This is a genomic window from Ralstonia insidiosa, assembly GCF_008801405.1.
GTDB classification, from domain to species: Bacteria; Pseudomonadota; Gammaproteobacteria; order Burkholderiales; family Burkholderiaceae; genus Ralstonia; species Ralstonia insidiosa.
In genome coordinates this window covers 567,403-793,280 of sequence record NZ_VZPV01000001.1, presented here as the reverse complement: position 1 = coordinate 793,280, position 225,878 = coordinate 567,403, and the positions used below count along the sequence as shown (strand labels likewise).

The 225,878-nt window shown below is 63.7% G+C and carries 221 protein-coding genes and 3 pseudogenes (2 of these 224 only partly in view); 124 read left to right on the top strand and 100 right to left on the bottom strand.

Features of this window, described 5'->3' with window-relative positions:
- The 5 genes from metH to F7R11_RS03830 form a co-directional block, all read left to right on the top strand.
- Positions 1-1,237, top strand: the end of a protein-coding gene (metH, locus tag F7R11_RS03850) for a methionine synthase (RefSeq protein WP_082932757.1). 1,481 nt of this gene lie to the left of the window's left edge; the window shows 1,237 of its 2,718 coding nt (coding positions 1,482-2,718); its start codon lies beyond the left edge, outside the window; it ends in the stop codon at positions 1,235-1,237.
- Between the two features lie 239 nt (positions 1,238-1,476).
- Complete coding sequence (locus F7R11_RS03845) at positions 1,477-1,905, top strand: hypothetical protein (RefSeq protein WP_064801327.1); 429 nt, start codon at positions 1,477-1,479, stop codon at positions 1,903-1,905.
- A gap of 294 nt (positions 1,906-2,199) precedes the next feature.
- The gene (locus tag F7R11_RS03840; RefSeq protein ID WP_009277190.1) at positions 2,200-2,832 is read left to right on the top strand and encodes a response regulator; all 633 of its coding nucleotides are present in this window, start codon (positions 2,200-2,202) and stop codon (positions 2,830-2,832) included.
- Between the two features lie 124 nt (positions 2,833-2,956).
- Positions 2,957-3,397 carry a response regulator gene (locus F7R11_RS03835; RefSeq protein WP_064801325.1) on the top strand — a complete coding sequence of 147 codons (441 nt, stop codon included), beginning with the start codon at positions 2,957-2,959 and terminating at the stop codon, positions 3,395-3,397.
- 78 nt (positions 3,398-3,475) lie between these two features.
- Positions 3,476-3,616 carry an entericidin A/B family lipoprotein gene (locus F7R11_RS03830; protein WP_021196250.1) on the top strand — a complete coding sequence of 47 codons (141 nt, stop codon included), beginning with the start codon at positions 3,476-3,478 and terminating at the stop codon, positions 3,614-3,616.
- 78 nt (positions 3,617-3,694) lie between these two features.
- Here F7R11_RS03830 and F7R11_RS03825 read toward each other — a convergent pair whose 3' ends face one another.
- Complete coding sequence (locus tag F7R11_RS03825) at positions 3,695-5,143, bottom strand: sensor histidine kinase (protein ID WP_064806128.1); 1,449 nt, start codon at positions 5,141-5,143, stop codon at positions 3,695-3,697.
- A gap of 247 nt (positions 5,144-5,390) precedes the next feature.
- Between F7R11_RS03825 and F7R11_RS03820 the strand changes: the two genes are divergently transcribed.
- The gene (locus F7R11_RS03820) at positions 5,391-5,564 is read left to right on the top strand and encodes a DUF1328 family protein (protein WP_021196248.1); all 174 of its coding nucleotides are present in this window, start codon (positions 5,391-5,393) and stop codon (positions 5,562-5,564) included.
- Between the two features lie 154 nt (positions 5,565-5,718).
- Complete coding sequence (locus tag F7R11_RS03815; protein WP_021196247.1) at positions 5,719-6,147, top strand: DUF883 family protein; 429 nt, start codon at positions 5,719-5,721, stop codon at positions 6,145-6,147.
- 182 nt (positions 6,148-6,329) lie between these two features.
- On the opposite strand, the gene F7R11_RS03810 is transcribed toward F7R11_RS03815, so the two are convergent.
- Entirely contained in the window at positions 6,330-6,650 is a 321-nt protein-coding gene (locus F7R11_RS03810) for a DUF1840 domain-containing protein (protein ID WP_021196246.1), read from the bottom strand.
- Between the two features lie 175 nt (positions 6,651-6,825).
- Between F7R11_RS03810 and argS the strand changes: the two genes are divergently transcribed.
- The 5 genes from argS (at position 6,826) to F7R11_RS03785 (ending at position 11,964) form a co-directional block, all read left to right on the top strand.
- The gene (argS, locus tag F7R11_RS03805; RefSeq protein ID WP_064801323.1) at positions 6,826-8,616 is read left to right on the top strand and encodes an arginine--tRNA ligase; all 1,791 of its coding nucleotides are present in this window, start codon (positions 6,826-6,828) and stop codon (positions 8,614-8,616) included.
- A gap of 69 nt (positions 8,617-8,685) precedes the next feature.
- Positions 8,686-9,417 (top strand): SPOR domain-containing protein, encoded by a 732-nt coding sequence (locus F7R11_RS03800; protein ID WP_064806125.1) that lies wholly within the window; start codon positions 8,686-8,688, stop codon positions 9,415-9,417.
- A 135-nt stretch (positions 9,418-9,552) separates the two neighbouring features.
- Positions 9,553-10,209, top strand: a complete 657-nt coding sequence (locus F7R11_RS03795; RefSeq protein WP_021196243.1) for a thiol:disulfide interchange protein DsbA/DsbL — start codon at positions 9,553-9,555, stop codon at positions 10,207-10,209.
- Positions 10,210-10,324: 115 nt separating this feature from the next.
- Positions 10,325-11,116, top strand: coding sequence for an SDR family oxidoreductase (locus F7R11_RS03790; protein WP_064801321.1), 792 nt, complete (start codon positions 10,325-10,327; stop codon positions 11,114-11,116).
- Positions 11,116-11,964 (top strand): helical backbone metal receptor, encoded by an 849-nt coding sequence (locus F7R11_RS03785; RefSeq protein WP_064801319.1) that lies wholly within the window; start codon positions 11,116-11,118, stop codon positions 11,962-11,964. The genes F7R11_RS03790 and F7R11_RS03785 overlap by 1 nt, the downstream gene beginning before the upstream one ends.
- A 64-nt stretch (positions 11,965-12,028) precedes the next feature.
- Here the strand turns inward: F7R11_RS03785 and F7R11_RS03780 are convergent, their stop codons facing one another.
- Both F7R11_RS03780 and F7R11_RS03775 read right to left on the bottom strand, forming a co-directional pair.
- Positions 12,029-12,415 (bottom strand): antibiotic biosynthesis monooxygenase family protein, encoded by a 387-nt coding sequence (locus tag F7R11_RS03780; RefSeq protein WP_021196240.1) that lies wholly within the window; start codon positions 12,413-12,415, stop codon positions 12,029-12,031.
- Between the two features lie 23 nt (positions 12,416-12,438).
- Complete coding sequence (locus F7R11_RS03775; RefSeq protein WP_021196239.1) at positions 12,439-13,518, bottom strand: MBL fold metallo-hydrolase; 1,080 nt, start codon at positions 13,516-13,518, stop codon at positions 12,439-12,441.
- Between the two features lie 163 nt (positions 13,519-13,681).
- On the opposite strand from F7R11_RS03775, the gene F7R11_RS03770 reads away from it, so the two are divergent.
- From F7R11_RS03770 to F7R11_RS03640, 24 genes are all read left to right on the top strand, one after another.
- Positions 13,682-14,179, top strand: coding sequence for a MerR family transcriptional regulator (locus tag F7R11_RS03770; RefSeq protein WP_064801316.1), 498 nt, complete (start codon positions 13,682-13,684; stop codon positions 14,177-14,179).
- 168 nt (positions 14,180-14,347) lie between these two features.
- On the top strand, positions 14,348-15,529 hold the full coding sequence (locus F7R11_RS03765; protein ID WP_064801314.1) for an isovaleryl-CoA dehydrogenase: 1,182 nt from the start codon (positions 14,348-14,350) through the stop codon (positions 15,527-15,529).
- Between the two features lie 175 nt (positions 15,530-15,704).
- The gene (gene aceK / locus F7R11_RS03760; RefSeq protein WP_064801312.1) at positions 15,705-17,555 is read left to right on the top strand and encodes a bifunctional isocitrate dehydrogenase kinase/phosphatase; all 1,851 of its coding nucleotides are present in this window, start codon (positions 15,705-15,707) and stop codon (positions 17,553-17,555) included.
- 23 nt (positions 17,556-17,578) lie between these two features.
- Positions 17,579-18,259: a carbonate dehydratase gene (gene can / locus F7R11_RS03755; protein ID WP_021196235.1), complete on the top strand. Its 681-nt coding sequence runs from the start codon at positions 17,579-17,581 to the stop codon at positions 18,257-18,259.
- Positions 18,260-18,961: 702 nt separating this feature from the next.
- Positions 18,962-20,143, top strand: a complete 1,182-nt coding sequence (locus tag F7R11_RS03745) for an acetyl-CoA C-acetyltransferase (RefSeq protein WP_064806123.1) — start codon at positions 18,962-18,964, stop codon at positions 20,141-20,143.
- A 22-nt stretch (positions 20,144-20,165) separates the two neighbouring features.
- Positions 20,166-20,879, top strand: coding sequence for an SDR family oxidoreductase (locus tag F7R11_RS03740; RefSeq protein WP_064801310.1), 714 nt, complete (start codon positions 20,166-20,168; stop codon positions 20,877-20,879).
- Positions 20,873-21,109, top strand: coding sequence for a hypothetical protein (locus tag F7R11_RS03735; RefSeq protein WP_021196232.1), 237 nt, complete (start codon positions 20,873-20,875; stop codon positions 21,107-21,109). The genes F7R11_RS03740 and F7R11_RS03735 overlap by 7 nt, the downstream gene beginning before the upstream one ends.
- Before the next feature lie 6 nt (positions 21,110-21,115).
- A complete protein-coding gene (locus tag F7R11_RS03730) occupies positions 21,116-22,246 on the top strand; it encodes an acyl-CoA dehydrogenase family protein (protein ID WP_021196231.1) in 1,131 nt (376 codons plus the stop codon).
- 41 nt (positions 22,247-22,287) lie between these two features.
- Positions 22,288-22,893 (top strand): 2-hydroxychromene-2-carboxylate isomerase, encoded by a 606-nt coding sequence (locus F7R11_RS03725; RefSeq protein WP_021196230.1) that lies wholly within the window; start codon positions 22,288-22,290, stop codon positions 22,891-22,893.
- Positions 22,894-22,957: 64 nt separating this feature from the next.
- Complete coding sequence (locus F7R11_RS03720) at positions 22,958-23,647, top strand: HAD family hydrolase (protein ID WP_064801308.1); 690 nt, start codon at positions 22,958-22,960, stop codon at positions 23,645-23,647.
- Positions 23,647-24,084, top strand: a complete 438-nt coding sequence (locus F7R11_RS03715; RefSeq protein ID WP_064801306.1) for a YchJ family protein — start codon at positions 23,647-23,649, stop codon at positions 24,082-24,084. The genes F7R11_RS03720 and F7R11_RS03715 overlap by 1 nt, the downstream gene beginning before the upstream one ends.
- 30 nt (positions 24,085-24,114) lie before the next feature.
- Positions 24,115-25,722: a carboxyl transferase domain-containing protein gene (locus F7R11_RS03710; protein WP_064801304.1), complete on the top strand. Its 1,608-nt coding sequence runs from the start codon at positions 24,115-24,117 to the stop codon at positions 25,720-25,722.
- 29 nt (positions 25,723-25,751) lie between these two features.
- Positions 25,752-26,675, top strand: coding sequence for a dienelactone hydrolase family protein (locus F7R11_RS03705; RefSeq protein WP_064801302.1), 924 nt, complete (start codon positions 25,752-25,754; stop codon positions 26,673-26,675).
- Positions 26,672-27,466 carry an enoyl-CoA hydratase/isomerase family protein gene (locus F7R11_RS03700; RefSeq protein ID WP_064801300.1) on the top strand — a complete coding sequence of 265 codons (795 nt, stop codon included), beginning with the start codon at positions 26,672-26,674 and terminating at the stop codon, positions 27,464-27,466. Before F7R11_RS03705 ends, F7R11_RS03700 begins: the two co-directional genes overlap by 4 nt.
- A 42-nt stretch (positions 27,467-27,508) precedes the next feature.
- Positions 27,509-28,591 carry a biotin synthase BioB gene (gene bioB / locus F7R11_RS03695; RefSeq protein ID WP_064801298.1) on the top strand — a complete coding sequence of 361 codons (1,083 nt, stop codon included), beginning with the start codon at positions 27,509-27,511 and terminating at the stop codon, positions 28,589-28,591.
- Between the two features lie 699 nt (positions 28,592-29,290).
- On the top strand, positions 29,291-31,315 hold the full coding sequence (locus F7R11_RS03680) for an acetyl/propionyl/methylcrotonyl-CoA carboxylase subunit alpha (protein WP_064801296.1): 2,025 nt from the start codon (positions 29,291-29,293) through the stop codon (positions 31,313-31,315).
- Between the two features lie 92 nt (positions 31,316-31,407).
- A complete protein-coding gene (locus F7R11_RS03675; protein WP_064801293.1) occupies positions 31,408-31,704 on the top strand; it encodes a type II toxin-antitoxin system Phd/YefM family antitoxin in 297 nt (98 codons plus the stop codon).
- 7 nt (positions 31,705-31,711) lie between these two features.
- Entirely contained in the window at positions 31,712-32,107 is a 396-nt protein-coding gene (locus F7R11_RS03670) for a type II toxin-antitoxin system RelE/ParE family toxin (RefSeq protein ID WP_064801290.1), read from the top strand.
- A gap of 89 nt (positions 32,108-32,196) precedes the next feature.
- Positions 32,197-33,138 (top strand): 2-hydroxyacid dehydrogenase, encoded by a 942-nt coding sequence (locus F7R11_RS03665; RefSeq protein WP_064801288.1) that lies wholly within the window; start codon positions 32,197-32,199, stop codon positions 33,136-33,138.
- Position 33,139: 1 nt separating this feature from the next.
- Entirely contained in the window at positions 33,140-34,069 is a 930-nt protein-coding gene (locus F7R11_RS03660) for a hydroxymethylglutaryl-CoA lyase (RefSeq protein ID WP_064801286.1), read from the top strand.
- A gap of 22 nt (positions 34,070-34,091) precedes the next feature.
- Positions 34,092-34,592, top strand: coding sequence for a YbaK/EbsC family protein (locus tag F7R11_RS03655; protein ID WP_064801284.1), 501 nt, complete (start codon positions 34,092-34,094; stop codon positions 34,590-34,592).
- 10 nt (positions 34,593-34,602) lie between these two features.
- A complete protein-coding gene (locus F7R11_RS03650) occupies positions 34,603-34,869 on the top strand; it encodes a DUF1289 domain-containing protein (protein ID WP_021196217.1) in 267 nt (88 codons plus the stop codon).
- A gap of 12 nt (positions 34,870-34,881) precedes the next feature.
- Complete coding sequence (locus F7R11_RS03645) at positions 34,882-35,847, top strand: MBL fold metallo-hydrolase (protein ID WP_064801281.1); 966 nt, start codon at positions 34,882-34,884, stop codon at positions 35,845-35,847.
- 46 nt (positions 35,848-35,893) lie between these two features.
- A complete protein-coding gene (locus F7R11_RS03640) occupies positions 35,894-36,559 on the top strand; it encodes a TetR/AcrR family transcriptional regulator (RefSeq protein ID WP_064801279.1) in 666 nt (221 codons plus the stop codon).
- Positions 36,560-36,565: 6 nt separating this feature from the next.
- On the opposite strand, the gene F7R11_RS03635 is transcribed toward F7R11_RS03640, so the two are convergent.
- The 8 genes from F7R11_RS03635 to F7R11_RS03600 all read right to left on the bottom strand — a co-directional run bounded on the left by F7R11_RS03635 (position 36,566) and on the right by F7R11_RS03600 (position 47,657).
- The gene (locus F7R11_RS03635; RefSeq protein WP_064801276.1) at positions 36,566-38,152 is read right to left on the bottom strand and encodes an AMP-binding protein; all 1,587 of its coding nucleotides are present in this window, start codon (positions 38,150-38,152) and stop codon (positions 36,566-36,568) included.
- 69 nt (positions 38,153-38,221) lie between these two features.
- Positions 38,222-40,216: an ATP-binding protein gene (locus tag F7R11_RS03630; protein ID WP_064801274.1), complete on the bottom strand. Its 1,995-nt coding sequence runs from the start codon at positions 40,214-40,216 to the stop codon at positions 38,222-38,224.
- Between the two features lie 3 nt (positions 40,217-40,219).
- Positions 40,220-41,377, bottom strand: coding sequence for an acyl-CoA dehydrogenase family protein (locus F7R11_RS03625; protein ID WP_064801272.1), 1,158 nt, complete (start codon positions 41,375-41,377; stop codon positions 40,220-40,222).
- 53 nt (positions 41,378-41,430) lie between these two features.
- Positions 41,431-43,050, bottom strand: a complete 1,620-nt coding sequence (locus tag F7R11_RS03620; protein ID WP_064801270.1) for an acyl-CoA carboxylase subunit beta — start codon at positions 43,048-43,050, stop codon at positions 41,431-41,433.
- Entirely contained in the window at positions 43,037-43,924 is an 888-nt protein-coding gene (locus F7R11_RS03615; RefSeq protein ID WP_064801268.1) for an SDR family oxidoreductase, read from the bottom strand. Before F7R11_RS03615 ends, F7R11_RS03620 begins: the two co-directional genes overlap by 14 nt.
- Positions 43,925-43,934: 10 nt before the next feature.
- The gene (locus F7R11_RS03610; protein WP_064801266.1) at positions 43,935-45,089 is read right to left on the bottom strand and encodes an acyl-CoA dehydrogenase family protein; all 1,155 of its coding nucleotides are present in this window, start codon (positions 45,087-45,089) and stop codon (positions 43,935-43,937) included.
- A gap of 14 nt (positions 45,090-45,103) precedes the next feature.
- Positions 45,104-46,876, bottom strand: coding sequence for an acyclic terpene utilization AtuA family protein (locus tag F7R11_RS03605; protein WP_064801264.1), 1,773 nt, complete (start codon positions 46,874-46,876; stop codon positions 45,104-45,106).
- 1 nt (position 46,877) lies between these two features.
- Positions 46,878-47,657, bottom strand: coding sequence for an enoyl-CoA hydratase/isomerase family protein (locus F7R11_RS03600; RefSeq protein ID WP_064801262.1), 780 nt, complete (start codon positions 47,655-47,657; stop codon positions 46,878-46,880).
- Positions 47,658-47,932: 275 nt separating this feature from the next.
- Here F7R11_RS03600 and F7R11_RS03595 point away from each other — a divergent pair, with 275 nt between their 5' ends.
- Genes F7R11_RS03595 through F7R11_RS03585 form a run of 3 tightly spaced genes read left to right on the top strand, consistent with a single transcriptional unit; the run spans position 47,933 to position 51,638 of the window.
- Entirely contained in the window at positions 47,933-50,212 is a 2,280-nt protein-coding gene (locus F7R11_RS03595) for a TonB-dependent receptor (protein WP_064801260.1), read from the top strand.
- The gene (locus F7R11_RS03590; RefSeq protein WP_064801257.1) at positions 50,212-50,964 is read left to right on the top strand and encodes a tetratricopeptide repeat protein; all 753 of its coding nucleotides are present in this window, start codon (positions 50,212-50,214) and stop codon (positions 50,962-50,964) included. The genes F7R11_RS03595 and F7R11_RS03590 overlap by 1 nt, the downstream gene beginning before the upstream one ends.
- Positions 50,955-51,638 carry a Fe2+-dependent dioxygenase gene (locus F7R11_RS03585; protein WP_064801254.1) on the top strand — a complete coding sequence of 228 codons (684 nt, stop codon included), beginning with the start codon at positions 50,955-50,957 and terminating at the stop codon, positions 51,636-51,638. The genes F7R11_RS03590 and F7R11_RS03585 overlap by 10 nt, the downstream gene beginning before the upstream one ends.
- 11 nt (positions 51,639-51,649) lie before the next feature.
- Here F7R11_RS03585 and F7R11_RS03580 read toward each other — a convergent pair whose 3' ends face one another.
- The gene (locus F7R11_RS03580) at positions 51,650-52,162 is read right to left on the bottom strand and encodes an AAA family ATPase (protein ID WP_064801252.1); all 513 of its coding nucleotides are present in this window, start codon (positions 52,160-52,162) and stop codon (positions 51,650-51,652) included.
- An 11-nt stretch (positions 52,163-52,173) separates the two neighbouring features.
- Complete coding sequence (locus F7R11_RS03575) at positions 52,174-53,100, bottom strand: alpha/beta fold hydrolase (RefSeq protein WP_064801250.1); 927 nt, start codon at positions 53,098-53,100, stop codon at positions 52,174-52,176.
- A 153-nt stretch (positions 53,101-53,253) separates the two neighbouring features.
- Here F7R11_RS03575 and F7R11_RS03570 point away from each other — a divergent pair, with 153 nt between their 5' ends.
- Both F7R11_RS03570 and F7R11_RS03565 read left to right on the top strand, forming a co-directional pair.
- A complete protein-coding gene (locus F7R11_RS03570) occupies positions 53,254-54,237 on the top strand; it encodes an NAD(P)H-dependent flavin oxidoreductase (RefSeq protein WP_064801249.1) in 984 nt (327 codons plus the stop codon).
- Positions 54,238-54,454: 217 nt separating this feature from the next.
- Positions 54,455-55,897 (top strand): DUF1254 domain-containing protein, encoded by a 1,443-nt coding sequence (locus F7R11_RS03565; protein WP_064801248.1) that lies wholly within the window; start codon positions 54,455-54,457, stop codon positions 55,895-55,897.
- A 164-nt stretch (positions 55,898-56,061) separates the two neighbouring features.
- Here F7R11_RS03565 and F7R11_RS03560 read toward each other — a convergent pair whose 3' ends face one another.
- Positions 56,062-56,754, bottom strand: coding sequence for a hypothetical protein (locus tag F7R11_RS03560; RefSeq protein WP_231973140.1), 693 nt, complete (start codon positions 56,752-56,754; stop codon positions 56,062-56,064).
- A 97-nt stretch (positions 56,755-56,851) separates the two neighbouring features.
- Here F7R11_RS03560 and F7R11_RS03555 point away from each other — a divergent pair, with 97 nt between their 5' ends.
- The gene (locus tag F7R11_RS03555; protein WP_064801247.1) at positions 56,852-57,754 is read left to right on the top strand and encodes a LysR substrate-binding domain-containing protein; all 903 of its coding nucleotides are present in this window, start codon (positions 56,852-56,854) and stop codon (positions 57,752-57,754) included.
- A 52-nt stretch (positions 57,755-57,806) separates the two neighbouring features.
- Here the strand turns inward: F7R11_RS03555 and F7R11_RS03550 are convergent, their stop codons facing one another.
- The 4 genes from F7R11_RS03550 to F7R11_RS03535 all read right to left on the bottom strand — a co-directional run bounded on the left by F7R11_RS03550 (position 57,807) and on the right by F7R11_RS03535 (position 62,126).
- Positions 57,807-58,958: an acyltransferase family protein gene (locus F7R11_RS03550; protein ID WP_064801246.1), complete on the bottom strand. Its 1,152-nt coding sequence runs from the start codon at positions 58,956-58,958 to the stop codon at positions 57,807-57,809.
- 7 nt (positions 58,959-58,965) lie between these two features.
- Complete coding sequence (gene blaOXA, locus F7R11_RS03545; protein WP_064801245.1) at positions 58,966-59,787, bottom strand: class D beta-lactamase; 822 nt, start codon at positions 59,785-59,787, stop codon at positions 58,966-58,968.
- Between the two features lie 192 nt (positions 59,788-59,979).
- The gene (locus F7R11_RS03540; RefSeq protein WP_064801244.1) at positions 59,980-61,746 is read right to left on the bottom strand and encodes a M56 family metallopeptidase; all 1,767 of its coding nucleotides are present in this window, start codon (positions 61,744-61,746) and stop codon (positions 59,980-59,982) included.
- On the bottom strand, positions 61,743-62,126 hold the full coding sequence (locus F7R11_RS03535; RefSeq protein ID WP_064801242.1) for a BlaI/MecI/CopY family transcriptional regulator: 384 nt from the start codon (positions 62,124-62,126) through the stop codon (positions 61,743-61,745). Before F7R11_RS03535 ends, F7R11_RS03540 begins: the two co-directional genes overlap by 4 nt.
- A gap of 167 nt (positions 62,127-62,293) precedes the next feature.
- Here F7R11_RS03535 and F7R11_RS03530 point away from each other — a divergent pair, with 167 nt between their 5' ends.
- Together F7R11_RS03530 and F7R11_RS03525 are read left to right on the top strand one after the other, a co-directional pair.
- Positions 62,294-62,881 (top strand): helix-turn-helix domain-containing protein, encoded by a 588-nt coding sequence (locus tag F7R11_RS03530; protein ID WP_064801240.1) that lies wholly within the window; start codon positions 62,294-62,296, stop codon positions 62,879-62,881.
- A complete protein-coding gene (locus F7R11_RS03525; RefSeq protein WP_064801237.1) occupies positions 62,878-63,417 on the top strand; it encodes a GNAT family N-acetyltransferase in 540 nt (179 codons plus the stop codon). The genes F7R11_RS03530 and F7R11_RS03525 overlap by 4 nt, the downstream gene beginning before the upstream one ends.
- Before the next feature lie 4 nt (positions 63,418-63,421).
- Here F7R11_RS03525 and F7R11_RS03520 read toward each other — a convergent pair whose 3' ends face one another.
- The 3 genes from F7R11_RS03520 to F7R11_RS03510 all read right to left on the bottom strand — a co-directional run bounded on the left by F7R11_RS03520 (position 63,422) and on the right by F7R11_RS03510 (position 65,715).
- On the bottom strand, positions 63,422-64,279 hold the full coding sequence (locus F7R11_RS03520) for a PhzF family phenazine biosynthesis protein (RefSeq protein ID WP_064801235.1): 858 nt from the start codon (positions 64,277-64,279) through the stop codon (positions 63,422-63,424).
- Positions 64,280-64,409: 130 nt separating this feature from the next.
- A complete protein-coding gene (locus F7R11_RS03515; RefSeq protein ID WP_021196191.1) occupies positions 64,410-64,838 on the bottom strand; it encodes an acyl-CoA thioesterase in 429 nt (142 codons plus the stop codon).
- A 22-nt stretch (positions 64,839-64,860) separates the two neighbouring features.
- Positions 64,861-65,715 carry a 3-hydroxybutyryl-CoA dehydrogenase gene (locus tag F7R11_RS03510; RefSeq protein WP_021196190.1) on the bottom strand — a complete coding sequence of 285 codons (855 nt, stop codon included), beginning with the start codon at positions 65,713-65,715 and terminating at the stop codon, positions 64,861-64,863.
- Between the two features lie 170 nt (positions 65,716-65,885).
- On the opposite strand from F7R11_RS03510, the gene F7R11_RS03505 reads away from it, so the two are divergent.
- The 7 genes from F7R11_RS03505 (at position 65,886) to F7R11_RS03475 (ending at position 72,056) form a co-directional block, all read left to right on the top strand.
- The gene (locus F7R11_RS03505; protein WP_064801233.1) at positions 65,886-66,818 is read left to right on the top strand and encodes a LysR family transcriptional regulator; all 933 of its coding nucleotides are present in this window, start codon (positions 65,886-65,888) and stop codon (positions 66,816-66,818) included.
- A gap of 262 nt (positions 66,819-67,080) precedes the next feature.
- Positions 67,081-67,767, top strand: coding sequence for a hydrolase (locus tag F7R11_RS03500; protein WP_021196188.1), 687 nt, complete (start codon positions 67,081-67,083; stop codon positions 67,765-67,767).
- Between the two features lie 108 nt (positions 67,768-67,875).
- Positions 67,876-68,697, top strand: a complete 822-nt coding sequence (locus tag F7R11_RS03495; RefSeq protein WP_021196187.1) for an alpha/beta fold hydrolase — start codon at positions 67,876-67,878, stop codon at positions 68,695-68,697.
- Positions 68,698-68,783: 86 nt separating this feature from the next.
- Positions 68,784-69,071: a XapX domain-containing protein gene (locus F7R11_RS03490; protein WP_064801232.1), complete on the top strand. Its 288-nt coding sequence runs from the start codon at positions 68,784-68,786 to the stop codon at positions 69,069-69,071.
- A 19-nt stretch (positions 69,072-69,090) separates the two neighbouring features.
- The gene (locus F7R11_RS03485; protein WP_021196185.1) at positions 69,091-69,510 is read left to right on the top strand and encodes a DoxX family protein; all 420 of its coding nucleotides are present in this window, start codon (positions 69,091-69,093) and stop codon (positions 69,508-69,510) included.
- 10 nt (positions 69,511-69,520) lie between these two features.
- A complete protein-coding gene (locus tag F7R11_RS03480) occupies positions 69,521-71,359 on the top strand; it encodes an amidohydrolase (protein ID WP_064801229.1) in 1,839 nt (612 codons plus the stop codon).
- Positions 71,349-72,056, top strand: coding sequence for a YoaK family protein (locus tag F7R11_RS03475; protein ID WP_064801227.1), 708 nt, complete (start codon positions 71,349-71,351; stop codon positions 72,054-72,056). Before F7R11_RS03480 ends, F7R11_RS03475 begins: the two co-directional genes overlap by 11 nt.
- A 19-nt stretch (positions 72,057-72,075) precedes the next feature.
- Here the strand turns inward: F7R11_RS03475 and F7R11_RS03470 are convergent, their stop codons facing one another.
- Positions 72,076-72,786, bottom strand: coding sequence for a GntR family transcriptional regulator (locus F7R11_RS03470; protein WP_064806122.1), 711 nt, complete (start codon positions 72,784-72,786; stop codon positions 72,076-72,078).
- Between the two features lie 298 nt (positions 72,787-73,084).
- On the opposite strand from F7R11_RS03470, the gene F7R11_RS03465 reads away from it, so the two are divergent.
- From F7R11_RS03465 to F7R11_RS03440, 6 genes are all read left to right on the top strand, one after another.
- Positions 73,085-74,152: a porin gene (locus F7R11_RS03465; protein WP_064801225.1), complete on the top strand. Its 1,068-nt coding sequence runs from the start codon at positions 73,085-73,087 to the stop codon at positions 74,150-74,152.
- A gap of 147 nt (positions 74,153-74,299) precedes the next feature.
- Positions 74,300-75,346 (top strand): ABC transporter ATP-binding protein, encoded by a 1,047-nt coding sequence (locus F7R11_RS03460; RefSeq protein WP_064801222.1) that lies wholly within the window; start codon positions 74,300-74,302, stop codon positions 75,344-75,346.
- A 69-nt stretch (positions 75,347-75,415) separates the two neighbouring features.
- Positions 75,416-76,681, top strand: a complete 1,266-nt coding sequence (locus F7R11_RS03455) for an ABC transporter substrate-binding protein (protein WP_064801220.1) — start codon at positions 75,416-75,418, stop codon at positions 76,679-76,681.
- Between the two features lie 24 nt (positions 76,682-76,705).
- Positions 76,706-77,611 carry an ABC transporter permease gene (locus F7R11_RS03450; protein ID WP_064801218.1) on the top strand — a complete coding sequence of 302 codons (906 nt, stop codon included), beginning with the start codon at positions 76,706-76,708 and terminating at the stop codon, positions 77,609-77,611.
- Between the two features lies 1 nt (position 77,612).
- A complete protein-coding gene (locus tag F7R11_RS03445; RefSeq protein WP_064801216.1) occupies positions 77,613-78,509 on the top strand; it encodes an ABC transporter permease in 897 nt (298 codons plus the stop codon).
- 16 nt (positions 78,510-78,525) lie between these two features.
- A complete protein-coding gene (locus F7R11_RS03440; RefSeq protein WP_064806120.1) occupies positions 78,526-79,242 on the top strand; it encodes an aspartate/glutamate racemase family protein in 717 nt (238 codons plus the stop codon).
- A gap of 15 nt (positions 79,243-79,257) precedes the next feature.
- Here F7R11_RS03440 and icmF read toward each other — a convergent pair whose 3' ends face one another.
- Positions 79,258-82,545, bottom strand: a complete 3,288-nt coding sequence (gene icmF, locus F7R11_RS03435; RefSeq protein WP_064801214.1) for a fused isobutyryl-CoA mutase/GTPase IcmF — start codon at positions 82,543-82,545, stop codon at positions 79,258-79,260.
- Between the two features lie 312 nt (positions 82,546-82,857).
- Between icmF and F7R11_RS03430 the strand changes: the two genes are divergently transcribed.
- From F7R11_RS03430 to F7R11_RS03415, 4 genes are all read left to right on the top strand, one after another.
- A complete protein-coding gene (locus tag F7R11_RS03430) occupies positions 82,858-83,358 on the top strand; it encodes a sn-glycerol-3-phosphate transporter (RefSeq protein ID WP_151180502.1) in 501 nt (166 codons plus the stop codon).
- 181 nt (positions 83,359-83,539) lie between these two features.
- Positions 83,540-84,565 (top strand): hypothetical protein, encoded by a 1,026-nt coding sequence (locus F7R11_RS03425; protein WP_064801212.1) that lies wholly within the window; start codon positions 83,540-83,542, stop codon positions 84,563-84,565.
- A 243-nt stretch (positions 84,566-84,808) separates the two neighbouring features.
- The gene (locus F7R11_RS03420; protein WP_064801210.1) at positions 84,809-86,011 is read left to right on the top strand and encodes an ammonium transporter; all 1,203 of its coding nucleotides are present in this window, start codon (positions 84,809-84,811) and stop codon (positions 86,009-86,011) included.
- 119 nt (positions 86,012-86,130) lie between these two features.
- A complete protein-coding gene (locus F7R11_RS03415) occupies positions 86,131-86,487 on the top strand; it encodes a DUF427 domain-containing protein (RefSeq protein WP_064801208.1) in 357 nt (118 codons plus the stop codon).
- A 362-nt stretch (positions 86,488-86,849) separates the two neighbouring features.
- Here F7R11_RS03415 and F7R11_RS03410 read toward each other — a convergent pair whose 3' ends face one another.
- Positions 86,850-88,100 carry an OmpP1/FadL family transporter gene (locus F7R11_RS03410; protein ID WP_064801206.1) on the bottom strand — a complete coding sequence of 417 codons (1,251 nt, stop codon included), beginning with the start codon at positions 88,098-88,100 and terminating at the stop codon, positions 86,850-86,852.
- A gap of 329 nt (positions 88,101-88,429) precedes the next feature.
- Here F7R11_RS03410 and F7R11_RS03405 point away from each other — a divergent pair, with 329 nt between their 5' ends.
- From F7R11_RS03405 to F7R11_RS03370, 6 genes are all read left to right on the top strand, one after another.
- On the top strand, positions 88,430-89,182 hold the full coding sequence (locus tag F7R11_RS03405; RefSeq protein WP_064801204.1) for a helix-turn-helix transcriptional regulator: 753 nt from the start codon (positions 88,430-88,432) through the stop codon (positions 89,180-89,182).
- A gap of 117 nt (positions 89,183-89,299) precedes the next feature.
- The gene (locus F7R11_RS03400) at positions 89,300-90,280 is read left to right on the top strand and encodes a DMT family transporter (RefSeq protein WP_064801201.1); all 981 of its coding nucleotides are present in this window, start codon (positions 89,300-89,302) and stop codon (positions 90,278-90,280) included.
- A gap of 683 nt (positions 90,281-90,963) precedes the next feature.
- The gene (locus F7R11_RS03385) at positions 90,964-91,596 is read left to right on the top strand and encodes a LysE family translocator (RefSeq protein WP_064801199.1); all 633 of its coding nucleotides are present in this window, start codon (positions 90,964-90,966) and stop codon (positions 91,594-91,596) included.
- A 14-nt stretch (positions 91,597-91,610) separates the two neighbouring features.
- Positions 91,611-92,804 (top strand): low temperature requirement protein A, encoded by a 1,194-nt coding sequence (locus tag F7R11_RS03380; protein WP_064801197.1) that lies wholly within the window; start codon positions 91,611-91,613, stop codon positions 92,802-92,804.
- Between the two features lie 100 nt (positions 92,805-92,904).
- Positions 92,905-93,612: a glutathione binding-like protein gene (locus F7R11_RS03375; protein WP_064801195.1), complete on the top strand. Its 708-nt coding sequence runs from the start codon at positions 92,905-92,907 to the stop codon at positions 93,610-93,612.
- A 61-nt stretch (positions 93,613-93,673) separates the two neighbouring features.
- The gene (locus F7R11_RS03370) at positions 93,674-94,870 is read left to right on the top strand and encodes an MFS transporter (RefSeq protein WP_064801193.1); all 1,197 of its coding nucleotides are present in this window, start codon (positions 93,674-93,676) and stop codon (positions 94,868-94,870) included.
- A 20-nt stretch (positions 94,871-94,890) separates the two neighbouring features.
- On the opposite strand, the pseudogene F7R11_RS27250 reads toward F7R11_RS03370, so the two are convergent.
- Positions 94,891-94,983, bottom strand: a pseudogene (locus tag F7R11_RS27250) (VOC family protein); the annotation flags it as partial.
- 61 nt (positions 94,984-95,044) lie between these two features.
- Entirely contained in the window at positions 95,045-96,253 is a 1,209-nt protein-coding gene (locus F7R11_RS03360; RefSeq protein ID WP_064801191.1) for an aminotransferase-like domain-containing protein, read from the bottom strand.
- A 135-nt stretch (positions 96,254-96,388) separates the two neighbouring features.
- On the opposite strand from F7R11_RS03360, the gene F7R11_RS03355 reads away from it, so the two are divergent.
- On the top strand, positions 96,389-96,742 hold the full coding sequence (locus F7R11_RS03355) for a glyoxalase superfamily protein (RefSeq protein ID WP_064801189.1): 354 nt from the start codon (positions 96,389-96,391) through the stop codon (positions 96,740-96,742).
- A gap of 78 nt (positions 96,743-96,820) precedes the next feature.
- Here F7R11_RS03355 and rtcA read toward each other — a convergent pair whose 3' ends face one another.
- From rtcA to F7R11_RS03335, 4 genes are all read right to left on the bottom strand, one after another.
- Positions 96,821-97,876 carry an RNA 3'-terminal phosphate cyclase gene (gene rtcA / locus F7R11_RS03350; protein WP_064801187.1) on the bottom strand — a complete coding sequence of 352 codons (1,056 nt, stop codon included), beginning with the start codon at positions 97,874-97,876 and terminating at the stop codon, positions 96,821-96,823.
- A gap of 47 nt (positions 97,877-97,923) precedes the next feature.
- Complete coding sequence (locus F7R11_RS03345; RefSeq protein WP_064806116.1) at positions 97,924-98,733, bottom strand: nucleotidyltransferase domain-containing protein; 810 nt, start codon at positions 98,731-98,733, stop codon at positions 97,924-97,926.
- Between the two features lie 91 nt (positions 98,734-98,824).
- Positions 98,825-100,039 carry an RtcB family protein gene (locus F7R11_RS03340; RefSeq protein ID WP_064801184.1) on the bottom strand — a complete coding sequence of 405 codons (1,215 nt, stop codon included), beginning with the start codon at positions 100,037-100,039 and terminating at the stop codon, positions 98,825-98,827.
- Positions 100,040-100,416: 377 nt separating this feature from the next.
- Positions 100,417-101,976 carry a vWA domain-containing protein gene (locus F7R11_RS03335; protein WP_064801181.1) on the bottom strand — a complete coding sequence of 520 codons (1,560 nt, stop codon included), beginning with the start codon at positions 101,974-101,976 and terminating at the stop codon, positions 100,417-100,419.
- Between the two features lie 197 nt (positions 101,977-102,173).
- Between F7R11_RS03335 and rtcR the strand changes: the two genes are divergently transcribed.
- Both rtcR and F7R11_RS03325 read left to right on the top strand, forming a co-directional pair.
- Complete coding sequence (gene rtcR, locus F7R11_RS03330) at positions 102,174-103,772, top strand: RNA repair transcriptional activator RtcR (protein ID WP_064801179.1); 1,599 nt, start codon at positions 102,174-102,176, stop codon at positions 103,770-103,772.
- A gap of 53 nt (positions 103,773-103,825) precedes the next feature.
- A pseudogene (locus F7R11_RS03325) lies at positions 103,826-104,742 on the top strand (LysR family transcriptional regulator).
- Between the two features lie 7 nt (positions 104,743-104,749).
- Here F7R11_RS03325 and F7R11_RS03320 read toward each other — a convergent pair.
- From F7R11_RS03320 to F7R11_RS03270, 11 genes are all read right to left on the bottom strand, one after another.
- On the bottom strand, positions 104,750-105,763 hold the full coding sequence (locus tag F7R11_RS03320; protein WP_064806114.1) for a zinc-binding alcohol dehydrogenase family protein: 1,014 nt from the start codon (positions 105,761-105,763) through the stop codon (positions 104,750-104,752).
- Positions 105,764-105,876: 113 nt separating this feature from the next.
- Entirely contained in the window at positions 105,877-106,638 is a 762-nt protein-coding gene (locus tag F7R11_RS03315) for a bestrophin-like domain (protein ID WP_064801177.1), read from the bottom strand.
- Positions 106,639-106,705: 67 nt separating this feature from the next.
- Positions 106,706-107,617, bottom strand: coding sequence for a patatin-like phospholipase family protein (locus F7R11_RS03310; protein ID WP_064801175.1), 912 nt, complete (start codon positions 107,615-107,617; stop codon positions 106,706-106,708).
- A 96-nt stretch (positions 107,618-107,713) separates the two neighbouring features.
- On the bottom strand, positions 107,714-107,986 hold the full coding sequence (locus F7R11_RS03305; RefSeq protein ID WP_064806112.1) for a DUF1145 domain-containing protein: 273 nt from the start codon (positions 107,984-107,986) through the stop codon (positions 107,714-107,716).
- A gap of 242 nt (positions 107,987-108,228) precedes the next feature.
- On the bottom strand, positions 108,229-109,545 hold the full coding sequence (locus tag F7R11_RS03300; protein ID WP_064801173.1) for a hypothetical protein: 1,317 nt from the start codon (positions 109,543-109,545) through the stop codon (positions 108,229-108,231).
- 137 nt (positions 109,546-109,682) lie between these two features.
- Positions 109,683-110,489 (bottom strand): hypothetical protein, encoded by an 807-nt coding sequence (locus F7R11_RS03295; RefSeq protein WP_064801171.1) that lies wholly within the window; start codon positions 110,487-110,489, stop codon positions 109,683-109,685.
- Positions 110,489-111,205 (bottom strand): C39 family peptidase, encoded by a 717-nt coding sequence (locus tag F7R11_RS03290; protein ID WP_064801169.1) that lies wholly within the window; start codon positions 111,203-111,205, stop codon positions 110,489-110,491. The genes F7R11_RS03295 and F7R11_RS03290 overlap by 1 nt, the downstream gene beginning before the upstream one ends.
- A gap of 65 nt (positions 111,206-111,270) precedes the next feature.
- Positions 111,271-112,050 carry a hypothetical protein gene (locus tag F7R11_RS03285; RefSeq protein WP_064801167.1) on the bottom strand — a complete coding sequence of 260 codons (780 nt, stop codon included), beginning with the start codon at positions 112,048-112,050 and terminating at the stop codon, positions 111,271-111,273.
- A 25-nt stretch (positions 112,051-112,075) separates the two neighbouring features.
- Positions 112,076-112,648, bottom strand: a complete 573-nt coding sequence (locus F7R11_RS03280; RefSeq protein WP_249042858.1) for a hypothetical protein — start codon at positions 112,646-112,648, stop codon at positions 112,076-112,078.
- Between the two features lie 32 nt (positions 112,649-112,680).
- The gene (locus tag F7R11_RS03275; protein WP_064801163.1) at positions 112,681-113,187 is read right to left on the bottom strand and encodes a hypothetical protein; all 507 of its coding nucleotides are present in this window, start codon (positions 113,185-113,187) and stop codon (positions 112,681-112,683) included.
- A 377-nt stretch (positions 113,188-113,564) separates the two neighbouring features.
- A complete protein-coding gene (locus F7R11_RS03270) occupies positions 113,565-114,467 on the bottom strand; it encodes a LysR family transcriptional regulator (protein ID WP_021196139.1) in 903 nt (300 codons plus the stop codon).
- 165 nt (positions 114,468-114,632) lie between these two features.
- Here F7R11_RS03270 and F7R11_RS03265 point away from each other — a divergent pair, with 165 nt between their 5' ends.
- From F7R11_RS03265 to F7R11_RS03250, 4 genes are all read left to right on the top strand, one after another.
- Entirely contained in the window at positions 114,633-115,379 is a 747-nt protein-coding gene (locus tag F7R11_RS03265) for an SDR family NAD(P)-dependent oxidoreductase (RefSeq protein ID WP_064801161.1), read from the top strand.
- Positions 115,380-115,500: 121 nt separating this feature from the next.
- Entirely contained in the window at positions 115,501-116,334 is an 834-nt protein-coding gene (locus F7R11_RS03260) for an alpha/beta fold hydrolase (protein ID WP_064801159.1), read from the top strand.
- Between the two features lie 32 nt (positions 116,335-116,366).
- Positions 116,367-117,113 (top strand): SDR family NAD(P)-dependent oxidoreductase, encoded by a 747-nt coding sequence (locus F7R11_RS03255; protein WP_064801157.1) that lies wholly within the window; start codon positions 116,367-116,369, stop codon positions 117,111-117,113.
- Positions 117,114-117,149: 36 nt separating this feature from the next.
- The gene (locus tag F7R11_RS03250) at positions 117,150-117,782 is read left to right on the top strand and encodes a glutathione S-transferase family protein (RefSeq protein WP_064801155.1); all 633 of its coding nucleotides are present in this window, start codon (positions 117,150-117,152) and stop codon (positions 117,780-117,782) included.
- 158 nt (positions 117,783-117,940) lie between these two features.
- Here F7R11_RS03250 and glmS read toward each other — a convergent pair whose 3' ends face one another.
- Complete coding sequence (gene glmS, locus F7R11_RS03245) at positions 117,941-119,779, bottom strand: glutamine--fructose-6-phosphate transaminase (isomerizing) (protein WP_064801154.1); 1,839 nt, start codon at positions 119,777-119,779, stop codon at positions 117,941-117,943.
- Between the two features lie 113 nt (positions 119,780-119,892).
- The gene (gene glmU / locus F7R11_RS03240; protein WP_064801152.1) at positions 119,893-121,260 is read right to left on the bottom strand and encodes a bifunctional UDP-N-acetylglucosamine diphosphorylase/glucosamine-1-phosphate N-acetyltransferase GlmU; all 1,368 of its coding nucleotides are present in this window, start codon (positions 121,258-121,260) and stop codon (positions 119,893-119,895) included.
- A gap of 171 nt (positions 121,261-121,431) precedes the next feature.
- Here glmU and F7R11_RS03235 point away from each other — a divergent pair, with 171 nt between their 5' ends.
- Positions 121,432-122,394: a DUF6279 family lipoprotein gene (locus tag F7R11_RS03235; RefSeq protein ID WP_064801150.1), complete on the top strand. Its 963-nt coding sequence runs from the start codon at positions 121,432-121,434 to the stop codon at positions 122,392-122,394.
- 9 nt (positions 122,395-122,403) lie between these two features.
- Here the strand turns inward: F7R11_RS03235 and ttcA are convergent, their stop codons facing one another.
- The gene (gene ttcA, locus F7R11_RS03230; RefSeq protein ID WP_064801147.1) at positions 122,404-123,339 is read right to left on the bottom strand and encodes a tRNA 2-thiocytidine(32) synthetase TtcA; all 936 of its coding nucleotides are present in this window, start codon (positions 123,337-123,339) and stop codon (positions 122,404-122,406) included.
- A 166-nt stretch (positions 123,340-123,505) separates the two neighbouring features.
- On the opposite strand from ttcA, the gene panE reads away from it, so the two are divergent.
- Positions 123,506-124,459 (top strand): 2-dehydropantoate 2-reductase, encoded by a 954-nt coding sequence (gene panE / locus F7R11_RS03225; RefSeq protein ID WP_064801145.1) that lies wholly within the window; start codon positions 123,506-123,508, stop codon positions 124,457-124,459.
- A gap of 282 nt (positions 124,460-124,741) precedes the next feature.
- Here panE and F7R11_RS03220 read toward each other — a convergent pair whose 3' ends face one another.
- The 6 genes from F7R11_RS03220 to F7R11_RS03190 all read right to left on the bottom strand — a co-directional run bounded on the left by F7R11_RS03220 (position 124,742) and on the right by F7R11_RS03190 (position 131,464).
- Positions 124,742-126,163: an efflux transporter outer membrane subunit gene (locus tag F7R11_RS03220; RefSeq protein ID WP_390624367.1), complete on the bottom strand. Its 1,422-nt coding sequence runs from the start codon at positions 126,161-126,163 to the stop codon at positions 124,742-124,744.
- Positions 126,164-126,500: 337 nt separating this feature from the next.
- Positions 126,501-127,658 (bottom strand): ABC transporter permease, encoded by a 1,158-nt coding sequence (locus tag F7R11_RS03210; protein WP_104577706.1) that lies wholly within the window; start codon positions 127,656-127,658, stop codon positions 126,501-126,503.
- Between the two features lie 2 nt (positions 127,659-127,660).
- On the bottom strand, positions 127,661-128,632 hold the full coding sequence (locus tag F7R11_RS03205) for an ABC transporter ATP-binding protein (protein WP_064801140.1): 972 nt from the start codon (positions 128,630-128,632) through the stop codon (positions 127,661-127,663).
- On the bottom strand, positions 128,629-129,603 hold the full coding sequence (locus F7R11_RS03200) for an HlyD family secretion protein (protein WP_064801138.1): 975 nt from the start codon (positions 129,601-129,603) through the stop codon (positions 128,629-128,631). Before F7R11_RS03200 ends, F7R11_RS03205 begins: the two co-directional genes overlap by 4 nt.
- A gap of 48 nt (positions 129,604-129,651) precedes the next feature.
- Positions 129,652-130,398 carry a TetR/AcrR family transcriptional regulator gene (locus tag F7R11_RS03195; protein ID WP_064801136.1) on the bottom strand — a complete coding sequence of 249 codons (747 nt, stop codon included), beginning with the start codon at positions 130,396-130,398 and terminating at the stop codon, positions 129,652-129,654.
- A 139-nt stretch (positions 130,399-130,537) separates the two neighbouring features.
- Positions 130,538-131,464 (bottom strand): LysR family transcriptional regulator, encoded by a 927-nt coding sequence (locus F7R11_RS03190; RefSeq protein WP_064801134.1) that lies wholly within the window; start codon positions 131,462-131,464, stop codon positions 130,538-130,540.
- Positions 131,465-131,594: 130 nt separating this feature from the next.
- On the opposite strand from F7R11_RS03190, the gene rocD reads away from it, so the two are divergent.
- On the top strand, positions 131,595-132,821 hold the full coding sequence (rocD, locus tag F7R11_RS03185) for an ornithine--oxo-acid transaminase (protein ID WP_064801131.1): 1,227 nt from the start codon (positions 131,595-131,597) through the stop codon (positions 132,819-132,821).
- 31 nt (positions 132,822-132,852) lie between these two features.
- Positions 132,853-133,797, top strand: a complete 945-nt coding sequence (locus tag F7R11_RS03180) for an arginase (RefSeq protein ID WP_064801127.1) — start codon at positions 132,853-132,855, stop codon at positions 133,795-133,797.
- Between the two features lie 5 nt (positions 133,798-133,802).
- Here the strand turns inward: F7R11_RS03180 and F7R11_RS03175 are convergent, their stop codons facing one another.
- Both F7R11_RS03175 and F7R11_RS03170 read right to left on the bottom strand, forming a co-directional pair.
- The gene (locus tag F7R11_RS03175; protein WP_064801123.1) at positions 133,803-134,195 is read right to left on the bottom strand and encodes a dihydroneopterin aldolase; all 393 of its coding nucleotides are present in this window, start codon (positions 134,193-134,195) and stop codon (positions 133,803-133,805) included.
- Positions 134,196-134,215: 20 nt separating this feature from the next.
- Positions 134,216-135,022, bottom strand: a complete 807-nt coding sequence (locus F7R11_RS03170) for an SDR family oxidoreductase (protein ID WP_021196814.1) — start codon at positions 135,020-135,022, stop codon at positions 134,216-134,218.
- Positions 135,023-135,038: 16 nt separating this feature from the next.
- On the opposite strand from F7R11_RS03170, the gene F7R11_RS03165 reads away from it, so the two are divergent.
- A complete protein-coding gene (locus F7R11_RS03165) occupies positions 135,039-136,232 on the top strand; it encodes a class I SAM-dependent methyltransferase (protein ID WP_064801121.1) in 1,194 nt (397 codons plus the stop codon).
- A 4-nt stretch (positions 136,233-136,236) separates the two neighbouring features.
- On the opposite strand, the gene F7R11_RS03160 is transcribed toward F7R11_RS03165, so the two are convergent.
- Complete coding sequence (locus tag F7R11_RS03160; protein WP_064801119.1) at positions 136,237-137,526, bottom strand: muropeptide transporter; 1,290 nt, start codon at positions 137,524-137,526, stop codon at positions 136,237-136,239.
- Positions 137,527-137,618: 92 nt separating this feature from the next.
- Between F7R11_RS03160 and F7R11_RS03155 the strand changes: the two genes are divergently transcribed.
- Positions 137,619-138,563: a M48 family metallopeptidase gene (locus F7R11_RS03155; protein WP_031329963.1), complete on the top strand. Its 945-nt coding sequence runs from the start codon at positions 137,619-137,621 to the stop codon at positions 138,561-138,563.
- 320 nt (positions 138,564-138,883) lie between these two features.
- Positions 138,884-139,900, top strand: coding sequence for a hypothetical protein (locus tag F7R11_RS03150; RefSeq protein WP_104577693.1), 1,017 nt, complete (start codon positions 138,884-138,886; stop codon positions 139,898-139,900).
- A gap of 16 nt (positions 139,901-139,916) precedes the next feature.
- Here the strand turns inward: F7R11_RS03150 and F7R11_RS03145 are convergent, their stop codons facing one another.
- Complete coding sequence (locus tag F7R11_RS03145) at positions 139,917-140,834, bottom strand: EamA family transporter (RefSeq protein WP_064801117.1); 918 nt, start codon at positions 140,832-140,834, stop codon at positions 139,917-139,919.
- Between the two features lie 52 nt (positions 140,835-140,886).
- Positions 140,887-141,474, bottom strand: a complete 588-nt coding sequence (locus F7R11_RS03140) for a nitroreductase family protein (RefSeq protein WP_064801115.1) — start codon at positions 141,472-141,474, stop codon at positions 140,887-140,889.
- 121 nt (positions 141,475-141,595) lie between these two features.
- Between F7R11_RS03140 and F7R11_RS03135 the strand changes: the two genes are divergently transcribed.
- The 4 genes from F7R11_RS03135 to F7R11_RS03120 all read left to right on the top strand — a co-directional run bounded on the left by F7R11_RS03135 (position 141,596) and on the right by F7R11_RS03120 (position 144,669).
- Complete coding sequence (locus F7R11_RS03135) at positions 141,596-142,105, top strand: MarR family winged helix-turn-helix transcriptional regulator (RefSeq protein WP_064801113.1); 510 nt, start codon at positions 141,596-141,598, stop codon at positions 142,103-142,105.
- A 99-nt stretch (positions 142,106-142,204) separates the two neighbouring features.
- Complete coding sequence (locus F7R11_RS03130; protein ID WP_390624357.1) at positions 142,205-142,579, top strand: signal peptidase; 375 nt, start codon at positions 142,205-142,207, stop codon at positions 142,577-142,579.
- A gap of 91 nt (positions 142,580-142,670) precedes the next feature.
- The gene (locus F7R11_RS03125; protein WP_064801112.1) at positions 142,671-143,438 is read left to right on the top strand and encodes a YdcF family protein; all 768 of its coding nucleotides are present in this window, start codon (positions 142,671-142,673) and stop codon (positions 143,436-143,438) included.
- Between the two features lie 322 nt (positions 143,439-143,760).
- A complete protein-coding gene (locus F7R11_RS03120) occupies positions 143,761-144,669 on the top strand; it encodes a prohibitin family protein (RefSeq protein ID WP_021196828.1) in 909 nt (302 codons plus the stop codon).
- Positions 144,670-144,737: 68 nt separating this feature from the next.
- On the opposite strand, the gene argC is transcribed toward F7R11_RS03120, so the two are convergent.
- Both argC and F7R11_RS03110 read right to left on the bottom strand, forming a co-directional pair.
- Complete coding sequence (argC, locus tag F7R11_RS03115) at positions 144,738-145,751, bottom strand: N-acetyl-gamma-glutamyl-phosphate reductase (protein ID WP_064801111.1); 1,014 nt, start codon at positions 145,749-145,751, stop codon at positions 144,738-144,740.
- Between the two features lie 124 nt (positions 145,752-145,875).
- Positions 145,876-146,661 (bottom strand): exodeoxyribonuclease III, encoded by a 786-nt coding sequence (locus F7R11_RS03110; RefSeq protein ID WP_064801110.1) that lies wholly within the window; start codon positions 146,659-146,661, stop codon positions 145,876-145,878.
- 32 nt (positions 146,662-146,693) lie between these two features.
- On the opposite strand from F7R11_RS03110, the gene pyrE reads away from it, so the two are divergent.
- Positions 146,694-147,371, top strand: a complete 678-nt coding sequence (gene pyrE / locus F7R11_RS03105; RefSeq protein WP_021196831.1) for an orotate phosphoribosyltransferase — start codon at positions 146,694-146,696, stop codon at positions 147,369-147,371.
- Between the two features lie 125 nt (positions 147,372-147,496).
- On the opposite strand, the gene F7R11_RS03100 is transcribed toward pyrE, so the two are convergent.
- From F7R11_RS03100 to F7R11_RS03085, 4 genes are all read right to left on the bottom strand, one after another.
- Positions 147,497-148,324: a polyphosphate kinase 2 family protein gene (locus F7R11_RS03100; protein ID WP_064801109.1), complete on the bottom strand. Its 828-nt coding sequence runs from the start codon at positions 148,322-148,324 to the stop codon at positions 147,497-147,499.
- Between the two features lie 61 nt (positions 148,325-148,385).
- Entirely contained in the window at positions 148,386-149,264 is an 879-nt protein-coding gene (gene dapF, locus F7R11_RS03095) for a diaminopimelate epimerase (RefSeq protein ID WP_064801108.1), read from the bottom strand.
- A gap of 89 nt (positions 149,265-149,353) precedes the next feature.
- Positions 149,354-150,247, bottom strand: a complete 894-nt coding sequence (locus F7R11_RS03090) for a lipid A biosynthesis lauroyl acyltransferase (RefSeq protein WP_021196834.1) — start codon at positions 150,245-150,247, stop codon at positions 149,354-149,356.
- Between the two features lie 17 nt (positions 150,248-150,264).
- On the bottom strand, positions 150,265-151,113 hold the full coding sequence (locus F7R11_RS03085) for a lysophospholipid acyltransferase family protein (protein WP_064801107.1): 849 nt from the start codon (positions 151,111-151,113) through the stop codon (positions 150,265-150,267).
- A gap of 247 nt (positions 151,114-151,360) precedes the next feature.
- On the opposite strand from F7R11_RS03085, the gene metK reads away from it, so the two are divergent.
- Complete coding sequence (gene metK / locus F7R11_RS03080; protein ID WP_064806104.1) at positions 151,361-152,551, top strand: methionine adenosyltransferase; 1,191 nt, start codon at positions 151,361-151,363, stop codon at positions 152,549-152,551.
- A 70-nt stretch (positions 152,552-152,621) separates the two neighbouring features.
- Here the strand turns inward: metK and F7R11_RS03075 are convergent, their stop codons facing one another.
- The 3 genes from F7R11_RS03075 to F7R11_RS03065 all read right to left on the bottom strand — a co-directional run bounded on the left by F7R11_RS03075 (position 152,622) and on the right by F7R11_RS03065 (position 154,377).
- Positions 152,622-152,915, bottom strand: coding sequence for a GYD domain-containing protein (locus F7R11_RS03075; RefSeq protein ID WP_021196837.1), 294 nt, complete (start codon positions 152,913-152,915; stop codon positions 152,622-152,624).
- Positions 152,916-153,164: 249 nt separating this feature from the next.
- The gene (locus tag F7R11_RS03070; RefSeq protein WP_231973135.1) at positions 153,165-153,767 is read right to left on the bottom strand and encodes a hypothetical protein; all 603 of its coding nucleotides are present in this window, start codon (positions 153,765-153,767) and stop codon (positions 153,165-153,167) included.
- Positions 153,748-154,377 carry a hypothetical protein gene (locus tag F7R11_RS03065; protein WP_064801106.1) on the bottom strand — a complete coding sequence of 210 codons (630 nt, stop codon included), beginning with the start codon at positions 154,375-154,377 and terminating at the stop codon, positions 153,748-153,750. Before F7R11_RS03065 ends, F7R11_RS03070 begins: the two co-directional genes overlap by 20 nt.
- A gap of 224 nt (positions 154,378-154,601) precedes the next feature.
- Here F7R11_RS03065 and F7R11_RS03060 point away from each other — a divergent pair, with 224 nt between their 5' ends.
- Together F7R11_RS03060 and F7R11_RS03055 are read left to right on the top strand one after the other, a co-directional pair.
- Positions 154,602-155,480, top strand: coding sequence for an AraC family transcriptional regulator (locus F7R11_RS03060; RefSeq protein WP_231973133.1), 879 nt, complete (start codon positions 154,602-154,604; stop codon positions 155,478-155,480).
- 117 nt (positions 155,481-155,597) lie between these two features.
- Entirely contained in the window at positions 155,598-156,773 is a 1,176-nt protein-coding gene (locus F7R11_RS03055) for an HPP family protein (RefSeq protein ID WP_064801105.1), read from the top strand.
- 25 nt (positions 156,774-156,798) lie between these two features.
- Here the strand turns inward: F7R11_RS03055 and F7R11_RS03050 are convergent, their stop codons facing one another.
- Together F7R11_RS03050 and F7R11_RS03045 are read right to left on the bottom strand one after the other, a co-directional pair.
- Entirely contained in the window at positions 156,799-157,413 is a 615-nt protein-coding gene (locus F7R11_RS03050; protein ID WP_064801103.1) for a glutathione S-transferase, read from the bottom strand.
- 69 nt (positions 157,414-157,482) lie between these two features.
- The gene (locus F7R11_RS03045; protein WP_064801101.1) at positions 157,483-158,388 is read right to left on the bottom strand and encodes a LysR family transcriptional regulator; all 906 of its coding nucleotides are present in this window, start codon (positions 158,386-158,388) and stop codon (positions 157,483-157,485) included.
- A 106-nt stretch (positions 158,389-158,494) separates the two neighbouring features.
- On the opposite strand from F7R11_RS03045, the gene F7R11_RS03040 reads away from it, so the two are divergent.
- From F7R11_RS03040 to F7R11_RS27245, 4 genes and pseudogenes are all read left to right on the top strand, one after another.
- On the top strand, positions 158,495-159,553 hold the full coding sequence (locus F7R11_RS03040) for a polysaccharide deacetylase family protein (protein ID WP_064801099.1): 1,059 nt from the start codon (positions 158,495-158,497) through the stop codon (positions 159,551-159,553).
- Positions 159,554-159,617: 64 nt separating this feature from the next.
- On the top strand, positions 159,618-159,989 hold the full coding sequence (locus F7R11_RS03035) for a 5-carboxymethyl-2-hydroxymuconate Delta-isomerase (protein WP_021196843.1): 372 nt from the start codon (positions 159,618-159,620) through the stop codon (positions 159,987-159,989).
- 43 nt (positions 159,990-160,032) lie between these two features.
- Positions 160,033-161,379, top strand: a complete 1,347-nt coding sequence (locus F7R11_RS03030; RefSeq protein WP_315853986.1) for an MFS transporter — start codon at positions 160,033-160,035, stop codon at positions 161,377-161,379.
- Between the two features lie 115 nt (positions 161,380-161,494).
- Positions 161,495-161,667: pseudogene (locus tag F7R11_RS27245) on the top strand (sigma factor); the annotation flags it as partial.
- A gap of 107 nt (positions 161,668-161,774) precedes the next feature.
- On the opposite strand, the gene F7R11_RS03020 reads toward F7R11_RS27245, so the two are convergent.
- Positions 161,775-162,290 carry a GNAT family N-acetyltransferase gene (locus F7R11_RS03020; protein ID WP_064801095.1) on the bottom strand — a complete coding sequence of 172 codons (516 nt, stop codon included), beginning with the start codon at positions 162,288-162,290 and terminating at the stop codon, positions 161,775-161,777.
- A 198-nt stretch (positions 162,291-162,488) separates the two neighbouring features.
- Here F7R11_RS03020 and F7R11_RS03015 point away from each other — a divergent pair, with 198 nt between their 5' ends.
- Positions 162,489-164,096 carry a lactonase family protein gene (locus F7R11_RS03015; protein WP_064801093.1) on the top strand — a complete coding sequence of 536 codons (1,608 nt, stop codon included), beginning with the start codon at positions 162,489-162,491 and terminating at the stop codon, positions 164,094-164,096.
- Between the two features lie 80 nt (positions 164,097-164,176).
- Here the strand turns inward: F7R11_RS03015 and F7R11_RS03010 are convergent, their stop codons facing one another.
- Positions 164,177-165,811, bottom strand: a complete 1,635-nt coding sequence (locus tag F7R11_RS03010) for an acyl-CoA synthetase (RefSeq protein WP_064801091.1) — start codon at positions 165,809-165,811, stop codon at positions 164,177-164,179.
- 218 nt (positions 165,812-166,029) lie between these two features.
- Between F7R11_RS03010 and F7R11_RS03005 the strand changes: the two genes are divergently transcribed.
- Both F7R11_RS03005 and F7R11_RS03000 read left to right on the top strand, forming a co-directional pair.
- Entirely contained in the window at positions 166,030-166,728 is a 699-nt protein-coding gene (locus tag F7R11_RS03005; RefSeq protein WP_064801089.1) for a Crp/Fnr family transcriptional regulator, read from the top strand.
- 121 nt (positions 166,729-166,849) lie between these two features.
- Complete coding sequence (locus F7R11_RS03000; protein WP_064801087.1) at positions 166,850-167,521, top strand: hypothetical protein; 672 nt, start codon at positions 166,850-166,852, stop codon at positions 167,519-167,521.
- A gap of 72 nt (positions 167,522-167,593) precedes the next feature.
- Here the strand turns inward: F7R11_RS03000 and F7R11_RS02995 are convergent, their stop codons facing one another.
- The 6 genes from F7R11_RS02995 to F7R11_RS02970 all read right to left on the bottom strand — a co-directional run bounded on the left by F7R11_RS02995 (position 167,594) and on the right by F7R11_RS02970 (position 172,515).
- Positions 167,594-168,562 carry a bestrophin family protein gene (locus F7R11_RS02995; RefSeq protein ID WP_064801085.1) on the bottom strand — a complete coding sequence of 323 codons (969 nt, stop codon included), beginning with the start codon at positions 168,560-168,562 and terminating at the stop codon, positions 167,594-167,596.
- A gap of 168 nt (positions 168,563-168,730) precedes the next feature.
- Positions 168,731-169,468, bottom strand: coding sequence for an amino acid ABC transporter ATP-binding protein (locus F7R11_RS02990; protein ID WP_064801083.1), 738 nt, complete (start codon positions 169,466-169,468; stop codon positions 168,731-168,733).
- The gene (locus F7R11_RS02985) at positions 169,455-170,108 is read right to left on the bottom strand and encodes an amino acid ABC transporter permease (protein WP_064801081.1); all 654 of its coding nucleotides are present in this window, start codon (positions 170,106-170,108) and stop codon (positions 169,455-169,457) included. Before F7R11_RS02985 ends, F7R11_RS02990 begins: the two co-directional genes overlap by 14 nt.
- A complete protein-coding gene (locus F7R11_RS02980; RefSeq protein ID WP_064801078.1) occupies positions 170,105-170,830 on the bottom strand; it encodes an amino acid ABC transporter permease in 726 nt (241 codons plus the stop codon). The genes F7R11_RS02985 and F7R11_RS02980 overlap by 4 nt, the downstream gene beginning before the upstream one ends.
- An 84-nt stretch (positions 170,831-170,914) precedes the next feature.
- Positions 170,915-171,742: a transporter substrate-binding domain-containing protein gene (locus F7R11_RS02975; protein WP_064801075.1), complete on the bottom strand. Its 828-nt coding sequence runs from the start codon at positions 171,740-171,742 to the stop codon at positions 170,915-170,917.
- On the bottom strand, positions 171,739-172,515 hold the full coding sequence (locus F7R11_RS02970) for a FadR/GntR family transcriptional regulator (protein WP_064801073.1): 777 nt from the start codon (positions 172,513-172,515) through the stop codon (positions 171,739-171,741). Before F7R11_RS02970 ends, F7R11_RS02975 begins: the two co-directional genes overlap by 4 nt.
- Positions 172,516-173,341: 826 nt before the next feature.
- On the opposite strand from F7R11_RS02970, the gene F7R11_RS02965 reads away from it, so the two are divergent.
- The 9 genes from F7R11_RS02965 to F7R11_RS02925 all read left to right on the top strand — a co-directional run bounded on the left by F7R11_RS02965 (position 173,342) and on the right by F7R11_RS02925 (position 180,841).
- Positions 173,342-173,785: a hypothetical protein gene (locus F7R11_RS02965; RefSeq protein ID WP_021196858.1), complete on the top strand. Its 444-nt coding sequence runs from the start codon at positions 173,342-173,344 to the stop codon at positions 173,783-173,785.
- Between the two features lie 165 nt (positions 173,786-173,950).
- Positions 173,951-175,516, top strand: a complete 1,566-nt coding sequence (locus F7R11_RS02960; RefSeq protein ID WP_064801069.1) for a recombinase family protein — start codon at positions 173,951-173,953, stop codon at positions 175,514-175,516.
- Entirely contained in the window at positions 175,513-176,412 is a 900-nt protein-coding gene (locus F7R11_RS02955; RefSeq protein ID WP_064801067.1) for a ParB/RepB/Spo0J family partition protein, read from the top strand. Before F7R11_RS02960 ends, F7R11_RS02955 begins: the two co-directional genes overlap by 4 nt.
- A complete protein-coding gene (locus tag F7R11_RS02950) occupies positions 176,409-177,311 on the top strand; it encodes a plasmid partitioning protein RepB C-terminal domain-containing protein (protein WP_021196861.1) in 903 nt (300 codons plus the stop codon). Before F7R11_RS02955 ends, F7R11_RS02950 begins: the two co-directional genes overlap by 4 nt.
- 284 nt (positions 177,312-177,595) lie before the next feature.
- Complete coding sequence (locus F7R11_RS02945; protein ID WP_082932755.1) at positions 177,596-178,135, top strand: PAAR domain-containing protein; 540 nt, start codon at positions 177,596-177,598, stop codon at positions 178,133-178,135.
- Positions 178,132-178,824, top strand: coding sequence for a CHAT domain-containing protein (locus F7R11_RS02940; protein ID WP_064801062.1), 693 nt, complete (start codon positions 178,132-178,134; stop codon positions 178,822-178,824). The genes F7R11_RS02945 and F7R11_RS02940 overlap by 4 nt, the downstream gene beginning before the upstream one ends.
- Complete coding sequence (locus tag F7R11_RS02935; RefSeq protein ID WP_031329982.1) at positions 178,821-179,150, top strand: hypothetical protein; 330 nt, start codon at positions 178,821-178,823, stop codon at positions 179,148-179,150. The genes F7R11_RS02940 and F7R11_RS02935 overlap by 4 nt, the downstream gene beginning before the upstream one ends.
- Positions 179,151-179,405: 255 nt before the next feature.
- On the top strand, positions 179,406-180,182 hold the full coding sequence (locus tag F7R11_RS02930) for a hypothetical protein (protein WP_021196865.1): 777 nt from the start codon (positions 179,406-179,408) through the stop codon (positions 180,180-180,182).
- 50 nt (positions 180,183-180,232) lie between these two features.
- Positions 180,233-180,841, top strand: a complete 609-nt coding sequence (locus F7R11_RS02925; protein ID WP_064801060.1) for a hypothetical protein — start codon at positions 180,233-180,235, stop codon at positions 180,839-180,841.
- Positions 180,842-180,916: 75 nt separating this feature from the next.
- Here F7R11_RS02925 and F7R11_RS02920 read toward each other — a convergent pair whose 3' ends face one another.
- On the bottom strand, positions 180,917-181,156 hold the full coding sequence (locus tag F7R11_RS02920; protein WP_104577692.1) for a hypothetical protein: 240 nt from the start codon (positions 181,154-181,156) through the stop codon (positions 180,917-180,919).
- Between F7R11_RS02920 and F7R11_RS02915 the strand changes: the two genes are divergently transcribed.
- Together F7R11_RS02915 and F7R11_RS02910 are read left to right on the top strand one after the other, a co-directional pair.
- Positions 181,155-182,270, top strand: a complete 1,116-nt coding sequence (locus F7R11_RS02915) for a hypothetical protein (RefSeq protein ID WP_156667234.1) — start codon at positions 181,155-181,157, stop codon at positions 182,268-182,270. The two genes, F7R11_RS02920 and F7R11_RS02915, sit on opposite strands and share 2 nt — an antisense overlap.
- Before the next feature lie 161 nt (positions 182,271-182,431).
- Entirely contained in the window at positions 182,432-182,926 is a 495-nt protein-coding gene (locus F7R11_RS02910) for a hypothetical protein (RefSeq protein ID WP_064801058.1), read from the top strand.
- Between the two features lie 47 nt (positions 182,927-182,973).
- Here F7R11_RS02910 and F7R11_RS02905 read toward each other — a convergent pair whose 3' ends face one another.
- Positions 182,974-183,348 (bottom strand): hypothetical protein, encoded by a 375-nt coding sequence (locus F7R11_RS02905; RefSeq protein WP_064806096.1) that lies wholly within the window; start codon positions 183,346-183,348, stop codon positions 182,974-182,976.
- Between the two features lie 808 nt (positions 183,349-184,156).
- Between F7R11_RS02905 and F7R11_RS02900 the strand changes: the two genes are divergently transcribed.
- Together F7R11_RS02900 and F7R11_RS02895 are read left to right on the top strand one after the other, a co-directional pair.
- Positions 184,157-184,372 carry a hypothetical protein gene (locus tag F7R11_RS02900; protein ID WP_064801053.1) on the top strand — a complete coding sequence of 72 codons (216 nt, stop codon included), beginning with the start codon at positions 184,157-184,159 and terminating at the stop codon, positions 184,370-184,372.
- 96 nt (positions 184,373-184,468) lie between these two features.
- Positions 184,469-184,702 (top strand): hypothetical protein, encoded by a 234-nt coding sequence (locus tag F7R11_RS02895; RefSeq protein WP_064801051.1) that lies wholly within the window; start codon positions 184,469-184,471, stop codon positions 184,700-184,702.
- A gap of 277 nt (positions 184,703-184,979) precedes the next feature.
- On the opposite strand, the gene F7R11_RS02890 is transcribed toward F7R11_RS02895, so the two are convergent.
- From F7R11_RS02890 to F7R11_RS02865, 6 genes are all read right to left on the bottom strand, one after another.
- Positions 184,980-185,483: a protein-tyrosine phosphatase family protein gene (locus F7R11_RS02890; RefSeq protein WP_064801049.1), complete on the bottom strand. Its 504-nt coding sequence runs from the start codon at positions 185,481-185,483 to the stop codon at positions 184,980-184,982.
- Positions 185,484-185,490: 7 nt separating this feature from the next.
- Complete coding sequence (locus F7R11_RS02885; protein ID WP_064801047.1) at positions 185,491-186,351, bottom strand: Fic family protein; 861 nt, start codon at positions 186,349-186,351, stop codon at positions 185,491-185,493.
- A 150-nt stretch (positions 186,352-186,501) separates the two neighbouring features.
- Complete coding sequence (locus tag F7R11_RS02880) at positions 186,502-188,349, bottom strand: TniQ family protein (protein ID WP_064801045.1); 1,848 nt, start codon at positions 188,347-188,349, stop codon at positions 186,502-186,504.
- A complete protein-coding gene (locus F7R11_RS02875) occupies positions 188,346-189,332 on the bottom strand; it encodes a TniB family NTP-binding protein (protein ID WP_231973131.1) in 987 nt (328 codons plus the stop codon). The genes F7R11_RS02880 and F7R11_RS02875 overlap by 4 nt, the downstream gene beginning before the upstream one ends.
- On the bottom strand, positions 189,329-191,362 hold the full coding sequence (locus tag F7R11_RS02870) for an integrase catalytic domain-containing protein (RefSeq protein WP_064801043.1): 2,034 nt from the start codon (positions 191,360-191,362) through the stop codon (positions 189,329-189,331). The genes F7R11_RS02875 and F7R11_RS02870 overlap by 4 nt, the downstream gene beginning before the upstream one ends.
- Complete coding sequence (locus F7R11_RS02865; protein ID WP_064801041.1) at positions 191,359-192,129, bottom strand: hypothetical protein; 771 nt, start codon at positions 192,127-192,129, stop codon at positions 191,359-191,361. Before F7R11_RS02865 ends, F7R11_RS02870 begins: the two co-directional genes overlap by 4 nt.
- Positions 192,130-192,377: 248 nt before the next feature.
- Between F7R11_RS02865 and F7R11_RS02860 the strand changes: the two genes are divergently transcribed.
- Positions 192,378-192,668: a DUF6471 domain-containing protein gene (locus F7R11_RS02860; protein WP_064801039.1), complete on the top strand. Its 291-nt coding sequence runs from the start codon at positions 192,378-192,380 to the stop codon at positions 192,666-192,668.
- Between the two features lie 73 nt (positions 192,669-192,741).
- Here the strand turns inward: F7R11_RS02860 and F7R11_RS02855 are convergent, their stop codons facing one another.
- The 3 genes from F7R11_RS02855 to F7R11_RS02845 are packed head-to-tail and all read right to left on the bottom strand — an operon-like array spanning position 192,742 to position 194,005.
- Positions 192,742-192,990, bottom strand: a complete 249-nt coding sequence (locus F7R11_RS02855) for a hypothetical protein (protein ID WP_064801037.1) — start codon at positions 192,988-192,990, stop codon at positions 192,742-192,744.
- Complete coding sequence (locus F7R11_RS02850; protein WP_064801035.1) at positions 192,987-193,235, bottom strand: hypothetical protein; 249 nt, start codon at positions 193,233-193,235, stop codon at positions 192,987-192,989. Before F7R11_RS02850 ends, F7R11_RS02855 begins: the two co-directional genes overlap by 4 nt.
- Positions 193,232-194,005 carry a hypothetical protein gene (locus F7R11_RS02845; RefSeq protein ID WP_064801033.1) on the bottom strand — a complete coding sequence of 258 codons (774 nt, stop codon included), beginning with the start codon at positions 194,003-194,005 and terminating at the stop codon, positions 193,232-193,234. Before F7R11_RS02845 ends, F7R11_RS02850 begins: the two co-directional genes overlap by 4 nt.
- 1,022 nt (positions 194,006-195,027) lie before the next feature.
- Between F7R11_RS02845 and F7R11_RS02840 the strand changes: the two genes are divergently transcribed.
- The 4 genes from F7R11_RS02840 to F7R11_RS02825 all read left to right on the top strand — a co-directional run bounded on the left by F7R11_RS02840 (position 195,028) and on the right by F7R11_RS02825 (position 202,874).
- The gene (locus tag F7R11_RS02840) at positions 195,028-195,948 is read left to right on the top strand and encodes an HNH endonuclease signature motif containing protein (RefSeq protein ID WP_064801031.1); all 921 of its coding nucleotides are present in this window, start codon (positions 195,028-195,030) and stop codon (positions 195,946-195,948) included.
- 328 nt (positions 195,949-196,276) lie between these two features.
- On the top strand, positions 196,277-198,322 hold the full coding sequence (locus F7R11_RS02835) for a type I restriction-modification system subunit M (RefSeq protein ID WP_064801029.1): 2,046 nt from the start codon (positions 196,277-196,279) through the stop codon (positions 198,320-198,322).
- Entirely contained in the window at positions 198,319-199,635 is a 1,317-nt protein-coding gene (locus F7R11_RS02830; RefSeq protein ID WP_064801027.1) for a restriction endonuclease subunit S, read from the top strand. The genes F7R11_RS02835 and F7R11_RS02830 overlap by 4 nt, the downstream gene beginning before the upstream one ends.
- Positions 199,632-202,874: a type I restriction endonuclease subunit R gene (locus tag F7R11_RS02825; RefSeq protein ID WP_064801025.1), complete on the top strand. Its 3,243-nt coding sequence runs from the start codon at positions 199,632-199,634 to the stop codon at positions 202,872-202,874. Before F7R11_RS02830 ends, F7R11_RS02825 begins: the two co-directional genes overlap by 4 nt.
- Positions 202,875-203,325: 451 nt before the next feature.
- Here the strand turns inward: F7R11_RS02825 and F7R11_RS02820 are convergent, their stop codons facing one another.
- The 6 genes from F7R11_RS02820 to dnaA all read right to left on the bottom strand — a co-directional run bounded on the left by F7R11_RS02820 (position 203,326) and on the right by dnaA (position 211,636).
- The gene (locus tag F7R11_RS02820) at positions 203,326-203,991 is read right to left on the bottom strand and encodes a hypothetical protein (RefSeq protein ID WP_064801023.1); all 666 of its coding nucleotides are present in this window, start codon (positions 203,989-203,991) and stop codon (positions 203,326-203,328) included.
- Positions 203,984-204,388: a hypothetical protein gene (locus F7R11_RS02815; protein ID WP_151180501.1), complete on the bottom strand. Its 405-nt coding sequence runs from the start codon at positions 204,386-204,388 to the stop codon at positions 203,984-203,986. The genes F7R11_RS02820 and F7R11_RS02815 overlap by 8 nt, the downstream gene beginning before the upstream one ends.
- Positions 204,389-204,395: 7 nt before the next feature.
- Positions 204,396-205,478 (bottom strand): hypothetical protein, encoded by a 1,083-nt coding sequence (locus F7R11_RS02810; RefSeq protein ID WP_064801019.1) that lies wholly within the window; start codon positions 205,476-205,478, stop codon positions 204,396-204,398.
- 479 nt (positions 205,479-205,957) lie between these two features.
- Entirely contained in the window at positions 205,958-208,495 is a 2,538-nt protein-coding gene (gyrB, locus tag F7R11_RS02805) for a DNA topoisomerase (ATP-hydrolyzing) subunit B (protein WP_021196878.1), read from the bottom strand.
- Between the two features lie 140 nt (positions 208,496-208,635).
- Complete coding sequence (gene dnaN / locus F7R11_RS02800; RefSeq protein WP_021196879.1) at positions 208,636-209,748, bottom strand: DNA polymerase III subunit beta; 1,113 nt, start codon at positions 209,746-209,748, stop codon at positions 208,636-208,638.
- 286 nt (positions 209,749-210,034) lie between these two features.
- Complete coding sequence (gene dnaA, locus F7R11_RS02795; protein WP_021196880.1) at positions 210,035-211,636, bottom strand: chromosomal replication initiator protein DnaA; 1,602 nt, start codon at positions 211,634-211,636, stop codon at positions 210,035-210,037.
- A 607-nt stretch (positions 211,637-212,243) separates the two neighbouring features.
- Between dnaA and rpmH the strand changes: the two genes are divergently transcribed.
- The 4 genes from rpmH (at position 212,244) to yidC (ending at position 214,852) form a co-directional block, all read left to right on the top strand.
- A complete protein-coding gene (gene rpmH, locus F7R11_RS02790) occupies positions 212,244-212,378 on the top strand; it encodes a 50S ribosomal protein L34 (protein ID WP_003262958.1) in 135 nt (44 codons plus the stop codon).
- Between the two features lie 72 nt (positions 212,379-212,450).
- Positions 212,451-212,876: a ribonuclease P protein component gene (gene rnpA, locus F7R11_RS02785; RefSeq protein ID WP_064806092.1), complete on the top strand. Its 426-nt coding sequence runs from the start codon at positions 212,451-212,453 to the stop codon at positions 212,874-212,876.
- On the top strand, positions 212,873-213,187 hold the full coding sequence (yidD, locus tag F7R11_RS02780; protein ID WP_064806090.1) for a membrane protein insertion efficiency factor YidD: 315 nt from the start codon (positions 212,873-212,875) through the stop codon (positions 213,185-213,187). Before rnpA ends, yidD begins: the two co-directional genes overlap by 4 nt.
- Before the next feature lie 6 nt (positions 213,188-213,193).
- Positions 213,194-214,852 carry a membrane protein insertase YidC gene (yidC, locus tag F7R11_RS02775; RefSeq protein ID WP_064806088.1) on the top strand — a complete coding sequence of 553 codons (1,659 nt, stop codon included), beginning with the start codon at positions 213,194-213,196 and terminating at the stop codon, positions 214,850-214,852.
- A gap of 65 nt (positions 214,853-214,917) precedes the next feature.
- Here the strand turns inward: yidC and F7R11_RS02770 are convergent, their stop codons facing one another.
- Entirely contained in the window at positions 214,918-215,316 is a 399-nt protein-coding gene (locus tag F7R11_RS02770) for a VOC family protein (protein ID WP_064806085.1), read from the bottom strand.
- Between the two features lie 59 nt (positions 215,317-215,375).
- Between F7R11_RS02770 and mnmE the strand changes: the two genes are divergently transcribed.
- Complete coding sequence (gene mnmE / locus F7R11_RS02765; RefSeq protein WP_064806083.1) at positions 215,376-216,821, top strand: tRNA uridine-5-carboxymethylaminomethyl(34) synthesis GTPase MnmE; 1,446 nt, start codon at positions 215,376-215,378, stop codon at positions 216,819-216,821.
- A 147-nt stretch (positions 216,822-216,968) separates the two neighbouring features.
- On the opposite strand, the gene F7R11_RS02760 is transcribed toward mnmE, so the two are convergent.
- Complete coding sequence (locus F7R11_RS02760) at positions 216,969-217,208, bottom strand: hypothetical protein (protein WP_064806081.1); 240 nt, start codon at positions 217,206-217,208, stop codon at positions 216,969-216,971.
- A gap of 265 nt (positions 217,209-217,473) precedes the next feature.
- Here F7R11_RS02760 and F7R11_RS02755 point away from each other — a divergent pair, with 265 nt between their 5' ends.
- Positions 217,474-217,800 (top strand): EthD family reductase, encoded by a 327-nt coding sequence (locus tag F7R11_RS02755; RefSeq protein WP_064806527.1) that lies wholly within the window; start codon positions 217,474-217,476, stop codon positions 217,798-217,800.
- 100 nt (positions 217,801-217,900) lie between these two features.
- Here the strand turns inward: F7R11_RS02755 and F7R11_RS02750 are convergent, their stop codons facing one another.
- A complete protein-coding gene (locus F7R11_RS02750; protein WP_064806079.1) occupies positions 217,901-218,920 on the bottom strand; it encodes a zinc-dependent alcohol dehydrogenase family protein in 1,020 nt (339 codons plus the stop codon).
- A 125-nt stretch (positions 218,921-219,045) separates the two neighbouring features.
- On the opposite strand from F7R11_RS02750, the gene F7R11_RS02745 reads away from it, so the two are divergent.
- Genes F7R11_RS02745 through F7R11_RS02730 form a run of 4 tightly spaced genes read left to right on the top strand, consistent with a single transcriptional unit; the run spans position 219,046 to position 221,911 of the window.
- Positions 219,046-219,954, top strand: a complete 909-nt coding sequence (locus tag F7R11_RS02745) for a LysR family transcriptional regulator (protein ID WP_064806077.1) — start codon at positions 219,046-219,048, stop codon at positions 219,952-219,954.
- 32 nt (positions 219,955-219,986) lie between these two features.
- Positions 219,987-220,622 (top strand): hypothetical protein, encoded by a 636-nt coding sequence (locus F7R11_RS02740; RefSeq protein ID WP_064806074.1) that lies wholly within the window; start codon positions 219,987-219,989, stop codon positions 220,620-220,622.
- Positions 220,623-220,652: 30 nt separating this feature from the next.
- Complete coding sequence (locus F7R11_RS02735) at positions 220,653-221,051, top strand: NUDIX hydrolase (RefSeq protein ID WP_064806072.1); 399 nt, start codon at positions 220,653-220,655, stop codon at positions 221,049-221,051.
- Positions 221,024-221,911 carry a metallophosphoesterase gene (locus F7R11_RS02730; protein ID WP_249042857.1) on the top strand — a complete coding sequence of 296 codons (888 nt, stop codon included), beginning with the start codon at positions 221,024-221,026 and terminating at the stop codon, positions 221,909-221,911. The genes F7R11_RS02735 and F7R11_RS02730 overlap by 28 nt, the downstream gene beginning before the upstream one ends.
- Positions 221,912-221,933: 22 nt before the next feature.
- On the opposite strand, the gene F7R11_RS02725 is transcribed toward F7R11_RS02730, so the two are convergent.
- From F7R11_RS02725 to F7R11_RS02710, 5 genes are all read right to left on the bottom strand, one after another.
- Positions 221,934-222,185, bottom strand: a complete 252-nt coding sequence (locus F7R11_RS02725) for a hypothetical protein (RefSeq protein WP_064806068.1) — start codon at positions 222,183-222,185, stop codon at positions 221,934-221,936.
- Positions 222,186-222,206: 21 nt separating this feature from the next.
- Positions 222,207-222,383 carry a hypothetical protein gene (locus F7R11_RS26980; protein ID WP_021196897.1) on the bottom strand — a complete coding sequence of 59 codons (177 nt, stop codon included), beginning with the start codon at positions 222,381-222,383 and terminating at the stop codon, positions 222,207-222,209.
- A 411-nt stretch (positions 222,384-222,794) separates the two neighbouring features.
- Positions 222,795-223,007 (bottom strand): 30S ribosomal protein S21, encoded by a 213-nt coding sequence (gene rpsU / locus F7R11_RS02720; protein ID WP_021196898.1) that lies wholly within the window; start codon positions 223,005-223,007, stop codon positions 222,795-222,797.
- A gap of 180 nt (positions 223,008-223,187) precedes the next feature.
- Positions 223,188-224,747 carry an efflux transporter outer membrane subunit gene (locus F7R11_RS02715; RefSeq protein WP_064806066.1) on the bottom strand — a complete coding sequence of 520 codons (1,560 nt, stop codon included), beginning with the start codon at positions 224,745-224,747 and terminating at the stop codon, positions 223,188-223,190.
- 2 nt (positions 224,748-224,749) lie between these two features.
- A protein-coding gene (locus tag F7R11_RS02710; protein ID WP_021196900.1) for an efflux RND transporter permease subunit crosses the window boundary here: on the bottom strand, positions 224,750-225,878 show its 3' portion. Its footprint extends 2,024 nt past the window's final position; 1,129 of the gene's 3,153 nt are visible here — the last part of the coding sequence; its start codon lies beyond the right edge, outside the window; it ends in the stop codon at positions 224,750-224,752.

Genomic DNA, 225,878 nt, shown 5'->3' with positions numbered 1-225,878 from the left:
AATGCAGCGCGATGACTACTTCCGCGTGAAGAAGATCCCGCTGCTGATCGGCGGCGCCACCACAAGCCGCGTGCACACCGCCGTGAAGATCGCCCCCAATTACGAAGGCCCCGTGGTCTATGTACCGGACGCCTCGCGCTCGGTGAGCGTGGCATCGAGCCTGCTGTCGGACGAAGGCGCCGCGCGCTACGTCGAAGAGTTGCACGCCGATTACGACCGCATCCGCACCCAGCACGCCAACAAGAAGGCCACGCCGATGGTGTCGCTGGCCGCCGCGCGCGCCAACAAGACGAAGATCGACTGGAGCAACTACACGCCGCCCAAGCCCAAGTTCATCGGCCGCCGCGTGTTCAAGAACTACGACTTGAACGAGCTCGCGCAGTACATCGACTGGGGCCCGTTCTTCCAGACGTGGGACTTGGCCGGCAAATTCCCCGACATCCTCAACGACGAGATCGTCGGTGAGTCGGCCCGCAAGGTGTTCTCGGACGGCAAGAGCATGCTCGCGCGCCTGATCGCCGGGCGCTGGCTCACGGCCAACGGCGTGATCGCGCTGTTGCCCGCCAACACCGTCAACGACGACGATATCGAGATCTACACCGACGAATCGCGCTCGGAAGTCGCGCTCACCTGGCGCAACATCCGCCAGCAGAGCGAGCGTCCGATCATCGACGGCGTGATGCGCCCGAACCGCTGCCTGGCGGATTTCATCGCGCCCAAGAGCACCGGCATTGCCGATTACATCGGCCTGTTTGCCGTCACCGGCGGCATCGGGGTGCAAAAGCGTGAAGCCGCTTTTGAAGCCGACCACGACGACTACAGCGCGATCATGCTCAAGGCCCTGGCCGACCGCTTTGCCGAGGCCTTTGCCGAATGCCTGCACGCCCGCGTGCGCCGCGACCTGTGGGGCTACGCGCCGGACGAAACCCTCGACAACGACGCGCTCATCCGCGAGGAATACAAGGGCATCCGCCCCGCGCCCGGCTACCCGGCCTGCCCGGAGCACACCGTCAAGCGCGACATGTTCCGCGTGCTCGACGCGCAGGAGATCGGCATGGACCTGACCGAAGCGCTGGCGATGACGCCAGCCGCCTCCGTGTCGGGCTTCTATCTGTCGCACCCGGACAGCACGTACTTCACGCTGGGCAAGATCGGCCAGGATCAGGTGGACGATATGGTCGCGCGCAGCGGTGAAGATCGCGCGTTTGTGGAGCGCGCCCTCGCGCCGAATCTCTAATCTGTGACAAGACGTTTAGAACATGGCGAATCGTTCGCCATGTCTTACGACTGTGAAGCCTTGCCAGCATTGGCTTTGCAGGCATTTCAAGAGGGGTGATGCTTTCATTACAAAGGCTTACACCCCCTAACAGTCGTAACCGGAAGGGCTCCATACACTGAACCCATTCGCTCAACACACAGAGCGATGCCGCGACGAATCCCTCGCGTGGCCGTTCAGAGAACAAAAGGAGTCTCTCCATGAACAAGCTGCTGATCTCCCTGTCCGCCATCGCTATCGCTGCTGCTTCGGCTTACGCCAACGCACAAACCCCGTCGGCCAACGCTGGCGCGCAAGCCAACGGCACGGCAGCCGTCGCTCCTGCTGCTGCCCAACCGGCCCAAGCCAATGTCGGCACGGGCCTGAAGGCCGACGCCAGTGCCAAGCTGGACACCGACGCCGCCAAGCACCAACTGACCACCAAGGCCGAACACGGCACCAAGGCCGCACACGAGCACAAGGCCAAGGCTGAAGCCGGCGTGGACAAGACGGCAGACAAGGTCGGCGAGTCGGTCGGCAAGGCTGAAAAGTCGGCCCACAAGACAGTAAAGGCTGCCAAGGCAGACGCTACCGGCAGCACCAACGTCAACGCCAGCGTGAACACCGGCGCGGCAGCACAGAGCAAGTAAGCCAGCCGGACGGGCGCCGGGCTCCAAACCCGGCGTCAGTACGCAGTGGCCATCACGGGGCGGATACCACCGCCCCGTTTTCTTTTTTCTGGGCGCCCCTCGCATGTTGCGACGCGATCACACTCGTAGGCGCCGATGGAAGCCCAGAGAAAACCGCCGGAACCGGCGAGGCGAATCGAACACGCAGGCGACTCCGGTTTCACGCCACAGTCCGATACAATTGCTGTCGCATCGAACCAACAAGCGCAGCGCGCGCTCCGGCATCTGCCGGGCGTGCCGTCCACGAGGAGCAGCATGATTCGCGTCCTGATTGCGGACGACCATGAAATCGTCCGCGCCGGCCTTCGGCAGTTTTTGTCTGAAGAGCGGGACATCGAAGTTGCAGGGGAAGCAGCGAGCGGGGAAGAGGTGATGGAGCAACTCCGCACCGGCGCCTTCGACGTGGTCGTACTCGACATCTCCATGCCCGACCGCAACGGCATCGATACGCTCAAGCTGGCACGCCAACGCCATCCGGATCTGCCTGTGCTGATCCTGTCCACCTTTCCGGAAGACCAGTACGCGATCAACCTGATCCGCGCCGGTGCTTCAGGCTATCTGACCAAGGAAAGTGCGCCGGATGAGCTCGTCAAGGCCATCCGCACCGTGTCGCAGGGCCGCCGCTATGTGAGCCCGACCGTCGCCGAACTGCTGATCGGCGGCCTGGAAAAGCCGACCGACCAGCCCTTGCACCAGACGCTGTCCAAGCGCGAATTCCAGATCTTCTGCAAGCTCGCGCGCGGGCAATCGGTGTCGATCATCGCGGAAGAGCTGTTTTTGAGCGTCAAGACGGTCAGTACCTACCGCACCCGCATCCTGGAAAAGATGGGCATGAAGTCCAATGCCGACCTGACCTATTACGCCATCAAGAACGGCCTGGTGGAGTGACGCTTCACCGGATGGAAAACCAAGGCAACACGGCCCGCCCAAAGGGCTAACCGGCCGGAAATCCTGTTGGCATGTAGGACAACGCCTGATACCACCCGGGCGGCCCGCTGGCTACCATCAACGCATGCTGGATCAAGCTGTTACCCTCTCCGCCCGTGGATTGCGCGTCCTCCTCATCGAGGACTCCCCTGTGCTTCGCGGCATGGTGCTGGAGTACCTCAAGGCATCCGCTTTCGTCGCGGTTGTCGAATGGGCCGACACGGAAGATTTGGCGCTGCGCCAGCTGGCGCAAGGCCACTACGATGTCGTGATCGTCGATCTGCAATTGCGTCAGGGGAATGGTTTCAAAGTCCTCCAGACGTTGCGCGATCAAGCATCGCCCAGCGTGCGCATCGTCTACACCAATCACGCGCAGGTGCCGACCTACCGGCAGCGCTGCTTTGAAGCTGGCGCCAACTACTTCTTCGACAAGTCGCTCGAACTCGACAAGGTGTTCGAGGTCATCGAAGAACGTGCCGGCGCGGCACGCCCCCGTCAGCAGACCGTGCACCATCCGCACGCCTGAGACCTGCCCGCCAGCGGCCGCCATGCTGCGAAACCGAACATCGCCCACATTGCTTTCGACCCCCACAAGGAGCGTTTCATGAAGACCCTGTGTGCTGCAATTGCGTTGACGTGCATCTTCCTGGCCGGCTGCAACACCATGGCGGGTGCCGGTAAGGACATCCAGAATGGCGGCCAGAAGCTGGAAAACGCCGCCGACGATGTTAAGCAGAAGATGTAAGCGCCGCGTTGTAAGGCGCGCATGAAAAAAGCCCCTTAACCTGGTTAAGGGGCTTTTGCTTTTCTGTTGCCCTACTTTTCAGACCAGCGCGCCGCCCTCGCCCGAGCCTGGTGCCACACCACCGGGCAGTGTGTGCGGACCAGCAGGCCCGCTGTCGCTAACGCCCTCGCGATAGAACACCGCGTCAGTGGGCGGCAACTCGGCAATGATGGTCACACCACCGCCGGGCGTCGAATCGATGGTCAACGTGCCGCCCAGCGCAATGGCGCGCTGCTCCATGCCCAGCAGGCCGTGATGGCCCACCATGCGACGGCGTTCGATGTCGGCCGGAAAGCCACGGCCGTTGTCGCGCACGCGCAGGCGCACGCCCTCTTCGCTGGCATCCAGCGCCACGGACACCGTCGTCGCATGCGCATACTTCGAGGCGTTGGTCAGCGACTCCTGCACGATGCGATACAGAGCGATCGCCGCATCATCGGTGAGCTTGGGCATCTCGTCAGGCAGGCTGACCTCGGTATGCCAGCCGTTGCGCACGCCAACGTCCTCGGTCAGCTGCGAGAGCGCTTCAACCAAACCCAGGTTGAGCAGGATGGTCGGGCGCAGGTCTTCAATCAGGCGACGTTTGATCTGGATGCCCTGGTCCACATGCGACATCACGCGCGTAATTTTTTCACCCACGGCCGGCTCGATGGACGTGATGCGTGAGCGCAGCCAGTGCAAATCCATCTTGGTGGCGGTGAGGATGGCCCCCAGCTCGTCGTGCAGCTCGCGCGCAAGGCGCGTCTTCTCGTCTTCAGTCACGCGCTGCAAGTGGGCGGCTAGGTCGGACAGCTGGCGCGTGCGTTCGCGCACCATACGGTCGAGCTTCTGGCTTTCCTCTTCGAGCAGGTCGCGCTCCTGCTCGGTGGCGGCAAGACGCTTGGCGTGCTGCATGCCCAGCGTCACCAGCAAGATGATGTTGACTGCGGTGATGAGCGCGATGCCGTAGCGCGAGAGCGCCAGATCGCGCTCGGCGTGCTCAAGGCTGCGGGCCACGGTGCCGATCTCGCGCTGGCGCAGCCGGTCCAGGCCCTGACGCACGGCTTCCATCGAAGCCTTGCCGAAATCGGTACGCACGAGGTCGAGCGCCACCTCCAAGTCACGCTTGCCGTAAATCAGCGTGAGCTCCATCTCGGTGAGCTTGCGGCTGACCTGCAGCGCCGTCTCCGAGAACAGCTTGAGTGCTTCTGGATCGTTGGCGTAGTGATCGCGGATCTCCGCCATCAATGCGTGGATATGCGGAATCGCCTTGTTGTACGGGTCGAGGTATTCGTCCTTGCCCGTGAGCAGGAAGCCGCGCTGCCCGGCCTCGGCGTTGACGAGTTCGGCGAGCAGTTCGTTGATGGCGGTTTCTGCCTGCTGCGACTGAATCACCTGCCGATACCCTTGGCTCAGGCGGATGTTGCCCGTCTCCGAGGCAATCAGCACGCCCAGCGTCAGCAGAATGCCGCCGGCGAGCAGCAGGGTGGAGCGCAAGGATGACCGCATGGCATGCAGACCCATGTGAACGCATGAAACGCATCCGGCCGCCCGACGCGGCGCACGTTGCGTGTGTTTTTTTATGGCAATGCCCATGATACCCCGTGGGCGAGCCGGGCGACACCTAGGACGCACCCGCCCAGGCACGCGGTGTGCTTGGGAGTACGCCAACAGGGAGCCTGGTCCTGACGCAATGCAGCACAAGACACATCTCCCTGCGATACACCGCATTCCCCCCCTATCCGGAGGCAACAACATGCTGAAGTGGGCACTCATTTTCGCCATCGTTTCTGTGGTGGCCGGCGTACTGGGTTTTACCGGCATTGCCGCGGGCGCGGCGAGCATCGCCAAGATCCTGTTCTTCATCTTTGTCGTGCTGTTCGTGCTGTTCCTGGTGCTTGGCGTCACGATCTTCAAGGCGGTTGATTAGCACCGGCTGCGCAGACGAGAAGGCACGGCCCACGTCTTGCTAGCTCACATGGCAGACGGCCCGCCTTTTCATGATGCGCAGGAGCCGAAATCGCAACTGACCCACTGCGCCGCCGGTATGTGCTTGCCGCGGCGCCACGACGAGGAGCTTCGCCATGTCTCTCTTTGCCAGCCAACGCATTCGCAACCGATTCGAAGACGTTAGCGAGCACGCGCGCCGCGCACTCAACGGCACTAGCGCGGCCGTCAATCACGCTCGCCATGCCGCGCGTCCTGCCGTGGAAGATGTACAGAGCCTGCTGCACTCGCTTGAAGACGCGATCGAAGCCCTCGCGGATGAGGGCAGCGCCGAGGCTAGTCGCGCCCGCCGCACACTGCGGGCGCGTGCCGACGCATTGCGCCATACCGCCAATGATCGTGCGCATCAGGCACGTGAACGGATGGACTGGGCGCTCGGCCGCACGCAGGAAACCATCAGCGCGGCGCCATTCAAGTCGATTGGGGTAGCGGTGGCGATCGGCGCGGCCATCGGCCTGGTCGTCGCACTGGCAGGCGGTGGCAGCCGTCGCGCGGAAGCGGAATAGCCAGATCGCTTGCGATGGGCCGGCAGAGCCAACCCGGCCCTCGACAAGGAACCTGCAGACACTTTACGGAGGCGCGGGGACCGGCAGGCGCCGCCCCCACCTTCAGCATCCCCGCTACCGGCCCCCGTGGCCAGATGCCCGGACCAACCCGTTTGGCGGCCGGGCTTTTCTTTGGGCGAAGCTCAGACGCCCCAGAGCACATTGGCCTCTTCGGCCAGCGATTCCTCCAGCATGTGCAGCAGCGGGTACGCACGCTGACCGAGGTGCGGCGGCTCTTCCTCGCCGTCTTCGTCATCCTTGGCGGTCAGTTCGGCCACATGGATATGCGCCTGATGCGTATCGTCCTTGATGGCGCGCTTGAGGCGGTCGATGGCGTGGGGCATCTCTTCGGGCGTGATGACGCCGCGCTCGCCCAGCGTCTTGCCGATCACGCCCAGCAGCACCATGGCGAGATCCTTCTGCATGGAAAACTTTTGCGAAGCGTGCGAAGTAAAGGTGATCATGATTTCGTGGTTTCCCTGAGTTGGGTGGAGCCGCAGATTGCCACGGGGCGGACCGGATACCTCTAGGACCGTGGCGCACCTGATAAAATTTCGTACTTTTCCCCGAACAACGCAACTGGCGGCGCCGAAACTGGATTTCAACCGGTTTCAGCACTGTCGGCGTCATGGTTTCTTTATGCTGCCCTCCCACAAACAGACGATCGCCCAATTGTTGTCCGACGCCGTCGGCTCGCTGCTGCCCGAAGGCCAGGCCCGACCGGAGATCGTCCTGGAGCGCCCCAAGCAAGCCGCGCACGGTGATATCGCCTGTAACGTCGCGCTGCAACTGGCCAAGCCGCTGGGCAAGAACCCGCGCGAACTCGCTGGCAGCATTGCTGACGCCATCCGCGCCGATGCCCGCGGCCAGCGCCTGGTCTCCGCCGTGGAGATCGCCGGCCCCGGCTTCATCAACCTGCGCCTGTCGGCCGCCGCGCGTGCCGATGTGATTGCCGCCGTGTTTGCCGAAGGCGACCGGTTTGGTGCCGCCAACACCCATGACGGCGCCCCGGTGCTGGTGGAATTCGTCTCGGCCAACCCGACCGGCCCGCTGCACGTCGGCCACGGCCGCCAGGCCGCGCTGGGCGATGCACTGGCCAGCCTGCTCGACTGGCAGGGCCACACCGTCCACCGCGAGTTCTACTACAACGACGCCGGTGTGCAGATCCACAACTTGGCCGTCTCCGTGCAAGCCCGCGCGCGCGGCTTCAAACCCGGCGACGCCAACTGGCCCGAAGCCGCCTACAACGGCGACTACATCGCCGACATCGCCGCCGATTACCTGGCCGGCAAGACCGTCCGCGCCTCCGATGGCGAACCCGTGACGGGCGCCGGCGACGTCGAAAACATCGAAGCCATCCGCCGCTTTGCCGTCACGTACCTGCGCAACGAGCAGGACATCGACCTGCAGGCCTTCGGCGTGAAATTCGACCGCTACTACCTGGAATCGTCGCTCTACACCGAGGGCAAGGTGCAGCAGACGGTCGATGCCCTCATCGCCGCCGGCAAGACGTACGAACAGGAAGGCGCGCTGTGGCTGCGCACGACGGACGACGGCGACGACAAGGACCGCGTCATGCGCAAGTCCGACGGCGCCTACACCTACTTCGTGCCCGACGTGGCCTACCACACCACCAAGTGGGGCCGCGGCTTCACGCAGGTCATCAACGTGCAGGGCAGCGACCACCACGGCACCATCGCCCGCGTGCGCGCAGGCCTGCAGGGCCTGAACATCGGCATCCCCAAGGGCTACCCTGACTACGTCCTGCACAAGATGGTCACCGTGATGAAGGACGGCGCCGAGGTGAAGATCTCCAAGCGCGCCGGTTCGTACGTGACGGTGCGCGACCTGATCGAATGGTCCAACGGTGATGCGGAGAGCGAATCCGGCGTCGACACCATCCGCGCCTGCGTGGAAGCTGGTGAGCCGAACTGGCCCGCTCGCTTCACGCGCGGCCGTGACGCCGTGCGCTTCTTCCTGCTGTCGCGCAAGGCCGATACGGAATTCGTCTTCGATGTGGACCTGGCGCTGAAGCAGAACGACGAGAACCCGGTGTACTACGTGCAGTACGCCCACGCACGCATCTGCTCGGTGTTCGAGCGCGCTGGCGTTGATGCCGCCTCGCTCACCAGCGCCGACCTGGCCGCGGTAACCGGCCCGGACGCCAGCCCGCAGGCAACGGCCCTGGTGCAGCGCCTTGCGGCCTTCCCCGACATGCTGGCCGATGCCGCGCGCGAGTTGGCCCCGCATGCCGTGGCCTTCTACCTGCGCGACCTCGCGGGCGACTTCCACGCGTTCTACAACGCCGATCGCGTGCTGGTCGACGACGAAACCGTCAAGCGCGCGCGCCTCGCACTGCTGGCCGCCACGCGCCAGGTGCTGCGCAACGGGCTGGCGGTGATCGGCGTCTCCGCGCCTCAAAAGATGTAAAGCCCGCAGCGACGACCGCAGTGACGACACACGGCGCTCTTATAATCGGGCGCTTCTAGAAGGATGGACATGGCACGCAATACGCAATCTTCCCGTGCCCGCTCGCAACGGGGCGGCACGTTTCTGGGTCTGGTGCTTGGCCTGATCGTCGGTTTGGCGATCGCCGTCGTGGTGGCGGTGTACATCACCAAGGCGCCGGTGCCGTTCGTGTCGCGCAACGGCGCGCAGCCCAAGCCGAGCGAGCCGGGCACTGTGGTCAACCCGCTGCCGACGCCCGCGCCAGCCGCACCGCAGGCCAGCGCCCCGGCCGCCGATCCGAACGCCCCGCTGTGGAGCCGCGTGCCGGCCAAGCCAGTGGACCAGGTGCCGGAGCCGAACGCCCCGCCGCCGGTAGCTACTACCACCCACCCGACCGAACCGGGCACGACCACGCAGCCGGCCAGCACGCCTGCCGCGCGCCCGCCCAAGCAGACCACCCAGCCCACGCCGCCCGCAACGGCCTCCAACGAGAAACCCGTGGCGGACCCGATTGCCGAGATTGCCCGCCAGGACGCCGCCAAGACAGGCTATTTCCTGCAAGTGGGCGCTTACAAATCGGCCGACGATGCCGAGCGCCAGAAGGGCAACCTCGCCATGCAGGGCTTCGAGGCCAAGGTGACGCAGCGTGAAGTGAACGGCGCTACCATGTTCCGCGTGCGCATGGGCCCGTACAACTCGCTGGACGAGATGACCGCCGTGCGCAGCCGCCTGCAGGCGTCGGGCGTGGAATCGTCAGTCATCCGCTTCGCTCGCCAGCAGTGACATGAAAACACGCAGCCCGCTTGAACCCGGCGGGCTGTGATCTGTCAGAAACCTGAGATTCAGTTACGCTGGCACCCGCCTTGGGCTGCACAGATTCGGTTTCCCTGGCTTTCCCGCCTATTTCGTCCATTCGCCATGAAAAAACTCGCTGCTTTCCTGATCGCCCTCGCTACCGGCGCCGGTTTCCTGATGACCGCGCCGGCCCAAGCCGCGCCCACCGCCGGCAAGGAATACAAAGTGCTGCAATCGCCGCAGCCGGTGCCTGCGGGCAAGATCGAGGTGACGGAGTTCTTCTGGTACGGCTGCCCCCATTGCTACGACTTTGAAAACACCTGGACGGCCTGGGTGGCCAAGCAAGGCAAGGACGTGGTGATCAAGCGCGTGCCGGTGGCCTTCAACGCCAAGCTGGAACCGCATACCCGCATCTATTACACGCTGGAAGCGCTGGGCAAGCTGGACGCCAAGGACGCCAGCGGCCGCACGCTGCACGACCGCGTGTTTGACCAACTGCACAAGAACTACCGCTCGATGTCGGAGCTGGACGACATTGCCAAGTTCATGGCCGCCAACGGCGTCGACGAGAAGCAGTTCCGCGACGCCTACAACTCGTTCAGCGTGAACTCCAATACCAAACGCGCCGCACAACTGGCCGATCAGTACAAGATCGAAGGTGTGCCGACCATCGTGGTGCAAGGCAAGTACACCACGTCGCCGGCCGATGCTGGCAGCAACGTGGGCGCTGCGCAGACGCTCGACTACCTCGTCCAGCAGGTGCGCGACCGCAAACTGTGATGGATGACCGCGCCTGGGGCTTAGCCCAAGGGCGTGATACCGCCACCAACGCCCGCCTCCGTGCGGGCGTTTTTCGTGCCGACCTTCCCTGCCCTTCCTCGACAGGACACCCGACATGAGTCAAATCGTCTTCATCACCGGCGCTTCCAGCGGCATCGGCCAGGCACTCGCACGGCAGTACGCCGCCCAGGGCGCCACGCTCGGGCTGGTCGCACGGCGCGTCGACGTGATCAACGACTTCGTGCAAACGCTGCCGGCCGGCATCCGCGCGCATTGCTACGCCGCCGACGTGTGCAGCGCCGAGTCGATGCATGCCGCCGCTGAAGCGTTCATCGCGGCGGCCGGCGTGCCTGACGTGGTCATCGCCAACGCCGGCATTTCAGAGGGCACCGACCTGAGCGAACCGGGCGATCTGGCAGCGTTTGCCCGCGTGATGGACACCAACTGGATGGGCACGCTCAACACCTTCCAACCCTTCGTCCAACCGATGCTGGCGCGGGCCAAGCCAGGCGCACCGGGTGGCACGCTGGTCGGCATTGCCAGCGTGGCAGGCGTGCGCGGGCTGCCGGGTGCAGCGGCGTACAGCGCGTCCAAATCGGCGGTGATCAAGCTGATGGAGAGCCTGCGCGTCGAGTTCGGCCCGCGCGGTCTGCGTGTGGTGACCATCGCCCCCGGCTACATCCGCACACCGATGACCGCGCACAATCCGTATCCGATGCCATTCCTGACGCCGGTGGACGTGTTCGCACAGAAAGCCGTGGAGGCGATCCACCGTGGCGTGCGCTTTACCGTGCTGCCGTGGCAGATGGGGATCGTGGCCAAGCTGCTGCACGTGCTGCCGCGCTGGCTGTATGACTTTGCCTTTGCGCGCGCGCCGCGCAAGCCCCGCAAACCAGAGAACGCCTGATGATGTTTACCGATGCGCTAGGCGTTGCCCACGCCCCCGTCGATACCACACCGCGCATCGCAAGCCTGGTGCCGTCCATTACCGACCTGTTGTTCTCGCTCGACCTGGGCGATCAGCTTGTCGCCCGCACCGGCTTTTGCATTCACCCGCGCGAGGCGGTGCGCAACGTGCCCAAGGTGGGCGGCACCAAAACAGTCAAGCTCGACAAGTTGCGCGAGCTGGCACCCACGCACGTCATCGTCAACATTGACGAGAACACGCGCCCGACCGTCGACAAGCTGCGCGAGTTCATCCCCAACATCATCGTCACGCACCCGTGCGCGCCGGAAGACAACCTCGCGCTATACCAGTTGCTGGGCGGCATCTTCCGTCGCGAGGCGCAGGCGCAGAAGCTGTCAGACACGCTCACGCAAGAGCTGGAAGCCCTGCGCGGCCGCCACTTCCTGCCGCACCGCGTGCTGTACGCCATCTGGCAAGACCCGTGGATGACGGTGTCGCGCGACACGTACATCTCGCGCATGCTCAAGCTCATCAATTGCCACACGTGGCCAGACGATCCGTCGCCCGTGCAATGCGGCACGGACAAGAGCGGTGACTGTGCCCGCCCCAACCGTCCCGACACGCGCTATCCCACCTTCCGCTGGAGCGACGAGGTAGTGCGCAACATCGACTGCGTACTGCTCTCCACCGAGCCCTACAGCTTTACCGAAGAGCACGTCGACGCGCTGGAAAAGCAGATCGGCAAGCCGGTCTACCTGGTCGATGGCGAGATGGTGTCGTGGTACGGCAGCAAGGCCATTGAAGGCGTGCGGTATCTGGCGCAGTTCGGAAAGACGTTGCGCCTGTAGCGCAGCAACCGCCCAAAACAAAACCCGCCAGCAGGCGGGTTTTTCGTTGGCGGTGGGCCAAGTGCTAGCGCAGGAAGTTGTAGTCGTACTCCACCTTGGCAATCCGCAGGTGGTACGTCGCATACCACTGCTCACGCCCCATCTTCTGCGCGGTCAGGTGCTCGACCTGGTTCTTCCACTCGCGAATGGCCTCCAGCGACGACCAGTACGACACGGTGATGCCAGGCCGCCCCTGCTCCGTTGCCCCTTCATCGCGCACGGATTCAATGCCCAGGAAGCCCGGCATGTCACGCGCCAGCTCGACCATGCGATCGGCCATCGCGCCGTAGCCGTTGTCGCCATCGGTGCGCGTGGACGAGAAGATCACCGCGTAGTACGGCGCCACGGGCGTGTTGGCGGGAAACGGCAGAACGGCGGCGCTGTCATCAAGAACGTCGTGCTGGTCGGCCATGCTGGGCTCCGGTGGAATGCGCTTTAGGTTGCTACGTGAAAGCGGATGATGCCATCGGTGCCGGTCTCGCGCACCAACTCGCCCCGATGCCACAGGGCGTGCAGGTGTGCCAGCGCCTCGCCCATCGCAAACGTCATCTGGTGCACATCGAACTGGCGTTTGAAGATGACGTTGACGATGTCACGCGCGGACTGCGGCGCGGCCTTGCACGCGGCCAGCGTTTCGGCCAGACGGTCGACGTGGTGATCCCGGAGTTGGCGGATGCGCGTATGCAGCCCGCGGAACGGCCGCCCGTGCGACGGCAGGATCAGCACATCGGCCGGCAGCGGCTCGTACTTGCCGAGCGAATCCAGATACAGCGTCAGCGGATCAGCCTCGGGTTCCAGATCAAACACGCTCACGTTGGTGGAGATGCGCGGCAGCACCATGTCACCGGAAATCAGCACGTTGGCATCTTCACTGTAGAGCGCGACATGCTCGGGCGCATGGCCGAAGCCGGTGATGACACGCCACTTATGCTGGCCGATGGTGACGACGTTGCCGTCCATCAAGCGGCGGTACTGGCCCGGGACACCCGGTACCAGCGTGCTGTAGTAATCCTTGCGGTTGCGGATGCCATCGATGGAGGTGGGGTCCGTCAGGCCGTGGCGCTCGAAGTGGCGCGCGGCAAATTCGCCGCCGGCGTTCGAGGCGCCCGTACCGCCCACCAACATGCGCGCGAACGCATAGTCGCCCAGACTCATCCACAGGCGCACGTTCCAGCGTTTCTGATCGCCGCCCTCGCACAGCCAGTTGGAAAGGCCAACGTGATCGGGGTGGCAATGCGTCACCAGCACGCGTAGCACCGGCAGGCCGTCGAGATGGTTCGCGAAGATGGTTTCCCAGTACCCGCGAATGGCTTCGTGGTTGATGCCGCAGTCGACGATGGTCCAGCCGTCCTGCCCGTCCTGGTGATCGCGCAGCAGCCAGAGGTTGATGTGATCGAGCGCAAACGGCAGCGGCATGCGCAGCCAGTAGATGCCGGGGGCGACTTCAAACCGCGTGCCGCCTTCGGGAAGCGTGTCGCCAAAGGGATAGTCGAGTTGGTGTTCGAGCGCGTTCATGGGTGTGGTCTCAAGTGCCGCCTTCGGAAGGCAGTCTTCATGCATTGCGGTTTGACGCCATTGACGCTAACGTAAACGTCAATTCGTCGCCGGTCTCCCATCTTAAGCGAAAACTTAAATTGGCTGCCCGATGCGCACCCGCCATCACAGGATCACCCGCCGTATGTCTGCTTCCACCCCGTCTGCCGCCGCTGAGCTTGCCGCTGATCTCGAATCCGGCGAGAGCTGCGAACATGACGATGTCAGCTACACCATCACCGACCTCGCCCGCGAATTCGACATCACCCCGCGCGCCATCCGCTTCTACGAAGACCAGGGCCTGCTGGCACCGGATCGCCAGGGGCCGGGCGGACGCCGCCGCGTGTACTCCGCCGGCGAGCGCACACGCCTGAAGCTGACCTTACGCGGCAAGCGGCTCGGGCTGTCGCTGGGTGAGATCAAGGAGATCCTGGATCTGTACGAATCGCCGCGCGATACGGTGCCGCAGCTGGAGCGCTTTCTGGCGTCACTCGCGCAGCACCGCGCCGTGCTCACGCAGCAACTCGATGATCTGAACGCCCAGCTGGCCGAAATCGACCAGCACGAGCGCCAATGCCGTCGCCTGCTGGAAGACGCCCAGGCAGGCACGGCCAAACCGCCGAAGCGACGCAAGGCAGCTTGATTCGGTAAATTTACGCAGTTGACGTTTACGTAAACGTCAATACAATACGCAACACCCTGCAGCATCCTCCCGGCACGGGTGTGCCCGCCACAAGCGACGTGCACCTCACAACGCCAAACACATACCTAGAGACACTCGCGGCCAACACCGCGCCCAAGGAGACCCACCATGATTGACCTGCCCGGCTTGAAATTCGACTTGGGCGAAGACATCGAGATGCTGCGTTCGGCCGTGCGCGACTGGGCGCAGGGCGAACTGGCACCGCGTGCAGGAGAGATCGACCGCACCGACCAGTTCCCGATGGACGCGTGGCGCAAGATGGGTGAGTTGGGTGTGCTCGGCATCACGGTGGCCGAGGAGTACGGTGGCGCCAACATGGGCTACCTGGCGCACATGATCGCCATGGAAGAAATCAGCCGCGCCTCGGCGTCGGTTGGCCTGTCGTATGGCGCGCACTCGAACCTGTGCGTCAACCAGATCCACCGCAACGGCACGGCAGCCCAGAAGGCCAAGTACTTGCCCAAGCTGGTGTCGGGTGAATGGGTGGGCGCCCTCGCCATGAGCGAGCCGAATGCCGGGTCGGATGTCGTCAGCATGAAGCTGCGCGCCGAACTCAAGGGTGACCGCTACGTGCTCAACGGCACCAAGATGTGGATCACCAACGGCCCCGACTGCGACGTTCTGGTCGTCTACGCCAAGACTGAGCCCGAACTGGGCGCACGCGGCATGACCGCGTTCCTGGTCGAAAAGGGCATGAAGGGCTTCTCGGTGGCGCAGAAGCTGGACAAGCTCGGCATGCGCGGCTCGCACACCGGTGAGCTGGTGTTCGACAACGTGGAAGTGCCGGTGGAGAACATCCTCGGCCAGGAAAACGGCGGCACCAAGGTGCTGATGAGCGGCCTCGACTACGAGCGCGCTGTGCTCTCCGGCGGCCCGATCGGCATCATGCAGGCTTGCATGGACGTGGTTACACCGTACATCCACGACCGCAAGCAGTTCGGCCAGAGCATTGGCGAATTCCAGCTCATCCAGGGCAAGATGGCCGACATGTACACCACGCTGCAGGCGTGCCGCGCGTACCTGTACACGGTCGGCAAGAACCTCGATTCGCTGGGCCGCGACCATGTCCGCCAGGTGCGCAAGGATTGCGCCGGTGTGATCCTCTATACCGCCGAAAAGGCCACCTGGATGGCCGGCGAAGCCATCCAGATCCTGGGCGGCAATGGCTACATCAACGAATTCCCGGTCGGCCGCCTGTGGCGTGATGCCAAGCTGTACGAGATTGGTGCCGGCACGTCGGAAATCCGCCGCATGCTGATCGGGCGCGAGCTGTACGCAGAAACGATGTAAGGCGGGCGCCTAGCAGTCGTCGCGGACAGGCGGGTGGCACGGAGCCATCGGCCAAACGGATAAGGAGGCGGAACGGTTTCAGGGCGTGAACACGGCAGCAGAGGCCATACAATCTAGGTCTTCGTGGTTGGCTGCTTCTCTGATCGCTTTTCCGCCCTCCCCCCGCGCGCACGCCATGTCCCATTTCCCCAAGCTCCTGTCCTCGCAGATTGCCTTCGACGTCGCCCGCACGATGCTCGACGGGTTCGACAAGCACTACCGCTTGTTCCGCGAAGTCTGCATCCAGGCCAAGGTGGCGTTCGAGCAGGGGGACTGGCCGGCCATGCAGCAATTGCAACGCGACCGGATCGCCTACTACGACGAACGCGTGCGCGAAGCATCGGTCATCCTGGAAGACGAATACGACGCCGAGAACATCGACGACGAGATCTGGCGCCAGATCAAGCTGCACTACATCGGCTTGCTGACCAACCATCACCAGCCGGAACTGGCCGAGACCTTCTTCAACTCGGTGTGCACGCGCATCCTGCACCGCTCGTACTTCAACAACGATTTCATCTTTGTGCGGCCGGCCATCTCGACGGAATACATCGAGAACGAAGAGTCGCCCACCAAGCCGACGTACCGCGCCTACTACCCCGGCTCGCGCGACGGCCTGGGCACCTGCTTCGAGCGCATCGTGCACAACTTCCAGCTCAATGCGCCATTTGAGGACCTGGAACGTGATGTCGGCTACCTGGTGCGCGCAGTGGAAGAGCAGTTTGGCGATTTCCGTATCTCGCCGAATTTCCAGGTGCACGTGCTGTCGTCGCTGTTCTTCCGCAACACGTCGGCCTACATCATTGGGCGCGTGATCAACGGCGACAAGTCCTACCCGCTGGCCGTGCCGATCATGCGCAATGCCGACGGCCAGTTGCGCCTGGACACCGTGCTGCTGCGTCCGGAACAGTTGATGATCCTGTTCTCGTTCACGCACTCGTACTTCATGGTGGACATGGAAATTCCGTCCGCCTACGTGACCTTCCTGCGTGACCTGATGCCGCGCAAGCCGCGCGCCGAGATCTACACCTCACTCGGTCTGCAGAAGCAGGGCAAGAACCTGTTCTATCGGGACTTTTTGCACCACCAGCAGCACTCGTCGGACAAGTTCATCATCGCGCCCGGCATCAAGGGACTGGTAATGCTGGTGTTCACGCTGCCGTCGTACCCGTACGTCTTCAAGGTCATCAAGGACTACTTCCCGCCGCCGAAGGAAACCACGCGCGAGCTGATCAAGAGCAAGTACCAGCTGGTGAAGCGCCACGACCGCGTGGGCCGCATGGCCGATACGCTGGAGTACTCCGACGTGGCCTTCCCACTGTCGCGCTTTGATGAGGCGCTCATCAAGGAGCTGGAGAAGCACGCCCCCTCGATGGTCGAGTACCAGCGCGGCGAAGACGGCAGCGAAGAAATCGTCATCCGCCACCTCTACATCGAGCGCCGCATGACGCCGCTGAACATCTGGCTGCACGAAGGCACCGATGCGCAGGTCGAGCACGGCATCATCGAATACGGCAACGCCATCAAGGAACTCATCGCCGCGAACATCTTCCCGGGCGACATGCTCTACAAGAACTTTGGCGTGACGCGCCACGGCCGCGTGGTCTTCTACGACTACGACGAGATCGAATACCTGACCGACTGCAACGTCCGCAAGGTGCCGCAAGCGCGCACCGAGGAAGAGGAGATGTCGGGCGAGGTCTGGTACAGCGTTGGCCCGCACGACATCTTTCCGGAAACGTACGGCACGTTCCTGCTGGGCGATCCACGCGTGCGTGAGGCCTTCCTCAAGCACCACGCAGACTTTTTCGATCCGGCCATGTGGCAGTCCTACAAGGACCGCCTCCTGTCCGGACACATTCACGATTTCTACGCGTATGACGCAAGCGAACGCTTCGTCAACCGATACGGCACCGGCGCACAGGGGACAGCAGCCGAACACCCTACCGAACAGGTCACAACAACGCTGCAGCGCGCCGCCGCCTAACTCTCTCAACACGACGGGAAACCATGCCTCATCGCATCAAAGAACTTTTTGAGAACAACCGGAAGTGGGTCGAGCGCGTCAACGCCGAAGACCCGGAATTCTTCTCCGCGCTTGCGAACCAGCAGAACCCCGAATACCTGTGGATCGGTTGCTCGGATTCGCGCGTACCCGCCAACCAGATCATCGGCCTGCCGCCGGGTGAGGTGTTTGTCCATCGCAACATCGCCAACGTGGTGGTGCACTCGGATCTGAACTGCCTGTCAGTGCTGCAGTTTGCGGTGGAAGTGCTGAAGATTCGGCACATCACCGTGGTGGGCCACTACGGCTGCTCGGGCGTGAAGGCTGCGCTGACCAAGCAGCGGTTCGGGCTGGCAGACAACTGGATTCGTCATGTGCGGGATGTGGCGGAACAGCATGAGACGTACCTCGGCACGGTGGTCAATGACCAGTCGCGACACGACCGCCTGTGCGAGTTGAACGTGATCCACCAGGTCAACAACGTGTGCCTGACGACGGTCGTGCAGGACGCGTGGGATCGTGGGCAGCAGCTGACCGTGCATGGATGGATCTATGGCGTGAAGGACGGGATGTTGCGCAATCTGGGCATGGCGGTGAATTCCAATGAGGAATTGCATGCGCAGCTTTCGGATGCGTGGCTGAACTATGGGAAGGATGGGAGTGCGCCGACTCCTACGGGGTACTGATTTTGTTGTTGGGGGTGGTCTTTTGTTGGTGGTCCATCCCCTGTTTCATCCCCTGCCGGGGCTGACTCACTTTCTTTGTCTTGCCAAAGAAAGTAAGCAAAGAAAGGCGCGCCCAAGATGGCGACCCATCCCTTGAATTTATGTCGCAGGGAGGGGAAGGGAAAAACTCGCTGCGCTCAAACAGTTTCCCTTCCTTTTCCTCCCTGCAACAGAAATTCAAGGCGCCATCTAGGGCATCAACGGCCACACCGTCGGAGCGCCAACGCTGTAGTGGGTACGCGGCAAGACGCAAAACAAACGCAGTAACGAATGCGCGGCAAAGCGCGAAGCAAACGGCAACACAGCAACACAGCAACAATCAAGAGCCTGACAGCGCACGCACACCAACGGTTTGGCCGTTGACGTTCCTGCCCTAGATGGCGCCTTGAATTTGTGTAAGCGGGCGGAAAAAAGATGGGGAACTGTCTGAGCGAAGCGAGTTTTCCCCATCTCCGCCCGGTTACACAAATTCAAGGAGGGGGTCGCCATCTCGGGCGCGCCTTTCTTTGGTTACTTTCTTTGGCAAGACAAAGAAAGTGACTCAGCCCCGGCAGGGGATGAAACGGAGATGGACCAACAAGGCCCACCCAAAGCAAGAGACACATAACCCTGCACCACAAGTGCAGAAACATGTTGCAAGCACAGACCCAGGAGATTGCAGAAATGTCCGACCGCATCGTCATCGTCTCAGCAGCCCGCACCCCGATGGGCGCCTTCCAGGGCGAACTCGCCAGCCTCACTGCCCCGCAACTCGGCGCCGCCGCCATCCGCGCGGCAGTCGAACGCGCCGGCCTGAAGCCCGAGCAGATCGAAGAAGTCATCATGGGCTGCGTCCTGCCCGCAGGCCAAGGTCAAGCACCGGCCCGCCAGGCAGCACTCGGCGCAGGCCTGCCGCTGTCGGTCGGCTGCACCACGGTCAACAAGATGTGCGGCTCGGGCATGCGCGCAGCAATGAACGCGTATGACGCATTGCTCGCCGGCTCGTTGGACGTGGTCGTGGCCGGCGGCATGGAAAGCATGACCAACGCCCCGTACCTGATCCCGAAAGGCCGTGGCGGCTACCGCATCGGCCACGGCATGATCTACGACCACATGATGCTGGACGGCCTGGAAGACGCGTATGACAAAGGCCGCGCCATGGGCACCTTCGGCGAAGACTGCGCCGAGAAGTACGGCTTCACGCGCGAGGCGCAAGACCACTTTGCAATGACCTCCGTGCGCCGTGCACAGGAGGCCACCGAATCCGGCGCGTTCCGCTGGGAGATCACGCCCGTCACCGTGTCCAGCAAGGCCGGTGACACCGTCATCGACACCGATGAAGGCCCGCGCCGCATCAAGGTCGACAAGATCCCCTCGCTCAAGCCCGCCTTCAAGAAAGACGGCACGGTGACGGCGGCATCGTCTTCGTCGATCAACGATGGTGCCGCGGCGCTGGTGATGATGCGCGAGTCCACCGCCAAGCAACTCGGCATTACGCCGCTGGCGGTGATGCTTGGCCACACCACCCATGCGCAGGCACCGGGCTGGTTCACCACCGCACCGGTCGCAGCCATCGACAAGCTGTTCAAGAAGCTCGACTGGAACAGCAACAATGTCGACCTGTTCGAGATCAATGAGGCGTTTGCCGTGGTGCCGATGGCGGCCATGCACGACCTGCACATCCCGCACGAGAAGGTGAACGTGAACGGCGGCGCGTGTGCGCTGGGCCATCCGATCGGCGCATCGGGTGCGCGCGTGATGGCCACGCTGCTGGGTGCGTTGCAACACCGTGGGGGCAAGCGTGGCGTAGCGAGCCTGTGCATTGGCGGCGGTGAAGCCACCGCTGTCGGCATCGAACTCTACTGATCGAAAGGAAAAAGCCCGCACGATGACAAATGCAACGTCCCGCCGCACGCGCACCGCACTCATCCTGGGTGCGTCGCGCGGCATTGGCCTGGAAACCGTCAAGCAGTACCGAGCCGACGGCTGGCGCGTGATCGCCACCGTGCGCACGCAAGAAGCCGCGCAAGACCTGCAGGCCCTGGGTGCCGAAACGCATGTGCTGGACCTGACCGACGCCAACGCCATCGCCGGCCTTGCGTGGAAGCTCGACGGTGAAGCGCTGGACGTGGCGATCTACGTGGCGGGCATCTACGGCCCGCGCACGCAAAACGCCACGCCGGTCAGCCAGGCTGACTTTGATGCCGTGATGCACACGAACGTGTGGGCGCCGATGAGCGTGCTGCCTGCCGTGCTGCCGATGGTGGAAGCTGGCCGCAATGGTGCGAACGAAGCGGGCGGTGTGCTGGCTGTCATCTCCAGCCGCATGGGCAGCATTGGCGATATGGGCAGCAGCGCAGGCTGGCTGTATCGCACCAGCAAGGCGGCGGTGAATGCCGCGCTGCATGCGCTGTCGTTCGATGCGCAAAAGGCGACGTGCCTGACCCTCCACCCCGGCTGGGTGCAGAGCGACATGGGCGGCGCCGGCGCGGCCATCACGCCGCAAGAGAGCGTGGCCGGCATTCGCCGCGTGATTGCCAATGCCACGCGCGCTGACAACGGCGGGTTCCGCAACTACGACGGGAGCACAATCGAATGGTGAGCTTCCCAACCGACCAGCGCACGGCCATGCTCGCACTCAAGGGCGTCGGGCCAACCGTGATCGCGCGGCTCGAGCAGATGGGCTTCAGCCAACTCGAGCAACTGCGCGACGCCAGCGTGGACGAGATCGTGCGGGGCGGCGCAGCCCTCACTGGCTCAACGTGCTGGCGCAACAGCCCGCAGGCACGCAACGCAATCGGCGCAGTCGTTGCACTTGCCAAAACTTGGTAGAGCACCATGCTGCTGACGCCTGAACAAGACATGATCCGCGACGCCATCCGCACCTTCGTGCGTGAGGCGATCACACCGCACGCGGCCGCGTGGGACCGCGATGCGACGTTCCCGAAAGACGTGCACCGCCAGCTCGGCGAGCTGGGCGCGTATGGCGTGGCCGTGCCGGAAGAACTCGGCGGCGCAGGGCTCGACTACCTGTCGCTCGCGCTGATCCTGGAAGAGATTGCCGCCGGCGATGGCGGCACCTCCACCGTCATCAGCGTCAATAACTGCCCCGTGTGCAGCATGCTGATGGCGTTTGCGAACGACGCCCAGAAGCAGCAGTGGCTCGTGCCGCTGGCACGCGGCGAGATGCTCGGCGCGTTCTGCCTGACCGAGCCGCATGTCGGCTCTGATGCCTCGGCCCTGCGCACCACCGCCGTGCGGGACGGCGACCACTGGGTGCTCAACGGCGTGAAGCAGTTCATCACCAGCGGCAAGCATGCCGACGTGGCGATCGTCATGGCCGTGACGGACAAGGCCGCAGGCAAGCGCGGCATCAGCGCGTTCCTGGTGCCGACCAAGACGCCGGGCTACGTTGTTGCACGGCTGGAGGACAAGCTCGGCCAGCATTCGTCGGACACGGCGCAGATCGTGTTTGAAGATTGCCGCATCCCCGCCGATTGCCTGCTGGGCGAAGAAGGCGCGGGCTACAAAATGGCGCTGTCCGGGCTCGAAGGCGGGCGCATCGGTATTGCCGCGCAGAGCGTGGGCATGGCACGCGCAGCCTTTGAGGCAGCACTGGCGTATGCCAAGGAGCGCGAGAGCTTCGGCCAGCCGCTGTTTGCGCATCAGGCGGTGCAGTTTCGCCTGGCGGAGATGGCCACGCGCGTGGATGTAGCGCGGCAGATGGTCTGGCACGCCGCCAGCCTGAAAGACGCAGGGCTGCCGTGTCTGAAAGAGGCGGCCATGGCCAAGCTCAACGCCAGCGAGATGGCCGAGCGCGTGTGCTCCGACGCCATCCAGGTCTTCGGCGGCTACGGCTACGTGAGCGACTTCCCGGTGGAGCGCATCTACCGCGACGTGCGCGTGTGCCAGATCTACGAAGGCACCAGCGATATTCAAAAAATCTTGATCGCCCGCGCACTCGCGTAGGCCTTTTTGGGGAAGCCGCAGCACAACAAGGGGAGCACATCATGAACGGGGCCATCGATTTCTACTTCGACTTCTCATCGCCGTACGGCTACTTCGCCAGCACGCGCGTGGAGGAGCTCGCCCAGCGCTACAACCGCGCAACGGCGTGGCACCCGATCCTGCTGGGGGTCGTGTTCAAGACCACCGGCGGCTCCCCGCTGCCGCAAGTGCCGCTCAAGGGCGACTACGCGTGGCGCGACTTCGAGCGCACCGCGCGCTTCAACGGCATCGAGTACCGCAAGCCGACGCACTTCCCGCTGCCCACGCAATACGCCGCGCGCGCCACGCTGTGGGTGCACGACCACCACGGCGGCGATCGCGCCATCGACTTCGCACGCGCCCTGTACCGCGCCCTGTTTGTCGATGACATCAACATTGGCGAGCCCGCAGAGGTGATGAAGATTGCCGACGCCATGGGCATCGACGGCGCCGCACTCAATGCGGGCGCCAGCACGCAGCAGATCAAGGACCAGCTCAAGGCCGAGATCGATCTGGCGATGTCGCGCGGCGTGTTCGGCTCACCGTACGTGATCGTCGATGGCGAAGCCTTCTGGGGCTTCGACCGCTTTGACCAGATCGAAGCGCTGTTGCGCGACGGGCGCATATGAAGACCACATCCACAAGGGCGGTCGATGCACAGACCGCCGCTGACGAACCCCAACAAACCTAAGCATGACTGCAGTCTCTCAATCCGCCCCCCGCCATCCCCGCTTTGACGCGATCCTCTTCGATTGCGACGGCGTGCTGGTAGACAGCGAACCGCTCGTCAACCGCCTGATCTGGCAGATGCTGAATGAACTCGGCATCGAGATCAGCCAGGAAGACTCCATCCAGCGTTTCCTGGGCAAGGCCATCCGCGAAGAGCTGGATGCGATTGCCGAAATGCGCGGCGCGCCGCTGCCACCGAACTGGCTGTCCACCTTCCACGCGCGCCGCAATGCGCTGCTCGAAGCCGAAGTGGAAGCCGTGCCGCACATTGCGCACGCCATCGATATGCTCTCCAAGCTGGGCCTGCCGATGGCCGTGGCCTCCGGTGCCGATCGCGTGAAGGTGGAACTGCAACTGAACCGCACCGGCTTGATCGAGCACTTCCAACCGACCGATGTGCGCATCTTCTCGGCCACCGAGGTGGCGCGCAGCAAGCCCGCGCCGGATGTGTACCTGCTAGCCGCCCGCAGCCTTGGGGTCTCGCCGTCGCGTTGCCTGGTGATTGAAGACAGCCCCACGGGCGTCACGGCCGGCCACGCTGCGGGCATGACCGTGCTGGCCTACGCCGGCCGCAACGCGCCCGGCCCGCTGCTTGCCGCGGGGGCTACGCAAACCTTCACCGATATGCGCCACCTGCCGGAGCTGCTGGCCTGATGAGCGCCCAAGCCAAGCCGATCCACCCGACCGACGCCTGCCCCTGCGGTGGCGTTGCGTACGCGCGCTGCTGCTGCCCGTTCCATGCGGGCGAAGCGGTGCCGGCCACGGCAGAGCAATTGATGCGCTCGCGCTACAGCGCCTATGTGCTGGGCGACACGGCGTATCTGCGCCGCACGTGGCATCCGTCCACCTGCCCCGCCAATCTGGAAACGAGCGAGGCAGATGCCGCCGCCACACGCTGGCTTGGCCTGGACGTGAAACGCCACGTACCGCAAGACGCCACGCACGCAACGGTGGAATTCGTCGCGCGCTACAAGGTGGGCGGCCGCGCGCATCGCCTGCATGAAACCAGCCGCTTCGTCCGCCTGGACGCCAGCGGCGCTGAATCCGCCGAAGGCCGTTGGCTCTATGTCGACGGCACCTTCCCTGACTGAACCGCACCGCACACTTCCTGCACTGCTGCCATGCCGACGCTAGACACCAAGCTGAACCCCCGTGCCGAAGACTTCAAGGCCAACGCCGATGCCATGCGCACCCTCGTCGCCGACTTGCGCGACAAGGTGGCCCGCATCGCCCAGGGCGGCGGTGACGACGCCCGCGCCAAGCACCTCGCCCGCGGCAAGCTGCTGCCGCGCGACCGCGTGCAGCAACTGCTCGACCCGGGCACGCCGTTTTTGGAGTTCTCGCAGCTGGCGGCGTATGGCATGTACGACGACGCGGCGCCGGGCGCCGGCATCATCACCGGCATCGGCCGCATCTCGGGGCAGGAATGCGTGATCGTCTGCAACGACGCCACGGTCAAGGGCGGCACGTATTACCCCATGACCGTGAAGAAGCACCTGCGCGCGCAGGAGATTGCCGAGCAGAACCACCTGCCCTGCGTCTACCTGGTCGACTCGGGCGGCGCCAACCTGCCGAACCAGGACGACGTCTTCCCCGACCGCGACCACTTCGGCCGCATCTTCTACAACCAGGCGAACCTGTCGTCCAAAGGCATCCCGCAGATCGCAGTGGTGATGGGCTCGTGCACGGCGGGCGGTGCGTATGTGCCCGCCATGAGCGACGAGTCGATCATCGTGAAGGAACAGGGCACGATTTTCCTGGCCGGCCCGCCGCTGGTGAAGGCGGCCACGGGTGAAGTCGTGAGCGCGGAAGACCTGGGCGGTGCCGATGTGCACACGCGCCTGTCGGGCGTGGCGGACTACTTCGCCAACAATGATTCGCACGCGCTGGCCCAGGCCCGCAGCATCGTCGCGCACCTGAACCGCCGCAAGCCGGAGCAGGTGCAGATCCACCCGCCGGTTGAGCCGCGCTTTCCCGCCGAAGAACTCTATGGCGTGATCCCCACCGACACGCGCAAGCCGTTCGACGTGCGCGAAGTTATCGCCCGCATCGTCGACGACTCCGCCTTCGATGAATTCAAGGCGCGCTACGGCACCACGCTGGTCTGTGGTTTTGCGCGCATCTGGGGTTACCCGGTCGGCATCATCGCCAACAACGGCATTCTGTTTTCAGAGGCTGCCCTCAAGGGCGCGCACTTCATCGAGCTGTGCTGCCAGCGCAAGATCCCGCTGGTGTTCCTGCAGAACATCACCGGCTTCATGGTGGGCCGCAAGTACGAGAACGAAGGCATCGCCAAGAACGGCGCGAAGATGGTGACGGCAGTGGCGACGGCACAGGTGCCCAAGTTCACGGTCATCATTGGCGGCTCGTTTGGTGCGGGCAACTACGGCATGTGCGGGCGGGCGTATTCGCCGCGCTTCCTGTGGATGTGGCCCAACGCGCGCATCTCGGTGATGGGCGGTGAACAAGCAGCGAGCGTGCTCGCCACCGTGCGCCGCGACGGCATTGAAGCCAAGGGCGGCCAGTGGAGCGCCGATGAAGAAGCCGCGTTCAAGGCGCCGATCCGCGACCAGTACGAGCGCCAAGGCCACCCGTATTACGCCAGCGCGCGCCTGTGGGATGACGGCGTGATCGACCCGGCCGATACGCGCAGCGTGCTGGGCCTCGGCCTGTCGGCCAGCCTGAACGCACCGATTGGCGATATGAACTTCGGCGTGTTCCGCATGTAAGCGGACGGCCATCGAACAAGGAATCTGCAGTGAACAGCAAGACCGCACGAACGTGGCGCAGCGCCTGGGCAGCCGTTGGCTGCGCGCTGCTGCTCGCGGCTGCGCATGCCCAAGACAAGCCCGCCCACAGCATGACCGAGGAGGTCATCGAGATACCCAAATCTGTGGGCATCTTCACCGTCAAGCTCGAGACGACGATCTTCAAGCCGGCCGGCAACGGGCCGTTTCCGCTGATCGTGCTCAACCACGGCAAGGCGCTGGGCAATCCAGCTTTCCAGAGCCGCGCACGTTACAGCGCGCAAGTCGCACCGCTGGTCGCGCGCGGCTACGTGGTCGTCCTGCCAATGCGCCAGGGCTTCTCGAAGTCAGGCGGCGCCTACATCGGTGGCGGCTGCAATGTGGAGAGCAACGGCACCGTGCAGGCCGAAGATGTGGTCGCCACGCTCGATTACATGACCAAGCAACCGTACGTCGATCGTGATCGCATCGTCATCATGGGCCAATCACACGGCGGCCTCACTACGATGGCCTTCGGCACCATCGACTACCCGGGCGTGCGCGGTCTGGTCAACTTCGCAGGCGGCCTACGCAACGACAGCTGCGTCGCCTGGGAAATCAATCTCGTGCGCGCCTTCGGCAACTACGGCAAGCAGTCACACTACCCCTCGCTGTGGTTCTACGGCGACAACGACAGCTACTGGCCCAAGCCGCTGCCCGACCGACTGTTCGCCGCCTACACGGAAGCGGGCGGCAAGGGACGCATGGTTGACTACGGCAACTTCCAGGGCGACTCGCACGGCATGTTCGCCAGCCGCGCAGGCCTGTCCATCTGGCTACCCGAGGTCGACGCTTTCCTGCGCGAACTGGGTCTGCCTGCCGGCCCGGTTCAGACCGCCGCTGCACCTGACAACGCCGCCAGCACGCAAAGCGGCGCCAACAAGGACCCCCAATGAACGCCTTTGAAACGCTCGCCTTCGCGCAGCACGGCGCCGTTGCTACGCTCACGCTCAACCGGCCGGATGTGCGCAACGCTTTCAACGAGACCGTCATCGCCGAGCTGACGGGCGCGTTCCGTGCGCTGGCGCAGGAGCCCAGCGTGCGCGCCATCGTCCTGGCCGGCAACGGCCCCGCCTTCTGCGCCGGTGCCGACCTGAACTGGATGAAGAAGATGGCCGGCTACTCGGATGACGAGAACCGCGCCGACGCCCTGCGCCTGGCCGAAATGCTGCGCGCCATCTATACCTGCCCGAAGCCCGTCATCGCGCGTGTGCAAGGCGACACGTATGCCGGTGGCGTTGGACTGGTCGCCGCGTGCGACATCGTGGTCGCTGTCGATACCGCCAACTTCTGCCTGTCGGAAGCCAAGCTCGGGTTGATTCCGGCCACCATCAGCCCGTACGTGATCCGCGCGCTGGGCGAGCAGGCCTCGCGCCGCTACTTCATCACCGCCGAGCGCTTCTCTGCTGCCGAGGCGCATCGCCTGGGCCTCGTGCATGAACTCGTGAGCGCCGACACGCTCGACGCCAAGGTGGGCGACATCACTGCCGCGCTCGTCGCCAACAGCCCGAACGCCGTGCGGGAGAGCAAGCGCCTCGTGCGCGAGGTGTCCGGCGCCGCCGTCAACGACGCGCTGCTGGCCGACACCGCAGACCGCATCGCCGCCATCCGCGCCTCGGAAGAAGGCCGCGAAGGCGTGCAAAGTTTCCTGGGCAAGCGCAAGCCGAACTGGCTGCTGCCGGCCTGACCCGCATAACTAGAAACCACGCATTACTTGAAGGAAGTCCTCATGCAACCTACTCCGCTCAACTTCGTTCCGAACGCCGCCAAGGTGCCCGTCACGCCCGGCCAGGCCCCCGACGCACGCTGGAGCCGCGAAGCCATCGAAGCGCTGTTCGCGCTGCCGTTCAATGACCTGCTGTTCCAGGCGCAGCAGGTGCACCGCGCCAACTTTGATGCGAATGCGGTGCAGCTCTCGACGCTACTGTCGATCAAGACCGGCGGCTGCCCGGAGGATTGCTCGTACTGCCCGCAATCGGCGCGCTATGACACCGGCGTGGAGGCTGAAAAGCTGATGCCGATTGATGAAGTGCTGGAAGCCGCATCGCGCGCCAAGCAGAACGGTGCGAGCCGCTTCTGTATGGGCGCTGCGTGGCGCAACCCGAAGCCGCATCAACTCGACGCCGTGGCCGACATGGTGCGTGGTGTGAAGGCGATGGGGCTGGAGACCTGCGTGACGCTGGGCATGCTCAAGCAGGAGCAGGCTGCGCAGCTGAAAGACGCGGGGCTGGATTACTACAACCACAACCTCGATACCGCGCCGGAGTTCTACGGCGAGATCATCACCACGCGTACGTATCAGGATCGGCTCGACACGCTGGAGCATGTGCGTGATGCGGGCATCAACGTGTGCTGCGGCGGCATCGTTGGCCTGGGGGAATCGGTGCACGAGCGTGCGGGCCTGATCGCCGAGCTGGCGAACATGGAGCCGTATCCGGATTCGGTGCCCATCAACAATCTGGTGAAGGTGGAAGGCACGCCGCTGGCGGGTAATGAGGAGTTGGATCCGTTTGATTTTGTGCGCACGATTGCGGTGGCGCGGATCACGATGCCCAAGGCGATGGTGCGGCTCTCCGCTGGCCGCGAGGCGATGGATGATGCGTTGCAGGCGCTGTGCTTTATGGCGGGGGCTAACTCGATTTTCTATGGTGAGAAGCTGCTGACGACGGATAACCCGGAGGCGGATGCAGATCGCAAGCTGCTGGCGCGACTGGGGATGCGGGTGGAGGTGCAGGATCACATGCACCATAGCGCTGATGCTGGGCACTCGCATTCGTCGCATTGCCATATCGACATTACGCCGGCGGACTGATGTGTTGGATGGGGGATGGTTTTTTGTTTGTGGTCCATCCCTTGTTTCATCCCCTGCCGGGGCTGACTCACTTTTCTTTGTCTTGCCAAAGAAAAGTAAGCAAAAGAAAGGCGCGCCCGAGATGGCGACTTCCCCTTGAATTTATGTCGCAGAGAGGGGAAGGGGAAAACTCGCTTCGCTCAAACAGTTCCCCTTCCTTTTTCCTCTCTGCAACAGAAATTCAAGGCGCCATCAAGGGCTCCAACGGCCACACCATCGGAGCACAAACGCAGTAGTAGATACGCAGCAAGACGCGAAGCTGAACCTGCAAAAGCAGTCGAAGATCGCGAGCGAAGCAAAGCAGCACACAGCAACAAACGAGAGCCTGACAGCGCATGCACACCAACGGTTTGGCCGTTGACGTTCCTGCCCTAGATGGCGCCTTGAATTTGTGTAAGCGGGCGGAAATAAGACGGGGAACTGTCTGAGCGAAGCGAGTTTTCCCCGTCTCCGCCCGGTTACACAAATTCAAGGAGGGGGTCGCCATCTCGGGCGCGCCTTTCTTTTGCTTACTTTTCTTTGGCAAGACAAAGAAAAGTGAGTCAGCCCCGGCAGGGGATGAAACAAGGGATGGACTACAAGGCCCTTCCTTGGCGGAAGCCAAAAAAGGGATGCACCACAAGTGCAGAAGATGCAGAGAACACCGGAGACAAACACCAAATGATCACCAAACTCCTCATCGCCAACCGAGGCGAAATCGCCTGCCGAGTCGCTGCCACCTGCCGCAAGCTGGGCATCCGCACGGTCGCCGTCTACTCGGATGCCGACGCCAACGCCCGCCACGTCGCGGCCTGCGACGAAGCCATCCACATCGGTGAACCCGCCGCCCGCGACAGCTACCTGCGCGCCGACCGCATCCTCGAAGCCGCGCTCGCCACCGGCGCCCAGGCCGTCCACCCCGGCTACGGCTTCCTCTCAGAAAACGAAGCCTTCGCCAAGGCCTGCGCAGATGCCGGCATCATCTTCGTCGGCCCACCGGCCTCGGCCATCGAAGCGATGGGCAGCAAAAGCGCCGCGAAAGCACTGATGGAAAAAGCCGGCGTACCCCTCGTCCCCGGCTACCACGGCGACAACCAGGACGCCGCCTTCCTGCGCACGCAAGCCGACCGCATCGGCTACCCCGTGCTCATCAAGGCCAGCGCTGGCGGCGGCGGCAAGGGCATGCGCGTGGTGGAATCGGGCGATGCGTTTGAAGCGTCATTGGCCTCCGTCAAGCGCGAAGCCTCCAGCAGCTTCGGCGATGACCGCGTGCTGATCGAGAAGTACCTCACGCGCCCGCGCCACATTGAAATCCAGGTCTTCGCCGATGGCTTTGGCGATGCCGTCTACCTGTTCGAGCGCGACTGCTCCGTGCAGCGCCGCCACCAGAAGGTGTTGGAAGAAGCCCCCGCCCCCGGCATGACGCTGGACCGCCGCCGCGCCATGGGCGAAGCCGCCGTGGCCGCCGCGCGCGCCGTCGGCTACGTGGGCGCCGGCACCGTCGAGTTCATCGTCGATGAAGACGGCACGTTCTACTTCATGGAGATGAACACGCGCCTGCAGGTCGAGCACCCCGTCACCGAAATGATCACGGGCGAAGACCTCGTCGAATGGCAATTGCGCGTGGCCTCCGGCGAGCCGCTGCCGCGCTCGCAAGATGAACTGCACATCCACGGCCATGCGCTCGAAGCGCGCATCTACGCCGAAAACCCCGACCGCGATTTCCTGCCCTCCATCGGCACGCTGAAGGTGCTGCGCACGCCGGCAGCGGTGGAGTTCACCGTCGGCGCGCAGGCCAATGGCGAACCCGCCGCCGTGCGTATCGACGCCGGTGTGCGCGAAGGTGATGCCATCAGCCCCTACTACGACCCGATGATCGCGAAGCTGATCGTCTGGGGCCGCGACCGTGAAGAAGCGCTCGCACGCATGCTGCAGGCGCTGGGCGAGTTCCATCTAGTCGGGCTGTCATCCAACGTAGCGTTCCTGCGCCGCCTGGTGGCATCGAAGCCGTTTGCGACAGCGGATCTGGATACGGGCCTGATCGCGCGCAACCACGACACGCTGTTCCCCGCTGCGCTGGACGTGCCGCAAGACGCCATCGCCCTGGCCGTGGCCGCGTTGCTGGCGCGCGAGGCGCGCAGCCTGCGCACAGACACGCGCGATCCGCATTCGCCGTGGGCGCGCGGCAGCGGCTGGCGCCTGAACGGTGCGGCCGAACGCGCACTGCGTTTCACGCACGGCGAACAAGCCGTCGACGCCACGCTCATCTATGGCCGCGACGGCTCGCGCCTGAAGACCAACGGTGATGAAGCCCCCTTCACCACGCAACGCCACGGCGAAACCTTCACCGTCGCGCTCGGCTCGCACAAGGCCACCGGCCAGGTGCATGTGGATGGCGATGCCTTCCACGTCTTCACCGGCGGCGCGCACTGGACGCTGGAGCGGCACGACCCGCTCGCCCACGCCGGCGAGACCGACGACGAAGGCGGCAAGCTGACCGCGCCGATGCCGGGCAAGGTCATCGCCGTGCTCGCCACGCCGGGGCAGACCGTCACCAAGGGCGCACCGCTGGTCGTCATGGAAGCCATGAAGATGGAGCACACGCTCACCGCCCCGGCGGACGGCGTAGTCGAGTCCGTACTGTATGGCGTGGGGGATCAGGTGACGGAAGGCGTGCAACTGCTGGCGTTTAAGCCGGCGGAGTGACGCCAAAGTGGGCCGCCGCGCGCTTGGGCGGTCCACTCTTCAACGCGTGTATTATGTACAGAATTATGTACTGATTTCGTGAGGAGGCTGCTATGGCTTTTTCAGCACGCGACGTGATTCCGCTATCCCAAGCGCGCGCCAACCTGTCAGAGTTGGCCGAGCAGGTTAAAGCTGGCGCAGAGAAGATCGTCACCAAAAACGGCGAGAGCTATATAGCCCTGATCGACGCGCAACGGCTCGACTACTACCACCAGCTTGAACGCGCACGGATTCATCTGCTGCTGCTGGACGATGCCGCTAAGGGGTTGGCTGATGTGGAGGCCGGGCGCGTCAAGGATGCCCGACAAGCACTCGGCGCGTTGAAGCGCCGGCGTGGCAGCAAGGCATAGCTGACGGATGGCGCGCAAACCACGCTTATCCGTCAAGTTGACGGAGAACTTCGAACACAACCTCGAAGCCATCGAAGCGTTCTGGATCGAACGCGAATTTCCCGAAGGCTACGACCGCCTGCTCGATGAATTGACGGAGACCGTTGTTCCCAATCTGGAGCAATTTCCGACGATGGGGCCACCGCTGCTATCGAGGACGGCGACATCGGTCGAGGCGCTTACAAAGCAGGGCCAACTGAAACGTCAACTGGCACGCGTTGCCGACGGCGAACTGCGCGAGTACGTCCTTCAGGAGTACCTCGTCTTGTACGCCCATCTCGGTGAAACGATCTATCTGCTGTCGATCCGGCACCACCGACAACTGTCCTTCGACTTTGCGCACCTGTGGCCCGGACAGCACTAAAACCAGCCGCCACGCGCCTCGGCGGCCCCTGCTACACTGCTTGACGTATACGTCAACCAGCATCCATCCCGCACTCGAAGTCGCCCCACATGCACATCCAGATCTACACGCCCGACGGCAAGCCCCAACCCTGGCTCGATGGTTTTGCGCAGGCGCTGCCTGAAGCGCGGCTGTCGGTGTGGGAGCACGGTGCGGCGCAGGACGCTGATTACGCCGTAGTCTGGCAGCCGCCTGCCGACATGCTGCGCGGGCGCACGGATTTGCGCGCGGTGTTCAACCTGGGCGCGGGTGTCGATGCCATCCTCGGCCTGCGTGCGCAGTCGCCCGATGCCATTCCCGAAGGGCTGCCGATCGTGCGCCTGGACGACGCCGGCATGGCCGCGCAGATGGGCGAATACGTCACGCACGCGGTGCTGCGCTTCTTCCGCCGGCTCGACGAGTACGAGCGTCAGCAGCAAGCCAAGATGTGGCGCTTCCTCAAGCCGTTCAACCGCGACGAGTTTGTCGTCGGCGTGCTGGGGCTGGGCGTGCTCGGCACACACATTGCCAAGACGCTGGCGGGCTTCGGCTTTCCGGTCCGCGGGTGGAGCCGTTCGACCAAAGCCATCGACGGCATCGATTGCCGCGCCGGGGCCGATGCGCTGCCCGGCTTCCTCTCCGGAACGCGCGTGCTGGTGAACGTACTGCCGCTCACCGCCGACACCGAGAACGTGATCGACGCCAAGCTGCTCGCGCAACTTGCGCCGGGCGCGTTCCTCGTCAACGTGGCACGCGGCAAGCATGTCGTGGAAGACGACCTGCTGGCCGCCGTTCGCAGCGGGCACATTGCCGGCGCCGCGCTCGACGTGTTCCGCAAGGAGCCGCTGCCCGTCGATCACCCGTTCTGGACTGAACCGCGCATCCACATCACGCCGCATATTTCGGCGCTGACGCTGCGCGAAGTGAGCATTGCCCAGATCGCGCGGAAGATTCGCGCGCTGGAAGCTGGCGAACCGATCGTCGGCATCGTCGATCTGCAACGAGGTTATTGAGATGAGCTACCCGCAATTTGTGAAGGTGGTCGAAGTCGGCCCGCGCGACGGCCTGCAAAACGAGAAGGCGCCGGTCTCGACCGACACCAAGGTCGAGCTGGTGAACCGGCTGTCCGACGCCGGTTTCGTCAACGTGGAAGCCGCGTCGTTCGTGTCGCCCAAGTGGGTGCCGGCGATGGCCGACGGCGCCGACGTGATGGCGCGCATCCAGCGCCGGCCGGGCACGCTGTATTCGGTGCTCACGCCGAATATGAAAGGCTTTGAAGGCGCTGCGGCGGCGGGCGCGGATGAGATCGTGATCTTCAGCGCGGCCAGCGAGGCTTTTGCGCAGAAGAACATCAACTGCTCGATTGCGGAATCGATCGAACGCTTCGTGCCGGTGGCCAAGGCTGCCAAGGATGCGGGCATTCGCGTGCGCGGGTCGATCTCGTGCTCGCTGGGCTGCCCGTATCAGGGTGAGGTGCCGGTGTCGTCGGTCGTCGATGTGATCAAGCGCATGGCGGACCTCGGCTGCGATGAGATCGACATTGCCGACACCATTGGCGTGGGCACCGCCGGGCGCGTGAAGACGGTGATGGAAGCCGCTGCGGCAACGTTCCCGATCGACCGCCTCTCCGGCCACTTCCACGACACGTATGGCCAAGCGCTGGCCAACATCCTCGCCAGCCTGGAAGTCGGCATCCACATCTTCCACGCGTCGGTGGCGGGGCTGGGCGGCTGCCCGTACGCCAAGGGCGCGACCGGCAACGTGGCGACCGAAGATGTGCTGTACCTGCTGCACGGCCTCGGCATCCGCACCGGCATCGACCTGGACAAGGTGGTGCTGGCGGGTGATTTCATTTCCCAAGCCATTGGTCGCCCTACCGCTTCACGCGCAGGCCGCGCACTGCTGCTCAAGCTGCAAGACCAGATCGCCCAGGCCTGCATCTGAACCTTCACAAAGAACAACGACGATGACCGCACCCGACACGAACGCCCCCCTGCCCGAATCCGCCCAGCGCGTGGCGGACCACCTGCGCACGCTCGGCTATGAAAAAGCCATCGTGATGCTGCCGGCCACCGGCAAGACCTCTGCTGAAGCCGCTGCCGGCCTGGGCTGCTCGGTGGCGGAGATCGCCAAGTCGATCATCTTCCGCCGCGCCAAAGACGACGTGCCGGTGCTGGTGATTGCCAGCGGCACCAATCGGGTCGACGAGGCAAAGGTTTCCGCGCACGTGGGTGCACTCGCCAAGGCCGACGCCAAGTTCGTGCGCGAGAAGACGGGTTATGCGATTGGCGGCGTGTGCCCGGTCGGCCATGCGGTCAAACCGGTCATGCTGCTCGATCAAGACCTCTTCCAGTACGCCAGCGTGTGGGCCGCCGCCGGCCATCCGCACGCGGTGTTCAACCTCACGCCCGCCGAGCTGGAAGCGATGACCGGCGCGCCTGTGGCCGACATTGCCCAGCGTGATTGATCGAACATCGATGGACAGTTGCACCCGCGCACAACTGAAGCTCTCGCTGGGCAAGCTGCGCAATAGCCGCGCGCAAGCCGAGCGCGCACAGCCGGTCACGTCGCCGTGCATCAGCGTGTGCAAGATGGATGACGCGCGTGGCCTATGCCTCGGTTGCATGCGCACGATCGACGAGATTGCCGCCTGGTCGACCATGAGCGACGCGGCGCGCCTCGCCGTCTGGCAGACGCTGCCCGAACGCGCCTGCGCCTGGCTCAACGACACCCCCCGCGCCTGACCCCACACCAACATGGCCGAACACGACATCATCACCCTCCCCAATTCGATGCGCGTGTTCGAGCGCGGCTGGCTGTCGTCCAACAACATCCTCTTCTTCGATGACGAGGTTGGTGACGGCGAGCACGGCGGCTGCGCGCTGGTCGACTCCGGCTACCTCACGCACGCACCGCAAACGGTGGCGCTGGTGCAGCACGCGCTGCAAGGCAAGCCACTACGCCGTCTGCTGAACACGCACCTGCACTCCGACCACTGCGGCGGCAACGCGGCGCTGCAGGCACTGTACAGCTGCCACACCCGCGTGCCCGCTGCGCAGGTCGACGATGTGCGCCGCTGGGACACCGACGCCCTCAGCTACGGCCCCACCGGCCAGGAATGCGCCCGCTTCACGCTGCCCGACAGCGATGCCGATGCGGGCCTGGCCGACGGCATGACCGTGCACCTGGGCGGCTTCGACTGGCAGGTCATCAGCGCGCCGGGGCATGATCCCAACGCCGTCATTCTCTACAGCCCGGAGTCGCGCGTGCTGCTCTCAGCCGATGCACTGTGGGAGCGCGGTTTCGGCATCATCTTTCCCGAGCTGGAGGGCGAGAGCGGCTTTGCAGAACAGCAGGCCATTCTGGAGCGCATCGCGCAGCTCGATGTGCGCGTGGTGATTCCGGGACATGGCCGGCCGTTCACTGAAGTTGGCGCCGCCATCGACGCATCGCTCGGGCGGCTCGCGTATCTGCGTGCGGACCCAGAACGCAATGCGCTGCATGCCATTCGCGTGCTGGTGAAGTTCAAGCTGCTGGAGCAGCAGGCGCTCTCGCACGAAGCGTTGTTCGCGTGGTTCACGCAGACCACGCTGATGACACGCCTGCAGGCGCGCTTCTTTGCAAACCAGTCGATGACGGACCTGCTGGATGCCGCCATCGGCGCGCTGGTCAAGGCCGGTGCCGCCACGGTCGAGCAAGGGCAAATCCGCAACCGCGATTGAGCTGCCGGTCGCTACAATGCAGCGAAGCCGTTTCTCTTCGCCAGGCATGTCGAAACCCGCACCACCCAACCTAACAGAATCCACCACGGACGCCGATGCACCGCGCCGCAAGCGCGGCCGCCCCGCACAGGATGCCAACGAAGGCCTGCGCCGCGCGCTGATCGAACAATCCGCCAGACTGTTCCGCGAGAAGGGGTACGGCAACACCACGGTGCGCGACATTGCCGCCGCCACGGGTGTGCATGCGGGCAGCTGGTTCTATCACTTCAAGACCAAGCAGGAAATCCTGCAAGCCGTGATCGAGCACGGCCTGACGGTGGCGCTGGCCGACATCGAAGCGATCGACATTGATGGCCAGCCCCCGCGCGAGGCGATGCGCCAACTGGTGCGCGCGCACCTCTACACGATCCTGGCGCCCAATCAGGATTTCATTCCGGTGATGCTGTACGAGTGGCGCTCACTCGATGCGCACGCGCAGGAACGCATCATCGCGCTCAAGGACCGCTACGAGGGCATCTGGAACCACGTCATCGACCGCCTGCGCGCGTCCGGCGACTGGGCACAACCAACGCCGGTGGACCGCCTGCTGATGTTTGGCGCGCTCAACTGGACGGCGCAGTGGTATCAGGCCGGTGCGGGTATCAGCATCGATGCACTGGCCGATCAGGCGGTGCTCTTCATCCTGCGCACGCCGCCGCAGCCGGCAGCTTAGTTTTCCTCAACGCGCGTCGCTCTCGAACAGCGTCTGGTTGGCGCTGCGCAGCACGTGCTTCTGAATCTTGCCGGTGGCCGTCATGGGCAGCTTGTCGACCACGCTGATGTGCTTGGGCACTTCAAAGCTGCCGAGATGTTCGCGGCAGTGTGCCTGCAACGCTGTCGCATCCGCCTGCGCATCCGGCTTGAGGCAGACGAAGGCCGCCACCGCTACCACCCAATGCGCATGCGGCAACCCGACCACTGCGGCATTCGCCACAGCCGGATGGCGCAACAGCACCTCCTCCACCTTGAGCGACGGCACGTTCTCGCCGCCGGTCTTGATCATGTCCTTGATGCGGTCCTTGAACTGGAGCTGGCCGTCGGCGTCCCACATGCCCAGGTCGCCCGTGTGGTGCCAGCCGAAGCGGCGCGCGTTGGCGGTGGCCTGCGGGTCTTTATAGTAGCCGAGCATGACATTGGGGCCGCGATGCACGATCTCGCCCAACTGATTGGGGCCGAGGAGGTTGCCCTCGTCGTCCATCACCGCCGCCTCGTTCACCATGCACGGCTGTCCCCAGTAGTTGCCGGTGCGCTGCAGTTGCTGGTCGGGCGCAAAGTACATCGTCATCGGGAAGATTTCCGTCTGCCCAGAGCCAAGCGCAAAGTTCGGACACACCTCGGCAATCAGCCGTTCGAGCAGCGGCTTGGCCATCGGCGCCATGGCATACAGGCACAAGCGCAGGCTGGAGAGATCGCGCTGCGCGCGCAGCGGATGGTGCAGCAGCGCGGCGTACATGAGCGGCAAGCCAAATAGCTGCGTGATGCGCTCGTTGGTAATCGCGTCAAGCAGCGCGGTCGGGTCGAAGCCGCGCTGGATGACAAGCGTGGCGCCCACTGTCATCGCGGAAGCTGCGGTCGAAAACTGGGCGCAATGAAACATCGGCAGGATGCACGAGAACACGTCTTTCTCGTTCAGGTTCAGGCCGGCGATGTTGGACATCAGCGCCGCGTGCACGGAGCGGTGCGAATGCATCGCGCCCTTGGGCCGGCCCGTAGTGCCGCTGGTGTACATGATGAGCGCGAGATCGCGGTCATCGATCATCACGGCGGGCAGCGTGTCGGCGTGACCTTGCAGTGCCTGCTCGACAGTCTCCGGGCCACCTGCGGCTGGCTCACCGAAGCACTGGTGCCCAGGTAGCCCGAGCGCTGCCAACGTTTCACGCAGCACCGGGTACAGCGCCGCATCGATCACCACGTGCCGCACTTCGGCATGCTCAAGGATGTAGCGCACATCGTCTGGCCCAAGCATCGCGTTGATGGGCACCCACACCAGCCCCGCCTTGATGATGCCGTAGGCCGCCACCAGAAACTGCGCCGAGTTGCCGCAAAGCATCGCCACTTTGTCACCCGGCTTGAGGCCACTGGCCAGCAGGTGATGGGCGTAGCGGTTGCTGTCGGCATTGAGCTGGGCATGCGTCATGCGGCGCGGGCCATCGACCAACGCGACCTTCGCGCCGAACTTGCGTGCGCTGCGATGCAACGTATCGCCCAGCGTCACCCGGTTCAGCAGGTTGGCTTCAAGCGTGGTGTCTGGCGTGGCTTCGGACATGGGACGTCTCCTGTGGACCGCATGAACTGCACGACGAAACGATGGACGACAACAACGACGATGCAGCCCTCAGGCCGCGGCAATCTCCATCAGCAACCCGCCCGGCGCGACCTGTGCGCCGACCTGGGTGAACAGGCCCTTCACCTCGCCGGCGAGCGGCGCGGCAATGCTGTGCTCCATCTTCATGGCTTCGACCACCAGCAATAATTGGCCAGCGGAGACGGCCTCGCCCTCCGTCACGTGGACAGCGACAACGCGGCCATTCATCGGTGCGCTGATGCGGCCGCTGCCGGCTTGCGCACCGTTGCGTTCCGCCTTGGCGTAGGTGGTGTCGATGGCGGTGTGTTCCCGGCCATCCAACACGAAGTGGTAAGCGGTTCCGGTGATCGCGTATTCGATCGGGTACAGCCTGTCGCCCAGCGCGAGCGTGAGGCGGCCATCGGCTTCGGACACGATTTCCGCTTGCGCGGTGCCGCCGTCCCAGCTCACTTCCCAGCGTTGCACGGCGAGTGCACGCACGCGCATCTCGATCGCCTCGCCGTCGAGCGTGAAGCGGCACAGCGTGGGGTACGTGCGGCTGCTGGCCCAGCCCTGCAGCTCGGTGGGATAGCGGCGCACGGCGTCCTTGCGCGAGTGCGTGAGCAGCACTGCGGCGGCCTGGCAGACCGCTGCATCGGGTACGGCCGCCTGGCGCATCGCCACCGGAAAATGCCGGTCGATGAACGCGGTGGAGACGTCGCCAGCAAGGAACGCCGGATGCGCCACGCACTGGCGCAGGAACGCACGATTGGTTGGCAGCCCCAGCAGCAAACAATCATCCAACGCGTGCACCAACCGCCTGCACGCATCGGCACGATCCATGCCGTGCGCGACGATCTTGGCGAGCATCGAGTCGTAGTACGGCGAGACCACCAGCCCATCCGCCAACGCATGGTCCGTACGCACCTCGCGCGGTGCACGCCAGCGCGCGACGGTGCCGCTTTGCGGCAGGAAGTTCTGCTGCGGGTCTTCCGCACACAGTCGCACTTCGATGGCGTGACCACCTTGCGCGCGACGCGCATCGATGGCGTCCTGCGACAGCGGCAGCGGCTCGCCCAGCGCCACGCGCAACTGCCACTCGACCAGATCAACGCCGACCACCGCTTCCGTCACCGCATGCTCGACCTGCAGGCGCGTGTTCATCTCCATGAAGTAGAACGCGCCGTCCGGGGCAAGTAGAAACTCCAGCGTGCCGGCGCCCACGTAACCGATGGCGCGTGCTGCGGCTACCGACACCGCGCCCATGCGTGCACGCAACTCCGGCGACACCGCAGGCGATGGCGATTCTTCAATCACCTTCTGATGCCGGCGCTGCACCGAACAGTCACGCTCGCCCAGGTGGACGACGTTGCCGTGCTTATCGGCAAACACCTGGATCTCGATATGGCGCGGCTCGACGATGGCCTTTTCGAGGATCAGCTCGCCGGAAGCGAACGCGTTCTCCGCTTCGGAACGTGCGGACTGCAGCGCGGCAGCAAAGTCTTCTGCGCGATCCACACGCCGCATGCCGCGTCCGCCGCCGCCGGCTGCGGCCTTGATCATCACCGGGTAGCCGATGCGTTCCGCTTCCTGCTGCATGCGGGCATCGGATTGGTCTTCGCCCTGGTAGCCGGGCACGCACGGCACACCGGCGGCCTCCATCAAGCGCTTGGCGCCGGCCTTGTTGCCCATCGCGAGAATGGCTTCCGCAGGTGGGCCGATAAAGACAAGGCCCGCTTCTGCACAGGCATTGGCAAAGGCATCGCTCTCGGCCAGGAAGCCATAGCCGGGATGCACAGCCTGCGCGCCGGACTTGCGCGCCGCCTCCAGCAACGCGGCGATGTTCAGGTAAGACGCCTGTGGTTGCGACGCGCCAATCGGCAAGGCGAGGTCCGCTGCGCGGCAATGCGGGGCATCGCGGTCGGCATCGGAGTACACGGCAACGGTACGCATGCCGAGGCGCCGCGCGGTACGCAGGATGCGCAGCGCGATCTCGCCCCGGTTGGCGATCAGGACTGTGCGGAAAGCAGCGTGCGGCGTGCCCATTGCTCAGCCCTTCTTGCCCGGTAGCGTGTTCATGTATTTGCAGATGATGCCGAGCATCACCTCATCTGCGCCGCCGCCGATAGAACCCAGGCGTCCATCGCGGTAGTAGCGCGAGACGGGGTTGTCCCACGTGAAGCCCATGCCGCCCCAGAACTGCAGGCAGGCGTCGGGCACGATGCGCGAGAGGCGCCCGGCCTTGAGCTTGGCCATCGATGCGAGCTCCGTCACATCCTGCCCGTTGATGTAGAGATCGCACGCGCGGTAGGTGAGCGCACGCAGCGCCTCCACCTCGGTCTTCAGTTCGGCCAGCTTGAAGTGCACCCACTGGTTATCGAGCAGGCTGGCACCGAACAGCTTGCGCTCCCGGCCGTACTCGATGGTGCTGTCGATGCACATCATCATCGTCTGCAGGCTGCTGGCGGCGGCCCACATGCGCTCCTCCTGGAACTGCAGCATCTGGTACGTGAAGCCTTTGCCCTCTTCACCGATGCGGTAGCGCTGCGGCACACGCACGTCGTCAAAGTAGATGAGGCCAGTGTCCGACGAGTTCATACCGATCTTGCGGATCTTCTTGCCGACCGATACGCCCTTCGTGTTCATCGGCACGATGATCAGCGACTTGTTGCGGTGCGCCGGGTCATCCGACGTATTGGCCAGCAGGCACATCCAGTCGGCCTGCAGGCTGTTGGTGATCCACATCTTGCTGCCGTTGATGATGTAGTCGTCGCCATCCTTGCGTGCGGTGGTCTTGATGCCGGCCACATCGGAACCGGCGCTCGGCTCCGATACGCCGACGCACGCCACCGCATCGCCGCTGATCGCAGGCGCGAGAAACTGCGCACGCAGTTCATCGGAGCCGAAGCGCGCGAGCGCGGGCGTTGCCATGTCAGTCTGCACGCCAATCGCCATCGGCACACCGCCGCAGTGGATGTGGCCGAGCGTTTCCGCCATCGCCATCGCATACGAATAGTCGAGGCCCAGGCCGCCGAACTCGGTCGGCTTGGCAATGCCGAGAAAGCCCAGATCGCCCATCTTCTTGAAGAGCGCCTTGGCGGGGAACATCTCGGCCGCTTCCCACTCTTCCACGTACGGATTGATGTCGCTGTCGATGAAGCGTTTGAGGTTGCGCTGCAGTTCCTGGTGTTCGTGGGTGAAGTGCATGGTGTCTCGCTCCGGTGGCCTTGGGCTGTTTGCGTTGTTCGTATGAGTTGGCGCTACGGTCGGGCAACGCCAAATTGGATGGGATGCAGCGTGCGCCTGCGCGCTTCGTCGCAGACGGCCAACACGCAGGCCAGAACCTTGCGCGTGTCGCGCGGGTCAATCACGCCGTCGTCCAGCAGGCGGCCCGACACCGTGAACGCGCCGGACTGCCGCTCGAAGGTGTCGATCACCTTGGCGCGCATCGCCTCGATGGCGTCGTGGTCGATGGTCTGCGTCTTGCGTTGCATGCTGGCGGCCATGACAGTGGCCATCGTTCCAGCGGCCTGCTCCGCGCCCATCACGGCGGTCTTGGCGTTGGGCCAGCTGAAGCAGAAATCCGGGAAGAAGCCGCGCCCCGACATGCCATAGTTGCCCGCCCCGAACGATGCGCCGCAATGGACGGTGATGCGCGGCACGGTGGCGTTGGCCATCGCCTGGATCATCTTCGAGCCGTGCTTGATCATGCCCGCCTGCTCGGACTGCTTGCCAACGATGAAGCCCGTGGTGTTTTGCAGGTACAGCAGCGGCGTATCGGACTGGCAGCACGCCTGAATGAAGTGGACAACCTTCGTGGCACCCGCCGGGTCCAGCGGCCCATTGTTGGTGATGATGCCGACGTGCATGCCGCAGATGGCGGCGTGCCCGGTGATCGTAGCCGGGCCATAGTCCGGCTTGAACTCGAGGAAGTCGGAGCCATCGGCGATGCGCGCAATGACTTCGCGCATGTCGAGCGGCTTGCGATGATCGGTGAGTGCAATGCCGAGCAACTCTTCCGCATCGAAACGCGGCGGTGCGTAGGGGCGATCGGCTACCGGCACATCGCGGTTCCAATCCAGGGCAGCAACGAGTTCGCGTGCGATGCGCAGCGCATCGGCGTCGTCTTCGGCCAGGTATTCGGCGAGGCCCGAGGTGGTGGCGTGCATCTCGGCGCCGCCCAGTTCCTCTTCGGTGGCGATCTCGCCGGTGGCGGCCTTGAGCAACGGCGGACCGGCAAGGAACGCGCGCGCGCGATCGCGCACCATCACCACATAGTCTGAGAGACCAGGCATATACGCCCCGCCCGCCGTGCTCGACCCATGCACCACGCTGATCACCGGAATGCCCGCCGCCGACAGCCGCGCGAGCCAGTAGAAGCCGCTGCCGCCGTGGATGAAGGTCTCCACGCGATAGGTCAGCAGGTTGGCGCCAGCCGATTCGACGAGATGGATGAACGGCAGCTTCTGCTCCAGCGCGATGGCCTGCGCGCGCTGGAATTTCTCGATGCCCATCGGCTGCACGGCACCGGCATCGATGCCCGCGTCGTCCACGATGATCATCGCGCGCACGCCGCTCACCCAGCCGATGCCGGCGATGAAGCCGCCACCGGGAATCGAGCGTGCTGGGTCTGCGTGGTCGAGGCAGAAGCCAGCCAGCGAGGACAGCTCCAGGAACGGTGCACCGGCATCGAGCAGGCGGCCGAGCCGGTCACGCGGTAGCAACTGCCCGCGCTGCTCGAAGCGTGCGCGCGAGGCTTCGGACTTGTAGCGCGTGCGGTTCTCCAGCGTGCGCAGTTGGTCGACGAGTTCCGTGAGCGCGGCGTGGTTCTGCTGGTAGGCGTCGCTTTGCGGGACGATGCGCGACTCAAGCACCGGCATCATCGGTCTCCTTGTCTTGCAGCACCTTGGGCGTGGCGGCCAGGTGGAAGCCGTTGAACGGTGCGGCGCCATGACGCGGTGCCGGCATGGGCGTGCCGGGCCGCACGTTGGGGCGGCCGCCGTCCACGCGCAGCGTCGTGCCCGTGATGAACGCCGCCGCTTCCGACAACAGGTAGACGATGGCCGACGACACCTCCGCCTCGGTGGCAAAGCGCCCCGCCGGCACCGTGCGCGGCATGCTGCGGATGGTCTCGGCCATCCACGGCGGATAGGCGTCCATGCCCGACGACGCCACATAGCCCGGCGCCACCGCATTCACGCGCACGCCGTACTGCGCCCACTCGAATGCGGCCGTCTCCGTAAAGTTGATCATGCCGGCACGCGCCGCGCCCGAGTGCCCCATGTTCGGCATACCGCCCCACATATCAGCGACGATGTTGACGATGGCGCCGCCGCGCTGCTGCATCGCCTGGTTCAGGCACTCGCGCGCCATCAGGAAACCGCCGGTCAGGTTGGTCTGCACGACGGCCTCCCACCCCTTGACGGAGATGTCCTTGAGCGGCGACGGAAACTGCCCGCCCGCGTTGTTGACCAGCGCATCGATGCGGCCGTGCTCGCCGAGGATCTGCGCGACCGTCGCCTGCACGGCAGCCTCGTCGCGGATGTTGCAGACATAGGCGTGCGCGGTGCCGCCGGCTTCGACGATCTCCGTGCGCACGGCGGCGAGCTTGTCCGCATTACGCCCCACCAGCGCGACCGCCGCGCCGAGCGATGCCAGCTCATGCGCGGTGCACCGGCCGATGCCGCTGCCACCACCCGTCACCACTGCCACTTGCCCCAGGAACAACCCCGGTCGAAAGACTGAGCGATACATGTGTGTCTCCTCAAACCCAACCAAGCTGGCGAGCAGCGAGATCACTCAGGACCTCCTCCGCGCCGCCGCCGATCATGTAGACCTTCACTTCGCGATAGATCCGTTCCGACTTCGTGCCGCGCATGAAGCCCATGCCGCCGAGCAGTTGCACCGCCGTGTCGGCGCAGAACTGCAGGCTCTGCGTGGCGAAGTTCTTGAGCATGCACAGTTGCGCGACGGGCGACTCGCCCGCCTGCATGCGGCGCATCAGGTCCTCGAGCAATGCGCGCGTGGCTTCGATGCGCGTGGCCATCGCCACCAGCTTCTGCCGCGCCACCTGGTGTTGCACGAGGCGCTTGCCGAAGGTTTCGCGCTGGCTGGCCCACTCCACCGCTTCGGCCAGGCACGTGCGCGCGAGGCCATAGGCCTGCATCGCCAGCGCCAAACGTTCATGGTTGAAGTTGCGCATCACCAGCTCGAAGCCGCGGTTCTCCGCACCGAGCAGGTTGCCTACAGGCACGCGGCAGTTGTCGAAGTGCAGTTGCGCCGTGTCGGAGCACCACCAGCCCATCTTCTTGAGCGGTGTGCGCGACAGGCCCGGCGTATCGCCATCCACGAGCAGCACCGATATGCCACCCGCGCCAGGGCCGCCCGTGCGCACAGCCACGGTCAGGTAGTCCGCGCGCATGCCGGAGGTGATGAAGATCTTGCTGCCGTTGACGATGTAGTGATCGCCATCACGCACCGCACGCGTGGTCAGATTGGCGACATCCGACCCGCCCAACGGCTCGGTGATGGCCAACGCGCTGATCTTCTCGCCCGAGAGGATGTCGGGCAGCACGCGCGATTTCAGCTCTGCAGAACCGCCCGCTACGATGGGCGGTGCGCCGATCGTGTGGCTGAACAGCGAAGCGAGCAGTCCACCACTGGCGGCGCGCGTCAGCTCTTCGATCATCGCGAGTTCAAGGAACAGGTCAGCAGGCGTGCCACCGTACTCCTCCGGAAAACCAATGCCGAGCAAACCCAGTTCGGCTGCCTTGCGATACAGCTCGCGCGGGAAGGTTTCCGCCTCTTCCCAGGCATCGATGTTCGGTAACACCGCCTTGTCGACAAAGCGGCGCACGGTCTCACGAAAGGTGTCGTGCTCGGCATTGAAGAGCACGGATGTCAGCAGACCTGTGTACATGGTCGCCCCGTCGGTTAAGGATGATCGACCGGCACGCGCACCGGCATCGTCAGCAGCACCTGCGCCATGCCCTTGCCCAGCGGATCGTTGCGCAGAGACGCCATGCCACCACCGCCCAGCGCCCGCTCGCAGACGAAGTTGAGTGCGTGAATGCCCGGCAGGTCGTAGCGGGTCACGCGGCCACGCGCGACGTGTGCGAGATAGGCGGCGACGGCGTCTTCGGTCAACTGTGCGCGCAACAGCGGCAGGTCTTCCGGCCGGCGGGCGATCACGCCGATGTTGGAGGTGTCGCCCTTGTCACCGCTGCGGGCGTAGGCGAGTTCGATGAGCGGGACTTCGCGCGTCGGGCCGGTCGGCAGTGCTGCCGTCATCGTCGCGGCGGTTGAGGCTTCCAATGGCGCACCGCCCGTCGGCACCGCAACATCGAAGCTCTCACCGCCCAGCAACGTCACACGTGGCTGCACGCGCGCCTTGTCGATCAGGAAAGCGTATTGCTTGACGGCGGGTACAACGCTCGGCCGCCCACCGGCCCCCGTCGTGCCGGGTGCCCAGGATGTGCCGGCCGGTGCGATCTCGCGGGCGAACAACTCCAATGCTTGCTTGTTCGGATGCGCCACCGCCAGCCACATCACCGATTCAAAGCGTGGCACCTCGGGTTGATGCGGGCCGAACAGATAGGCCGAACCGAGCGTCTCGATGTGCGTGGCGCTGTAGTCCGGCAGACCGAGCTTGTGGAACAGGCCGCGCGTGCGCTCCAAAATCGCTTCCGCCGTGCGGTGCGCCTTGCGGTCCGCGTCGACGCCGACGATGGTGAGCTGGCCGGTGGCGCGGTAGCCGTCAGCGTAGGTAGCGCTCACCTTGTAGTCGGGCGTGGGTGCAATGCCATGAGCGCCGTGCACTTCCACGCGATGCTCGCCGGCCTGCGTCATCGTCACCTGCGTGAAATCGCAGACGACATCGGGCAGCACATAGCGCGCGGGGTCGCCGATCTCGTACAGCAACTGCTCACCCACGGTGGCGGGCGTCACCAGCCCGCCGGTGCCTTCCGGCTTGGTGACGATGAAGCTGCCGTCAGCCCCGCACTCGACGATGGGGTAGCCGCTGTGCGCCCAGTCGGGCACGGCTTCCCAATCGGTATGCAGGCCACCGGCGCCTTGGCAGCCGCATTCGAGGATGTGTCCGGCGAGGCTGCCGGCGGCGAGGCGGTCGTAGTCATCCACGGCCCAGCCAAAGCTGTGCATCAACGCACCGAGCGTGACCGCGCTGTCGACACATCGGCCTGTGATGACCACCTGCGCGCCCGCATCGAGCGCCGCCTTGATCGGCAACGCACCCAGGTACGCATTGGCGCTTACCACCTTGTGGGGCAGCGGGCGGCCGCTTTGCAGCTCGCGCACGCCTTCGTCGCGCAGCGCGGGCAGCAGCGGCATCACGTCATCGCCTTCCACCACGGCAATGCGCACGCTCACACCCAGCTCATCGGCCAGGGCTTGCAGAGCGGCGGCACAACCGCGCGGGTTCACGCCGCCCGCGTTGGCGATGATGCGGATGTTCTGCGCCAGCGCGTCCTTGAGCACCGCGCGCATCGCCACGCTCACGAAGTCGGTCGCATAACCCAGCTCCGCGTTCTTCATGCGCGCGCTGGCCAGCAGCGACATGGTCAGTTCGGCTAGGAAATCGAAGACGAGGAAGTCGATGCGGCCGGAGGCGACCAGCTGCATCGGCCCGGTCACGCTGTCGCCCCAAAAGCCGCTGGCGCCACCGATGGAAACCGTGTCTTTACGCATGTCAGCGGCCCGTCCAGTTGGGGGCGCGCTTCTCGCGAAAGGCGGCCTGACCTTCCTGCGCGTCCTCGGTCAAGGCAAACAGACCGATCTGGCTTTCGGTAAAGGCCATCGCCTGCTCGAAGCTCAGATGCTCAACCTGCTTGAGCGTGTACAACCCGCGCCGGATGGCCGACGGCGATTTGTCGAGCAGCCGCGCGAGCAGCGCATCGACAGCGGCATCGAGCGCTTCGGGTTCGGCCACTTCGTTGATCAGGCCGGCGGCGAGGGCACGGTCTGCGCTCATAGGCTCGCCGGTCAGACACAGCTCGTTGAGCAGACGACGCGGCAGCTGATGTTGCAACACGGCCAACACCTGCGCCGGGAACAGTCCGACCTTCACCTCAGGCAGCCCAAACATGGCGCTACGGCTGGCCACCGCCATGTCGCACATCGCCAGCAAACCCATGCCACCGGCCATGCATGCGCCATTCACCCGTGCGATGAGCGGCACGGTGCAGCGGCGCGCCTGCCGAAACAGATCCGCCAGGCCCTGGTGCGGCTGGGAATAGTCAAAGCGGAAAGATTGGCCGCTCTGCAGATCAGCCCCGGCACAGAAGGCGCGCGTGCCAGCGCCGGTCAGCACCACGGCACGCACCGCGGTGTTGCGGCTGGCATCGGCCAGCGCTGCCATCAGTGCTTCAAGCACCGCGCCGTTGATCGCGTTGCGGCGATCTTCGCGCTGAATGGTCAACCACAGCGCCTGGTCGCGCTGCTCGATGAGGAGTTCCGGGTCCGTGCTCACGCGATGCTCACCTTGCAAGAGAGATTCGGTTGGACAGCCTGCCCGGCAATACTAAATCATCTGCTTGAATAAATGGAAGCCTTCGAACACAAAACATGCTGCGTTTTGCCGCACCCCACGGCTCGTGGCGCATAACACATTGATTTATCGGAGATTTTCTTCAGCCGATAAGGAAATCGACAGATTCTGCGTTGACTCCTTCACATGCGAACGATAACAATTCTCATTTGCGCCAAACATGTAACAAGATTTTTCAGGGGAGCGGGCACCAAGCCATGCAAGCAGCACAGACGGAACGCAAGCGCGCCGAACAGTCGGTGGTGGGATACCTGACAGGGGCCATGAGCTTTGCCGTGGCGGCCACACCGGCCGTGGCGGAAACCAAGAAGGATTCGGTAACGGCCACCCTGCCGACCCACACGGTCACGGGCAGCAGTGGCTTCAAGACCGACGAAGCCTCGGGCGGCAAATTCACCGCACCGCTGCTCGACACGCCCAAGTCCGTCACGGTGATCCCGGCTGAGGTGCTGCAGGACACCGGCTCCGTCACGCTTACCGAAGCGCTGCGCACGGTACCCGGCATTGCGTTTGGCGCGGGCGAAGGCGGCAACCCGGTGGGCGACCGCCCGTTCATCCGCGGCTACGACGCACAGGCCAGCACGTTCCTCGACGGGCTGCGCGATATCGGTGCGCAATCGCGCGAGATGTTCAACGTGGAATCGGTGGAGGTCATCAAGGGGCCGTCGGGCGCGTATGAAGGGCGCGGCTCGGCCGGCGGGGCAATCAACATCGTCTCGAAGGCGCCCAAGCTGGAGCACTTCACGGAAGGCACGGTGTCGGTCGGCAACGCCGCGTACAAGCGCGCCACGGCCGACGGCAACTACCAGATCGGCGAACACGCCGCTTTCCGCCTGAACGCGATGTATCACGACGCAGGCACACCGGGCCGCGATGTGACGAGCTTCAGCCGCTGGGGCATCGCGCCGTCCATCGCCTTCGGGCTGGGCACGCCCACGCGCGCGACGCTGTCGTACTACCACCTGCAATCGAACGACACGCCGGACACGGGCATCCCCTACAACAACGGCACGTTCAACCGCCGCACCGATGGCCGCCCGCAGTTGTTCGCGCCGGGCGACGGCTCGCCGGTGGATGTCGGCCGCAATACCTACTACGGCCTGGGCCGCGACTTCCGCCGTGATCGCGTCGACATGGGCACGCTTTCGCTGGAGCACGATGTGTCGAGCGCGCTGAAGCTGCGCAACACCACGCGCATCGCACGCACCAGTCAGGACTATGTCTGGACGCAGCCCGACGACAGCCAGGGCAACATCTACTACGGCATGGTCTGGCGCCGCGCCAACACGCGCTACTCGGTGGCCAACACCGTCGCCAACCAGACGGAAGCGACCGGCAAGTTCGAGACCGGCGGCTTCAAACACAGCTACGCGGCAGGCCTGGAGTTCTCGCGCGAGCACAGCAGCAACGACACGTACAACGTCCCCACCGGTAGCAACCGCTGCCCGAACGGCATCGGCGCGGCCGGCGGCTACAACTGCACGAGCCTGTTCAACCCGAACCCGAACGACCCATGGACGGGCAACATCACGCTGGCCAACAACCCGGCCGAGACCACGGTGCGCACGCAATCGGCGTACGTGTTCGACACCATCGAGCTGTCGCCGCGCTGGCAGATCAACGGCGGCCTGCGCTATGACCGCTACTCGGCATCGGCCACCACGTCGGCCAATGCGCAAGGCGTGCGATCCAGCTTCTCGCGTGACGACAACCTGCTGAACTACCAGCTCGGTCTGGTCTTCAAACCCGCGCAGAACGGCAGCATCTACGTGGCGTATGGCACGTCGTCCACGCCGTCGGGCTCCGTGGCCGGCCAGGGTGCCGATGGCAGCGCACTCACGCCGGATCGCTCGGGCAATCGCGGCGACGTACTCGCCCCCGAGAAGAACCGCGCCTACGAACTCGGCACCAAGTGGAACGTGCTGGACAACAAGCTGGCGCTCACCGCTGCCATCTTCCGCATCGAAACCACCAACGCACGCATCGTGCTGCAGGACGGCACCGCCGCCATGGCCGGCAACAAGCGCGTGGACGGCTTCGAGCTGGGCTGGTCGGGCGCACTCACCAACAAGTGGCAAGTGTTTGGCGGCTACACGTACCTGAAGAGCGAGCTGCGCAACAACGGCGGTTCGGGCTCGGCCTTTGGTGCGACCAATGGCACGGAATTCCCCAACACGCCCAAGAGCAGCTTCAGCCTGTGGACCACCTACCAGCCGATGCCGAAGTTCACGCTGGGCGGCGGCGCGTACTACGTGTCGAAGGTCTGGGGCAGCGCCAACCCTGCCAACCCGAAGTGGGTGCCGGCCTACTGGCGCTTCGATGCGATGGCTTCGTACCGCATCGACAAGCACATGAACCTGCAGTTGAACGTGCAGAACCTGTTCGACAAGAAGTACTACAACCAGGCGTATGCATCCCACTACGCATCGCTCGCACCGGGGCGCGCTGCGATCCTGACGCTGGGTATCCGGTACTGATGGCGGCGCTTGCTGCAACCGCCGCAGCCGATGCTGCGGCGGTGGATGCCATTCACGTCGTGCTGACCGGCCCGGCCGATCGCGCGGCGGACTGGCTTGCCGGCGCCGCTCGTCGTGGTCATACCGAAGCCCAGACCATCCTTGGTCAATGGCTGCTCGATGGCCACGGTGTCGAACGCAATCACGCCGAAGCCCTCTTCTGGTTCAAGACCGCCGCGGTGTCCGGCCACGCCATGGCCGCCAACATGCTCGGCCGCTGCTACGAGCACGGCTGGGGCGCGCCCGCCTGCGACAAGACCGCAGCACACTGGTATGCCCGCGCGGCAGATGCCGGCCTCGACTGGGGCCAGTACAACTACGCCACCAGCCTGCAGCTCGGGCGCGGTGTGCCGCAGGATCGCGCGCAAGCCTTCGCTTTCTTCCAGGCAGCCGCTGCGCAAGGGCACGCCAAGTCGATCAATGTGGTCGGCGGTTTCTATGAAGACGGCTGGGAAGTCGAGGCCGACCTGGGGATGGCCCTGTACTGCTACCTGCGTGCGGCTGAGGGTGGCGACTTCCGTGGCCAGTTCAACGCGGCACGACTCTTCGCGCTCGCCGACCGCGCCGACGAAGCCCTCACGTGGATGCGAGCCGTACCGCGCAGCGCGACGCCCGCCTTCCTCGCCAAGGCGCATGACTTTCTGGCCGGCCACCCCGACGCGCGCCTGCGCACGTTGGCCGGCACACTCGAATCCGAATCGCCATGCTGTTGAAGATTCCCGCCGTCCTCACCAAAGACCAAGTCGCACACTGCCGCGCCACCATCGACGCTGCGGAATGGGTGGACGGCAAGGTCACCGCCGGCGCGCAATCCGGGCAGGTGAAGCACAACATGCAGCTGCCCGAAAGCTCGCCCGCTGCGCGCGAAGTCGGCACCTTCATCCAGGATGCGCTGGCGGCCAACACGCTGTTCTTCTCAGCCGCGCTGCCGCTCAAGGTGTTCCCACCGCTGTTCAATCGCTATGCCGGCGGGCAGACCTTCGGCAACCACGTCGACAACGCCGTGCGCCATCTGCGCGGTACCGACTTCCGCATCCGCAGCGACCTCTCCTGCACGCTGTTCCTGACCGAGCCCGAAGACTACGACGGTGGTGAACTCATCATCGACGACACCTTTGGCGAGCACCGCGTCAAGCTCGCGGCGGGCGACATGGTGCTCTACCCGAGCAGCAGCTTGCACCGCGTCACGCCCGTCACGCGCGGCGCACGGGTGTGTTCGTTCTTCTGGCTGCAAAGCATGGTGCGCAGTGATGCGCATCGCGCGCTGCTGTTCCAGATGGATACCGAACTGCAGCGGTTGATGGGGCTGCTGGGGCAGGAGGATTCGTCCGTCATTGCGCTGACGGGGACGTATCACAACCTGTTGCGGGAATGGGCCGACGCGTAAGGCGACGCCGGTCAATGCTGAGGGACGGGGTGAAACGCTGGCGTTGACCCGTCCAACCGCAGAACGTTGCTATAGCCCTCTTCAGCCGATGGCGGCTCAAAGAGAGCAGCAACGCTCCTGACGCTGTCTTCCGGCACGCGTTTGTCTGGCGCGCGCAAAGCGTTTCTTGTGAGTGCCACGCTGAGCGGCGTATCGATCCACACAGCCATCGCCTCGGCACTGTATCGACTCGCCAATTCCAAAATCGGACGCCGATGCCGAATGCCGGGAAGCGCGGCATCGAAGCAAATGCACGGCGCATAACGCTGCGCATTCTGGCGAATCCAGTGCGATTTGCCAGCCCCTTGCAATCCACAAACGATCAGCAGCCGGTGTGGTCCACTCGGCGTGGATTCTCGCAAGTGGTCTTCCAGCACCTGAAAGCAGCGATCCCACGCCGCCTTGCTGCGCTCGGGCGTCCACACGCGGCCCGAAGGCGTCTCCAAAAACGTATCGGGATTGATGATCGCGACGCCCGCTGCCATTGCGGCTCGCATCAAGCAAAGAACGCCCGCATCTCCGCCAACAACACCTCCGGCGCTTCCTCCGGCACATAGTGCCCACACGGCACCGTGCCGCCGCTCACATCCTTGGCCACCGCGCTCCACAGTTCCAGCGGCTTGAAGCACCGCTGGATCACGCCGTTCTCACCCCACAGCACCCGCAGCGGCACGCTCACACGCTTGCCGGCGTCGCGGTCGGCGCGATCGTGTTCGAGGTCGATGGTGGCGGCGGCGCGGTAGTCCTCGCACATGGCGTGCACACAGGCGGGCTCGCGCATGGCGGCGGCGTAGGTGGCCATCGCTTCCGGGGCGAACGGTTCGAGCCCGGCGTGGCGCAGGCCCATCAGCTTGCTGATGTAGAAATCCGGCGTGGCGTTGATGAGCGTCTCGGGAAACGGCGAGGGCTGGATCAGGAAGAACCAGTGCCAGTACGCCGAGGCGAAGGCCATGTCCGTCTGCTCATACATCGCCAGCGTGGGGGCGATGTCGAGCAGCATGGCGCGTTCCACGTGCACGGGGTGATCGACACACAGCCGATGCGCCACCCGGGCGCCGCGATCGTGCGCGCAGAGCCGGAAGCGGCCAAAGCCGAGTGCGCGCATCACCTCCACCTGGTCCTGCGCCATCACACGCTTGCTGTATTCCGCGTGCCTGGCGCTGCCGGCCGGTTTGGACGATGCGCCATAGCCGCGCAAATCGGTGGCAACAACGGTGTAGTCGCGCGCCAGCTCCTGCGCCACCTTGTGCCAGATCACATGGCTTTGCGGATGACCGTGCAGCAACAGCAACGGCGGCCCGCTGCCACCAATCACCCCGGCAATCTCCACCCCGTTGACTGCCTGGCGGAACGGGCGAAAGCCAGGAAACAGCGCGGCATCTGCGGCGGCGGTGGCGGCGTCGATGGAAAGCGGCGTGGTCATGCAGGTCTCCGGTGGTGTGTGATGCGCAAGGAATGCTCTGCATGCTAGCGCAGAAGCCGTCGGCACATTCGGCAGCAACACGTGGCGCCCGCTTCCTATAATCGAACGACGCTGTCTGCCCCGCTGCCTGCCTTCCTCTCATCAGGAGACGCCATGCCCGCCGCCAAGCATCTGCCGCCCGCGCTGCAACACCTGGCCCTGCCCGTGATCGGCTCGCCGATGTTCATCGTCAGCTATCCGGAACTGGTGCTGGCGCAGTGCAAGGCTGGCATCGTCGGGGCGTTTCCGGCGCTCAATGCACGCCCGGCCGAGGTGCTGGACGACTGGCTCACGCAGATCAACGAAGACCTCGCTGCCCACCGTGCCGCACATCCACATGCTGTGGTGGGGCCGCTGGCCGTCAACCAGATCGTGCACCACTCCAACGCGCGGCTGGAGCAGGACGTGGCCACCTGCGTCAAGCACAAGGTACCGATCTTCATCACCTCGCTGCGTGCGCCGGTCAAGGAGATCCTGGATGCGGTGCACAGCTATGGCGGCATCGTGCTGCACGATGTGATCAACCTGCGCCATGCGGAGAAGGCGCTGGAGGCCGGGGTCGACGGCCTGATCCTGGTGGCGGCGGGTGCGGGTGGGCATGCCGGTACGCTGTCGCCGTTTGCGCTGGTGGGTGAGGTGCGGCGCATCTTTGACGGGCCGATCGCGCTGTCGGGCGCCATCGCCACGGGGGATGCCATCCTCGCCGCGCAGGCCATGGGCGCCGACCTCGCCTACATCGGCACGCGCTTCATCGCCAGCCATGAGGCGCACGCCGCCGAGAGCTACAAGACGGCCATCGTGCGCGCGGCGGCGTCCGACATCATCTACACCAACCTCTTCACAGGGGTGCACGGCAACTACATCCGCGAGAGCATCGAGCTAGCCGGGCTGGACCCGCAAGCCCTGCCCGAGGCTGACAAATCGAAGATGAACTTTGGCGACGGCAGCTCCCGTGCCAAGGCATGGAAAGACATCTGGGGCGCCGGCCAGGGGGTGGGCCAGATTGCCGACCTGCCGCCCGCCGGCGAGATCGTCACGCGGCTCAAAGCCGAGTACGATGCCGCCAAATTGCGCCTCGCCCTGCATCTGCGGCTGTAGGCGCAACCGCGTGCATCCTAGCGCGCACCCCACCGTGCGCACCCCACTGCACTTCGATTGACTTGCGAGGGCGGCACTTCTAAATTCAGCAGATGCTCAACAACAAGCGTGGCGCCGTGACGAGCGACCACGCAACCGTATGCGCAAGCATCCTTGGGGGGATGTTCGACAGGCGTCTGGTTTCCTGTTGCCGCGTACCGACAAGATGGAGAACACCATGACGCACTGCCATGCGCCCGTGCGCCCGCTCACAAGGCTGGCGGCGGTGGCGCTGAGCGCGGCGGCCCTGACCCTGACGGGCTGCGCCACCCAGGACCCGAACCCCGCGGCTGCCAACGAACTGCGCCTGCCGCAAGCCGGCGAGGCACAAGTCCGCTCCGCCTATGTGTATGCGTTCCCGTTGATGATGACGGACGCGCTGATGCAGGTCACCTCCGCCATCGCCCCCAATGGGCGCTTCATGCACCAGCGCACGCTGGAAGACGAAGCCCTGCCCGCCGGTGTACGCGCCCGTGTGGACGTGCTCGCCAGCAGCGCCTTCGTCGATTTGCGCAACGGGCCCGTCGTGCTGAGCCTGCCCGACGTCGGCCGCCGCCATATCTGGGTGGCCGTACACGATGCCTGGACGGACGTGTTCGAATCCATCGGCAACCGCACCACGGGCGCACGTGCAGCCAACTACGCGATCACGCCGCCGGGCTGGGATGGCACGCTGCCGGCAGGCGTCAAGCAGATCGCCGCGCCGACGAACCTGGTCTGGGTCGTTGCCCGCACGCAGGTCGCTGGGCAGCGCGACGAGGTTGCCGCGCGCCGCGTACAGGATCGCTACCGCATCACGCCGCTGGACGCTTTCGGCAAACCCGGCGCTCGCGAAACCGAGGCGGAAGCCAAGGCTGACGCAAACAACGCCACCGACATCGACGTCAGCCTGAATGCAGCGCGCCGCCGTGTGACCGCGCTCGATGCCAACGCTTACTTCACCCGGTTTGCCGAGCTGCTCAAGGACAATCCGCCGCACGCGACAGATTCCACGATGGTGGCGTCGCTGCGCAACCTCGGCATCGTGCCCGGTGCGCCGTTTGACGCCAAGGCAGTGGATTCGACCAGCCTGAAGGTGATGGATGCCGGCGTGAACGCCGCGCGCGAGACGCTCTCGATGGCGGCCAAGCAGCCGCAGATCACGCAGAACGGCTGGTTCATCCCGCGCATGATCGGCGCGTATGGATTGGACTATGCGCAACGCGCGATCGTCTCGTGGTCGGGCGGCGGTACCGACGTGCCGCAGGACATGCTGATCGCCACCGCCACAGCGGACGCCAACAGCCTGCCGCTGGACAGCACGCACCGCTACGTGCTGCATTTCGATCGCAACCAGCTTCCGCCGGAGAACGCCGGCTGGGCCGTGGCCGCCGTGCAGCAACCGCGCCGCACCGCCGAGCGCCCGAGCCTGCGCAACCTCCTCAGCGAAGCCGATCACCCACGCCTGAACAGTGATGGCTCGCTCGACATCCTGATCCAGCGCGCGCCGCCCAAGGGCATGCGCAACAACTGGCTGCCGCCACCGGTCGGCCCCTTCCTGCTGCGCATGCAGCTGACGTGGCCGAAGGAAGCGGCGCTGGATGGGACATGGCTGCCGCCTGCTGTGCAGCGGCGGGAATAGCGCGCCACGCTCGCCAGCCCAACGCTGGCGACGGGCTCGCCTAAGAACCTGTTCAGGATCCGTAGCGAGCGGCCCGAGGTTGGCCTGAGAAGCGCAGCCATACACGTGTACGGCGAGCACCGCAAGGCCAACCTCGGGCCGCGCAGTAGGATCATGAGCAGGTTCTAAGGCTGCCCCTTGCAGGCAGCCGAGCACAGCACCTTGTCCACGCCCGCGAAAAAGCCATCGTAGACTTCCCGCTTCAGCACGGTCTTCGTGCGCGCATCGCCGTTGCTGTCCCACACTGTGCTGTCGAACCGGGCACGGACCAGCGTCGACTGACTACCCGTGCCCGCCTTGACCGCGATGACGGCCGACACGCGTTCGTGATCCGGCTTGGCCGGAAACATGCCGGTGTAGTTCTTGAGCGCCCCACGCAGCAACTGGCGCCACTTGGGTACCAGCGTGTCACTGAGCCCCGCCTCCACCAGGCCAGTTTCGTTATCGACCGACACCGGTGCGTAACCCAGTTCGGTCAACGCCTTGGCCACCGCACTCAGTGCACGATCCGGCGCGATGTTGGTGTACGTACGGTCGCGCATGGCTCGCAGGCTCTGCTGCTCCGCATCGGTCAGGTCCACACTCACCTGGCGAGAGCTGTATCGCACCAGCGTTCCGCCGCTGCCGGTTTCACGCTCGTTGGGGGGTGGGCCTGAGCAGGCGACCAGTATCAAGATGATGCCGGCCAACGCCAGGTAGCGGCTGGCTTGACGGACCCTCCGGTGCATCCACAGCGGCATCCAGCAACCGAACGGAAATGATCGCCACGCAGCGCGCTGCACCGATGTCTTGAGTAGGTTGGGTAATGCAATCATCATCTTCCAATCCAATGTGGCGCCTATGATAGGAAGCCGCTTTCATTGCCACAAACGAGTTTTTTTCCACGACGCTTTAGTTGTTCTTTGACATTGCGCCATGCGCCGACTCCCCCCTCTCAATGCCCTGCGCAGCTTTGAAGCTGCCGGGCGCCTGAACAGCCTGACCCTTGCCGCCGAAGAGTTGAATGTCACGCAGAGCGCGGTCGCCCAGCAGATCCGCGTGCTGGAAACGTTCTTTGGACAAAAGCTCTTCGAGCGCGATGGACGATCCCTGCGCCTGACCCTGCGGGCGCGGCACTACCTGGTGGACGTCGCCAGTTGCATCGGACGCCTGACCGAGGCTACGGAGCAGATGTTCGAGGCGCCAGATCGGCGCCAGATCCGGATCAATACCTCATCGTCGTTCGCCCACGGCTGGCTGCTTCCGCAACTGGCACACTTTTATGCGCGGCACCCGGGCGTCGATATTGAGCTGGTCTCCACGCCCGACACCGAGGTCGATCGCATTGATGAATCGAGCGATGTGGTCATCCGCCGCTACACGCCGGAGCTGCGGCGACGGGGGTTCGTGTCGAAGCCCCTGGTGGCCAACGTGGCGGTGCCCGTCTGCACGCCGCATCATCCCGCGCTGGCGGCGGTGCACGCTCCGTCTGACTTGCGCCATGCACCGCTGCTGCACTACGCGGGCTTGCCACAGGCTTGGCAGTACTGGTTTCACCAGGCAGAAATCGCCATCGGCGAAACCCTGCGCGGGCCGTTCTACGACGAATTCGCCCTGCTGGTGAAGGCCGCGATGAGCGGGCTGGGGATCTGCCTGGCCCCGCGGGCAGTCATTCAGGACGACGTCAACCACGGGCGCCTCGTCATGCTGTTTCCGGAGGTCAAGCTGGAGGGGCCGCCGTTTCACTGCCTGTATCGGGATGCAGCGGACGACCGGTCGCTCAACAGCTTCCTCGCATGGCTGTTCGAGCGCGCCGGCGAAGCGCATGGCCCCGCGTAATCTCGCGCCGCGCGCACCCCGGTTACCGCAATGACCGGGGTGCGCCCCCCGTTCAAACGATGGTGGATTGCGTGCGCCGCGGCTGCAGAAGACGTTGCCGAAGCGCGCGGTTGAGCGGCTCTGCGTAGTACCGCGCAATACCCGCGGCCAGCATGAACGAAAACACCATGAACGCCGCCAGCAGCACGAGTTTCTCGTCACCGAGAACCGTGGCGCGCGGAAACCCTGTTTTGAGTATCGCCAGCGGAATCAGGTGAAACAGGTACAGCTCATAACTGTTCATGCCGCACCACGCCACCATGGCACCAACGCGGCTGAATGGATTGAAGCGCAGCCCATCACGGGCCACTGAACGCTGCACCGGCCACAACAGGATTGCCGTACCCAGCGCCATTGCCGTCACACCCAGGACGTTGCTCTGTGCGATCGGCCACCACAGGTAGAGAAACGTCATCAAGGCAACGACCGCGGTTTGTACGAACCAGGTCGTCATGCCAGCCAGGGCGAACCGCCTAGAAAGAACGGCAGCACCGCAACCGATGGCAATGCCGTCAAAGCTGGCGAAGTACGCGTAGAGAAATCCCGCCTCATCCCCCTGGTGGGTCAGCCGGTACAGCGGGCCGACCGCAATGATCGTTGCCCAGAACAGGCACAGCAGCGACTCGCGCCGCAGCACGAGACACAGCAACGGAAACGTGAGGTAGAACACCTCTTCCACCGAGAGCGACCACAAGACGCCCAACGGATAGTTGACCCACCCGACCCGCGCAATCAGCATGTTCATGGTGAAGGTCAGGCTCGCCAGATTGACGTGCCATAGCGGAACGGGCTCGCCCGCTGCGGCGTGGTTCTGGAAGATCGCCACGCCACACAGCGCGAACACGTTCACGATGGCGAGCAGCAACAGCAGACACGGCACGATGCGCGCGATGCGCAGCCCGTAGAACGCCCACGCATCGATACGGCCAAGCTGGCCCCAACGGCGCAGGGCATTCGAGGTGATCAGGTAGCCCGAGACCACGAAGAACAGGGTCACCCCATAGTTGCCGTTGCGAGCCACGGCCTGCACAAGCTCCGGCCCGAGCACGGCAGCCAGCGACGTATCGCTCAGGCGATAGGCAATGTTGAAGTGATGAAACAGGACGAGCAGGATGGCGACCCCACGGATCACGTCGATCCGCCTGTTGCGCATATCGGTGGGCATGGTTGTCCTATCGCGTCACACCATCAACCAGCGATGGCAACTCGCTCAGCAGCGCATCGCGCGTACGCATGCCGGCGGGCGTCGGCTGCATTTGTGCGTCCTGGGTCAAGCGTGCGAACACCAGCGTGCGCGGCCCCTTCGTTGCCCAGCCGACAAACCAGCCGTAGGCGTGCGCGCGGTCGTAGTTGCCTTCATGCGTGATCGGTGCCCCCGGAGAGCCCGTGCCCGTCTTGCCGTGAATTGCCCATCCATCGGGGCGTGCAGCAATCTCCGTCACGCGCCAGGTCATGTCCAGGGCGTTGGCACTCACCGGGAGCGTGCGGTTGGCCACCTTGCGCAGGAAGGCCACCTGCTCCAGCGGCGAGATCTGCAGCGACGAGTTGATCCACGCACCGGCGGTACCGTTGTGCTTGCCGGGCTCGCCGGAGACGTCTCGGTTTCCGTAGTCGAACACGTCGGCGTAATGCTGGAAGCGGGTGTCGCCCAGCGACTGCGCCACCCGCTGCGAGAACCAGACCACCGAGTACTGGATCCAGCGCGCGGCGTCCGTGGGCTGCCGCCACGCATCACCACCCCACGCGACATCGCCGTCACGGTAGGCCAGCGTGGGCGTATGTTCATCCTTGAGGATGCCGGCGTCGAACCCCATCAGGCTGAGCGCGATCTTGAAGGTGGAGGCCGGCGTCACGCGCGTGGCGCAATCGCCCTCTTGCATCAACACATTGCCCGATGCCGCATCCGCAATAACGGTGCAGAGGGTTCGCGCATGCGCCGTCGGGCTCACCAGGTTGACGGCCAGGACGGCCGCCGCGATACACCAGCGTTTCATACGTCTCTCTCTTGAGAGTGCCCCGATCCGGTTGCCGATTCGGCAAGGATGAGGCGGGGTTGCAGGTTAAAACTTCAGACGAACGCCTCCCCACCCGGCCGAACGCAATCGGCCAGACAGGAAAACAAAACACGGGAACAAGGCGACGGACACCGGCCGCTCAGGCGGGTGCCGTAGCGCGCAGGGTGCAGATCAGGACATGGTGGGAACGGTCACAGCCCGGTGCCCATTGAGCAGGACCATCGTGATGCTGGTGCCCGCAGACCGGATCTGCATGATCAGGCAGCGGCCGGCGTCCTCGGTAAAGCCGGTCTTGGAGAGCTGGATGTCCCAGCCGCGCGCGCCGACCAGCGGATTGGTGTTGCGGTACTCCACCGGCTGGCCGTTGATCTGGAGGGTCTCGCTCGCATCGGTGGTATCGCGGCGGATCTCCGGATAGTCCGCCGCTGCCTTGGCGATGATGGCGATGTCGCTGGCGGTCGATCGGTTGTGCGCCGACAGGCCCGTCGGTTCATTCAACGCGGTATGCGTCAGCCCCAGCGCGGCGATCTTCGCCTGCAATGCCCGCTCGAACGCAGGCATGCCCCCGGGGTAGGTTCGCGCCAGGGCAAAGGCGGCCCGGTTGTCCGATGACATCAGTGCAAGCTGCATGACGTCGCGCAGCGGCAGGTTCGTCCCGACAGGCACCCCCGCGCGACGCAACGCCGGCGTGCCCGCATCGGCCGGGGCAATCTGCACCACGCGGTCCAACTCGGGCTGCGCATCCAACACCACCATGGCGGTCATCAGCTTGGTCAACGATGCAATCGGGACAACACTGTCTGCATCGCGCTGGAGCAAGACCTTGCCGCTGCCGTCTTCCACCACGTACACGTGTTGGGATTGGATCAGGCCGACAAGCGCCTCGACCTTGCCGATGGCCGAAGCGTGGACGAGCATGCGCTGTGCATCATCCGACACCGACAGCGCCTCGCGGGCAAAGGCGGCGCCAAGGTACTGCGGCACGATGACCGCCGACACCACCAGTGCAGTGCCCAGCGCCGCGGTCAAGCCAACCGAAGTCCATCCGGCGGCCTGCTGCGGCCTGACGAGCCGGCGGATGCGCTCCGACAACACGCCGCCATGCGCCCACAGTGCCGCGCCCGCCGGGGCCGCCTCCACGCCCTGCTGCTGACTCAGTTGATTGAGTGCCAGCGCCAGATGCCGCGGGTTGCCGGTCAGGCTCGCCGCCAACGCATCCGCAATCAGCTCCCGCTCCACACGGACGCGGCCGGACAGCCACCACACGCCCGGGTGATAGAAGAGCAACGCCTCGATCGCCCGCTGCATGAGATTGACGAGATAGTCGAAACGGCGGATGTGTGCGACCTCGTGCGCCAGCAGCGCTTCGATCAGGTCCGGCGGCATCTGCGTCAATAGCGAAGCCGGCACCAGCACCACGGGCCGCCACCAACCGGCAGCGGCCGGACTGGGCAGGTGTGGCACCACCCGAAGCCGGATCGGGCGGCGGATTCCGCAGCGTTGCGCAAGTGCGGACACACAGGCTTGCCACGCATCGTTGGCGCAGGCATGCGACGCATGCGCGAGCCGATGCACCCAGGCCAGGCCCACGACCACACGCACCGTCATCAGGCCGACGCCGCACAGCCAGGCCACCACCACCCACAGCATGGGCGCTTGCGACAAGGCGGGCGCTACGGCGTGCGGCATCCAGACGGGCAATGCCGGCACCGGGTCGATGGCGGCCATTGCCGTGAACTCGCGATAGCCGTCGACGAGCGGAACCACCACGCACAGCGCCAACGCCACGCACAGCACGATGTACCGGACCTGCGGACGACCGCCTCGCGTCAACCGCAGGAACAGCGCGGCGGCAAGACTCAGCAGCGCGCCCTTCCAGAGGAAGTGCAGCAGCGCCCAGCCCACCGCCTGAACCAGGATGGCTGGCGTTGTGCTCACAGGTCTTCCTCGCGCAGCAACGCTTCGATCTCGGCGCGCTCTTCCTTGGTGACATGCCCGCGCAACGCCGCCAGAACCAGCGCCTTGCCGGAGCCCGCAAACGCCTTGTTGATGAACTCGTTCAGCAGACCGCTCTGCAGAACGTTCTGGCGCTGCGCCGGCGCGTACACATGCGAACGCTCACGCTCGTCGCGTACCAGCATCCCCTTGGCATGCATGATCTGCAACTGGCGCAGCACCGCAGCGTAGGTCGTTTCCGGCTTCTCAACCAGCACCGCCTGATGGACCTGCTTGACCGTGGCCGGCCCCAGTTGCCACAGCACACGCAGGAGGTTCAACTCAGCGGCGGTGGGCTTGATGCGAGGCGAGGTCTTGGTCATGGCGATGCGTCGGTTCTGTAGCGATCGGCACGTAGACTATCTTTTCTAGAAAAACTTGTCTAGAAAATCCTGTCTACTTCCCGCACGACGTCTCGTGCAGAACCGCATCGCAATCACCCCCTCAAATTCCAGTTTACTGGATGAAAATTTCCATTAAACTGACTCGCATGGACATCCACCACCGCATCGCCCACCGCCTGCGCGAATTGCGCGACGCGCAGGGGCTCTCGCTCGACGCCCTGGCCGAACGCAGCCAGGTCAGCCGCTCAGCCATCTCCCTGATCGAGCGCGGGCAGAGCAGCCCGACGGCCGCCGTGCTCGACCGGCTCAGTTCTGCGCTGGGCGTGACGCTCGCCTCGCTGTTCGAGGAAGGTGCGGCGCCGGCCGCCGAACCTTCGCCCGTGGCACGCGCGGCCGACCAGCCCGAATGGACCGACCCGGGCTCCGGCTATGTACGCCGCAACCTCTCGCCGGCCGCGCGCTCCCCCATTCAGTTGGTGGAGGTGCACTTTCCGCCAGGCCAGCGCGTGGCCTATGACACCGGCGTGCGCGATACCGAGGTGTACCAGCAGGTGTGGATCGTCGAAGGCACGATGGAGATGACCGTGGGCGACGTGCACTGGCGCCTCGCCGCGGGCGATTGCCTGGCGATGCAGTTGGACCGCCCAATCGTCTTTCACAACCCGACGCAACGGCCGGCGCGCTATCTGGTGGCACTCACCACGGTGTCGCCTGTTGGCTGGAGAACGAAATGACCAACACCGTCGTCGTGCGCCGTGTGGGCGCCAATGAAGCGAGCACCTGCGTCGATGCGCTGGCCGATGTGTTGGTCGATTGCGTGGAGGGTGGTGCCTCGGTCAGCTTTATGTGGCCGTTGTCGCATGACAAGGCGCAGGCGTTCTGGCGCAACGTGGCTGAGGGCGTCGCCCGTAACGAGCGCGCGTTGCTGATCGCCAAGGACGAAGACGGCGCGGTGCTCGGCACGGTGCAACTGGTTCTGGCGCAGCCCGAAAACCAGCCGCATCGCGCAGACGTGGCGAAGATGCTCGTGCACCGCCGCGCGCGTCGCCAGGGTATTGCCCAGCAATTGATGGCGGCGATTGATGACATCGCACGCGCCGAGGGCAAGACCGTGCTGGTGCTCGACACCGTCACCGGCGGCGATGCCGAGCGGCTGTACGCACGCGCCGGCTGGCTGCGTGTGGGCACGGTGCCCAACTACGCCTTGATGCCCGACGGCGCGCCTTGCGGGACGACGTTCTTCTGCAAGGAATTGAACGCCACCGCTTAGCCCGTCAGATCGTCAGCGTGCCGCGGCCGATTTCGATCACGCGGCCACCCACGTGGATGGTGCCGTCAGCATCGACCTGCAGCGTCAGATGGCACGGCCGCCCTACTGCGGCGCCTTGCTCGATGCGATAGCGTGCTGGCAGCGTGTGCTCAGTCGCGCGCAGCCAACCGCCCAGGTTGGCGCAGGCCGAGCCGGTGCCCGGGTCTTCCCACAGGCCGGTGCCATATTCGAAGAAGAAGCGCGACACCACCGGATCATTGCTGCCCGGTTTGGGCATGGTGAACACATAGGCATTGCGTCCGTCATTGCGGCTGCGCGGCCAGGCATCGAACGCTGACGGATCGGGCCGGGCGCGCTCCACATCCGCGCGTGTCTTGACCGGCACCATCAGTTGCTCGATACCCGCATCGACCCACAGCGGCGGGCCCGCCAGCGCGTCCGCGTCCAACCCGAGCATCTTCGCAATGGCCGGATCGGCTTCGCGCGTATTCAGCGCCCCCGAGCGCGGCGGCACCAGCGTCCACCCCTCATCCTGCGCCGTGAGTGACACGATGCCCGACTTGCAGCGCAGCGTCAGTTCATTGCCGGGGCCATACAGTTCGCGCACCACCTGCGCCGTCCCCAGCGATGGGTGACCGGCAAACGGCATCTCGTAATCGGGCGTGAAGATGCGGAAGCGCGCCGTGGCGCCATCCGTGTCATCGGGAAAGATGAAGGTGATCTCGGACAGGTTGAACTGGCGTCCGATGGCCTGCATGGTGGCGTCGTCCAGGCCACGCCCGTCTTCAAACACGGCGAGCTGGTTGCCGCCAAAGGTGGATTGGGCAAAGACGTTGAGCAGGCGGAAGGCGTAGCGCGACATGGTGGCGTCCGGTGTGGGGGAATGAAAAAACGGTGTGGCGATGCGTCATCATCAACGCACCGCCACACCGCCTCCATGCACACTTGCAGACAGTTTGCGCGAATCCCGCCTGACAGTTGGCGGACAGCCGTTACAGCAGCCGGTAGTCGTCCGTACGGGGCGTGCCTTCCATCACAGCGAACAGCGCCGGTGGTGGCGCGGCGACCTTGCGTTCGGCAAGGTCAAACCACGCGCACATGCTGGTGACCTCCGCACACAACTCGCCCGCTTCATCGCGGATGCGGTTGACCATGATGAACCGCGAGCCGCGCTCGTTGCGGCCCGCCGTCTCCACGCTCACGGTAAAGGTGTCCATCAACCGCAGCTCCTTGCGATAGGCAACGCGGTCTTCAAACACCACCGGCCCGAGCTTGTGCTGTGCAAAGGCTTTCGGCCCAAACCCGTGCTCGGTCAGAAACCGAAAGCGCGTGTGCGCAGCATAGTCCAGATAGCGCGTGTTCTTGAGGTGCTGGTTGCCGTCCAGATCGGCCCACAGCACTTGGTACGTATAGATCGACATGAACGGCTCCGGGGGCAGGCGCTTACTTGCGGTAGTCGTACACGCCGCGACCGGTCTTGCGGCCGAGGTAGCCGGCGGCCACCATCTCGCGCATCAGCATGGCCGGGCGGTATTTGGGATCGGCAAACTCGGTGTACAGCACTTCCATCACGGCCAGCATGGTGTCCAGGCCGATCATGTCGGCCAGCGCCAGCGGCCCGATCGGGTGGTTGCAGCCAAGCTTCATGCCTTCGTCGATCTCTTCCGGGCTCGCCAGGCCTTCGCCCAGTACGCAGAACGCCTCGTTGATCATCGGACACAGGATGCGGTTGACCACAAAGCCCGGGCTGTTCTTGACCGTGATCGGCGTCTTGCCGAGTTGCTTGGCCAGCGCCTCGACGTCGGCGTGCGTAGCATCGCTCGTCTGCAGGCCGCGGATGACTTCCACCAGCGCCATCATCGGCACCGGGTTGAAGAAGTGCATGCCGATGAAGCGGCTGGCATCTTGCAGCACGGCGGCCAGCTTGGTGATCGAGATCGACGACGTGTTCGACGCAACGATGGCGTGCGGTGCAGCCACCGCTTCGAGCTGCTTGAGGATCTTGACCTTGAGGTCGAAGTTTTCGGTGGCGGCTTCGATGACGAGGTCGGCGCGCTTGAGGTCGTCATAGCTGGTCGAGCCCTGGATGCGTGCCAGCGCGGCGGCCTTGTCGGCTTCGGTCGCCTTCTCTTTCTTGATGAGGCGGTCCAGGCTGCCCGCCACGGTGGCGATGCCCTTCTGCACGGCGGCATCGCTGATGTCCACCATCACCACATCCAGCCCGACCACGGCGCATGCTTGCGCAATGCCGTTGCCCATTGTTCCAGCACCGACGATGCCGACCGTTTGGATTGCCATGAACTGCTCCTCGCTTGGTAGTTTGGTATGGGAATGAAACAGATTGCAGAGGATAAACGACCAGACGATCCCCAGAAAAGCCCCGCAGGCGGCAACGTCACATTCGTCAGGATCGCCGTATGATGGCTGGCGTCGCGCCACCCCTCACCTGCGGCGCATGGACCGTACCTATGGACCGCTTTCTCAGTATCGAAGCCTTTGTGCGCGTGGCCGAAACGCGCAGCTTTGCCGAAGCCGCACGCCAGCTGGGCGTGACCAACTCGGTGGTCACGCACCGCGTGCAGCAACTGGAGCGCTTTATCGAGGCGCCGCTGTTCCACCGCAGCACGCGGCATGTGCGGCTGTCGGAAGTGGGCGAGACCTACTACAAGCGCTGCGCTGAAGCCGTCTGCATGCTGACGGACCTGACTGACCAGATGCGCGGTCTGCGCGCAACCCCGGCTGGCAAGCTGCGCATCCGCATGCTGCCCGGTTATGCACTGAGCCACTTTGCCGCGCCGCTGGCCAGGTTTGGCGCGCAGTACCCCGACATCCAGCTCGACGTGGTGGTGGACGACAGCGTGGTCGACCCGATTGCCGAGGGCTTCGACGTGGCGTTCCAGATCTTCCCGCCCATCAATGATTCGCTGATCGAGAAGCGCCTGTTCGTGCTGCGGCGCGTGTTCTGCGCGACGCCCGCCTACGTTGAGGAATACGGCCTGCCGCAGCAACCGGCTGATCTGCTGCACCATTCACTCGCGCTGTACTCCGGCTATCCGACCCGCAAGCGCTGGGTTTTCTCGCGCAATGGCGAGGTGAGCGCCGAACTCGACCTGCCCGAGCAGGTGCGCTCGAACTCCGTGCACCTGCTGCGCGACTACGCGCTCACCAGTGCCGGCATTGCCTGCCTGCCCACGCTGGTGGTGAGCGACGACCTGATCGCCGGCCGACTCGTGCCGGTGCTGACGGAGTACGACCTCGCGCCGCTGCATTTTTCTGCGGTCTATCCCGCAACGCAGCGACAGGCCGTCAAGGTCTCTGCGCTGATCGACTGCCTGGCCAACCATCACGCAGGAGAACTGTCCTGGGACGTGCCCCTGCTCGAGCGCGGCTGGGTCCGCTAGCGGCGGGCGAACCGGTTCCAGCGGCCGGCGCGGGTGCAGGTTAGTCGCGCAATATTTCGCAAAGCAGCACGGATTGTTCGTCAATCGCAAAAACTGCACTCGCCGTTTCTGACGTTGTGCACGGGGCGCAACTTCCTATGATGGATGGGCCGCTGATTGCCGTAGGTTCCGCACGGCACCCGCACAGCACCCGCATGACACCCATGCGACAACCACACGGCGGCACTCTCTCATTTGCATCACGCCCCCAAGGGATACGGCCATGACGAACCCCAAGCTGGAAGTCCTCACCCCGCAGAACTGTCAACTGATCTTCATCGACCACCAGCCGCAAATGGCCTTCGGCGTGCAATCGATGGACCGACAAGCCCTGAAGAACAACACCGTCGGTCTTGCCAAGGCTGCGAAGATCTTCAACATCCCCACCACCATCACCACCGTCGAGTCGGAAAGCTTCTCCGGCTACACCTACCCTGAACTGCTCGACGTATTCCCGGGCAAGGAACTGCTCGAACGCACCTCGATGAACTCGTGGGACGACCAGAAGGTACGCGACGCCCTGGCCAAGAACAACCGCAAGAAGGTGGTCGTCGCTGGCTTGTGGACGGAGGTGTGCAACTGCACCTTCGCGCTGTCGGCCATGCACGATGCCGACTACGAGATCTACATGGTGGCCGACGCCTCGGGCGGCACCTCCAAGGAGGCGCACGACTACGCCATGCAGCGCATGGTGCAGGCCGGCGTGGTGCCGGTGACGTGGCAGCAAGTGCTGCTGGAATGGCAGCGTGACTGGGCACACCGCGACACGTATGACGCCGTGATGAAGCTGGTGAAGGAACACTCCGGCGCCTACGGCATGGGCGTCGACTACGCCTACACGATGGTGCACAAGGCACCGCAGCGCACCGCCACGCCGCACGAGGCGCTTGCGGCGGTGCCTGCCCGCTGATCGCGCTGCCACCCAAGCCATATCCCTGCCCCCGGGCGACGCCTGCGCAGCAACGCTGCTGTTGCACGCGCCGCCCGATTCGCCATCACGCACACCTCCATTCCCATCATGCAAACGATCACGACTCAAGACGGTACGCGCATCTTCTACAAGGATTGGGGCACCGGCAAACCGGTCGTCTTCTCTCATGGCTGGCCGCTCAACGCCGACGCCTGGGACGCGCAGATGCTGTTCCTCGTGCAGAAGGGCTTTCGCGTCATCGCGCATGACCGGCGCGGCCACGGCCGCTCTGACCAGCCTTCGCAAGGCAACAACATGGATACCTACGCCGACGATCTGGCGGCGCTGCTCAACGCGCTCGACATCCAGGGCGCCACGCTGGTCGGCCACTCCACCGGCGGCGGCGAGGTCGCGCACTACATCGGCCGCCACGGCACCCAGCGCGTTGCCCGTGCCGTGCTGATCGGCGCCGTGCCGCCCATCATGCTCAAGACGGCATCCAACCCGAAGGGCTTGCCGATGGACGTGTTCGACGGCATCCGCAAAGGGGTGGCCGACAACCGCTCGCAGTTCTACCGCGATCTCGCCACGCCGTTCTTCGGCTTCAACCGGCCGGATGCCAAGGTCTCGCAAGGCACCATCGATGCCTTCTGGGCGCAGGGCATGACCGGCGGCATCCACGGCCAGTACCTGTGCATCAAGGAGTTCTCCGAGGTCGACTACACCGAAGACCTGAAGAAGATCGACGTGCCCGTATTGTTCCTGCACGGCGACGATGACCAGATCGTGCCGATCGACGATTCGGCCAAGCTGGGCGTGGAGCTGGTGAAGCACGGCACGCTGAAGGTCTACCCGGGCGGCTCGCACGGCATGTGTGTGACCGAGGCGGACAAGGTCAACGCGGATCTGCTGGCGTTCCTGTCGTCCTAAACTGGGTGAGCCGGTGCGCGGCAGCGCGCGTGCACCGGCCCCGACGACCCCGGCAACCGCCCGACAACCGCCCGACTGGAGGCCTCATGAAGCCCTATCTCATCTCGATTGGCGTTGGCATGCTGGTCGGCATCATCTATGCGTTGCTGCACGTACGCTCACCCGCGCCGCCCGCGATTGCGCTGGTCGGGCTGCTCGGCATGCTGATCGGCGAACAGATCGTGCCGACCGCGCAACGCCTGCTGGCCGGCGAACCCATCACCATGGCGTGGTTCCGCCACGAGTGCGTGCCCAAGATCACGGGCGCGCCGCCCAAGGCACCGGACGCCGATGTGGCGGTGGCGTCGGATCGCACGCCGCCCAATCCAACGTAACTGGACAGAGGCGATTGCCATGACACGCCTTTCGCTCGATTCGACCAACGCCGCAGTACCAGCCGACACCACGCTGCATGCTGGCCTGCTGTTCCTGCGCGTCACCGGCAGCGCACTGCTCATTGCCGTGCACGGGCTGCCCAAGGTGCTGCACTACAGCCAGGAACTCACCCGCATTGAAGACCCGTTCCACATGGGCGCTACGCCCACGTTGCTGCTGGCGATCCTGTCGGAAACGGTATGCCCGTTGCTGATTGCGCTGGGCGTGCTGACCCGCCTGGCGTGCCTGCCCATCGTCGCCACGCTGCTGGTGGCAATGCTGGTGGTGCATCCGGATTGGTCACTCGCTGACGGGCAGTTCGGCTGGATGCTGCTGATCATCTTCACCACTGTCCTGATTGCAGGGCCGGGACGTTTCTCGCTGTTTCCCAAATACTGATATCGACACCATGACTGCCGACCTCATCCTGCACAACGGCCGCATCCACACGGTCGACCGCGAACGCCCCTCCGCCAGCGCCGTTGCCGTGCGCGACGGCCGCTTTGTTGCCGTGGGCGACGATGCCACGGTGATGGCGCAGCGCGGCGCCACCACCCAGGTGATCGACCTGCGCGGGCGCACCGTCATCCCCGGCCTGAACGATTCACACCTGCACCTGATCCGGGGCGGGTTGAACTACAACCTGGAGCTGCGCTGGGAAGGCGTGCCCTCCCTGGCCGACGCGATGCGCATGCTCAAGGAGCAAGCTGCACGCACCCCATCACCGCAATGGGTGCGCGTGGTCGGTGGCTGGACAGAGTTCCAGTTTGCCGAGCGCCGCATGCCCACGCTGGAAGAGCTGAACCAGGCCGCACCCGACACGCCCGTGTTCGTGCTGCACCTGTACGACCGCGCGCTGCTCAACCGTGCCGCGCTGCGCCAGGTCGGCTACACCAAGGACACGCCGAACCCGCCCGGCGGCGAGATCCAGCGCGACGCATCGGGCGAGCCCACCGGCATGCTCATCGCCAAGCCCAACGCGATGATCCTGTACGCCACCTTGGCCAAGGGGCCGAAGCTGCCGCCCGAGTACCAAGTCAACTCCACGCGCCAGTTCATGCGCGAGTTGAATCGCCTGGGCGTGACCAGCGCCATCGATGCAGGCGGCGGTTTCCAGAACTACCCGGAAGACTACGAAGTCATCCGCGAACTGTCGGCGCAGAACCAGCTCACCATCCGCATCGCCTACAACCTCTTCACGCAGAAGCCGAAGGAAGAGCTGGCCGATTTCAAGAACTGGACCGGCACCGTGCAATACCGCCAGGGCGATGATTTCTTCCGCCACAACGGTGCTGGCGAAATGCTGGTCTTCTCTGCGGCAGATTTCGAAGACTTCCTGCAGCCGCGCCCCGACCTGCCCGAGACGATGGAGCAGGAGCTGGAAACCGTGGTGCGCCACCTCGTTGCGCAGCGCTGGCCGTTCCGCCTGCACGCCACGTACGACGAATCGATCTCGCGCATGCTCGACGTGTTCGAGCGCGTGAACCGCGACATTCCCTTCAACGGCCTGCCGTGGTTCTTCGACCATGCGGAGACGATCACGCCGCGCAACATCGAACGCGTGCGCGCGCTCGGTGGCGGCATCGCGATTCAAGATCGCATGGCCTTCCAGGGCGAATACTTTGTCGACCGCTACGGCGCAGCCGCTGCTGAACAGACACCGCCCATCAAGCGCATGCTGGCCGAAGGCGTGCCCGTGGGCGCCGGCACCGACGCCACGCGCGTGTCGAGCTACAACCCGTGGACATCGCTGTATTGGTTGTCGAGCGGGCGCACCGTCGGCGGCATGGCGCTGTATCCGGAAGGGCTGCCGCGTGAAGTGGCGCTGGAGCTGTACACGCACGGCAGCGCGTGGTTCTCGGCAGACCAGGGCAACAAGGGGCAGATCAAAGTCGGGCAGCTCGCTGATCTGGCGGCGCTGTCGGCGGATTTCTTCAGCGTGCCTGAGGCCGACATCAAGACCATCGAATCGGTGCTGACGGTGGTGGGTGGGCGCATCGTCTACGGCGCGGCGGAGTTCACCGAGTTCGGCCCGCCGCCGATTCCGGTGCTGCCGGAGTGGTCGCCTGTGGCGCGCGTGCCGGGGCACTGGCGGCCGGCTGCGCCGTTGCAGCAGCAGGTGCATCAGTGCGTCGGTTCGTGTTCGGTGCACGGCCACGCGCACCAGAAAGCGCGCACGGCCAATGTGCCGACCACCGACTTCCGCGGTTTCTGGGGCGCCTTCGGGTGTTCGTGCTTTGCCTTCTGAAACCGCGGCAACGCCGACGGCTGCGCCGCCGTCGGCACACTTCCTGATCCTGCAGGGCAGCCTGCTGGCGTTCGTGGCGGGCTATGTGGACGTGGTGGGCTTCGCTGCGCTGTTCGGGCTGTTTACCGCGCACGTCACAGGCAACTTCGTGATGATCGGGCTGGAATTGGCCGGCACCGGACAAGGCGTGCTCGCCAAGCTGCTGGCACTGCCGACGTTCGTGCTGGCCGTGGCGGCAACCAAGCTGGCTGTGAGCGCGCTCACGCGGCGCGGTGTGGCGCCGGTGCGACCGCTGCTACTTGCGCAGGCCGTGCTGCTGTTGGCCTTCATGGTGGCGGGCTTGCTAGCGCTGCCGATTCAATCGGCCGATGCACCGGCCACGATTGTCGTCGGGCTGATCGGCGTGGCGGCCATGGGCGTGCAGAACGCCAAGGCGCGCATCGTGCTGTCGGAACACGCACCCACGACCATCATGACGGGCAACACCACGCAGATCGTGATCGATGTGGTGGAGCTGCTGTCGCCGGGGAGTGCGCAGAAGGGCGCGGCGCGCACGCGGTTGCGGAAGATGGTGCCGCCGCTGTGCGGATTCGCCATTGGCGCGGTGTTGGGGGCGCTGGCGTTTTCTTTCTTGTCGTTCTGGTGTGTGGTGCCGCCGTTGTTGATTTTGCTGGCGCTGGCGGTCATGCAGCGTTAGGCCATCCCCCGCCCACCGGTCAGACCTTGACGCGGTGGAACAGCTTGGAGAAATCGATCGCCTCCACCTGGCGCGGCTCAATCTCCAGCGCGGCGATGTACTCCCCAAGATGCTCGCCCATCAGCCGGGCAGCGCGCTCGCCATCGCGGCGCTCCACCGCATCCAGAATGGCCAGGTGTTCGTCATGGCCGCAACTGGGGCGCGCCGGAGATTCATAAAGACCAATCAACAGCGATGTCCGCGCCACCAGCGTGCGCAGCATCGACGTGATGATGGGGTTGCCGTTGGCCTCGGCCAGTTGGATGTGGAAATCCCCCGAGAGGCGGATCCAGTCGCGCCAATTGCCGGATTCGCGGCTGGCGTGTTCCGCAGCCGCCAGCGCACGCAACTCCGTGAGTTGCCCCGCAGTGGCGTGCCGCGCCAATTCCCGCACCGAGCCGGTCTCCAGAATCAGCCGCGCACCAAAAACCTGGCGGGCCTCGGTGGCGTCATGCACGGCAATCGTCGCGCCGCGGTTGGGCTGCAGCTCGACCACCCCTTCATGCGCCAGCTTGACCAGCACCCGGCGCAATGTCCCCCGTGTGATACCGAACGCCTTGCATAACTGCGCTTCTACCAAGCGGGTGCCCGGCGGCAGCTTCTGTTCAAGGATGGCGTCGTACACCGCATCGGAAATGCGGGCGTCGACTTCGGCGTTGTTGCGCCGGGGGGTGGAGGTCGGGGAGGTCATCGGCTCGGGCATCCCGTCATTCTAATCGAGCAAACCGCGCTTGGATTGTGCACAACCCTGAAGCCAATCTGGCCGACGTTGGTGCAGCATCTTCAAGAAAACGCCCCCAAACCCTAGCGTTCTTGCACCAGAAACAAGCGAAACCCTGCGATTTTGCTTGGCACGGTTACTGCATGTAGACAAGCGTGATTGTGCACAATCCAAACGAAGCTTGTACTCAACATAAAACGCAATGCCGGGAGCGGCCACTGACCTTGCAAAGGCGGTCGCGCCAATTCTTTGAGGGGAATCACCTGTCATGAGCACCACTATCAAGCTGGGCGCTGCTGCCCTGGCATTCGGGCTGTCTGGCGTGGCCGCTGCGCAATCCAGCGTCACGCTGTCAGGCGTGATCGATACCGGCGTGAGCTGGACCAACCATGCCGGCAACGGCTCGCAAAGTCTGACCGGCGTGTCGGACAGCATCCTGGGCGTGTCCAACTTCGGGCTGAGCGGCAAGGAAGACCTGGGCGGCGGCGTGAGCGCGCTGTTCAACCTGCAAGCGGGTTTCAACCCGAGCAACGGGCGCATGTCGTCCAACGGCACGCTTTTCTCGCGCAATTCGTATGTCGGGCTAACGTCGGCATCCGGCACGCTCACCGCCGGCAAGCAGTGGAACTTCAACGACGACTGGCTGGTGGGCAGCGTCTTCAAGGGCGGCTACAACTCGGGCTCGATCTTCAAGTTCAGCGAGTTCGACGCCGTGAGCGAGCTCTACAACAACACGGTGAAGTACGTATCGCCCACCCTGGGCGGCGCGCAGTTTGGCGCGATGTACGGCTTCGGCGAAACCGCCGGTTCGCTCTCGCAGGGCTCGCTGTTCAACCTGGCGGCACGCTATAGCGGCGGCCCGGTGTACCTGGCGGCCAGCTACGACCAGGAGCGCGATGGCAGCGGCACGGGCTCGCTCTACAAGCTCTTCACCGTGGGCGGCAGCTACACGTTTGGTGCGACCAAGCTGCGCCTCGGCGCAGCCCGGGCCGATGTGGGCGGCACGGGGGCGTTCCAGTCGATCCCGAGCATGTCGGCACGCAAGGCCTACGCCCTGGAAGGTGGCGTGGATTACGCCTTCACCACGGCCTTTACCGGCTCGGCCGACGTGCTGTACCGCCGTAACACGACGCTGTCGAACAGCTCGATGGTCTACCGGCTGCTGGGGCTGTACAGCCTGTCGAAGCGCACAACGCTGGTGGCCAACGTGGCGTACCTGAAGAACTCGTCAAGCGCGACGGAAGCGCTGGTCAACACCACGTCGGGCGCCATCGGTGGCGGTGTGGCGGGGACGAGCCAGACGTCGGTGGCGCTGGGCGTGCGCCACATCTTCTGACCCACGCGGAGCCAGTCGCGCCGCTTGCCCCGGCATGTGGCGCGACTGCCCGCAGATGTGGCCACACGCACCAGAACGACGCATGGCCCACACGCGCACAGTGAAATTGCCGCGCGCAGACAGGCACACCTATTGCACCACCCCGACATGACCCGCGCACCCACCGCCCCCACAGACTCCCTCGAACTCGTTGCGCTGACCAAGCGTTACGCACATGACGCTGTGGCCGTCGACGCCATCAACCTGCGCGTGCCGGCCGGCAGCTACTGCTGCTTGCTTGGGCCATCGGGCTGCGGCAAGTCGTCCACGCTGCGCATGATTGCCGGCCACGAGCACGTGAGTGACGGCGACATCCTGCTGGGCCACCGCAACATCACCAACCTGCCGGCGGCCGCCCGCGGCACGGCCATGATGTTTCAGAGCTATGCGCTGTTTCCGCACCTGAGTGCGCTCGACAACGTGGCCTTCAGCTTGAAGATGCGCGGCATCAGCGCGAGTGAACGGCGCAGACGCGCACAGGCACTGCTGGAGCGCGTGGCGATGGGCCACCTGGCGCAGCGTCGTCCGGGCGAGTTGTCGGGCGGCCAGCAGCAACGCGTGGCGCTCGCGCGTGCGCTGATCATGGAGCCGCGCGTGCTGCTGCTCGACGAGCCGCTCTCTGCGCTCGACCCGTTCCTGCGCACGCAGATGCGCGCCGAACTGAGGCGCTGGCAGCAGGAGCTGGGGCTGACCTTCGTGCACGTTACGCACTCGCAGGAAGAGGCGATGGCGCTGGCCGACCAGATGGTGGTGATGAACCACGGCCGCATCGAACAGGCGGGCAGCCCGCGCGAGGTCTACAACCAGCCGGCCAGCGCGTTTGTCGCCACCTTCATCGGCGGGCACAACCTGCTGGAAGACGCGAATGGGCCAGTGGCCGTGCGCATCGACCGCATGGCACTGCATGCCGATGAGGCCACCGCCGGAGATCGCCCGCGCGTGCGCGGTCGCATCTGCGACATCGAATACCAGGGCACGCACGTGCTGGTGGGGGTGGAGGGCGTCACGTTCATGTCCTCACCCTTGCCCTCGCAACGGCTGACCGTGAGCCTGCCCGAAACCGACAGCGCCATCCCGCACCTGGCGCTGCATCAGCCCATCTGGGCCTCGTGGGATGCCGCGCAAGCGCACCGCTTGCCCGCTACCTCCGCCTGACATCCGAATTCCAATCCGCAGCCTGACGGCTTCAGGCGCTGCCTTCACCTTCCTATCAGGGGTTGCTTCATGTCTGACGATTCCATCGACTTCAAGGCCGGCCGCCGCACCGCACTCAAGGGCATGGCCGCCATTCTGGCCACCGGCATCGCGCCGGTCGTCCTCGCGCAAGAGAAACTGACCTTGCGCTACCTGGGTACGGCGGTCAACCAAGACAAGCTGATTGCCGAGAAATTTGAGGCCGACACCGGCATCCGCGTGCAATACGTGGCGGTAACGACCGATGAGATCACCAAGCGCGCCGTCACCGCGCCGAGCAGCTTCGACCTGATCGACACGGAGTACTTCTCGCTCAAGAAGATCGTGCCGACAGGCAACCTGCTGGGCATCGACGCACGCCGCATCAAGAACGCTGACAAGATCACGTCGCTCTTCACCAAGGGCGAAGTGGCCGGCAAGAAGGTGGGCGACCAAGGCACCGCGCCGAAGAAGGTGATGTACCTGCCGGGCGCCAACGCAACCACGTTTGCCACGTCACCCACGCAGTTCATGACGCTGATCCCGACCGTGTACAACGCCGACACGCTGGGCATCCGCCCTGACCTGATCAAGCGTCCGATCAGCTCGTGGGCCGAACTGCTGAACCCGGAGTTCAAGGGCCGCGCGTCGATCCTGAACATCCCGTCGATCGGCATCATGGACGCGGCGATGGTGGTGGAGGCCAAGGGCATCCACAAGTACGCCGACAAGGGCAACATGACCCGCGCCGAGATCGACCTCACCATCAAGACGCTGATCGAAGCCAAGAAGGCCGGCCAGTTCCGCGCGCTGTGGAAGGACTTCAACGAAAGCGTGAACCTGATGGCCTCGGGCGAGGTGGTGATCCAGTCGATGTGGAGCCCGGCGGTGACGGCCGTGCGCAGCAAGGGCATCGACTGCACGTTCCAGCCGCTCAAGGAAGGCTATCGCGCGTGGGCGGCCGGCTTTGGTATTCCGAAGACGGTGTCGGGCAAGAAGCTCGACGCGGCGTACGAATTCATCAACTGGTTCCTCGACGGCTGGGCCGGTGCGTACCTGAACCGCCAGGGCTACTACAGCGCCGTGCTGGAAACGGCCAAGGCCAAGATGGAACCGTACGAGTGGGCGTACTGGATGGAAGGCAAACCCGCCGCCCAGGACATCAAGAGCCCCCACGGCGACGTGCTCGCCAAGGCCGGCAGCGTGCGCGATGGCGGCAGCTACGAACAGCGCATGGGCGGCATCGCCTGCTGGAACGCGGTCATGGACGAGAACGAGTACATGGTCCGCAAGTGGAACGAGTTTGTCGCCGCTTGATCGCCTGAGCCACTCAACATCGCCATGACACCCACTCCGCCCACTCCAACCGCTGCCGGCACCTTGCGTCCGGGCCTGCAGGCGCTGCCGTTTGCGGCGGTGTTCGTCGTGTTCTTTCTCATCCCGCTGGGGCTGGTCGCGATGGTCAGCTTCTGGGATTTCAACGAGTACGCGCTGCTGCCGACCTTCACCTTGCGCAACTACGCCAAGCTGTGGGAAGGCTGCGGCCATCTCAATGAATACGGCGATTTGTGCGTGACGGCGTCGACGTATCTATCGACGCTGCGCTTTGCGCTCGGCACCTGGGCACTCACGCTAGTGCTGGGTTTTGCGCTGGCGTATTTCCTGGCGTTTCACGTGCGATCGGCTGCGGTGCAGACGCTGCTGTTCGTGGTGTGCACGGTGCCATTCTGGACCTCCAACGTGATCCGCATGATTTCGTGGATTCCGCTGCTGGGCCGCAACGGCCTCGTCAACCAGACGCTGCAGGCCATGCACCTCATCAACCAGCCGCAAGACTGGTTGCTGTACTCGAACTTCTCGGTGCTGCTGGCCTACGCACACCTCTACACCATGTTCATGATCGTGCCGATCTTCAATTCGATGATGCGCATTGACCGCGCATTGCTCGAAGCCGCGCGCGACGCGGGCGCAAGTGCATGGCAAACGCTGTGGCACGTGATCGTGCCGCTGTCGCGCAGCGGCATCCTGATCGGCTCGATCTTCATCCTGACCATCGTGATGGGCGACTTCGTGACCGTGGGCGTGATGGGCGGCCAGCAGATTGCCTCGGTCGGCAAGATGATCCAGGTGCAGACCTCGTATCTGCAGTTTCCGCTGGCGGCGGCCAACGCCGTGGTGCTGCTGCTGACGGTGCTGATGATCATCTGGGGCCTGACCCGCGTGGTCGACATCCGCAAGGAGCTCTGACATGCGCCCACGTTTTCGTGAACCACGCGCCCCCGGCTTCTGGCCGCTGGCGTGTCTCTTCGCGCTGTTCGTGCTGTTTCTCTACGGCCCCATGCTGACAATCTTCGCGCTCAGCTTTCAGGGGCCGGACGGCGGGCTGACGTTTCCGATGAATGGGCTGTCGCTGCATTGGTATCGTCAGCTTGCCGAAGGCCTGGGCGTGGTCGACATCGGCGCAGCATTCCGGCGCTCGCTGGCGCTCGGCGCGGTGGTGATGGCGTTGACCATGGGGCTCTCGCTACTGGCCGCATTGGCGTTTCGCAAGCGGCTGCGCGGCGGTGGCGCGCTGTTCTATGTGACGGTGGCGAGCCTGATCATGCCGTCGATCGTGGTGTCGCTCGGCATCGGGCTGCAGTTCCGGTTGATCGACACGGGCATCAAGGCCCTGCTCACCGCATGGGGCATGGGCGATCAGGCCGACAGCTTCGGCTCCACGCTCGGCCAGTGGACTTCCGCACTCGGCGCGCACCTGACGTGGACGCTGCCGTTCGGCCTGCTCATCATGTTTGCCGTCTTCAACCGCTTCAACCCCGCCTACGAGGAAGCCGCGCGCGACCTCGGTGCCACGCCTTGGCAGACCTTCCGCCATGTCGTGTTGCCGTTGATCGCGCCATCGCTCATCGGCGTGGGCATGTTCGGCTTCACGCTCAGTTGGGATGAAATCGCGCGCACCTCGCAGGCCATCGGCGATGTCAACACGCTGCCGCTCGAACTGCAGGGGCTGACCACCACCGTCACCACGCCGGCCATCTACGCGCTGGGCACGCTCACCACCGTGGTGTCGTTCGTGGTGATGGGGCTGACCATGCTGGCCATCGTGCGGTTGCGCCGCCGCCAGAGCGCAGGGCGCGTTGACTGAACACACGCGAATGACCATGGCTCCTGAATCGGCCGGCCCGCGCCGGCTGTTGCTGATCAACCCGAACACCACGGCCGCACTCACGCAGACGCTCGCCCGCTACGTGCAAGCCGCGTTGCCGGGCGATGTTGTTGTGGAACCCGTCACCGCCCGTTTTGGCGCGCCGTATATCGCCACCGAAGTCGGCTATGCAGTGGCCGCGCATGCGGCGCTCGACGCGTGGACGACAGCGCTGCAGCGTCCACCTGATGCCGCCATCATCGGCTGCTTTGGCGACCCGGGGCTCTTCGCGCTGCGCGAGGTGGCGCCCTGCCCGGTCACCGGCCTCGCGGAAGCTGCGTTGATGGAAGCGGCCGCGCACGGCACCTGCGCGGTCGTGACGGGTGGGCATGCATGGGGGCCGATTCTGGAGCGCTTGCTGCCCACGCTGCAACACGGCCACACCGTGCGCGACATCCATACCGTGGAACTCGACGGCGCCGCGCTGTATGCGGCACCAGATGCGGCGGAGCAGGTTCTGCTGGGTGCGTGCACAACGCTGCTGCGTCGCCAGCCGGTGGATGCGATCGTGCTGGGGGGTGCCGGGCTCGCCGGTGTGGCACAGCGTCTGCAGCCTCACGTGCCCGTACCGCTCATTGACAGCGTGACAGCGGCGGCACGCCAAGTGTGGGATGCGCCGCGCGGGGGGCATGGTGCGTTACCGGCGTGGGTTGCGCACGCCATGCACGCGTGAGCTCACACAACGCAGCTACATGTTGCGCCGATACTGCCCGCCCACCTCAAACAACGCGTGCGTGATCTGCCCGAGCGAGCAGACGCGCACCGCGTCCATCAGCACCGCAAACACGTTCTGATCCTCAATCACCGCGCGCTGCAACCGTTGCAACATGGCAGGCGCCTCCCCCGCATGCCGCGCATGAAAATCGTCCAGACGCTTGAGCTGGCTCTGCTTCTCCTCCTCGCTTGACCGCGCCAGCTCGATGTGTGGCGGCACCACGTTCTCCGCTTCGGGGTTGCGGAACGTGTTCACCCCAATGATCGGCAGCGAGCCATCATGCTTGCGCTGCTCATACAGCATCGACTCTTCCTGAATCTTGCCGCGCTGGTAGCCGGTCTCCATCGCCCCCAACACGCCGCCGCGTTCGGCAATGCGTTCGAACTCCTGCAGCACCGCCTCTTCCACCAGGTCCGTCAGTTCGTCGATGATGAAGCTGCCCTGGTTCGGGTTCTCACACTTGGCCAGCCCCCACTCGCGGTTGATGATGAGCTGGATGGCCAGCGCGCGCCGCACCGATTCCGCCGTGGGCGTGGTGATGGCCTCGTCGTAGGCATTCGTGTGCAGGCTGTTGCAGTTGTCGTAGATGGCGATCAGCGCCTGCAGCGTCGTGCGGATGTCGTTGAAGGCAATCTCCTGCGCATGCAGGGATCGGCCCGACGTCTGCACGTGGTACTTCAGCTTCTGGCTGCGTTCGTTCGCACCGTACTTGTCGCGCATCGTCACCGCCCAGATGCGGCGGGCGACGCGGCCCAGCACGTTGTATTCCGGGTCCATGCCGTTGGAGAAGAAGAACGACAGGTTGGGCGCGAAATCATCGATGTGCATCCCACGCGCGAGGTACGCCTCCACATACGTAAAGCCATTGGCGAGCGTGAAGGCGAGCTGCGAAATCGGGTTCGCCCCGGCCTCGGCAATGTGATACCCCGAGATCGACACCGAGTAGAAATTGCGCACCTGCTGGTGCACAAAATATTCCTGGATGTCGCCCATCACCTTGAGCGAAAACTCGGTCGAGAAGATGCAGGTGTTCTGCCCCTGGTCTTCCTTGAGGATGTCGGCCTGCACCGTGCCGCGCACGTTCTGCAGCACCCAGGTGCGGATCTTCGCTTCTTCGTCGGCAGTCGGCTCGCGCTGGTTGTCGGCGCGGAACTTGGCGAGGTTTTGGTCGATGGCGGTGTTCATGAACATCGCCAGAATCGTCGGCGCGGGGCCGTTGATCGTCATGGAGACCGAGGTGTTCGGGCTCGTCAGATCAAAGCCGTCGTACAGCACCTTCATGTCGTCCAACGTGGCGATCGACACGCCCGAGTTGCCGACCTTGCCGTAGATGTCGGGGCGCACGGCCGGGTCTTCGCCATAGAGCGTGACGGAGTCGAAGGCAGTGGACAAACGCTTGGCGTCCATGCCTTCGCTGACGAGCTTGAAGCGGCGGTTGGTGCGGAAGGCATCGCCTTCGCCCGCGAACATGCGCGTAGGGTCTTCGTTCTCGCGTTTGAACGCGAACACGCCGGCGGTGAACGGAAAGCTGCCGGGCACGTTCTCGCGCATCAGCCAGCGCAGCACTTCGCCGTCGTCTTCGTACGGCGGCAACACCACCTTGCGGATGACGGTGCCCGAGAGCGTGGTGTGCGTGAGCGCGGTGCGGATTTCCTTGTCGCGGATCTTCACAACGTACTCTTCGCCGGAATACGCACGGCGCAGGTCGGGCCACATGGCAAGCAGCTTGCGTTCGGTGGCGCTGAGTTGGGTATCGCGTTCAGCGGCCTGCTTGTCGAGCGCCGAGAGCGTCTGCACGCTTGCACCCGCACGCTCCAGCATGAGCCGGCTGGCCTGCAACTGCTGACGCTCGCGCGCGAGACAGCTTTGCATCTGCACGCGGCGGTGATAGCCGCGCACGGTATCGGCCAGTTCCGCCAGATAGCGCACGCGTGCGGGCGGCACGATGGCGTCGTGGCTGGTCGAGCATTTGCCCGCGGGGCGCGGTAGCGTGCGATCGGCCAATGCCATGCCACGCTCGGGCAGCCGGTCCGCCAGCGCGTGATACAGCGCCGTCACGCCGTCGTCGTTGAAGTGCGACGCCTGCGTGCCGAACACCGGCATGTCTTCTGGCCGGGCGTGCCATTGCTCGCGGTTGCGCTGCACCTGCTTGGCCACATCGCGCCAGGCGTCCTGCGCGCCCTTGCGGTCGAATTTGTTGATCGCCACCAGGTCAGCAAAGTCGAGCATGTCGATCTTCTCCAACTGGCTGGCGGCGCCAAACTCCGGCGTCATCACATACAGCGACAGATCGACGTGCGGCACGATGGCCGCGTCGCCCTGCCCAATGCCAGAGGTCTCGACGATGATCAAGTCGAAGCCCGCTGCGCGGCACGCGGCAATTGCGTCGGGCAATGCGTCGGAAATCTCGCTGCTCGCCTCGCGTGTGGCCAGCGAGCGCACGAAGATGTGCGGATGGTTGATCGCGTTCATGCGGATGCGATCGCCCAGCAACGCGCCACCCGACTTGCGCCGCGATGGGTCAATCGAGATGACAGCGATGCGCAGCCGATCCTGCTGGTCGAGCCGGAAGCGGCGGATCAGCTCATCGGTGAGCGACGATTTGCCCGCGCCGCCCGTGCCCGTGATGCCGAGCACCGGCGTGTGCATCACAGCGGCGCGCTCGTGCACAGCCTGACGCAATGCCGGATCGATGCGGCGCGATTCCAACGCCGTAATCAGTTGCGCGAGTGCACGGCGATCGCCATTGACGATGGGCTCGAGCGTCGTCGGCGCAAAGGTGAAGAGATCGATATCGCAGCGCCGCACCATGTCGGCAATCATGCCGGCCAGGCCCATGCGCTGGCCGTCTTCGGGGCTGTAGATGCGCGCCACGCCGTAGTCCTGCAGCTCGCGGATCTCCGTCGGTACGATCACCCCGCCGCCGCCGCCGAACACCTGGATGTGCTCGCCGCCGCGCGCACGCAGCGCGTCGATCATGTATTTGAAGTATTCGACGTGGCCGCCCTGGTAGCTCGACACGGCAATGCCCTGCACGTCTTCCTGCAGCGCGGCATTGACCACCTCGTCGACGGATCGGTTATGCCCCAGGTGGATCACCTCGCAGCCCATGGATTGCAGGATGCGCCGCATGATGTTGATCGACGCATCGTGCCCATCGAACAGCGAGGCCGCCGTCACGAAGCGCACCTTGTTGCGCACCGGTGCAGGCTCGCTCGCAGGCGTGGGATCAGCCGCGCGGGCGGCGGAAAGATCAGTCATGTCTCCACCTTGTTGAAGTGGGTGCCGGCATTGGATGTGTTGTGAGCCGCACAGAGCGCGGCATGCCGGTCGGAGGATCGAATAGACAGTATTTTCGGGGTGGACGTGAACGTCAACCATCCCACTCACCCGATGGGCGCCCGTCAGCCGATTCTTATTTTTCGGACTGATCCGAGCCGCCTTTCGGACCAATCCGACGGAAACCTCAGGCCGCTTCGCCCAACATTCCCCTCACACAAAACTTCACGGGAAATCACGTTGGGCCCCAAGCAAGGGCCGGGCGAGCCTTGGGCTCGGACGTGTTGACGTCGTATGGCACTCTCTTCTTCTTTGATCACCAAGCTTCGCGGTATTGCCACCGGTGCGGCGCTCCTGGCCGGCGCATCGCCCGCCTTTGCCGACATCTTCGAACCCGGCGACGAAATCTCCGTCCAGGCCAGCATCTACAACATGCACTACAGCCGGGACGACCACTACATCAAGTACTCCCCGCTGCTGGGTGTTGAATGGCGCCGTGACAACGGCTGGCTGGTGGGCGCGGCGGCGTTCCAGAACTCGTTCGGCCAGCCTTCGCAACTGGTGTATGGCGGCTACCTGTGGAACCTGGGCAATACCAACTTCTACGGCAAGCTGACCGGCGGCATCCTGCACGGCTACAAGGGCGAGTACCAGAACAAGGTGCCCCTCAACTACAAGGGCTTCTCGCCGGGCATCCTGCCGACGCTGGGCTACAAATACGGTCAGATCCGCACAGAGGTTCAGTTCTTCTGGACCAGCGGCTTCATGGTGACGGTGGGCTACTCGTTCAAGTAAGGTGCCGCACCCTGCCTTTTTGCGCAAATCCGCAGCGGCACGGATGGGTTCAGTAGACGCACGAAAAAAGCGGCGACACCCCCTCCTTCCTTGGGGCAAGCCCCGTCTTGCGCACAATCCATACATATCGCTAGAGTCGGGCTTTGGCCGGAAACGGGTCCGGCCACAGGGGGATATTCCAATGCCAAGCCGCGCCACGATGCGCTGGTGTCTGACCGCCATGCTGGCGTGCTCCGGCCATGCGCTGGCGTGGGACTACACGCCTGGCGCCATCCCCGGGCTGATCAGCGTGCTTGGCTTTCTGACCGTGCAAACGCAGGCGCTGGACCGCGCCATCCAGCGCTTCCCCAGCCAGCGCGAAGAGCTGATCCGCGCGCGCAACCAGTTCGACAACACCTTCCCGCAAGCGCTGGCGCGCACACGCCGCCTGATCGCCGGGATTCCGCTGACGGATGATGAGCGCCAACTGTTGATCGAGCGGGCGCTCGACCTGCACCAACCCAGCGTGGCGATCTCCACGCAGACCCCGGAGACCGCCCACGCCCTGGCCCAGCGCGTAACGGAGCGCGCCCAGGGTAGCCAGGACCGCCCGACGCTGCAGACGTTGCTGGCGGTGGTCTACGATGACCGGCCCGCCGAGGAATTGAGCAGCCGCTTCACGCAGAGCATCACGCTCTCTGACTGGCCGAACGCCAATGGCGCGAACGTGACGCTGCGCTTGCCGTTTTCCTGGGAGCGCGTACCGCCCACCCCGCCGCGCAAACCTGATCCAGCGCGCGTAGCGATTGGCGCCTGGGCCAACCAGGGCGGCGCCGGGCTGTCGCGCATCGAGCTGATCGTGCGCCCCACCGAAGGCGAGCCCGAAGCGGTGCCTGACAGCCGCGAGCCCCGGTGGATGCGCGATGCCATCCGGCAGGCCGTGGCACTGCCCTGCCGGATGACAGGCTGGGGCACACAGTCATTCAGCGGGCGCCCCGGCATCTGGGCCAGCTACATCGGCGATGCCCCCGGCCCGCACGCACCGCGCGCCACGAGCAACACGTTCATCGGTCGCGTCTATATCGTCCCGACCGATGGCGCACTGGTGATGCTGCACATGCAATCCCCCGCCGCTTCGCCTGAACAGGCCGGCGTGCTGCGGCAGCGCTACGAGCCGCTCTGGACGGCTGTGGCCACCTCCTTTGCCGTGTCCGCGCCCAAACCCTGACGGCACACGCACCATCTGCGCGCATGCCGCGCACCATCCGCACCAAATCAAGGCAACAACGCACCGAAATCGGGCTCAACTTGGACCGCGTTCGGACCCGCTGGCCGAGCGCACGGCTGCGGTGCGCCAAATCACGCTTTTGCACAGAGTTGGAACAACTTTTGCGTCTGTCGGCGGCTTTTGCGCCATTTGAGGGCATCCCGCACTTGAACGGCGCTGGTCCCAACCCGTACGACAACCACAATGAACACCATCAAAACAGGGGGCGACGCGCTCTTCATCCTGCTGGGCGCGATCATGGTGCTTGCCATGCATGCCGGCTTCGCATTCCTTGAGCTGGGTACGGTACGCAAGAAGAACCAAGTCAATGCGCTGGTCAAGATCCTGGTCGACTTTGCCGTGTCGACCATCGCGTACTTCTTCATCGGCTATTCCGTGGCCTACGGCGTCAACTTCTTCACCGGCGCCGACGTGCTTGCGCAGCAAAACGGCTACGAGCTGGTGAAGTTCTTCTTCCTGCTGACGTTTGCGGCGGCCATTCCGGCCATCATCTCGGGCGGCATTGCCGAGCGCTCGCGCTTCGAGCCGCAACTGGCGGCGACCTTCGTGCTGGTGGGCTTTGTCTACCCGTTCTTCGAGGGCATTGCCTGGAACCAGCGCTTCGGCATCCAGCACTGGCTGCAGGCCGTGACGGGCGCGGAGTTCCACGACTTTGCCGGCTCGGTGGTGGTGCACGCGGTGGGCGGCTGGATTGCGCTGCCGGCGGTGCTGCTGCTGGGCGCACGCCACGGCCGCTACAAAGACGACGGCCGCATTGCCGCGCATCCGCCGTCGAACATCCCGTTTCTGGCGGCCGGCGCCTGGGTGCTGGCGGTAGGCTGGTTCGGCTTTAACGTGATGAGCGCGCAGACGCTGGACAAGATGAGCGGCCTGGTCGCCATCAACTCGCTGATGGCCATGGTGGGCGGCACGCTCACCGCGTGGTGGATGGGCAAGAACGACCCGGGCTTCTCGTACAACGGGCCGCTCGCCGGCCTGGTGGCGGTGTGCGCCGGCTCCGACGTGATGCACCCGCTGGGCGCACTGGCCGTCGGCGGCATTGCCGGTGTGCTGTTCGTGTGGATGTTCACGCGCGTGCAGAACGTCTGGCGCATCGACGACGTGCTGGGCGTGTGGCCGCTGCACGGGCTGTGCGGCGCATGGGGCGGCATCGCGGCGGGCATCTTCGGCCTGAAGGCGCTGGGCGGACTGGGCGGCGTATCGTTCTGGGCGCAAGTGGCGGGCACCGCGGGCGGCATCGTGATCGCGCTGATCGGCGGCACGGTGGTGTACGGCGCGCTGCGCAAGCTGGTGGGCCTGCGGCTGGACCGCGAGGCCGAGTTTATGGGGGCCGACTTGGCCATCCATCGCGTGTCGTCCACACCAGAGAGCGAGACGCACTGGTAACACCGGCGGATGGCGTGCCGGCAACGTCCGGCACGGTCCAACACGGAAGGCGGTCTTCCACTAGAGTGAGAGAGCGCCTCGCACCAGCGGGGCTGCATCCTTCAACGCAGGAGCACCGCATGCCCGATACCGCACTCGCATCCCCCATCGTTGTTGAAGCCAATCCGCGTCGCGTTACGGTCACGTTCAACGGCCACACCATCGCCGACACACGCGCCGCGCGCACGCTGCGTGAGCGCTCGCTCCCGCCCGTGCTGTACATCCCGCGCGACGACGTGCGGATGAATCTGCTGGAGCGGACCCAGCATCACACCCAATGCCCGTACAAGGGGCAGGCGTCTTACTACACCATCGTGGCCGGCGACGAACGTGCCACCAATGCGGTCTGGACGTACGAGCACCCCATTCCGGCAGCTGAAGCCGTGGCCGGCATGCTCGCGTTCTATCCGAACATCGTGACCATTACCGAGGCGTGAGCATTGCGCGGTGGACGTTGACACGCCGGTGTCACGCGCGCAGCGCACGATATGCGTGTTCCTCTTCTCACGGATCCTCATCCGTGAAAGTTCTGAGCCCGGCGCCGGAGTCACCTGTGGCCGGGTATTTTTTTTGGGCAGGCGCCGGTACGGCCCTCACTCGATCCCGGTCGTTTGGTGAATTTGACACCAGTACAGACTCCCTGCCGTCGGTTCGAAAGCCCAGTACGCCGACATTGCAAACCCGCCTAGACCATGCGCAAGAACGCGAGTGCAAGTCGCAAGAAAGCCGACCGCAGCATCACCACGTTGCTGTTTCCGGGCGAGTACTGACTACAGATGTGCCCATTGACCGAAGCGCTTTAGAACTGCTTGCCAATGGACACGCCGGCAGTATCCTCGGCCAGGCGGACATTGGCGTTGCCGCCCCCGAAAGCTGCCGGAATGGAGTTCGCGCCGTTGACCGTCTTTCTGAACGCGTGCCCGTAGAACACGCTGATTGAAGTCTTGCTGTCGGTCGTCCAGGTGGCACCGATCGTTGCCTGATCTTGCACAACACCCGGTGCCAGGATATTCAGAAACGTCTCGGTGGATGCCACAGGCTGGGTCGAATGACTGTAGCCGGCGCGCAGCGTCAGATGGCTGTTGAATTCGTAGCTGGTGCCGACCTTGATCACGTTCGTATTGCGCCAACCGAAACCCGGGCCGTTTGCAGAACCGAGCGGATTTCCCGCGAACAGATTGGCGAGAGGATTGGCGATTGAATTCACACCGCCGTACAAGATCCTCTGGAAATCGGCAGCCACGGTCCAGGCGGGCGTCACCTTATACGAAATGCCGACACCAAAGTTCTCGGGAATATCGAACGATCCACCATCCGCAAAAAGACCTCGGTATTTGTCAAAGCGGCCGTGAATCTTCGACGCCCACGTCACGCCAATGGTGAGCGCAGGTGTGATCTGGCCGGTGTAACCGAGGTGCACGCCGACTCCTACCGTCGAGTCGGCCCCCTTGTCAGTGACGTTGTCTGGTGCGACCGACATGCGGGCAAACGGCTGGAGACCGCTCGCTGTGAAGCGCTGATACGCGAAGTTCAGACCCAAGCCAAATGCGTGCCGATCGAACAGCTTGTAGGCAATCGTCGGCGAGAGAAACACCTGTGCCAGGTCAACCCCAGCCGATCCAGTGGCACCGAACGCTCTATACGGGTTGTTCGCGTAGCCGGTATCGAGCCCGCCGTTTGCATAAAGCGCCAAGCCGGCATAGATATCCGGAAGAACCCGGTAAGTGACGCCGAACTCCGGAATCGCAAAGACCGAGCGGTTGTTGCCATCGTAGTTACCATTGACACCAAAGCCGTTACCCGTGACGTCTGTCCCCCGCTTGGGGAAGAAGAGGCTGATGTCGCCATCGACGCGGTTGCCCACAAAAGCGATGCCGGCAGGGTTGGCCGCCGCAGCCAGCGAATCTTGTGGCAAGCCGATGCCCACGCCCGCCATGCCTTGGGAAGAAATCCCATAGCCGTTGGAAAAATAGCCGTTCGTGGCCCACGCACCGGCTGGCGTTGTCAGTGTGACAGCCAGCAACGCGCGAGCGATCCTCCGCAAACTCATATGCTCCCCCGAAGACCGATTGATATAGGTAATGAGGACACAGAGTAGCCATCGCGATTGGCGCAACGAACGAACCTTTTCCTCAAAGGTTATGACGAAGACGCGTGTACGTCCTGGTCTCGCATGTTCAGCGTGACGCGCAACGCCAGTCCGTGGTCGGCGGCATATCTGACCGATGCCTCCAGTTAGCGCGGGAGGTGGCCTCCCCCCCTTGAGTTGGTCAGCGGTCGAGAAGCGAATAAAGGAGTACGCTACCGGCACAAAACAGCCCGTTGGAAAATGTGCCCTGAAGATGGTATCTACCGGATTGTCAAATTGAACAGATAGTCATGCTGGACTTTCGCACCTACGGCCTGGCCGCTCCGCCACACGCACATGACTTTGTGCAAGTCGTGATGCCCGCGCGCGGCGTGCTGGAGATGGTCGTGGACGGCCGCGACGGCTGCGTCGATGTGCACCACGCCGCGCTCATCCCCGCCGATGCCACGCACGCCTTCGAAGCCGCCGGGACAAATACCTTCATCGTGCTGGACATCGCCGCGCAAGCCGTTGAGGCGCCTGACCTGCGTGGCCTGGCTGACCGCGTGTTCTTCCCGCTCACCCCCGGGCTGCGCGCGCTGACGGCGTGGTTGCAGAGCGCGCATTCACCCTATGCACCATCGGCTGGCCCCGTAGTCGATGCCACCCTGGCAAATGCGTGGTCGACCCTCGCGCTGGCGACGCTGGCCGCGCATCCGGCCAACCAATCGACGCAGTTGCGCGCACGCACCGACGCGCGCGCGGAGCAAACCTGGCGCACCATCGATCAGCGCTATGCCGATCCGCTGACCCTCGACGAACTCGCCGCCGATGTGGGCCTGAGCACGCGGCGCCTTGCCACGCTGTTCCGTGCCACATATGGCACCACGCTGCACGCGCGCCTGGCTGCGGTGCGGCTGCACCACGCGTTGTCGCTGCTCGAAACCACCTCGCTGCCCATCGCCGAGATTGCCGCGCGCACCGGCTACTACGACCAGAGCGCGCTCACGCGTCACCTCAAGGCCACGCACGGCATCACGCCCGCGGCTGTACGGCGCGGCTGAGTCGCCCGCTCTGGTTTCCATTTCCGTTTTTGCCAAAGCGCGGCCGTCTTCACCAAGACGGATCACGCGTGCACGCGCAGAGTGCCGGTTCGATTGATCTTCCGGACCAGGCTCCACATGGCTGTTGGCGACACCTCCACCGCAACACACCTCACGCCTGCGCAGCACGATGCACGGCGCGACCACCTCATGGGCCTGGGTTGCGGCGTGGCCGCGGGCGCCCTGTGGGGGATCATCTTTGTGGCGCCCAAGATGCTGCCGCAGTTCTCGCCCCTGGCGCTGTCGGCGGCGCGGTATGTGCTGTATGGCGTGCTCTCTCTGGCGCTGGCGCTGCCCGTGTGGCGCACGCTGTGGCGCAAGACAACGCGGCGCGATTGGGTGGCGCTGCTGTTGCTGTCGTTGCCGGGCAACCTGCTGTACTACCTGTGCGTGGCGGGTGGCGTGCAGCGTGCGGGCGTGGCGCCGGTGTCGTTGATTGTCGGGCTGCTGCCGGTGACGGTCACGCTGGCGGGCGCGGCGGAACACGGTAGCTTGCCGTTGCGGCGGTTGGCACTGCCGCTGCTGATGGCGGTGGCGGGGGTGGTGTGCATTTACCTGGATGCGCCGGCCATGCATGCGGATGCCGGCGGCAACGCATACCTCATCGGCCTGCTGATGGCGGCCGGGGCGTTGGCGTGCTGGACGGTGTATGCGGTGTGCAATGCGCGGTATTTGCGCAAGCACCCGCAGTTCACGAGTCGTGAATGGTCCCTGCTGACGGGCATTGCAACGGGGGCGCTGTCGTTGGTGCTGGCAGTGCCGGCGTTCCTGATGCCGGGGATGGCCACGGCTTCTGCTCAGCCTGCGTCGGCCTGGATGCTGTTCTGGTTGATCAATGCTGGGGTGGCGTTGGGGGCTTCGGTGCTTGGCAACAGCCTGTGGAATGCGGCTAGCCGGAAGCTGCCTTTGACGTTATCGGGGCAGATGATTGTGTTTGAGACGGTGTTTGCGCTGCTGTATGGATTTGTTTATGAGGCGCGCTTGCCGCATGGGTTGGAGGTGGTGGCTGCGCTGTTGTTGGTGGGTGGGGTTGCTTTGGCGGCGCGACGGCATGTTTAGGTTTTTGTGTTGGTGGTGTGCTCCTTGTTTCATCCCCTGCCGGGGCTGACTCACTTTCTTTGTCTTGCCAAAGAAAGTAAGCAAAGAAAGGCGCGCCCAAGATGGCGACACATCCCTTGAATTTGTGTAACCGGGCGGAGACGGGGAAAACTCGCTTCGCTCAAACAGTTCCCCGTCTTTTTTCCGCCCGCTTACACAAATTCAAGGCGCCATCTAGGGCAGGGGTAAAGCACACCGTCGAGTGCCAGTGCGCTACTCCGCCTCCCCCCAACTGCTTGCCGCTAGCCGTTCACCTCGCACCTCGCGTTAGGCACCCGCCGAGCCATGTCGCTCACGCTTGTTCCTCGCCGGTTTGGCCTTTGACATTCCTGCCCTAGATGGCGCCTTGGATTTTTGTTGCGGGGAGGAAAAAGGAAGGAGCCTTGTCTGAGCGCAGCGAGTTTGGCTCCTTCCCCTCCCCGCGACAAAAATCCAAGGAGGGGGTCGCCATCTCGGGCGCGCCTTCTTTTGCTTACTTTTCTTGGCAAGACAAGAAAAGTGAGTCGGCCCCGGCAGGGGACGAAACAGCAGCAAACCACCAAGACCAAAACCCAAACCGCAAAAAAACCAATCTCCCCCGTTTGACGCCCCCAAAATTTCATGGATAACTGGTGGCTCATTCCCAACAACAAAGAGACACCACCATGACCCTCCACACCTGGCTGGCCTTCATCGGCGCCAGCATCATCATCCTGCTCATCCCCGGACCCACCATCCTGCTGGTGATTGGTGATTCGCTGGCCAACCGTGGCCGCTCGGCGTGGAGCACGGTGGCCGGCGTGGCCGCCGGTGACACCACCGCCATGGCTGTGTCCCTGGCCGGTGCGGGCGCCCTGCTCGCCGCATCCGCCACGGCATTCACGGTGCTCAAGCTCATCGGCGGTTCGTACCTCGTCTACCTGGGCATCAAGTCCATCCTCAGCGCCCGCCGCCTGCGCGATGACGCACCGGAAGCCACCATCCCCGTGCAGCAGAAGTCCGCGGGCCGCCGCTTCCTGTCCGCCTGGACGGTCACGGCGCTCAACCCCAAGAGCATCGTTTTCTTCGTCGCCTTTGTGCCGCAATTCATGTCGGCCGATCAGACTTTCCTGTCGCAAAGCGTGATCCTGCTGCCGACCTTCGTGTGCCTGGCCGCCGCCAATGCATCGATGTATGCGCTGGCCGCCAAGCTGCTCGCCAAGCGCCTGACCAGCGTGGCCGCACAGCGCCGCTTCGGCTACACCGGCGGCGCGGTGATGGTAGGCGCGGGCACGCTCACGCTCGGCATGCAAGCCTGATCACTGAGCCCCCGATGCCCCGCAGCTACCTCCGCCCCGCGCCCTCCGGCGCGCACGGCCACCACCGCGTCACCAACATCGAGCTGTTCTTCGATCTGGTGTTCGTCTTTGCGGTGACACAGCTCTCACACCTGCTGATCGGCAACTTCACGCTCGAAGGCGGCGCGCAGGCGCTGCTGCTGATGCTGGCGGTGTGGTGGGTGTGGATCTTCACCTCGTGGGTCACCAACTGGCTCGACCCCGAGAAGCTTGCCATCCGCATCCTGATGCTGGTGCTGATGACGGCGGGGCTGCTGCTCTCCGCATCGCTGCCGCAGGCGTTCGGCTCGCGCGGACTGGCGTTTGCGCTGGCCTATGTGTTCATGCAGTTCGGGCGCACGCTGTTCTTCCTGTGGGCCGTGCGGCATGAGTCGCTGAGCATGCGTCGCAACTTCCAGCGCATTGGCGTGTGGCTCGGCGCGTCGGCGGTGCTGTGGCTGATCGGCGGGCTGTCGGACGTGCCCGTGCGCTGGGTGTGCTGGATCCTCGCGCTGTCCATCGAATGGATTGGCCCATCCATGGGCTTCTACACCCCAGGCCTGGGCCGCTCGACCACCGACGACTGGAACGTGGAGGGCGGCCACATGGCCGAGCGCTGCTCGCTGTTCGTCCTCATCGCGCTGGGCGAGTCCGTCACGGTCACGGGCTCGACGTTTGCCGGGCTCGACTGGAACGCCGCCAACATCGCGGCGATGGCGGTGTCATTCATCGGCAGCCTGGCGATGTGGTGGCTGTACTTCGACACGATTGCCGAGCGCGGCGCACACACCATGTCGCACTCGGCAGACCCGGGGCGCCTGGCGCGGCTGGCGTACACCTACATCCACGTGGTGCTGGTGGCGGGCATCATCATTGGCGCCGTGGCCGATGAGTTTGTGCTCGCGCATCCGGTGGGCCATCCGCATGCGGGCGCGGCGCTGGCGGTGCTGGGCAGCGCGGGGCTGTATCTGCTGGGCAACCTGCTGTTCAAGTGGGCGATCTTTGGGCGGGTGCGTCCGGCGCATGTGGTCGGGCTGGTCGCGCTTGGAGCGGCCTGGCTAGTGGCGGATGGTTTGTCTGCGCTGACGGTGTCCACGCTCGCGACCGGGGTGCTGTGCGCCACCGCTGCATGGGAGTGGTACGCGCGATCGTGCGAGACGCCCGAGCCCGCACAGGTGCACGGCCACTGAACCAAGTGGCCACCCAGAAATTCCGATTTCTGGTCATTACAAAAGGCCACTCGCGCACCTACTCTGTCAACCAACACGACAGAAACACGAGGGCCCCGCCATGATCGACCTCTACTACTGCGCCACCCCCAACGGCCTGAAGATGGCGCTGTTCTTTGCCGAAACCGGTTTGCCGCACCGCGTCATCCCGGTGGATATCAGCCGGGGTGACCAGTTCAAGCCCGAGTTCCTCGCCATCTCGCCCAACAACAAGATCCCGGCCATGGTCGATCACGACCCGGCCGAGGGCACCGAGCCCGTGGTGCTGTTCGAATCGGGCGCGATGCTGCTCTACCTGGCTGAAAAGACCGGCCAGCTGATGCCCACCGACCTGCACGGCCGCATGGAAGTGCTCAAGTGGCTGTTCTGGCAGGTGGGCGGCCTGGGCCCGATGGCCGGGCAGATCGGCCACTTCAACGTGTATGCCCCCGAGCGCGTGCCCTACGCCATCGACCGCTACACCAAAGAAACCAACCGCCTGTACGGCGTGCTCGACCGCCGCCTGGCCGATCGCCCGTACATTGCCGGCAACGACTACACCATCGCCGACATCGCGGCCTACCCGTGGATCGTGCCGCACGCCGGGCACGGGCAAGACCTGAACGACTTCCTGCACCTGCAACGCTGGTTCGAGGCCGTTGGCGCACGCCCGGCCACCGAGCGCGCCTATGCCGGTGTCGAGCGCGCGTACTCGCGCCGCCGCGAAGACATCTCCGACGACGAGCGCAGCGTGTTGTTCGGCCAGACCGCCGACTCCACCGCGCGCTGATCCCTGCGGAGCCACACGCTCCGCCCCCCTCTCTGCTTTCCTCTTCTGACAGGAGCCGACCATGCCGGCATCGCTGTGGTGGTTGTGCCTGGGCGCGTTCGCCATCGGCACCGAAGGATTCATGATCGCCGGCCTGCTGCCGACGCTCGCCGCTGAACTGGGGGTGAGCGTGCCGGCGGCGGGGCAACTCGTCACCGTGTTTGCCGTGACGTACGCCGTGGGCTCGCCCGTGATGGCGACGCTGCTGGGCAACGTTGACCGGCGCCGCGTGCTGATCGGCGCGCTGGCCATCTTTGCGGCAGGCAACCTGCTGGCCGCCAGTGCGCACGGCTTCGGGCAGTTGATGGCGGCGCGTGTGCTGCTGGCGCTGGCCGCAGGCGTGTTCCTGCCAACCGCCAATGCGGTGGCGACCTCGCTGGTATCGGCAGCGCGCAGCGGCACGGCGCTCGCCATCATCACGGGTGGCGGCACGGTGGCGGTGGCGCTGGGGGTGCCGCTGGGCGCGTGGATTGCCGCGCAAGGCGACTGGCGCTCGACCTTCGTGGCGTGCGGCGTGCTGTCTGCGCTGGCAACCGCGGGCCTCGCCTTCGGCTTGCCGCGCGCCCTGCCGCACAGCGTGACCACGCTGGCGCAGCGCCTGAGCGTGGCGCGTAGGCCCGGCATGCTGGGCGCACTGGCCGTGTCGGCACTGTGGGCGGCGGGCGGCTTCACGTTCTATACGTATGTCGCGCCGTTCTTTGTGCAGGGGTTGGGCTTTGCGCCGCAGCACGTGGGCATCGTGTTGTTTCTGGTGGGCAGTTTTGCTGCGCTGGGCACGGGCCTGGGCGGGCACATGACGGACCGGGCGGGCGTGGCGCGCGTGCTGGCCGTAAGCAGCGTGGGCATCGTGCTGGCGTTCTCGGTGTTGTCGCTATCGGCTCAGGTGCTGCATGGCACGGTTGCAGGCGCTGTCGCCATCGGTGCAGTTGTGCTGTGGGGCATGGCGGGCTGGGGCTTCGGGCCGGCGCAGGCAACGCGGCTGATCCGCCTAGCGCCCGACGTGTCGCCGATCACGCTGTCGCTGCATGCCTCGGCGGTGTATGTGGGGATTGCGCTGGGGTCGAGCGTGGGGGCGCTGGCATTGGCCCACGGAGGCCCAGGCATGCTCGGTTGGGCGGCGGCCGGGTGTCACGTGGTGGCGGTGGTGGTGTGGCGGCGGGGTGGCCGTCATGAGCCGGCGCAGACTGAGGAGCAGACCGCCACGTCCGCTGCCCATTGATGGCCACCGGGCGGCGCCCGCGGCGGCATCGCGCCCTCGGCCACCATCGCGTGCAGCGTCTGCGCGGTGGCTTCTTCATGGATGGGTGGGCCTGGCGGGAACAGGCCAAATCGGTGAGGTGCACTGGCATCGTTGCCCGCGCCCTCACCTGCCGCCGGTCAGATCATCAGACGATCAGGCGACGGGCAGTTCGCGGATAGCACCTGCCAGCTTGGCAATGCCCTCTTCCACCTGCGCGAGCGACGAGGTGGCGTACGACAGGCGCAGCGTCGAGCGGTCCGGATCGACCGCGTAGAACGCCGCCCCCGGCACGAAGGCCACACCGCGCTCGATGGCGATCTTGGCCACATCCGCGGCGTTGCGGCCCGGCAGGCGGCCCCACAGGAACATGCCGCCGCGCGGGCGGTTGAAAGTCAGTTCGCTCTCGGGCAGCAGCGCGCGCAGGCCATTGGCCATGGCGTGTGCACGCTCGGCGTAGGCAGCGCGCGTGCGCGGCAGCACAGCGTCCAGGCGGTTGCTGCGCAGGTAGGCGGCCGCCGTGGCCTGTGCAAACGTGGAGGTGTGCGCATCGGCAAACTGCTTGACCATGACGGCGTTGCCCAGCAGCAGCGGCGGGGCAATCATCCAGCCCACGCGCAGCCCCGGCGCCATCACCTTCGACAGACTACCCAGGTAGACCACGCGGCCCTGCGCCCCTTCAGTCTGCTGGGACAGCGCATACAGCGACGGTGGCGGCGGTGCATCGAAGTACAGCTCGCCGTACGGGTCGTCTTCGACGATCAGCAGGTTGTGACGCACGGCCAGTTGCAGCAGGCGCTGACGGCGCTCCAGGCTCATCAGCGCGCCGTTGGGGTTGCCGAAGTTGGGGATCACGTAGAGGAACTTCGGCTTGCTGGTGGCCAGCGTCTTTTCCAGCGCATCCACATCCAGGCCATCGGCGTCGGTCGGCACGCCGGCCACCTTGGCGCCGTACAGCTTGAACGCCTGGATGGCGGCCAGGAAGGTCGGCGCTTCCACCAGCACCGTGTCGCCCTCGCCGATCAGCACCTTGCCCAGGAGGTCCAGACCTTGCTGCGAGCCGGTGGTGACCAGGATGTCGGTGTTGACGATGTTGACGCCGCGCGCCTTCATCAACGTGACGATGGCCTCGCGCAGGGGTTCGAAGCCCTCGGTGGCGCCGTACTGCAGTGCGCGGGCGGCATCAGCGGTGAGTGCGCTGTCGGCAGCGGCCTTCAGGCCTTCCACGTCAAACAGGGCCGAATCCGGAAAGCCGCCGGCAAACGAGATCAGGCCCGGCTTGCCGAGCACCTTGAAGAGTTCGCGAATGGCAGAGGTTTCAACGTTTTGCAGGCGCGGGGCCAGCAGCGATTGCAGGAAATCCATGGCGTGCGTGTCTCTATATGGTTCGAGTGCCCGCCACTTTACGTGATGTGCGCCGGCCCTGCATGCGAACAAGCCATCACAAGGCTGACTACAATGCCGCAGTCCATTTCCGTCCACCCCAGACAGGAGCGCAGCATGGCCGTCCGACGCATCGTCCCCAACCTGCATGCCCCCGACCCGGCGCGCGCCCGCGCGTTCTATGCCGACCTGCTCGGCCTGGAAGCCGTGATGGACCACGGCTGGATCGTCACCTTTGCCGACACCCATGCCACGATGGCGCCGCAGGTCAGCATCGCCACCGAGGGCGGCTCGGGCACCCCGGTGCCGGCGCTGTCCATTGAGGTGGATGACGCCGATGCCGTGCATGCCCGCGCCCTGTCGCTGGGCCTAGAGATCGTCTACCCGCTCGTGGATGAGCCGTGGGGCGTGCGGCGCTTCCATGTGCGCGATCCGTTCGGGAATGTGGTCAACATCCTGGCGCATCGCTAGGTGCAAACAAGAACGCCCGCAGGTCGATGGCCCGTGCGGGCGTTACCTTATTGGCGAACGGGCCATTGGCGGCGCGCGCTACAGCACGCGCACCAGAACAGGCGCACCCGGCCCGACGGTCTCCACATCAAACGCTACCGGCAAGAACTTCTCAATCACGCTGAGGTTGGTCAGCAGATGCGACGAAGTCGCCACCGCGGTGAGGCTGCCGGCACCGGCCAGCGCCATCGGCAACACGAGCTGATCGGCAAGGTATTCGTCCACCGCCGCTGCGCTTTGCAAGTAGCGCAGTGCTGCATGGGCGACGTCCTTGCCGATGGTCTCGGCCGTCACACCGCGCTCGCCAAAGCCCGTCAACACCTCGGTGACATGCTCGTGCACGATGTCGAGCACGAGCGCATTACCGGGACCTTCTGCATTGCCGAGATCACGCACGGTGCCATCAACGCCGGGCACGAGGCGACCCAGCATGTCCAGCTCGCGCCGCGCTACGCCGCCGCGCACACCTGCAACGATGCCTTCGGCACGCAGCGCCTGTTGCGCGCCGCGCTCGGTCAGATGCAGCGCACGCAGCGGGCCTGCGCACGGCGTAATCGTCGCCTGTACCTCGCCGCCACCGGCTGGGTAGAAGCCGTGGCGCTTGAGCGCGAGCGTCTGCGTCACGCCCATGCGGGCGACCAGCGGCAGCCACGCGCGGATGAGGAAATCAACCGGCGGCGCGGCGCGGTTGTGCGTGCCACCACTGACCGACACGGTGCTCGGCGCATCGGCAAACCACAGCGCGGGCAGGATGGTCTGCAGCACCAGCGTGCAGCTGCCGGCCGTGCCGATGGCGAAACGGTAGTCGCCACCACGGATGGCGCCGGGCGTGAAGCGCAGCGTCTGCGAGCCTGCTTCTGCGCCTTCCACGGTGGCGCCGCTGATCTCCTTGGCCGCCTGCACAGCGGTCAAATGCTGGCGCAGCAGACCAGGCTTGGAACGCTTGGCGCGAATGTTGTCGATCTGGAACGGCGTGCCAGTCAGCATCGACAGGGTGAGTGCCGTACGTAGGATTTGTCCGCCGCCCTCGCCCTGCGCGCCATCGAGTTCGATGCAGGTGGCGGGTTGCGATTGAAACTGCAGTTGGGTGTTCATGGTTTGTTCTTCTTGTTCGTTTGCGCACCCGCCAGATTGGGTGCGCGTCAGGTTGTACAGGGGGTGCGCGTCAACACGGTGTCGTAGAGGAACGCGTCCAGCGCTGTCGGGTTGCCCGTGGCCTGGCGGAAATCGGCCGGCACGTCTTCCTGCGCCAGTGCCTGTTCGATAAAGGCGTGAATGCGCGGAAAGCGTGCGCCGTATTCGGCCTCGCCGGATTCCATCTTGATCGCCAGCAACTGGTTGATCTCGTCACGCAATGCGATGTCTTTCACCATCACGTCAGCCAGATCGGCAAAGCGCATCGGCGGGATGCCACGCCCTTCGTCGATCCACTGTGCGGCCAGCAGCGGACGCAGCACGTACAGATACTTCTTCATGCGCACGGTCTCGCCCTGCAGATAGCCGCGAAAGTTCTTCGCCGCCATTGACACGTAATGCCAGCGCCCCTTGCGCTCGGAGAAGAACGTCGGCGCGAGCGTGCGCATACGCTCGGCCAGCGCCGCGTCCTGGCGATACACCACGGGCGACGCGAGCCACTCCAGCAACGTCGGGTTGGAGCGGTGCATCAGCTGCAGCGCCTTGCGCAGCTCCCAGCCAGAGATGTCCAGCTCATCGCTGATCGGCAGTTCGATCACATCGCGCTGCGGCTCGACGCGCAGGTACCACTCGGGCTGATGCACGTAGACGAAGCGCACGTCATAGTCGCTGTCGGGCGAGGCAAAGCCCCAGCCGCGGCTGCCGGATTCGCAGGCGAACAAGACACGAACGTCGTGCTGCTGCTCGATGCTGCTGAGTTCCGCCAGCACACGCTCGCGGATGGCGTCGGAGACGGGGTGGGAATACAGAAACGTCATGGTGTTCACTTGTTGTTCTTGTTGCACAAAACGCAGTCGGGCACGACGAAAATCCACCGTGCCCGCGGCAGGCAAAGGGCGAAGCGCGAGCTTATCCCTTCACACACACCACCTGGCGCAGCGTATGCACGATCTCCACCAGGTCCGCCTGCGCGGCCATCACGTGGTCGATGTCCTTGTACGCCATCGGGATCTCGTCGATCACGTCAGCGTCCTTACGGCATTCCACGTGGGCCGTGGCACGAATCTGGTCATCGACCGTGAAACGCTTCTTGGCCTGCGTGCGGCTCATCGTACGGCCCGCACCGTGGCTGCACGAGCAGAAGGCCTCTTCGTTACCCAGCCCGCGCACGATGAAGCTCTTCGCCCCCATCGAACCCGGAATGATCCCGAGCTGCCCCTTCTGTGCCGACACCGCACCCTTACGCGTCACCAGCACATCGCGGCCGAAGTGGGTTTCGCGCTGCACGTAGTTGTGGTGACAGTTCACCGCTTCCACGTCCGCCGCGAACGGCTTGGTGATGACCTTGCGCGCGGCCGCGATCACGTTCTGCATCATCGTGGCGCGGTTGCGGCGCGCGTAGTCCTGCGCCCAGCCAACGGCCTCAACATAATCGTCAAAGTGCTGGCTGCCTTCTTCAAAGTAGGCCAGGTCGCGGTCCGGCAGGTTGGCGATGTGCTGTCGCATATCGGCCTGTGCCAGTTCAATGAACAAGTTGCCGATGGCGTTCCCCACGCCGCGCGAACCCGAGTGCAGCATGAACCAGACGCGCTGCTCTTCATCCAGGCAGACCTCGATGAAGTGGTTACCGGTCCCCAGCGTTCCCAGGTGCTTGTGGTTGTTCGTCTTGTTCAGCTTCGGGTACTTGTCGGTGATGCGCTTGAAACCGTCGACCAACTCGCCCCACATCGCGTCGACGGTTTCCGGCGGCGTGTTCCAGGCGCCCTTGTCGCGCGGACCTTGCGTACGGCCGTGCGGCACTGCTGCCTCGATGGCGCTACGCAGGCCGTGCAGGTTGTCCGGCAGGTCTGCGGCCGTCAACGTCGTACGCGCGGCCATCATTCCACAGCCGATATCCACACCCACGGCGGCCGGAATGATCGCACCCTCGGTCGGAATCACGCTGCCGATGGTCGAACCCTTACCCAGGTGCACGTCCGGCATCACCGCCAGGTGCTTGAAGATGAACGGCATCTTGGCCGTGTTCATCAGTTGCTTGCGGGCGTCGTCTTCCACTGGCACGCCGTTGGTCCAGAGCTTGATGTCGGCGCCGTTTTCAACGTGGAGAGTGTTGTACTTGCTCATGATCTTTCGTTGCTTCCGTTCTTTTCATTATGGGGCCCGATGTCGCATTGGCAGTGACACCGGGCGTTGCATTGGGGTCGGCGACTAAAGTTGGCGAAACACGCGCTCTATCCACTGAGCTACGGTCCCCCTGATTTGGGACCGACGGGATTCGAACCCGCGACCTCGATCGTGACAGGATGTAGTTCCGCCGGCATTCGCCGGAAAAAAAGGTGGTGCGACTAGGGGAGCGAGTGGTCTCACGCTTTCGCGCGGGTCGGGTTCGAACCGACTGGATACCGATGTACACCCGCAGGCATTCGCACCTGGCGCGTCAGGACAAGCTCTTCAGCATTCGTGACGCGCCGGTAAAACGTTGTTGCTCATCCCAAGACGGCCTACAGCACCGTCGCCTCGATGGCCTCGACCCAGTGGCCAGCGCCAAAACTGCCAGACGCAAACTGCGCGATCACGTCGAACACCGCATCGCCAAAACCGCCGACGTTGAGGATGTCCTCACGCTCCATCGCCTGCGTCGTGCCATACGGCTGCAGATCGATGCAGACCAGCTTGGCTTGCGGGTTACGCAGCTTCAGCAAGTCCCACTGGAGCATCGTTTGCGTTGCGCCGTGACGCGTGGCATCGACCCAGGATTCGTTGTCCGACACCAGGATCACCACATCGACCTTGGCGCGCTCTGCCACCAGCTTGGCCAGCGGCGCCGAGCAGTTGGTACCACCACCGCCGATGGCCGCCAGCTTGTCGGCATTGGTCATCACTGAATCGCGGGCGTTCAGGCGCACGTCCACCACACGCTGCTCGAACGGCAGCACACGTGCCCTCGGATGCGAGCGCAGGATGGCGGCGGCCACCAGCGCAGCCACGTCGATACAGCGCACAACCGAAGTCGCGCCCTGACGCCAGCCCGTTACCGGGCTACCCATCGAACCGGACACGTCCGGACACACGACCACGTTGCCCTCCAGCTTCGGCACGTTGGCCAGCGACGCATCCAGCGCATCCTGCAGCGCTTCACGCACCGCCAGCGGCACCGGATCCACCGCTGAACGGTAAGCCGCCAGCAATTGGTACGGATACACGCGCGCCTTGCGCACCTGCGCCGCATCGGCCAAACGCGCCGCCACACGCTTCGTCACGCCCGGCAGGCTGAACGCACCTTGGCGGCCCAGCGTGTTCAGGCTCATACGCAGCGCGTGCCAACCCATGCGCTCCGACAACACCGCCCATTGCGCGGCATTCAGCGGCGCGTTGGTCAGCAGTTGGAACGGCACGTCCGGCAGCACCTTCGACTCACCGGCGCGGAAGGCACACAGCTCACGCGTCAGCGGCGGCAGTTGTGTAGCGTCGTGCGGCTTGCCGATCAGCCATGCAAAGAACGCGGCACGCCAGGCTTCCGCCGGCTTCGGGTGCACCATCTTCACGACATCCGCCAATGACGGCGCATTGCCCACGGTGGCCTGCAGCAGCTGCACTTCCGTGGCGGTGTTCAGCCACGTCTGCACGAGCTTCTTCGGGCGGCTGCCGAGCGACTTGCGACCGGTGGCGCCGCTGCGCACGATCTGCACGAAGTTGCGCAGCATCTTGCCGGTGTCGATCGTGCGGCCGAACACCGCCGGCAGCAGCGCACTGCCCTTGGCCGCCAGCACAGCGGTCAGCAGGGCCGGCATGTCCTTCATCAGGCCGCGCTCGCGGCTGTACACCGCGGTCTTGGCGATAAAGGCGTCGTCCACTTGCAGCGCCAGTTGCAGGACGTCGGCCAGTTGCGTCTCGGCCGAAGCGTAAAAGGTGTGGTTCAGGCAGCCCGTCATCGCCAGTTGCGCCAGCTGGTGCTGGGGCGACAGCGCATATGCCGGGGCGCCGGCCTGGTTGATCGCGTCGGTCGCATTGGCTTGGACCGTCTTCGCGAGCAAGGTCTGGAACAGTTGCTGGTTAGCCATTTGGCATCTCGCGTTGTGTTGTTGATGCCTTCTCTAGTGCAATGGGTGTGCCAGGTCACCTCCAGCTTGCCGAAAATCAACCTATCTCTTTGATTTCATTGGATTTATGACGAAGCAACGCAGATGTGGGCACGCCAAACTTCCTGAAAATACGATCCATTGATATATTGATTTATCTTTTTGGATAGAACTCCAGCATGCGCAACAATGTCGCCATCGGCTTCGTGGGTACCACGCTCGACTACGTGGGCAAGGGCGCCCAGCGTTGGGAGCGCTGGCGGCCCACCGTCGGCCTGTGCCAGCAGGACGATCTCGTTATCCACAGGCTGGAGTTGCTGCACGACGCGCGCAGCCGCAGCCTGTTCGAGCGCCTGCGCGATGACATCGCCGCCGTATCGCCCGAAACCGAGGTGCGCAGTGTCGAGGTCTCGCTGCGCGACCCGTGGGACTTCGAAGAGGTCTACAGCACGCTGCACGACTTCACGCGCGGCTACGCTTTCGACACCGACGCGGAGGACTACCTCATCCACATCACCACGGGCACGCACGTCGCGCAGATTTGCTGGTTCCTGCTGGCTGAGGCGCGCTACCTGCCGGCGCAACTGATCCAGACTGCGCCACCGCGCAAGAAGGAACTCGGCAACATCACCGGCAGCTACAGCGTCATCGACCTGGATCTCTCACGCTACGACAAGATCGCCACGCGCTTTGCACGTGAGCGGGAAGACACGGTCTCGCTGCTGAAGTCGGGCATCGCCACGCGCAACCCGGCGTTCAACCGGATGATCGAGCAGATCGAGCGGGTAGCGTCGCGCTCCAAGGCGCCGATGCTGCTGTTCGGGCCGACGGGTGCCGGCAAGTCGTTCCTCGCACGGCGTGTGTATGAGATGAAGAAGGCGCGCCACCAACTCGCCGGCCGCTTTGTCGAGGTGAACTGCGCCACGCTGCGCGGTGACAGCGCGATGTCCGCGCTCTTCGGCCACGTGAAGGGCGCCTTCACCGGCGCACAGACCGAGCGCGCGGGCCTGCTGCGCAGCGCGGATGGCGGCCTGCTGTTTTTGGATGAAATCGGCGAACTGGGCCTGGATGAACAGGCCATGCTGCTCAAGGCCATCGAAGAGAAGCGCTTCCTCCCCTTCGGCAGCGACCGCGAGGTGGAAAGCGATTTCCAGCTCATCGCCGGCACGGTGCGCGACCTGCGGCAGTGGGTGGCGGAAGGCCGTTTCCGCGAAGACTTATACGCGCGGATCAACCTGTGGACGTTCGACCTGCCCGGCCTGGCCGATCGCCCGGAAGACCTGGAGCCGAATCTCGACTTCGAGCTGGCGCGCTTTGCCCGCGAACACGGCGAGCAAGTGCGCTTTCACACAGAGGCGCGGCGCATCTATCTGAAGTTCGTCACCTCGCCGCAGGCACGCTGGACGGGCAACTTCCGTGAGCTGTCGGCTTCCGTCACGCGGCTGGCGACGCTGGCCGAAGGCGGACGCATTACCGAGGCCGATGTCGCTGACGAAATCGCGCGTTTGCAGCGCACGTGGGCCAAAGCGGATTCGGCAGGCGAGGACGGGGCGCTCGCAGATTTGCTCGGCGACGAGGTCGCATCCATCGACCTGTTCGACCGCATGCAGTTGGAAAACGTGATTGCCACGTGCCGCAAATCCGCATCGCTGTCGGATGCCGGGCGCCGGCTGTTCGACGTGTCGCGCACCGAGAAGGCCAAGGCGAACGACGCAGACCGGCTGCGCAAATATCTCGCCCGGTTCGGGCTGGATTGGGCAACCGTGCGCGCGAGCTAGGTGCTCGGTAAGATGCCGCCCATCCTCCGCCATTCCCATCGAAACCCGCCGCGATGATCCGCCTGGAAGACCTCACCATCTTCGTGCTGGCCGTAGACAACGGCAGCCTGTCGGCGGCGGCGCGCGTGCTGAACATTGCACCGGCAGCCGCCAGCGCGGCAGTCAAGCGGTTGGAGGCCGAGCTCGGTGCGCGGCTGCTGGCGCGTTCCACGCGCAGCCTTGCGCTCACGCAGGAAGGCGAGCGCTACCTGGCGCACGCCCGTCGCACGCCCGTCGCGCGCTGGCCGATCTGCAGGCCGGGCAGGATTCGCTCGCGCTCAGCAGGCAGGCCATCGGTGGTGATGTATCGCTGTCGATCCCATCCGACCTGGGGCGCAACGTGCTCGCCGGTTGGCTCGATGATTTCCTCACCGAGCACCCGGCGGTGGCGCTGCAGGTGCGCATTGGCGATCGGCTGGTCGACATGTTCCGCCAGCGCGTGGATGCCGCAGTGCGCTATGGCGAGCCTGAGGACTCTTCATTGGTGGCGCTGCCGCTGGCGCCCGACAACCGTCGTGTGCTGTGCGCCGCGCCGGCTTACTTCGCCAGGCACGGCGTGCCCCAGACGCCCGATGATTTGCTTCAGCACAACTGCCTGCGGCTGGCGCTGTCCGACACCACGCACGACCAATGGACGTTCCACCAGGCGAACAACACGCAGGTGGTGCGCGTGACCGGCAATCGCGTGGCCGACGACGGTGAACTCGTGCGCCGCTGGGCCGTGGCCGGTCACGGCATCGCGTACAAGTCGCGCCTGGACGTGCTGGCCGACCTGCGCGCCGGCCGCCTGCAGCCAGTGATGACCCACTGGCAAGGCGAGGTGGCGCCGTTGCACCTGATCTGCACGCATCGCCTTGCACTGTCGCCTACGTTGATGCGCCTGCGTGATTTCCTGCAGGAACGCATCGGCGGCTACCTAGCCGACGCCTGATTCTGCGTCAGAACCCTTCCAGCACGATCTTGCCGCGCGCCTGATTGCTTTCGATCAGGGCGTGCGCGCGCTTGAGATTGGCTGCGTTGATGGCGCCAAAATGCTCGCTCATGGTCGAGCGCAGCGTGCCGTCGTCAATCATGGCGGCCACGCGGTTGAGCAGGTGGTGCTGCTCGATCTGGTCATCCGTGTGGAACATCGAGCGCGTGTACATGAACTCCCAGTGCAGCGACACGCTCTTCGCCTTGAGCTTGCGTACGTCGAGCTGCGTCGGGTCATCGATCAACGCAAGACGGCCCTGCGGCTTGAGCGCCTCGACGATCTGCTCGAAGTGGTGTTCGGTCTGGTTCAAGCTGGCCACGTAGTCAACCTCAGGCACGCCAATGCGGCGCAACTCGGCCGCCAGCGGCTGCGTGTGGTTGATCACGTGGTGTGCGCCAAGCTCGCGCACCCAGGCGGCCGTCTCCGGGCGCGAAGCGGTGCCGATCACGGTCAAACCAGTCAGCTGGCGCGCCAACTGCACGAGGATCGACCCGACGCCACCCGCCGCCCCCACGATCAGCAACGTCTTGCCACTGGGCGTGTCTGCGTGCGGCACCTGCAGCCGGTCGAACAGGAGTTCCCACGCGGTGATGGCGGTCAGCGGCAACGCGGCCGCCTGTGCAAACCCGAGCGTGGCCGGCATCTTGCCGACGATGCGCTCGTCCACCACATGCAGCTCGCTGTTGGTGCCGGCGCGTTGCAGGGCACCGGCATACCAGACTGCATCGCCGGGCCTGAAGAGCGACACGTCGGCGCCCACGGCACGCACCACACCTGCCGCATCCCAGCCCAGCACGCGCGGCTGGTTGTCCGCTGGAGGCATGCCGGTTCGCACTTTCACGTCGACCGGATTGACGGAGATGGCACGCACCTCCACCAGCAGGTCGTGCGGGCCGGGCGTGGGGTCGGGCAAGGTCAGGTCGACGAGCGCATTGGGCGCGTCGATGGGCAGGCTTTCGTAGTAGGCAACGGCTTTCATGATGGGCTTCAGGTGGAACTGGATGGCCGCATCATGGGCGCGCAACGTGCGCAGAAACAGCCGCGCGACGCAGATTCAGTTTCAACGCCAAGCGGAAAATCCCGCCCTGCCCGTCAATGCTGCATGGACGCCGCCAGCGTCTTGAGGTTGACCGGATCCACATGGACAAACCCACCGCGCGGGCTGTCGATGTCGGCAATCAGCATGAACGACAGCGCCAGCACCAGGGGCAGCAGCAACTGCAGCACCCCGCGCATGCGCGCACTACGCGTGCCATAGCCGACCATGAACGTGCCACATGCGCCCACCATGAACAGCAGCACCCAGGCCGCCACCGGAATCCGGTTGCGCCATGCGGCCTGGGTATAGCCCTGTGCATTGAGCACGTCGTTCATGCCGCTCACGGCCAGCGCAACGATGGGCGTGGGTTGCGCGGCGGCGGGCCCAAGCACTGCCGCCCACAAGGCATCTTGCTGGCGCGAGGTTTCGGCCTCGAGTGCGGGCAGTTGCCTGGCGTCGTGGCTGCTGTAGAGCTGGATGCGCACCTCCACATACTTCACCAGCAAGCCGCGCAGGTTGGCGGCATCGGCTGCGGGCAGCAGGCTGGCACGCGCATATTCGGTGCCGATGGCGTTGGCCTCTTCCTCTTCGTAGTTCTTGCGCGTGTCGTATCGGCTGATGGCCATCGAAAACGTGAAGCCGATCATCAGGCCGAGCAGCGTGAGCGTGGCCGCCTGGATCACGTCAAAGTCTTCGTGCGTGCTGCCATCGAGCGCACGGCGCTTCGATAGGGCCGAGCCGATACGCGCTGCCCCCGCCAACACGATCAGCGCCATGAGGAACACCTCGACCGGATGATCGATCACCACGCCCATGAGACCCCCCACCGGTGTATTTGTGACGGCATGAGCATACGGCATCTGCCACCTGGCCGACACGGTGTCAGGCGGTCGGCATGGCGTGCGGGTCGACGCTGCAGCTTGGGTGGTCTTCGTTGTGATGGTGCTCGCGCAGGGCGCTGGGAATGCCGGTTCCAGCCAGGCCATCCGCGGCCAGCCACGCGGCGGTGGCGGCGGCAGCACGGTCGATCAACTCGCCGCAGCGGGCATAGTCATAGGGCGATACATCGAGCGGGCACAGCGGCGGTACCACAGCAATCGGCACCTGCCCCGCCCAGCGCTCCAGGTCCTGCACCAGTTGGCGCGCCACCAGCAGTGACAACGCATTGAGCGCGTGCTCGATGGCGCTGCGCGGGGCACGCCGGTCTGCGCAGGCAAAGCCGGCCGGCAGCACAACCACACGCGTGGCACCCAGGCGGATGGCGGCGGAGATTGGCGTGTTGTTGGCAACACCACCGTCGATCAGCAAGCGATCGCCCACGCGCACAGGCGGAAACACCCCAGGAATGGCCGCACTGGCCAGCACGGCCTGCACGATCTGGCCGGAAGACAGCACCACCTCGGCGCCCGTCTGCATGTCGGTGGCCACCACGTGCAGCGGCAACGCCGCCGCCTCCAGCATGGCCTGCGAAAAATGCCGCGTCAGCAGCCGCGCCAGGCCGGACGCATCCACCAGATGCGCACGCCTGCCACCCAGCATGCCGAACATGGCACGCCACGACCATGGCATCACATCTGCACGGCGCACGCCGCGCCAGAGCGCCTCCAACTGTGCTGTGCCGGCAGCATGCGGGTTGCACGCGAAGAAAGCGGCATTGATGGCGCCGGCCGATGCGCCGATCACCATGTCCGGAACAACACCCGAGGCCACCAGCTCGCGCAGCATGCCGGCCTCGATGGCACCCAGGCTGCCACCGCCGGCAAAGACAAACGCTGTTCGCTCCGCTCTGTCCATGATGTATGCCGCATCGCAACAAGGCGAGCGTGTGTGGGGGATGACTCGAACAGAGTAGCCCGCGATGGCGGTTGCGGCTAGGCGTGCGAGAGGCGATCAGCGCGCGTTTCGGGCGGCATCCGCCATCGGCTTCCAGTGCAGGAAGCCAAACAACATGGTCAGCAACACACTGTCGAGCAGGGGCCCCTTGTGCAGCGCGACCTTGCGGAAGCAGAACGCCACTTCGAGCAGATGCGCAGCCAGCAGCACCACAGCGATGATGCGCACCCAATAGATGACGTCCGGCGACAGCGGCAGCGCCGTCAGATAGCTGCCCAGCGCAATGCCATACACAACCAGCAGCAGCACCTTGTTGAGGAAATAGAACACGCGGAGGTCTCCCAGATTGTCGGCAACGAATGCGCCTCGAAACATCGAAAGAGACGCCATGGCAGCATACAGGGCGCCATCAAGCGCGCACGCGCTTAAAACACCCGACATGCCGCGCGCCAAGACGCTCCACACGCCGTGCCGACCGATGATCGATACCGATCACATCAAACAGGCCAACAACACCCCTGGCCGAGTGCGGGGTGGCACCGTGGCATACGCCGGGACACCAACGCATGCCGCTACCACGTGTATGGGAAGCGCAGCGTGAAGACATAGTTCGGGGCATCCGGTGTCAGACCCATCGCCAATGTGGCGCTGATCGACAGATTCTTGGTCAGCACATGGCTGATGCCGAACGTCATCGTGCCCACGTTGGTCTTGCTGCCTACGACCGATTGCTCCGCACCGCCGTCCGGCGTGATGTGGGTGTTGCCCGAGAACGCGGTGCTATACGCCATCGTCAGCGCTGTGCGGTCGTTCAGTGCCAGCGCCAGCCCCCCGCCCAACGTGATGGTATCGCCCAGCTTGACTTTGCCCGGCTGCACCACGCCCGCCGTGGACGAGAGGTCGGCAAACGAGCGCGGCACAAAGTACGTGTAGCTGGCATTGGCAAACAGCACCACCGGGTCGTACGTCTTCAGAAACGACATGCCCAGCGTGCCGCTCCACACACCGTTGCCCGTGGGCAGTTGCTGGTCGATGATCAGGTTGTTGTTATTGCTGTCGGCCTGGATCAGCTTGATGCCAAATGGCGAGCGCCCGGTCGGCGCGCGTACACGGAAGCTGCCAACAATGTCCGGCCAGTCGGCCGACTCCTTGACGAGCTGGTAGTAGATGCCCGCGCTTACATCGCCCAGGCCGGCGGAGGACTTGTCTGCCTCGCTGACCGTGCTCGACGCCCCGCCCGCCCCACCGCTGAAGAACGTGCTGGAACGGTACACCGCCGGCACCGTGAAATCCGCACTCAGCCGATCGCTAAAGCCGTAGCGGCCGGTGATATCGAAGGTGGTGACATTGGCCTTGGTCTGGACCAGGTTGATCTGCCCGAGGAAGATCGCATCCAACGCCAGAAAGCCCGAAAGCGCGAGATTGCGGCGATCGTAGTAGCTGTAGCTGATGCCGGTATCGAGCGTGAAACGTCGCTCGAATAGCGGAGCATGCTCAGATTGGAAGACGAGGTCCTTGCTCTGGATGCGCGGCTTGTCATTGGGATCGGGGCGGGCGGCGGTTGTGCTTTCCGATGCGGGCGCCGTGCTGCCAGATTGGGCAACCAGTGCACCCGAAGGCGATTGTGTTGCTGTCGTTGAAGCCGCCGCCGGTGCCTGTGTGTTGCCACCGCCGACACCTCGCCCACGTACACGCACAAGCTCTAGATCGCCGACACGCTCTTCCAACGCGTCAATGATCTTTTGCTGCCGTTCAATGATGCGCTGCAGGCGCGCCAGCCGCGCGTCGAAGGAGCTGTCGTCGGACTGTGCCGACTGCGCCCAAGCCGCTGCAGGAAGCAACGACCAACATGCCACTGCCCACGCCACTGCCGTGCGTCGGTGTCCCATGTTTCCCCCCGGAAAGCAAGGCGGAGGCTGAAGAGCCTCCATTTCGGCGCGCAGGCCCAATTGCCAAGCGCCGACTCTCACTGCCTGCCTGTGCGTTCTTTTATTGCGCTGTTATAGGGAATTCTGCCTCGCCACGTCTAGCGGCGTAAACCCGCCACCGCCTGCAATGCCTGCGCCACGCCGATCTGAGCCAGCTGTTGGCGCGACATCGTCTGGATCTGCAGCTGGATCGACAACTGGTTGGCAATCAGCTGCGCATTGCCCGCCATTTGCGCCACCTGCATCACGCTCCCCGCCGCCCCGGCCAGATTGGGTGTCACCGACTGCGAGGCAACGCCCATCGGGCTGGTGATGGCAACCTGCACGCCGCCCGCGCCCGCCTGGGCCTGAGCGGTAAATCCGTTCTGTGCCGCCGTCGCCAACGCACTGCCCGAAGGCAGTGTAGGCAATGGAGCGGCCTGCATCGAGATGGATGTGGTGTTACTGGCCAGATTGTTGTTGCCAGCCACCTGTGTCACCTGGCCGACACCATTGACCTGTACCCCAGCCCCACCCGAGGCGGTCGCCCCGGACGAGGCGCCTGCCAGGGCGCCAGCGCCCATCTGCACGGATGCCTGCGTGCTCACCGCAACATTGGCGGTACTGCTGCGCAGGTTGGTCGCCAGTATTCGGGCTTCAGCCGCTGCCTGTCCGGCCTCGTTGCGCCATTGCGAGGCCATTTCAATCATGAAGCCGCTAACGATGCTTGCGCCCAGGTATTTGCCGCGCTGTTGGGCCAGCTCGCCATCATCGGCCAGCTCGACAACGGTACCGGAATGAAACAACACGGCACTGTCGTGCGCGTCGGACGCCTCGGCAAGGTTGGGAAGCGTCCCAGCGCTGGCGCCGGTACACCAGCCGGCATACGCCAGCGGCAGCATCCATGCGAGTGTCTTGGTTTTCATCAGAACAGGTCCCACCGAGCAGGCCCGAATTCCATCTGGATCGGCAGCGCCCCACCGGAGAACGCGGCATTCTCACGCGCACGCAAGGTAGGAGCATTGGTCTGCATCAATCCGGAATCGGCCTGGACGGACACGTCGCCGACAATTGCGAATACAAGGCCGTTCCACGCAGGCGCAAATTCCCACTCCTGCATGATGCGGTTACCCAGTGCAGGGTCGGCGATGAACACCCGCCCCTGGGCCGCACGTTTGACGACCACGAAGTGTTGGTACCCGTTCACGCTCAGCAAGACGATCACCGGGATCGCCAGATCACGCAACGCCGCCATGTCGACACGGTAGCCTCGGCCACGAAAGCCCAGTGTCTGCACGTAGTTGCGCATATCGAGCATGGAGAATCCCTGCTCGGCGACCTGCTTCGGGTCGCTCACGTTCATCATGTCGGCAATGACACGGCGCTCGTCGATGTCCATGCCATAGGCATAGCGCAGCAACGTGCCGACCGCGGCAGCCCCACAACTGAAATCCTGCTGCTGGCGCATGACGCTGCGATAGCGTAGCTCCGCCATACTCTTGACCGGCTTGTTCAACGGCATCTCACTATCCGCGCGTAACGCGATCGCGCTCTCCTGGGCGCCTGCCTGTGCTGCCCACAAGCCGCATGTGCAGAGGAGACACAACCCAATCGTGCCCATTGATCGCCGGTTCAGTCGCATGACTCCCCCCCCAAGGGGACCAGACACCCGACCGCTGGCTCACGGCCGGGTGAACGGACGTTGCTTTAGTTCGCGCCCTTGGCGGTGGCGATTGCCAGACCGTTGTGCTGCAGGTTACCCGCGCCAGCGGCGATGTTCACGCCGATATTGCCCATGGCGTTCATCAGCGCGGTACCGTTCAGCGATGCAACATTGGTCGGATCGCAACCATTCAGACGCAGCGAGTTGTTGTCGGCCGACTGCTTGTTGTAGTCGGTTGCCTTGGCGATACGGCCCGAGCTGTTGGTCGATGCCGCCATGCCGTTTTCTTGCAGCTCGCCTGCACCTGCGGCGATGTTCACGCCAATGGTGCCCTTAGCGCCGTTGAGTGCGCTGCCGCCCAGCGATGCCTTGTTGACGGCATTGCCGATTGACAGAGACTCACCCGGGTCCGACTGGGTGTTGAACACCTGCGCGGAGGCGAACACCTTGCCGGCATCCACTGCAGCCAGTGCCACGTCGTTGGACTGGACGTTGCCTGCGCCTGACGTTACGTTCACGCCCACCGCACCCTGCGCGCCCTTGAGCGCTTGTCCATCAACCGTCGCCGTGTTGCTGCCGCGCGGCAGGTCGACCGAGTTGTTGTTGCTGCTCTGCGTGGAATCGACAACGGCCGACGATTCCGAGCTGAACGGCACAAAACCCAGTGCCAGGCCGTAGCCCCGCACATAGATGTCATTGCTGATCTCGGTCACGTTGCTGATGACCGCCCCGGAAGAGCGCGGACCTTCGTCGCGGCTCTGGGCCTGGGCGGCACCTGCAGCAAGCAGGGCGAGTACAGCAATGGCAGTCAGTTTGGCTTTCATGGTGATCTCCCTTCCTTTGTTGCTGTTAAAAAAGAGTGCCCGCCGGGGGACGGAGCACAAAGACGTTGGATACGACATTCCCCGTTCCTGCCGCCTGGTTCACCTGCACAACGCCGGAGGTATTGCGCAACGCGGTCGATGCGATCGACGCGTCTTGCCTACCCTCCGCCGCGGGCGCGGCATCCTGACGACGAGACTGCACTGCCACGCCAGACAGCGCGCTGTCGGCAAGTGGCTCAATGTGGTGGGATTGCTGTTGCATAACGGAAGCGGTGGGGGCTATTACCGCGACGTTCACTTGCGCATTGCCGGCACCGCTGGCTTGGTTGATCGACACCAGCCCCGCCGCGCCATTGAAGGACGCCCCCGCCAGGCGGCTCGATGCCGACAGGCCGGGTGCGGCTCGCCCGACAACCTGTGATGACACGACGCCGGCTGCATCGGTCGACAAGGCCGCCAGGTTTGCCTGGGCGTTACCGCCCCCCGACACCTGATTGACGGCGATGCGTCCGGCCGTGTTGGCAGCGGCACCCCCATCGATCGCGGCAGACAGCGGTGTCCCCTGGGCCCATGCCGCGCCGGTCGCCACGATGCTCATCGCCACCACAACGTGGGGCAGCGTTAGCGATTTCACGGCTGACCACCTCGTGAGAGCGGTGCCAACGCACCGCTGATCTGCGAAGCGATGCCGGCCGTAGCCTGCATCACTTGGCCACCCACACCGCCAACGGCCGCACCACCTACGGCGGTTCCGACTGCGAGCCCGCCCGCTGCGGGCTGCACCCCACTCGACTGCGAAGTCAGCACACGCTGCAATCCGGCGGTGGTGTTGGCGGCAGATGCATGTGACGTGCTGAGTTCTCCGTCAGAGAGCACAGACATGACCGACCCAACCGACTGATTGAATGCCTGGGTAGGAAACGGGCTGACCGCAGTGCGCACCGGTAAAGACTCGGTGGACACGCCCCGATAGGCGATGCGCGGCGTAACATCGCGTTGCACGATGATGTCGCCCTCGTCTGCGAATACCGGCGCGCCGGCAAGCATCATTGCAAAACCGGCAGCCAGTGCGATTGGCTCAATCGCGCAGTAGATCGCCACGCGCCAAGCATGGCGCCGCGAGGTGATTGTTGGCATGGCTGGCTCCTCCCCGCAGGGCATAGAGCGACATCTGTGCCAGGGCGATTAACACCTTGATTTCCCTAGGAATGCGCCCGCCCTCAAGGGCAACACACTGCTCAAGCACGCATTTTTGTGTCACGGCTGAAACAGGCAGGTCATTGAATTTGTGGAGGCGCAAGCTGGCGCGAACTGGAAATCGCCCGCATTCAGCACATCACCACATGGTGTTTGAATCTCGTTGTTCCGGCTGGATGCAACCTTGTCGGGCAACAAGCTTGCTCATGCAATGAATAGGCAGCCCGACTGCATCACCTACTGTTTCGCGCGATGCATGGGTGGTTCGGATTTGTCAGGCGGCCGCAGGTCGACAGCCGCCTGCCCCTAAGGGGTTCTTAGCGGCGTTGCTCGTCCGGCGCCCGCTGGGCCAGTTCGCTTAGGCGGGACAAGAACAGCTTGAGGATCGGTGAAGCGTTGGATCGACTGTGGCCGACGACGAGATCGATCATTGGCACGTCTCCCGCCAGCGGCCGGCTCACCACGGACCACGGCAGCAGGTTCTCCACATAGTCGGGAATCAGCGCAAGCCCCCGCGTCGAGGCCACCAGCGACATCACCATTGCCGGGTTGTCCACACCTTGCGTGGGCGTCAGCGACACGCCTTCGCGCTGCAGATAGTCCTCCACAACCGCACGCAGCACCCGAGCCTTGTTGGCCATCCCCACAAAGGGCTGCCCCACCAGTTGTTGCGGTCGGATGCGCTCTTGCGCGGCCAGTGCATGGTCGCTCGGCATCAACACGACCAGGGGCTCGCGCCCGACCGTTGTGTAGTCCAGATCAAAGCCCGGCTCGGCGCGCAGAAAAGCCAGGTCCAGCCGGCCTCGCGCCAAGGCATCCGCCAGGTCTGGCGAGTAATCGCTGGAGACCGTCACGTCGATATTCGGCAGCTCATCGCGCAGCAGGTGCAGCGCTTTCGGCAGCCAGGTCATCTCCTGTCCCGTCAGGAAACCCAGCGCGAAGCGCTGCTTGCTCGGCTGCGCTGCCCGACGCGCGGCCTCGATTGCCGCATCGACCTGGCTCAGCGCCAATCGCGCGTGATCGATGAAGGCCTTCCCCGCTGGCGTCAGTTCGACACCGCGCGCGCTGCGGCGCAGCAGCTCCACACCCACTTGGTCCTCCAGATCGCGGATCTGCCGGCTCAGTGAAGGCTGGGAGGTGTGCAACCGCCGCTCGGCAGCCACCGTCAGGCTGCCGGTCTCGGCCACGGCGATGAAGTAGCGCAGATGTCTCAGTTCCATACGTGGCCCCATGCATTTCAGGCATGCCCACCAGCTTACAAAGTCTTTTTGTTCCGGGGCGGGAATCCCTAAATTCTCTTCCATGGCGACGGGGGCAGCGGCTTCCAGACAACGGAAACGGCCCCTCGCCCCATGCATCCAAAGTCATACCTCAAGGAACCTATCATGAACCATCCCGTCATTCTCATCACCGGCGCGCTGACCGGCATCGGCCGCGCCACCGCCCTGGCATTCGCCGACAGCGGCGCCCGTCTCGTCATCTCCGGCCGTCGGCCGGCCGAAGGCAAGGCGCTGGAGTCCGAACTCCGTCAGTTGGGCGCCGACGCCCACTTCATCCAGGCCGACGTCCGGCACGACCGCGAGGTTCAGGATCTGGTGGACCAGACCGTGGCCCACTTCGGCCGCCTTGACGTGGCCGTCAACAACGCCGGCACCGAAGGCCAGCCCGGCCTGATCGTCAACCAGACCGCTGACAGCTACGCCGCCACCTTCGACACCAACGTGCTGGGCACGCTGCTGAGCATGAAGCATGAGCTGCGCGTGATGACCGCCCAGGGCAGCGGCAGCATCGTCAACATCTCGTCGACCTATGGACACGAAGGTGCGGCTTATGCGTCGGTGTACGCCGGCAGCAAGCACGCGGTCGAAGGCATGACCAAGTCGGCCGCACTCGAAGTGGCTGCCTCGGGCGTTCGCGTCAACGCCGTGGCCCCCGGACCAACCGATACCGGCATGTTGGACCGCTTCACCGGCACACCGGAGAACAAGGCCGCACTCGCTTCGGGCGTGCCGCTGGGTCGCGTCGGCAAGCCGGCTGAGATCGCGGCGGCCGTACGCTTTCTGGCCTCGGAGGCCGCAGCCTTCGTGACCGGCCAGATCGTCACGGTCGACGGCGGCAAGACCGCCGGCTGATCTGAGCCGCGCCAAGCCGGCGCGGCCCTTCTCGTCATCCACGCAACGCCCCGGTTTGCACCGGGGCCGGGCAGCGCTTTGCCTGCTCAAGGATTGCGCCAACCTCATCAGGAACACGACCATGTCTACCTTCACTCACCACACCGCCCCGACTCAATACGTCGAGGCCAACGGCATCCGCTTCGCCTATCGCCGGTTCGGCAAGTCGGGAGGCGTGCCGATTGTTTTCAACCAGCACTACACCGGCACCATGGATTATTGGGACCCGGCCGTAACCGATGGCCTGGCCCAGACGCGTGAGGTGATCCTCTTCAACAACGCCGGCGTGTCCAGCTCATCCGGCCAGACGCCGACCAGCTTCCCGGAGATGGGCGCCAACGCGATTGCCTTCATCCGCGCGCTCGGCCTGGAGCAAGTGGATGTGCTGGGCATCTCGATTGGCGGCTTTGTCGCACAAGAGATCGCACTGCAGGGGGGTGATCTCGTCCGCAAGATCATCCTCGTCGGCACGGGCTACCGCGGCAACGACATGACGGCCAGCCGTTCGGCAGAGATCTTCGCCCGCAGCTACGAGCCGCCTGAACATCTGTGGCTGGCGGTGCACTTCGCACCGTCCGAGGCCAGTCAGAAGGCTGGGCTCGCCTTCCTGGAACGCAAGTGGCTTCGCAAGGATCGCGATCCGGAAGTGAGCGCGCAGACCGTCGCTGCCCAGGGCGAAGCGATCGGCAAGTGGATCTCGTCGGATGAGAGCGCGCTGGCCTACCTGAAGGCGATCAAGCAGCCCACGCTGGTCGTTCAGGGCAGCAACGACGTGATCATCCCGACGGCCCACTCGGTCACGTTGCAACAGCACCTGCCAAACGCGGAGCTGGTGATCTACCCCGACGCCAACCACGGCTCGATCTATCAGTACCCGGACCGCTTCGTCGCGCACGCCGAACAGTTCCTGTCCTGAATGAACGCGCAACGTCTTTGGAGATCCCCATCATGAACTCACTCACAGGCAAGACGGCGCTCGTTACCGGCGCCTCGCGCGGAATCGGCCGCGCCACCGCGCTGGCATTGGCCGCGGCCGGCGCCCAGGTCCTGGTCCACTTTGGCAGCGGCGAGAAAGAGGCGGCCGCGGTCGTCGACGAGATTCGCCGCGTCGGCGGCAAGGCCGAGAAGATCGCGGCGGACCTGCGCACATCGGAAGGCCCTCACCAATTGGCCGAGCGTGTTCGCGCCATCATCGGTGGACGGCTGGACGTGCTGGTAGCCAACGCCGGCATCGCCAAGGCCGCGACGCTTGAGGAGACGACGGTCGAGGACTTTGACGCACTCTTCGCCGTCAATGTGCGTGCACCGTATTTCCTCGTGCAGCAACTGCTGCCCGCACTGTGCAAGGGCAGCAGCATCGTCCTGCTGTCCTCCCTGGCGGCGCACGCTTCGGTCGGCACGCTCTCCGCGTACTCAGCCACCAAGGGCGCGATCGATACGCTGGTGAAGCACTGGGCTGCGGCGCTCGGCCCGCGCGGCATCCGCGTCAACGCGGTGGCGCCCGGCGTCGTCGAGACCGAGATGTCCAGCTTCACCAAGACCGACGCTGGCCGCGAGGCGACCCTGGGCATGCAGGCCCTGCAACGCCTGGCCCAACCCGAAGACATCGCCAGCGCCGTCGCATTCTTGGCTTCAGACCAGGCGCGCTGGATCACCGGCGACACGCTGCGCGTAGATGGCGGCTCCAAGCTCTGACGCGCACGCCCTCTTTTAATCTTTCAAGGAATTCAAATGAAGCTCTATCACGCCACCTCGTCTCCCAATTCGCGCCGCGTGCGCATCCTGCTGGCCGAGAAGGGCCTGACACCTACGTTGATCCCGGTCGACTTGGGCAAGGGCGAACAGCATGGCGACGCCTACCGCGCCGTCAATTCGCGCCGCGTGGTGCCGACGCTGGTCATGGATGACGGCACGGCCATCGGCGAAGTGCCCGTCATCAGCCGCTACCTCGATGACATCCATCCGACGCCGTCGCTCTTCGGCACGACGCCGGCGCAGCAGGCCGTCATCTCGATGTGGGATCGACGCATCGAGCAGGAGGGATTCGCTGCCGTGATGGAAGCGGTCCGCAACAAGGTCGCTGGATTGAAAGGCCGCGCAATATCGGGACCGCATGACTACGAGCAGATCCCCGCGTTGACTGAGCGCGGCAGGCAGCGCGTGAAGAACCTCTTCGCGGACATGGACGCGCGGCTGGCTGAGTTTCCCTACGCGGCTGGCGAGCGTTTCTCGGTGGCGGACATCACGTTGCTCGTCACCGTGGACTTCGCAGCCAAGGCGATCGATCTGTCGATCCCTGAGGAATTTCGTGCCCTGCGTCGCTGGTACGACGCCGTCTCAATGCGCGCCAGCGCAGGGGCTTGACTCGGATTTTTTGTCACCCTCGGACGGCGCCAAGCTGGGCTTAGCGCTACACCCTCAGGAAATTCACCACTTTAGTCACCGCAAGGCAGGCGCCAATCGCGCAGACAAAAGAAAAAAGCCGCTGTTGATAGCGGCTTTTTTTTGCACAGCGACCGTGTTTACTCGACTGTGACCGACTTGGCGAGGTTCCGCGGCTTATCCACATCCGTCCCACGCGCCAGTGCCGTGTGATACGCCAGCAGCTGCAGCGGCACCACGTGCAGGATCGGCGAGAGCTGGCCGTAGTGCTCCGGCATGCGGATCACCTGGATGCCGTCGCTGGAGTGGATTTGCGTATCGGCATCGGCAAACACGTACAGCTTGCCGCCGCGCGCGCGCACTTCCTGGATGTTGGACTTGAGCTTCTCGAGCAGCGCGTCGTTCGGGGCCACCGTCACCACGGGCATCTGTTCGGTCACCAGTGCCAGCGGGCCGTGCTTGAGTTCACCGGCCGGGTAGGCCTCGGCGTGGATGTACGAGATTTCCTTGAGCTTGAGCGCGCCTTCCAGGGCGATCGGGTAGTGCAGACCTCGGCCCAGGAACAGCGCGTTCTCACGACGGGCAAACTCTTCCGACCACGCAATGATCTGCGGCTCCAGCGCCAGCACGGCGTTCAATGCAGACGGCAGGTGGCGCAGGTGGCGCAGGGCGTCTTCCTCCTGCGCGTCGCTCAGATGGCCGCGCAGCTTGGCAAACGTCAGCGACAGCATGTACAGGGCGGCCAGTTGCGTGGTGAATGCCTTGGTGGAGGCCACGCCGATTTCCGTGCCGGCACGCGTGAGGAACTTGAGTTCAGTCTCGCGCACCATGGCGCTGGTCGCCACGTTGCAGATGGCCAGCGTGTGCTTGTGGCCCAGCTCGCGTGCGTGGCGCAGTGCGGCCAGCGTGTCGGCGGTCTCGCCCGATTGCGAGATCACCACGACCAGCGCGTTCGGGTTGGGCACCGTCTCGCGGTAACGGTATTCGCTGGCGACTTCCACCTGCGTCGGAATCTTGGCGATCGACTCCAGCCAGTACTTGGCGGTGCAGCCCGAGTAGTAGCTCGTACCGCAGGCCAGGATCAGCACGCTGTCAACCTTGGAGAGCACCTCGGCTGCGCGCGGGCCGAACAGATCGGGGCCAAAGCCCTGAATGCCTTCGAGCGTGTCGCCCAGGGCGCGCGGCTGCTCGAAGATTTCCTTCTGCATGAAGTGGCGGAACGGACCGAGTTCCACCGCTGCTGCGTACGTGCCGACTTCCTTGACCTCGCGTTCGACAGGGTGGTCGTGCGCGTCCACCACGGTGAAACCCTCGCGGGTGATTTCCACCACGTCGCCTTCTTCCAGATAGGCCATGCGGCTGGCCGTGCCGGCTACGGCCAGCGCGTCGGAGGCGAGGAACGATTCGTTCTCGCCCAGGGCCACCACCAGCGGCGAGCCGGCACGCGCGCCCACCACCACGTCGGGGTTGTCGCGGGCAAACACGGCAATGGCATAGGCGCCATGCAGGCGCTTGACGCTCGCGCGCACCGAGGCAAACAGGTTGCCGCGCGTGGCGCTGCTCGGGTACGTATAGGCTTGGTGGATCAGGTGGGCGACCACCTCGGTGTCGGTCTGCGATTCAAAGCCGTAGCCGACAGCCTTGAGCTCGTCGCGCAGCGCTTCGTAGTTCTCGATGATGCCGTTGTGCACCAGGGCGATGGTGTCGCCCGAGAAGTGCGGGTGCGCGTTGACGGTATCCGGCTTGCCGTGCGTGGCCCAGCGCGTGTGGGCGATGCCGATGGCGCCGTCCAGGTGGCTGGTCTGCGCCTGGGTGTCGAGGTCGGCCACGCGCGACACGGTGCGCGCGCGCTCAAGCTGGCCATCGCGCTGCACGGCAACGCCGCACGAGTCATAGCCGCGGTATTCCAGGCGGCGCAGTCCTTCGATCAGGACGGGAACGATATTGCGCGTGGACACCGCGCCGACGATACCGCACATGTTGATTTCTCCAGTTTGAGCACGGCGCCGTTGTGCGCCGCACTCGGTATGCATTCAGTATCGATGCTCGTGCGCCGCAGCGGCATCCGCTGTTCGGCGCAGGAGAACAGCTGTCAGGCGTCCTTCTTCTGCTTGACTGGGCGCTGCCAGCTATCAATGGTGACTTGGCGCGCACGCGAGACCGTCAGCTTGCCCTCCGGCGCATCCTTGGTCAGCGTCGTGCCGGCACCCAGCGTGGCACCCTTGCCCACGCGCACCGGCGCCACGAGCTGCGTGTCGGAGCCGATGAAGGCATCGTCTTCGATGATGGTGCGGAACTTGTTCGCGCCGTCGTAGTTGCAAGTGATCGTGCCCGCGCCGATGTTCACGCGCGAACCCACCGTGGCATCGCCCACATAGGCGAGGTGGTTGGCCTTGCTGTGCGCGGCCACCTGGCTGTTCTTCACCTCGACAAAGTTGCCGATGTGCACATCTTCGGCCAGCTCGGTGCCCGGGCGCAGGCGCGCGTACGGGCCGATGCGCGAGTCAGCGCCAACCTTGGCCTGCTCGATGTGGCAGAACGGCAGAATCTCTGCGCCGGCGTCGATGGCCGCGTTACGGATCACCGCGTTGGCGCCGATGTGCACACCGTCGCCCAGCGTGACGTTGCCCTCAAAGATGCAGTTGACGTCGATCACCACATCGCGCCCGCACGACAGCTTGCCGCGAACGTCGATGCGCGCCGGGTCGACGAGCGTGACGCCGTCTTCCAGCAGTTGCTGCGCGAGGTTGCGCTGGTGAATGCGTTCCAGCTCGGCCAGTTGCACCTTGCTGTTGACGCCGAGCGTTTCCCATTCGGCCAGCGGGTGCGCGGAGGTGATGGGCACGCCATCGGTGGCGGCGCGCTCGATCACGTCGGTCAGGTAGTACTCACCCTGCGCGTTGTTGTTGGACAGCGTGGCCAGCCACGTCTTGAGCTTGGCCGTCGGGCACACCAAGATACCGGTGTTGACCTCGTGAATGGCAAGCTGCGTTTCGTTGGCGTCCTTCTGCTCGACGATACGGGTGATGCGGCCGGCTGCGTCGCGCACGATGCGGCCATAGCCGGTCGGGTCATCCAGGTGCACGGTCAGCACGCCCAGGTGGTCCTGGCCGGCCGCGCCAACCAGCGCGCCCAGCGTTTCTGCACGGGTGAGCGGCACGTCGCCGTAGAGCACCAGGGTGGGCACGCTCTCATCGAGTTGGTCGACTGCCTGCATGACGGCGTGGCCGGTACCGAGCTGCTGTTCTTGCGTCGCGAAGGTGACATCGGGCGCGCCGACCATCTCACGCACGCGCTCGCCGCCGTGGCCGACCACCACCACCAGGCGTGTCGGCGACATGGACCGCGCGGTTTCGATCACGTGGGCCAGCAGCGGTTTGCCGGCCAGCGGATGCAGCACTTTCGGCAGGGCGGAACGCATGCGTTTGCCCATGCCGGCGGCAAGGATGACGATATTCACAAGGAGGTTCCTAGAGTGACTCGAAGCGATAGCCTGCGGCGGTGTCCCAAGCACGCACATGGCCACCCGGAACCTGCTGCCCGCCACCTCCCCTCAAGTTGGCTGAACCGCCTGCAAACCCTTCTATGGGGCGCATTTGCGGCGGATAAGACACAGATGAAAAATTTTAGCATGGGGCCTACCCCCCAACTGAACCCGTCAAATGGTCGAATTGTTGCAATTGCGCCATTGCCAGGCCGGCTAGGCCGCTGGCTGGTCGTGCTGGCGGCGGTCGTCTCGTTGGCCTGCCTGCAGGCGTGCAGCACCGTGAAAGTGGGCTACAGCCAGGGGGCGCGACTGACCTATTGGTGGATCGACGGCCAGTTTGACCTGCAGGACGCCCAGACCGGCCCCACGCGCGAGGCCATCACGCGCTTCTTTGCCTGGCACCGGCAAGACCAGCTGCCGCGCGTGGCAGCGCTCCTGCGGCGTGCGCAGGATGAATTGCAGCAGCCCATGACAGCGCAGCAGATGCGCGCATACCAGGACGCCTTCCAGCAGTTCGGGCGCGCCGCCTTTGACCAGGCCAAGCCCGATATCGCCCGTTTGCTGCTGAGCACCACGCCTGCCCAGCTTGCGCACGTGCAAAAGAAGCAGGCCGAAAGCAACGAGAACTACCAGCGCCGCTATCTGGGCAGCGACGCCCAGGAACGCATGCAGGCACGCCTCAAGAAAGTGATGGAAGACGCACGAATCGTGTATGGCAACTTCTCGTCCGAGCAGGAAGAGGCCATCCGCACGGCCATCGCCCCGATGGTGGACAGCACCCCGGCCCGGTATGAGGAGCGCATCGCGCGGCAGCAGGCGTGGCTGGCGCTGATTGCCCGCGTGCAGCAGGCTCGCCCGGATGAGGCGACCGTCGTGCAATGGCTCACTGCCTATGCCGACCAGTGGCAGCAGGCACCGGGCGAGCGTGGTGTGCAGCAGCGCCTGCGCCGCGAGGCCGATACCGCCATGCTGATCACCATCGCCAACCTGACCACGCCGCGCCAGAAGCAGCATGCGCGCGAGCGCCTGCAAGGCTGGATCAACGACGTACGCGATCTGATGCGCGAGGGCGAGGCTGGCGCCGCGCCTCAGGCGCAGAACAACTGAACGCAGCGATCAGCTTGCTGCAGCCTCGTCGGCGGCCGCTGCGTCGGACGGCTTGCGCTCAAAGCGCACGAACTCGATGCGGTCGTCGTGCGAGCCGGCAAACACCAGCGGCGCCTGATCGTACGAGGTCTGCCCGAACATCGCGTCCTCACTGATCTTCGCCAGGCCGGTGGACAGCCCGTTGAAGTCGAACAGGTCCGTATCCGCCAGGTGCGACGGCACCACGTTCTGCAGCGACGCGAAGATGTTGTCAATACGGCCCGGCGTCTGGCGCTCCCACTCCAGCAGCATCTCCTTGACCTTCTTGCGCTGCAGGTTCTCTTGCGAGCCGCACAGGTTGCACGGGATGATCGGGAATTCCATCGCACGGGCGTAGGAGGCGATGTCCTTTTCCGCGCAGTAGGCCAGTGGGCGGATGACGATGTGGTCGCCATTGTCGGTGGCCAGCTTGGGCGGCATCGCCTTCATCTTGCCGCCAAAGAACATGTTCAGGAAGAACGTGTTGACGATGTCGTCGCGGTGGTGGCCCAACGCGATCTTGTTGGCGCCCAGTTCCTTGGCGGTGCGGTAGATCACGCCACGGCGCAGGCGCGAGCACAGCGAGCACGTGGTCTTGCCCTCGGGCACCTTCTCCTTGACGATCGAATACGTGTCCGCCTCGACGATCACGTACTCCACCCCCGTCTTCTTCAGGTAGTTGGGCAGCACCTCTTCCGGAAAGCCCGGCTGCTTCTGATCGAGGTTCATGGCGATCAGCTTGAAGTTGACGGGCGCGCGCTTTTGCAGGGCCATCAGGATCGACAGCATCGTGTACGAGTCCTTGCCGCCGGACAGGCATACGAGGATGGTGTCGCCGTCCTCGATCATCTTGAAGTCGCCGATGGCGCGACCGACCGCCGACTGCAGGCGGGTTTCGAGGCGGTGGAAGTTATTGGAAAACGTCATGGCATGCTGACCCCGCCAGCGCTGAATAATGGCCGAACGGGCGTCAAATCGTGAGGAAAATCAGTATTTTAGCGTGCCCCGACGCCACGCGGGCGCACCGTCTGCAAGCTTGGACGAACCGGCCTAGAATCGTTTGCTTCATCCCCTGCCCAACACGGAGACAGCAATGCGGATTCTGGTACTCGGCGCCGGCGGCACCGGCGGCTATTTCGGCGGACGGCTCGCCCAGGCCGGCGCAGACGTGACCTTTCTGGTACGCCCGGCGCGGGCGGCACTATTGCGCGCGCAAGGTCTGGTGATCCGCAGCCCGGCGGGTGATGCGCAGTTGCCCGTCCAGATCATTACTGCCGATGAAGCCAGTGCCTGGGGCCATGCGGATCTCATCCTGCTGAGCTGCAAGGCCTATGACCTGGACGATGCGATTGCCGCGATCCGCCCCACGGTGGGCGAGCGCACTGTCGTGCTGCCGGTGCTCAACGGGCTGGCGCATCTGGAGCGGCTGGATGCCGCGTTTGGCGAATCACGCGTGCTGGGTGGCCTGTGCCATATCAGCGCCACCACTGCGCCTGACGGTGCCGTGCTGCACCTGGGGTTTGGACAAGGCCCGGCGGCGCAGTCCATCACCTTTGGCGAGCGCACGCCGCACGCCCCGCGCGAGCGCACCGAGGCGATCCGCAACGTGTTTGCCACCGCCAGCTTTGATACGGTGCTGGCCGACAACGTGATGCAGGACATGTGGGAGAAGTTTGCCTTCCTGACCTCGCTGGCGTCGATGACGTGCCTGATGCGGGCCAACGTGGGCGAGATTGTTGCCACGGATGAGGGGCGTGCGCTGAATGAGGAGATGTTTGCGGCGTGTCAGGCGGTGTCGGCGGCATCGGGTTACCCGATCCGTACACAGGCGCGTGAGCGTGGTCAGTTGGTGCTGACGCAGGTGGGGTCACCGCTGACGGCATCCATGCTGCGGGATCTGGAGAACGGTGGCCGCGTGGAGGCGGCGCATATCGTCGGGGACATGCTGCAGCGGGGGCGCAAGCTGGGGGTGGATGTTGCGCTCCTGCGCGTGGCTTATGCGCATTTGCAGGCGTATCAGCAGCGGTTGTTGCGGCCTGCTGTTTGAGCGGTGGTGCTTTTGGGGAGGGTTGGGGCTTGGTGGTTCACCTCACTTTCATCCCCTGCCGGGGCTGACTCACTTTCTTTGTCTTGCCAAAGAAAGTAAGCAAAGAAAGGCGCGCCCGAGATGGCGACTTCCCCTTGAATTTATGTCGCAGAGAGGGGAAGGGGAAAACTCGCTGCGCTCAGACAGTTCCCCTTCCTTTTTCCTCCCTGCAACAGAAATTCAAGGCGCCATCTAGGGCAGGGTACGGCCACACCATCTGTATGCGCGTGTTGCCGGCAGCGTTCATTGCTGCCAACCACCGCCTAGTGCTTGCATCAGGGCGGCGGAGTCCAGCAGACGATCTGCGCGGCTCTGTACCTGTTGCAGCGTTGCCTGGTCGACCTGGCGCTGAGCGTCCAGCAGCGTGAGCGTGCTGATACCACCGGCAGCGTGGCGAGCTTCCGCGGCGCGCAATGTCTGTTGTGCCTGATCGGTTGCCAGTGCCCGGGCCTGCAGTGCTTGCGCGTCGTTGTGTACGGCGTGCAGGGCGTCGGCCACTTCCTGCAAGCCTTGCAACACGGTCTGCTTGTACGCCGCGCCTGCTGCGTCGTAGGCGGCTTCGGCCTCGCGCTTCTTGGCGCGCAGGGTGCCGCCATGGAAGATCGGCTGCGTGAGCCCGGCGCCCAGGTTCCAGATGCTGGAGCCGGCGCCCAGCACATTGCGGAAACCCGTCGTCTCAGAACCCAACCCTGCGGACAAGGTGATCCGCGGGAACAGGTTGGCCGTGGCAACGCCCACGTTGGCGCTGGCTTCGTGCCACATCGCCTCAGCCGCGCGGATGTCGGGCCGGCGCTGTGCGAGCGTCGACGGCAATGACACGGGCAGCGGGTCTGGCAGGCGCAAGGCATCGAGCGTGGGCAAGTCCGGCAACCCCACCCCTGGCTCACGACCGAGCAGCACCGACAACCGATGCCGCATCTGCGCGGCTTGCTGGGCGAGCGGCGGCAGTGTCGCCTCCGTCTGCGCGACGAGGGTGCGCTGCGAAAGCACGTCAACGTTCGCCACGCCACCCAGGTTCAAGCGCCGCTCGGTAATCTGGAGTTGCTTGCGCTGCTCGGCCACCAGCCGCTGCGTGGTGGCGATCTGCGCATCGAGCGAGGCGATGCGCACCACCGACGTCACCACATTGCCGGCGAGTGCCAGGCGTGCAGCCTCCAACTCATAGCGCTGCGTATCCACTTCCGCACGCGACGCTTCCAATGCCCGGCGCACGCCGCCAAAGATGTCCAACGCATACGACACCGACAGCGACGCCGAGTACAAGGTGAACGGCCCCGGCTTGGGCGTATTGAAACCGAACGCTTCCGGGTTGACTTGCTGGCGCACGGCGGACACGGTGCCATCCACCGTGGGCAGCGCGTAGCCGAACTGCGCCTCGGCTTCGGCCTGGGCCTGGCGCAGGCGCGCCTCGGCCTGCGTGACCGATGGGCTGGCACGCAGCGCTTCATCCACCAACGCATCAAGCGCGGGAGATTGAAACAGGTGCCACCAATCGGCCGGCACATTGGCATCAGCCAAATGCTGCGCTTCACCACCAGGGATAGGCGCCGACGCCGTCTCGCGCGGCACAGGCTGCGCGGAGTAGCCCGACGCCACAGGCACGGCAGGCGTCTTGAAGTCGGGGCCGACGGCGCAACCACTCATCGCCAATGCGGAAACCAGCAGAACACCAACGGCCCGCTTACGACCCGCCAAAGCGCGACTGAACACCAACGCACACCCCCCGACGGTTTGGCCGTACCCTGCCCTTGATGGCGCCTTGAATTTTTGTAAGCGGGCGGAAAAAAGACGGGAAACTGTTTGAGCGAAGCGAGTTTTTCCCGTCTCCGCCCGGTTACGGAAATTCAAGGAGTCTTTCGCCATCTCGGGCGCGCCTTTCTTTTGCTTACTTTTCTTTGGCAAGACAAAGAAAAGTGAGTCGGCCCCGGCAGGGGACGATACCGGGGATGGACCACCATGGCCATCACTGCGGAACATCAGAAACATATGCATGGCCGCCACCTCAATCCAGCGTCTTGCGATAAAACCGCAACGCAATACTCAGCACCACCACCGTAAACACCATCAACGGCCAGATGCTGGGCCACAGCTCAAACCACCCATTACCCTTGAGCAAAATCCCACGCGTAAGCCGGTTGAAGTACGTCATCGGCAGCAGGTTGCCAATCACCTGCGCCCACTTCGGCATGCCCACAAACGGAAACATGAACCCCGAGAGCAGGATGTTCGGCAGGAAGTAGAAGAACGTGAGCTGCGTCGCCTGCAACTGGTTCTGCGCGAGCGACGACAGCGTGATCCCCACCGTCAGGCTCGCCACGATAAACAGCAGCGCCGACACGTAGACCATCCACACGCTGCCGACAAACGGCACCTGAAACACGAAGTACGCCATCAGCAGAATGATGGTCACCTGCACCAGCCCGATGAAGATGTACGGCACGATCTTGCCCGTCATCACCTCCAGCGGATGCACGGGCGTGGCAAGCAGGTTTTCCATGGTGCCGCGCTCGCGTTCGCGTGTCATGGCTAGGCCCGTCATCATCACCATGGTCATCGTGAGGATGGTGCCCATGAGGCCAGGGATGATGTTGTACTGCGTGATGCCTTCCGGGTTGTAGAGCTTGTGGACGCGCACATCGAATGGCGGCGCTGCACCGCTCGTGCCACCAGCCAGCGGTGCCAGCGCGCCCTTCATGTCCTTGTCGACCACGCCTTGCACCAGTTGTGAGAGTGACGCCACCGCCAAGCCTGTCGCGGCTGGGTCTGTCGCATCGGCCTCCACCAGCAGCGAGGGCCTCTCACCGCGCACCAGCTTGCGCGTGAAATCCGGCGGGATGGTGACGACAAACTGCAACTGCCCCTTGGCCAGCGCCTCGCGCCCCGCTGTTTCGTCGGGCAGGGTTTTGGCCAGGTCGAAGTAGTCGGAGTTGCGCATGCCAGCCAGGAAGCTGCGCGTGAACTCGCTCTGGTCCGCCGCAATGACGCCAGTCAGCAGGTGCTTCGGATCCGCGTTGATGGCAAAGCCGAACAGGAACAACTGCATGATCGGAATGCCGATCATCATGGCGAACGTCACGCGATCCCGCCGCAGTTGCAGGAACTCCTTGAGCACCACGCTCCACCAGCGCTGGACCGAAAAGCGATTGCCGTTGAGGGTGATGCTCATGGCTGCGCTCCGTAGTTGTCGGACGAGCCGCGCATCATGTGGATGAAGACGTCTTCCAGGCCGGTGTCGATCGGCGCCACGCGCACGCCCGATTCACTGGCCAGGCCGCGCAGCGTGGCCTCCAGTGCCTGCGCATCGGCGCCCGTCACGTGCAGCACGGAGCCAAACGCAACGGTCTGGTCCACACCGGGCTGGCCTTCGAGCTTGCGCCCCAGGTCCACCAGATTGCCGCCCATCACCGACCACGTCGACAACCGCTGGCTGGCAATCACCTCGCTGGCGGTGCCTTGCGCCAACAGTTCGCCGTAGGCGATGTAAGCGAGCTTGTGGCAACGCTCAGCCTCATCCATGTAGTGCGTGCTGACCAGCACCGAGATGCCTTGTGCAGCGAGGCGATGCAGTTCTTCCCAGAAATCGCGGCGGGCTTTCGGGTCGACACCGGCGGTGGGTTCGTCGAGCAGCAGCAGTTCGGGCTGATGCAGCATGCAGGCCGCCAGCGCCAGCCGCTGCTTCCACCCGCCCGACAACGCGCCCGCCAGTTGCTTGGCGCGCGAGGCCAGCCCCAGCGTCTCCAGCGCGTGGTCCACCGCTTCGCGCCGATTGGGCATTTCATACAGGCGCGCCACGAAGTCGAGGTTCTCGCGAATGGAGAGATCGTCCCAGTACGAGAAGCGCTGCGTCATGTAGCCGACGCGGCGTTTGATCTGCGCGGACTCCTTGAGGATGTCGTAGCCCAAACAGGTGCCGCTGCCACTGTCGGGCGTGAGTAGCCCGCACATCATGCGGATCGATGTGGTCTTACCGCTGCCGTTGGGCCCGAGAAAGCCAAAGATCTCACCACGCGCAACCTGCATGGAGAGGTCTTTCACGACGTGCTTGTCACCGAAGTGCTTGTTCAGCCCGCGCACGTCGATGGCGTAATCACGCCCACTCGCACCGCTGCCGTTGTGATTGCCCGAGGTGGTCATTGCAACGTCACCTCAACGGGTTGCCCCGGGCGCAGCTTGGGGCCATCGGCCGCCGTCGGACGGGCCTCCACCATGAAGACAAGCTTGTCGCGCGTGGTGTTGCTGTAGATCACGGGCGGCGTGTACTCGGCCTCGTTGGCAACGTAGGTGACAGTGGCGTTCACATCCGCCGCGCAGCCATCGCAGTGAATGCGCGCCGCCCGCCCCGGCTTGAGCGAACCAACCACGCCCTGGGGCACGAAGAAGCGCACCTTCACGTTGGCCGGCGGCAGCATGCGCACCACCGGGCTGCCGGCGCCCACCCATTCCCCTTCCCGGTACAGGGTGTCGAACACGAGGCCGCCTTGCGTCGCCTTCTGCGCCTTCTGGTCGAGCCGCCATTGCGCTTGCGCGACGGCGGCACGTGCCGCCTCAACCTGTGCCGCTTGCGCGCGAATCTGGTCATTGCGCGCCGGCAGTTGGGCGATGCGCAATTGGTTGGTCAGCTCGCGCACGCGCTGGGCATTGGTCTGTGCGGTGGAGCGGCTGCCGTCGAGCTGCGCCTGGGGGATGCCGCCCGCGCGGAACTGCGCTTCGTCGCGCGTGAGCTGGATGGCCGAGAGCTTGTCGGCCGCCACCGCCTGCGCCAACTGCGCACGCACGGCATCCACTTCGGGCACACGCTTGCCGAGGTTCAGATCGGCCAGTTGTGCTTCGGCCGATTGCAACTGCGCCGCCGCCTGCTGGCGCGCTGCGGTTTCATCGACAGACTCGAGCACGAACAACGGCGCCCCAGTACTGACGGTCTGCCCGCGCTGCACTCCCAAGTGGTCCAGCCGCCCGCCTACGGGCGAGGCGACATAGACGAACTCGCCCTCTACATAGCCTTGATAGGTGTTGGCGTCCTGCTTCGCGCAGCCACTCAACGCTGCAACTGCCGCCGCCACTGCGGCCAGACACGCCGTTCTACCGCTCCACAACACTTGCCGCATACCGTGCTCCGCCGGAATGGATTGATGCAATTGACCCGCTGCAACGCCCTACTCGCGCGTCTTCCTCTTGGCCGTATTGGCTGTCTTGGCCGCCTTGCCACCAGCATCCGCTGCCGCGGCGCCCGGGCCGATGCCGTGCAGCAGCAGCGCTGCCACATGCCGGCCGATGGCCTCGTCGTCCACCTGGTCTGCCTGGGGCAAGCGCCCCCACAGTGGCCGTGTGGCCAGCGGCAACATCGCCAGGCCGATCACCGAGAGCATCAACAGCGGCGGCTGCAACGCGGGGTTCACTGCCCCGGCAGCCTGCGCTCGGGTGATGCGCCCCACGATCAGCTTGGCGCGCTCCAGCGCAATGCGCTCGAAGACGCGCTCGCGCAACTGGCCGCCATCACTGGCGACCTCGCGAATCCACAGCGGCGGAAACCACGGCGTGCTCGCCGCCATCGCCACCATGCGCTGTGCCACGCCCGCAATCGTCTGCGCCAAGTCAGGCAAGTGACTGTCGTCGGCAATGCGCTCCAGCGCCGGCCCCGTCACCTGATCGATCAACGGACGGATGCGCGCCTCCACCACCGCGTCGAGCAGTTGATCGCGCGTCTTGAAGTGGTAGTGCACCATCGGCGCCGTCACGCCAGCCTCGCGGGCAATGGCGGCGAGCGTAGTCGGGCCGACACCATCCCGTGCGAACAGCGTCACGGCCATGTCGAGCAAGCGGTCGCGCAGGTCGTCCGGCGTCGCGCCATCGCGTCGGCGGGGGCGGCCCGGGCCGCGTGGGGAAGGTTTGCGGGTTGCCATGCGCCGCATATTAATTGTCGAATTAATTAATTTCAAGGCAAAGACACGGCGCCGAGCAACTCAGAGAGATCGACTGCGCATTCGGGCAGGTGCGCGCGACTCGGGCGGCAGCCGCATCCGCTTCGACGCGGCTCACGCCTCAGCCATTAGCGGTTGCGGCATTGAGCTGGGCAAGGCGCACCAGCAGACGATCCTGCGCTTCGCTCGGGAAGCTCGACGTGCGGCGCACAGCAAACACGGTGTTCAGGCAGCGCCGCGTTGTGATCGGCCGCACGACTTGCAAGCGTCCGCGCTCCACTGCTTCCTGAATGGCATGCAGCGGCAGCACGGACCAGCCCACGCCCGCCTCCACCAGCGTACTCACCTCCTCCAGGTCCGACACGTGGTGCGCGCTGACGGTGGTCTCGGGCAAGCGGCGGAAGAGCGCCTTGAACCACAGGCCGTACACCGCATCGGACTCGTCATAGGTGACAAAGGGCAGCGCAGCGCAGTCAGCCAGCGTGCGCGGGGCGCCCTGCTCACGCAGCGCGCGCGCACTGCACGCGAGCACGAATTCCTCGGTGTAGACAGCGTGGTGCTCGAACAAGCGAGACGTGCGGGGCGTGTAAACAAAACCAAGGTCTGCGCGGCCGGACTCGACATGGCCGAAGACTTCGTCGTCGCTACCGAACGCCAGCTCCAGACGCACGTCGTCGAGCAACGGCGCGTCGGATTCCGGCGACGGCGTCAGCAGTGCCGGCATCAGCACATAGCGCCCGAAGCTGGAGCCGCTGGCCAGCTTGAGCGACACGCGCTCCATCTCGCCGCTGTGCAGTGCGGCGCGCAATTCATCCAGCCCGGCAAACGCATCGCGGCACCAAGCACGCACGGAAGCACCGGCCCGCGTGAGCACGAGCTTGCGCCCCGAGCGCTCGAACAGGGGCACGCCCAGCCATTGCTCCAGTTGCCGCATCTGGTACGACAGTGCCGGCTGCGACACGGCCAGGCGGTCTGCCGCGCGCACGAAGCTGCCCTCGTTGGCGACGGTCAGGAAGCTATGCAGGTACCTCAGCGGAGAGTGCGACATGAGCGGAATAAGTAACGCATCAATCCATCAAATTTTTGGATCGAAAAACCAAAAACATTCGATTTGATTTTGAGTTTGTCAGATCGCAGAATTCGCCGCAAGTGAACGACCAACGTGCCCGGAGGCCATCATGACGACCGCACTGCAACATCCGAGCTATGCCCTGGAAGCCGCCTACGGCGCGCGCAACTATGCGCCCCTGCCTGTCATGCTGGAACGCGGTGAAGGCGTGTGGCTGTTCGATACCGCTGGTCGCCGCTATCTGGACATGATGTCCGCCTACTCGGCCGTCAGCTTCGGGCATTCGCATCCCAAGCTGGTTGCGGCGCTTGTGGAGCAAGCCGGCCGGCTGACGCTCACTTCGCGCGCCTTCCACAACACCGAGCTGGGCCCTTTCCTGGCCGACGTCTGCCGCATCACGCGCATGGATCGCGCACTGCCGATGAACACCGGCGCCGAAGCCGTGGAAACCGCCATCAAGGCCGCCCGCAAATGGGCGCGCGATGTGAAAGGCCTGTCGCCTGATGTGGCCGAAATCATCGTCTTCGAGAACAACTTCCACGGCCGCACGACCACCATCGTCGGCTTCTCGTCCCACGATCAATACCGCTACGGGTTCGGGCCGTTTGCGGCGGGCTTCCGGCGCATTCCATTTGGCGATGCCGATGCACTGCGCGCGGCCATCGGACCCAACACGGGCGCCATCCTGATGGAACCTGTGCAGGGTGAAGGCGGCATCGTGGTGCCACCACCGGGCTACCTGAAGCTCGCTCGCGAGCTGGCAACGCAGCACAACGTGTTGCTGGTCTGCGATGAGGTACAAACCGGCCTGGGCCGCACCGGCGATGTGCTGGCGAGCTGGCACGAAGGTGTAGATGCCGACCTGGTGATACTGGGCAAGGCACTGGGCGGCGGCATGGTGCCGGTGTCGGCCATTGCGGGGCGCGAGTCGGTCATCGGGGTGTTCCAGCCGGGCGACCACGGTTCGACCTTCGGCGGCAACCCGCTGGCAGCGCACATCGGCCGCGCGGCACTCGCCTTGCTGATCGAAGAACAACTGCCGCAGCGTGCGGCGCGCCTGGGTGACGCCTTCATCGCCGAGTTGAAAACGCTCGTCGGCCACGGCGTGCGCCAAGTGCGCGGCCGCGGTTTGATGATCGGCCTGCAACTCGATGCCGACATCGAAGCCCACGACTTTGTCGCGGCACTGGCCGAGCACGGCGTGCTGTCCAAGGACACCTACGGCAATGTGATTCGCCTCACACCACCGCTGGTAATCGGTCAGGCCGAGCTGGAGCTGGCGCGCGATGTGATCCGTCGCACGCTGGCCGACTGGCCGCGCCGCAAAGCGGCATGAACAACGACGACTGCATCACGGGGAGCAACACATGACCATCATTGACCTGATCGGCGCGGCCATCGGCTGCGGCGCGCAAGACGACGGCTGCAAGGACGGCCCGCGTGCGCTGCTGCAGGCCGGCGCGCTGGCGCGGTTGCAGACGCCGGATACGCGCGGTGGCCTGGTCCACGACATCGAGCTGGCAACGTCGGCCGGGCACAACCGGTCTGCGCGGCTGGCAGCGCTGCCTGGCGTGGCGGGGTTCTCGCGCGCACTGGCCGATGCGACGGCGCACAGCGTGCACGAAGGGCACGTGCCGGTCGTCATCGGCGGCGATCACTCGTGCGCGATCGGTACGTGGTCGGGCATCGCAAACGCCTTGCGGCCGAAGGGTCCGCTCGGCCTGATCTGGATCGACGCCCACCTCGACAGCCATACCCCGCAGACGAGCGACTCGGGCGCCATCCACGGCATGCCGCTGGCGACGCTGCTCGGCCACGGTGCGCCGGCGCTCACGCAGGTGCGCGATGCCGCGCCCAAGCTGCTACCGCAGCACGTGGTGGTGATTGGCGCACGCAGCTACGAGCCGGCCGAACGGGCGCTACTCGATCTACTGGGGGTACGTGTGATTGATGCCGCTGAGGTGGCACGGAATGGCCTGCGCGCAGTGATGGCGGATGCGATCCGACTGGTCACATCGGGCACAGCGGCCTTTGGCGTCACGCTGGATCTGGATGCCTTCGACCCCGAAGTTGCACCGGGTGTGGGCTCGCCGGAAACGGACGGGCTCACCGCGCAGGGCATGACGCAAGCGCTGGCCGCCTGCGCACGCGATGCGCGCTTTGCTGCGTTCGAACTGGTGGAATACAACCCGCGCCACGATCAGCACGACAACCAAGGGGGCGGGATCACGGCGCACCTGGCGCTCGACCTGCTGGGCAGCGTCGCGGGCGCGTTGCACGCCCAGCGCCGTGAATATGCGAGTGCAGCGTAGTCGGCTTATTCCTTGATGCGAAAGACTTCCACACCCACCGACTCGCAATCCGGATAGACATCCGGCTTCTCCGTCGACACCCGCGCGGCGCGCACGTGTGGGTGCTTGAGCATGGCCGTCAGCACGTCATCGCACAGCGTTTCCTGCAAGTGAACGTGGCCTTGTGCCATGCGGCGGGCAACCGTATCGCGCATGAAATCGTAGTCCACCACTTCATGCAGCTTGTCCTGCGTGGGCGAGGAGTATTCCAGCGGCACGTACAGCTCGATATTGATCAGGACGCGCTGCTCGCCCTTCTTCTCGAAGTCGTGCACGCCGATGTTGATCTGCACCTCGTAGTTGCGCAAAAACATGCGGCGGCAGTTTGACAGGCGCGGGTGGGATAGCAGGGAAAGCATGGGAGCGTCCGGGGGAAAAATTATTCAGTGAGGAACATCACGTCGCGGGCTAGCGGCATCAGGTGCTGGCCTCCGTCGACGAACAGCGTGGTGCCGGTCACGGCGCGTGCGGTGGCGAGATAGCACACCGCCTCGGCAATGTCTTCCGGCGTGGACGACTGGCCCAGCGGCGTCATCTGGTGCGCGCGTGCAAACCCGCCACTCGACTGGTCGCCCGACACCATCGTGATGCCCGGAGCCACGCCCACCACGCGCAGCGCGGGGGCAAGTGCCTGCGCGAGCTGCATGGTGGCCGTCGACAGCGCCGCCTTCGACAGCGTGTACGACAGGAAATCCGGGTTCAGATTGTCGAGCTTCTGATCCAGCAGGTTGATGACAACACCGCGATGCTCAGCATCACCGGCCGTGAGTGCACGGTGCAGCTCGCGCGACAGCAGCAGCGGCGCCGCCACGTTGGTACGCATGTGCGTATCGAGCGACGCATAGCTGAAGCTGGTCGCCACGTCGTACTGGAACAGCGAGGCGTTATTGACCAGGCACGTGGGCGTACCCAATGCAGCGATGCAGTCGCCAACCAGGCGGCTGGCAGCGGCCTCGTCCGACAAGTCGGCCTGCAGCACGGCAGCGCGACGGCCCATGGCGATGATCTCGGCGGCTACGGCGTCGGCCTCGGCGCGCGAGCGATGGCAATGCACGGCCACATCCCAGCCGTGGCGGGCCAAGGCCAGGGCGATCACGCGGCCCACGCGGCGGCCTGCGCCGGTGACGAGGGCCACCCGTGTCTGTACGGGCGGTTGTGCGTTCGATTGAGTCGGCGTCTGCGCCATTGTTTACAATCCGGCAATGAGCAAAACCGTGAGTCTACCGCTTCCCAACGAGGCGGCGCAGGCGCAATCCGCGCACCTCTTCGCCCTGATCGCCGACGCCATTGCGACGGCCGGCGGCTGGCTACCGTTCGACCGCTACATGGAACTGGCGCTCTACGCGCCGGGCCTGGGCTACTACAGCGGCGGCGCGGCCAAGTTCGGCCGCCGCGTGGAAGACGGCGGCGACTTCATCACCGCCCCCGAACTGACGCCGTTCTTCGGTCGCACCGTGGCGCATCAGATCGCGCAGGTGCTGCAAGCGCTGCCCGAAGGCCAGCGCCACGTGCTGGAATTTGGTGCCGGCACCGGCAAGCTGGCCGCCGACATCCTCACCGAACTCGATGCGCTGGGTGTGCGCCCCGACAGCTACGGCATTGTCGAACTGTCCGGCGAACTGCGCCAACGCCAGCAGGAACGGCTGACGGCGCTCGGCTCCGAGCTGGCTGCCCTCGCCCACTGGCACGACACGTTGCCCGCCACATTCACCGGCGTGATGGTCGGCAACGAAGTGCTCGATGCGATGCCCGTGTCGCTATGGGCGCGGCGTAGTGGCGTGTGGCATCAGCGCGGTGTGGTGCTCGACGCCGAGCACGGCCTGCAATGGGAAGACCGTCTTATCGATCCGTCCGAAGTACCGGCTAAGCTCGCCGCCCTGCCTGGCACGGACGACTTCATCACCGAATCGCACGAAGCTGCCGAAGGCTTCATCCGCAGCACGGGCGCGGCACTCGAACGCGGCCTGCTGCTGCTGATCGACTACGGCTTCCCCGCCGCCGAGTACTACCACGCACACCGCGCCAACGGCACGCTCATGTGCCACTACCGCCAGCACGCACACGACGACCCATTCTGGCTGCCTGGCCTGCAGGACATCACCGCACACGTCGATTTTTCGGGGATTGCCCAGGCAGGCCAAGAGGCGGGGCTGGAGCTGCTCGGCTATACGAGCCAGGCACGCTTTCTGTTGAGCGCGGGTGTGGGCGAGCTGCTGATGACGCTGGATCCGCACGATCCGATGCAGTTCCTGCCGGCGGCCAACGCCGTGCAGAAGCTGCTATCGGAATCGGAGATGGGCGAGCTGTTCAAGGCCATCGCGCTGGGCAAGGGCATCGATGCGGCGCTGCCGCTTGCTGGCTTTCGTGATGCCGACCGCTCGAACCGTTTAGGTTAGCCAATCAGGCGGACGCTGCCTTGGCCGCTTTGGCTTCCAACGCGCGCTCGTTCTGTTCAGCCTCGTAGCGGCCAATCGTGCCGCGCATCCACCACAGCAGCGCCACGCCTGGAAAAGCCAGCGCCACCGACATCAGATAGAAGGTCGGCCAGCCGTAGGCTGCCACGAGGTAGCCTGCGGTTGGCCCGACGTACACACGGCCGATGGAGGCCAGCGCCGACAGCAACGCATACTGCGTCGCCGAGAACGACCGATTACACAGCGCCATCAGCAGCGCTACGAACGCCGCCGTGCCCATGCCACCGCAGAGGTTTTCGATGCCGACGGCCAGCGCCATGCTCCACAGGTGCTTGGGGCTGACCGACAGCGCCCAGTAGGCAAGGTTGGACACCCCTTGCAGCACGCCGAACAGCAGCAGCGACCTCACCAGCCCCAGCCGCACCATCAACGTACCGCCGTATAGCGCGCCGACGACGGTAGCCGCCAGCCCCAACGTCTTGTTGACCAGGCCAACTTCCCCGGCAGAGAAGCCGACCGCGCGGATGAGGAACGGGGTCGACAAGCTGAGTGCAAACGCATCACCCAGCTTGTAGAGCACGATCAGCGCCAGCAGCGCCCAGGCGCCACGGCGCGAGAAGAAATCCTTCAGCGGCCCGACCACCGCTTCCTGCAGGCTGCGCGGCGGGCGCGCCACCACCTCGGGCTCGGGCGACCACAGCGTGGTGAAGATGCCCAGCGCCATCAGCCCGGCCATCAGCAGATACATGTTGCTCCAGCCCAGTACGCGATCGGCCAGATACAGCGCCAGGCCGCCTGACACGAGCATCGCCAGCCGGTAACCGAGCACCTTCACGGCCGCGCCGACACCGCGCTCGCTGGCATGCAGCACATCGGTGCTGTACGCGTCGAAGACGATGTCCTGCGACGCCGACAGGAACGCCACCAGCACCGCGAGCCCAGCCAGCGCCCACAGCGCGGCGTGCGGCGGTGTGAAAGCCATGGCAGCAATCGACGCCACCAGCCCGATCTGCGTGAGCACCAGCCAGCCGCGCCGCCGGCCCATGAGCGGCGGCGTGAAGCGGTCCATCAGCGGCGCCCACAGGAACTTGAAGATGTACGCCTGCCCCACGAGCGAGAACAGCCCGATGGTGCGAATGTCCAGCTCCTCCACCGTCATCCACGCCTGCAGCGTGCCCGAGGTGAGCGCCAGCGGCAGGCCGGAAGCAAAGCCCAGCAGCAGCATCGCGCCGATGCGGCGGTTGCGGAAAACGTCGAGGTAATCGTGGAAGGTCATGCGGCGGGCGGAGATGCGGTGCGGGTTGCCACGTAGCGTGGCCGGGTGCGTTGACCGATATTATGTCTCAGTCGATTCCGCTCACCGCTTCCATGCCACGTGTCTCACGCACCCTGCTGACGATCGCCGGCTTCACCCTGGCCACATGGGCCACCGCCATGGACGGCCCGCTGCCCGTGCCCGCCGACGGCGTGAAGCTGGAAGCGCCGACCACCACGTCGCCCAACATCCGCCTCGTCATTCCGGCCGAAGAAATCGAGAAACGTGCGCAGGCCGAGTACAAGGGCGTCATCGACAACGCCGCACGCGAAGGGGCGCTTGCCCCGGACAACGTACCGGACCTGATCCGCATCCGCGCCATCGTCGCGCGAATCACCCCGCAAGCCTCTCGTTGGAACCCCGACGCCGCGCACTGGCAGTGGGAGATCAACCTGATTGGCGCGTCTCAGGTGAATGCGTTCTGCATGCCCGGCGGCAAGATCGCCGTGTTCTCGGGGCTGGTGGAGCAGTTCAAGCTGACGGATGACGAACTCGCCATGGCGCTCGGCCACGAGATCGCCCACGCGCTGCGAGAACATGCCCGCGCCCGCGCCGGCCAGCGCGAGGTCACCAACCTGGGCGCCAACGTCATCTCGCAGCTCTTCGGCTTCGGCAACCGCGGCGATACGGACCTGGGCGAAGGGGCCAAGATGCACCTGCTGGCCTTCTCCCGCAATGAGGAAACCGAGGCCGACCTGGTCGGCATGGACATCGCCTCGCGCGCCGGCTACGACCCGCGCGCCGCGCTCACGCTGTGGCAGAAGATGGGCTCGATCGGCGGGGCGGAGCAGAAGCAGTTCCTCTCGACGCATCCGTCGGGGCGCACGCGCATGGTGGTGCTCTCGCGCCATCTGCCGGAAACGCTGCCGCTGTTTGCCGACGCCATGCAAATGCCGATGGCCAAGCTGTCGGCCTATCGGTCGAACATGCAGTATCTGGGGGCGGCGCCTGTTGATAATGGGGATGAGGCGCCGATGCGGCCGATGGTGCGGCCTTAGATAATCATTCGTTAATCAACGCGCATCTGCCAATGGCGACATCCGATTTCGTCACGGCCACTACGCGCATAACGACGCCGATTCGCCCGCCCAATCCAACTCAACCCCACAACCCCGCCAGCCAACTGGTTTTGCGGGGTTTTTGTTTGGCACCACGGCATCAACGAAACCCGAGCGCAGAAAACCGCTGAATACCCACCAACGAGTGGGGATCCTCATTTCCATAAGGAAATCCTAAGAAAACAAATTTCCCCTCCTTGTACGCTGCGCACCGCAGCTTTACTGCACACAAATTTCTACAAAAATCAGGGATAAGAAAAATGCAGACATGGGGTAAGGGACTGACGGGCATTGTCCTGGCTTGCACGTTGGCCGCTTGCGGCGGCGGCGGCGATGGCGGCAGCAACGGTGGTTTTGCCGATCCGAATAGCTTCACCGTGAGCGCCACCGTTGGCGGCGCCAAGGTTCAGTCGATCAACGTCGGCGGCAACCAGACCGCCACGCTGACGGTCAAGTCGGGCCAGGATCTGCGCTTTGATACCGACAAGGACGTCAACTGGAATGCCGGCAACAAGACAAGCTATACCGATTTCTCGGTCAAGGGCGCCAGCACGCAAAGCTGGACGGCTGGGCTGATGAGCCCGCCGGGTGGCACGTTCACGGTGACTGCGACGTCGGCCAAGGATGCGAGCAAGTCGGTCAAGGTGACGGTAACGGTGACGCCGCATGAGTACACCTCCGGCGCGCCGCAAACCGCTGGCCGTGTCACAACCTGGACGGAAACGACCGCACGCCTGAGCGGTGGCGCGCCAGAAGTCCACGAGCGCGTGAACACGACGACTAACGTCGACAGCACGACGGGCTATGCCACGATGCCCTCAACCGTCGACGGCGTGGCCGACGAAACCTACACGCAAGATGCTGACGGCAACCGCATCAAGCGCAAGCGCACGGACGGCAGCATCTGCACGTACACCCCCAAGCGCACGCTGGTGAGCTTCCCCCTGTCGGTCAACAAATCATGGACGTCGGCATGGACGTACAGCTGCGACACCGGCTATCAGGAAACCGTCAACGCCACCTCGACCGTGGAAGCCTATGAGCCGGTGACGATCGCTTCCGGCACGTTCAACGCGCTGCGCATCCACCACGTGCAATCGATTACGAAGTCCACAGATGGCAATCTGCCAAGTGGTACGTACGGCATCGATATGCGCTGCTGGTGGGACGTCGCTGGCCAACGCACCGTCAAGTGCGACCAGAACTACACCTACAAGGACACCGCTCCGGCGAACTACGTGAAGACGTTCTCGCAAGACCTGAAGTCGGTCAAATAAGCACAGCATCACCGCATCACCGCACTCTCGGCCCCGCAGGCTTCACCGGCCTCGCGGGGCTTGTTGTTTGCACGACGGCCTTCGCGCGCCGCGACAACGCCATCCCCGCCACTGTCGCGCCCAGGATCAGCACCGCTCCCGCGCTCTGCACCGGGCTGAACCACTCACCCAGCACCAGCGCACCCAGCACCGTGGCTGTCAGCGGGCTCAGCAACGATAGAAACGTCACGTCCGCGCCCAGCACACCGATACCGCGAATCCACAGCCAGTAGCCCAGCGCTGTGCCGATCACGATCAAGTACGCGAAGCCAACAGCATTGCGCGCTGTAAGCACAGGCGGCAGCCCCTCCACGAACAACGCGACCGGCAGCAGTACCAGTCCGCCCAACGCAAGTTGCCACGCAGCCACCGCCAACGGCGTGCCGATGCGGCCCCAGCGTTCGATGAGCACCGTGCCCATTGCCATCGACAGCGCAGCAGCCAGCGCCGCCGCCACGCCAATCGCATCCAGCTTGGCCGCCGGCCCAAGAATCAGCAGCCCCACCCCCAGCGACCCTGCCAGCGCCACCACCAGTTGCACCGGACGCGGTTTGCGCGCGAGCAGCGGCCACGCCAGCAACGCGACCACCAGCGGCTGCGCAGACATGATCGTCGCCGCCACCCCCCCCGGCAGGCGCTGCGCCGCAACGAACAGCAGCGCGAAGAACACCCCGATGTTGGCCAGCCCGAGAAGCAGCAGCGGCAGCAGCTTGTCGCGCGGCGGCAAGCCTGGGCCGAGCAGCATCAGCAACACGCCAGCCGGCAGCGCACGCAGCGCGCCCACCAGCAGCGGATGGTCAACCGGCAGTGTCTGCGTGAAGACGAGGTAGGTGGTGCCCCACAACATGGGCGCCACGGCGGTGGCCAGCATTGCGGTCAGGCGGTTGAATGGCATGATGAATCTCCACGTATCGTAATTTGATATCGAATTAAATGGATCAAAAAAATCAGCCCGGAAAACGCCCGCTGAATGCCAGTTCACTGATCGGCTTGCGCGGCGTGGGGCCTTCCACCGATTGCAACGGCGCCGGCAACGACACCACATAGCCGCGGCGGCCAACGGCCACGGCAATCTCGATGCGAAAGCGTTCCGGCACGTGCAGCACAGCGCGCGCCCGCTCGTAGTCCACGCCCGCCATGCCGCGCGCGTGGTAGCCGAGGCTGACCGCCTGCAGCCCCAGTTGCGCCCATGCGGCACCGGCATCGAAGCTGTGCGTCTGCGACGGCACAGCGTTGGCCGGGTCGTCGCGGTGAATGCGCGTGTCGGACAGCACAAAGATCAGCGCCGAGGCGTGTTGCGCCCAATCACGATTCATGGGTACGAGCAGGCTGACGAATTCGGTCCAGTGCGCATCGTCGCGACGGGCGTAGAGAAAGCGCCACGGCTGGTAGTTGTAGGCCGACGGTGCCCAGCGCGCCGCCTCCAGAATGCGCAGCAGATCGGCCTCGGGCATGGGTTGGCCGTCGTAGGCGCGCGGCGACCAGCGTGCCAGAAACAGCGGATCGATCGGGTGATCGGCAAGTCGTTCAGTCATGATGGCTCTCATGTAAAAGTGCGGCGGGATGCCTGATTGCTTCGTACCGGCAAACCCGATACGCTTCCAAGAATCTTGATATCAAATAGTTTGATGTCGAAATACTAGGACGAGGTTTTCGATGGGTCAAGGTGATCCCACACCCACACAAGGGGGACCGATGGACGGCATCCTCGCGCAATGGCGGCGCGAGCGCCCGGACGTCGACGCGAGCCCCATGGCCGTCTGCGGCGAGGTCTGGCGCGCTGGCGAGCGGCTGCGCCAGGGCGTGATTGCCAATATCGCCAGCGCCGACTTGGACATGGCCGGCTTTGACGTACTGCTCACGCTGCGCCGCAATGGCCGCGAACAGGCGCTGTCGCCCTCCGCGCTGGCCAAGGACATGATGCTGTCCACCTCCGCCATGACCAACCGGCTCGACCGGTTGGAAAAGCGCGGCCTGATCGCCCGCAAGACCGATCCGGAAGACCGGCGCGGGCTGCAGATCGTGCTCACCGACGACGGTTTCGCCTTGGTCGACGGGCTGGTCGCCTCGCATGTAGAGACGGAGGAGCGGATGCTCTCGGCGCTGAGCCAGGCCGAGCGGGCGATGTTGCGGGAGTTGCTGGGGAAGATTGGCGGAGCCGACTGAGGGGCGGCACCGTAATTTCCCGCAACACAAACCTCAAACTCCCCACCCGCATCCGGCGCCACAATCCGGGCATCGCTCCCGCCTGATTGCCGACCGCTCATGCAGCCCATGCTCCGCACCACCCTCCTCCCCCTGGCCTGCGCTGCCGCGCTCGTTGCGGCGCTGCCGCCGCCGGCCGTTGCCCAGACAACATCTGCACCGGCTGAAGACACCGAAGCGCTGCACAACATCCAGAGCAACTTCGCCCACATGACACCACCGCCACGCTCAGTGGAGTCCATCAACAAAGACCTGCAGCAAACCAAGGCTGCACCGGTCAACCGCCAGGGCGGCGGACGCGGTGGCAAGGGCCGGATGCGTCAGCAACAACAGCAGGACAACACCAGCCCCGACACCAAGCCGCAGGCGGCGCAAGACGTGCCCGCACCGTCAGCCAATCCGCAGCCTTCTGCCGCACCGGCAACAACCCCGTAAGAAGATGGGTCGCACGGCCGGCCATTCCTCTTTACGATGGCACCTCGTGCACGCGCGTGGCGTGCCCTGATGTGCTGGATGGGAGAAACCTGTGAGCCTGGCCGTGCTGTGTGTGCTGGTAATCGTGGCGATGGTGTGCGCGGCGCGTGCACGGCGCCGGGCTGCGCGCACGCTGACGGCGCTCTGCGTGGTGTTGGTGGTGGCCATCGGCTGTGGGCCGGTGCCGGCCTGGCTGCTCGATTCCCTGGAAAAGCCGTTCGAGAACGAGCCGCAGATCAGTTGGGGCGCGCGCAACGCCATCGTGCTGCTGGGTGCGGGCACCTTCCGCATCGGCAAGACGGTGGAGCCTGGCCTCTTCTCGTATCCGCGCATCGTGGAGGCCGTGCAGTTGTACCAGGCCTGCCGGAAGGCGAGCGCCGGAACGAACGGCGAATGCAAGATCCTCGTGAGCGGCGGTGATGCACGCCACCACGGCGAACCCGAAGCGACGGTCTATCGCCACGAGATCGTCGCACTCGGCGTCAACAGCGACGACGTGCTCATGGAGCCCAAGAGCATGAACACGTGGCAGAACGCGCAGTTCTCGCGCGCGGCGCTGGCCGACTACGCGCCAGATCGCACGCTGCTGGTGTCTTCCGCCATCCACCTGCGGCGCAGCCTGCTGTATTTCGCGCACTTCGGCATGACGCCGATTCCCGTGCGCGCCGATGATCTGCAGGCCACCGCATCGCCGTTGCCGATGGCGTACAACTTTGCGCTGATGGACTACGCGCTGCACGAGTGGATCGGCATCGCGCGCTATCACGTGTACAACGCGCTCGGCTGGAATCCGGAACGCATCCATCCGGGCCAAGCCTGACCCCACTGCACCATTCGCGCATTTGAAGCACGGCTCTAGCGCTCGTGCTTGAGCCACAAAATAGGCAGCAAAATTCCGGCGCCGACCTATACTTTGTGCATCGCAACATCCGAGTTTTGCAATGCGCCACCTCGGTCGTATTGACGCTCACCACCGCATCACCATTGGCAAGCTCGCTTGCCACCACCCGCCCACCGGGCGCGGCCATCCCTGACGGGAATCGCTGACGATTCCTGCGCCAGCAGCAGACGTCTGCACTAGCAGTACGTCCGCCCCGCCAGCCAACACCTCAGAAGCAAACCAACAAGCAAGGGGAACCCTCATGCCTCAAGTCACGGCAAGCAAACTGCCGGTCAAACTGCTCGCGTTCGTCTTTGGCGCCATTGCGGCGCTGGTGATCGCGCGGACCTTCCTGCTGAACTGGCAGATCATTCCGCCCGGCTATACGGGCATCAAGATCAACCGGCTGGTCGATCGCGGCATCTCGCGCGAGAACGTCGTCACCGGCTTCGTGTTCTACAACCCGGTGCAGACGGTCATCATCCAGTACCCGACCTTCGTGCAACGCGTCGTCTGGACACAGGACCTGAACGAAGGCCGGCCGATGAACGAAGAGCTGACCTTCAACACCAAGGACGCCGTGCCCGTGAACGTGGACGTGGCTGTCTCGTACCAGCTCGACCGCGACAAGGTACCGGCGTTCTACACCAACTTCCGCGCCGACCATATCGAAAGCTTTACGCACGGCTATCTGCGCGATACGGCACGTAACGTGATCGTCGCCATCGGCTCGGAATACAACTTTGATGATGTGAACGGCGCGAAGAAGGAGGAGTTTGTCGCACGACTGACCAACGAGCTCGACGCGCGACTCACGCCGCTGGGCGTGTCGATCAAGCAGTTCGGCATCGTCGGTTCGCTGCGCCCGCCGCGCGCGTTGCTGGATGCCGTGAGCGCCAAGACCAAGGCCATCCAAGACGCCATCCGCACCGAAAACGAAGTGCGTTCTGCCCAGGCCGAGGCCAAGAAGAAAGTGGCGATTGCCGAAGGCGAAGCCGCCGCCAACCACGCGCTGGCTTCATCGCTGGATGACCGCCTGCTGGCGTGGGAACGCCTGAAGTTGGAGCGTGCCGCCATCGAGAAGTGGAACGGCGTGACGCCGAGTGTGATGGCGGGTGGCAATGGCGGCAGCATGCTGTTCAACATCCCGGCGACGGGGCAGAACCACTAACGCGCAAGCCAACGCACCAAAGAAAAACGCGCCCGAAGGCGCGTTTTTCACATCGGTTCAACCGGTGATCAGCTTGCGAAACCCGGAGCGGCTTCGCGCACGGCATGCTCGGCGCCCGCAGCGGGAATCGGCGCTTCCACGTGCAGGCTGGTCGCCTCATCCACGCCCAGATGCACGTTCATGCATTGCACCGCGGCGCCGGCTGCGCCCTTGCCCAGATTGTCCAGGCGGGCGGTGACGACCATGCGCTCATCCGAGCCGAACACGAACAGATCGGCGCGGTTGGTGTCGTTGGCGCCCTGCACGTCGAAGAAGCCGTTGTCGAGCGTCGCGACATTGTCGGCCGGCGCCACGCGGATGAACTGCTCACCCTGGTAGTAGTCGGCCAACACCTTGGCGACATCCGCGGGGCTCACCTTGCGTGCCAGGTGCTGCGGGTGCAGGCCGATCGTCACGGCCAGGCCCTTGAAGAAGTTGCCGACCACCGGCGTGAAGATCGGCGGCAGGCTCAGCTTGCTCTGCACGCGCATCTCCGGCAGGTGCTTGTGCGCCAGCGCCAGCGCGTACGGGCGCGGGCTGTCGAGCTTCGGGTTATTGGCGGCGAGGTAGTCGGCAATCATCTGCTTGCCGCCACCGCTGTAGCCGGTGAGCGAGAACGCGGTGACTGGGTAGTCGGCCGGCACGATGCCCGCCTCCACCAGCGGGCGCATCAGCAGCACGAATGCGCTGGCGTGGCAGCCCGGCACGGCGATGCGCTTGGTGTTGCGCAGGCGCTCACGCTGGCCCTTGTTCAGCTCGGGCAGGCCATAGACCCAGTTGTCGTCCGTGCGGAACGCGGTGCTGGCGTCGATGATGCAGGTGTTCGGGTTGTTGACCAGCGACACGGCCTCGCGCGAGGCGACGTCTGGCAGGCACAGGAATGCGACATCGGCGGCATTCAGGAATTTGGCGCGCTCGGCCGAATCCTTGCGCTTGTCTTCGGCGATGCGCAGCAGCTCGATATCGTCACGTTGCGACAGATAGTCGAGCAAGCGAAGGCCGGTGGTGCCTTCCTGACCGTCGACGAAAACCTTGAATGCCATGGCGATCTCGCTAAAAAAACTGGAGCAGAAAAAAACGCCGGCACTCGCCGGCACGTGAGTTTTGCATTGTAGCGGCTGCCGAAGAAATTTCTGCGGCAGCGCAACAACGTGATGCTTATGCCACTTACCAGTGCACGGGCGCGTCGTAATCGACGGTGAGCGGCGCGTGATCACTGAACTTGATGTCCTTGAACACCGACGTGCGGCGCGCCGTGGCGGCAATGCCCGGCGTGGCGATCTGGTAATCGATCCGCCACCCGACGTTCTTTGCGTAGGCCTGGCCACGGTTGCTCCACCACGTGTACTGCTCGGGGCGCTGGTCCAGCGTGCGAAACACATCCACGTAGCCGACCTCGTCGAACAGCTTGGTCAGCCAGGCGCGCTCTTCGGGCAGGCAGCCGGAGTTCTTCTGGTTGCCCTTCCAGTTCTTGATGTCGATTTCCTTGTGGACGATGTTGACGTCGCCGCACAGCACGACCTCGCGGCCCTTTTCGTGGCGCAAGTCCTTCAGGTGATCCATGAACAGATCCATGAAGCGGAACTTTGCCTGCTGGCGCTCTTCGCCACTGGAGCCCGACGGCACGTAGACCGAGATGATCGACAGCTTGCCGTAGCGCGCTTCAACGTAGCGGCCTTCGGCATCGAACTCGCCGTTATCGAAGCCGATGATGACCTCGTCCGGCTTGTGGCGCGTGTAGATACCCGCGCCGCTGTAGCCCTTCTTCACCGCGTGCTGGAACACGCCGTGGTAACCGTGCGGGGCCAGGAATTCGGGCGTCATGTCGTCTTGCGCGCATTTCAGTTCCTGCACGCAGACGAAATCGGCGTCCTGCTTGCCCATCCAGTCGAAAAAGCCTTTGCTGGAGGCGGAGCGAACGCCGTTGAGGTTGGCGGAAATGATGCGTAACATGGCGGGACTTTTTTGCAGACCAGAGAAAAAAGATGAGCCAAAACAGCGAGTTGCGCCAATCCTTCATCCGCTTTGCGGTGGAAGCAGGCGTGCTGTCGTTCGGGGAATTCGTGACCAAGGCGGGGCGGACGTCGCCCTATTTCTTCAACGCCGGCAAGTTCGCAAACGGCGGACTGTTAGGCCAAGTCGCGCAATTCTATGCGAAAACCCTGCTGGACTCGGGCGTCGAGTTCGACATGCTGTTCGGGCCGGCTTACAAGGGCATCACGCTGGCATCGGCCACTGCCGTGGCGCTGGCGGGCATGGGCCGCGATGTGGGTTTTGCGTACAACCGCAAGGAAGCCAAGGACCACGGTGAAGGCGGCAGCCTGGTCGGCGCGAAGCTGCAAGGGCGCGTGGTGATCGTTGATGACGTGATCTCGGCCGGCACCTCGGTGCGCGAGTCGGTGGAGCTGATTCGCGCGGCGGGCGCCACGCCGGCGGCAGTGCTGATCCTGATGGATCGGATGGAGCGCAGCGGCAATGCTGTGGATATCGGCGAGCGCTCTGCGGTGCAGGATGTGCAAGCCCAATACGGCATGCCGGTTGTGTCGATTGCGAACCTGGACGACTTGCTGGGGTATCTGGATGGCGCTGGTGATCCGGCGCTGGCGGGGTATCGCGAGAAGGCTGCGGCGTATCGGGATAAGTACGGCGTTAGCGCAATTTGAACGCTTGATGTTGTGAAAAACCCCGGTGAATGTTGTTCGCCGGGGTTTTGTTTTTCTGGTTTTTCCTTTGTTCAATCCCATGCCGGGGATGGACCACCAAAGCCCAACCCCGCCATACCCAATCCCTACTCGATCTTCAAAGCCTCAAAAGCCGGATTCCCCTCAGGATATTCCGGCTTCATCCCCTCCAGCACCTGCAACAAAATCTCCGCCACCATCAAATTCCGGTGCGTCTTGGAATCCGCCGGCACCACATACCAAGGTGCGCCAGGCGTGGCCGTGGCATTGATGGCCGCCTCATAGGCATCCATGTAGTCATCCCAGAACTTGCGCTCCGAGATGTCGGCAGGGTCGAACTTCCAATGCTTGTGCGGATCGTCGATGCGCTCCTGCAGTCGCTTGCGCTGTTCGTCCTTGGAGATGTGCAGAAAGCATTTGACGATGGTTGTGCCGGTCTCGACCAGCATCTGCTCGAACGCGTTGATATGCCCGTAGCGGCGCCTGCATTCATCCGCATCGATGTCGCCGTGCACGCGCGTGATGAGCACGTCTTCGTAGTGGCTGCGGTTGAAGATGACGATCTCGCCGCGTGCAGGCGCCTGGGCGTGTACACGCCAGAGGTAATCGTGTGCCAGCTCCAGCGGCGTCGGCGCCTTGAAGCCGATCACGCGCAACCCCAACGGGTCCATGGCGCGGAACACGCTGCGCACGGTGCCATCCTTGCCGGAGGTATCCATGCCCTGCAGGATCACCAGCACCTTGCGGCGGTGCTCGGCGTAAAGGATGTCCTGCAGCGTATCGAGCCGCGCGCCAATCTCGGCCAGGCGCTCCTGGTCAGTGGCCTTGCCGCCGGTTGACAACGGTTTGATCCCCGCATCCGCCTTGGCGATCTTGAACTTGCTGCTGCCGTCGTAACGCCACTCGTCGATCAGGGTCTTGCCGTTCGATGCCATGGAATCTCCTTGTTGTTATGGCGGCTGCAGTCGTGACGCCCGCAGTTGGGCGCTCGGCTTGTCAGTGCGCAGCGGTCAGCTTCAATGCATCCAGATCCAGCGTGCCTTCAAAGACGGTCGTCGCGGGGCCAGTCATCATCACCGGCTCGCCCTCGCCCGCCCAGGCGATGGTCAGGTCGCCGCCATGCGTGGCTACCTTGACGGGCGAATCGATCAGGCCACGGCGGATACCCGCCACCACGGCCGCGCAGGCGCCGGTGCCGCAGGCAAGCGTCTCGCCCGCACCGCGCTCATACACGCGCAGGCGGATGGCGTGACGATCGACGATCTGCATGAAGCCCGCATTCACGCGGCGCGGAAACACGGCGTGTGATTCGATCAGCGGACCGTCTTCCAGCACGGGGAAGGCCTCGGTGTCGTCCACCACTTGCACCGCGTGCGGGTTGCCCATTGATACTGTCGACAGCCACTCGGTGCGGCCGTTGATCTGCAGCGCGTGCAGCGTGTCGCGGCCTTCGGTGCGCGTGGGCAAGCCCTCGGGTAGGAACGGCAGACGCGCGGCTTCGAAGACGGGCGCGCCCATGTCGACGGTCACCCGGCCATCGTCCTGCATCGTGAGCGTGGCGATGCCGTTCATGACTTCCACGCGCACGGTGCGCTTGTCGGTCAACCCCCGGTCGGTGACGAACTTCACGAAGCAGCGCGCACCGTTGCCGCAGTGCTCCACCTCGCCACCGTCGTGGTTGAAGATGCGATAGCGGAAATCGACATCCGGGCGTGTCGAGCGCTCGACCAGCAAGAGCTGGTCTGCCCCCACGCCAAAGTGGCGATCAGCAATGGCGGCCCATTGCTCAGGGGTGAAGTCGATCGGGGTCTGGATGCCGTCGAGCACGACAAAGTCGTTGCCCGCGCCGTGCATCTTGGTGAAGTGCAGTTTCACGGTGGTAGGCCGCCCAAGGTGACCCAGGCGGCGGTGAGCGTTCGGAAAACGCCCATTCTAAAGCGAGCCGGGCCGGCCCGCCCCGGGCGTCAATAAATGCCAGGCATGCCTTCCGGGCGGTGCTTGAAGCGCTTGTGCACCCAGTAGTACTCGGTAATACGCGGGCGGATGGCGTCTTCAAAGAAGGCGTTCATGCGACGCGTGTCGGCGGTCAGGTCGCCGGTGGGGTAGTTCTCCCACGCGGGCAGGATGCGCAGCGCGTAGCCTTCGTAGTTCGGCAGGATCTCGGTGTACATCGGGATGACCTTGGCGCCGGTCATCGACGCCATGCGCGGGATGGCGTTGAGCGTGAGCGCGGGCACACCAAAGAATGGCACGAACTCCGAGTCGCGCTCGCCGAAATCCATGTCGGAGATCAGCTGCAGTGCCTCGCCGCGCTTGATGGTCCGCATGATCTGGCGGATGTTTTCGTTGCGCGACACCATGGTCGCGCCGAAGCGGCTGCGCAGCGCCTTCACGGCATCATCCAGCGCCGGGTTGGCCATGCGCGTGTACAGCGAGCAGCCCGCATTGCCGGTGTTCGTACGCAGATATTCCGTCAGCGCCAGTGCGCCGATCTCCACACCCGACAGGTGCAGCGTGACGAGAATATGCGGCTGGCCATGCAGCGCCGGCAGGTTGGCCTGATCGTCGATCTTGACCACGCGCATCAGGCGCTTCTCTGACGCGAACCACGCGAACGAGCGCTCGGCAAAGCTGCGGAAGACCTTGCGGAAGACCTCGTGCGCCATCGCTTCGCGTTCCGCATCGGATTTCTCCGGGAAGCACGCCTTGAGGTTGGCCAACACCACACGGCGGCGGCCATTGGGAATGCGGTACAGCAGCCCGCCCAGCCCCTCGCCAAAGCGGGCGACGAAGCTGTAGGGCAGGAAGGACAGCAGCCATAGAAAGCCGAGTCCGAGTTTGGCAGTGAAACGTTCCATAAAGTGCAGCAGTCTCGTCAGGCAGCGGGCGGAGCGTCCGCGCCCTTGGGGTGCTTGTAGCGGTTATAGCCCCACAGATATTGCGTCGGTGCCACGGCAATCAACTGCTCGATGGCGGCATTGATGCGGGTGGCGGCTTGCGTTGCGTCTTCAGGCAAATCGCCGATGTCCTGCACGTGCAGGCGATAGCCGCCGCCGCGCGGCAGGCGCTCGGCAAACAATGCGACCACAGGCGCACCCGTCAGCCGGTGCAGGCGGTGCACCAGCGTCATCGTATAGGCGGGCTTGCCGAAGAACGGCGCCCACACACCTTCGCCACCCGTGGGGGTCTGATCAGGCAGGATGCCGATGGCCTCGCCGCGCTTGAGTGCGCGCACCAGCATGCGCACGCCGCGCGGGTCGGCCGGCGCCATGGACATGTTCGGTCCCGCGCGCATAGTCTCGATCCAGTTGCGCAGGCTTGCCTTGTGCGGCGGCTTGAAGAGCGACGTGACGGGATGCTCACGCGCATAGGCCTGCGGCAGCACTTCGAAACAGCCCAGGTGCGGCGTCAGGAAGATCAGACCGCGCCCATCTGCGAGCGCACGCTCGATGATCGGTCGGCAGACGTTGAACAAGTGCGGAGCAACATCCGCCCCGTTCTTGCGCACCCAGAAATACGGCATCTCGAAGACCATGCGGCCGGCAGAGCGGGCCGCCTCCTTGAGCATGGCGGGCGTGGCGTCCGGATAGGCGTGACGGAAGTTGGCGATCAGCCGATCGTGATAGCGGCCGGGCACTCTGGCGGCCAGCGCTCCCAGCCAGCCGCCCAACGCCTGCAGCACTGACAGGGGCAAGCGTGAAAACAGCCAGAACAGGAAGGTCATGCGTGCGGTCGCAGCAATGTGTTGGTCGCAGTCGACAGAGGAGCAGGGTCTTGGGCAGCCCGTGCTGCGGCCCCAAAAAGTGCCGCGTATAATAGCGCGATTCGCCGAGTTAACTGACAACTTGCGGGGCGAATCCTTGTCGGGCCACAAACCTGGGCAAGGTTACTAAATACCGCTAAAGCGTCGCCGGCCGTGGCTCAAACGGATGGCGCGTAATAGCAAGTTCGCCATTCTGGAGCTTACAGCCGTGTCAAACGACTTCCTCTTCACCTCGGAATCCGTCTCCGAGGGCCATCCCGACAAGGTCGCCGACCAGATTTCCGACGCCATCCTGGACGCCATCCTCGCCCAGGACAAATATGCGCGCGTCGCAGCAGAAACGCTGTGCAACACCGGTCTGGTGGTGCTGGCGGGTGAAATCACCACGTCGGCCAATGTCGACTACATCCAGGTTGCGCGCGAAACCATCAAGCGCATCGGTTACGACAACACCGACTACGGCATCGACTACAAGGGCTGTGCCGTGCTCGTCGCTTACGACAAGCAATCGCCGGATATCGCCCAGGGCGTCGACCGCGCATCGGACGACTACCTGAACCAAGGCGCCGGTGACCAGGGCCTGATGTTCGGCTACGCGTGCGATGAAACGCCCGAGCTGATGCCCTTCCCGATCTACTACGCACACCGCCTGGTCGAGCGCCAGTCGCAACTGCGCCGCGACGGCCGCCTGCCCTGGCTGCGCCCGGACGCCAAGTCGCAGGTGACGGTGCGCTATGTGGACGGCAAGCCGCACAGCGTGGACACCGTGGTGCTGTCGACCCAGCACGCGCCGGAGATGTCGCAAGAAGCCATCCGCGAAGCCGTGATCGAAGACATCATCAAGCCGGTGCTGCCCTCGCACATGCTGGCCGACACCAAGTATCTGGTGAACCCGACCGGCCGCTTCGTCATCGGCGGCCCGCAGGGTGACTGCGGCCTGACCGGCCGCAAGATCATCGTCGACACGTACGGCGGCGCAGCCCCGCACGGCGGCGGCGCGTTCTCGGGCAAGGACCCGTCGAAGGTCGACCGCTCGGCAGCGTACGCTGCACGCTACGTGGCCAAGAACGTGGTGGCCGCCGGTCTGGCGCGCCAGTGCCAGGTGCAGGTGAGCTACGCGATTGGCGTGGCACGCCCGATCAACATCACCGTGTACACGGAAGGCACCGGCGTGATCCCGGACGACCAGATCGCCAAGCTCGTGCACGAGCACTTCGACCTGCGTCCGAAGGGCATCGTGCAGATGCTCGACCTGCTGCGCCCGGTCTACGAAAAGACGGCTGCCTACGGCCATTTCGGCCGTGAAGAGCCGGAGTTCAGCTGGGAAGCCACCGACAAGGCCCTGCTGCTGCGCGAAGCGGCTGGCCTGAAGGGTGAGCCGGCCAAGGCATTCGCCTGAGCCCGCGTTGCTGCAAAAACGAAACCGCCCTTCGGGGCGGTTTTTTGTTGCGTGTGCAATGACGCCACGCTTACGGGATTTTGCTGAGAATGCCGTTCATCTCATCGGCGGAAAACGCCCGCAGCGTCTGGGAACGGACATTGCCGGCCGAAGCCAGTGCCAGCCCGAACGACGTCATCGCGGCGTCGTCCGGCCCTTCGCAAATCACCACAAGATCGTACTGGCCCAGCGTCCAGTAGGTTTCCCTCATATCGATGCCGGCCGCCTTGGCCAACTCACGGGCCGCGGCGGCCCGTTTGGTGGTGTCCTTGATGGTGCGGATGCCCTGGTCGGTGAAATTCAGCAGGGCCAGAAAAGTTGCCATGGTGCGTCTCCTCATCGGCGGGAGTCCGGGGGGTGCAACATCGCGTGCCGCCGAAACGCGCGGAAGGAAATACGCCGCAATGAACGCGCCATGCAACACCGCATCTGCCACCGCGGGCAGGGAGTCTTGGCGGACACTTGGCCGTGCAGGTCTGCGCAAGCGAAACGGTTTCAGGTGTGATACATCGGCGCGCCCAAAAGAAAACCGCCCCGAAGGGCGGCTTCCTTGCTCACGATGAACGGCAATCGATTACCTGGCAACCGCCGCACGAAATGCGGGATCGTCCAACAAGGTACCGACCAGCTTGCGATAGAGGGCCTCATATTGCCCTGCCGCCTGCGGAATCGCCGAGACCCCGATGAAGGGAGAATCCCACGACGCCTCTGTGCGCAGGGCACGGTCGTAGCGGACCGAACCAGCTCGCGTAACCACGAATCGCGCCGCCAGCGCCGCCTTGCCCATGCCCACCGGCGCCTCGACGGTGCTATCGAGCAGCGTGCCAGTAATCACCGCATCGGAACCCGCATCCAGCAGACCCGCTGACTGCAGTTCCACACGCAACGTCTCCCGCAGGTATTGGGCGAACGAGCCCTCCACCGGCGAGCGCACCATGTTGCTCCGGATGCTGACACCCTTGTCCAGGCTTGCCGACTGCGCAGTATCGAGTGTGAACTTGCCGACCTCGACGGAGCCTATCGCGGGATTGCCTCCACGCAATTTCGCGGCGTTCTCGATGGTCGGTTTCGGTGGGTTCATCGGCATTTCCGCGCAGCCCGCCAACAGCGAAGCAGCCGCCAGCAACGCCACCCATGCCGTGCGCGCCGTACCCGAATCAGTTGAACGCCGTGTCATAGGACAGATCCTTCAGCGCATTGCTGACGACGTCGCGCGTCATCTGTTGGACGGCATCTAACATCGAAGCCGCTTTTTGTACGCCTGCCGGCGGATTGGCATTGCCCATCGTGGTGTGAATGGCGTGACGCGCCGTTTTGACGATCGGGGTAGCCTGCCCCGCTGGCAGATAACTGACCGTGCAGATGTAGCCATCAGTGACCGCACTGCCCGCCAGACCGAAAGTCAGCCCCGTAACAAAACCCTTGGCCCCAGGGTTGTCCGTGAGCGGCACGTTGTTCAGCGTGACATTGAGCATGCTTACGTTTGGCGTCGGGTCGGTCGCAACCTTCGAGAACAAGCCGGCATCGACCACTTCCTTGGCGACGGTGTCCTTCAGCAGCGTAGTGGCACGCGGGTTGGGCGCCCCTTTGGTCTGGAACTCAAACACCAGTTGCACGGGTTTCGGATCGGCGACCTTTTTCATCTCCGAGGCAGGAACCAGCTTGGTCGCTGTGTCAACGTAAGTGCTTGCGCACCCCGTCAGCAGCGCCGCGCCAACCAGCGCCGAAGCCATGACAATGCGGCGCACCAAAGCTCCGCCCCCAAACCTACTGTTGTTGTTTTGCATACCCTGTTTCTTCTGTGTGGTTGTTTTGGATACGTCGGTACGGGCAGCCTGCGCATTGTCTCGGCCCGCCAGACGGCGCCCCGAGAAGGGCTTAGGGATGCTATCAGAGTGATGTGCGCGCCGCGCCCCTTTCAAAGAAGGGTGTGCAAACCAATCGAGCAATTTTTGTCAGGCACGTGCAGCCCCACACCGTTACCGTATCGCCACCCAGGAGCCCTTTCCCATTGACCACCACCGACTACTACCTCGCCCGCATGCGCGCCGTGCTCGCGCACATCGACGCGCATCTAGAGGACGTGCTGGACGTGGATGGACTGGCCGAAGTGGCGGCGTTCTCGAAGTACCACTTCCACCGCCAGTTCACGCTGCTGTTCGGCATGAACGTCGGGCGCTATGTGCAGTTGCTGCGGCTCAAACGTGCCGCGCACCAGCTCGCCTATCGCGACGCGGCGCGCATCACTGACATCGCGCTGGCATGCGGCTACGAGGCGCCGGAGGCCTTTGCGCGTGCGTTCCGCAAGCAGACGGGACAATCGCCGTCGGACTTTCGGGCGGCGCCACAGTGGGGCACCTGGGCCACCGATCTACAGGCGCTGCGCGCCCTCAGGAGCGAACACATGCCCGCACAACCGCAACCCCATGCCGTCGAGATCGTTGAACGCAACGCCGTACCCGTTGCTGCAATCGAGCACTGTGGTGACCCCGCGCGCCTGGGCGAGACCCTCCGCACGTTCATCGCCTGGCGCCGCGCGCACCGGCTGCACCCGTCCGTCTCGGCCACCTACAACATCGTCTACAACAGCCCCGACGATGTGGCACCCGACGATTTCCGCATGGACATCTGCGCCGCCACGCAGGCACCGATCGCCCCCAACGCCGCTGGCGTCACCGCCAAAACGCTGGCCGGTGGCCGCTACGCCGTACTGCGCCACACGGGCTCGGACGACACGCTCGGCCAGAGCGTCGCCACCCTCTATGTCGAATGGCTGCCGGCCAGCGGTGAGGAACCGCGCGATGCGCCGCTGCTGTTCCAGCGCGTGCGCTTCTACCCAGACGTGCCCGAGCACGAGGCCATCACCGACATTCTGTTGCCACTGAAGTGACACGGTGCGCGCCCGCTCGTTATGTCATGGCGTGATATAATTCGCGCCTGCATTTTTCCCGCATATCTGTCTTGGTGAGGCCTGGTCCGGGCAATCGCCGTGCGACCTCGCTTGACCATGTCTGCCCCGCCCGCTTCCCGCGCAACGTCACGCGCCGCATTCGCCCACTGGCTCCACAGCTTCGTCCCTGCACCGGTAACGGTGCGTTGGCGCGAGCGTGTGCGCTCGGCCGTTGGGGCGCTGATCGGCATTTTCTTTACCGGCACGATGATGAAGCTCGTGCCCGGTGCCGCCACGCTGATCCCCTTGCTGGTGGCCCCCATGGGTGCCTCGGCAGTGCTGCTGTTTGCGGTGCCGGCCAGCCCGCTGGCGCAGCCGTGGTCGATCATCGGCGGCAACCTGGTGGCCGCCACGGTGGGCGTGACATGCGCGCTGTTGGTGAAAGACCCGGTGGTGGCCTCTGCGCTGGCGGTGTCGATGGCCATTGCCGGCATGTTTGCGCTGCGCTGTGTGCACCCGCCCTCGGGCGCGGTGGCGTTGACCGCCGTGATTGGTGGGCCGGCCGTGCACGCGCTGGGATACACGTTTGTGCTGGAGCCGATCCTGATCCAGTCAGCGCTGCTGCTGGTGGGCGCGCTGGGGTACCACGCCGCCACGGGCCACCGGTATCCGCACGCGCAACGCCTGCCCGCCGCTGAACGTGCCCCCACCGCTGGGGGCTTCACCCGCGCCGACATCGTCGCCGCGCTGCGCCGCCAGAGCGAGCTGCTCGACATCGCCCCCGACGACATCGAAGCCGTGCTGCGCGAGATGCAGCTGCAGGCCCAGGAAGAGAAACTGCGCCGCACCTTCCACGCGCTCACCTGCGCCGACATCATGTCGCAGCCGGCGATTGCCGCCACACCCGGCACGTCGATCCCGCGGGCGTTGCAACTGCTGCGCCAGCACAACATCAAGGCGCTGCCGGTGGTGGATGCGGGGCAGCGCGTCATCGGCATCGTCACGCGTGCGGATTTGCTCGGCCTGAACCCGCGTGATTTCCGCCAGACGCTGCGCCATTGGTTCAGCATCGGCGCGCTCACCCCGCCGCGCGTGGCCGACCACATGAAGACGCATGTGCAGACCATTGCCGCCACCGCGCCCATGTCCGACCTGGTGCCGCTGTTTGCCAGCGCCGGGCACCATCACATTCCGGTGGTGGATGCCGAGGGCCGGCTGGCCGGCATCATTACTGAATCAGACTTGGTGGGCGGGCTGTACCGTCAGGCGACGATCCAGCCGCAGGCCGCCTGAGCGGCCCGCTGATTCACGCAATCCATCACTCCGCGTCGATCGGCCACGCGCGAAACACCTCCAGCTGCTCCGCCGCGGCCGACAACGCCGTCACGCGCGGGTAGCTCGCCGCTGGCACGCGGTCCGGCACCATCAACTGGATAAAGCCCCAGGCCACGGCGGTCGTCACACCGGCTTGCGTCAGCGCGCTCGCATCCGCAGGCAGCGGCGCATCCTTCCACTCCGCTTCCAGCGCGTCGAGCGCGGCGTGCAGTTGACCGTGCACGCGGTCCACCCACGGCGCATGCACCTTCTCGGTCGGGCGCAGGTTGTGTTCGTAGACGATCTGCATCGCCTTCTCACACGCGGCCAATGCCAGTCCGATGACACGCAACGCGTGCTGACGCGCAGGCAGCGCGGCAGGCATCAGGCTGCGGCCGGCCAGCGTCTCGGCATAGTCGATGATGAGCGTGGAATCGATTAGCACGGTGCCGTCATCGCACACCAGCGTGGGCGCCTTCACCACCGGGTTGATCTCGTGAAAGCGGTCGAAATGCCGGAAGACCGACACCGACGCATGCTCGAACGACAGGCCGAGCAGCTTGAGCGAAATGGCGGTACGGCGGACGTAGGGCGAATCAAGCATGCCGATCAGCTTCATGGGGTCTCCTGGGTGGGGCGATGCGTGGGTGTGCAAAAGAACGCTCATGATAGGGCGCCTGCGCCGTCCTCACAGCGCATCCCAACGCCAGGCCTGCTGCAGCCGATCCCGTACGTAGTCGACAAACACGCGCACACGCGGCGCAAGGTGCTGGCTGTGCGGATAGATGGCATGCAGCGGTGCGGCCGACACGGCATGCCCCGGGAGCACCCGCACCAGACGCCCGGCCAGCAGATCGTCGCCCACATCCCAGATGGATTTGACGGCAATGCCCGCACCTTCGGCCGCCAGCGTATGCGCGGCCTCGCCATCGTTGGTGACAATGGACGCGGTGACGCGCACGGTGTGCGCTTCGCCCTCGCCACTGAAGTGCAGGTCGGTACGGCGCTGGTCACCGATCAGGATGCAGCGATGCCGCACCAGGTCTGACGGATGCACGGGCGCGCCATGTTCGGCCAGGTAGGCCGGCGAGGCGCACAGCACGCGAAAGTTGGGCGCCAGCGGCCGCGCGATCAGCGTGGAGTCGGTCAGGGCGCCAAAGCGGATCGCCATGTCGTAACCGCTGTCGATCAGGTCGACCACCGCATCGGTCAGCTCAAGCTGCACGCTCAGTTGCGGATGCTCGCGCTGAAACGCCGCCACGATGGGCGCAATGCGCCGCCGCCCCAGCTGGCCCGGCGCCGTCACGCGCAGCAGGCCAGTCACGGCCTGGCGCCGCTGCATCAGCAATGCCTCGGCCTGATCGATTTCATCCAGGATGCGTACCACGCGGCTGTGAAACAACGCGCCCTCTTCGGTCAGCGTCTGGCGGCGGGTGGTGCGCTGGATCAGGCGCACACCCAGTGCCGCTTCGAGTTGTGCCAGCCGCTTGCTGACCACGGACAGCGGCAGGTCCATCTCACGCGCCGCCGCCGACAAACTGCCGGCCGAGACGATACGGGCAAACGAAATGAGCGCGGGCAAGTTGTCGAGCATGAGGAGATTCTTCGCAATCAGGAAAGGATGTTTCCTATTGGCAGCGGTATTTCCGCGATTTCGCGAAGACTAGCATGCGTCGGTCTTTCACGTTCCTGCCTGTGCCATGACTCGATTGCCTGATGCCCGCCCCTCCACCGACGCCAGCGTCGATACCCCTGCCACCCCGACAGACGCGGGCCGCCGCACCTTTCTCGCGCGTGCCGGAACCGGAGCGGGCGCGCTGGCTGCCGGTGCGCTACTGGCCGGCAACGCCGCTGCGCAGCCGCGTCAAGGCGGCGCCCCAGCCGCCACGACCGCTTCGGCTTCCGGCCAGTTCTGGCCAAATGGCATCCGCCTGGTCATCTCCATCTCGATGCAGTTCGAGGCCGGCGGCCAGCCGCCCAAGGGCACCGATAGCCCGTTTCCGAAGATCGACTTTCCGGCCAGCATGCCGTCCGACCCAGCCACCAACACGTGGTTTGCCTACGGCTACCGCGAGGGCATCCCGCGCATGCTGGACCTGTGGGACCGCCACGGCGTGAAAGTGACCTCGCACATGATCGGCGAGGCGGTGCAACGGCATCCCGAGCTGGCGCGCGAGATCGTGGCACGTGGCCATGAAGCCGCCGCGCACGGCCCACGCTGGAGTTCGCAATACGCCATGACGCGTGCTCAGGAGCGCGCCTTCCTGAGCGAGGCCGTCACCATGGTCGAGGCGGTGACGGGCCAGCGCCCGGTGGGCTACAACTGCAACTGGCTGCGACGCGGCCCCAACACACTGTCGCTGCTGCAGGAGCTGGGCTACCTCTACCACATCGATGATCTCAGCCGGGACGAGCCCTTCATCGAGCAGGTCAACGCCCGCGACTTCGTGGTCGTGCCCTACACGCTGCGCAATAACGACATCCTGCTGGTGGAAGGCCGCAACTATTCGCCATCGGCGTTCCTGGAGCAGATCAAGCTGGACTTCGACCAGCTCTACGAAGAGGCCGGCGCGCGCCGCCGCATGATGTCGATCAGCGCGCACGACCGCATCAGCGGCACACCGCAGATGGTGCGCGCGTGGGATGCCTTCCTGCGCTACGCCAAGCAACACCCCGGCGTGGCCTTCCTGCGCAAGGACGAGATCGCCCGCTATGCGGCCACAAGCCCGCTGACCGTGCGCGAGCAGGAAACCCTCTGAAGCCGGCGCGGCGGGCAACGCAGCACGCCCGCCCCTCTGCCTGACGCCTCCCCCGCGCACTGCCATGCCCCATATCGTGATCGAAGCGACCGAGCCGCTGGCACGTCGCCTGGACTTCCCCGCGCTGCTGCAAACGATCCACCGCCAGTTGGCCGATAGCGGCAGCGCGCGGCTGCATGACCTCAAGAGCCGCGTGCACATCACCAACACGTTCCTGGCCGGCGACGATGCGCAGGCCCAGTTCATCGTGGCCCGGCTGGTGCTGACCAACCCGCGCTCGGCCGAGCTGCAGCACAGCATGGCCCTCGTCATCCACAACGTGCTGCGCGACGCCATTGCAGCCGACGCGCCGCCCGGCTGGTGGCAATGCTGCGTGCTGGTGGAAACGCTCGAACGGGCGCTGTACCAGAAGACCGACTCCCGCGCGCCGGGCTAGCTCGCCCCCCGACACCCCACACAACAACATCAAAGGAGACCGCATGAACTCGCACCCGCACGCCGGTGCGCTGGCCCAGCCCGCGCCCGCTGCCCCCTCAATGCCTGGCACCACGCCGGCGGATCCGGCACTCGAGGGCATCTATCGCCGCATCGGCTGGCGGCTGATGCCGATCCTGCTGCTGGCCCAGGTGCTGGCCTACCTGGACCGCGTCAACATCGGCACGGCCAAGCTGCAAATGGCAGCTGACCTGAGCCTGAGCGCCACCGCCTACGGGCTGGGGGCGGGCATCTTCTTCCTCGGCTATTTCATCTTCGAGGTGCCCAGCAACATGCTGCTGCACCGGCTGGGCGCACGCACCTGGATCGCGCGGATCATGGTGTCGTGGGGGCTGCTGTCGGCAGCCATGGGCTGGGTGCAAAGCACGACCGGGTTCTATGTGCTGCGCTTCCTGCTGGGCGTGGCGGAAGCCGGCTTCTTTCCGGGCGTCGTGCTGTATCTCACCTACTGGTTTCCGGCGCACCGGCGGGGCCGCATGACCACATTGTTCATGAGCGCCACGGCGGTGGCGGGCATCGTGGGCGGCCCGTTGTCGGGCTGGATCCTGGCGGCATTTGACGGGCACCTTGGGCATGCGGGCTGGCGCTGGATGTTCGCGCTGGAGGGCCTGCCCTCCGCGCTGGTGGGCGTGCTGGCGTTCTTCCTGCTGCCGAGCCGGCCGCGCGATGTGCGCTGGCTCGATACCGACGCGCTGGCACGCCTGGAGGCCGATCTCGCGCAGGCGGCACCACCCCAGGCACGCGTGCACCGCGCGGCAGACATCCTCAATGGCACGGTACTGCTGTTCGCGCTGATCTACTTCCTGCTGCTTGCGGGCCTGTACGGCGTGAGTTTCTGGCTGCCGAGCGTGATTCGCGCGGCAGGCATCGCCAGCACTGTCACGGTGGGCTGGCTGAGCGCCGTGCCATACGCAGCCGCCATGGTGGCCATGAACCTCGTGGCGCGGCAGGCAGACCGCCGCCGCAACTGGGGCACGCTGGTGGGCACCAGTGCACTGGTCGCGGGCGTGGGCTTCTGCGTGAGCGCGCTCATGGTTGACCAGTTGGTGCCCGCCATGGCGGCACTGACGATCGCCTCGGCGGGCATCCTGTCAGCGCTGCCGCTGTTCTGGAACCTGCCGACCGCGCGGCTAGACGGCATGGCTGCCGCAGCGGGCATCGGCTTCATCAACGCCATCGGCAACCTGTCTGGCTTTGTCAGCCCATTTGCCATCGGCTGGCTGACGGACAAGACGCACACAGCGACCGCCGGCGTGGGCCTGCTGGGCGCATCGGCCATGCTCGCCGGCGCGCTGACGCTGATGTACGGGCGGCAAACGCGCCGGCACTGAGCGCAGCCCCGGACGACACGGTGCGTGGGCGGAAAGCGGCATACCATCAAGCCCTGTCACAACCCCCCGTGCCTGTCCGTCTAGGAAATAACCTCCCTGGACGACACACCGCACCATGACCGCGCCCACGCGCTCACCCATCCGCACCACCAGCCTGGACACGGCCTTCACCGCGGCCCGCCCCGCCTGTTTGCGCTTGCCTACCGCATGCTCGGCACGCACGCCGATGCCGAAGACGTGCTGCAGGACGCGTGGATTCGCTGGCATCAGGCAGCCCCATCCGCACTGTGCTGGGCCGAGCTGGTGTCGCACACGCCGGCCGCCGACCCGAGCGATGAAGAGATCTCCGCGCTGAGCTTTGTGACCGTCACCATCACCAGCTGTCACCGGTTGAACTACAGGAAGCGCACCATCAATATTTCATCCGCGTAACCACCGGCCGACTTGAGCGCACGCGGCTCGATGCCATAGGTTTCAAAACCGCAACGCGCGTACAGCGCCAGCGCCGCTGCGTTGCCTTGCACCACCGACAGCGTGAGTTGCTCGACCACACCCGTGGCCGCAACCACGACGCCATCCACCAGGGCCGCCCCCACCCCGCGCCCACGCACCTCGGGCGACACGTAGAAGCCCCACACAAACCCCTTGTGCGCCAGCTTGGCAATGGTCTGCTGCTTAAAGCCGACCATGCCCACGATGCGCGCACCGTCGTACGCCCCCAGCACCGTTGTCGTGGCGAGCCGCTCGGCAAAGGCCGCCTGCGAAAGCCCGGCCTCTGCCTCGCACGTTGAGCCGAAGGCCTCGGGCGAATCCTTGAGCGCGGCCAGGCGGATGGCGCGGTAGTCGGCGACGTCGTCAGCATCAGACGGCGAGAGTTGGCGAAGGGTGATGGTGTTGGCGTTGGTGGACATGACTGTGACTGACCGGGCGAACAACGAGCGGCTTCCAGTATCGCGCCAAACGCTTGCAGGGGCGTGTAACGCATGTCCCTATCCATGCAGCGGAGGGCTTTGTCGGTCAACTGGCCTATGTCGGCGTGTGGCCCCGAGTTTCTATGCTTCGGGAAAGTGCAAGACCACACACACAGCGCAACAAGAACGGGGGGAGCCATGGCCGAGCTATCAATCGCCCAAGGGGAGAACATCGGCAGCGCTGCAGCACAACCGCTGCCGGCGCCAATCCCACCAGCCCACCCCCAATACCCGCATAGCCTGCATGGCGCGGCCTTGGTGATGGCCGCCGCGCTATCGCTCGGGCTCACTGGTTGCGGTGGCGGCGGCGACGATGCCAGCTCCAGCACGACACCGCCGACGAACAACGCCACACCCGCGCCAACACCGGCGCCCACACCGACCCCATCGCCCGCGCCAGCACCAAAGCCGGCCCCCGTACCAGCACCCGCACCAGCGCCGGCACCCGCCCCCACCTACTCAGTGGGCGGCACAGTCAGCGGCCTGAGCGCAGGCAAGACGGTCACACTGCTGGACAACGGCGGTGATGCCGTCGTGGTCAATGCCAACGGCAACTTCCAGTTCCCGACCAAGCTCGCACAGGGCAAGCCATACGCTGCCACGGTGGGCACACGGCCCTCGGGTGAGAACTGCACCGTCACCAACGGCAGCGGCACGGTGGGCACAGCCAACGTGACCACCATTGCCGTGGCCTGCATACTGCGACCGCTGTTCGGCTATGCGGTCAACTCCAACGACGGCACCGTCTCCGCCTTCACGCTGGATGCCACCACCGGCATGCCCACGGTCATCGGCACGACACCGGTAGCGGTGGGGCAAGTGCCCCTGTCGCTCACCATCGACCCCGCGGGCAAGTTTGTGTATGTGGCCAATGCCGTGGACAGCACCATCACCACGCTCTCCATCGACCCGAATACCGGTGTGCTGACGGTGGTGGGCTCGCCCACCACCACGGGCGCGAGCACGACGCCCTATAGCATTGCGCGCACGCCCAACGGCAAGTTTACGTACACGGCCAATTTTGGGAGCAACACGCTCTCGGCGTTCTCGATCAACGCGAGCACGGGTGCGCTCTCGGCCGCGACCAGCATCCCCGCCGGTGCCAACCCGTACACCGTCACCATCAACAGCGCGGGTACCTTCGCCTATGTGGTGAACAACAACAGCGGCGGCACGACCGGGACTGCCATGGCGTTTGCCATCAACAGCAGCACAGGCCTCCTCACGCAGACCGGCAGCACGGTCAACGCCGGCAACTCGCCGGAGTTCATCGCCGTCAACCCGGCAGGCAGCGTTGCCTATGTGGCCAACTCGGGGGACAGCACCATCGGCATTTACAGCATCACCGCCGGTGCATTGGCCGCGACGTCCACAACGGTGTCAACAGGGGCCAACAGCGGCCCGAACTACATCGCGATCTCCCCATCAGGAGGCTTCCTGTACGAGACCAATGTGCTGACCAACAATCTGAACGTGTTCTCGATCAACCCAAGCAACGGTGCGCTTACGCTGGTGCAGACCGTCGATACCACCGCCACGAGCACGGCGAGCAACAGCGTTGGTCATGGGCCCGTCACGGTGCTGCTGAACCCCGCGGGCACCTTCGCCTACGTGGTGAGTGCCATCGACAACTCGGTGACGGCTTACAGCATTAACGCCTCGACGGGCATGCTGACCGCTGTGGCCAACGGCTCGGCGGCCACCGGCAAAATCCCACGCGGGATGGCGATTGTGGCGGTGCCGTGAGGCGGGTCGGGTGACTCAGTCAGGCGGCCGCCCGGAGCCCCTTGCTTGTGCAAGGGGCTTCGTTTTTGAGCGGGCACGTCTCACACATCGATGGCCGCAGTCGACTTCACCTTGCGGCGCAGCTCGTACTTCTGGATCTTGCCGGTCGATGTCTTGGGTAGCGGGCCGAAGAACACCGCCTTCGGCACCTTGAAGTTGGCGAGCAGCGTCTTGCAGTGCAAGATCAACTCTTCCGCCGTGGCGGTGGCGCCGTCCTTGAGTTCGACAAAGGCGCAAGGCGTCTCGCCCCATTTGGCGTCAGGCTGGGCGACCACAGCAGCGGCCAGCACGGCGGGGTGGCGATACAGCGCGTCCTCCACCTCCACGCTGGAGATGTTCTCGCCGCCCGAGATGATGATGTCCTTGCTGCGGTCTTTGATCTTGATGTAGCCGTCGGGCATGCACACGCCCAGGTCGCCGGTGTGGAACCAGCCGCCCGCAAAGGCCTCGCGCGTGGCACGCTCGTTCTTCAGGTAGCCCTTCATGCAGATGTTGCCGCGGAACATGATCTCGCCAATGGTTTCGCCATCGGCAGGCACGGGCTGCAGGGTGTCCGGATCCAGCACCGCCACCTGCGACTGCAGGTGATAGCGCACGCCCTGGCGCGCCTTCATGGTGGCGCGGTCGTGCTCGGGCAGCGTGCGCCATTCGTCTTGTTCTGCGCAGACGGCGGCGGGGCCGTACACCTCGGTCAGGCCGTAGACGTGCGTCAGCTCAAAGCCCATCGCCTCCATCTGCGCCAGCACGGCGGCGGGCGGCGGCGCACCGGCCACCATGCCGCGCACGGGCCCGCGCAGGCCTTCACGCCACGACGGCGGCGCGTTGACCAGCGCGGTGTGCACGATGGGCGCGGCGCAGTAGTGCGTCACGCCTTCATCGCGCATGAGGTCGAACACCACCTTGGGCTCGAACTTGCGCAGGCAGACATTGACACCCGCACGCGCCGCGATCGTCCACGGAAAGCACCAGCCATTGCAGTGGAACATCGGCAGCGTCCACAGATAGACCGGGTGCTTGGGCAGATCCCACTCCAGGATGTTCGACACCGCGTTGATGGCCGCGCCGCGATGGTGATAGACCACGCCCTTCGGGTCACCCGTGGTGCCCGAGGTGTAGTTGAGCGCAATCGCATCCCACTCATCCACCGGCAGTTGCCACGCGTAGTGCGGATCGCCCGAGGCAAGGAAGGACTCGTAGTCGGTCTCGCCAAACGGCTCGGCCTGCGGGCCCAGCGCGTCGTGCACAGCGATCACCTTCAGGCCGGGAATCTCCAGCGCCATCTGCCGGGCCAGGTCAGCAAACTCGGTATCGGCCAGCAGCACGCGCGCCTCGCCATGGCGCAGCATGAAGACGAGGTTGGCGGCATCCAGGCGGATGTTGAGCGCGTTGAGCACCGCCCCGGCCATTGGCACGCCGAAGTGCGCTTCCACCATCGCAGGCGTGTTCGGCAACAGCGCGGCCACCGTATCGCCGCGCCCCACACCCGCCTGCGCCAGCGCACTGGCCATGCGGCGCGCACGGGTATAGGTGTCGCGCCAGTTCTGCCGCACCGAGCCATGCACGATGGCTAGCCGGTCGCCATAGACGTCGGCCGCGCGGGCCAGGAACTCGATCGGGGTGAGGGGAACGAAGTTGGCCGCGTTGCGGGCGAGGCCGGTATCGAAGTCGGTGGGCATGGCTGGGTCTCCGGTGCGGCGGGCACGACGGGCGCTGGGGCCACGGTTGCCGCTGTTGCCGCTGTTGCTTTTAGATGGGCCAACGCTATCATCGGGCAGCTCCCGCACTCTGTCATCCGGATGACAAACCACCCGGAAACCCAAGCCAGACAAAGGCTGACAGGATTCTTACAAAGCGAAGGCGGAGCCCCACGCGCCCTCACCCACCCGCCTTTGCCATGACCGCACCCGACACCCTGTCGCCCACCACGCAGTTGCCGCTCCACGCATGGTTCACCGCGCTGGCGCCCGAACACCAGGCGCTGGCCGCGCGCGAGACCCTGCTCCAGCAGTTCGAGCCCGGCGCCTTCATCGCCCGCCGCGGCGAGCCCTCGCGCTACTGGGTCGGTGTGGACAGCGGCCTCATCAAGCTGGCCGTGTACACCGCCGACGGGCGCGGTTGTACGTTCTCGGGCGTGCCCGAAGGCGGCTGGTGCGGCGAGGGCAGCGTCATCAAGCGCGAAGACCGCCGCTACGACGTCATCGCCATCCGCACCTCGCACGTGCTGCTGGTGCCCGAGCCCGTGTTCAACACGCTGCTCGCGCAGAGCCTGCCGTTTGCCAGCTTCGTGGTCCGCCAGCTCAACGAGCGCATGGGGCAGTTCATCGCCACCGTGCAGAACGACCGGCTGCTCAGCGCCGATGCGCGCGTGGCGCAAGCGATTGCGCAGCTCTTCCACCCCGCCTTGTACCCACGCACGAGCACCGTGCTGGAGCTGTCGCAGGAAGAGATCGGGCTGCTGACGGGGCTCTCACGCCAGCGCGTGAACCAGGCGCTGCGGCGGCTGGCCGAAGCCGGGCTGATCACGCTGTCGTACCAGACCATTCGCGTGACCGATCTGCCAGGATTGCGCCTCTTCGGTCTCTCCGAGTTGTAGTGCAACACCGCGCAGTGTCACCGGAACGACATTGCCCGGGTTGCGCGCAGGCCTAGAATCCTGCAACAGTGGCGGGCCGTTGGTTTGCCCGCTGTTCTCTGCCGTTTCCTGCCGCGCCCCCATGCCGCTCATCAGCCGTGCCCACGTTCGCATCTCGCGCCTGCGCTTTCCCTTTGCGGTGCGCGTGCAGGCCGAGCAGGGCACCGCCTGCCTGCGCGATGCGAATGGCCGGCGCGAGGTGCGCCCGGGTGACCCGTTTGTGGTGCCCGCCTTCGCGCATTTCGGCTGCGAACTGCCGGGCACGCTGTGGCAGCCCAGCGCCATCTCGCTGGTGGCCGTGCCCGATGCCGGTTGCCCGCGCATGGCGGCCATCCACCACGACAAGCCCTGGTCACGCACGCTGGCCAACCTGGTGTTCGAACACCCCGCGCAGGCGTGGAACGCGGCATTGCTGAGCGAGTGCTGGCAGATCGGCCCGCGACAGGTGCGCGCCCGCCTGTTTGCCGAAGGCGAAGCGCTGCTTGCACTGGTACGCGAGCAGCGGGCCGCGCGGGCGCTCTACGCACTGGCCGCGCTGGAAGGGAACACCGCCTGCCCCACCGAGGCGCTGGAACAGCTTGCCCGGCGCACCGGCCTGCGATCTGCCCGCACCTTGCACAACACCTGCGCCAGCCTGTTCGGGGTTGCGCTCAGCCAGCTGATGGCCGCCACCGCTGAAGACACGCACACCGCCGCGCCCATCGGCCCGGCCGCCTGGACCAGCTGGCACGCGCCTGCGGCGCTGACGGCGTAATACCGGCGCCCTGCCGACTGGACTGGGCTCGACTGGACTGGGCCGCGCCCAGCCCAGCACGCCAGCGCGATCTCAATCGAAGATGACGCGCTGCCCCGCGCTGCCGCTGGGCAGGCTCGGCTCGCCCATCAGGTCACGCACGGCGTCTTCAATCACGATGGACATGGCGTTGAGCGCAAGGTCGTTGTCTTCGGTGCCGAAAGGCTCTTCGATTTGCGAGGCGATGGCCTCGTGCGCCATGAAGGTGTACGCCACAAACACCGCAAACACCGGCGTGAAAATACCGATGCTCTGCACCAGCCCAAACGGCAGTGCTGCGCAGAAGAAGTACACCGTGCGGTGGATCATGACCGAGTACGCAAACGGCAGCGGTGTTGAAACAATGCGCTCGCACCCGCCGATGGCGTTGGTCAGCTCGGTCAGGCTGCGATCAAACGCCAGCGCGGCATAGCCATCCAACGCACCGGCCTGGCCGTTGTGCTGCGGGTCGCGTTGCGGGTTGCGTTGCGTCCGGCGTTGCACCCACTCGCCCAGCCACAGCGTGAGCATGGCGGGCCGGTAGCGCGCGGCCATCACGCGATCGAGCAGCGGCGCGGGCAGACGGGTGGCCAGGTCTTCACGTGGGTCCGTACGGCGCAACTGGTGGCGCAGCGCATGCGGCACCGCGCTCAGCACCTGCGTGAACTCGCGCACATCGTCTGCGGACACCGCGCCCTGCGGCAACTGCGACGGCAACGTCAGCGCCTGACGCGTGAGCGCACGCGCGCAATTGAGCAACTGGCCCCAGAGCTTGCGGGCCTCCCAATAGCGGTCATAACTGGCGTTGTTGCGAAAGCCCAGGAACACCGCCAGCGCAATGCCGACGAGCGAGAAGGGCGTGGTGCTCAGGTTGACGGAGATGGGCAGCCAATGCGCATGCACCGCCATGGCCACCAGCGAGATACAGAAGATCAGGAACAGGCGCGGCAGAAGCTGCGGCAGAACGGAACCGCGCCATGCAAGCAGCATGCGGAACCAGTGCAGGTGGGGGCGGACAACCATGGTGGGGAAGCAGAGGCGGGAGGGCGGGATTATCGCAGATGGCCTATCGCGCACGGGCTCGACGCCGGGGGCGTGGCATGGCACCCGTTGGGTGATACCCCCGCCCCGCCACAGGCGCCGACTTGCTGTGGTGCTGTGATGGCTAGTGTGGACGCATGGTGCGCAGGCTCACTGCACCGCGCCAATAAACGCCGCCAGCTCCGCCGTCTTGGGGTTGGCAAACACGTCCTTGGCGGGGCCGCTTTCATGGATCAGCCCCTGGTGCATGAACACGAGCTGATCGCCCACATCCCGCGCGAAGCGCATCTCATGCGTGACCATGATCAGCGTCATGCCCTCGGCGGCCAGTTGCTTCACCACGGCCAACACCTCGTTGACGAGCTCCGGGTCTAGCGCAGACGTAATCTCATCGCACAGCAGCACCTTCGGCTGCATGGCGAGTGCGCGCGCAATGGCCACGCGCTGCTGCTGCCCGCCGCTGAGCTGGTCGGGGTACGCATCAAACTTATCGGCCAGGCCCACCTTGGCCATCATCTGGCGCGCGAGGTCATTGGCCTCGGCCTTCTTCATGCCCTTGACCACCACGGGCGACAGCGCCACGTTCTCACCCGCCGTGAGGTGCGGAAACAGGTTGAACTGCTGGAACACCATGCCCACGTTCAAGCGCAGCGCGCGCAACTGCGCGGGCGTGGCCTGCGAGCCCTGGAGCACCGCGTTGTCGACCACGATCTGGCCGTCGTCGATGGCCTCCAGCCCGTTGATGGACCGCAGCAGCGTGCTCTTGCCCGAGCCGCTGCGCCCGATGATGGCGACCACCTGGCCGCTTTCGACGCGCAGGTCCACGCCCTTGAGCACATGGTTGTTGCCGTAATGCTTGTGTACGGCGCACAGATCAACGAGCGGCATAGAGCTTCTTTTCCAGATGAGAGGCACAGAGCGACAGCGGCCAGCACAGCGCGAAATACGCCAGCGCCACCAGCCCATAGATAAGGAACGGCTGGAACGTGGCGTTGGCCAGCACCGAGCCCAGCTTGGACAGGTCTTCAAACCCGATAATGGAGGCCACCGCCGTGCCCTTGACGATCTGCACGGAGAACCCCACGGTGGGCGCGATCGACAGCCGCACGGCCTGCGGCAGCACCACATGCCGCATCTGCTGGAAGTACCCCATCGCCAGGCTGGAAGACGCTTCCCACTGCCCACGCGGAATGGCTTCCACACAGCCGCGCCACACCTCGGCCAGGTAGGCGCTGGTGTACAGCGTCAGGCCGATGGCGGCGGCCGTCCACGGCGACATCTCAAAGCCCGCCATGGATGCGCCGAAGAACACGATGAACATCTGCATGAGCAGCGGCGTGTTCTGGAAGAGCTGGATGTACGCCTTGCTCACGCGCTGCAAGCCGGCGTTGCGACCCACGCGGGCAAACAGCACTATCAAGCCCGCCGTGCCGCCCAGCACAAAGGCCATGAGCGACAGCATGAGCGTGGCGAGCAGCCCTTCCCCCAGCTTGAGGAGAATGGGCAACAGAGGGATGTCGGCGATCATGCTGCGGTCTCCACAGGCGTGGTGGTCACGGTGCGCGCAGCCACCGGCCCGGCCGGCACCCGGCGCACCACGACAAAGCGCTGCCCCACCCACGCCAGCAACTGACGCAGCAGCAACGCCAGCGCAAAGTACAGCGCGGTGACGATCAGGTAGGTTTCAAACGCGCGGAAGTTGCGCGACTGGATGAAGTTGGCGGCAAAGGTCAGATCCTGCGCGGCAATCTGCGAGACCACCGACGTGCCCAGCATCACGATCACGATCTGGCTGCTCAGCGCGGGCCACACCTTCTGCAACGCCGGCCGCAGCACCACGTGCCGGAAGATCGCCCAGCGGCTCATCGCCAACGCATTGGCCGCTTCCAGCTGGCCGCGCGGTGTTTCTTGAATGCCCGCGCGCACGATCTCGGTGATGTACGCGCCCAGGTTGACCACCACCGTCAGCACGGACGCCTGCCACTCGTTGATCTGCACCCCCAGCGAGGGCAAGCCGAAGAACACGAACATCAGCTGGACGAGGAACGGCGTATTGCGGATGGCCTCCACATACACCTTGAACAGCGCGTTGAAGGGCCGGATGCGCCAGGCGCGGCACACGCCCCCGGCCACGCCGATGGCACCGCCCGCCACCGCGCCCGCCGCGGTGAGCGCGAGCGTAAAGCCCACACCCTGCGCCAGCTGGCCGCTGTAATCGAACACCGCGCCAAAGTCGAATTGATAAGCCATAACGAAACTCCACGCGCCAGGCCATGCCCGGGCTCCGCAGCATGCGGGCCCGTGCACGCCTGGCGTGCTGACATGCTTACGGTTTTACAGTTGGGCGGGCAGCGGCATCTTGATCCAGCGCTGCGACAGATCGTTCAGGCGCCCGTCCGTCTTCAGCTTGGTGATGGCGGCGTTCACCTTGTCGAGCAGCGCGGGCTCGCCCTTGGCCACGCCCACATAGCAGGGCGTGTCTTCCACGGGGAACTTCAGGTCGAGCTGGCGCAGCTTCGTGCGCTCGTTCACCGCATTGGCCACGATGTTGCCCACCGTCACCAACTGCACCTGGCCGATCAGGTAGCTCTGCGCGGTGGCGTTGTTGTCTTCATAGCGCTTGATGGTGGCCGAGGCCGGCGCCACGGCCGAGAGGGCCAGGTCTTCCGTCGAGCCGCGCGTCACGCCGATCGTCTTGCCGGCCAGGTCCGCCGGCTTCTTGATCGACGCATCCTTCGGGCCGTACACGCTCTTGGGGAACGGCGCATACGCCTGCGTGAAGTCGATCACCTTGGCGCGCTCGGCGTTCTTGCCCAGGCTGGAGATGACGATGTCCACCTTGCCGGTGGTCAGGAACGGAATGCGGTTGGTGCTGGTGACGGGCACCAGCTCGGCCTTGACGCCCAGCTCCTTGGCGACGAGGTTGGCCATGTCGATGTCATAGCCCTGCAGCTTGAGATCCGGCCCCAGCGAGCCGAACGGCGGAAAGTCATTCGGGATCGCCACGCGGATCACGCCCGCCTTCTGGATGTTGGCCAGCACGTCGGCATGCGCCGGGCGGCCCGGCAGCAACGCGACCACCGCGCTGGCCGCCATGACGGCGTGGAGGAAGGTGCGGCGCGAGGTGTGGTGCAAGCGGGGGAAAGCGGCGATGCGGGTCATTCAAGAACTCCTTCAGAAATCGAGACAGGCGACACAAGGCGAAAGGAAACGGGATCGGCAACCGCGCGATCAGACGCGGCCAGATCGATACCGCTGCGGCGTGCGGATGACAGCAGATGGGCGCGCATGGCTTCTGCACTGGCGGCGGCATCGCCCGCGGCAATGGCCTGCACGATGGCGTCGTGCTCGTGCGCGGGGTGGTCGTCTGCGCCGTTGCGGGCAAACGGCAGGCGCAGGCTGTGGCCGATGGCGTGCTCCAGCTGGCCCGCCATCGCCATCAGGCCCGGGTTGCCCGACAACTGCGCCAGCAGCATGTGAAAGTGCAAATCCGCCTCGGCCGCGCTCAGCAGGTCATTGCGCGCCAGCGCATGGGCCAACTGCTGCTGCAGCCATTGCAGGTGGCGCAGCCCGGCGGCCTGCATGCGCGCGGCGGCCACCGCCGTCCAGCCGGGCTCCAGCACCAGGCGCAGCTCAATCAATTGACGCGGCGACAGCGTGCCCAGCGCGGGCGTGGCAAACGGGCGATGCAGGCGATCGGCACTTGCCCGATCGGCGCCCACCTGCGGGCCGCGCACCACCACGCCCCGGCTGGGCAGGATGTCGACCAGGCCCAGCGTCTCGAGCACCGTGAGCGCCTCGCGCAACGACGCGCGGCTTACGCCCAGGCTTTCTGCCAGCTCACGCTGCGGCGGCAGACGGCTACCGCTGGGGTAAGCGCCGCTCAGGATGCCTTGCTGGAGTGCTTGCGCAACGGAAGAGGGAATGCTGTGCATGGGCCGAAATGGGGGAAAGACACGGTCGTGGTCTGACCGGTCGCCCACGGCTTATGCGAGTTTTGTGCCATGCAGCAAAAAATGGCGTTTGTGCGGGTTGGCGAGGCGTTGGTTGCCTGGGCGATGCCCATGCGTGAGGCGCGCGCTGCCCGATGGGGGCATCGGCGGCTTGGAGTTGGTGCGTGGTGGCACCGATTTGGGACGGCCTGGCATGAACCCAGGCGTTGCGGCACTCTGTGCGGATTCTTCGGGGTCATCGCCGCGGTGTGGCTTCTGCTGGCTGGCGTCGCGATTCGCAGCATCACAGCAGCGCGGGAAGTCCTCCAGAGCGTCGCTCGGCAAGCAAAGACACCATATCTGCGGCGACTGTAGATGGATTCATAACCCGAGAAACTGCCCCTTGTGGGACAAGGCGTTCAAGCCAACGGGGAAGCAAAAGGCGAGAAAAGTCGACGCATAACCCGAGAACTTCCTTCCCCGACCAGCTTCGATGCGCGCGGGAGCGCGCGATGGAACGGAGCCATCCCATCAGCAGCTGTCGCCAAGGTTTGTATTGGCCGCCGCAAGAATTGCGCTTGAAACAAGGCAATTTTAGCAAATTGCACTCGTGAGCGAACCCTCCTTCGATGCACGCCGGCGCTCCGGAAATGTCTAAGTTTCCGCGACTGGCCCGCTATCGCGTCTAGCAAATTGCGATGGTCGTTTGGCGAGGCAGCTACCGAGTTGTCTCCCCCATCTCTACCCCGTCTCAGGCCAGTGATTTCCGTGGCCGGTCGAGACCCACCCGTCCCACCCGCCCATCGCAACCCGGCCTGGAGGGTGGCTTATGAAATCGACCCGCCTATGTCTCGCCTGTGGTAACGCGTTCGTCCCGTTGCCGCATGTTCCTCACCAGCGTTACTGCTCATCGGAGGCTTGCCAGCGTGCTCGCCGGCGCGACTGGCAGAACCACCGGCTCCGCATCGACAAGGACTACCGCGACAACCAAGCCCGGGCGCAAGCGAAATGGCGCGCCGGCCACTCAGGCTATTGGCGCGAGTATCGGGCTGCACATCCGGCGTACCGCGAGCGCAACCGCAGCATGCAGCGGATGCGCAATGCACGGCGGAGTTGCAGGCCGATTGCAAAGATGGACGTCATCGGGCGCCGTTGGCCGCTGGGTTCTGGCTTCTACGTGTTGTCTCATGCGGATGAAAGCCGCGTTGCAAAGATGGACGCGTGGACCGTCCACATCGCCGTGCTGTCTGCGCCGACAGGGCCGCCGGAGTGATTGCAAAGAGATGACGTGATTCTCATTGGCGCCGTGCCTGCTACGCTGGCCTCACCAAAGTTCGTTTTCGAACGCCACCGCCTGATGTGAAATCGTGGCGCGTGAGCATGAGGCCCCACACCCTCGGTGCCTGCCGCGGCCTATGCCTGAGTTGCGGAGTGAAAAATGTCATCCAATACCGCTGCTGCTGCAGTTGGAGCCGGCTCCTCTGGAGGACGGGCGGCGGAGTATGTCCGCATGTCGACTGAGCACCAGCAGTATTCGACCGAGAACCAGCGCGACAAAATCCGCGACTACGCAGCCCGCCGCGGATTCGAAATCGTCCGCACGTATGCCGATGAAGGCAAGAGCGGGCTCCGCATCGATGGGCGCCAGGCGCTGCAGAACCTCATCGCCGATGTGACCAATGGCAAGGCCGATTTCTCGGTCATCCTGGTCTATGACGTGAGTCGATGGGGGCGGTTCCAGGATGCCGATGAAAGCGCGTATTACGAGTACATTTGCCGCCGCGCTGGCATCCAGGTGGCGTACTGCGCCGAGCAGTTCGAGAACGATGGCTCCCCCGTTTCGACCATCGTGAAAGGGGTAAAGCGGGCGATGGCCGGCGAATACAGCCGGGAACTGTCCGCGAAGGTGTTTGCCGGCCAATGCCGCTTGATTGAGATGGGCTTCCGGCAAGGAGGACCCGCCGGCTACGGGCTGCGCCGGGTTTTGGTCGATGAGCACGGTCTCATGAAGGCAGAGCTGTGCCGTGGTGAACGCAAAAGCCTTCAAACCGACCGAGTCGTCCTGATGCCGGGCCCGGACAGCGAGGTGCGAATCGTCAACCTAGTCTACGACTGGTTTATCAATGCGTCGCTGGACGAACATGAAATCGCAGCGCGCCTGAATGGCATGCGTGTGCGGACGGACCTGAACCGGGAGTGGACGCGAGCTACCGTGCGGGAGGTATTAACGAACGAGAAATACATCGGTAACAACGTCTACAACCGGGTGTCGTTCAAACTGAAAAAACTACGCGTGACCAACACACCTGATATGTGGATTCGAAAAGAAGGCGCATTTCAGGGCATTGTGCCGAGCGAAACGTTCTACACGGCGCAAGGGATTATGCGAGCGAGAGCGCGTCGCTACTCAAATGAGGAGCTCATCGAACGACTGCGCAACCTGTACCGGAGCCGCGGTTTTTTGTCCGGCGTCGTAATTGATGAAACGGATGGCATGCCTTCCACATCCGTCTATGTGTACCGCTTTGGCAGTTTGATTCGCGCCTACCAGACGGTCGGTTTTACCCCTGGTCGAGACTATCGATACATTGAAACCAACCGTTTCCTGCGGCAGCTGCATCCGGAAATCATCGCGCAGACGGAGCAGAAAATCGCGGATTTGGGCGGCGCAGTCATACGCGACCCGGCGACCGACCTGCTGACGGTCAATGATGAGTTCACGGCCTGCATCGTACTCGCGCGTTGCCAGGCGCATGAAAATGGCCGAAATCATTGGAAGGTCCGCTTCGACACAAGCCTCCTGCCGGACATCACGGTGGCGGTGCGGCTCGACCAAGCCAACGCATCAGCGCTGGACTACTACCTGCTGCCACGCCTGGATTTTGGACAACCGCGCATTCACCTCGCCGACCAAAATCCAATCGAGTTCGAGAGTTATCGCTTCGACACGCTGGACTACCTCTATGGCATGGCTGCGCGCGCCCGGCTCAGGAGAGTGGCATGAACTCGCAGCAGCTCGGCGAAATCCGGATGGTCCCCGTCGCCCAAATTGAAGTCATCAATCCGCGAGAGCGCAATGGTCGAGTGTTCAAAGAAATCGTCGACAACATCAAGACCATCGGCCTCAAGAAGCCCATCGTGGTCACGCCGCGAGCGACGGCGGGTGGCATCGAGAAATACCTGCTGGTATGCGGTGAAGGACGGTTGAAGGCGTTCCGCTCGCTCGGCGAAGAAACTATCCCAGCACTCGTTGTAAGCGTGAGCGACGAGGACGCGTTCGTCATGAGCCTGACGGAAAACATCGCGCGCAGACAGTGCCGTCCGCTCGAACGGCTGGCCGGCATTCGGCAATTGCAGGACCAGGGATACGCGCCGAAGGTCATTGCCGAAAAGACCGGTCTCACGCCAACTTACGTCCAAGGCATCCTCACCCTGCTGCGCCAGGGTGAAGAGAGACTCGTGGTGGCGGTAGAGAAGGGGCTCGTCCCCTTGAACGCGGCCCTCACGATTGTCGGGGCCGGCAACGACGACGCTGAAATCCAGGCGGCACTCCAGGAGGCCTATGAGTCGGGAAAATTGCGGGGCAAGCAACTGATGAACGCTCGCCGCGTCATCGAGCGCCGAAAGGCACTCGGGCGAAGCGCAGCCCGCAATATGACGCACACGTCCGCCGCGGTCACGACGTCCAGCCTGGTGCGGACGTATGAACGCGAGGTGGAGCGCCAGAAGGCCATGGTGAGAAAAGCCGAGTTCACGCAACAGCGGTTGCTATTTGTGGTCGGCGCCTTGCGACAACTGTTTGCCGATGAGAACTTCGTCAATCTGCTGCGTGCCGAGGGCTTGGCTAGCCTGCCGAAGTACCTTGCCGAGCGCGTCTGGCCCGCCGGAAGTGGCACATGACTGGCATAACTCTCGGGTTCATCCCCGAGCCCTTGTCCGTGCCCGTGGCCAGCATCCTGCCGTCACGCAGAATACCGGCGCCTGTACTGGAATCGCGCAAGTTTCAACAGATAAGAACCTCCATTGCGGAGGTGGGCCTCATCGAACCACTCTCTGTCACGCCTGCAGACCAGTCTTCCGGGCAGCATGTCCTGCTGGATGGGCATCTGCGCTTACTTGCTATTCAGGACCTGGGATACGAGCAGGTGGCCTGCCTTGTGGCTACCGATGACGAGAGCTACACGTATAACAACCGTGTCAATCGCCTGTCGACCATTCAGGAGCACTACATGATACGGCGCGTCATTGACCGAGGTGTCTCGCCTGAGCGATTGGCGAAAGCGCTTTCCGTCGACGTCTCTCAGATTGTAAAAAGGATGTCGTTGCTAGACGGCATTTGCCCAGAAGCCGCCGAACTGCTCGGAGACCGTCAGTTTTCGCCGGAGCTCGTTCGTGCCCTTCGCAAAATGAAGCCCACGCGCCAGGTCGAATGCGTGGAGCTTATGGTGGCAGCGAACAACGTGTCCGTCTCCTATGCCGAGGCGTTGTTGGTGGCCACACCAGCGGCGCGTCTTGTGGAGGGAAAAAAGCCTCACAAGCTGACCGGAGTCAGCCCGGAGCAGATGGCAAAGATGGAGCAGGAAATGAGCAATCTGCAGGGGCAGTACAAGCTCGTGGAACAGACCTACGGTCAAGACGTATTGAATCTGGTGCTTGCGAAAGGGTATCTCGCGAAGCTCCTCGAGAACGAATCGGCGCGGCAGTATGTTGCCCAGCGCCATCCGGATTTGATGGTGGAGTTTGAATCCATCATCGCGACCATTTCTCTCGACCAGCAGCAATCCGGCGTGGTCCTTTAGCCTAGCGTTCGGACCTTCTCGCGAAGGAATTGCCCCGAGGCGGCTTTGACCTGACAGCCAAGCCTCGTGTAGCAGAATGGCCCCAGTCGCCCTGAGTTCTTACTGACGCTTGGGGAAAGCTGCGCCAGCCGTTGAAGATGGGTTCGTGGTTGCCACAGCCCACTTGTAGGTGCTAAGAACAGGTCTGAAGAAGATTCAATTGTCATACACCCCGAGCTGACTCACATTAACGGCCGCCGTTCTCGAGGACGGCAATCATTCCGGCGTTATGGAAGGCGGGGCTTATGTCGCGAGCGTGTGCAGTCGTCGGCGATAGAACGACAACAGGGGGCGTAATAATTACCGGCGGCGGTGGCTCATTCATGACCATCGACGGCAAGTCTGCTGCATTGTGGGGAGACGTCGCAACGTGCCCTGCATGCAAATCGACCGGGAAAATCACAGGGGAAACCTTCCCCATCCAAACCGTCCAGGGTGTTCCCGTCGCCCGACACAACGACCTTGTGCTGTGCAAGTGCCCGAAGAAGCCGCGGGTGATAGCTCCCGGCGTGAACATGGTCGCGGATGAGGTGCACGGCTCTGGTAATTCGGAAACTGCTGGCAGGACTGCGGAGCCGATAGCTTTGGTCACGCACGACTTCGACCAGCGCGCACAGTTGGTCGATGCGGAAACGCAGCAGCCGCTCATAGGCCAACGCTATCGGATGACGTGGTCAGGCGGTACGGTCGAGGGCATCACGAGCGCCTCGGGACATACGATGCTCATCCGCAGCGACCAGGCCGAAACCGCCGAGATTCACGTCTTGACGGACGAAGAGGCATGAGTCCAGTCCACTCCACCGACCTGCTTTTCACGCCCACTGAGGACCGCAACGCCATCAAGGTCGATGTCCCGTCGAAAAGACTCTACTTCTCTATCTACTACTACACCAAGGATGACGCGTTCAAACGTGCCTCCCAGACCAAGGAGCGCGAGATAAAGGGCCGTTCAGACTGGAAACCTGCCCGCGATACCTTCGTGGCCATTGAAGTGCGAACAGAGGCGGATTTCCGTGCCGCATGGGCAAGTGTGATGAAGCAGGCCAAGGACGAGGGCTATGTCGTTGCCGAAGGTCACCTGTTCACCCACGCCAGCAAGCCAAAAGGCGGTCGCGGTGGGCTCGAGTTCGCGGCCATCCCAGGAACCGGCGATGGCACCATTACGCGCGAGGAGGTGTCCCAGCTCGCCAAGCTCCCCTGGCAGAAGGCTGGAGAGCTAATCTTGTACGGTTGCAACACCGGGAGAGCAGGCGAAGGCCGCAGTTGGACTCCGGCACAGGCTTTCGCAGACGCCCAGGGCGTGAAGACCTCCGGCACGACTGGGTACGCATACTTCTCTACGTCCCGCGACAAGCACGTCAAAATCACCGACAGCTCCACCGAGGTCTATCTGCACCCTTACAAGTGGGGTAAGAACGGATATTTTGGGGACGGGGAAGCGATGCCAGACAAAATCTTCACACCAGCGAAATGAAAAATAAGCTATTGGCTCTGATTGCCGCCGCTCCAGCGCTCTTGTCTATCGTGTACGTGCTGTACCGCGCAGCCTTCGTACAGGTCAACCACGTTGGACTGACGCCTCATTTTCTGGACATCTTTTCCGTTGCGTCCGTGGTGCTGGCACTCACCTTTCGACTTGAGCGCCGATGGCTCTGGGCGGTCGTCGTCGTGGCCGCCGCGAACGTGCTGCTCGTCGTGTGGGCGATTGAGACCAACGTCCTGGTCGAGTACGAAGAATGGATTCGGCGTGGCATGCCGGAAAGAGATGCCGGCTTTGGCTTTACTAAGGCGGGGAGTTGATACAAGTGCTGAGGACAACCACATCAGCTATCCCCACAACTCTGCGGTGATAGTCGTCGAACGCCTTGTCTGCGACTTCGATGACCACGTGTAAAAAATGCTGCCTTGTTGGCACCAGAGGAAAGAGCTGCAGTTGGATGGCGAAACTGCAACGCCCCCAACCTCACAGAGGTTCTTACATGGTTGAAATGGGACGCGCTGGACCGGGTTAAGCCTCACCGAGATGCAGACCATCAATTCAAGCGGAAGCTCAGGATGACAAATACCGTTGACCACAAGCGTGAGGATGACGTCGTTGACCGCTTCTCCAGAAGGCTACACAAACGCTTTGGCGAAGTGTTCTCTCGTAACGAGGAGCACCCAAACTTCGCTGCCACACCCCTCGGAGGGCAAGACAAAGCGCTCGCGGACTACTTGCTGGCCGGGAAGGGACGATACTGCTTAATCGAGTTCAAAGCAGATGAGGATGCAGCACTCGCGGAGACCAAGAAACCGCTGCGGCATGCGCTATGCAGAACCTTCCAGAAGCGAGCTGCCACGATGGCACGCGCGGAGGACATTCACTTCATTGGTTGGGGCACGAAGCAGGAACTCCGCGCGCCGAGCCTGCCGCAACCCGAAACGCTCCTGGGAGTATCACTGTCAGCGTACCCTGGAAAGGTATGCCCGTTAATTGGCCATAACGTACGGGCGTCCGCCTTTGAAACGATGACGCAAGATGCATTTATCGACAAATTTATTGATGGCGAGGTCGTCGGCTCAGATGCAAAGCGATTTGATAAATACGTTGGCGAGCTGTTTAAGCTAGCCGAGACCGATGAAAAAAACGGGAAAGATGGCTTCCAAGGAACCGTCTACGTCTTCGTTCCACCATCGGACGGCGCACCCGCCGAACTCCTTTCCATCGAATTCACCGGAATAGAACATCTGTTTCGATTGACCAAAGAGCTAGCCGTCAGCCGGGAGAAGAGCAAAGTCAAGGACCGGGAGAAGACGAAAGATAACGATTTGGGAAAGGGATTTGGGCGCTAGACACCCTTTCCTTGCCGGCACCGCAATGTTCGTCAACGTACGCAACTAACATGGCACTATCGGACCAACCGCAGACGGACCTGCTCACGTCCCTCCAAGAACCGCAGAATCTCGAGCAAGTCTTCAGGAACTTGAGAGACATATCGCGCCTGCTTGCTCGAGATGTGGACAGGCTCGGTGACGAACTGCCACAGTCGGAGCAGCAGCTTCGCCTTGCCGGTGAGTTGGTGGCCAGAGCCCAGTCGGATATTCATGCCTTGCAGCAAAGTGCGAAAAGGCTCGGCGACATATGGGAGCATTCCGAGAGCCTCGCCAAGGTTGTGGGCGCAACCGCAGCCAAGGCGAGCACGGAAACGGTAAACAAGGCTGTGGCAGAGCTGAACACAAAGCTAACTACATCAGTGAATGCAGCAAATGACGCCGCCAACAATCTCCGAAGCGCAATGCGCATGAGCAAGGCGCCCTGGGTCATGGCGATATTCCTGAGCTTCGCACTGGCTATGATTGCCGCCTTTCTTACTTATAAGCTGACAAAGCCCGGCCCCCTCGCTGAGAAAGATATTCAGCGCATGCAATGGGGTATTCTTTTGGAGCGCATGTATCAAAAGGCGAGCCCGAAGGAGCGCGCCGTCTTGGACAAGTTGACTACCAGTGGTTGAGACCGCCAACCACTAGCGCACCACGCAGACCCAAGCGCCAATGTTGGGCTCGGGGCCGGCGCCCTTGCCCCGGTGTCAACGCCCGCCCGCAATATGCCCAAGCTCGGCCAGGACCGTATCTTTGAATACCTCGAAGATAATCCAATTCCTGAACTGAGCGTTCCAATATCCGCGACCTCGGCAAATTGGCTCGACCAGTTGCCGAACGGGCTCGCAGACTGGATGGAATACTGCGATGTTGTTTGCGGGCAATTCACGCACGTGAACCGACACGCCCAGAATAGAAAACGTCCATACTCCGTTTCGTTCGAACATGTTGACCTCCTGTGTTGGTAACGAGGCCAGCCTAGTCAGCACGAGTCATCGAAAACAGTCACCAACAGTGGAAGAAACTGTGCGAGACGGAAATATTTCCATTGAAATCAAAGACGTAGACACTGAAGCGGACCGGACGGATGCGGACGAAAAGCAGGGTGCGATTGACGCGTTCTTGGGCTTTCTCAAACTCCAGGGGAAAGAGACGCAGCCGCTGAGGGTCGCACGTGCGCTCGCGGAAGGCAGCTTGGAAAGACTACATGCTGGCAAAGTCCTGGTTGCCTACAACTCAGTCAACGTCGCTGGGATGGCCGGCCACAACGTGCCACCAGACCGGGCCACCGGCTGGCTCACCAGAAACTGGACCACTCTTGAAAAGCGCCTCGAAGAATGGGAACCCGGCATCCAGGAATTTGCCCGGCAGGCCGGTCTATCCATTTACGCGCGGCCCAGGAAGATTGCTGGCGCAGGTGGCGCTGGAAACAACTCCACGTATGACATCGAATTTCTCGACCTTCCCGCGTCGGATGCCGAGCCGGTTGCACCGGCACCGGGCGGTATCGCTTACGTGCCAGACCTGACATTGAAACCCGCCTTTTGGGTAAAACCGCTCATGCAGACTGGCTTTGCACTCAAGGGATGGCGACGTGTCGCCTTCCTGCTGTACGGCGTCGGCGGGATTGTGGTCATCGGGGCGTTCCTTATCCTGCTGTGGCTCGCGCTGACAACTCAGTCAGCGAGGATACGTACTGGAGACATTGTTACGCTGATTCTGTCCGCTGCTCTGGTCGGATGGCTGGGCTACGAATTACTGAGCCCCTTTTGGAGGCTGATTGATTTGCGCATCATCATGGCTCCCGACTTACTCCTGTCGTTCCGCGACCAACATGTTCAACTTGAGGCAGCAAAAGAACCGGCGGACGACGGCCAGCACGTCCGCGTCATACGGTTGGTGCGGTACTCGGCTCCCTGCCCAAGATGCGGAGAGACGGTCCATCTGCACGACGGTCGACGAGAGTTCCCCGGGCGCCTTGTGGGAAAGTGCGATGAATATCCTGCCGAACATGTGTACTCGTTCGACAGATTCACCAAGACAGGCAAGCCGCTACGATAGGCGCTCTCTCACTACCCCCCCGCGGGACAGATTCCTAGCGCAGATTGCAGCAACGCGCAGGCTCATGTTCAACGTGAAGGAATGCTCAGTTGATGGCCTCGAACGCATCGGAACTCAGCGAAGTTGGCCTTCACGCTCAGCGGCTACTGGACGACTGAAGCATGGCCTTAACCTCGACGCAAATCGGCACCATCGGCGAAAACCTTCTGGTCAACGCCGTCATGAAAGCGAGCGACGGGAGGCTGTCGCCTTTTCAGCCGTACGCTGATGATGACGGGCTGGATGTGCTGTTCTACGACAAGCAGACCGGAAACTCAGTAGCTATTCAACTGAAGTGCCGTACCGTCACGCTGTACAAAGCAGGAACGCGAGAAAGAGGGAACGTCGTTCACTTTGGCGTGCGGCAAGCAACGTTTCGTGCGACACGACACACCTATCTCGTTGCGGCTCTCATCAGCCCCGACTTCTCCAACTTCGAGGCGCTATGGCTAGTACCCATGGAGAGGCTCCCTGAGGTTGCGGGCAATATTTCCGGAAATTGGGTAGTTCGAGCGAATAAGAACCAAGCAACCGCTGACCGGTACTCCGCTTACCGCTGTCCGAGCGTCTCGGAGCTGGCCAGCAAAATCATTGCAGCGTGCGAAAGTCGCGGGTGAGCTGAAAAAACCCTGTTGGGATGGTTGGCGCTGGCGAGGGCTTGGGTCTAGTCGGACCAAACCGCATCAACCTCCCGGAGTAGATGACCACCCAAAATGTAGTCACCCAGCCGCTCCGCTTTTGCCTCGAGCAGTTCCAGCTCACCGGCCGACAATCGGTCCAAATCAAACTGACAGTAGAGATTCCTCTGTCGGAAGGTAGCTTTCACGCGCGCAAGACCAGCAACCAGTGCTGCTGGTGATTTCACGGCGATGCTCTCCTGGCCACGGAACTCCACACGAACGCCAACGGCTCGGCCGAGCCGGCCTAATTCAACAGCATCCTGCCAGCCAGATTCGTAGTCCAATTCGACCACCGCGGCAGCGCTCGTGCCCACCAGCCGTAGCGCCTCCTCGCGACTACCGGCGCGCGCAGCTCTTATCGCCGGTTCATCGTTCCTTGGGCGTCGCCAGCGCGCGCCTACCACCTGTCCCGTCTGCATCATTTTCTTCCCAAATGGGCTCCTGCTTGGTTATTTATCGAGTGAATCACCCTCAGGCCATCCACCACCTCACGGAGATGCCGGAAGCACTTGCGGAGCCGTCTTAGAGATGCATGCGCCGCTTTCCGCGGCAGAGGATTGACTGGATACGCCTGGCCACAGATACTGGATAAATATACAGTAGTTGTGCTCATGGCGGCAGGCAACTTTGCATCCCAAACACCCCACCGAAAGAAGCTGACGTCAGCGGCTCTCCGCGCCATGTGGCAGAGCAATTCCACGCCGGAAGTCCGCGAGTTGCTGTGGGAAATCTATCGACTGCAGGACATTGCGAGGCAGGCGCATGGTGTTCTCACGATTGCCCGGATGTGGGGTATCGATAAGCCGTTCCTTGCGAGATTGAACGCACTGGATTCGGCGTTGTTCGGGGAGCCGTGTCTCTGGGAGCGACCAGTAGATTGGTCCGCAGAAGAAGAACACGCCTTGAAGCGCCTGTCGCGCGGCCGCCGGTAGAGACGGTGGGAACAATCAGAAGATGCCGAGATAAGACCAGGCCAATATGCTCCAAGCCGAGCAGCAGCGGCGGCAGCGGCAGCGGCAGCGGCAGCGGCAGCGGCAGAGCACCGTCTTACCTCACACCTGCGGAGGACATGCCGCTCACGCCTCTGGCACCTAGAATGACCTTACGTGGACCAGACGGTAAGCAGATAGCGAAGCTGACCCTGGTGCACAAAAAGGGAGCACGACGATGGCATCCGAGAACGAAATCGACCTGGGCATCGCACTCCGTAAGTTTCACGAACTCGCGTTAGCGGACGGGGACCTCGGCTACGAGTATTGGTACGGGGTTGGCCAACTGCTCAAGAGAGCGGCGAGCATGCAGACAGAAATCGACGCACTATCGCGAGAGCTTGAAATCTGCCGAGCGAAGCAGCGTGAGCCATTCCGCAGTTCAGAAGAATAGGCCCTGGACTATCGCTATATTTGATATGACGCGGGGCCACGCACGGCCACAGTCATCAATCTGCGCATCATGCTCCCCCGCGCTGCATATACTTTAATGCAAGACGCTAACATGCTGTCCGCCGCGCAGAATGCCGCTGGACAGTGGGGCCGCCCCATCCAACTGATGGGCTTCGGTGATGTGGTCATTGCCGCCTGCGCGGGCGAGGTACGAGCACCAGCGCGCAGGGGACACCGGATTCTGGGGGGCAGTTCTGAGACATCCGGCACGCTGGCGAAGGCAGAGGCGTGGAACGAAAGTCTACCGGGCGAGGCCGGCTCCATACCGTAGTAGTCGGGGCGGCTGAGTGAAGGTGCGTCCCAGGCAATCCAGCCAGGGAGGGCTAAGCTCAGCCTCACCACCCGTAGCCAAACCATCAAGGTATGCATACGTTTTTTGGCTGAACCCTTGTAGGCGCAAACATAGTGAGCCATCTCTCGGTTCAGCCCTACATGCGGAAAGCGCAATGAAGGTAACCCTACGTCCAATCCATAAGCGCCTCGACCACATGCTCGTCCCGGTTAGCCTCTCGCTCATTCCCGCAACAAGACCGCACTGAGCGAATGCTTCAGCGATTGGGCTTTATCCGGACGCGGCGCCCGAAACCATCGCCCATCATCACACGCACGATTGACGGATTTGCCTGCGAAAGGTGCGGCAGTTCTGCATGGAAGCCATATAGCCTATGTAGCGCGACGGCAACCGCGCATGACCTCGAGTACCCGCCCTCGCAGTGAACGACTACAGACCTGATTTCGGCCGGCAGCGATTCGATAAACGAACAAATGGAATATCCCTGCTCTTCAGTGAAGGCGTATGCAAGCTTGCCGCGAGCGCGCTCCGACAAATTCGGATTGAGGAAGTCCACGTCGGCAAAGCTCATGCGCAGCACATGAGCAAAGCCGCCGAGATTTGCCGGTGGGCGCTCAGGTGCAGTGATTGAAATAATGGCAATCGATGGTAGCTGCGGTAGCCTTTCTGCGTCCGTCCTCGATAGCGCAAACACTTGCCTCACACCATCTAGCGGCGGCCTGTACAGCTTGCCAAGGACATCCTGCAGTCGCTGTGCCATACGCACCTCAAATGTCTTTCAGCATCCCGTATTTGCTCACCGAACGACGATAGGTCCACAAGAACAGGTCCACCGCGAGAGCGACATCCTGATACTCATACACGCCCAACATCGCTTGCAAGTAGTCGTCACGGTCAATGCCAAGGAAAGCAAGAGGAGCACAGCCGTGAAGCAACAGCGGGATATTTGCGACCAAGCGGCCTGTGCAGTTGTTGCCATCGTCGAAGGGCTGGAGGTACGCAAGATTTACCCACAAGAAGAAGGCGGCCTCGACCGGATTTTTGATGAGGGCGGCTTTGCCAACAATGGATTTCAGCATTCGCTCCACCTGCTCCGCATCCCGCATTGGCGAGTAGAGCGTCCCCGCAATGCCAAGCTGGCTGTTGCGGATGGCCCCCAACCTTGCACCGTCCGGTACCAGGTCGCGCATAAGCAGCGCGTGCAGATTCTGGACGACCAAGGTCGAAAGGCCCTCACGTAGAACGCAGTCCAGGAGAAACTCGATGGCTGCCCTGTGATTGAGCAGCATCACAGTGTCTATGTCACATCGAGGAGCGCCGCCATTGAGCAATTCCTCTGCGGCGTGCCGGCTGTAGCGATTACCGTCCAGTCGAGATGAGTTCCAAGACAGGTCGATGAGCAGACGCGGAAACGCCCTCTCCCCGTAGCTCCTCGCAGGTTGTGTTTTGCCTTGCCCGCACAGAGCGTAAAGCTCTTCGGCCAGTTCTTGCGGCAAGAGCCAAGCATGGTTGGGAACGTAGCGTTCGACGAAATCCTGCTGGTACGTGGCCGGACCACGCGCAGCCAAAGGGAGGTCAAGCCTGTGCGCAAGCTTGATTCCCGCTGGTGACATATTCCGCTGCAGCATGATTTCCGGTGTCGATAGCGTTCCGCATCTAAAGCCGCGGACCGCAGCAACGAGCCTTTAGGGTCCCCGCGATACGCTCGCCAGTCGGCTCAACTTTGAGCAGATATGTAGGAAAGTGACGTCTCACAGGACCCACGACGGAGCTCTCTCTTAGTGAACGGGCGAAGCGGACACGAACAAGTCCTGGCCCGCCCGTGCGCCGAGCACCGCGAGGCGACACAAGTCGGCAAGACGAATCAGCCCACCACGAACCGCGCCGCCAGGAAGTTGCTTCGCTCCCACCATATCGACGCCAGACAAAAGTTTTGACAGCGCGGAGGACTTGGAGCCGATGCCGCGAGCCAAGTCGGCAAGCGGCACATAGGTTTGCCGGAACGCCAACAGTTGATGCGGCAGCACAACCCGGCACGCCTGGCCTCGCAACACAATGGTCTCCGACTCCAACAGACCCTCGTCTATCCAGTGCGACACGCTCTCCCACTTCCAGCCAGTGAACTTTGAGAGCTGCTGAATCGACATCCCCGCCTCGAGCAGCGGAGTGCCGAAGTACTGCGACACGTCCGTCCTCAGGAAGGACATTTCGCCCAGTGTCCGACCGCGCGCGACGGCTCTCACCTTGCCTCCTGCGATGGCCTGCATCAGCGTCTCGATTGCCCGTCGGTCACCCATGCGCCGGCTCGTCAACTCCGCCCATGTGAGCGTCGAATCATCGGTCACCACAACGGATTGGGCCGACCGCTCCACACGCTCATGTAAATCCGAGATGGAATGGCGCTCGACCGGACCGCCCTTCATTAGGTCTTCGCGCCAGCGAACGTCTGACCGGATTACCCCAGCTGCTTTCATGCGTTCGAGCACGATGGGCGAAACGCCCGCCAGTTCGCAGGCAACGACGTCGGAAATCCACCCGGCGCGTAGTCTCTGGATGCGCTCAACCTCAGCGCATGGAATTTCGAACAGCTGACCACGCGTTCCAGTGCGCCGTGCACGGTGTTCGCACTCGCCCGCGGCAATCGAGTCATGCAGACGTGAAACGCTGACGCCGATAGCCTTTGCAGCATCAGACGCGCGCATGTATCCGGTCGCGTCCTCGGCCATAGCTTTGGCCGAATCCAGGCCCAGGACACAATCGGACTTCCGGGCAGCGACGTCGATGATGATTTGGAGAAGAGGCTCTAGCGTCGTGCCCTGGCAAAGCTTGCGCAGACTGATGTACCAGTCGCCGAGCAACGTGTTCAGCGTGCGGGCATCCTTGCGACCAGCGGCGATGCGCTGCTCGACGTGGGTCTGGAACCCTATTGGCCAATCGGCCAGCAAATCTTCGAGCGGCGAGAGATATTCGACCGCTTCAGTGACGAATTTCGGCAATGCCGCGTTGCGCGGCAACCCGGAACGTGTCGGGTCCGGGTATTGGCAGAGCGTGCGGATGACCTTCATCAGCACGTTGATGTCCATGCCGTGCACAAGCGGCTTGATACTGCCGGACTGCTGCCCGTCGCTCGCAATCAGCGTCGACAGCCACTGCTGTGCGCGGGTCGCCGGCACACGTGGCAGACTGCTCAGGTCGTGACCGCACGAGCACAATCCAATGTAAAGCCGCTCCGGTGAAAGATGCTTCCCGCAAGCGTTGCACTGGTCAACCAGCAGGATTCGATGTTGCGGACACGCCGTGACATAGGTGTGTTCCCAGCAGCTTCGCAGGTAAGGCGATTCAGCCATGCAAGCAGGACACACGGCGTCAGATTGCGCACGGTGCAGACGTCCCCAACCCCGGCAGAGGTTTTCCTGATGTCGGGCAAATTCGGTCCATGCCGGTTCCAGGCCGAGATTGCGGGCGACGTCCTCCGTGCGCGTGAGCAAGGCACGGCGATTCCGCTCGACGCCCGCCGTACTTGCCAGGTCGCGCCAGCTGAAAAGCGCATTATCGGCGGCGAGACGTCGGTAGTAACCCATCCCGGACTCGTCGTTCCTAGGTGCGTTGGCGAGAACAAGGCTCATTGTTTAACTCCGATTTTTTTGCGAACTGGTACCGACGCCGCGTTACTGGTCAGGACGTGGACATATGCCTGTTTCAGCGCCGCCGGCTCCACGCCCGCGTCGTCGATGCCAGAGTCCTGGAATGCCAGTCTGTGCGGTGACCCCGCGTGGCTGACTTCTTCAAGCGCCTTCTGGCAATCAGCGTATGTAATGGCGCGCGGCGCTTCGTGTGCCATCAAACTCGCAAGCTCGCGCATGAAGTCCGCAAGTACCCCTATCAGGCCCCCGGTAAGCAGGTAGCTTTGCTGCGTAAACACGCGGGCGGGCATGTCAATGGGATAGCCAGCCGCAGAGAACAGGCGCGCATAATTCGCGACACATGAGTGGTATGCCGCCATCTGTCCAGCATCGCTTGCGTCGTACGGCAAGAAAATGCGGGCTGGACAAGCCCGGTTGCGCAGCTGTTCATTTGCTGCAAAAAGCCGCTCGAGTCGCGGAATGCCGAACAGAATCAGCGTCATGTCGAGGGTGTCCATCAGCGTCTTGAGCCAGTCGCTGGCCGCGCGCGGAGGCACCCGCGAGCCTTCATCAACGAGGTGCGATATTTCGTCGAAAATCACAACGCGTGTGCGGGCCAGGCGCAGCTGCTCCACCATCAGGTCGAACATCGCGCCCGCCGTCATGCTGCCGGAAACCTGCATGCCCAACGCACGCAGCACACTTTTAGGAAGCAGTTTGGCCGTTGCGGATGGGGGCACCTCAACGAGTAATACAGGTACATGGCGCCGCCCTTCAATGCGGGCTTCAGGGTAGTCACGCGACAGTTTGGCGATGAGGGATGATTTGCCCACACGGCTCGGACCAGGAACGCGAACGATTTTTGGTGCAAAGCCAGCGAGAGCGTCATCGATGCGCCGCTTGAGCGCAGTGAGGTGCTCCATGAACATGAGATGCGGTAGTTCGCATTCCTCAATGTCCTTGCGCAATTGTTGGGCTGGCGTCACAGCAGTTTTTCTCCGGTGTTTCTGTTAACAATGTTCATCGACGGCGCGTCGTCGTATGAGATGACGCCGGACTGAAAATCTTCCGCTGGCAACGACGGATTGGCCGAAGGTGCAAGTCCAAATGGTGCTGCCGCTGAAAGTGGCCGGTCGATGGCCCGCTGGACAGCTGAATTGTCTTTGGCGCGACGCACGGTTTCCCTGTTTTCCTCACGCTTGCCGCGAGCCTTGGGCTTACCGGCTTTCGCGTTTCCGGTGACCGCCTCGTCCAGCTCCCGCTCGAACTGGACCTTTTCGTCCGGGACCGTCCAGTCAGCCATGCCCGAATCGAACCGGTCTTTGGCTTCAGCAAAGGTCCACGCCGGCGTGTCCGGACGAACGTGGTCGTGCGTCAGTGGGACAAGCGGAAGGTCACTTCCCTCGTACACGTACACCTGACGAAAATCGTCGGGGTTGTAAACCACGTGAAGTTGCGCACGGTCGCCGTACTTGGCCAGTAGATACGACTTCGCTTCGCCGTTGTACCTGAACCCATGCTCGAGCGAGATACCCGTCTTGGCGTTCAACGTGCGTATCTGGTGTTCGAAAAGTGCCGCCATCCATTCATGGCGCGGTGGCGGCAGAGTGATGGGTTGTCCCATTTCTTCGGTCTGGTAGGCCAGGCGCTCAAGCGGCGTCTTTCCCTTGACCGAATCGACCAAAAGTTCGTCCCAACGCAGCCGCTCGAGCGGGGTGTTGGCCCAGTCCCTATAGAGCCACCCAACAATCCACTTTTCGAGTGCTTCGACGCTCATCAACTCGTCGCCCAGTGCCTCGGGGTCGCGCTTGCCATCTTTTCCATCGAAGCGCGTGCATCCCGGGAGACGCTGCAGTGCTTCCTTGAGTGACCTGTTCAGGCGCTCGATGAATGGCTTACCTTGAGCTTCCTTTGCTTTGCAGTGCTTGACATCCATTCCTAGTCGCTCGAGTCGGACGATTCTTCCGCCTTTGGTCTCCGGACCATTATCAAAAATGACCTGTGCGGGCGTGCCGTAAATGTTCAGCGCGTGAGCGATGCCAAGCTCCGCGAAGCGGGCTGCCTTGGCGGGCGTCAGATACATCTCGAGGCACAACAGCGAATCCATCTCGCGCGGCGAACCGATGACAAGATGCCATCCCACCGGATACCCGGTGCAGACATCAATTGCCAGAACCAGATAGATGGTCCGGGCGATGCCATGGGGCGTTACTACAACGAACGGCAGGTGCAGAGCATCCTGCTCAATTCGGGCGAACGGAAACGCCGCCCGGATACGTTTCTTTGCATACGATTTACCTGCGACCCTATTGAGCGGGTCCATCCGGTCGTATTCGGAATCGGGGGTCAGCTCATCAATCCTGGCGCACACGAACTTGCGGCTGATGGCGTGGCTGGCAACATGCAAGCCGCGCCGACGAGCCTCACGGTTGACGTAATCCGTCAGGTCGAGGACCGTCCACCTGGATTCCGTGACCAGGAATTGGTCCTGGATGACGTCCTTGACGAATTCGACAAGGTCTTCTGAGTATCTGGCCGTCGCATTGCCTTTATTTTTATCACCCTTGAGAACCGGCAGGCCCAGCAGTTGATTCGTGTGAGCCCGGTACAGGGTTGCGGGCGACGGAAACGGGCAAACAAGTGCCTTGTCTGCGTTTTCCATCAGGTAAGCGTCGCGGGCCAGCGGTATCGCTGCGCTAAACGACAGACCGCGTTGGTCCCGGATGGCATCAATGCGCCGCAGTATGTCGTTCAGCAGGCGGACCTTACTGTGCAAGTCCTGATTGTCGTACTGGGCGGCAATGCTGACGCGCGGCATTCCCTTCCGATGAAGCACCAGACTGCCTTCCGAAATCCGGGCGCTGATGTCATCGTATTTGTCATACCTGGCCTCGCGCTTCTCGGCGTCGAACAGCTGGATGGAGCCAGCATGCAGGCGACCGTCCAGCACCTCGAAGTAGCTGTCAGGTTTGCCGGGCGGCGCCAGCTTGTCTCCAGCGCGCAGGTCGGACATCATGGCCGCAGTTCCTCAATCAAACAGAGGTGGGCCAAGTCACCATATGCGGCTGTCAGTTCCAGCGTGCCGCAAATATGGTTATGCGCGAGGTCAGCCTGAAGAACGCCCCTAGCGAGCAGCGGAGGAATCAGGCCGGTCGGAATCTGGAGTTCGGCGCACAGCGTGCGCTGTAGCACCGGACCCAATTCGCAATAGCGTTCGACCCGGTCGATGATGTCCGGCGTGAGGTATTCGCGAGCACGCGCTATCGCCGGCTTCAACAGCTGCACATTGACGACGACCGGGTGCCGTTCATTCGCAGGCACGACTACCGTGGATAGCGGATAGCAGTTCGCTTCCATGATTTCCCGGGCCCGCTCGACCTTCGCCCAGTACCGACCATCGCCCTCGAAGCCTTGGAGCTTGACCTCGTATGCGCGCTGCAGGCCGTCGACCTGAACGGTGGCAAAGTCTGGTGTGTATTCCGCCTCCCCGGAGCGACCGCCACGCATCCTGCGCGCTTCTGACAGTTCCTCGGGCGTGAACAGCAGCCGCTCTCCGAGCAGGTCGACGGTAAACGGTTGCTGCCTGAAAGAGCGCACTCGCGGGTCAACGCACAGCATATGCGCGACCAGGCGTTCCGCGTCGGACTCGACAGTGATGTGGCCATCGGCCTTTTCGGCATATGTGCCGATGCGAGCCTTGCCATACGTACGGGCCGTAAGCCGGACGCCGGCGTGCGCAGCGCTCTGGCGACTACGGACGCCATAGGACGGTGCGCTCCTCATTTCGCGCCTCCGTCCGGAGTCTGCAATGGGCAGCTAAGCTGGCTGGTCGTCTTGGTTGCAGTTGCGGCCCGTCGGGCCGCCAAACTGCGTTGTAGGGTTATTGTCAGCATTCTGTTCTCGCAAAAAAATGGCTTGCAGAGAACGTGTAGTGCTCCCCCAGATGGAGCCGGTCGTATACGACCGAAATTTACCGTGCGAGAATCGCGGCACCAGAAAAATAGAGGCTCGAACAAGGTCGAGGGGGAACGATGGAAGAACTGCCACACAAGCGTGGTCGGCTGCCGGCTGAGCCGTACGAGCGGTGGGAAGAAGAGGCGAAGGGGCTGGTAGAGGAAGAGATGGCACGGCGCGGCATTCGCTACAAACAGCTTTCGCGGATGCTGGAGGCGCAGGGCATCTACGAGTCGCCGGACCAGATAAACCGCAAAATCAATCGCAGGAGGTTCTCGGCAGCCTTCCTGATTGCCTGCCTGCGTGCGATGGGCGTGGAGACCATCGCACTCGTCCCCTTCAAACCGGGACAGAATATTGGAGGTTAGGCGACTGACTACCCACGTCGCAAAATTCGCCCGCAGCCAGACCAGTTTCATCGCCTGCTCCCGCCATACCCTCTCATAAATAGTCCAAGTTCGGTGGCGAGTTGCCGCGCGCCGAGCCGGTCGTTTCTGTCCGGATTGAATAATTCAGCCGTTCGATAAGAGCCTTTTGTTGCCCGGCCCTGGCTCTACAGTGCTTCATGTGGGCGCCGAGCGGCTCCAGGTTCTGGATGCGTCCGCCCTTGGTTTCGGGGCCGTTATCAACAACAAGTTGCCCAGGTGTGCCACACACATTCATGTCGTGGTCAATGTCGAGTTCGTTCATGGAGTTCCCCTTTCTTCCCGTTGCGCCGCATGACTGAAACGCGGCTTGCCCGCGCGAAGCAGCGTCCGTTTGCCTGCGTAGATGTCGTCATGAATGTCGGTGACCTTGATGCACCGGTCTGCGCGCTCGGCAGCATCGAACACCTTGATGCAGCCCCCACGCGGTTGGGCATCGAGCACCTCCCAGAATGCATGGTGATTTTTTGGCGGAGCAAGGCGGTCGTGGAGGAGCAGCTTAGGAATCATGCTTCGACTCCTTCAAGCAGGCAGAGATGGCCTAGGTTTCCGTACGCCAGGGACAGTTCGAGCGTCCCGCAGATGGTGTGATGAGCGACGTCTCCCGTGAGCACGCCACTGACGAGCGGAACTGGAATCAGGCCTGGTGGGAGTTGAAGGTCTGAGCAAAGCGTGCGAACCGAGACAGAACCCTCTTCACAGCGCTGCATCACGCGCTCAACGAGCTCGTCGGTCAAGTAAGTGCGCGCTTGGTAAGCTGCCTGCTTTAGCACCCGCGAGTTCATCCGCACCGGATGAACGGTATTCGAGGGAAACACCAGGGTGCGCAGGGGATAGCCATTGGCATCCAGAATGAGACGGGCGCGTGCAACCTTGCCCCAGTAGACCCCATCGCCTTCGAACCTCTCGAACTTGACCTCGACGGCGTGATGCAATCCGTCCAGCCATTCAACACTGAAATCAACGGTGTAGAACTTCGCGCCGGGTACATCGCGATGCTTGTGCCAGGCTCCACGCACCGCATCCCGCGTGAACAGCATGCGTTGGTCTATCAGGTCGACGCTAAACGGCTGCGGCTGAAAAGCCCTGACGCGTGGGTCAATCGTCAGCAACTGTGCGACGAAGCGTTCGGCATCGGACTCGACGTTGATGTGGCCGCCAGCTTTTTCGCTGTACGTGCCGAACCTAGCCTTGCCGTATGTTGATGCCGTTTGGCGGATGCCGGTGTTGGCGCCGCTCTGCCGGCCGCGACGGCCATAGGACACAGAAGCGCGACTCACAACGCACCTCGGTCTACTGCGGTCCGTTGGAGAGCGCTCGGAGAACGTCTCGCGACGGGCGCGATGACGCCTGAAAAACCAAGCGGGAACGGGAAATTGAGAGTGCTGTTCCTGTTCAGCATCATGCAGTCATTTGCGGCTTCGACTGCATAACTTACGGACGCGTTTTGGCGAAATATAGGCCTGGTCTGACCGGCGTTACAGCGCCATTCGCGAATATCGCTTGGCGCGCATGGGCTCTTCCTACCGGAATTTTTTTTCGCGTTACACGCCTGTAACGTTAACGTTACGGCGCACTGCTGTCGCGTGCGGAGAGGCAGGAAATTCGCACTGCCGCTGGTCGCACGATGAGCGCGAGAACGGGCGTCGGGGTGACTAGCAAGGGAAATGGCAACCCGCGTTTGGCAGCACTTCCAGGGGGGGCACCTAGGGGAAAACCGGCCTCCCCAATCCGATGTCTGCCGCGGACTGCAAAGACCGGTCCATAATGCAGGACAGACCAGACACCCCCTCCGCGAGATAGGCAGACGCTCACCGCTCTCACCAATCCAAAACCGGATGCGGTCTGCTTTCGGTCGCCAGAAAGTGGTCTGCTTCATCACCCGCTCCTGCGTCGTACCCTCTCATAAATAGGGCTCGCCGCGGAAGCGCGTCAGATTTGCGAAGGCAGGTTCACTCTCGATACCGCGTCCCAACGTTGCATTGAGACGGAGTTACCGTAGTCAACGCGGACAGAATTTTCAAGCCGAAAACTATGTCTGGAATTTCCGCGTCCGCCCGGGCGAATTGCATTGCGCACGCACGGCCCACCGTGTTCGCTCATGGCGCACCCTTCTTTACTTGCAGTCTGCACGATGAGTGATATACGAATACGAATACGCCTCGCGCCGCACGCTCCGCATCGTGCCGCCCTCACTTCGAGGCATAGTTGTCTGGGAGCCCCGAGGCTAGAATCAGATAACAGCGAGCGGCCGTACCATGGTCATCGGCATATACCAGTACAACTGTAAAACCTATCAAGAATGACGACCTTGCAAGACCTGAAACCAACGACGAAACAACTCGTCAAGGACATCACCGACAGGCTCGGCATCGCAATGTCGTCGCAGTACGACTGGTGTTTCGGCGATACCGGTGGCCCATATCTTGTCAACATTTGGCACGACAACATGCTCGAAGATGACGGTGAGATTTATTTCGTCAACCGAGCATCAGACTGGGCCGAGGAAAACATCGCGACAGCCCCCCAGGTGCAACTGAACCGTGCGGCGGCGATGTCCGCTCTCATTCAGACGGCCTACTACCGTAAGGAGCCTGTTCACGTCGCCATCCTCAGTGGTGTACGCAGAAGGGTTGGGTTCAGAGAAACCAGCGAAGCGCACCAAAGGGAGCTAGACCCAGTCCTCTGGTATCCCCATCACAAGGACGAAGACGGTCGTATTCACGTCATTAGAGGTAAGCCGCAACCGGAGGACTTCGACCCATCTAACGACGACCATCCGCGCCAGACAAAAATGCACAAGCCGTTGCCACCGCCGCCGAAGAAAGTGGAGGTGTCAGGCACAACGATTTTTGAACGCGACTCGGAAGTGGTAAAGACGGTGAAGCGCCGGGCGGTCAACGGATGCTGTGAGCTTTGCGGCAAGGAGGGCTTCCGAACCGCGAGCGGCGGGTTCTACCTTGAGGCCCATCACGTCATCCCACTGAACTGCGGGGGACTGGACGACGTTCGCAATGTGGTGGCCATCTGTGCTGATGACCATCGACGCGCGCATTTCGGTGAGGACCGCCACGCCGTCCGCGACAGGATGATTTGGGAAGTACTTGCCGCCCACTATCCCAACGACATCAAGCTTTTCGAGACGATGGACGAGAAGTCCCATGAGATAGAACGCAGCAACTCGGGACAACGCAAGCTGGAAGAGCACCGGGTAGATAGCTAACACCTTCATGTGCGCCTGGCACTTCGCTCCATCCAGCAGAGACCTGCCGCACCGCGGCCGATTCTCCGAATGAAGTGCCTGCCGCCTTTGCCAACTGACAACAGCTTGTAGCATTGTCATCCAGCTGGGCTCGGCGAGCTGGGTAGGGAGGTGAGAGCATCCTGCGAACTGCTTGGCTGGTCAAACTAGACCATGACGTAAACTCCCAGGGCTCCTACCTAGCCATCCACCGACAAGTCAAAACACCGCCGCATTTTTCGACTACCACTGCGGGATAGCGTTAAATTCACGCCCCCTCGCAGATAATTGATTAGAAATCCGTTATTCGATGTTTAAAGAACAGAAAGCAAAGAGCCAAGAGCCAGAAAACGCATCCGACACCACCCTTTCTGCATTCATCTGGAAAAACGCGGACGACCTGTGGGGCAATTTCAAGCACACTGACTTCGGAAAAATCATTCTACCGTTCACGCTGCTTCGTCGTTTGGAATGCGTTTTGGAACCGACGCGTCAGAAAGTGCGCGAAGCGGCGGACAAATTCAAGAACAAGAATATCCAGCTTGACCTGATTCTTCGCCAAACGGCTGGGTTGCCCTTCTATAACACCAGTCAATACTCATTAGGCACGCTCGGCGCAACGCGTACCAAGAGCAACTTGGAAGCCTACATCGCTGGCTTTTCCGACAACGCCCGCGTCGTGTTCGAGCAGTTCAATTTTTCCGACACGATTGCACGCCTCGCTCGCGCTGATGTGTTGTTCAAGATTTGCCAGAACTTTGCCGCCACCGAGTTGCACCCAAACGTCGTGCCCGACCGGGTGATGAGCAACATCTATGAGCACCTGATTCGTCGCTTCGGTGCCGAAGTGAACGAAGCTGCTGAAGACTTCATGACACCGCGCGACGTCGTTCACTTGGCGACCACGTTGCTGCTCGACCCAGACGACGCGCTGTTCAAGAACAATCCAGGTCTGATTCGCACCCTGTACGACCCGACTTGCGGAACCGGCGGCTTTCTCACCGATGCGATGAACTTCGTGGAAGGCTATCGCGACCGCAATAAAGTACCGCCAGTGCTGATTCCATACGGCCAGGAATTGGAACCGGAAACCCACGCCGTCGCGTTGGCGAACATGCTGCTGCGTCGCCTGGAATCTGAACCTGCACGCGACCTCTCTCTGAACATCAAGGGACCAGTCAGCACCTTATCCAAAGATGGCTACGCCGGGCAAAAATTCCATTACTGCCTGTCCAATCCTCCCTTTGGCAAAAAGTGGGAACAGGACCAGACATTCGTAGTGCGCGAGCATGAAGAAAAAGGCTTCTCCGGTCGCTTCGGGGCGGGACTGCCCAGCGTTGGCGATGGCTCGATGCTGTTCATTCAGCACCTAATAGACAAGCTTGAAGACCCGGCCAAAGGCGGTGGGCGCGCCGGCATCATCCTTTCCGGCAGCCCGTTGTTTACTGGCAATGCGGGGCAAGGTCCAACTGAAATCCGCCGCTGGCTGCTGGAACAGGATTACATCGAAGCCATCATTGCCCTACCTACCGACATCTTCTTCCGTACCGGCATCGGCACCTATCTGTGGCTGCTGACAAACAAAAAGTCGAAACAGCGCAAGGGCCAAGTACAGTTGATTGATGCCACCGCCATCCATTCGCCGATGCGCAAAAGCGAGGGCAACAAGCGTCGCCGCATTAGTGATGAGCAAATCCACGACATCGCCCGCCTGTATGCCGACTTCGAGCCGGCGGAAAACGTGCGCATCGTCGATTACCGCGATTTCGGCTATCGCCGCATCAAGGTGCAGCGCCCGCTGCGCCTGGTCATTTGCATCACCCTCGAAGCCATTGAGGCGTTCAGAACAAGCAAGCCTTTCGTCAAGCTCGACGAAAAGGAACAAACCGCGTGGCTGAAGTTCCTCGCCAAGCAGGACGACACCGCCCACCCCTATGAATGGCTGGACACACTGGTGGAATCGGCAAAGAAAGCGGGTGTCGGCAAGGTCGGCAATCCGCTGGTAGCCGCCCTGGAAACCGCCTTCGGCGTGCGCGAAGCAAACGCACCGCCGGTCCTGGATGGCGCCGGCAATCCAAAGCCTGACAAGGAACTGGACGATTTCGAGAACGTACCGCTGCAAATGCCCGTGGCCGATTACATGAAAGCAGAAGTGCTGCCACATGTGCCGGATGCCTGGGTAGATGAAGCCTATGTCGATGAGCGCGATGGTGGCGTTGGCAAGGTCGGTTATGAAATCAATTTCAATCGATATTTTTATAAGTACCAGCCGCCGCGTGACTTACACGAGATTGACACGGAACTTAAGGCAGTGGAGAAGGAAATCGCTGCACTGCTGGATGAGGTGGCAGAATGACAGCTCACAAGCGTCATGCGGCCATGAAGGATTCCGGTGTGGCATGGCTGGGGAAAATCCCAGCGCATTGGGATGTTGTGCAGAGCCGTCGTATGTTCGACCAGCGCAAGGAGAAAGCACGCCCTGGCGATGTGTTGCTTACAGCATCACAGAAGTACGGAATGATTCCGCAATCACTGTTCATGGAACTGGAAGGAAGGCGCGTCGTTGAAATCAACAAAGGTGCGGACAGCTTGATTCACGTCGAAGCAGGAGACTTCGTGATTAGCCTTCGTAGCTTTCAAGGTGGGTTGGAATTCAGCCGTACCGGGGGCTCAATAACTTTTCACTATGTTCCCATTCATGCAGTGAAATGGGTTCACGAGCCTTTCTTCGCTCATTTGTTCAAGAGCAGCACGTACATACAGGCATTGCGGGCTACCGCAAATCTCATTCGAGATGGCCAGGACATGCGTTTCACGCACTTTGCGCAGGTGCCGTTGCCGAAAATACCACTGGATGAACAAGTCGCCATCGCCGACCATCTTGACCTCGAAACCGCCCGCATCGATAAACTTATCGCGCGCAAGACCCGCTTCATCGAACTGCTGGTCGAAAAGCGCCAAGTTCTCATCACCCATGCTGTGACCAAGGGCTTGAACCCGAAGGCGAAGATGAAGGACTCCGGTGCGGAGTGGTTGGGAGAGGTACCAGAACATTGGACCGTGGGTGCATCTCGACGCTTCTTTGTTTTTAATCCATCGAAGCGGGAAATCGCAGATAGGGAAAAATCTGAGCAGGTTTCTTTCCTGCCGATGGAAGCGATTGGCGTAAATGGTGAACTTGACCTTTCCAACGTACGTCAGATTTCGGAAGTCGAAAGCGGGTACTCCTATTTCGCCAACGGCGACATCGTGGTCGCCAAAATCACGCCTTGCTTCGAGAACGGCAAGGGTGCTGTCATCAGAAATCTGGTAGGTGGTGTTGGTTTCGGCACAACCGAGCTAATCGTAATGCGTCCGTCGGAACAGATAAATGCCGCATATGCCGGATGGCTTTTTTCTTCTGTTGCACTCCGCGGCTACTCCGAAGGTTACATGCAAGGTTCTGCCGGCCAAAAGCGCGTTCAAGACGAATTTCTGAAAGAGCTGCATATTCCTGTTCCAACCTTGGATGAGCAGACCCAAATTTCGGTTTTTCTGGAAAATCGTACGTTTCGAATTGACACGTTGATTACCAAGACAGAGCATTCAATTGACCTGCTGCGCGAACACCGAACCGCTCTCATCACTGCTGCCGTCACTGGCAAAATCGACCTGCGAGACAACGCGTGAACGATACCGCCCACCGCGAAAAGGAATTCCAGAACTACATCATCAAGAAGCTGGTTGACCAGGGCTGGCAGGTAGGCGAAAGCCAGCACTACGACCGCGAATACGCTATCTACCCGCAGGATGTGCAAGCGTGGCTGCAAATTACTCAGCCCCAGAAATGGAAACGTCTGGCATCCCTAAATGGCGCAAAAGCGCTGGACACGGTGATGGCGCGCCTTGCCGATGCGCTGGAGCAAAACGGCACCGTGCAAGTGCTGCGCAAAGGCTACAAGATTGCGGGCGGCGGCGAACTGATTGCCAGTGAGCTGCAACCAGAAGATGTACGTGACCCGGCAAGTTGGGAGCGCTACAAGGCCAATATCCTACGCGTGGTGCCGGAACTGGTTTACAACGGTGTCAACGATAAGCACCGCATCGACCTGGTGTTCTTCGTCAATGGCATCGCCGTTGCAACTGTGGAAATCAAAACAGATTTTACTCAGGACATCAACGCAGCGGTGGAGCAATACAAGAATGACCGCAAGCCATTCGACAGGGCCACCGGCAGGCGTGAACCGCTACTAACGTTCAAGCGCGGCGCCGTGGTGCATTTCGCCCTGTCCGAAGCGGACATTCAAATGACCACCAAGCTGGATGGTGAAAACACCTTCTTTTTGCCATTCAATCAGGGTAACGCAGGCCATGCCGGGAATCCGGCACGCACGGACGGTGAGTATCCGGTGGCCTACTTCTGGGAGAAGATTTGCCAGAAGGATTCGTGGCTGCGTATCTTCCACAACTTTGTCTATGTGGACAAACGGCAGGTGGCCGACGCACAAGGCAACTGGTCTACGCGGGAGACGCTGATTTTTCCGCGCTTCCACCAATGGCGCGCAGTGAATCGGATAATTGACGACGCTAAGGTCAAAGGTGCAGGGCAAGCCTACTTGTGCGAACACAGCGCAGGTTCCGGAAAGACCAGCACGATTGCATGGACAGCGCATGATTTGGTCAGGCTGCGCCACGGCGACGGCACAGCAATTTTCAATTCAGTCATTGTCGTCACCGACCGTACTGTGCTCGACCAGCAGTTGCAAGATGCCATTCAGCAGATTGACCACCAGCAGGACATGATTGCGGCGATAGACCGCAAGCTACTCGGCGGGCGTTCCAAGAGCGACGTGCTGGCTGAGGAACTTGGACGAGGCACGCCGATTATCGTAGTCACCATCCAGACCTTCCCATTTGCGATGCAGGAAATCCTGACCAACGCGAATCTCAAGGATAAAAACTTTGCCGTCGTCATCGACGAGGCGCATACCAGTCAGACCGGTACGGCAGCTAGCAAGTTGCAGGCGTCGCTGGCCTTGGATGCAGCGTCGATGGAAAACCTCACCGTGGAAGAGCTGCTAGAGAAAATCCAGGTTTCCCGCGTGCGCCCGAAGAACGTGTCGCACTTTGCTTTCACCGCTACGCCCAAGCACTCGACCATGATGTTGTTCGGCACTCGCCCAGACCCGTCGCGTCCGCCGCACAAGAACGACAACATGCCGACCGCATTCGACCGCTATCCGATGAGACAGGCGATTGAAGAGGGGTTCATTCTAGATGTGTTGGAAGGCTACACGCCGTACAAGACGGCATTCAACATCGCCAAGTCGGACATGGATGAAAAGCGCGTGGACAGCAAGGCAGCCAAACGCGCGCTGGCGAAATGGATGAACCTGCACGCGACTAACGTGACGCAGAAGGCGGAATTCATCGTCGAGCATTTCGCGCACAACGTGGCTAGGCTACTGAACGGTTCAGCCAAAGCAATGGTGGTGACATCTTCGCGCGCCGCCGCCGTGCGTTACAAAAAGGCCTTTGATGCCTACATCACCGCACATCCACAACACAAGCATTTGCAAGCTTTGGTGGCGTTTTCCGGCAAGCTGACCGGCAAGGACATCAGGCATGCAACCGACGAGAGTCTCACGAACGACACATTTGTGGCGAACGACGATGAGGTGTTCACGGAAACCTCGCTCAATGTTGGCGCCCCAGGCAGTGATTTGCGCCTTGTGTTTGACCGCCCGGAATACCGAGTGATGATTGTCGCGGACAAGTTCCAGACCGGCTTCGACCAGCCCAAGCTGTGCGCGATGTATCTGGATAAGAAAATCGCCAACGACGTGGAAATCGTGCAAACGCTGTCGCGCTTAAACCGTACAGCAGCAGGCAAAGATACGACCTATGTGATTGATTTCGTCAACGAACCGAATGCGATTCTGACCGCGTTCGCCAAGTACGACGCTGGCGCGCAGATTACAGAGGTACAAGACCTGAACGTGGCGTACAAGCGCCAGGCTGAACTAGACAAAGCGGGCATCTACACTACCATGCACCTCGAGGCGTTCAAGGCTGCACGCTTCAAGACGGCAAAGGATTTGCAAGACCCAGACACGCGCAGTCAGCAACACAGGCAGCTGTACGCAGCTACGCAAATTCCGACCGACATCTTCAACGGCAAGGTCAAGAACCTGCGTGAAGCCATTGCAGCTTGTGAAGCAACTTTCACACAGGCGAAAAAGAACGGGTACGAAGATGCGGCGAAACAGGCTGATGCACAGCGCAACGAACTTGACCAAGAGCTGAAGGTGTTGCTGGACTTCAAAGGTGGGCTGGTGCGCTTCAGCCAGCTTTATGGATACATTGGGCAACTGATTGATTTGGGTGACCCCGAACTCGAGAACTTCGCCGCCTTCGCTAAATTACTGGCGAAGCGGTTGGATGGCGTACCTCCGGAACAAGTGGATGTTTCCAGTCTTGTACTGACTGGCTATGACATTAAGGTGCGGGAAACGCCGGATGACGAAACAGAAGATGTCGATTTGATTCTTCAACCGATTAGAGCAGGTGGTGGAGGGAAAGCCACCCCGCCAGACTACCTGAGCGAAATCATCGGCAAGCTGAACAAGTTGTTTGGTGAGGCTACGCCGTTAGCGGACCAAGCCGCGTTGGTCAATCAAGTAATTAAAATCGTCGGTGAAGACAGCACGACGATGGCGCAAATCCAGCAAAACTCGAAAGAAGATGTGTTGCGTGGCAACCTGCCCGGCGCCGTAGGAGGCGCAGTTGCCCGCGCATTGACTTCACACCAATCGTTGGCTGAGCTGCTTCTGCAACAAGACCGTCAAACCATGCGGCCTTTCATTGAACTGATTTACCAATTGGTGAAAGAAGGCAAAAGCATTGATTTGGGCGACACCAGGATATAACAGAGCTCCAGGTAATTTTAAATCAAAAAGAGAGCTATCCCGTGGCGGGGTGGACTAGAGAGAGGACGGTTTCTCGCCATGTTCCCCGGGGGATGCGCCCGCCAGGTTACGTCATCGTTCACGAGCTTGTCACACCATCGAGATGAACCCACCCAGGACTACTGGAATCTGATTGCCCCAGATAATGCCGGGGTGGCGGCGTGAACATGATGCGTTGGAGAAGGCGGTGTTTGGGATGCAATCCAGCTACGATATACAGCCGCGTCTTTGCCTGCAGATGAGGAGGAAGCAGCATCATCTAGCGGAGTGGATTGAACGGGCTATCACTTCTCTCGGAAAGCGTGGCTTGTCCAAGTCCTTGCGTTTAATAACCTCTCCAGTTCGTCAACTCGACAGCGAGATAATACGCGCGTCACACGGCAATGCCCTTTAGAACCAGAAGCTGACTGAGCTATTTCTGCGGGTCATGCCGAAGGTGGACCATCATATGTCGGACCTTGTACGGCAGGCCGGTGCCCGTGTGAACCGCGGACGTCGAAAAAGCTAATCCAGGCCTTCCGGCGTCCGCGCGGTCACATGCTATGCCTTGCTCCCCCTCCAGATGCTTCGCCCATTGGTCCAAGCGTCCCGTGGCATTGTCATAGTCTTGCAGGTAGATAAGGATGCCGCCAGCGTCTGCATCCTTACGAGCGACGCTATAGCGAGTGGTCAACTGCTGAAAACCTCCCCAGCAGTATGCGGGCCCACGGTCAATTTTTGCTTCCCCGAGCCAAATGAAATTCGGCTTGTGATGCACCTCGACCGTGATGTCTACGTGGCCGCTATGGTCCTTATCGTGACTTGCAGCGTAGCCGTATTGTCGCAAGCTCGACACTATAGAGTCCGTTATCTGGTCTTCCGTAGACTCAGTGAAATACTTCTTTCGCCCCTCTAGGTCGCCAATGATTTCGTCGAAATCCTCATACAAGAGTGACACGAACTCTTCGTAGGTTCCGGTCGTCATGCGACGAATCACTCGATTGCCGCCCGCAGCTAAGGTCATCAACCCCTCGTATGCCTTGAGGCTAACCTTCTGACCAGAATCACCGTCCGGCAACAGAAACCTGATTTCACTCATTGGACGAGATTTCCTTCGCCAATGAGGAGGGCACGAAGGTCGGAAAGACGCGTTCCTCGAAGTTGTCTATTCGCTCGCCAGTTTCGGGATGGAAGAGGCCGTCGTGGCGCGCAATGTTGAGGTCATCGACATTGAAATAGAAAGTTTCTTCGTTTTCGTCGATGAACTCGAATTCAGTGTCAAGCAGATGAAGGTCATGCCCAGTTAGATACTGAAGCGCTCGAGCAATGTCTTCCTTAGAAGCATCACTCTTGGTGGCAAGCCCGTACAGTTGACCGAAAGTAAGGCGCTTGAGAACGCCTTCCGCTAATTGCTCGACAATCGCAACGCAGAGCGTGGCGGCAGGGCTCTTGTCCCACACCGCCTGAACCCGCTGGATTGCTTCGGTTCTGTTCATATCAAGGCTAAACATGCCCAAGGAGAGTCTGCACCGCAGCTTCGAAGTCTTTTTCGTTGACGCACCCGCTAACGGAAGCCACCTCAAGTCGTTGCGAAGGCTTCGCTAGCTCTCTGAACGAACCGGGCAGCGACAACTCTACAGGATGCTTCCCGACCGACGGAGGGAAACGTACCGAAAGACGATATGGGACTATCTCTGCAAGATTTTTTAGACCCACCTTACCAGCCTTATGGTACAGCTCCTCGCGCAAGTCTGAAGACTTGCCACGCATCTTCTCGACCTTGACAGAATCCGTCGGGGTTTCAAACCCGAGTTCGCTCACCCGCCCAAGGCCGGAAGTCCGATAGATGCTACCGATAGCCTTGAATAGGTTCACCCGGCCTCCAATGAGCGACGAGCCGTCAGCGCCCGAGAAATCCGCATGGAACGACTTGAGTAGGCTTTTGATGCAAATCTCCGCGTAGTCCGCGTTGGTGAGCGTTGGGAGGTCCATTCTCATTTGCACGGAGCCATCGGGATGGACAATGACGCTGTCCATGCATTGCTTGAACTTCAGCTTGACTGCGATGAACTCGTCGTAGTCTTGAAATGCCTCTTGAACAGCGGCATTCACTTCGTCACGCTTGTACTTGTCCCGTTCCTCGACGTATCGCCCAGACAGATAGAAGAGCGCGACCCTCTTATTGGCTGACACCAACCGCCCTACAAGCGTCGGCATCTGCGGAACATGGTCTTTGGCTTGCGCTTCAGGCACCAGCGCCGGGAAGTGCTTTTGTGCAGCGCTTTCCGACGGCTGGGCGTTGACGGCTCTATCGTAAAGTGATTTTTCATGCTCGTGCGGATGAAAGAACGTCACCACACGGTCGGCGGCCAACAGCTGCTGTACGTAGAATTGACGAAGCTTCTCGACGACTTTTAGCAAATCGGCGTCGTTGGTGTACCGCTCAAAAATGGCGACAATGAACGGGGCCCACGTGCGCGTGATGGGAAGCCCATTGGCCGACGCAAAGTCAGCCATCCGCCCCCACTTGGTGATTTGCCGCAAATCCCCGACGAGTCTCTCAATCTGCTCTTTTAGTTTTGCCATCCCCTGTCCCCCGGATTCTTGTACTCTTTTCGCCGTCGTTGCGACTACGCGCCAGTATACCTTCCAAAACGAATTGTCCTGTCTCCGGTCGAGCGACAAGCGGCGCGTGCCGGGGCTCATCTACCTACGGAAATGGCGGCACTTGCGCCCTTGGTCGTGAAGGTGAAAAGCCCCTGCGGAAGGTTACTCTTATAACTGACTTTCTCGCTGAACCGCTCGGGTCGCATCTCTGCCCCGTCGTGAGGCCATTTTACCCAGCCTTATCAGATGCCCCCCAGTAAGCATCGTCGTTTTATTGCAATTTAACATACGACGTCTACGACATAAGGTGCGCTCATCAAACTCCACACGCTTCGTTAATGCACCTCGCCTCCGCCCAATGGCATATGCCAGCACTTGGGCTATTAAGAAAAAGGACCCATAAGTTTTTCAACTTATGGGTCCCGGATTCTCAGGTTATGCGTCTATCTACACGACACTCAAACATCAATATTCCGCGCCACCAACGCATTGCTCTCAATAAAGTTCCGACGCGGTTCCACGTCATCGCCCATCAGCGTGGTAAAGATCTGGTCCGCGGCAATGGCGTCTTCAATCTGCACGCGCAGCAAGCGGCGCTGGGTGACGTCCATGGTGGTTTCCCACAGCTGCTCGGGGTTCATTTCGCCCAGGCCCTTGTAGCGCTGGCGGCTCACGCCGCGCTCGGCCTCACTCAGCAGCCACGTCATGGCGGCGTGGAAGTCGGCAACGTTCTGCTCGCGCACCTTGTCGCCCGTGCCGCGGCGCACCTTGGCGCCTTCGCCAATCAGGCCCTGGAAGGTGGCGGCGGTGCCCGACAGCGCGGCGTAGTCGGCGCCGGCCACAAAATCGGCGTCGATGTGGCTGAGGCGCTGGTTGCCGTGCTGGCGGCGCACGACCATCACGCGGTACTTCTCGCTCTTCTCGTCGTACTGCATGAAGGCGTCTGCGGTGGCGCCGCCGTTGGCGCTGCTGGCGTTGCCTTGCATTTCCAGCAGGCGGGCCTTGAGCGTGCGGGCGGATGCCTCGGCGGCGGCTTCGCTGCTGAGGTCCAGCACCACGCCTTCGGCAATGGCGCGCAGGGCGTCGGCGTCAATCACGCGGGATAGGCGCTCGATCACGCCGCGGCTCAGCTGGTACTGGCGAGCGAGTTCGGCCAGGGCGTCGCCGGCGATCTCGGTGCCATCGGCACGCACCAGCACGGCGGTGTCCAGCGCCTGGCGCACCAGGTAGGCGGCCATCTCGACGTCGTCTTTGATGTAGCGCTCTTCCTTGCCGTGCTTGATCTTGTAGAGCGGCGGCTGGGCGATGTACACGTGGCCGCGCTCGATGATCTCGGGCATCTGGCGGTAGAAGAACGTGAGCAGCAGCGTGCGGATGTGCGAGCCGTCCACGTCAGCATCGGTCATGATGATGATGCGGTGGTAGCGCAGCTTGTCGAGGTTGTAGTCGTCCTTGCCAATGCCGGTGCCAAGCGCGGTGATGAGCGTGAGCACTTCCTGGCTGGAGAGCATCTTGTCAAAGCGCGCGCGCTCGACGTTCAGGATCTTGCCCTTGAGCGGCAGGATCGCCTGGAACTTGCGGTCGCGGCCCTGCTTGGCGGAGCCACCTGCGGAGTCACCCTCGACGATGAAGAGTTCAGACAGCGCGGGGTCTTTCTCCTGGCAGTCGGCCAGCTTGCCGGGCAGGCCCATGCCGTCGAGCACGCCCTTGCGGCGCGTCATTTCGCGGGCCTTGCGGGCGGCTTCACGCGCGCGGGCAGCTTCCACGATCTTGCCGCAGATGATCTTGGCGTCCACCGGCGTTTCCAGCAGGAAGTCGGTCAGCGCCTTGGCCACGACTTCTTCCACCGGCAAGCGCACTTCTGACGAGACCAGCTTGTCCTTGGTCTGCGAGCTGAACTTGGGCTCCGGCACCTTCACCGACAGCACGCAGGTCAGGCCTTCGCGCATGTCGTCGCCCGAGGTGTCGACCTTGGCCTTCTTGGCGATCTCGTTGTCGGTGATGTACTTGTTGATGACGCGCGTCATCGCGGCGCGCAGGCCCGTGAGGTGGGTGCCGCCGTCGCGCTGCGGGATGTTGTTGGTGAAGCAGAGCACCTGCTCGTTGTAGGCGTCGTTCCACTGCATCGACACTTCCACGGCCACGCCGTCTTTCTCGCCGGCGGCAAAGAAGATGGTCGGGTGCAGCACGGTCTTGTTCTTGTTGATGTACTCAACAAAGCCCTTCACGCCGCCCGAGAAGGCGAAGTCTTCTTCCTTGCCGGTGCGCTGATCCGTCAGGCGGATGTGCACGCCGTTGTTCAGGAACGAGAGCTCGCGAATGCGCTTGGAGAGGATCTCGTAGTGGTACTCGACGTTGGTGAAGATTTCTTCGTCGGCCAGGAAGTGCACTTCGGTGCCGCGCTTGTCCGTCGTGCCCGTCACGTGCAGCGGAGACACCTCCACCATCGTGCCGTCCGGCGCTTGCACCGTTTCGATCAGGCGGTTTTGCGGAACGCCCTGTGCAAACTCGATGTGGTGCACCTTGCCATTCTGGCGGACCGTCACCTTCATCCACTTCGACAAGCCGTTCACGCACGACACACCCACGCCGTGCAGGCCGCCCGACACCTTGTAGCTGTTCTGGTTGAACTTGCCACCGGCGTGCAGCTCGGTCATGGCGATCTCGGTCGCGCTGCGCTTGGGCTCGTGCTTGTCGTCAAACTTGATGCCGGTCGGGATACCACGGCCGTTGTCGATCACGGAGATGGAGTTGTCCGTGTGGATGGTGACCTGGATCTCGGTGCAATGCCCGGCCAGCGCCTCATCGATGGAGTTGTCCAACACCTCGAACACGAGGTGGTGCAGGCCGGTGCCATCCGAGGTATCGCCGATGTACATGCCCGGCCGCTTGCGTACCGCCTCCAGGCCTTCCAGGATCTGGATCGAGGCGGCGTCGTAGCTGTTGGAGCTGCTGGCCTCGGCGGGGGTGGATTGCGGTTTCTGCTCTTCGGTCATGTCGTTCTGCTCGCAGCCATGGGCACGGAAATGGTTGTCTCAGCGCACACAGCGGGGTTGCTTAAAAACGGCGAAGGGGCGGATCTTTCCGATCCAGCCCCTCGTCTTGCTATCGATAGTGCTTATCTGGCAAATGCGTGTCAGATGCGCATCGGCATGACGACGTACTTGAAGGTGTCGTCGTCGGGCAGGGTGATGAGCGCGCTCGAGTTGGAGTCGCCCAGGCTCACCTGCACCTTTTCGGCCTTGAGGTTGGCCAGCACGTCCAGCAGGTAGGTGACGTTGAAACCGATATCCAGCGCGTCGCCCTGGTAGTCGATTTCGAGTTCTTCCTGCGCCTCTTCCTGGTCAGCGTTGGTGGAGCTGATCTTGAGGACGTTGGTGTCGAGCATGCAGCGCACGCCCTTGAACTTGTCGGTCGTCAGGATGGCCGTACGTTGCAGTGCGCTTTGCAGGAACGTGCGGTCGATCGTGAAGCTGTTGCGGTAACCCTTCGGGATCACGCGCTGGAAATCCGGGAACTTGCCTTCGACCAGCTTGGAGATCAGCTCGATATTGCCGAAGGTGAACTTGACCTGGTTCGACGCCAGTTGCACCGAGACGGGATCGTCCACGTCTTCCAGCAGGCGTTGCAGTTCGAGAATGGTCTTGCGCGGGATGATGACTTCGTGGCGGCCAGCGCCAGCGGGTTGCTCGCCCGTTTCCACGCCGCAGTAGGCCAGTCGGTGGCCATCGGTGGCGACGGCCATGACTTGCTTGCCGTCCACCACCAGCAGCATGCCGTTGAGGTAGTAGCGGATGTCCTGCTGGGCCATCGCAAAGTGCACCATCGCCAGCAGGTGCTTGAGCGTCTTCTGCGGCAGGGTGATGCGCGCGCCAAAGTCGGTGGCCTCGGCCACGGTCGGGAATTCTTCGGCGGCCAGCGTCTGCAGCGCAAAGCGGCTCTTGCCGGATTGCACCGTCATGCGCTTGTCGTTGAGCGTCAGCGCCACTTCGCCGTCAGGCATGGCACGCAGGATGTCGACCAGCTTGCGGGCGGCCACGGTGGTGGCAATGTCGCCGGCGCCGGCGCCGCAATCGGCGTGCGTGGTGATCTGGATTTCGATGTCGGTGGACAGGAAGGAAACCCGTTCACCCTTCTTGGTGATGAGCAGATTGGCCAGGATGGGCAGCGTGTGACGGCGTTCCACGATGCCGCTCACGATTTGCAGCGGACGCAGCAGGTTGTCTCGCGAGGTTTTGACCAATTGCATGAAGGCGATCCTTGCAGTGTATGCAGTTTGGGGTGACACCGCGCGCGCCCCTCATGGCCTGTGCCTGCAGGAGCATTCGCGATTAACCCCAAAGTTGTTGTAAATCAAGGGGTTAATCACAAATTATACCGCAAAGAAGGGGGCGCTGGATAGCGTCGCGCGCGCGGCAAATATGTCTATTGTGCATGAAAAGACGCCCGCGTTCGAGCGGGCGTTTGCATGCGGCAAATTCTGGGCAGATGGCGCTGCCATGCGCCTTGGTGGCACGCGGCAGCGCGATGCGCCATCAACCCTTGAGCGTTTGCTCCAGCACGTGCAGCTCGTGGTTGAGCTGGGCGTCCTTGGTGCGCTCGTCGGCAATCTTGCGCACGGCGTGCAGCACGGTGGTGTGATCGCGTCCGCCAAAGAGTTCGCCAATTTCCGGCAGGCTCTTCTGCGTCAGCTCCTTGGCCAGATACATGGCGATCTGGCGCGGGCGCGCGATGTTGGCCGGCCGCTTCTTGGAGTACATGTCCGCGACCTTGATGTTGTAGAAATCCGCGCAGGTCTTCTGGATGTTCTCCACCGAGATCTGGCGGTTCTGCACGGTCAGCAGATCCTTCAACGCCTCGCGCGTGACCTCGATCGTAATCTCTTTGCCGTGGAAGTTGGAGTACGCCAGGATCTTGCGCAGCGCGCCCTCCAGCTCACGCACGTTCGAACGCAGATGCTTGGCGACGAAGAAAGCGACCTCTTCCGGCACGGTCACGTTCTCGGCCTGCGCCTTCTTCATCAGAATGGCGACGCGCATTTCCAGCTCGGGCGGCTCGATGGCCACCGTCAACCCGGAGTCGAACCGCGAGATCAGGCGGTCATCAATCCCGGTGATCTCTTTCGGATACGTATCGCTGGTGATGATGACCTGCGCGCGGTTGGCGATCAGCGCCTCGAACGCGTAGAAGAATTCTTCCTGCGTGCGGTTCTTGCCCGAGAAGAACTGGATGTCATCGATCAGCAGCAGATCGAGCGAGTGGTAGTAGCGCTTGAAGTCGTCAAACGCCTTGCGCTGGTAAGCCTTCACTACGTCAGAAACGTACTGTTCTGCGTGGATGTAGCGGATGCGCGCGCGCGGATTCTCCATCAGCATGAAGTTGCCGATGGCATGGATCAAGTGCGTCTTACCGAGGCCCACGCCGCCGTACAGGTACAGCGGGTTGTACGACTTGCCCGGGTTGTTGGCGACCTGGATGGCCGCGGCGCGCGCCAGCTGGTTGGCCTTACCGGTGACGAAGTTGTCGAACGTGAGGATCTGGTTCAGGCGCGAGCGCTCGTGCACGGTGTCGTCCACGGGCGCCTGCGGCGGCGTTGCCAGGCCCGTGACCATGGCAGGTGCCTGCGGCGGCATGCGGTATGACTGGGCACTCACCTCGGCGGCGTCCATCACGGGCACGTCGATCTCGGCCACAGCATGGCTGGCCGTGGCGAGCGCATTTTCGCGGTACATCGCGGGGGCCGGACGCATGGCTGCAGCATCCAGTGCGGCGCTGCTTGCGGCCGGCATGGCGGCTGGCGCTGCCTGCCTCGGCTGAATCGATTGCGCGGCCATCGGCTGCATCGGCGCCGGAGCAAACGCCGGCTGCTGGGCCGCCTGGCGCTGGCCGGCGGCCGGGTCGAGCACGAACTGCACGTCGACCTGCATCTCCCAGTAGTCACACGCGAGCGACTGGATGCGGCCGGAGAACTGGCTCTTGACCCAGTCGAGCTTGAAGCGGTTAGGCGCGGCAATCCGCAGCGTGCACGCCTGCTCGTCAAATGACAGCGGCGTGAGCGGCTTGATCCACGTCTTGAATTGTTGCGGCGTCAGCTCACTCTCAAGTTGAGCGGATGCCGCATGCCAGAAATCCTGCATCGTTATCGTTAGTTGTTTGACCGGCGCCACACGCGTCTGTCGACGTCCCCGGGCGGGGCCGGCCGCCGGGCCTCTGGCACAAGCCAGAAACCGGGTGGCATTCGTTATTGGAACGGGATTGTACCCCCGGCCGAAAGTTATCCACAAAGGATAAGTCTGTGGATAACCTGTGGAACTGCTGTGAGTAGCAGTGGACAACTACTTTTGACACCCGCCCACAAACCCAATGCTGGCAAGGCTTTCACCGAAACGACCCAGGCCGCACAAGGCGTTGGGGACAACTTGCTGGCGGGTGGATTTCTCGTATGGCGCACACGTTATCCCCAATCTGCCAGACTTGACAGATTCAGCAAACATCGTTTAAATGGCGGGTTCTGCGATGCGCGGCAGGGGAGCGCACGCTTGTTCGCGTCAGACGCGGCGCCGGATTCGTCCAGCGCGCCTGATCCGGCTAAGGCCCGATACCGTCGGTGCCCGTGAACAACACAGCGCACGGCGGTCTGCGTGGGCGATTTCTCCTAATGAATCGACACCAGGCTTTGCGGGGCGACCCTAGGCCCGGCGCGTGCGGCAGCGTCCGCACCACCAATTAACAAGAGAGTGCATCATGAAGCGTACCTACCAACCTTCCGTTACCCGTCGCAAGCGCACCCACGGTTTCCGTGTCCGCATGAAGACCCGTGGTGGCCGTGCCGTGCTGAACGCACGCCGCGCCAAGGGCCGTAAGCGCCTGGCCATCTAAGACTGCCGCGCCCCGGGTGGCGGCCCCTGGCCGTTGCCCATGGCTTTGCCGCAGTCTTACCCCCAGCCGGCGATGGGCTTGCACGCCTACCCCAAAGCCGCAAGGCTGACGAAAACGGATGAGTTCTCATCCGTTTTTGCTTTGCGGCCCGTCCGGCGCAGTCGTCACTTTGTGCTGTATGTGCGCGCCAATGGGCATCCCCAGGCGCGCCTGGGCGTGGTGATCGGCAAGAAGTTTGCCAAGCGCGCCGTCGAGCGCAATCTCATCAAGCGCCAGTGCCGCGAGCTGTTCCGCCTGCGGCAGCCGTCTCTGGGCGGCCGCGACGTGCTGATCCGCCTGCACGCCAAGTTTCCACGCCAGGACGTGCCCACCGTGGCCGCCTTCAAGCGCATCTGCCACGAAGAGCTGTCGCACCTCTTTGAGATTGCGACACGGCCGCTGCCTGCACCGCCCGCCCCACCCGCTGCCTCCCAGCCTGCTGCCGGGAGCACGTCATGACGCGCGTGCTGTTGTTTCTGCTGCGCATCTATAAAGTGGCGTTCAGCCCCTTCGTGGGCGCGCAATGCCGCTTCCTGCCGACCTGTTCCGACTACGCGCGCGACGCCGTCATCACGCACGGGCCGGGCTATGGCAGTTATCTTGCGGCAAAACGTCTATGCCGCTGCCATCCGTTCGCACAAGGCGGGTATGATCCTGTGCCGCCCGCCGCTGGCGACGCTGTGCCCCGCTCCTCCGATTCCGCATCGACCGACGCGACCGCAGCCGACACGCAGGCTGTGCGGCCGTCGATTCACCTTCCCAGACCGTAATCCGACATGGATATCAAACGCACCATTCTCTGGGTGATCTTCTCGCTGGCGGTTGTCCTGCTGTTCGACAACTGGCAACGCGCGAATGGCCACCAGTCGATGTTCTTCCCGACGCCGCAGACGGCCACGACTGCCGCACCGGGCAGCACGCCCGCAGGCGACGTGCCCAAGAGCGCCGCCGCAACGGCCGCCGCGGGTTCGCAGGCCGCTCCGGCCACGGGCGCAGCCTCGCAGGCACCGGCTTCGGAAAAGATCGTCATCACGACCGACGTGGTGCGCGCCACCATCGACACGGCCGGCGCGATCGTCACCAAGCTGGAGCTGTTGGACCAGAAGGACCACGATGGCAACCCGATGGTGCTGTTCGACCGCAGCATCGAGCGCACCTATCTGGCGCGCTCGGGCATCATCGGCGGCGATTTCCCGAACCACACGACGGTGTTTGCGGCTTCGGCCGGCCCGCGTGACCTGGGCACGGGCAATGATGTCTCCATCACGCTGACGGCCGACAAGGGCGGCGCCAAGCTGGTCAAGACGTACGTCTTCAAGCGCGGCAGCTACGTGATCGACACGCGCTTTGACGTGACCAACGACGGCACGGCGCCGATCAACCCGACGCTGTACATGGAACTGGCCCGCGACGGCGGCGCGATTGAGCAATCGCGCTTCTACAGCACGTTCACCGGCCCGGCCGTGTACACCGACGGCGACAAGTTCCACAAGATCACCTTCTCCGACATCGACAAGGGCAAGGCACACGTACCGGCCCCGACCGACAGCGGCTGGGTGGCGATGGTGCAGCACTACTTTGCCTCGGCCTGGATTCCGGCTGACAACGTCAAGCGCGAGTACTACGTCGACCGCGTCGACACCAACTTCTACCGCATCGGCATTCAGGAGCCGCTGGGCACGGTGGCGCCGGGCGCCAGCGTCTCGGCCACGGCACGCCTGTTCGCCGGCCCGCAGCAAGCGCGCATGCTCGAGGCCATCACCCCGGGCCTGGATCTGGTGAAGGACTATGGCTGGCTGACCATCGTCGCCAAGCCGCTGTTCTGGCTGCTGGAGAAGATTCACGGGCTGCTGGGCAACTGGGGCTGGTCGATCGTCGCGCTCACGGTGCTGATCAAGCTGGTGTTCTTCCCGCTGTCGGCCACGAGCTACCGTTCGATGGCCAAGATGAAGGACCTGCAGCCGCGCATGACGTCCATCCGCGAACGCCACAAGGGCGATCCGCAGAAGATGAACCAGGAGATGATGACGCTGTACCGCACCGAGAAGGTCAACCCGCTCGGCGGCTGCCTGCCGATCGTGATCCAGATTCCGGTGTTCATGGCGTTGTACTGGGCGCTGCTGTCGTCGGTCGAAATGCGCGGCGCGCCGTGGCTGGGCTGGGTGCACGATCTGTCGGCACCGGACCCGTTCTACATCCTGCCGGTGCTGATGGCCGTGTCGATGTTCGTGCAGACCAAGCTGAACCCGACCCCGCCGGACCCGGTGCAGGCCAAGGTGATGATGTTCATGCCGATCGCGTTCTCGGTGATGTTCTTCTTCTTCCCGGCTGGCTTGGTGCTGTACTGGGTGGTGAACAACTGCTTGTCGATCGCGCAGCAATGGTCGATCAACCGCATGCTGGGCACCAACAAGGGCGCCGCGCCTGCCAAGTAAGGCGATCGCGTTCCAGCAAAAAGGGCACCCTCGGGTGCCCTTTTTTCATGCCTGTCTCACCCGCTTCAAGCCGGTGTGTGGCAGACCGCCTCGATGTTATGGCCGTCCGGATCGCGTACAAACGCACCGTAGTAGTTCGGGTGATAGTGTTCGCGCAGGCCGGGCTTGCCGTTGTCGGTGCCGCCCGCCGCCATTGCCGCAGCGTAGAACGCGTCCACCTCGGCACGCGACTCCACGCGAAACGCCACGTGCAGCGGCGGCTTGTTCGGCCCCTGCCCGGCCGTCGCGGCGGAAATCCAGAACTCCGCCTTGCCCGGCGGACCGAAGCCGGCCACATCGGTGTGACCCGTCACGGCGGCAGGAAACTCCAGCACCTTGGCCAGGCCAATGGCGCCCAGTGCCTGTTCGTAAAACCGCTTGCTGGCCTCGAAGTCGCTGACGACGACGCCGGTGTGATCGATCATCCGAATCTCCCTGGTTGGAAACTGGCGCGCAACTGCGCGGCTGCCGCACAATACCGCCCATGACTGCTGCTGACCACCCCACGACCTTGCCGAACACTGCCGACGCCCCGCGCGCACCCATCCGCACCATTCCCATCGCGGCGATTGCCACTGCGCCTGGGCGGGGCGGCATTGGGGTCGTGCGCGTGTCGGGGCCTGACGTGCGCGCCGTCATGCAGGCCGTCTGCGGCCGGCTGCTGGCGCCACGCCAGGCAACCTACCTGCCCTTCCTTGACGCCGACGGCGGCGCCATCGACCGCGGCATCGCGCTGTGGTTTCCGGCGCCGCATTCGTACACCGGTGAAGACGTGCTCGAACTGCAGGGCCACGGCGGCCCGGTGGTGATGCAGCTGCTGCTGCAGCGCTGCCTGGCTGCCGGCCGCGAGATCGGCCTGCGCGTGGCCGAACCCGGCGAGTTCACACGCCGCGCCTTCCTGAACGACAAGATGGACCTGGCGCAGGCTGAAGCCGTTGCCGACCTGATCGAGGCGAGCACCGAAGCCGCTGCGCGCTCGGCGGCGCGCTCGCTCGACGGTGCGTTCTCGCAGGCGGTGCACGCGCTGGTCGAACGCGTGATCCATCTGCGCATGCTGGTGGAAGCGACGCTGGATTTTCCGGAAGAGGAAATCGACTTTCTGGAAGCGTCCGATGCGCGCGGCCAGCTCGCCGGGATTCGCACAGCGGTTGACGGTGTGCTGGCGCAGGCGCGACAGGGTGCGCTCCTGCGCGAAGGCCTGCACGTGGTGCTGGCCGGGCAGCCGAACGTGGGCAAATCCTCGCTGCTCAATGCATTGGCCGGCGCGGAGCTTGCCATCGTCACGCCCATCGCCGGTACCACGCGCGACAAGGTGCAGCAGACCATCCAGATTGAAGGCATCCCGCTGAACATTGTCGACACGGCCGGCCTGCGCGACACCGAAGACGAGGTGGAGCGCATCGGCATCGAGCGCACCTGGGCAGCCATCGCGCGTGCGGATGTGGTGCTGCACCTGCTGGACGCAGCGGACTATCGCGCCAACGGCCTCTCGGCTGAAGATGCCGCCATCGACGCACGTATTGCCAGTCACGTACCGGCGGGCGTGCCCACGCTGCGCGTGATCAACAAGATTGACCTGACGAGTGTGGGCGTCGCGGGCCGCGTGGATGCCGTGCCGCCAGAGGTCTGGCTCTCAGCGCGCGATGGCGTGGGCGTTGAACTGCTGCGCGCGGCATTGCTGGAGATTGCCGGCTGGCAGGGCGGCGGCGAGGGCCTGTACCTGGCGCGTGAGCGCCATCTCGCCGCCTTGCGCGCGACCAAGGAGCATTTGGCCTTGGCGGCCGAACATGCGGATCAGCAGGCGCAATCGCTCGATCTGTTTGCGGAAGAGCTACGGCTCGCGCAGGAGGCGTTGAACAGCATCACGGGAGCGTTTTCCAGTGATGATCTGCTGGGGGTGATCTTTAGTCGGTTCTGTATCGGCAAGTAATCAGGCGCCCAGGGGCGCCCAAGGTTGCCGAGACGTCCCAATCATCCACATGACCATGATTGAGACTGCTGATGCCGTGAGACCCTGCATCAAAGGCACGCCTTCGCATAGCGGAATCACACGGCACAGTTGAACGTCGGCCGTTGCCTACGCGGCCTCCTCACTGACAACGATAAACTCGCTGGCTGCCTGGCGTTGAATGGCGGCCATGATTGCGAACTCTGGCTCGCTGTAGGGCTCGTTGGCGACCACGCCGGTGGCGTGCTTGGCCTTTGCCCCGAGAGGGTAGAAGACGAACAGCGCGCTGTGCGACACATCCGGCTCAGCACGCAGGCGCTTGTTGAGGATCTTCAAGTACTTTTTCTTGGTGACCTTCTTTGCAGCCATGTTGCCCTCCAACTGGTGATGGTGTCGGTCAGCATACCAGCCTTGATTTCGCGGGTGACGATCCATGATTGACCGGGGGAGCCCCCGGCTTTGTTGGACACCCAGCGCCACCGAGCCGGCACAACGGGTTCACCGGGTGCTTACAATCAGAAGAATCAGTACGTCGATGTTGGAAGCAGCCTTGGCCACGCCCCATATCGGCGACGTCAATGTCGTCATCGCGAGCAACGGCGCCTCGATGACCGTGCAGCAACAGGAGAACCCGATGATCAAAGTCAGTGTCATGTACCCGTACGCCGCAGGCGCGCGATTCGATCATGCGTACTACCGCGAGCGGCATATGCCCATGATGAAAAAGCTGCTCGGCGCTGCGTGTCTGTACTACACGATCGACAAGGGCATCGCAGGGAGTGCTCCGGGCGCAGACCCTGTTTACGTGGCCAAGTGCGACTTCATCTGTCCTTCTATCGAAGCGTTCCTGGCAGCTCGCGCCCCGCACGCGCAGGAGATCCAGGCGGACATCGCCAATTACACGGATATCCAACCCGTGCTGCAAGTCAGTGAGGTGGTTGTGGAGCGTTCGGAAGCCTGAAAACAGTTCAGGTAAGCCATCCGCAGCGCAGCACCAGGTTCTGTATCGACGTAGCGAACGGCCCGCCGAAACGTAGGACCGCCCGCCGAGGGCATCCCCCTCACCCCCCAACCTGAACCACCACCTTGCCGAAGTGCCGGCCCGACTGCAGGTAGTCATACGCGGCCGGCACCTCATCAAAACCGAAGACGCGATCGACTACTGGGCAGATCTGCTGCACGTCCACCAGCCGCACCACCTCGTCGAGCACCGAGCGGCTGCCGACGATCACGCCATGCAGGTGCTTGGCCACGTCGAACAGGCTGCGCAGACCGAAATCCACGCCTGCGAAGCCACTCAGCAAGCCCGTGATGGAGACGACGCCGCCCAGCCGGGTAGCCGCAATCGAGCGCGCCATGGTGTCGTATCCGCCCACCTCCACCACCACGTCAGCGCCCGCGCCACCGGTCAGTCGCAACACTTCGTGCTGCCACTCGGGCACGGCGCGGTAGTTGATGGTTGCATCCGCGCCGAGCTGCCGTGCGCGTGCCAGTTTCTCGTCGCTGGATGAGGTGATGATGGTGCGCAGCCCCGCCGCCTTCGCCAGCTGCAGCGCCCAGATCGAGACGCCGCCCGTCCCCAGCAGCAGCGCCGTCGCCCCCGGCTTGACCACGGTATTCGCGAACAGCGCATTCCAGGCCGTGATGCCCGCGCAGGAGATCGTGGCCGCCTCCTCAAAGCTTAGGTGCGCCGGGATCGCCGTCAGCGTGGATTCGTCGGCGACAAACTGCTCGGCCAGCACACCATCGAATGTCGCACCGGGCGATTCGGCAATCTTCCAAAGTGCGATTTCGCCGTCGATCCAGTTCGGGAAATAGGTGTTGATCACGCGATCCCCTGGTTTGAACCGGGTCACATGCGCCCCCACTGCAACCACCTCGCCTGCGCCATCGCTCAGTGCAATGCGCGGTGTGCCATCAATGCCCGGGTAGTCGCCGCGCGCGGCCATCCAGTCGCGGTAGTTCAGGGAGGCCGCCCGCATGCTCACGAGCACCTCGGTGGGCCCTGGCTCTCGTGCGTCCGTGTCGATCTGCTGCAATCCTGCAATGCCGTGTCCCGGCCTGACTTGCCATGCTTTCATGTGAATTCCTCGTTCCAATGAAGCACCGATCTTATTGTTTCCACACGAGACGCATTGACTCCATTTGGTAGACTCACCGTCGCCTATCAGGCGCCATTTGATCAACCGAAACGGAGCAGGTTTGGATGGATGATCGGCTCAGCGGCGTGGCCGAATTTGTGAACGTGGTCGAGTCGGGCAGCTTTGCGGCGGCGGCCGCGCAGTTGGGGGTCACGCGCTCGGCGGTGGCCAAGGTCATCGCCCGGCTGGAGCAACGCCTGAACACGCGGCTGCTGCAGCGAACGACGCGCAGCCTGAACCTGACCGGCGAAGGCGCGCTCTACTACGAGCAATGCAAGCGCGTGCTGACCGAGTTGAGCGAAACCGAAGCCGCCTTGCTCGCCAGCCGGCAGGAGCCGACCGGACGGTTGCGAATGACCGTACCGGTGCTGTTCGGCAGGCACTGCGTTGCGCCAGTCATGCGCCGCTTGATCGAGCGCCACCCGCAGTTGGAAGTCGAGATCGCGTTCAGCGATGGCATGGCGGACCTGGTGGAAGACCGCTTCGACATCGCCGTACGCATGGGCCCGCTGCCGAACCACGCCACGCTGGTCAGCCGACAGTTGGGCTTCAACCGGATGGCGCTCTGCGCGTCGCCGGCCTATCTCGACAAACATGGCCGCCCAACAACGCTGCGCGATCTGGACGCGCACACCTGCATCGTCTATGCCCGTGGTGCCCACCATACGCCGTGGCGCCTTCCCGGGCCGGATGGTGAGCTGCAAACCTATCCGCCCGCATCGCGCCTGCGCCTGGACGACCTACTCTCCATCGCTGACGCCGCAGCCGCGGGAACTGGCCTGGCGTGGCTGCCCTGCTGGCTCATTTCGTCATACTTGAACGCTGGCCAGCTCACGGTCGTCATGGGCCACGAGGGCGTGCTCGATACAGAGATCAACGTACTGTGGCTGAAGACCCGACACATGCCGCTCAAAGTGCGCGTGGCCATCGATGCCCTCGTCGATGAAGTACCTCACATACTGGCCCAAGCCTGAGAGGCCGAACCCATTCACCAACGGAGAGACCGGTGCGCAAGGTCCGCAACTACCTGAACAACAGTGTCGCCCTGAGCCTAGCGTTGCTCGGCCTCTCGGGCCCCGCCGCTGCGCAAGCGGGCTATGCGCTGATGCCCATACACAACGGCGTCAACGCGCTGAAGCTGCGCGGCTACGACGCAATCGCGGTGCGTGCGTGGCGCGAGAACTTCAACGCGCACAGCTTCGATGTGGTCACCTTCTTTGTGCGCGATGGCGCGGCAGGCCGTGCGCAACCCTGGAGCCTCGTACCGGTATTCCGCCGCAGCGAGGGTGGCGGTAGCGGCGGTAGTGGCGAGCAGGAGCAACTGCACGTGACGACCGGCGGCGGCGCAGATTGCCTGCTCCACGACTTTCGGCTCTTGCTCGCGCAAGGCGGCAAGCCCGCCGTGCTCATCCTCGCCAACCGAGAAGCCGGCGCCAGTTACGCGGCTGATGCCAACGTGCGCTTCGACTACTACGTGCTGACCGAGAACGCCAACAGCACTCCGGGTTATCCGAAGCTCTCGTTCCGCTGGCAGAAGTCGCAGCCCGCACGCGCACAATACTGCGATGTGAACCGCGCCTTTGATCAGGAACTGCATCTGGGCACGTCCAGCGGCACCGCCAACGTGGCGGACGGGCCCTAACCCACGTAGCAGACCATCACCGAGAGCGCCATGTCCACCTACCCCGTCTCCGTCAAAGGCGTGCTGCGCGCGCCCACCGGTGAGGTCGTTTTGCTGCTCAATGAACGCGAAGCGTGGGAGTTGCCGGGCGGCCGTATCGAGTTGGGCGAATCGTCCACCGAATGCCTGGCCCGCGAGATTGCCGAAGAATTGAACCTGCGCGTGGAAGTCGGTGCGCCAATCGATACGTATCTGTTCGAGGTCGTGCCAGGCAAGCATGTGTTCATCGCCACGTACAACTGCACGTTGGTTGGCGCGTTTGCGCCGGTGGTGAGCCACGAGCACAAGCGGCTCGGGCTGTTTGCACCGGATGCACTGCCGATGAATCTGCCTGGCGGGTATCGCGCGTCGATTGCGGTGGCGTGCGGCGCGTCGGTCCAACCGGTTTAGCAGACATGGGCCGAGGCCGGTACTACAACTGGTGGCGGCGCGCCGGCGAGACCGCGGAAGCGCTCTTCTACGCCAACGGCTGGGCGGCGCACCTCGCACACGCACTGCGTCTTCAAGGACGGCTGCATGTTGATCACCGCGATGTGACTTTGCCCTTGAGTGCACCGCTGGCCGAGCCGCTCAGAGTGGCCTTCGCTTCGGACTTCCATGCGGGCCCCTTGACTGATCCACGTCTGCTGGATGCCATGCAGCAAGCGATCGCGGCGTTCGCACCGCACGTGATCCTGCTGGGCGGCGATTTCGTTTCGCTGCATCACAGACATGTCACTGGATTGGCCGCGCGTTTGCGTGAACTGCCGGCACCGGCCGGCAAGTTTGGGGTGTTCGGCAATCACGACCTTTGGGTAGATGACACGTTCATCCGCCTGCAACTGGAGGCGGCGGACGTGCGCATGCTCGTCAACGAAGCGGTGCGTCTGCCGCCGCCCTATGACGAGCTCTATGTATGTGGGCTCGATGAGCCGGGTGTTGGGCAACCCGACCCTGCCCGCACCTTCAGCGGCGCCGGTGCGCGCAGGCTGTTGCTGATGCATTCGCCGCTGGGCTTACGGCACGTACGTGCCTATCCGTTCGATCTTGCGTTCTGCGGCCACACCCACGGTGGGCAGATCGCGCGCCCGGATGGCCGTCCGATCGTACTGCCTTCGGGCTCCGGCGACCGGCGCTTTGCCAGCGGGTACTTTGAATTGGCGGAAGGCGGGCGGCTGGTGACCAGCCGCGGCATCGGCATGAGCGATCTGCCGATCCGGTTATTTTCACCGTCAGAGGTGCATCTCTACACCCTTCAGGCAGCAGGCTGAGAGCGAAAGAACGTATGGGCGATCAGTCCCCACCCCACCGCCAGCACGGTGGTTCGCCCTTCCACCAGCACACCAGCACGAGCAACAGGCTCAGCACCAGCGTATAGAGCACGAAGCTCACCGGCTCGGCATGCGGGCGCAGCACTACGATGCCCACCACCAGCAGAACGGCGTAGATGGCAAACACCACCCAGCCTTGCCAGCGCGAAGGCAACCCCCACCCCCAGCCGTAACGCTTGGCAGGGAACCAGTAGTCGTTGGAATCCGTGGGCATGGTTCCCTCAAGGCATAGCGTTCAGAGAACGGTCGCGTCTTCGCTGGAGGGCTTGGGCAGGTGTGCTTCGGCCTCGGCGTTGCGGCGCGCCGCGCGCTCCACTCCAATGTACTCGATGACAAACAGGGCAAGGATGGCCAGCAGGGCGCCCGCGCCGAGCAGCCAATGGCTCATCAGGTTCATGATCGGAAGACGCATGGCGTCTGCAGTCTGGGATACCTGCAGCGTACGGCTGTGCCCGTCAAAAAGTCGTAAAGAGGCGAGGGGGCCGCGCAAAATTCGCATCTATGGCGACGCGATGGATAGGCGAGCGCGGAAAGTTCTGCGCGACAAACGCCAACAGCCAGCCGGTCAATCACCGCTGGCGGAAGTCGTTTGCAACAGAACATGCGCGCGAAGGCGCATCGAAGCGGCGGAGAACGGCACTTAGGCCATCAACCGCATCTTGCGAGCTTCTGTATCGGGGGTTGGAGCGTTGGCCGGGTCCCGAAAGAGCTTTCGGGCGCGTGCAAGGCACGCTACGAACCAAGCTCGGCGAACTGGAAGTCGACTGACTTTACGCCGCCAACGGCAGCACCCAGTTGGTGCTACCGGAACAATCGCGCGATCTTAGTAGAGCTTTTTCGGCAGCATTTGCGAGCGCAGGCGTTTACGCGTGCGCGACACAGCAGCAGCCTTCTTGCGCTTGCGCTCGGTCGTCGGCTTTTCGTAAGCGGTGCGTGCGCGCAGTTCCTTGATCAGGCCGGTGCGCTCGATTTCACGGCGGAAGCGGCGCAGTGCGACTTCAACCGGTTCGTTTTCTTTCAGACGGACAGTGGTCATCGTATCCCTTACTCAGTATTCGGGTGGACGGCTAAACAGCGGATTATATACCGCCCAGAGGGCGTGCAGTGTAGTTGAATTGGTTTACCGATGCAAGCACCGGTTTTGCGTGTCCAATCAGGCACTTTTGCACCGTCCGCCGTCGCGTGGAGACGACGGCGGACGATACGTGCCGAAGGATCAGCGGACCGGCGTCATGTCCGGCGCGGCGGGTGCCAGGCCCGGCGCAGCCGTCGGTTGCGCTTGCTTGGCAGCCGCAATGGTGCTGCTTTCCTGCAGACCGCCGCCCAGCGCCGTGTACAGATCGATGGCGTTGGTCAGGCGGGCCAGGCGCGTCTGTACCAGGGTCTGATCAGCGCTGAACAGGTCACGTTGCGCATCGAGCACGTCGAGGAAGCTCGACACGCCGTTGCGGTAGCGCTGGTCAGACAGCGTCAGACGCTCGGCCGTGGCATCGCGGAAGCGCTTTTGCGCCGCCACCTGCTCTTCCAGCGTGCCGCGCGCCACGAGGGCGTCGGACACTTCCCGGAACGCGGTCTGGATGGTCTTCTCGTAGGTGGCGACGGCGATCTTCTGGTTGGCCTTGGTGGAGTCCAATTGGAAGACGCGCGTGCCCCAGTCGAAGATCGGCAGCGTGAGGTTCGGCACGAACGACCACAGCCCGGTGCCGGCCTTGAACAGGTCATGCAGCGCGCCGCTGGCCGTGCCCACGTTGGACGTCAACCCGATGCTCGGGAAGAACGCCGCACGCGCGATGCCGATGTTGGCATTGGCCGCGATCAGCTTCTGCTCGGCCTGGCGAATGTCCGGGCGTTGCTCCAGCAGCTCCGACGGCAGACCCGGCGGAATGTCGGCCACGATCTTCTCCGACGACACGGTGGTCGGCGGCGGCAAGTCAGCCGGCAGCGGCGCACCCACCAGCAGCACCAGGGCGTTGGTCGCCTGGGCGTACTGGCGCGTGAGCTGGGCGACCGACACACGCGCCGATTCCACCAGCGTTTCGGTCTGGCGCAGGTCCAGCGCCGACGAGGCACCCACGTCAAAGCGCTGCTTGGCGAGCTTGTAGTAATCCTCGCGGCCCTTCAGGGTCTGCTGGGCCAGCTCAAGCTGCTCGGCATAGGCGCGCTCGTTCAGGTACGCCTTGGCCACCTGCGAGATCAGGCTGATCTGCGCGGCGCGCTGGCCCTCTGCGGTCGCCAGATAGCTGGCGCGCGCGGAGCGCGTCACGTCGCCCACGCTGAACAGGTTGACCTGGTAGTTGCTGATGCCCACACCAAGCTGATACTGCTTGGTGATGATGTCCTGCCCGGTCTGCGAGATCGACTGCGGCGTCAGGCTGCGCGTGTACGTGGCAGATGCGTTGACCGGCGGCAGCAGTTCAGCGACTTGCAGACGGTACTGCGCGCGCGCCGCCTCAATATTGAGCACGGCGATGCGCAGGTCGCGGTTGTTCTCCAGCGACAGGCCGATCAGCTTCTGCAGACGCGGATCGGGGAAGAACTCGCGCCAGCCGAGATCGGTGGCGCGCGGGGCGTTCTCGCCCGGCTTGGCGCTGTCAGCCGGCACGGCATAGCCGGCCGGTGCCTGCGGATACGTGCTCGTTACCGGAGCATCCGGGCGCTCATAGGTCGGCGCCAGCGAGCAGCCGGACAACACACCTGCAGCCAGCAGAAGCGCCGGCAGCAGCGCGGGGGCGCGGGTTGCCAATGAGGCCAAAGAGAAGGTCATCGTTTTCTGCATGTTCAGATTTCCTCGTCCAACGGACGGTGCGCGGCATCCAGGCGGCGTTGACGCTCGCTGCCCTTGAAGATGCGGCGGACCACCACGAAGAACACGGGCACCAGCACCACGGCCAGCACCGTCGCGGTAATCATCCCGCCCATCACGCCGGTACCGATGGCGCGCTGGCTGGCGGAGCTGGCACCCGTGGCAATCGCCAGCGGCACCACGCCCAGGATGAAGGCGAACGACGTCATGATGATCGGGCGGAACCGCAGGTGCACCGCTTCCAGCGTGGCCTCGATCAGGCCCTTGCCTTGCGCCTGCAAGTCCTTCGCAAACTCGATGATCAGAATCGCGTTCTTGGCGGACAAGCCCACCACCGCAATCAGGCCGACCTTGAAGTACACGTCATCCGGCATGGCGCGCAGCGTCACGCCCAGCAGTGCGCCGAGCACGCCCAGCGGCACCACCAGAATCACCGCCGCCGGAATCGACCAGCTTTCGTACAACGCAGCCAGCACCAGGAACACCGCCAGCAGCGACAGCGCATACAGCGCCGGCGCTTGCGAGCCGGAGGCCTTTTCCTGCAGCGACTGGCCCGTCCACTCGTAACCGATACCCGCCGGCAGCTTACCGGCCAGGCGTTCCATCTCGGCCATGGCATCACCCGAGCTGGCACCCGGCGCGGCCGCACCCGACAGGCGAACCGCCGGATAGCCGTTGTAGCGCACGAGCTGCACCGGGCCGACGATCCAATGGCCCTTCGCGAACGTCGACATCGGCACCATGTTGCCCTGCCCGTTGCGTACGTACAGGTTCATGATGTCTTCGGGCTGCATGCGGTTGATCTTGTCCGCTTGCACGATCACACGCTGCTGACGACCGTAGTTCGGGAAGTCGTTGGCGTACGCCGAGCCCAGCGCCGTCGACAGCACGGCGTTGATATCGGTGAAGGACACGCCCAGCGCATTGGCCTTCTCGCGGTCGATATCGACCTGGTACTGCGGCGAGTCTTCCAGACCTTCCGGTCGCATACCCGTGATGACCTTGCTTTGCGCCGCCATCCCCATCAGTTGATTGCGGGCGGCGATCAAGGCGTCATGCCCCAGACCCGCGCGGTCTTGCAGACGGAACGTGAAGCCCGTTGCG

Excerpts from the sequence above, each read along its gene's own strand:
- F7R11_RS03740 (WP_064801310.1), top strand. The coding sequence starts at position 20,166 with ATGACAAATGCAACGTCCCGCCGCACGCGCACCGCACTCATCCTGGGT.
- F7R11_RS03370 (WP_064801193.1), top strand. The coding sequence starts at position 93,674 with ATGCCGGCATCGCTGTGGTGGTTGTGCCTGGGCGCGTTCGCCATCGGC.
- F7R11_RS03340 (WP_064801184.1), bottom strand. The coding sequence starts at position 100,039 with ATGAGCAAGTACAACACTCTCCACGTTGAAAACGGCGCCGACATCAAG.
- F7R11_RS03500 (WP_021196188.1), top strand. The coding sequence starts at position 67,081 with ATGACGAACCCCAAGCTGGAAGTCCTCACCCCGCAGAACTGTCAACTG.
- F7R11_RS02830 (WP_064801027.1), top strand. The coding sequence starts at position 198,319 with ATGACAGCTCACAAGCGTCATGCGGCCATGAAGGATTCCGGTGTGGCA.
- F7R11_RS02750 (WP_064806079.1), bottom strand. The coding sequence starts at position 218,920 with ATGAAAGCATGGCAAGTCAGGCCGGGACACGGCATTGCAGGATTGCAG.
- F7R11_RS03530 (WP_064801240.1), top strand. The coding sequence starts at position 62,294 with ATGGACATCCACCACCGCATCGCCCACCGCCTGCGCGAATTGCGCGAC.
- F7R11_RS03420 (WP_064801210.1), top strand. The coding sequence starts at position 84,809 with ATGAACACCATCAAAACAGGGGGCGACGCGCTCTTCATCCTGCTGGGC.
- F7R11_RS03680 (WP_064801296.1), top strand. The coding sequence starts at position 29,291 with ATGATCACCAAACTCCTCATCGCCAACCGAGGCGAAATCGCCTGCCGA.
- F7R11_RS03235 (WP_064801150.1), top strand. The coding sequence starts at position 121,432 with ATGGGGCCTACCCCCCAACTGAACCCGTCAAATGGTCGAATTGTTGCA.
- F7R11_RS03425 (WP_064801212.1), top strand. The coding sequence starts at position 83,540 with ATGCCAAGCCGCGCCACGATGCGCTGGTGTCTGACCGCCATGCTGGCG.
- F7R11_RS03295 (WP_064801171.1), bottom strand. The coding sequence starts at position 110,489 with ATGAAAACCAAGACACTCGCATGGATGCTGCCGCTGGCGTATGCCGGC.
- F7R11_RS02915 (WP_156667234.1), top strand. The coding sequence starts at position 181,155 with ATGTTGACCTCCTGTGTTGGTAACGAGGCCAGCCTAGTCAGCACGAGT.
- F7R11_RS03535 (WP_064801242.1), bottom strand. The coding sequence starts at position 62,126 with ATGACCAAGACCTCGCCTCGCATCAAGCCCACCGCCGCTGAGTTGAAC.
- F7R11_RS03725 (WP_021196230.1), top strand. The coding sequence starts at position 22,288 with ATGAACGGGGCCATCGATTTCTACTTCGACTTCTCATCGCCGTACGGC.
- F7R11_RS03665 (WP_064801288.1), top strand. The coding sequence starts at position 32,197 with ATGCACATCCAGATCTACACGCCCGACGGCAAGCCCCAACCCTGGCTC.
- gyrB (WP_021196878.1), bottom strand. The coding sequence starts at position 208,495 with ATGACCGAAGAGCAGAAACCGCAATCCACCCCCGCCGAGGCCAGCAGC.
- F7R11_RS03255 (WP_064801157.1), top strand. The coding sequence starts at position 116,367 with ATGAACTCACTCACAGGCAAGACGGCGCTCGTTACCGGCGCCTCGCGC.
- F7R11_RS03735 (WP_021196232.1), top strand. The coding sequence starts at position 20,873 with ATGGTGAGCTTCCCAACCGACCAGCGCACGGCCATGCTCGCACTCAAG.
- F7R11_RS02925 (WP_064801060.1), top strand. The coding sequence starts at position 180,233 with ATGGCACTATCGGACCAACCGCAGACGGACCTGCTCACGTCCCTCCAA.
- F7R11_RS03845 (WP_064801327.1), top strand. The coding sequence starts at position 1,477 with ATGAACAAGCTGCTGATCTCCCTGTCCGCCATCGCTATCGCTGCTGCT.
- pyrE (WP_021196831.1), top strand. The coding sequence starts at position 146,694 with ATGAGCCAAAACAGCGAGTTGCGCCAATCCTTCATCCGCTTTGCGGTG.
- F7R11_RS02890 (WP_064801049.1), bottom strand. The coding sequence starts at position 185,483 with ATGGCACAGCGACTGCAGGATGTCCTTGGCAAGCTGTACAGGCCGCCG.
- F7R11_RS03135 (WP_064801113.1), top strand. The coding sequence starts at position 141,596 with ATGGGTCAAGGTGATCCCACACCCACACAAGGGGGACCGATGGACGGC.
- mnmE (WP_064806083.1), top strand. The coding sequence starts at position 215,376 with ATGACTGCTGCTGACCACCCCACGACCTTGCCGAACACTGCCGACGCC.
- rnpA (WP_064806092.1), top strand. The coding sequence starts at position 212,451 with ATGGGCTTGCACGCCTACCCCAAAGCCGCAAGGCTGACGAAAACGGAT.
- F7R11_RS03640 (WP_064801279.1), top strand. The coding sequence starts at position 35,894 with ATGTCGAAACCCGCACCACCCAACCTAACAGAATCCACCACGGACGCC.
- F7R11_RS03375 (WP_064801195.1), top strand. The coding sequence starts at position 92,905 with ATGATCGACCTCTACTACTGCGCCACCCCCAACGGCCTGAAGATGGCG.
- F7R11_RS03170 (WP_021196814.1), bottom strand. The coding sequence starts at position 135,022 with ATGGCGCAGACGCCGACTCAATCGAACGCACAACCGCCCGTACAGACA.
- dnaN (WP_021196879.1), bottom strand. The coding sequence starts at position 209,748 with ATGCAATTGGTCAAAACCTCGCGAGACAACCTGCTGCGTCCGCTGCAA.
- F7R11_RS03555 (WP_064801247.1), top strand. The coding sequence starts at position 56,852 with ATGCGCCGACTCCCCCCTCTCAATGCCCTGCGCAGCTTTGAAGCTGCC.
- F7R11_RS03100 (WP_064801109.1), bottom strand. The coding sequence starts at position 148,324 with ATGGCATCGAACGGCAAGACCCTGATCGACGAGTGGCGTTACGACGGC.
- F7R11_RS03710 (WP_064801304.1), top strand. The coding sequence starts at position 24,115 with ATGCCGACGCTAGACACCAAGCTGAACCCCCGTGCCGAAGACTTCAAG.
- F7R11_RS02995 (WP_064801085.1), bottom strand. The coding sequence starts at position 168,562 with ATGGTTGTCCGCCCCCACCTGCACTGGTTCCGCATGCTGCTTGCATGG.
- F7R11_RS03160 (WP_064801119.1), bottom strand. The coding sequence starts at position 137,526 with ATGACCTTCCACGATTACCTCGACGTTTTCCGCAACCGCCGCATCGGC.
- F7R11_RS03035 (WP_021196843.1), top strand. The coding sequence starts at position 159,618 with ATGCCCCATATCGTGATCGAAGCGACCGAGCCGCTGGCACGTCGCCTG.
- F7R11_RS02865 (WP_064801041.1), bottom strand. The coding sequence starts at position 192,129 with ATGAGGAGCGCACCGTCCTATGGCGTCCGTAGTCGCCAGAGCGCTGCG.
- F7R11_RS03140 (WP_064801115.1), bottom strand. The coding sequence starts at position 141,474 with ATGACTGAACGACTTGCCGATCACCCGATCGATCCGCTGTTTCTGGCA.
- F7R11_RS02820 (WP_064801023.1), bottom strand. The coding sequence starts at position 203,991 with ATGAGTGAAATCAGGTTTCTGTTGCCGGACGGTGATTCTGGTCAGAAG.
- F7R11_RS02725 (WP_064806068.1), bottom strand. The coding sequence starts at position 222,185 with ATGCCCACGGATTCCAACGACTACTGGTTCCCTGCCAAGCGTTACGGC.
- F7R11_RS03045 (WP_064801101.1), bottom strand. The coding sequence starts at position 158,388 with ATGCTCGACAACTTGCCCGCGCTCATTTCGTTTGCCCGTATCGTCTCG.
- F7R11_RS03130 (WP_390624357.1), top strand. The coding sequence starts at position 142,205 with ATGCAGCCCATGCTCCGCACCACCCTCCTCCCCCTGGCCTGCGCTGCC.
- rtcA (WP_064801187.1), bottom strand. The coding sequence starts at position 97,876 with ATGAACACCCAACTGCAGTTTCAATCGCAACCCGCCACCTGCATCGAA.
- F7R11_RS03180 (WP_064801127.1), top strand. The coding sequence starts at position 132,853 with ATGACCATCATTGACCTGATCGGCGCGGCCATCGGCTGCGGCGCGCAA.
- F7R11_RS03505 (WP_064801233.1), top strand. The coding sequence starts at position 65,886 with ATGGACCGCTTTCTCAGTATCGAAGCCTTTGTGCGCGTGGCCGAAACG.
- aceK (WP_064801312.1), top strand. The coding sequence starts at position 15,705 with ATGTCCCATTTCCCCAAGCTCCTGTCCTCGCAGATTGCCTTCGACGTC.
- F7R11_RS03790 (WP_064801321.1), top strand. The coding sequence starts at position 10,325 with ATGAGTCAAATCGTCTTCATCACCGGCGCTTCCAGCGGCATCGGCCAG.
- rocD (WP_064801131.1), top strand. The coding sequence starts at position 131,595 with ATGACGACCGCACTGCAACATCCGAGCTATGCCCTGGAAGCCGCCTAC.
- F7R11_RS03400 (WP_064801201.1), top strand. The coding sequence starts at position 89,300 with ATGGCTGTTGGCGACACCTCCACCGCAACACACCTCACGCCTGCGCAG.
- F7R11_RS02950 (WP_021196861.1), top strand. The coding sequence starts at position 176,409 with ATGACTGGCATAACTCTCGGGTTCATCCCCGAGCCCTTGTCCGTGCCC.
- F7R11_RS03320 (WP_064806114.1), bottom strand. The coding sequence starts at position 105,763 with ATGAAAGCCGTTGCCTACTACGAAAGCCTGCCCATCGACGCGCCCAAT.
- F7R11_RS03075 (WP_021196837.1), bottom strand. The coding sequence starts at position 152,915 with ATGGCAACTTTTCTGGCCCTGCTGAATTTCACCGACCAGGGCATCCGC.
- F7R11_RS03265 (WP_064801161.1), top strand. The coding sequence starts at position 114,633 with ATGAACCATCCCGTCATTCTCATCACCGGCGCGCTGACCGGCATCGGC.
- F7R11_RS03830 (WP_021196250.1), top strand. The coding sequence starts at position 3,476 with ATGAAGACCCTGTGTGCTGCAATTGCGTTGACGTGCATCTTCCTGGCC.
- F7R11_RS03780 (WP_021196240.1), bottom strand. The coding sequence starts at position 12,415 with ATGGCCGACCAGCACGACGTTCTTGATGACAGCGCCGCCGTTCTGCCG.
- F7R11_RS03585 (WP_064801254.1), top strand. The coding sequence starts at position 50,955 with ATGCTGTTGAAGATTCCCGCCGTCCTCACCAAAGACCAAGTCGCACAC.
- F7R11_RS03485 (WP_021196185.1), top strand. The coding sequence starts at position 69,091 with ATGACACGCCTTTCGCTCGATTCGACCAACGCCGCAGTACCAGCCGAC.
- F7R11_RS02770 (WP_064806085.1), bottom strand. The coding sequence starts at position 215,316 with ATGATCGATCACACCGGCGTCGTCGTCAGCGACTTCGAGGCCAGCAAG.
- F7R11_RS02975 (WP_064801075.1), bottom strand. The coding sequence starts at position 171,742 with ATGACCCGCATCGCCGCTTTCCCCCGCTTGCACCACACCTCGCGCCGC.
- F7R11_RS03040 (WP_064801099.1), top strand. The coding sequence starts at position 158,495 with ATGACTCGATTGCCTGATGCCCGCCCCTCCACCGACGCCAGCGTCGAT.
- F7R11_RS02895 (WP_064801051.1), top strand. The coding sequence starts at position 184,469 with ATGCAAGACGCTAACATGCTGTCCGCCGCGCAGAATGCCGCTGGACAG.
- F7R11_RS03480 (WP_064801229.1), top strand. The coding sequence starts at position 69,521 with ATGACTGCCGACCTCATCCTGCACAACGGCCGCATCCACACGGTCGAC.
- rpsU (WP_021196898.1), bottom strand. The coding sequence starts at position 223,007 with ATGACCACTGTCCGTCTGAAAGAAAACGAACCGGTTGAAGTCGCACTG.
- F7R11_RS03635 (WP_064801276.1), bottom strand. The coding sequence starts at position 38,152 with ATGTCCGAAGCCACGCCAGACACCACGCTTGAAGCCAACCTGCTGAAC.
- F7R11_RS02945 (WP_082932755.1), top strand. The coding sequence starts at position 177,596 with ATGTCGCGAGCGTGTGCAGTCGTCGGCGATAGAACGACAACAGGGGGC.
- F7R11_RS03355 (WP_064801189.1), top strand. The coding sequence starts at position 96,389 with ATGGCCGTCCGACGCATCGTCCCCAACCTGCATGCCCCCGACCCGGCG.
- F7R11_RS03455 (WP_064801220.1), top strand. The coding sequence starts at position 75,416 with ATGTCTGACGATTCCATCGACTTCAAGGCCGGCCGCCGCACCGCACTC.
- F7R11_RS03190 (WP_064801134.1), bottom strand. The coding sequence starts at position 131,464 with ATGTCGCACTCTCCGCTGAGGTACCTGCATAGCTTCCTGACCGTCGCC.
- F7R11_RS02980 (WP_064801078.1), bottom strand. The coding sequence starts at position 170,830 with ATGGCTTATCAATTCGACTTTGGCGCGGTGTTCGATTACAGCGGCCAG.
- F7R11_RS03655 (WP_064801284.1), top strand. The coding sequence starts at position 34,092 with ATGACCGCACCCGACACGAACGCCCCCCTGCCCGAATCCGCCCAGCGC.
- F7R11_RS03460 (WP_064801222.1), top strand. The coding sequence starts at position 74,300 with ATGACCCGCGCACCCACCGCCCCCACAGACTCCCTCGAACTCGTTGCG.
- F7R11_RS03145 (WP_064801117.1), bottom strand. The coding sequence starts at position 140,834 with ATGCCATTCAACCGCCTGACCGCAATGCTGGCCACCGCCGTGGCGCCC.
- F7R11_RS03700 (WP_064801300.1), top strand. The coding sequence starts at position 26,672 with ATGAACGCCTTTGAAACGCTCGCCTTCGCGCAGCACGGCGCCGTTGCT.
- F7R11_RS03675 (WP_064801293.1), top strand. The coding sequence starts at position 31,408 with ATGGCTTTTTCAGCACGCGACGTGATTCCGCTATCCCAAGCGCGCGCC.
- argC (WP_064801111.1), bottom strand. The coding sequence starts at position 145,751 with ATGGCATTCAAGGTTTTCGTCGACGGTCAGGAAGGCACCACCGGCCTT.
- blaOXA (WP_064801245.1), bottom strand. The coding sequence starts at position 59,787 with ATGAAACGCTGGTGTATCGCGGCGGCCGTCCTGGCCGTCAACCTGGTG.
- F7R11_RS26980 (WP_021196897.1), bottom strand. The coding sequence starts at position 222,383 with ATGCGTCTTCCGATCATGAACCTGATGAGCCATTGGCTGCTCGGCGCG.
- F7R11_RS03205 (WP_064801140.1), bottom strand. The coding sequence starts at position 128,632 with ATGACCACCTCGGGCAATCACAACGGCAGCGGTGCGAGTGGGCGTGAT.
- F7R11_RS03515 (WP_021196191.1), bottom strand. The coding sequence starts at position 64,838 with ATGTCGATCTATACGTACCAAGTGCTGTGGGCCGATCTGGACGGCAAC.
- F7R11_RS03650 (WP_021196217.1), top strand. The coding sequence starts at position 34,603 with ATGGACAGTTGCACCCGCGCACAACTGAAGCTCTCGCTGGGCAAGCTG.
- F7R11_RS03315 (WP_064801177.1), bottom strand. The coding sequence starts at position 106,638 with ATGGGCGTGGTGATCGATCATCCGGTCGAGGTGTTCCTCATGGCGCTG.
- F7R11_RS03815 (WP_021196247.1), top strand. The coding sequence starts at position 5,719 with ATGTCTCTCTTTGCCAGCCAACGCATTCGCAACCGATTCGAAGACGTT.
- F7R11_RS02935 (WP_031329982.1), top strand. The coding sequence starts at position 178,821 with ATGAAAAATAAGCTATTGGCTCTGATTGCCGCCGCTCCAGCGCTCTTG.
- F7R11_RS03630 (WP_064801274.1), bottom strand. The coding sequence starts at position 40,216 with ATGGGCACGCCGCACGCTGCTTTCCGCACAGTCCTGATCGCCAACCGG.
- F7R11_RS02900 (WP_064801053.1), top strand. The coding sequence starts at position 184,157 with ATGGCATCCGAGAACGAAATCGACCTGGGCATCGCACTCCGTAAGTTT.
- F7R11_RS02745 (WP_064806077.1), top strand. The coding sequence starts at position 219,046 with ATGGATGATCGGCTCAGCGGCGTGGCCGAATTTGTGAACGTGGTCGAG.
- dnaA (WP_021196880.1), bottom strand. The coding sequence starts at position 211,636 with ATGCAGGATTTCTGGCATGCGGCATCCGCTCAACTTGAGAGTGAGCTG.
- yidD (WP_064806090.1), top strand. The coding sequence starts at position 212,873 with ATGACGCGCGTGCTGTTGTTTCTGCTGCGCATCTATAAAGTGGCGTTC.
- F7R11_RS03015 (WP_064801093.1), top strand. The coding sequence starts at position 162,489 with ATGGCCGAGCTATCAATCGCCCAAGGGGAGAACATCGGCAGCGCTGCA.
- F7R11_RS03440 (WP_064806120.1), top strand. The coding sequence starts at position 78,526 with ATGGCTCCTGAATCGGCCGGCCCGCGCCGGCTGTTGCTGATCAACCCG.
- F7R11_RS03510 (WP_021196190.1), bottom strand. The coding sequence starts at position 65,715 with ATGGCAATCCAAACGGTCGGCATCGTCGGTGCTGGAACAATGGGCAAC.
- F7R11_RS03090 (WP_021196834.1), bottom strand. The coding sequence starts at position 150,247 with ATGGAACGTTTCACTGCCAAACTCGGACTCGGCTTTCTATGGCTGCTG.
- F7R11_RS03810 (WP_021196246.1), bottom strand. The coding sequence starts at position 6,650 with ATGATCACCTTTACTTCGCACGCTTCGCAAAAGTTTTCCATGCAGAAG.
- F7R11_RS03450 (WP_064801218.1), top strand. The coding sequence starts at position 76,706 with ATGACACCCACTCCGCCCACTCCAACCGCTGCCGGCACCTTGCGTCCG.
- F7R11_RS02940 (WP_064801062.1), top strand. The coding sequence starts at position 178,132 with ATGAGTCCAGTCCACTCCACCGACCTGCTTTTCACGCCCACTGAGGAC.
- F7R11_RS03335 (WP_064801181.1), bottom strand. The coding sequence starts at position 101,976 with ATGGCTAACCAGCAACTGTTCCAGACCTTGCTCGCGAAGACGGTCCAA.
- F7R11_RS02715 (WP_064806066.1), bottom strand. The coding sequence starts at position 224,747 with ATGCAGAAAACGATGACCTTCTCTTTGGCCTCATTGGCAACCCGCGCC.
- F7R11_RS03840 (WP_009277190.1), top strand. The coding sequence starts at position 2,200 with ATGATTCGCGTCCTGATTGCGGACGACCATGAAATCGTCCGCGCCGGC.
- F7R11_RS03050 (WP_064801103.1), bottom strand. The coding sequence starts at position 157,413 with ATGAAGCTGATCGGCATGCTTGATTCGCCCTACGTCCGCCGTACCGCC.
- F7R11_RS03155 (WP_031329963.1), top strand. The coding sequence starts at position 137,619 with ATGCCACGTGTCTCACGCACCCTGCTGACGATCGCCGGCTTCACCCTG.
- F7R11_RS02880 (WP_064801045.1), bottom strand. The coding sequence starts at position 188,349 with ATGAGCCTTGTTCTCGCCAACGCACCTAGGAACGACGAGTCCGGGATG.
- F7R11_RS03270 (WP_021196139.1), bottom strand. The coding sequence starts at position 114,467 with ATGGAACTGAGACATCTGCGCTACTTCATCGCCGTGGCCGAGACCGGC.
- F7R11_RS02990 (WP_064801083.1), bottom strand. The coding sequence starts at position 169,468 with ATGCCGCTCGTTGATCTGTGCGCCGTACACAAGCATTACGGCAACAAC.
- F7R11_RS03590 (WP_064801257.1), top strand. The coding sequence starts at position 50,212 with ATGGCGGCGCTTGCTGCAACCGCCGCAGCCGATGCTGCGGCGGTGGAT.
- F7R11_RS03625 (WP_064801272.1), bottom strand. The coding sequence starts at position 41,377 with ATGCACTTCACCCACGAACACCAGGAACTGCAGCGCAACCTCAAACGC.
- F7R11_RS03300 (WP_064801173.1), bottom strand. The coding sequence starts at position 109,545 with ATGGGACACCGACGCACGGCAGTGGCGTGGGCAGTGGCATGTTGGTCG.
- F7R11_RS03560 (WP_231973140.1), bottom strand. The coding sequence starts at position 56,754 with ATGATGATTGCATTACCCAACCTACTCAAGACATCGGTGCAGCGCGCT.
- F7R11_RS02855 (WP_064801037.1), bottom strand. The coding sequence starts at position 192,990 with ATGAACGAACTCGACATTGACCACGACATGAATGTGTGTGGCACACCT.
- F7R11_RS02870 (WP_064801043.1), bottom strand. The coding sequence starts at position 191,362 with ATGATGTCCGACCTGCGCGCTGGAGACAAGCTGGCGCCGCCCGGCAAA.
- F7R11_RS02815 (WP_151180501.1), bottom strand. The coding sequence starts at position 204,388 with ATGAACAGAACCGAAGCAATCCAGCGGGTTCAGGCGGTGTGGGACAAG.
- F7R11_RS03385 (WP_064801199.1), top strand. The coding sequence starts at position 90,964 with ATGACCCTCCACACCTGGCTGGCCTTCATCGGCGCCAGCATCATCATC.
- F7R11_RS03820 (WP_021196248.1), top strand. The coding sequence starts at position 5,391 with ATGCTGAAGTGGGCACTCATTTTCGCCATCGTTTCTGTGGTGGCCGGC.
- F7R11_RS03580 (WP_064801252.1), bottom strand. The coding sequence starts at position 52,162 with ATGGCAGCGGGCGTCGCGATCATCAATCCCGATACGTTTTTGGAGACG.
- F7R11_RS03285 (WP_064801167.1), bottom strand. The coding sequence starts at position 112,050 with ATGAAAGCCAAACTGACTGCCATTGCTGTACTCGCCCTGCTTGCTGCA.
- F7R11_RS02910 (WP_064801058.1), top strand. The coding sequence starts at position 182,432 with ATGGCCTTAACCTCGACGCAAATCGGCACCATCGGCGAAAACCTTCTG.
- F7R11_RS03550 (WP_064801246.1), bottom strand. The coding sequence starts at position 58,958 with ATGCCCACCGATATGCGCAACAGGCGGATCGACGTGATCCGTGGGGTC.
- F7R11_RS03085 (WP_064801107.1), bottom strand. The coding sequence starts at position 151,113 with ATGACCTTCCTGTTCTGGCTGTTTTCACGCTTGCCCCTGTCAGTGCTG.
- F7R11_RS03005 (WP_064801089.1), top strand. The coding sequence starts at position 166,030 with ATGACCGCACCCGACACCCTGTCGCCCACCACGCAGTTGCCGCTCCAC.
- F7R11_RS02735 (WP_064806072.1), top strand. The coding sequence starts at position 220,653 with ATGTCCACCTACCCCGTCTCCGTCAAAGGCGTGCTGCGCGCGCCCACC.
- F7R11_RS03835 (WP_064801325.1), top strand. The coding sequence starts at position 2,957 with ATGCTGGATCAAGCTGTTACCCTCTCCGCCCGTGGATTGCGCGTCCTC.
- F7R11_RS03020 (WP_064801095.1), bottom strand. The coding sequence starts at position 162,290 with ATGTCCACCAACGCCAACACCATCACCCTTCGCCAACTCTCGCCGTCT.
- panE (WP_064801145.1), top strand. The coding sequence starts at position 123,506 with ATGCGGATTCTGGTACTCGGCGCCGGCGGCACCGGCGGCTATTTCGGC.
- F7R11_RS03520 (WP_064801235.1), bottom strand. The coding sequence starts at position 64,279 with ATGTCGCGCTACGCCTTCCGCCTGCTCAACGTCTTTGCCCAATCCACC.
- F7R11_RS03490 (WP_064801232.1), top strand. The coding sequence starts at position 68,784 with ATGAAGCCCTATCTCATCTCGATTGGCGTTGGCATGCTGGTCGGCATC.
- F7R11_RS03660 (WP_064801286.1), top strand. The coding sequence starts at position 33,140 with ATGAGCTACCCGCAATTTGTGAAGGTGGTCGAAGTCGGCCCGCGCGAC.
- F7R11_RS02930 (WP_021196865.1), top strand. The coding sequence starts at position 179,406 with ATGACAAATACCGTTGACCACAAGCGTGAGGATGACGTCGTTGACCGC.
- F7R11_RS03290 (WP_064801169.1), bottom strand. The coding sequence starts at position 111,205 with ATGCGACTGAACCGGCGATCAATGGGCACGATTGGGTTGTGTCTCCTC.
- F7R11_RS03110 (WP_064801110.1), bottom strand. The coding sequence starts at position 146,661 with ATGTTACGCATCATTTCCGCCAACCTCAACGGCGTTCGCTCCGCCTCC.
- F7R11_RS03620 (WP_064801270.1), bottom strand. The coding sequence starts at position 43,050 with ATGCCGGTGCTTGAGTCGCGCATCGTCCCGCAAAGCGACGCCTACCAG.
- F7R11_RS03565 (WP_064801248.1), top strand. The coding sequence starts at position 54,455 with ATGACGCACTGCCATGCGCCCGTGCGCCCGCTCACAAGGCTGGCGGCG.
- F7R11_RS03800 (WP_064806125.1), top strand. The coding sequence starts at position 8,686 with ATGGCACGCAATACGCAATCTTCCCGTGCCCGCTCGCAACGGGGCGGC.
- F7R11_RS02920 (WP_104577692.1), bottom strand. The coding sequence starts at position 181,156 with ATGTTCGAACGAAACGGAGTATGGACGTTTTCTATTCTGGGCGTGTCG.
- F7R11_RS03195 (WP_064801136.1), bottom strand. The coding sequence starts at position 130,398 with ATGGCAACCCGCAAACCTTCCCCACGCGGCCCGGGCCGCCCCCGCCGA.
- F7R11_RS03150 (WP_104577693.1), top strand. The coding sequence starts at position 138,884 with ATGCAGACATGGGGTAAGGGACTGACGGGCATTGTCCTGGCTTGCACG.
- F7R11_RS03310 (WP_064801175.1), bottom strand. The coding sequence starts at position 107,617 with ATGGACAGAGCGGAGCGAACAGCGTTTGTCTTTGCCGGCGGTGGCAGC.
- F7R11_RS03795 (WP_021196243.1), top strand. The coding sequence starts at position 9,553 with ATGAAAAAACTCGCTGCTTTCCTGATCGCCCTCGCTACCGGCGCCGGT.
- F7R11_RS02970 (WP_064801073.1), bottom strand. The coding sequence starts at position 172,515 with ATGCACAGCATTCCCTCTTCCGTTGCGCAAGCACTCCAGCAAGGCATC.
- rpmH (WP_003262958.1), top strand. The coding sequence starts at position 212,244 with ATGAAGCGTACCTACCAACCTTCCGTTACCCGTCGCAAGCGCACCCAC.
- F7R11_RS03720 (WP_064801308.1), top strand. The coding sequence starts at position 22,958 with ATGACTGCAGTCTCTCAATCCGCCCCCCGCCATCCCCGCTTTGACGCG.
- F7R11_RS03610 (WP_064801266.1), bottom strand. The coding sequence starts at position 45,089 with ATGTACACAGGTCTGCTGACATCCGTGCTCTTCAATGCCGAGCACGAC.
- F7R11_RS03465 (WP_064801225.1), top strand. The coding sequence starts at position 73,085 with ATGAGCACCACTATCAAGCTGGGCGCTGCTGCCCTGGCATTCGGGCTG.
- F7R11_RS03570 (WP_064801249.1), top strand. The coding sequence starts at position 53,254 with ATGCCCGCCGCCAAGCATCTGCCGCCCGCGCTGCAACACCTGGCCCTG.
- F7R11_RS03120 (WP_021196828.1), top strand. The coding sequence starts at position 143,761 with ATGCCTCAAGTCACGGCAAGCAAACTGCCGGTCAAACTGCTCGCGTTC.
- F7R11_RS03360 (WP_064801191.1), bottom strand. The coding sequence starts at position 96,253 with ATGGATTTCCTGCAATCGCTGCTGGCCCCGCGCCTGCAAAACGTTGAA.
- F7R11_RS02955 (WP_064801067.1), top strand. The coding sequence starts at position 175,513 with ATGAACTCGCAGCAGCTCGGCGAAATCCGGATGGTCCCCGTCGCCCAA.
- F7R11_RS03380 (WP_064801197.1), top strand. The coding sequence starts at position 91,611 with ATGCCCCGCAGCTACCTCCGCCCCGCGCCCTCCGGCGCGCACGGCCAC.
- F7R11_RS03430 (WP_151180502.1), top strand. The coding sequence starts at position 82,858 with ATGGCACTCTCTTCTTCTTTGATCACCAAGCTTCGCGGTATTGCCACC.
- F7R11_RS02985 (WP_064801081.1), bottom strand. The coding sequence starts at position 170,108 with ATGATCGCCGACATCCCTCTGTTGCCCATTCTCCTCAAGCTGGGGGAA.
- F7R11_RS03280 (WP_249042858.1), bottom strand. The coding sequence starts at position 112,648 with ATGAGCATCGTGGCGACCGGCGCGGCATGGGCCCAGGGGACACCGCTG.
- F7R11_RS03615 (WP_064801268.1), bottom strand. The coding sequence starts at position 43,924 with ATGTATCGCTCAGTCTTTCGACCGGGGTTGTTCCTGGGGCAAGTGGCA.
- F7R11_RS02965 (WP_021196858.1), top strand. The coding sequence starts at position 173,342 with ATGAAATCGACCCGCCTATGTCTCGCCTGTGGTAACGCGTTCGTCCCG.
- F7R11_RS02835 (WP_064801029.1), top strand. The coding sequence starts at position 196,277 with ATGTTTAAAGAACAGAAAGCAAAGAGCCAAGAGCCAGAAAACGCATCC.
- F7R11_RS03595 (WP_064801260.1), top strand. The coding sequence starts at position 47,933 with ATGCAAGCAGCACAGACGGAACGCAAGCGCGCCGAACAGTCGGTGGTG.
- F7R11_RS03260 (WP_064801159.1), top strand. The coding sequence starts at position 115,501 with ATGTCTACCTTCACTCACCACACCGCCCCGACTCAATACGTCGAGGCC.
- F7R11_RS03825 (WP_064806128.1), bottom strand. The coding sequence starts at position 5,143 with ATGCGGTCATCCTTGCGCTCCACCCTGCTGCTCGCCGGCGGCATTCTG.
- rtcR (WP_064801179.1), top strand. The coding sequence starts at position 102,174 with ATGCGCAACAATGTCGCCATCGGCTTCGTGGGTACCACGCTCGACTAC.
- F7R11_RS03405 (WP_064801204.1), top strand. The coding sequence starts at position 88,430 with ATGCTGGACTTTCGCACCTACGGCCTGGCCGCTCCGCCACACGCACAT.
- bioB (WP_064801298.1), top strand. The coding sequence starts at position 27,509 with ATGCAACCTACTCCGCTCAACTTCGTTCCGAACGCCGCCAAGGTGCCC.
- F7R11_RS03200 (WP_064801138.1), bottom strand. The coding sequence starts at position 129,603 with ATGCGGCAAGTGTTGTGGAGCGGTAGAACGGCGTGTCTGGCCGCAGTG.
- F7R11_RS03055 (WP_064801105.1), top strand. The coding sequence starts at position 155,598 with ATGTCTGCCCCGCCCGCTTCCCGCGCAACGTCACGCGCCGCATTCGCC.
- F7R11_RS03785 (WP_064801319.1), top strand. The coding sequence starts at position 11,116 with ATGATGTTTACCGATGCGCTAGGCGTTGCCCACGCCCCCGTCGATACC.
- F7R11_RS03770 (WP_064801316.1), top strand. The coding sequence starts at position 13,682 with ATGTCTGCTTCCACCCCGTCTGCCGCCGCTGAGCTTGCCGCTGATCTC.
- F7R11_RS02840 (WP_064801031.1), top strand. The coding sequence starts at position 195,028 with ATGACGACCTTGCAAGACCTGAAACCAACGACGAAACAACTCGTCAAG.
- F7R11_RS03165 (WP_064801121.1), top strand. The coding sequence starts at position 135,039 with ATGAGCAAAACCGTGAGTCTACCGCTTCCCAACGAGGCGGCGCAGGCG.
- F7R11_RS03250 (WP_064801155.1), top strand. The coding sequence starts at position 117,150 with ATGAAGCTCTATCACGCCACCTCGTCTCCCAATTCGCGCCGCGTGCGC.
- ttcA (WP_064801147.1), bottom strand. The coding sequence starts at position 123,339 with ATGACGTTTTCCAATAACTTCCACCGCCTCGAAACCCGCCTGCAGTCG.
- F7R11_RS02760 (WP_064806081.1), bottom strand. The coding sequence starts at position 217,208 with ATGGCTGCAAAGAAGGTCACCAAGAAAAAGTACTTGAAGATCCTCAAC.
- F7R11_RS03495 (WP_021196187.1), top strand. The coding sequence starts at position 67,876 with ATGCAAACGATCACGACTCAAGACGGTACGCGCATCTTCTACAAGGAT.
- F7R11_RS02850 (WP_064801035.1), bottom strand. The coding sequence starts at position 193,235 with ATGATTCCTAAGCTGCTCCTCCACGACCGCCTTGCTCCGCCAAAAAAT.
- F7R11_RS03030 (WP_315853986.1), top strand. The coding sequence starts at position 160,033 with ATGAACTCGCACCCGCACGCCGGTGCGCTGGCCCAGCCCGCGCCCGCT.
- F7R11_RS02960 (WP_064801069.1), top strand. The coding sequence starts at position 173,951 with ATGTCATCCAATACCGCTGCTGCTGCAGTTGGAGCCGGCTCCTCTGGA.
- F7R11_RS03065 (WP_064801106.1), bottom strand. The coding sequence starts at position 154,377 with ATGCAAAACAACAACAGTAGGTTTGGGGGCGGAGCTTTGGTGCGCCGC.
- F7R11_RS03345 (WP_064806116.1), bottom strand. The coding sequence starts at position 98,733 with ATGACGTTTCTGTATTCCCACCCCGTCTCCGACGCCATCCGCGAGCGT.
- argS (WP_064801323.1), top strand. The coding sequence starts at position 6,826 with ATGCTGCCCTCCCACAAACAGACGATCGCCCAATTGTTGTCCGACGCC.
- F7R11_RS03070 (WP_231973135.1), bottom strand. The coding sequence starts at position 153,767 with ATGACACGGCGTTCAACTGATTCGGGTACGGCGCGCACGGCATGGGTG.
- F7R11_RS03715 (WP_064801306.1), top strand. The coding sequence starts at position 23,647 with ATGAGCGCCCAAGCCAAGCCGATCCACCCGACCGACGCCTGCCCCTGC.
- F7R11_RS03765 (WP_064801314.1), top strand. The coding sequence starts at position 14,348 with ATGATTGACCTGCCCGGCTTGAAATTCGACTTGGGCGAAGACATCGAG.
- F7R11_RS03575 (WP_064801250.1), bottom strand. The coding sequence starts at position 53,100 with ATGACCACGCCGCTTTCCATCGACGCCGCCACCGCCGCCGCAGATGCC.
- F7R11_RS03415 (WP_064801208.1), top strand. The coding sequence starts at position 86,131 with ATGCCCGATACCGCACTCGCATCCCCCATCGTTGTTGAAGCCAATCCG.
- F7R11_RS02755 (WP_064806527.1), top strand. The coding sequence starts at position 217,474 with ATGATCAAAGTCAGTGTCATGTACCCGTACGCCGCAGGCGCGCGATTC.
- glmS (WP_064801154.1), bottom strand. The coding sequence starts at position 119,779 with ATGTGCGGTATCGTCGGCGCGGTGTCCACGCGCAATATCGTTCCCGTC.
- F7R11_RS03275 (WP_064801163.1), bottom strand. The coding sequence starts at position 113,187 with ATGCCAACAATCACCTCGCGGCGCCATGCTTGGCGCGTGGCGATCTAC.
- F7R11_RS03670 (WP_064801290.1), top strand. The coding sequence starts at position 31,712 with ATGGCGCGCAAACCACGCTTATCCGTCAAGTTGACGGAGAACTTCGAA.
- F7R11_RS03470 (WP_064806122.1), bottom strand. The coding sequence starts at position 72,786 with ATGACCTCCCCGACCTCCACCCCCCGGCGCAACAACGCCGAAGTCGAC.
- F7R11_RS03410 (WP_064801206.1), bottom strand. The coding sequence starts at position 88,100 with ATGAGTTTGCGGAGGATCGCTCGCGCGTTGCTGGCTGTCACACTGACA.
- F7R11_RS03525 (WP_064801237.1), top strand. The coding sequence starts at position 62,878 with ATGACCAACACCGTCGTCGTGCGCCGTGTGGGCGCCAATGAAGCGAGC.
- F7R11_RS02810 (WP_064801019.1), bottom strand. The coding sequence starts at position 205,478 with ATGGCAAAACTAAAAGAGCAGATTGAGAGACTCGTCGGGGATTTGCGG.
- F7R11_RS03605 (WP_064801264.1), bottom strand. The coding sequence starts at position 46,876 with ATGCGTAAAGACACGGTTTCCATCGGTGGCGCCAGCGGCTTTTGGGGC.
- icmF (WP_064801214.1), bottom strand. The coding sequence starts at position 82,545 with ATGACTGATCTTTCCGCCGCCCGCGCGGCTGATCCCACGCCTGCGAGC.
- F7R11_RS02860 (WP_064801039.1), top strand. The coding sequence starts at position 192,378 with ATGGAAGAACTGCCACACAAGCGTGGTCGGCTGCCGGCTGAGCCGTAC.
- F7R11_RS03730 (WP_021196231.1), top strand. The coding sequence starts at position 21,116 with ATGCTGCTGACGCCTGAACAAGACATGATCCGCGACGCCATCCGCACC.
- F7R11_RS03000 (WP_064801087.1), top strand. The coding sequence starts at position 166,850 with ATGCCGCTCATCAGCCGTGCCCACGTTCGCATCTCGCGCCTGCGCTTT.
- F7R11_RS03175 (WP_064801123.1), bottom strand. The coding sequence starts at position 134,195 with ATGCTTTCCCTGCTATCCCACCCGCGCCTGTCAAACTGCCGCCGCATG.
- can (WP_021196235.1), top strand. The coding sequence starts at position 17,579 with ATGCCTCATCGCATCAAAGAACTTTTTGAGAACAACCGGAAGTGGGTC.
- F7R11_RS03010 (WP_064801091.1), bottom strand. The coding sequence starts at position 165,811 with ATGCCCACCGACTTCGATACCGGCCTCGCCCGCAACGCGGCCAACTTC.
- F7R11_RS02885 (WP_064801047.1), bottom strand. The coding sequence starts at position 186,351 with ATGCTGCAGCGGAATATGTCACCAGCGGGAATCAAGCTTGCGCACAGG.
- F7R11_RS03645 (WP_064801281.1), top strand. The coding sequence starts at position 34,882 with ATGGCCGAACACGACATCATCACCCTCCCCAATTCGATGCGCGTGTTC.
- F7R11_RS03445 (WP_064801216.1), top strand. The coding sequence starts at position 77,613 with ATGCGCCCACGTTTTCGTGAACCACGCGCCCCCGGCTTCTGGCCGCTG.
- yidC (WP_064806088.1), top strand. The coding sequence starts at position 213,194 with ATGGATATCAAACGCACCATTCTCTGGGTGATCTTCTCGCTGGCGGTT.
- F7R11_RS03745 (WP_064806123.1), top strand. The coding sequence starts at position 18,962 with ATGTCCGACCGCATCGTCATCGTCTCAGCAGCCCGCACCCCGATGGGC.
- F7R11_RS03775 (WP_021196239.1), bottom strand. The coding sequence starts at position 13,518 with ATGAACGCGCTCGAACACCAACTCGACTATCCCTTTGGCGACACGCTT.